A 224810-nucleotide genomic window follows, 5' to 3' on the forward strand; every position below is an offset into this window, starting at 1 on the left:
TTCCCGGCGTGGTGCCGTGTGTCCCGGTGAGGTGGCGACCAGAGAGGAGGGGCTCGATGCCCCACGTGCGCAGTACCGGACGACACCGCAAACCGGCGACGATCGGGCTGGTCGCGCTGCTGGGAGTCGCGGGAGCGACCGCGACGGCGATCGCGCTCAGCAGCCCGGCGAGCAACGCGGCCACGGAAAGCTGCGGTGGCCTGGACACGGCGTTGCAGAACAACCTGACGTTCATCGCGGGCCAGCAGGCGGCCCCGGACGCCCAATCGCCGGCGAGGATAGCCAACCGCCAGGCGGTGGTGGACCAGATCAAGCAACGCCGGGCAGCAGCGGGCTGCGACGGAGCGGTGGCGGCGAACGCGGTGGCGGCCGAGTGCGCGGCGGTGGCCCAGGCCGGCCGGCAGGACAAGGCCGCGGAGAAGAAGCAAGCCGGCCGGAACGCGGCCGAGGGTGACGGTAAGGCGAAGAACGGCAAGGCCGCCGAGCACGGCATGGCGGGCGAGAACGGGATGGCCGGCGGAAACGGGATGGCCGGCGAGCAGGGTATGGCCGGCCAGAACGGGATGGCCGGTGGGAACGGAATGGCCGGCGAGAACGGCACGGCGGATCAGAACGGGATGGCCGGCGAGCGGGATATGGCCGGCCAGAAGGGGATGGCGGGCCAGGAAGCCGACGCGCAGGACGGATCCGCCGCCGCCAACGGCAAAGCCAAGAAGAACAAGGCCGCGGAGAAGAACGCCAAGGCCGCCCAGGAAGTGGCCGCCCAGGCCGACGCGGCGGCCCTGGCTTGCGGTGTGGTCGAGAAGTGCGTGGCGCAGGCCGCGGGAGCCGCCGACGCCAACGGCATGGCCGACCAGAACGGCATGGCCCACGGCAACGGCATGGCCGGGCAGAACGGTGCCGCCGAGCAGAACGGCATGGCCGGCGAGAACGGCGCGGCCAAGCAGAACGGTGCCGCTGAGCAGAACGGCATGGCCGACAAGAAGGGTGCCGCCAAGCAGAACGGCATGGCCGGCGGCAACGGCATGGCCGACGAAAATGGCATGGCCGACCAGAACGGCATGGCGCAGCAGAAGGGCGCTGCCGAGCCGAACGGCGCAGCCAACGAAAACGGCGCGGCCAACGAAAACGGCATGGCCGACCAGCAGGACGCGGCCCAGAACGCCGCCGCGGCCGAGCAGGACTGCGCGGCCGTCCTCGAGTGCGTTGCCCAGGCCGGCGCTGCCGACCAGAACGGGGCCGCCGCCGAGCAGCAGAACACCGCCACGGCCGAAAACAAGGCCGAGAACAAGACCGAAAACAAGAACAAGAACAAGAACCAGGCCAACGCGGCGAAGCAAGCCGCCGCGGTCGCGGAGAAGTGCGTCGCCGAAGCAGCTCAAAAGGCGACCGCCACCGCCGGCAAGTGAGGCCAGGAGGGTGTGCACCGGAAGCGGGCCGGTGCACACCCTCCGTCACTTCGCCACCCGATCCGGTGACCCTCGGGAACTTCTGGCCGCCGTCGTTCGTTCACCCTGTGCACCCCAGTAACCTGGGTCCCGCACCCGACGACCGACGACAGCACGAGGCTTCAGTGACCACCGACCCGGCGGCCGAGGACCTGCGCGAGGCGGCCGACGAGCTCGCCGTCGCCGGGCAGCTTCCGCGATTCCTGCTGATGTACAAGTTCGCCATCGAAGAGCTGATGACGAAGCTGCGGATCCTCAGCGAGGAGTTCGACTTCGTCCACCAGCACGATCCGATCGAGCACATCACCAGCCGGGTGAAGCGGCCGGAGGCCATCAAGGAAAAGGTGCGCCGCCGGGGGCTCGGCGGCGACTGGGTGTCGGCCGCGCACGTCCTCGACGACATCGCCGGAATCCGGGTCGTCTGCCCGTTCGTCTCCGACGTCCACGAGGTCGCCCGGATGCTCACCGCGCAGGACGACGTCGAGCTGCTGCGCACCAAGGACTACATCGCCAAGCCGAAGGCGAACGGCTACCGCAGCCTGCACCTCATCGTCCGGATCCCGGTCTTCCTCTCCGACCGCGTCGAAAAGGTCAAGGTCGAGGTCCAGCTGCGCACCATCGCCATGGATTTCTGGGCCGCGGTCGAGCACAAGCTCTCCTACAAGTACCGCGACAGCGTCCCGGCCGACTTCGCCGGCGAACTCGCGGCCGCGGCCCGGACTGCGGCCGACCTCGACCGGCGGATGGCCGCGCTGCACGAACGGATCCGCTAGGGCTCGCCCAGCGCGTCGAGCATGATCCGCAACCCGAACTCGAACTCCGCTTCGTGGTCGCACACCGCCAGGTAGGGCGCCGCCACGGCGACCGCGGGCAGGCCGGACCGCTCGAGGTCCGCGAGCCGCTGGACGCTGCCGCCGAACGTCGGCGCCGCCTCGACCTCGCGCATCAGCGTGCCGATGAGGAACGCCAGCACCGCGCGGAGCCCGTGCACCGCGCGGTCCGGCGGAAAACCCGCCGCGAGCAGCGGGGCGAGCACCGCCTCGACCGGCGCGAGCGCCGTCATCGACGCGAGCCGGCGGGTCAGCACCAGCGGGGCCGCCCGCGGGTGGTCGAGCAGCGCGGCCCGGAACCCGTGCGCCAGCGCCGACATCGTCTCCCGCAGGTCCGCCCCGGCCGGCGGCTCGGGGATCGCGGCGAGCAGGACCTCGGCGATCCCGTCCAGCAGCGCGTCCTTGCCGTCGACGTGGTTGTACAGGCTCATCGGGTCGACGCCGAGGCGCCGCGCCAGCTTGCGCATGCTGACGGCCTCCAGGCCTTCCTCGTCGACCAGCGCAAGCCCGGCGAGCAGGATCCGTTCGCGCGACAAGACGCCCTGGGGCGGCCGGCCCCGCCGGGTCGTCACAGGGTGAGCACCGCGGGGAGGTTCTCGTAACCGCGCAGGATGCGCGTCGACCGGCGGCGGCCGCCGGGCAGCACGCGCAGGCCGGGGAACCGGTCGAAGATCGTGCGCAGCCCGATTTCCCCCTCCATGCGCGCCAGCGACGCCCCCAGGCAGTGGTGGCGGCCGGCGCCGAACGACACGTGGTCGCGCGCTCCGTCGCGGGTGACGTCGAAGACGGCCGGGTCGGCGAACACCCCGGGGTCGCGGTTCGCGCCCGCCAGCACGGTCGTGACCAGCGCGCCGCGGGGCAGCGGAACCCCGGTGACCTCGGTCGCGCGCGTGGCGACCCGGCCGGTCAGCAGCACCGGCGGGTCGTACCGCAGCACCTCCTCGACCGTGTTGGCCCACAGCTCCGGCCGTTCACGCAGCACCGCGAGCTGCCCGGGATCGGCCGCGAGCAGCGCGATGCCGCTGCCGAGCAGGTTGACGGTCGTCTCGAAGCCGGCCGCCAGCACCAGGCCCGCGGTGGACTTCAGCTCCGTCTCGGTGAGGCCGACACCGCCGTCGCGGGCGGCGACGAGCTTGCTGAACAGGTCGTCGCCGGGGTGGCGGCGCAGGTGGTCGAGGTGCTCGCCGAGCCAGGTGTCGAACTCGGCCAGCGCGGTCTCGACGTGGCGGAACGTGCGCCAGCCGAGCCCGAGGTCGAGGCTGGGTGCGGCGGCCGCGCCGAGCGAAAGCACCTTGCCGAGGTCGGACGGCGGCACGCCGAGGATCTCGCTGATGACCGTCACCGGCAGCAGCCCGCAGTAGGACTCGACCAGGTCTATCGGGGCGCTGGGGTCGAGCCCGTCGAGCAGGCCGTCGGCGATCTCCTGCACCCGGCCGCGCAGCTGCTCGACCGCGCGCACGGTGAACACGCCGGTGACCAGCTTGCGGTACCGGGTGTGCTCGGGCGGGTTGACGGCCAGCAGCGACGGCGGCCGCACCGGGTGCAGGTGCTCGCCGGCCGACCACTCCACGAGCCGGCCGAGCGCGGAGCCGTCCGAGCCGATGACGCCGACGCGGAAGTCTTCGCTGGCCAGGACCTCCCGGACGGCGGCGTGCGTGGTGGTCATCCAGCCGAACCGGGTGCGCGCGAGCGGGCCGGCACCGCGGATCTCCTCGAACAGGCCGGTCAGGTCCCGCCCCTCGGCCGCGGCGACGACCATGCGGCCCTGCAGGTCACCGCGCTTGGCCTCGCGCCGCAGCACGGTCCGGGGGAGTGCGTGGCCGAGGCCCCAGCGCACTACGGGTTTCGTCCAGGACAGGGCTCCGGTCATGACATCCCCTCCGGTCGGCGTACCTACACTGTAGGTTATCGCCGCGGCCCGGACCTCGCCCCGACCGGCGCCAGCAAGACGCCCAAGGCGACCAGCTCCGTCAGCGCCATCCCGCGTTCCACCAGGCCGAGCGGGATCAACGTCCACCAGCGGCCGTCTTCCGCGGCGGCGACCACCACCGCGCCCAGGATCACCGCGAACCAGCCCAGTGAGGCCACCGCCAGCACGATCGCCAGCCGGCGGCGCCCGGGCGACGAGGGGAACGCCGTGCGCGCCGCGACCAGGACCGCCAGCGGCAGCGCCACGAACGCCACCACGCTCGCGATCCGGTGCAGCGTGCCGCCGAAGTCCGCGCGGGAGACCGTGGCCCAGTCCGGTTTGGGGAACGCCACGATGACCAGCAGCCCGACCGTCCACAGTGTCCCCAGGACGGCCGCGGGCACCGGGAGCCGGCGCTGGCCGCGCAGGACCGCCAGCCCGGCCGCCGAGCCGAGGGCGACCAGGACCACCGCGAGGTCGAAGACCCACTTGTGGTCGGACAGGCCGTACTCGCTGATCGTGCGGCGGGTGACGCTGATTTCGTCCGTCGGCGGGATGACCTGCAGCAACAGCACCAGGCCGGCACCGATCACCAAGGCCGCAATGCCCGTCAGCGAGACCGCGACCGACACCCGTCGCGCAGGGACTGTGACCATGAACCGACAGTAGCCGACCGGTGGTTGAACTCCCCGTGAAAGGAGCGCGGGCGTTGAACGCTGTACGACTTACGGCGGTGTCCGCGGCCGGATTTCCTCCATTATGGTCGCTCGGTTCCGGTACGTCCGTGCGTGCCGGTCTCGGTCAAGGAGGTCGCTTCCTGTGGGGAATTCACCAAGACGGCTGGTGATGCTGGCTTCGGCCGTCGCACTGGCCGGAACGTTCGTCGCGCTGCCGTCCGGCACGGCGGGCGCGGCGCAGAACATCCTGCGCGCCGACAAGTCGGTGGCGCGCTCGTGCTTCGCGAAACTGCTGCCCAAGGGCACTTCGGGCACCGACCGCCGCGAGCTGACGTCCACCGTGGACGGTCTGGTCCAGGCGCGGCTCAAGGCGCAGGGCGCGGAGGGTGACTGGGACGTCGCCGTCTTCGACAAGGCCACCGGTGCGGTGGTCGCCGCTTCGGCGGCGTTGCGCAGCCACGAACTCGCCGAAAGCTTCGTGAAGAAGGGGCAGGAACTCGTCGTCCAGGGCTGCCGATACGGCGGCTCGGCCGGCCAGGTCCAGCTGGGGGTCGACTTCCTGGCGCTGACCCCGCAGGGCACGCCGACCGGCGCAGCCGCGGCGGCTCAGCGTGCGGAGCTCGTCCGCGTCGAGACGCCCACGCGCGCCGACAAGAACAAGCTGACCGCTCTCGGCCTCGACGTCACGGAGAAGGGTGACGCGACCGGGGTCGAGGTCGTCCTCGCCGGCGACGCCGACCGCCAGACGCTCAAGAACAGCGGTTTCAAGTCGAAGGTCATCGAGGCGGACCTGTCGGCCAAGTCCGTCCAGGACGCGAAGACCGACCGCCAGTACGTCGCGAAGACCGCCGCTTCGGCGCTGCCGTCCGGGCGCACCAGCTACCGGCACCTCTACGAGTACAACTACGAGATGAAGGAACTGGCCCGCAAGAACCCGGGCCTGGTCTCGGCGTTCACCATGCCGGAATCGACGTGGGAAGGCCGGGACGTCGTCGGCGTCGAAATCGCCACCGACGTCAAGAACGTGACCGACGGCAAGCCGGTCAACTTCACCATGGGCGTGCACCACGCCCGGGAGTGGCCGGCCGGCGAGCACGTCATGGAATGGGCGTACGAGCTGGTCAACGGCTACGCCAAGGACCCGGCCATCCGGTCGATGGTGAGCAAGACGCGCAACATCGTCGTGCCGATCATCAACCCGGACGGCTTCGAGATCTCCCGCGAGGCCGAGCCCAAGGGCGACTTCACCCGGTTCGACTACGAGATGAAGCGCAAGAACTGCAACGTCAACGACTCGCCGCCGCAGTTCGCGACCGGTGTCTGCAAGGCGAACCCGGGCGGCCGCATCCGCGGCACCGACCCCAACCGCAACTACGGCGGCTTCTGGGGCGGCAACGGCGCCGAGGTGGCCTGGAGCGGTGACACCTTCCGCGGGTCCGCGCCGTTCAGCGAGCCCGAGGTGCGCAACGTGCGTTCGATCGTGTCCTCGCGCCAGGTGACGAACCTGCTGACGATGCACACCGTCGCCGCGCTGGTGCTGCGCCCGCCGGGCGTGGCGGACGTCCGCCCGCCGCTGGAGGAGCCGCAGTACAAGGCCCTCGGCGACAAGCTGGCCTCGCGCAACGGCTACACGAGCGAGCCGAGCTGGGCGCTCTACGACACGACCGGCACCACCGAGGACTGGTCGTACTGGGCCACCGGCGGCTGGGGCTTCACCATCGAGGTCGGCGGCAACGGCTTCCACGGGCCCTACGCCGACAGCGTCGTCGCCGAGTACGAGGGCCTGGCGCCCGCGGCCGGTGCCGGCAAGGGCGGCAACCGCCAGGCGTTCTTGGACATGCTCGGCAACGCCTCCGACCCGCAGCAGCACTCCACGCTGATCGGCTCGGCGCCCAAGGGCTACCAGCTCAAGCTGCACAAGACGTTCCAGACGCCGACGTCGCCGGTGATCCAGCCCGACGGCTCCACCAAGCCGCCGATCTACATCACCGACGACCTGAACTCGAAGTTCACCGCCAGTGGCGGGCGCTTCGCCTGGTCGGTCAACCCGTCGACGCGGCCGTACGTGGCCGGCCGGTACGGGCGCGACCCGCAGGGCCCGGCGCAGCAGGGCTTCCCGGTCACCAACCCGGCGGGCGTGCCGCCGATCAACCAGAACTACCCGGCCGACCCGGCGGGTGACACGTTCACCTTCCACGTCGACGGCCTGCCGAAGGTCGACAACGGCAAGTTCAGCGTCAACATCAACTGGGCGAGCACGTCGACCGACTGGGACCTGTTCATCTACGACGCGGCGGGCAACCTGGTCAGCTCGTCGGCGAACGGCGGCACGACGTCCGAGCACGCCGTGCTGTTCGACCCGCCCGCGGGTGACTACAAGGCCGTGGTGGTCAACTACGACCAGGCGAACCCGGGTGCGACCGACGACTGGACCGGCGACGTCTCGTTCTCGTCGCCGATCCCGCCGACGTACGGGACGAAGGAGGCCTACCAGCTGACCTGCTCGACGCCGAACGGCAAGCTCGTCGGCGTGGCGGACGTCTTCGCCGACCGCGGCCAGACGGTCGACGTCGGCGAGGTCTGCACCCGCTCCGCGCACGCGCAGAAGCAGCGCGCTTCGGGTGGTGTCCGGTAGTTTCCGCTTGATCCGTGAAGGCCTCCTCGCTCGCGCGGGGAGGCCTTCACGGCATTACGGCGAGGGCGATGCCGAGGGCGATGAGAACCGTGCCCACGACGCGGTTGAGCGCCGGTTCGGCGCGGGCGTACCAGCGCTGGGTGGCGGGGGAGGAGAAGAGCAGGGCGACGCTCAGGTGCCAGCAAGCCGAGGCGGCGACGATCAGCGCGACGGCGGCGGCCTTGACGGCGGTGGGTTCGGTGGGCGGCAGGGTGGCGGTGAGGACGCTGCCGAAGAACGCGGCGGCCTTGGGGTTGGTCAGGTTGCTGAGCACGCCACGGCCGAACGCGTTGCCGTGGCCGAGCTTCTCCTCCGGCGGCTTCACGGGCGCGCGGGCCCGCCACCACAGCCGCACCCCCAGCCACGCGAGATAGCCGCCGCACGCGACGCGCAACGCCGTCGCCAGCCAGGGCGTGCGGGCGAGGACCGTGCCGAGCCCGAAGACCGCGACCGCGGCCAGCAGCCCGCCCGCGGCGACCACTCCGAGCGCGATGGCGACCGCGGCGCGCCGCGTCCCGGTGGCGGCGGTGTGGGCGATGAGGACGAAGTTGGGGCCGGGGGTGACCGCGGCCGGGAGGTAGGCCAGGAGGACGGTGCCGAGGGTGGCGGCGGGGCTCACGTCGTGGGGCCGCCGACGCCACGGCGATCGGGTGCCGCCACGGGATTGCCCGTCCCGCGCCCCGGGCGGTCACGCGGAGACCCCGGAACTGTCGGTGCCCCCTGGTAGCGTGGAAATCGGGGGCTGCTCATGCCGCCCGGCCGCCGCCGACCACCTGGTCGCGCAGGGTCCGCAGCGTCTCGTGGTCCACTGTGGACGGATCCGCCGCCAGCCATGCGCCGATCTCGTGCAGGAACTCTTCCGGGGTCATCGGCGCGACCGGCAGGTCACCCGGGTCCGCCGTCGTCAGGTCGCCGCTGCGGCTCGGGTACACGATCATCGCGCCCCGCAGCGCCACGCCCGGCAGCAGGCCGCGGTAGGCCGCCAGGCTTTCCGCCAGCCGGCTGCCGCCGCCGCGGAACGGGCGGCCGTTGCGCAGCAGCCTGCCGTCCTCCGCCGTCTCGTAGTGGCCCGGCAGCCACAGCTTCGACTCGATGAGCACCAGCCGCTTGCCGCACAGCACCGCGTGGTCGACGTCGGCGAACACCGAGCCCGGCCAGGCGAGGCCGTGGAAGATGCGGGCGCCCGGCAGGCGGGTCAGGTAGCCCTCGAGCAGGTCCGCGGTGAGCCGCTCGGGCAGCTCGTCGCGCTCGGTGCCCGGCGCGCCGAACACCGTGCGGCCGCCGAACTCCTCGGCGTACGCCTCGCGCGCCTTGGCGGCCCGCAGGTACCCGCGCGCCAGCCGCTGGACCAGCAGGGCCGTCCCGGCCGTCAGCAGCAGCCACACGATGAGCACCGGCGTGCTGAAGCCGACGCCGGTGACCAGCGGCAGCAGGACGAGCACCATCCCGGCGACCGCGACGACCACCGGCGTGTGCCCGGGCCCGCGGCGGCGGCCGTGCCGCATCCGGGTGTCCTCGCCCGCGAAGTGCCACCAGCCGAGGTCCTCGGCGTCCAGCTCGGGCAGGTCGGGGACGAAGCCGGGCTCGTCGCCGAAGCGCCGCCGGGGACGCGGCCGGACCGGCACCGGCACCACGGTCGCGCCGCCGGAGTCGTAGCGCGCGCGGGCGACCGGGTCGCTCAGGACGTCGTAGGCCTCGCGCAGCAGGCGGAACGTGCCGACCGTGCCGCCGCCGTCCGGGTGCATGGTCTTGGCCAGCCGGCGGTAGGCCGTCTTGACGTCGGCCGCCGTGGCGTCGCGACGGAGGCCGAGCACCTCGTAGTAGTCGACGTCGGGCACGCGGGTGGTCACCTCCGATGGCTGCGCGAAGACTTTATGGGGTCGGGTCTCCGGGGCTGTCACCGCCTCGGCGGCGCGCCAGGGTGACGGTCCGCGGTGCAGGTCAGGGCGGTGTGAGGGGTTTTCCCGGTGACGGCGGGGGAATCGGGTGCTCCGGCGGGGCGCTCGTGGCGGGCCGGGTGACGACGCCGGGCGCTTCGCCGATGCCTCGTTTGCGGTGGTCGGGGTGTGTCCACTTCGGACTGCGCGTCACTCGGAAGTGTTGCTGTGCCGGAGAAAGACCGGTTCGCGGTGACGTTTCGTAGTCGGAAACCACTCGGATGGCCCTGAACATGTGTTCGAATTCTCGGTTAGGCTGGGTCCATGTCCTCCTCCAGACGTGACGGGCCCACCGCCACCCCACCTCGGCAGCGGGCCCGTCACCCCCGTCAGCGCTCGCGCAGCAGGTACCGCTGCAGCTTGCCGCTGGCGTTGCGCGGCAGCGTGTCGAGGAAGCGCACCCGGCGCGGGTACTTGTACGGCGCGGCAACGGCTTTGGCGTGCTCCTGCAGGGCGTGCACGACGTCCGGGCCCGGGGCGGCGCCGGGCCGGAGCACGACGAAGGCGGTCACGACCGCACCCCGATCCGGATCGGGCGTGCCGACGACCGCGCACTCCTCGACGTCCGGGTGCGTCAGAAGTACCTCTTCGACCTCGGGAGCCGCGATGTTGTAGCCGGACGAGACGATCATGTCGTCGCTGCGCGCCACGAAGCGGAAGTAGCCGTCGGGCTCGCGGACGTAGGTGTCGCCGGTGATGTTCCAGCCGTCGCGGACGTAGTCGGTCTGGCGCGGGTCGCCGAGGTAGCGGCAGCCGGTGGGACCTCGGACGGCGAGCAGTCCGGGTGTGCCGTCCGGGGCCGGCCGGCCGTCGGGGTCCAGGACGGCCGCGCGGAAGCCGGGGACGACCTTGCCGGTCCGGCCGGGGCGGGCGTCGTCGCCGGCCGCGGAGATGAACACGTGCAGCATCTCCGTGCTGCCGATGCCGTCGATCAACGGTGCTCCGACGACGTCGCGGTACTGCTCGGCCACGGCGGCGGGGAGGGCTTCCCCGGCGGAGACGGCGCGGCGGACGCCGGCCAGCAGGGAGCCGTCGCCGGCGCCGAGGATCGCGCGGTAGGCGGTCGGGGCGGTGAACAGCACCGTCACGCCGTGCTCGGCGACGATCGAGGCCAGCTCCTTGGGCGTCGCGCGTTCGACCAGGAGCACCGACGCGCCGGCGTGCAGCGGGAACACCAGGAGGCCGCCCAGGCCAAAGGTGAAGGCGAGGGGCGGGGTTCCGCAGAACACGTCGTCCGGGATGGGCCGGAGGACGTGGCGGGAGAACGTGTCGGCGATCGCGAGCAGGTCGCGGTGGAAATGCATGGTCGCCTTCGGCGTCCCGGTCGTGCCGGAGGTGAAGGCGAGCAGGGCGACGTCGTCGGCGGCCGTCGGCACGTCGGCGAAGGTCGCCGGGTGGCGGGCGCAGCGCTCGGCCAGTTCGGCGCGTTCGGTGCCGAAGGGCACGGCCGGCAGCTCGGGTGGCAGCTCGTCGAGGAGGCGCTCGTCGCAGAGGGCGACCGTGGGCTGCGCGCGTTCGGTGATCTTGTCGAGCTCGCCGCGGCGGAGCATCGGCATCGTCGTGACGGCGACCGCTCCGGCCTTGAGGACGCCGAGCCAGCAGGCCGCGAGCCATGGCGTGTTGGTGCCGCGCAGGAGCACGCGGTGGCCCGGCACGACACCGAGGTCGGTGGTGAGGACGTGCGCGATGCGGTTGGCGCGGGCCAGGACGTCGCCGTAGGTCCACGTCTCGTGCGGTGAGCGCAGGCAGGGGCGGTCCGGGCCGAGGCGGGCGGCGGTGCCGTCGAGCAGGGCTGTCGCGGCGTTGAGGCGGTCGGGGTAGTGCAGCTCCGGCAGGTCGAACACCAGCCGCGGCCACTCGTCGGGCGGCGGGAGCCGGTCGCGGCAGAACGAGTCCGTGTGGGCGCTGGGAGAAAGCTGCATCGCCGCTCCTCGTTCTCGGCCTGTCCGCCACCTGGAAGGTAGCACTCGTTGCGACCGTCGAGAAGGCGCAATGTCGGATCGATGACGACAGAAATCGGAGGACGATGGCGTTCTATCTGTAACCCCGGAGGGTGATTCGCCGACCTAGTCCCCGCCGGTGCATCCGGGGCGGCACCTGGGGAGGGAAGGCGAATGGACGGTTTCTCGCTGCTGGAGGAGGCCATTCGGTCGATGCCGGTGCCGGGAGCGCCGCCCCGCCTGTCGCTCGACGGGGCCGCCGTGGGGCTTTCCTTCCTGGACACCGCGCTGCGGCTCAACCACGTGCGGCGGCTGACCGAGCGGATCTCGCTGGTCGACCACCGGGTCGCGCGGCGGATCACCGAGGTGGACGTCCGGCTCGGGATGCTCGACGAAGGGCAGCGGCAGGCCTCCGAACTGTTCCGCAGCATCGCCAGCCACCGCGCCGACGGCGCGGAACAGCCGGACGGCCCGGCGTTCGTCGCCTCCGAGATGTGGGTGCCCGTCGCCCGGATCTCGCGGACGGCCGCGCCCGTCGACGTGCGGGACGCCTCGGGCCGGAAGCTGCCGCGGCTCACCCAGTACGAGACCTCGCGGCTGCTCGCCTCGGGGCTGTACCGCCTGCTCCGCGGCATCCTCACCGGGTTCCCCGACGCCCGGCGCGACGAACCGCTGGCCCGGCTGCTCTACCAGGACCACGAACCGCGCTGGCTGATCCAGGCGGCCCTGCTCGCGCTGCTGACCGACCGCAGCAGGCCGACTGGTCCGCGCCCGCGGGACCTCACCCCGGGGATGACGGCCGGGCACGCGGCCGACTGCCGCCGCAAGGCGCTGAAGCTGCTCGCCGACTACCGCGAGCCGCTCGGGGACTACTTCGCGCTGCTCGACGTCGCCGTCAACAACTACCTGCTCGTGGTGGCCATGGACCGCGGGGCCGACGAGCACCTGCTCACCTACGAGGCCCCGCTCGCGGTGGAGAAGCCCCGGCCCCGCTGGTCGTGGAGCGGGACGCTGCGGGCCAGCAGCCGCGGGTACCTCGTCCAGTACGAGGGCGCCATCCCGGCGAGCCTGCGGTCGTACCACCTCGTCGTCGAGACCGAGCCCGGCGTGCACATCCAGAAGATCTACCTCCGGACCGACGCCGATCAGGGCCTCGCGGGCGAGCTCGTCACGGACCTGAAGACCCTCGCCACCCGGCTGGGGCCGGCGGCCGCGCCGCCGCGGAAGTCGCCCTACTCGAAGATCCTCGAGCTCCAGACGCAGACGACCCTCCGCCGGCTCGCCGATCTGCTCCGCCGCCGGCAGTGGGACGCCGAGCACGCGCGGATCGCCGTGCCCGAACAGCACCTGCCGGGTGTGGCCGAGCTGGGCTGGGCGGCGATCTCGGGCGAAGCCGTGGCCGACGGTGCCGCGCTCGACAACTCGCTGATCCGCCACCCGGTCGTCGAGCCGGCCAGGCTCGGGCAGGCCGCCCGGGAGCTCGAGGCGCAGGAACTCGAATACGACCTCGCCACCGAGGACAACCCGACCAGCAACCAGGCCAGCGTCTACTGGCGGCGGCGGGCCGTCCGCTCGCTCGACGGCGCGCAGATCCGGACCCGCGCCGGGATCCTGCTGCGCGACGCCACCCCGTCGAGCCCGACGACGGTGCTGCTCTACGCGTTGTCCGTCGCCCTCATCGCGTACTCCGCGGCCACCTTCGCGGGGCACCACTTCTGGCCGTACTGGGGCGCCGGTGCCGTCCGGCTGCGCGCGTCGAGCGCGTCGAACAGTCCCGGGGCGCTGATCGCCGTGCTGCTGCTCGTCCCGGGTTTCCTGTACTCCCGGCTGCCGCTGCCGGACCGGCATTCCGTGGCGGGGCACCTGCGGGCGCTGCCGCGGCTGGTGGCGCACGTCTGCATCGGGGCGATGGCCCTGCTGTGCGCGGCCATCGCCGCGGACTCCGCGCGGTCGGTCCTGCCCGTCGCGTTCGGGCTGGCCACCGTGGTGCCCCTGCTCGCGGCCATCGCCCTGGTGCCGCCGATCCGCTCGGCGTGGAGCCGTCGCCGCGACCCGCGCCAGGACGCCGAGGAACTGCACCTCATGGGCGCGCCGCACTGGGTCGACGGCCGGGGGACGAGCAAGCAGCGCCGCCGGACGCCGGACGCGATCTTCTCCTCCTCGGGGTCACTTTCATGAGCGAAGGGACGAACATGCCCGGCGATGCGCCGAAGGCCCGTTCGGCGCACGCGCTGGCCAACCTCGCGAGAGCGGGCTACTGGTCGCTGCGGCAGCCGCTGACCGAGGTCGACTTCGAGGTGCACCACCTCGTCGACCGGCCCGGCTACCTGGTCGGGCTCGTCACCGGGGAGGGCCGGAGCGAGCCGAAGTCGCGGTTCTTCCTGGAGACGCTCTCCTCGAGCGCCCACGGCGCCGGGCTGGTCGTCGGCATCCGGACCGGGGAGAAGCCCGACCGGCTCCGGATCCGCGACCACGGCAGCTCCGTCGAACCGGAACTCGATTTCGGCTCGGACGAGCTGAGCCACGTCTTCCGCGGCACAGCCCGGCCGAACCTGACGTTCCTGGCCGAGTCCGATCGCCGGATCGAAGGGATCATCGCGATCGCCGACGAGCCCGCGAAACTGCGGCTCAGCCACGGCACCCAGATCAAGAACCTGCTCGCCACGCTGAGCCAGATCGCCGTCGAGGTGGCCCGCGGGCCGCTGCTGTCCATCCAGTGCCCGGTCCAGCTGCCCGTGGAGGTCGAGGCCGAATACCGGGAGGAGCGGATCCCGCGGGCCGCGTCGCTGGCCGTCCGGTTCTCGATCGCGCTGCAGCACCCGAGCGCCGAGCTGACGTTCGAGATCGCCGAGCGGATCATCCGGTACTGCGAGGAACGCGGATTCCGCCTCTGGCTGGCCGACACCCGGCTCGGGCACCGCACCGGCAACTGGTTCCGGATCCGCGCCCACCCGGCGGAAGAGCCGCACCCCGGCGAAGCACCCGAAGGCGTGCTGTCCACGATCATCCCGGTCACCTTCGTGGGCCCGGCGCGGGTCGGCTCGACGCACGCGCTCGTGTCCCTGCTGCTGCAGTTCCCGGAGATCGGCGTGGTCGGGGCGTCGATCACCCTGCTCGACGATCTCGCGTTCATCCACCTCCAGCTCGGCGTGGTCACCCCGGCCGAGGAAGTAGCGCTGCCGGTCGCCCACAGCAGCGAAGACCCCCGCACGGCGATCACCACCATGTTCGCCGGGTTCGCCAAGGTGCCCAACGGCAAACACGGCCAGGAGCTGAGCGACCACCTGTGGGAGCGGGCCGGCGACTACCAGACGCTGGCCGGCCCGGTGGTCCCGGTGGTGCACCCGGCCGCGCAGCGCCGGCTGGCGATCTGGATCTCGTGGCAGATGGAATGGACTCCGCGCGGGATCTCCGTCGCCGTGCGGGCGCTGCGGCAGGCCTTCGACTACATGGGCTTCCCGTTGCCGGAAGGCGACGCGGCCGGTGCCGAAGCCCGCGACGCGCCCAACCTCGAATACCTGATCTGCCGGGACCTGGGCAATTCCCTGTTGCGGGGCAAGGGCAAGTTCTCGGTGCCGCTGAACCTCGTCCAGCAGCGGTTCACCAGCACGGCGGTGGAGATCGCACCCTCGAAACTGTGCGTCGGGCTGGAAGACGCGTGGAAGACCGCGCTGGACGAGGACCCGGGCGGGTTCGCGGTCCGGGAAGTCACGGTGGTGTGGCGGGAGTTCTGGCTGGGGCACTGGGCGGCCACGTCGGTCTGACCCACCGGTCACCCCGTCGTGCGGGCGCGGGAACCCGGTGTCGCGGGTTGCCGCCCAGTAGCTTTTCGATCATGGTCGAGACACCCGAACCCCCGCCCACCCTGGCCGATCCGCGTGCGCTGCTGCTGGGCTACCTCGACCACAACGCCGCCGCCATCCTCCGCAAGCTCGACGGCCTCTCCGAGCACGACCTGCGCCGGAGCGTGCTGCCGTCGGGCTGGACGCCGCTGGGCATGGTCAAGCACCTCGCCTGCACCGAACGCTTCTGGATCCGGTACCTGTTCGCCGGCGAGGACGTCGACTTCTCCTGGCCCGGCACCGCCGAGCAGGAGTGGTTCGTCGCGCCGGAAGAACCGTCGGCGGACATCACGGCGTTCTTCGTCGCGGAACGCGAGAACTGCGCCCGGCTCGCCGCCGTCACCCCGCTCGACGGCCGGGCCGTCCGCACCACTCGCCGCGGCGGCGCCGAAGAACACCCCACGTTCGCGTGGATCCTGTGCCACCTGGTGCAGAGCTTCGCCCGCCACGCCGGGCACGTGGACGTCGGCCGCGAGCTGATCGACGGCGTGACCGGCAGGTAACCGGTCAGGCGGGCGGGGCGACCGTGGCGTCCTGATCGGCTCGGCGCAGCGCGTCGGCGACGAACCCGGTTGCCTTGAGCTCCTCGACCAGCTCGTGCAGGAACGCGATCGTCTCCGGGCGGCGGTCCGGCGTGGTGCAGACCGCCTGCCGGATCTCCATGAACCGCCCCGGGAGCACGCGGGTCCCGGGGTGGGCGGCGACGTAGGCGGTCATCGGCCGGCGGATCCCGGCGGCAACCTCCAGGCTCTCCGCCTCGAACGCCGTGACACCGTCCTCGCCGCGCACGATGGTGGCGTGCCGGAGGGTGCGGGTCAGGTACAGGTCGTACGCGGACCCCTGCTTGACGCCGATCCGGACGTCCGGCCGGTCGACGTCGGCGGGCGACGCCAGCGGCGAGCCGTCGGCGACGACGTACACGCCTTCGATGAGGACGTACGGCGCCGTGAAGGTCACCTGCTCGGCGCGGGCGGGCTCGATCGCCAGGAAGCCGAGGTCGGCCGCGCCCGAGGTCAGCGCCTCGAACGACTTGCGGGCCGCGTCGGAGCACACGAACCCGACCGGGACGCCGAGCCGCGCGGCCACCTCGCGGGCGAGGTCGACCGTGATCCCGCCCGGTTCCGCCGGCGTGCCGTGCGCGAGCACGGGGTTGCCGAGGTTGATCGCGGCGCGCAGCGTGCCGGTGGGCGCGAGGTCCCGGGCGACGGCGGAAAGATCTCCCATGACCGGCGAGGCTAGCGGCGGGCCCGGGCGTGCGCCCCGCGATTGTCGCTCACGCCACCGGCGGCTCGTCCGCGGTGGTCAGGGCGAACACCGTCTCCTGGTGGTAGACCTCGCCGGGCCGCAGCACCGTGCTCGGGAAGTCCGGCCGGTTGGGGGAGTCCGGGAAGTGCTGCGCCTCCAGCGCGAACCCGGCGCCGCGGTGGTACGGGCGGCCGCTCGTGCCGGTCAGGTCCGCGGTGAGGTAGTTGCCCGAGTAGAACTGCAGGCCCGGCTCGGTCGTCCACATGGTGAGCAGGCGCCCGGACCCCGGGTCCCACGCCCGGGCGGCGAACGGCGCCCCGGTGTCGAGCACCCAATTGTGGTCGTAGCCCTGGCCGATCGCCAGCTGCGGGTCGGGCTCGCCGACGCGGGCGCCGATCGGCGCCCACCGGCGGAAGTCGAACGGCGTGCCCTCGACCGGCACCGGCTCGCCGGCCGGGATCAGGTCGTCGCCGGTCGGGCAGAACCGGCTCGCCGCGATCTCCAGGCGGTGCTCGTGGACGTCGCCCGTGCCTTCGCCGGCCAGGTTCCAGTAGGTGTGGTTGGTCAGGTTGACGACGGTCGGCGCGTCGGTGGTCGCGAGGTAGGTGATGCGCAGGCGATCGTGCGCGTCGAGGCGGTAGATGACCTCGGCGGTGAGCCGGCCGGGGTAGCCCTGGTCGCCGTCCGGGCTGATCAGGGTGAGCCGGACGGCGACGCCGTCGCCGTCGCGGATCTCGGTCGCCGACCAGACCCGCGTGTCGAACCCGGCGGGCCCGCCGTGCAGGCTGTTCTTGCCGTTGTTCAGCGGCACCCGGTACTGGACGCCGTCGAGGGTGAAGGTGCCGCCGCCGATCCGGTTGGCGAACCGGCCGATCACCGAGCCGAGGAACACCCGGTCCGCGTCGGGCCGGTTGTTGGCGACGTAGGAGTCGAGGTCGGCGAACCCGAGGACGACGTTGCCGAGGCGCCCGTCGCGATCGGGCGCTTCGAGCGACTGGATGACCCCGCCGTAGTCGAGCACGCGCACGACCGGTCCGCCGGGACGCCCCAGCGTGTACCGGTGGACGTCGGTGCCGCCGGCCTGGCCGAACAGCTCCCGGGTGAGTTCGGGTGAGGTCATCGGTGGGCCCTCCAACGTGCTGTTAGCGCTAACAGCGTGGGACGACTTTAGCCGACCGCGCGGCCGCTGTCAGCCCGGTCGGCCGCGGGTTCGCACGTCGCGAATGACTCATTGCGGACCTCAGGCGTCCCGAATGAGTCATTCGCGACACCGGTGGAAGCCGCACGCGGGCCGGCGCCTGTCAGCGGTCGCCGGCCGGTGGGCGGGTGCCCAGCAGCCGGTGGGCACGCAGGGCCATCTGGATCTCCAGGCGCTTCGCCGGGTCCGCCAGCCGGTCGCCGAACAGCTCGCTCAGCTGGCTCACGCGGTAGCGGACCGTCTGGGGGTGGATCCGCAGGGCTTGCGCGATCTCCGGCGTGTTCCCGTTGTGCTCCAGCCAGCTCAGCAGCGTTTCGGCCAGCCGGGTCTGCTGCTTGGCCGTCAGGCCGGCGAACGGGGACAGTGCCTTCGCCGACAGCTCGTCGAGCAGGAAGCGGTCGATCAGCAGCCAGTGCGTCGCCAGGTGGTCGGCGGTGTGCGTGACCGGGTCGTCGCCGGCCAGGCCGCGGCGGGCCAGGTCGAGCGTGCGGCGGGCCCACCGCAGGGACGTCGCCGCTTCGGCCGGGCGGACACGGGGGCCGACCGCCGCGCGCCAGCCAGGGAGGCGGCCTTCGAGGCCGCGCAGGTCGCGGTCCGGGTTCGGGGTCAGCAGGCACGGCTCGGGGCCGTCGAGATCGACGAGCACGTCGGCGGCCACCTGCGGGGTCGGCGGTGGGTGCCGGTCGGTCCGCGGGTCGAGCGCGACGACCGTGACCCACTCCGGGATCGCCCACTGCGCCGCCTCGGCCAGCGTCGCCAGGGTGGCCGGGGACGACGGCGGGGTGGCCAGCAGCAGTTCGAAAAGCCGGCGCCGGCGGCGCTCGAGCGTGCCGGTCGCCATCGCCTGCGCCAAGGTGTACCCCTCGACCGAGTACGCGGAAATCTCTTCCACGTAGGCGAAAATGGCCTCCGCGCCGACGCACAGCACGGCCGCCGGGAACCGGTGCGCCTGGCCCAGTTCGGCCACGTACCGCCACGCCGCCCGCCCACCCGCGCGGTAGGCGGCCTGCAGGGAATTGAGGCTGCCGCCGTCGTGGTGGACGCGCTTGCCGACCTCCACGAACAGCTTCGGCCAATCGTCCTGTGTGGACGCCAGGTCCTCGATGCTGTCGATGCAGCTGAGGACCGCCTGCTCGATCGCGAGCACGGTCATCTTGCCGAACTCGCCCTCGAGGGGCTTGGCGTATTCGGGAACGGCCTTCTGGACCTCGTCGAGGATCCGCCGGGCGAGCGGGTCGGCGTGCGCCCGGAAGCGCCCGGCCAGTTCGGTGGGCAGCGAGCACCACAGCTGCCGCGCGCGGCCGGTGCCCCGCGGGTGCGGAATCGCCGCCTGCGTGATCGTCCGGCTCATGGTTCAGACCCCTTGCCGCGCCGCCTGGAGACTTCGCGCCGTCGTCGGCGCGAACGTCATGTACTCACACGGGAACGGACTTGGCAACCGGCGTCCCTGCCCCGGGCGCGGGTTCTGTCACGCCGGGACCAACGGCCGCACCGGAGTTTGTCACCTGCCCGACAAAGCGGAACGCTAATCGCGGCAAAGGTTTCCGGGATTCGATTTGTGAACTCAGGCGGTATCTTCGCGCCCTGTCCGGTTGTTAGCGTGATCAACCGGCATGCGTGAGGAGAAAACCCGATGACGGCGCTTGTTTCCTGGTGTTTCCGCCGGGCCGGCGTCGTTGTCGTGCTGTGGCTGCTGGCGCTGGGCGGGCTGGTTTCCGCCGCGCTGCACACCGGCGCGGCCTTCCGCGACACCGTGGACCTGCCCGCCGCGGACAGCACGGCCGCGGCGAACCTGCTGCGCGCCACCGGGGCCGGTGGCGCCGGGGAACGCGTCGTCGTGCGCTCGCCGGACGGCCCGGTCGACAGCGGCACGGGCCGCGTCCGGCTCGACGCGCTCGCCGCCCGGCTGGCGGCGTTGCCGCACGTCGTGGCGGTCGAGCCGCCGCCCGGCCAGGTGTCCGCCGACCGGCGGACCGCGGTGCTCACCGTGCGCTTCGACGCCCCGGCCGCCGACCTGGGCCAGGGCACGGCCGACGCGCTCGCCGCCACCGTCCGCGACGCCGAGGGCCTGACCGCGGGCGCGTCCGGCGAGCTCGCCGCGATGACGGCCGCCGCGCCCGACCTCGGCAACGCCGGCATCGGCCTGCTCGCCGCGGCCGTGGTGCTGCTGGTGGCCTTCGGCTCGGTGACCTGCGTGCTGCTCCCGGTCCTCACCGCGGCGGTCTCGGTCGGCTGCGCGCTGGCCGCCGTGACGCTGTTGTCGCACGTCATGACGATGCCGAAGATCAGCACCGAGATCGCCGCGCTGCTCGGGCTCGGCGTCGGCGTCGACTACGCGCTGTTCGTGGTCACCCGCTACCGGCAGGGCCGCCGGGACGGCGCCGATCCGGCGGGCGCGCTGGCCGTCGCGGCCGCGACCTCCGGCCGGAGCGTGGTGTTCGCCGGGATCACCGTGTGTGTCTCGCTGGCCGGGATGGTCACCGTCGGCCTGCCGTTCCTGGACGGGATCGCGGTCGCCGCCGCGGTCTCGGTCCTGCTGACCGCGTTCGCCGCGCTGACCCTGCTGCCCGCGCTGCTGCGGCTCGTCGGCCGGCGGATGCGCCTGCGCCCGGACGCCGGGGCCGGCCGGTGGGCCCGGCTCGCCCGGTCGGTCACCGCGCGTCCCGGCCCGTACACCCTCGCCGCCCTGCTGGTCGTGGCCGTGCTCGCGCTCCCGATCACCGGGCTGCGGCTCGGCGTGCCGGACGCCGCGCTCGACCCGCCCGGCAGCGTCACCCGGACCGCCGCCGAACTGCTGAAGGAGGGCTTCGGGCCGGGCGCCGACGCGCCGCTGCTGGTGGTCGGCACCGGCGGCGAATCGGTGGGCACGCTGCGGGAAGCCCTCCTCGCCAGCGCCGACGTCGCCCCGCCGGCCGCGCTGCCCGGGGGCGGCTGGCTGCTGACGGTGCTCCCGCGGACGGGCGCCGGCGACCCGGCGACCGGCGACCTGCTCGCTTCGACGCGGGTGATGGCCAAGCTCATCGGCAGCCCGGACGCGCACGTCGGCGGGGTCGTCGCGGCCCGGGCGGACTTCTCCGCGGCGATCACCGAGCGGCTGCCGCTGTTCCTCGCCGCCGTCGTCGGGATTTCGGTCCTGCTGCTGGCCTGGGTGTTCCGCAGCGTGCTGATCCCGCTCACCGCGGCGGCGATGAACCTGCTGACCGCGGCCGCGACGACCGGGGCGGTGGTGTTCGCCTTCGGGGGCCCGATCGAGCCGTACCTGCCCGTCTTCCTGTTCGCCGGGCTGTTCGGGCTGTCCATGGACTACGAGGTCTTCCTCATCGCCCGCATCCAGGAGGCGTGGCGCCGCCACGGCGACACCCGTGCGGCCGTCGTCGACGGCGTCGCGGCGACCGGCCGGACCATCACCGCGGCCGCGCTGATCATGGCGCTCGTGTTCGTGTCGTTCGCCTTCGTCGACGCCCGGGTGGTGCGCGAGGCCGGCGTCGGGCTCACCGTCGCCGTGCTCCTGGACGCCGTCGTCGTCCGGTGCGTGCTCGTCCCCGCGGTGATGGCCCGGCTGGGTGCGGCGAACTGGTGGTTCCCGCGCCGCAAGGCCGTCGTTCCCGGCGAGCTCGTGGGGAGCACGCGATGACCCGGCGGACCCTGGTCGTACTCGCGCTGGGCGCCTTCGTCACGACCCTGGACAACACGATCGTCGCCGCGGGAGCGCCGTCCATCGCCCGCGAGCTCGCCCTCGACGTCGGGGCTCTGTCATGGATCGCGCTCGGGTACATGCTCCCGTTCGCCGGGCTCCTGCCGGTGGCGGGCGCGCTGGTCGACCGCTGGGGCCGGCGCCCGGCCCTGACCGGCGCCCTCCTCGCCTTCGGGGCCGGTGCGGCGGCGGGCGGGCTGGCGGGCACGGCGTGGCTCCTGGTCGCCGCACGGGTCCTCCAGGGCATGGCGGCCGCGTTCCTGGTGCCGGGGCTGCTCAGCCTGCTGCGCACCAACCTCGACGCGCGCGGGCGGACGCTCGGCGCGGCGGTGTGGACGGCCTGCCTGGCGGCCGCGCTGGCCCTCGGCCCGGCGCTCGGCGGCGTCCTGAGCGAATACTGGGGCTGGGCCTGGATCTTCTTCGTCAACCTGCCGTTCGTGGCCGCGATGCTCGTGCTGCTGCCCTCGACCGTGCCGCCCGGCCGCGGCGCAGGGACTCGCGCGCCACCGGCGTCGGCGATGATCCTGGTGACGGCGAGCCTGGTGCTGCTCACCACCGCGCTGGCCGAACCCGGGTTCCGGCTCCCGCTGCTGGCCGCCGGGACCGCGCTCGGCGTGGCGTTCCTCGTCCGCGAACGGCGCGCGGCCGAGAGGCTGGTCCCGCCGGCCCTGACCGGGAACCGGGTGTTCCTGGGGTCGCTCGGCCTGCAGCTGCTGTGGGGTCTGGGGATCTCCGGGATCTTCTTCTTCACGCCGTTGCTGCACCAGGAGTTCCTCCGGCTCGGCCCGGCCGGCGCCGGGCTGCCGCTGGTGCTGGTCGCGGTGGCGGTGGTGGCCGCGACCCCGCTGGTGCCGGCGGCCGTCGCCCGCCACGGTCCACTTCGGACGGTGGCGGCGGGGCTGGTCGTGGTCGGCGCGGGGCTGCTCGCCCTCGCCGCGGTGAACCACGTGCCCGCGCTGTGGCCGCGCGTGCCCGGCATGGTCCTGATCGGCGCGGGCTCGGCCTTCACCGTCCCGATGACCTCGCACGCGCTCGACGTCGTGGCCGAGCGGTATTCCGGGACGGCGTCGGGATGGCTCACCGCGGGCCGGGAACTGTCGAGCGCGCTGGGTGTCGCGCTGATCGGCGCGGTGCTGACGTCGGTGCGCGCGGCCCGGCTCGACGCCGGCGTCCCCGCCGGGGCGGCGCTCGCCGGCGGGTACACCGCGGGCCTGCTCGTCGCGGCCGGGCTGACGTTCGCCGGCGCGCTGCTGGCCGTGCGCGTGCCGCGGGCCCGGCCCGCCGAGACCTCGTCGCCGCGTGACAAACGTGCTGTCCCGTAACCCGTTTCCCCGTGAGTACCGGAGATCGAATCGTTGACAACCGCACCGGCGCGGTTATTCACTGCGCCGGTAAACGCTCTCTGCGAGGATGCCTTGGAAACCATTTCCCGGCCGGTTCCCGGCACCGGTGCCCCCGTCGCCGCCGGCGAGTCCTTCGCGACCCTCCTGGGTCAGTGGGCGCGCCGCCTCGGCGACCGGATCGCCGTGACCCACCTCGACCACCGCGACGGCGGAGACGGCCGGGCGGTCACGCTCACCTGGCGCGAGCTCGACGAGCGGGTCGATGCGGTCGCGGCCCGGCTGTCCGAAGTGGCCGGTCCGGGGGAGCGGGCGGCGGTGCTGGCCGGGCAGTCCGCCGGGTACGTCGTCGCGTTCCTCGGTGCGCTGCGGGCGGGACTGGTCGCGGTGCCGCTGTTCGCGCCCGGCCTGCCCGGGCACGCGGGCCGGCTGGCCGCGGCGCTCGCCGACTGCGGCCCGCGCGTCGTGCTGACCACGGCCGGAGAATCCGGGGCGGTCACCCGGTTCCTCGCCGGTTCGCCGGTCGATCCGGTGGTGGTCGACGTCGACTCGGTGCCGTCGGCCGGGCCGCGCGAGTGGCCCGAGCCCGATCCGGACGCCCCGGCGTACCTGCAGTACACGTCCGGGTCGACGCGCTCGCCGGCCGGGGTCGTGCTGACCCACCGCAACGTGCTTGCCAACGCCCGTCAGGCCTGCGCGGCCTACGGCGCGGAAAGCGGGACCACGTCGACGGTCAGCTGGTTGCCGCTGTTCCACGACATGGGGCTGATCCTCGGCATCGGCGCGCCGATGGCCGGCGGGCTGGAGTCGGTCCTGATGGACCCGCTGGCGTTCCTCGAACGGCCCGTGCGCTGGTTGCGGGCCCTCTCGGCCAGCCCGGGCGCGATCAGCGCGGCCCCCAACTTCGCCTACGCCTACTGCGCTTCCCGCGTCACCGAGGCGGACAAGGTCTACCTCGAGCTGAGCCGGGTCGTCTCGCTGATCAACGGCAGCGAGCCGGTGCTGCCGGCGACGATCGCGAAGTTCCACGACGCCTTCGCCGAGTGCGGGCTGCGGCCGGAGGTGCACCGGTCCTCCTACGGGCTGGCCGAGGCCACCGTGCTGGTTTCGGTGACCGACGCGGGGAAACCGCCGCGGCAGATCACCTTCGACCGGGCGCGGCTCGCCGCCGGGTACGCGGAGCCCGCCGTGCCGGGCGCGTCCACCACGACGCTCGTCTCGTGCGGCCGCCCGGCCGGCCAGCGGGTGCGGATCGCCGACCCGGTGACCGGGCGGCCCGCCGGACCGGGCGAGGTCGGCGAAATCCGGGTCAGCGGCCCCAACGTCGGCCGCGGGTACTGGGGCCGGGCGGAAGCGTCGGCGGCCACCTTCGGGCTGCCCCCGCTCGATCCGGAGACCGGCGAGGGCTGGCTGGCGACCGGCGACCTCGGCGTGGTCTTCGACGGCGAGCTGTTCGTCACGGGCCGGCTGAAGGACCTGGTCGTCGTCGACGGCCGCAACCACTACCCCCAGGACATCGAGCAGACCGTCGAGGACCACCCGGCCGTCCGGCCGCATTCGGCCGCGGCCTTCGCGATCGACGGCGCCGACGGGGAAGCCGCGGTGGTCGTCCTCGAACGCGCGAAAGGCAGCGAAACCGACGTCGCCGAGGCCGCCGCGGCCCTGCGGGCGGCGGTGTCGGCCGGCCACGGCCTGCGCCTGCACGACGTCGTCTTCCTGCCGCCGGGCGAGGTACCCCGCACGTCCAGCGGCAAGATCAGCCGCGCCCGGAGCCGGGTGTCCTACCTGGACGGTGCGCTCACCGCGCGGCGGCTCGGATGAGCGCGCCGGACGCCGCGGCGATCCGCGACTGGCTCGTCAGCCGGATCGGCGTCGCCGATGTGGACCGGCCGTTGCACGAAACCGGACTGTCCTCACGGGACGCGACCAGCCTGGCGGCCGACCTCGGCGCGTTCGTCGGCCGCCCGCTCGCCCCGACCCTGGTGTGGCAGTACCCGACGATCACCGCGCTCGCCTCGCACTTGTCCACTATGGATCCGTCGTCGGCGTACGTGCCGCTGGCGGAGGACGGCGAGCCGATCGCGGTCATCGGCCTCGGCTGCCGCCTGCCGGGCGGGATCGAATCCCCGGAAGCGTTCTGGCGGTTCCTCGACGCGGGCGGCGACGGCATCGGCGACGTCCCCGAGGGCCGCTGGGAGACGTTCGCGCCGGCGGAGGACCTCGCCGGCGTGCCGGCACGCGGCGGGTTCCTCGGCGACATCGCCGGGTTCGACGCCGAATTCTTCGGCATCACCCCGCGGGAAGCCGCGGCGATGGACCCGCAGCAGCGGATGCTCCTGGAGGTCGCCTGGGCGGCACTGGAACACGCGGGGATCCCGCCGGCCACGCTGCGCGGCAGCCGGACGGGGGTGTTCGTCGGGCTGTCGGCCACCGAGTACGGCTCGCTGACGATGACCGACGTCGCGGGGGTCGACGTCTGGGCAAGCACCGGCGCGGCGGCGAGCATCGCGGCGAACCGGCTGTCGTACCTGCTCGACCTGCGCGGGCCCAGCCTGACACTGGACACGGCGTGCTCGTCGTCGCTGGTGGCGGTGCACCAGGCGGTGCAGAGCCTGCGCCGCGGCGAAAGCGAGACGGCGCTGGTCGCCGGGGTGAACGTCCTCCTCTCGCCCGGCATCACGGCGGGCTTCCACCGGGCGGGCGTGCTGGCCGCGGACGGTCACTGCAAGCCGTTCGACGCCGCCGCCGACGGAATCGCCCGGGGCGAGGGCTGCGGCGTCGTCGTGCTGAAGCCGCTGCGGGCGGCCCGCGGTGATCGGGTGCTGGCGGTGATCCGCGGCAGCGCGGTGAACTCCGACGGCCGGTCCAACGGCCTGACGGCCCCGAACCCGGACGCCCAGGCGGCCCTGCTGCGCGACGCGTACGCCACGGCGGGCGTCGATCCGTCCTCAGTGGACTACGTCGAGGCGCACGGGACCGGGACACCGCTGGGGGACCCGCTGGAGGCGGGTGCGCTGGCGGCCGTGCTCGGGGCGGGACGGCCGGCGGACCGTCCGCTGCTGCTGGGGTCGGTGAAGAGCAACCTGGGCCACCTCGAAGGCGCGGCCGGGATCGCGGGGCTGCTGAAGGTGGTGCTGGCGATGACGCACCGGCGGGTGCCGCCGAGCCTGCACTTCCGTGCGCCGAACCCGCACATCGACTTCACCGGGCTGCGGGTCGTTTCGGCGGGCACGGACTGGCCGCGCTACTCGGGGACGGCGTGGGCCGGGGTGTCGGCGTTCGGTTTCGGCGGGACGAACGCGCACGTGGTGGTGGAGGAGTGGCCGGCCGTGTCGTTCCCGGTCCGGGCCGGTGACGGTGGTCCGCAGGTGTTCGCGCTGTCGGCCCGGTCGGCGGAAGTGTTGCGTGCGCGGGCGGGCGAGCTGGCGGATTGGCTGGCGGAGGATTCCGCGCCGCTCGACGCGGTCGCGTCGACGCTGGCGCACCGCCGGGAGCACCTGCCGGTGCGCGGGGCGGTGGTCGGGGAGAGCCGCGACGAGGTGGTCGAGGCTCTGCGAGACCTGGCCGCCGGTACCGAACGCCCCCATGTGGCGTCGGAGGCACCCGACGCCGCATCGGGGCGCTGGGGTGAGCGGGGTGTGGTCTTCGTCTTCTCCGGCTATGGCTCGCAGTGGTCCGGCATGGGACGTCAGCTGCTTCGCGCCGAACCCGCGTTCCGGGCCGAAATCGAGGCGCTCGATCCCGTCTTCCGCGCCGAAGCCGGGTTCTCGCTGCGCGACGCGCTCGAGCACGACCTGCCCGACCTCGCCGCGACCCAGCTCGCCCTGTTCGGCGTGCAGCTCGCCCTGGCCGCTCTCTGGCGGGCACACCAGGTCGTGCCCGCCGCCGTGCTCGGGCACTCGATGGGCGAGGTGGCCGCCGCCGTCGTGGCCGGGGCGCTCGACGTCGCCGATGGCCTGAAGGTCATGGCCGCCCGGGCGCGGCTGCTCGCCGAACTCGACGAACGCGGTGGCGGGGCGATGGCCGTCGTCGAGCTCACGGCCGCCGAGCTCGCCGCCTTCCCCGACGTCACCATCGCCGTCTATGCCTCGCCCACCCAGTGCACCATCAGCGGGGCCGCCGACGACGTCGACACCGTGGTCGCGCACGCCGAAAGCCTCGGCCGGCTCGCCCGGCGGCTGCCGGTCGGGGGCGCCGGGCACTCCGCGGCCGTCGAGCCGGTGCTCGGCCCGTTCCGCGACGCGGTGGCGGGGCTGACTCCCGCACCACCGAAAGTCCGGTGCTACAGCAGTGTTCACGACGAGCCGCCGGCCTTCGACGTCGAGTACTGGGCGGCGAACCTGCGCCGTCCGGTGCGGTTCAGCCAGGCCGTGGCCGCGGCGGCCGCCGACGGGCACACCGTCTTCGTCGAAGTCTCGCCGCACCCCGTGGCGCTGGCCGCGCTCGAGCAGTCCGGCGTCTTCGGCCTGCCTTCGGGGAGCCGCCGGATCGACGAGCGGACGGCGTTCCTGACCAGCCTGGCCCGGCTGCACGTCTTCGGTCACCCCGGCGTGCTGGCCGCCCGGCCGCAGACGCCGCCGGTCGAGCTGCCCGGCCCGGTCTGGCGGCACGCGCGCTTCTGGCCGCGCCGGACCGTCCGCACCGCCGGTGCCCACCCGCTGCTCGGCGTGCACATCGAGGACCCCGGCGGCGGGCACCTGTGGCGCGGCGACGTCGGCACGGCCGCGTTGCCGTGGCTGGCCGACCACACCGTCCGGGACGTCCCGGTGTTCCCAGCCACCGGTTTCCTCGAACTCGCGCTCGCCGCGGCCGGTCCGGGCGGCCGCGTCCAGGACCTCGAACTGCACGAAGTCCTCCCGCTCGGCGACCACACCGAGGTGACCACGACGCTCCGGGGCAGCGAGCTGAGTGTCCACACGAGAACCGGGCCGTGGATCCGGCACGCCACCGCGCGGATCGGCACCGGCGGCACGCCGTCGGCACCGTTCGGGGAAACCGCCGGGGAGCCGGTCGACGTCTACCGGGCGCTGGCCGAGCTGGGGCAGTCCTACGGCCCGGCGTTCCGCGGCCTGCGCCGGGTGACCGCCGCGCCCGGGCGCGCGTCGGCGTCGATCGCGCAGCCGGACACCGGTCATCCCGCGTACGTGCTGCATCCCGCGCTCGCCGACGCCTGCCTGCACGCGCTGGCGGCGGCCGTCGGCGAGGCGGACACGCTCTACCTGCCGCTCAGCGTGGGGGAGGTGGTGCTCGCCGGCGACCCCGGCCGCGGCGTGCGGGTGGACGCGGTGCTCAAGGAGTCCGGCGACGGCGTGCTCGGCAGCGTCCAGCTCGTCGACGCCGGCGACGTCGTCCTGGTCGAATTCCGCGACGTCTACTGCCGCCCCTACCGCGACGCGGCGGTGGCCCGGCTGTTGTTCGAGGCGGCCTGGCAGCCGACGCCGCTGCCCGCCGCCCCGGAATTGTCGGTGCCGGCCGGTAGCGTGGAAAACGGGGGGCGCCCCCGCGGGCAGCGCTGGATCGTGCTGTCGGACGACGATCGCGAGTTCGCGGGCGACGACGTCCGGACCGCTCGCCTCGGCGATCGGGCCGAGCTCGCGAAACTCCTGCGCGACGGCGAACCGGCCGCGGTCCTCGCCCTGCTCGGCGCCGCGGCCGAGCCCGATCCCGTGCGCGGGGCGCGGCTGGTCGAGACCCTGGCCGGGGTCGTCGCCGAGCTGGCCGAACTACCCGTGGCGCCGAGGTTGTGGCTGGTGAGCGCCGGCGCGCACGCCGTCGAGCCCGGCGAGCGGGGCGACCCGGCGTTGGCGGCGCTGCGCGGGCTCGTGCGCGTGCTGGCGTTCGAGCACCCCGAACTGAGGGTGAGCCACGTCGACGGGATGGACCGGCTGCGGGACGAGGTCCGCGCGGACGGGCCGGACGACGAAGTCGCCTGGCGCCACGGCGTCCGGTACACGCGGCGCCTGAGCCGTCCTGCCCTCGGCGACCCGGTGCGCGAGCCGGTCCGCGACGGCGCGTACATCATCACCGGCGGCCTCGGCGGCCTGGGCCTGGCCGCGGCGCGGTGGCTGGCCGAGCGGGGCGCGACGCGGCTGGTGCTGAACAGCAGGCACGCCGCCGATCCCGGGCTGGGCCTCGACGTCCGCGTGGTGCCCGGCGACATCGCCGCCCCCGGCACGGCCGAAACCCTGGTCGCGGCGGCCGTCGAAGGAGGCGTGCCGCTTCGCGGGGTGCTGCACGCCGCCGGTGTCCTGGCCGACGGCGCCGCGATCAGCCTCGACGGCGACGCGCTCGACGCGGTCTGGCGGCCGAAGGCGCTGGGCGCGTGGCGGCTGCACGAGGCGACGGCGGGGCACGACCTCGACTGGTGGCTGGTGTATTCCTCGGCGGCGGCGTTGTTCGGATCACCGGGCCAGGCCGCGTACGCGACGGCGAACGCGTGGGCCGACGCGCTCGTCACGTGGCGCCGCGCCCAGGGGCTCCCGGCGGCGACGATCGGCTGGGGCGCGTGGGGCGAGGTCGGTGCGGCGGCCGGCTCGGCCAACCCGGTGCTGGAGCCGCTCGGCACCGAGGAAGCGCTGTCGGCGTTGGAGTTCGTGCTCGCGCGGGACCGGGCGGCGACCGGGGTGGCCCGGGTGGACTCGGGGACGGTGCTGGAGCTGTTCCCGCGGCTGGGGGAGCGGCCGTTCTTCGCGCTCTTCTCACCAAAGCACTCAACGTCTGCCTGGGACGGCCTGGACGCGCTGCGCTCGGGCACCCCGGAGGCGGCCCGCGAGGCGATCGCTGCGCACTTGGCGGGGGTGATCGCGGACCTGCTGGGGTTGGCGGAAGTCGACCGGACGGTACCGCTCACGCGACTGGGGCTGGATTCGCTCTCGGCGATGCGGGCTCGCGGCGCGGTGGAACGGGACTTCGGGGTGCCGTTGCCGATTCAGCTGCTGCTGCGCGGGGCCAGCCTGGGGGAGCTTGCCGCGCACTCGGCCGAGCAGGCGGGCTTCGGGGTGGCTGCGCCGGCCGCCGCGCCGGTCGTCACCGGGCCGCGGGATCCCGCCGAACGGTGGGTCGCCCGGCACTGGCGAGCCGTCCTCGGCGGGCCCGAACCGGGCGTCCACGACCGCTTCGGCGGCGACCCCGCCCAGGCCCGGCAACTCAGGGCGGCCTTCGCCGAGCACCTCACCGACGTCCCCGGCGAAGACCGGCTCTTCGCCACGCCGACCATCGCCGCGATGGCCGATCTCCTGCGCGCCGAGCTCGAAGGCCACGGCGGCGGCCCGGTGCGGCTCCTGCGGGACGGCGTCGGCGGCGAGCCCGTCTTCCTCTTCCACCCCGCCGGCGGCACCGCGAGCGTCTACCGCGAACTCGCCCGGCTGCTCCCCGAAGGCCGGCCCGTCTACGCTTTCGAACGCCTCGACGAAGAGCAGACCGTCGAAGGCAAGGCCGCCCGGTACGCCGAACTCGTCCGGGACATCCAGCCCCACGGCCCCTACCGGCTGGGCGGCTGGTCGTTCGGCGGCTGCCTCGCCTACGAGACCGCGCGGCGGCTGAACGGCGCCGAACTCGTCTTCCTCATCGACACCATCCTGCCGCTGCCCGCCACCGGCGCCCCGGCCGACCAGCTCCTGGACCGCTTCGACCGGTTCGCCGACCACATCTCCCGGACCTACGGCGTCGCCTTCCGGGTGCCCCGCGAGGAACTGGCGGAGCTCGACGAAGACGCTCAGATCCACCGGGTCATGGCCAAGCTCACCGAGCAGGTGCCGGACATGGGCGCCGGCGTCCTCAAGCACCAGTACGAGTCCTATGTGGACGCGCGGGTGGCCGAGCGGTACACGCCGCAAACCTACGACGGGCGGGTGGTCCTGCTGCGCGCGCAGGAACCGCACCCGCTCACCACCACATTGGACCCGCGGTACCTGCGCACCGACGACGCCCTCGGCTGGGACGAGCACTGCCGTGACCTCGAAGTCGTCCGGGTTCCCGGTGATCACGTGTCGATGATCGATCCACCGCACGTGGCGGTGCTGGCCGAACGGCTCGGGGCGGTGGTGCGGTGATGGACGAGCTCACCCCGACCACCGCGTTCCGGATCGCCGATCTCGCCGCCCGGCAGGACGAAGCCGTCCGGATCGCCGAAAAGAAGGCCGTCGACCGGCAGCACGCCAAGGGGAAGCTGACCGCGCGCGAGCGGATCGCGCTGCTGCTGGACCCCGGGTCCTTCGTGGAGGCCGACCAGTTCGCGCGGCACCGGTGCGGCGAGTTCGGGATGGACACGAACCGGCCGTGGGGTGACGGCGTCGTCACCGGGCACGGCACCGTCGACGGGCGGCAGATCTGCGTGTTCTCCCAGGACTTCAGCGTCTTCGGCGGCAGCCTCGGCGAGGTCTCCGGCGAGAAGGTGCTCAAGCTGATGGACCTGGCCATGACCATCGGCTGCCCGGTCGTCGGGATCAACGACTCCGGCGGCGCGCGGATCCAGGAAGGCGTCGTCTCGCTGGCCTACTACGCCGAACTCGGGCGCCGCACCGCGCACGCCTCCGGGGTCATCCCGCAGATCTCGATGATCATGGGCCCGTGCGCCGGCGGTGCCGTCTACGCGCCGGCGATGACCGACTTCACCGTGATGGTCGACGACACCTCGCACATGTTCGTCACCGGCCCGGACGTCGTGCAGGCCGTCACCGGGGAGCACGTCACCGCGCAGGAACTCGGCGGGGCGGCCGTGCAGAGCGAGGTCGCCGGCAACGCCCACCACCGGGCCGTCGACGAGCCGGACGCCGTCGACTGGGTGCAGACGCTGCTCGGGTACCTGCCCGCGAACAACCTCGACCCCGCGCCCGCGTACGCCGACGACACCAGCGCCGGCCTCACCGCCGCCGACCTCGCGCTCGACCGGCTGGTGCCCGACTCGCCGCACCAGACCTACGACATGACCGAGCTGATCGCCGCGCTGGTCGACGACGGCGAGTTCACCGAGGTGCACAGCGGTTTCGCGGCCAACATGCTCTGCGGGTTCGGGCGGGTGCAGGGCCACACCGTCGGGGTCGTCGCCAACCAGCCGCGGCACCAGGCCGGCGTGCTCGACATCGACGCGTCGGAGAAGGCCGCCCGGTTCGTGCGCTTCTGCGACGCCTTTTCCATCCCGCTGCTCACCCTGGCCGACGTCCCCGGCTACCTGCCGGGCACCGACCAGGAACGCGGCGGGATCATCCGCCGCGGCGCCAAGCTGATCTACGCCTACTCCGAAGCGACCGTGCCGAAGGTGACCGTCGTGGTCCGCAAGGCCTACGGCGGCGGCTACGCGGTGATGGGCTCCAAGCACCTCGGCGCCGACGTCGTGCTGGCCTGGCCCACCGCGGAGATCGCGGTGATGGGCGCCGAAGGCGCGGTGCGGGTGCTCTACCGGCGCGAGCTGGCCGGGCTGCCGCCGGAGGAGCGGGAGCCGGCCCGCCGCCGCCTCACCGACGAGTACCGCAAGCGCCACGGCGGCCCCTACCTGGCGGCCGAACGCGGGTACGTCGACCAGGTCGTCACGCCGTCGCAGACCCGCCTCCAGGTGGCTCGGGCCCTGCGGATGCTGCGCACCAAACGCCAGAGCCTGCCGGCCCGGAAACACGGAAACATCCCCCTTTGAGGAGCCCCTATGAAGCGGATCGCCTTGCTGGCGCTGTCCGTCGTCCTCCTGCTCGCCGGTGCCGTGGCGCCCGCACAGGCGAGCCCGGCCGTGGCCGACGACGGCGCGAAGGTCGTCCAGGAGACCTGGGTGGATGCCCGGACGGTCGACCTGCAGATCAGCTCGCCCGCCCTGGGCACCACCGGGATGGTGCGGCTGATCGTGCCGTCCGGGTGGGCGGCGCAACCGGCGCGGACCTGGCCCGTGCTGTTCCTGCTGCACGGCTGCTGCGAGCCGGTCGACTACCGCTCGTGGGACCAGTTCACCGACGTCAAGGCGTTCACCGCGACCAAGGACGCGCTGGTCGTGATGCCGACCGACGGGGCCGCCGGGATGTACACCAAGTGGTGGAACTTCGGCCTCCGGAACACCCCTGACTGGGACACCTTCCACACCGCCGAAGTGCGCCAGATCGTCGAGCGCGGCTACCGCGGCGGCACGCGCCGGGCGGTGGCCGGGCTGTCGATCGGCGGCTACGGCGCGATGGCTTACGCCTTCAAGCACCCGGGGATGTTCGGCGCGGCCGCGTCCTACAGCGGGGTGCCGAACACGCTCTACCCGGGGCTGCCGGTCTGGATCATCGGCATCCTGGCGCGCGGCGGGTTCTTCAACTACCTCGACCTCTGGGGCGACGCGTTCGGCCTGAAGACGATCTGGACGGCCAACAACCCGTACGACCACATCGACCAGCTGCGCGGCACCGCGCTCTACGTCTCCTGCGGCAACGGGCAGACCGGGCCGCTCGACCCGCCGAACCAGGCGGACTTCCTGGAGTCGACGGCGGAGATGTCGTCCCGCAGCTTCACCGACCGCCTGCGGACCGCCGGCATCCCGGTGACCGTCGACTACTACGGGCCCGGCACCCACAGCTGGCCGTACTGGCAGCGGGCCCTGCACCAGTCCTGGCCGGTGCTGGCCGGCGCGCTGGGCCTCCCGGCCTGAGCGCATTCCCCTTTCCCCCGATGGAGGTTGTGGTGAAGCCTGCCCGATGTCGCGCTGTGCTTTCGGCGCTCCTGACCTGCTGCCTGGTGGCGCTGGGTGTCGCGGCGGCGAGTGCGCCCGCCGGAGCGGCGCCGCTGCTGCCCGGGCCGTTCGACGACTCCTTCTACACCCCGCCGTCCCCGCTGCCGGCCGGGAAACCCGGTGACGTCATCCGCTGGCGGCCCACCGTGCCGCTGCTGAACGCGCTGAACGCGGACGCCTGGCAGGTGATGTACCTGTCGACCAACGCGCTCGGGAACCGGAACGCGGTGACCGGGACGATCCTCGTGCCGAAGGGCGTGGACCCGGCCAAGGCGCCGATCGTCGGTTACGCGGTCGGCACGCAGGGGCCGGCGTTCAAGTGCACGGCGTCCAAGGCGATGGAACGCGGCACGCTGTACGACCAGCCCGCCATCAACGACTCGCTGTCCAGCGGCTACGCGGTCGCGGTGACCGACTACGAGGGCTACTCGCCGACGACCGTGCCCACCTACATCACCGGGCAGTCCATGGGTCCCGCCGTGATCGACTCGGTGCGCGCGGCGCAGGACCTCCCGTCCGCCCGGCTTTCGAAGAGCGCCAAGGTGATCTTCCAGGGCTATTCGCAGGGCGGCGGTGGATCGATGTGGGCCGGGGAAAGGCAGCCCGCGTACGCACCCGAACTGAACGTCGTCGGCGTCGTCGCGGGCGGGGTACCGGCCGACCTGACCGAAGTGGCGAAGGGCCTCGACGGGTACCTCGGCTTCGGATTCCTGGCCTTCGCCGCGGTCGGGCTCGACGCCGCGTACCCGGATCTGCGGCTGGATTCCTTCCTCAACGAGACCGGCCGACAGCAATTGGGTGACGCCAAGAAGAACGCGTGTGTTGCCGAACTGCTGCTGAACTATTCGTTCAAGAAGATCAGTGACTACACGACGTCGAACCCCCTGGACACCCCGGTGTGGCAGGCGCGGCTGGCGCAGAACAAGCTGGGTGCCCACCCGCCGCGGGTGCCGGTGTTCCAGTACCACGCGAGTGTCGACGAGATCGTCAACACCCCGCAGGCGGAAACGCTGCACCGGGCGTACTGCGCGGCCGGGGTGCGCGAGCAGTGGACCACCTACCTGGCCGACCACGCCACCGGGATCCTCGCCGGCAACGCCGACGCGCACCAGTGGATCGTGAAGCGGTTCAACGGGGATCCGGCTCCGGCGAACTGCTGAGGAAATCCGGGCGGCCACCTCGGAGAACCCGAGGTGGCCGCCCGCGCTCCGTCAGACCTTGCCCGCGGCGAAGGCGGCCGCGTCGTTGGCGTCGCCGCCGTAGCTCAGGTGCGCCAGGATGTTGAAGCCGCCCGCCTGGCAGATCGGGTCGCCCAAGGCGCAGTAGTCCTTGGTGCGGCTCTGGTAGGTGCCGGTGACCGAGCGGCCGATCGCGCGGATCGGGTTGCCGAACAACAGGATCGCCGCGATCCGGGGCGCCAGGTCCGCCGGGATGGTCGCGGCGATCGGGCCGCCGACGACCGCGCCGGCGCTGCTGATGCCGATCGAGTTGTCGACGACGTTGGCGCCCTGGGAGTAGCCGACGAGGACGAACCGCTGCGACGGGCAGGCCGCGGCCTGCGTCCGCACGTGGTTGACCAGGTCGGTGTTGCCCTTCTGCACCGAGGCCGGCTGGCCGAGGTCGGCCGGGTAGTCGACGCGGTAGCTGCTCACCGACCGCGGGCGCAGCCGGTTCTGCACGGCCGAGAACACCGGGTCGCCGACGATGAGGCCGAGCGTGCCGGGTTCGCCGGTGCCGCGGGCCACCGGGACGTCGATGTCGGTGCACGGCGCCGCCGAAGCGGCGGGCGCGGCGGCCACGGTGAGCCCGGCGACGGCGAACCCGACGGCGGCCGCAGCGGAAAACAAGCGCTTCTGGGGGACGCGAATCATGGCTGATCACACCTCGTTGTGGGAAAAGGGGTCGGCAAGCGCTTTCCGCGGGGGACGGAAATGCGTGCGACGCTTGCGGTGATTCGCAGCGTCGCAGTGGTAGCCGGACCCGGCAAGAGGTGTTTCCCGGGAACGCCGGGAATTGTTCAGCCGGTGACAAACGGTCCGATGTGGACGCTCAGGTGGCGCACTGCCCGGCCGGGCGCGGGGTGTCGAGGCGGTCCAGCAGCGCCGGATCCAGCCCGCGCAGCGCGGCCATGACGAACCCGGTGGCCAGTTCCCCGGCGGCGATCGGGTCGAGGCCGGGGGAGTGGGACACGTGCATCGCGGCCCGCCCGACCAGGCCGACCATCATCTCGCCGAGCAGGTCCGCGCCGGGGCCGGCCGGGCGCCCGTGCGTGCGCAGGTGGTCGCGCACCTGCCCGATCACGTGGGTGGCGATGGAGTCGGCCAGCGCGCGGCGTTCGTTCGACATCTCGTCGACGGCCGAGTCGAACAGCAGCCGGAAGCTTTCCGGGTGGGCTCCGGCGTAGCCGAACATGGCCATCACCGAGAGCCGGACGCGCTCTTCGAGGGGGCGCGCGTTCGCCGTTTCGTACGCGCTGATCACCCAGGCGCGCAACGCGGCGACCTCCCGGCGGACCGTGGTGCGGAAAAGGGCGGCCTTGTCGCCGAAATGCGCGTAGAGGGTGGGCTTGGTGGAATCGGCGCGGTCGGCGATCAGGCCCATCGTGGCCTGGGCGTAGCCCCGCTCGGCGAACACCGCGCGGGCGGCGTCGAGCAACTCGTCGTCGGTGGGCCGGGCGGCCGGGCTGCGGCGAGCGCTGGATCGATCAGGAGGACTCTGCCGGCTCATGGAGGTGTACTGTACGGACTCCTTGCTTTACTGTCCGGTAAAGCAAGGTCCGTCGCCTCCTTCCGGTGGAGGAACCCTGGTGCCCCGCGACAGTGCTCGGCAACCCGTCCCGGCTCCCCGCGATGCCGTCGAAGAAGTTGTCCGGCGGAGGGAGCTCGCCGCACTCATGCGGCCGGCGCTCCCGGCACTGGTGGACGGGATCGTCCGGGAGATCCTGCGGGCGGTCCCCGTCTACGCCCGGACAGGGGACGGGTCCTACGGCCGCCGGACCCGGCACGGTGTCGAGTGCGCTGTCGAGCTCTTCGTCGACCTGGTCGAGGACCCGCTGGCCTCCCGCGACCGGCTGTACGAGACGTGCCGCCGGCTCGGCGCGGGGGAGGCGCGCGAGGGCCGCACCCTCGACGACCTGCAGGCGGCCTACCGCGTCGGCACCCGGGTCGGCTGGCGCTGGATCATGCGGCTGGGCCGGCGGCACCGGCTGTCCTCCGCCGTGATGGCGCAGCTGGCCGAAATGCTCTTCGGCTACGCGGACGAGCTCGCCCGGATGTCGAGCCGGGGGCACCGCGAGGCGTGGGCGGAGATCGAGGGCACGCGGTCGGGCCTGCGCAAGCGGCTGCTGCGCCTGCTGACCGGACCGGGCACCATCCCGGACGCCGTCCTCGCCGAACTCGCGGACGCGGCGGGCTGGCCGGTGCCGCAGGCGGTGGCGGCGGTCGCCGCCGAAACGACCGTGAGCACCACGTGGGGGTCCGACGTCCTCGCCGACCTCGACCCACCGCAGCCCTACCTGCTGCTCCCCGCCCCGGTGGACGCCCGGGCCCTGACCCGGCTCGGCACGCGCGTCGCGGTCGGGCCGCCGACCGACCTCGGCGCGGCGGCGCATTCCCTGCGCTGGGCGCGGACGGCGTTGCGGCTGGTGGCGGACGGATCGCTCCCGGACGCGCCGGTGACGTGGTGCACCGACCACCTGACGGACCTGTGGCTGCTGTCGGACTCGCCGCTGGCCGAGCAGGTCGCCCGGCAGGAACTGGCCCCGCTCGGGCAGTTCCCGGAGCGGACGCGCCGCCGGCTGGGCGAGACTCTGCTGTCCTGGCTGCAGAACGGCGGCAACTCCGAGAAGATCGCGGTCGACCTGTCGGTGCACCCGCAGACGGTCCGCTACCGCGTGCGCCAGCTGAAGCAGGCCTTCGGTGCTCGCCTCGACGATCCCGACGCCCGGTTCGCCATGCAGGCCGCGCTACGCGCCTCGGGGCTGCGGACCGCCCGGAACGAGTTCTCCCCGCCCGAGGAGTAGGAGGCTTCCCCACACGGCTCCCGACCTTGTCCCCAGCGAGAACATGTTCTAGTTTTGGGGGCGAAAGGTGGTGTGCCGGTGAAGACGGAGCTGGGCCTGGCCGGGACGGTGGTCCTGGTCACCGGAGGCGTCCGCGGCGTCGGCCGGGGCATCGCCGACGTGTTCCTCGCGCACGGTGCCCGGGTCGTGGTGTGTGCGCGGCGGGAGGCGCCGACCCCGGCGGAGTTCGTCGCGTGCGATGTCCGCGACGAGACGCAGGTCGCCTCGCTGGTCGAGGGGATCGTCGAGCGGCACGGGCGCCTGGACGTGGTGGTCAACAACGCGGGTGGGGCGCCGTATGTGCCGGCCGCGGAGGCGTCGCCGCGCCTGCACGAGAAGGTCGTGCAGCTGAATCTCCTGGCTCCGCTGCTGGTCGCGCAGCACGCCAACGCGGTGATGCAGCGGCAGGAAACCGGCGGCTCGATCGTGATGATCTCCAGCGTCAGCGGCACACGTCCGTCGCCGGGAACCGCGGCCTACGGCGCCGCGAAGGCCGGGCTGGACAACCTGACGGCGAGCCTGGCGGTGGAGTGGGCGCCGAATGTCCGGGTCAACGCGCTCGACGTCGGGATGGTCCGGACCGAGCAGGCGCACCTGCACTACGGGAGTGAGGCGGCGGTCGAGGCGGTGGGGAAGACCGTGCCGCTGGGCCGGCTGGCCGAGCCCGAAGAGGTGGGGCACTGCGCCGCGTTCCTGGCTTCCGGGCTGGCTTCCTATGTTTCCGGCGCGACTCTGCGCGTGCACGGCGGAGGTGAGGTCCCGGCGTTCCTCGCCGCGGCCGACGTCAACCATCGGGAGGATTCGTGAGCGGGTTGTGCCAGGGCCGGGTGGTCGTGGTGACCGGTGCCGGGCGGGGCATCGGGCGGGCGCACGCCTTGGCGTTCGCGGCCGAAGGGGCGTCGGTGGTGGTGAACGACGTGGACGCCGACGCGGCCGCGGAAGTCGTCGAGGCCATCGGTGAGCGGGCGGTCGCGAACACCTCGGATGTGGCCGATTGGGCCGGGGCGCGTGAGCTGATCGGCACGGCCGTCGAGCACTTCGGGCGCCTGGACGTGCTGGTGAACAACGCGGGCTTTCTCCGGGACCGGATGCTGGTCAACCTCGGCGAGGACGAGTGGGACGCGGTGATCCGGGTGCACCTCAAGGGCCACTTCGCGCCGTTGCGGCATGCGGCGGAGCATTGGCGTGCCGAAGCCAAAGCCGGGCGGACGCCGAGCGCACGGGTGATCAACACGAGTTCGGGTGCCGGGTTGCTCGGCAGCGTCGGGCAGGGGAACTACTCGGCGGCGAAGGCGGGGATCGCCGGGCTGACGGTCGTGGCCGCCGCCGAACTGGCCCGCTACGGCATCACCGTGAACGCGATCGCGCCGGCCGCCCGCACCCGGATGACCGAAGGGGTGTTCGCGTCGATGGCCCGGCCGGACACCGGCTTCGACGCGATGGCGCCGGAGAACGTCTCGCCGCTGGTCGTGTGGCTGGGCAGCGAGGAGTCCGGGCCCGTCACCGGGCGGGTGTTCGAGGTCGAGGGCGGCAAGGTTTCCCTGGCCCAGGCGTGGCGGCACGGCCCGGTCGTGGACAAGGGCGAGCGGTGGGACCCGGCCGAGCTGGGCCCGGTGGTGAAGGACCTGCTCGAGCAGGCGCCCGAGCCCGAACCCGTCTACGGAGCGAGCTGATGGGCGTCCTGACCGAACGCGACGGGCACATCGAGGTCGTCACCGTCGATTTCCCGCCGGTGAACGCGCTGCCCGTGCAGGGCTGGTTCGACCTCGCCGACGCGATCACCCAGGCCGGGCGCGACCCGGACGTGCACGTCGTGATCCTGCGCGCGGAGGGCCGCGGGTTCAACGCCGGGGTGGACATCAAGGAGATCCAGCGCAGCGAGGGCTATGACGCTCTGGTCGGCGCCAACCGCGGCTGCTACGCGGCTTTCGGTGCCGTCTACGACTGCGAGGTTCCGGTCGTCGCCGCGGTGCACGGCTTCTGCCTCGGCGGCGGGATCGGGCTGGTGGGCAACGCGGACGTCATCATCGCCTCCGAAGACGCGACCTTCGGCGTGCCGGAAGTCGAGCGGGGCGCACTCGGCGCGGCCACGCACCTCGCCCGGCTGGTGCCGCAGCATCTGATGCGCACGCTGTACTTCACGGCTCGCAAGATCACCGCGGCCGAGCTGCACGCGCACGGGTCGGTCTACCAGGTCGTACCCCGGGCGGACCTCGACGAGGCGGCCCTGGAAGTCGCGCGGGACATCGCGAAGAAGGACCCGCGGGTGATCCGGGCGGCGAAAGAGGCGTTGAACGGGATCGACACCCAGCAGGTGCACCGCAGCTACCGCTTCGAGCAGGGCTTCACGTTCGAGTTGAACCTGCTGGGGGCGTCCGACGAGGCTCGCGAGGAGTTCTTGAATGGCCGATAAGCGCATGACCGTCGACGAGGTGGCGGGCGAGCTGAAGGACGGCATGACCATCGGGATCGGCGGCTGGGGTTCCCGGCGCAAGCCGATGGCCCTGGTCCGCGCCATCCTCCGCACGCCGGTGCAGGACCTGACCGTCGTCTCCTACGGCGGCCCGGACGTCGGCCTGCTGTGTGCGGCGGGCAAGGTCAAGCGGGTCGTGTTCGGGTTCGTCACCTTGGATTCGATCCCGTACGACCCGTGGTTCGGCCGGGCGCGGGAGACCGGCGCGATCGAGGTGACCGAGTACGACGAGGGCATGTTCGGCACGGCCCTGTCCGCGGCGATGCAACGGCTGCCGTTCCTGCCCACCCGGGCGGGGCTCGGGTCCGAAGTCATGCGCGCCAACCCGCGGCTGCGCACCGTGCGTTCGCCCTACGACGACGGTGAGGAGCTGGTCGCGGTCCCCGCGCAGCACCTCGACGTGGCGCTGGTCCACCTCAACCGGGCCGATGCCCGCGGCAACGCCCAGTACCTCGGCCCCGACCCGTACTTCGACCAGTTGTTCGCCTTGGCGGCCGAGCGGTGTTTCGTGTCGGTGGAAAAGGTGGTGGAGACGGCCGAGCTGACCTCCGGTGGGCCGGTGCAGTCGTTGCTCCTCAACCGCGGTGCGGTGGCCGGGGTGGTGGAGTCCCCGCGCGGGGCGCACTTCACCACGGCCGTGCCGGATTACGGCCGCGACGAGCGGTTCCAGCGGCACTACGCGGCCTGCGCCAAGGACCTCGACACCTGGCCGGGGTTCGTGGACCGGTTCCTCTCGGGGGACGAGACGCGGTATCTGTCCGAAGTGGACAAATTCGAGGCGGAGGCGGCATGAGCGCGACCCGGGCCGAGATCGTCGTGGTGGCCATGGCCGAGGTCTTCCGCGGCGACGGCGAACTCCTGGCCAGTCCCATGGGCCTGGTCCCGCAGCTGGGCGCGAAACTCGCCCGGCTGACCTTCGAGCCGGACCTGCTGCTGTCCGACGGCGAAGCCCACCTGGTCACCACCGACGGCGTCGTCGAGGGCTGGCAGCCGTTCCGCACGATGCTGGACACGATCGTCCCGCACGGCCGCCGGCACGTCGTGATGGGCGCGAACCAGATCGACCGGTACGGCAACCAGAACATCTCCGCCATCGGCGACCACGCCCGCCCGAAGAAGCAGCTGCTGGGCGTGCGGGGCGCGCCGGGCAACACGGTCAACCACCGCACCAGCTACTGGGTACCCCGGCACAGCACCCGGGTGTTCGTCGAGAGCGTGGACGTCGTGTCGGGGGTCGGGTACGACAACGCGGCCAAAGCCGGTGCGTCGGCGCAGAAGTACCACGACGTCCACCGGGTGGTGAGCAACCTCGGGGTGTTCGGCTTCGGTGGCCTGGACCACGCGATGCGGGCGGTGTCGCTGCACCCCGGCGTCACCCGGGAAGAGGTGTCGGCGGCGACCGCTTTCGCGATCGACTTCTCCGACGCCGGAACCAGCCGCGAGCCGACCGAAGAGGAACTGCGGCTGATCCGCGAAATCGACCCGAAGAACCTGCGGGACAAGGAAGTTCCGGCGTGAAGACCGCGCTCACCCGGCTGGCCGGGGTCGAGCACCCCGTCGTGCAGACCGGGATGGGCTGGGTCGCCGGTCCCCGGCTGGTGTCGGCGACGGCCGAAGCGGGCGCGCTGGGCATCCTCGCCTCCGCCACGATGACCTTCGGCGAGCTGGAAGCGGCGATCGCCGAGGTCAAGAAGCGCACGGAGAAGCCGTTCGGGGTGAACCTCCGCGCCGACGCGGCCGACGCAGGTGCGCGCGTCGACCTGCTGATCCGCGAAGGCGTGAAGGTCGCTTCGTTCGCACTCGCGCCGCGGAAGGAGATGATCGCGAAACTGCGGGACCACGGGATCGTCGTGATCCCGTCGGTCGGGGCCGCCCGGCACGCCGAGAAGGTCGCCGCCTGGGGCGCGGACGCCGTCATCGTCCAAGGCGGCGAAGGCGGCGGGCACACCGGGGGCGTCGCCACCACGCTGCTGCTCCCGAGCGTGCTGGACACCGTCGACATCCCGGTCGTCGCGGCCGGCGGGTTCTTCGACGGCCGCGGCCTCGCCGCCGCACTGGCCTACGGTGCGGCCGGGGTCGCGATGGGCACCCGGTTCCTGCTGAGCAAGGAAAGCACCGTCCCCGACGAGGTCAAGCGCCTCTACCTCGAGCAGGGGCTCACCGGGACGGTCGTCACCAAGCGGGTCGACGGCCTCCCGCACCGCGTCCTGCGCACCGAGCTGGTCGACAGGCTCGAACGCACCGGCCGGATCCGCGGCCTCGCCCAAGCCGCCCGCAACGCCCTGCGCTTCCGGAATATCACCGGACTGTCCCCGGTTGCGATGCTGCGAGAGGGCTTCGCGATGAAGCACGGCAACGATCTGACCTGGAGCCAGCTGGTCATGGCGGCCAACACCCCGATGCTGCTGCGGGCGGGACTGGTCGACGGCCGGACGGACGCCGGAGTGCTAGCGTCGGGACAGGTGGTGGGCATGATCCACGACCTGCCCACGGTGGCGCAGATCGTCGAGGGCGCAGTGGCCGAGGCGGGTGAGATCCTGCGGCGGCTCGGCCGGGAAACGGGAGGATGAGCGGTGGCTTTGAAGGTCGGGTACAAGGCGTCTGCGGAGCAGTTCGGGCCGCGGGACCTGGTCGAGTACGCGGTGCGCGCCGAAGAGGTGGGCCTGGACTCGGTGTGGGTGTCCGATCACTTCCTGCCGTGGCGGCACGAGGGCGGCCACGCGCCGTTCGCGCTGGCCTGGATGCCGGCGGTCGCCGAGCGGACCAAGCGGGTGCAGATCGGGACGAGCGTGCTGACCCCGACGTTCCGGTACAACCCGGCGGTGATCGCGCAGGCGTTCGCGACGATGTCGCTGCTGTCGAACGGCCGCATGATCCTCGGCGTCGGCACCGGTGAGGCGCTGAACGAGATCGCCGTCTCCGGGCGGGAGTGGCCGGAGTTCAAGGAGCGCTTCGCCCGGCTGCGGGAGTCGATCAAGCTGATCCGCGAGCTGTGGACCAGCGACAACGTGAACTTCGAGGGTGACTACTACCAGCTGGTGAACGCGAAGATCTACGACCGGCCGGAGCAGCCGGTGCCGATCTACGTCGCCGCGGGCGGCCCGGTGGTCGCGAAGTACGCGGGCCGGTCGGGTGACGGGTTCATCTGCACTTCGGGCAAGGGCATGGACCTCTACACCGAGAAGCTGATGCCCGCCGTCAAGGAAGGCGCGGAGGCGGCCGAGAAGACCGTCGAGGACGTCGACCGGACGATCGAGATCAAGATGTCCTACGACCGCGACCACGAGAAGGCCCTGGAGAACACCCGGTTCTGGGCGCCGCTGTCGCTGACGGCGGAGCAGAAGCACACGGTGTCCTCGGCCGAGGAGATGGAACGGCTGGCCGACGAGCTGCCGATCGAGCAGGTGGCCAAGCGCTGGATCGTGGCGTCGGACCCGGACGAGGCGGTGGCCCAGATCAAGCCGTACCTCGACGCCGGGCTCAACCACCTCGTCTTCCACGGCCCGGGTCACGACCAGGAACGCTTCCTGACCCAGTTCTCCGAGGACGTGCTCCCGAAGCTGCGCGCTCTCGGCTGATCAGAGCCGTTCGATGATGGTGACGTTGGCGGTGCCGCCGCCTTCGCACATCGTCTGCAGCCCGTAACGACCTCCGCGGCGCTCCAGCTCGTGCAGGAGCGTGGCGAGGAGCTTGGTGCCGGTGGCCCCGATCGGGTGGCCGAGGGCGATCCCGCCCCCGTTCACGTTGACCCGGCCGGGGTCCGCGCCGGTCTCGTCCAGCCACGCCAGGACGACGCTGGCGAACGCCTCGTTGACCTCGAACAGGTCGATGTCGTCGACCGTGAGCCCGGCGTTCCGGAGCGCGTGGGCCGTCGCCGGGATCGGCCCGGTCAGCATCCAGACCGGGTCGGCCGCGCGCACCGACAGGTGATGGATCCGGGCCCGCGGCCGCAGGCCGTGCTCGTCGACGAACGACGCGGACGCCAGCAGCGCCGCGCTCGCGCCGTCGGAGATCTGGCTGGCCACCGCCGCCGTCAGCCGCGAACCCTCGCTCAGCGGCTTCAGCCCGCGCATCCGGTCCAGGGACGTGTCCCGGCGCGGGCCTTCGTCGTGCCGGAAGTCCTCGACCGGCACGATCTCGGCATCGAACCGGCCCTCGTCGATGGCGGAGACGGCCCGCTGGTGACTGCGCAGCGCGTACTCCTCCATGTCCGCGCGGCTGATGTCCCAGTGCTCGGCGATCATTTCGGCGCTGCGGAACTGCGAGATCTCGGCGCTGCCGTAGCGCTCCTGCCAGCCCTTCGAGCCGGAGAACGGGTCGTCGAAGCCGTACTCGCGGCCGGCCAGCATCGCCGCGCTGATCGGGATGCGGCTCATGTTCTGCACGCCCCCGGCCAGCACCAGGTCCTGCGTGCCCGACATGACGGCTTGGGCGGCGAAGTGGACGGCCTGCTGGCTGGACCCGCACTGCCGGTCGACGGTCACCCCGGGCACGTGGTCACCGAACCCGGCCGCGAGCCAGGCGGTACGCGCGATGTTGCCGGACTGGGGGCCGAGGGTGTCGGTGCAGCCGAGGATGACGTCGTCGACCAGGTCCGGATCGACGCCGGCGCGCTCGACGACGGCCTTGATGACGTGCGCGCCGAGGTCGGCCGAGTGCCACCCGGACAGTGCGCCGCCGCGCCGGCCGACCGGGGTGCGGACGGCGTCGAGCAGGAAGGCTTCGGGCACGGGAGCTCCTAGGGGTGCTGGCTGCTGACGGAGACGACTTCGCCGGTGAGATAACTCGCGTAGTCGCTGGCGAGGAAGACCATGACGTTGGCGACCTCCCAGGGTTCGGCGGCGCGGCCGAACGCCTCCTTCTTGGTGAGGTCCTCGAGGAGCTCGTCGCTGGTGACCTTGGCGAGGAAGGGGTGCATGGCGAGGCTGGGGGCGACGGCGTTGATCCGGACACCGTGTTCCGCGGCGTCCAGCGCCGAGCAGCGGGTCAGTGCCATGACCCCGGCTTTGGCGGCGGCGTAGTGGGCCTGCCCGGCCTGGGCACGCCAGCCGATTACGGAGGCGTTGTTGACGATCGCCCCGCCACCGCCTTGCGCGACGAACTGCTTGAGGGCGGCGCGGGTGCAGCGGAAGGTGCCGGTGAGGGTGATGTCGAGGACCTTCGACCACTCCTCGTCGGTCATGTCCAGCACCGACTTGGTGCCGCCGAGCCCGGCGTTGTTGATCATCACGTCGAGACGGCCGAAGTGCTCCACGGCGCCGTCGATGAGGGCTTGGACCTGGTTCTCCTGGGTGACGTCGCAGGGGATGGCGTGGACGGCGCCGAGTTCGGCGGCTTTCTCCTTCAGCCGCCGTTCGTGCCAGTCGCTGATCACGACGTCGGCGCCTTCTTCGAGGCAGCGCTTGGCCACGGCGGACCCGATGCCGGTGCCCGCGGCGGCGGTGACCACGACGACTTTTCCCTCAAGGAGGTCATGGCCGGGTGGGTAGGCGGGGATCACGGGCGGGCCTCCCGAGGTAGGCCGAGCACGCGCTCGGCGATGATGTTGCGTTCGATCTCGTCCGACCCGCCGTAGATGGTGTCGGCGCGGGTGAACAGGAACAGCCGCTGCCACTCGTCGAGTTCGGGGCCGTCCGAGGTGAGGGATCGGGCGCCGCGGGCCCGCATGGCGAGTTCGCCCAGCCCGCGGTGCCATTGGGCCCAGAGGAGTTTGCCGACGGCGACCTCCGGCCCGGCCGCCTGTCCGAGCGTCCGCAGAGCATGGGCGCGCAGCACGCGCAGGCCGATGCGGGCGCGGGTGAGGTCGGCGCGCAGCAGCGGGTCGTCGTAGGTGCCGAGGCGTTTCGCTTCGGCGGTGATGTCGTCGAGTTCGCGGCGGAAGCCGATCTGCTGCCCCAACGTCGAGACGCCGCGTTCGAAGCCCAGGGTGGCCATCGCGATCTTCCAGCCCTCGCCGGGTTCGCCCACGACGAGGTCGGCGGGGGTGCGGGCGTCGTCGAAGAAGACCTCGTTGAACTCCGAGGTGCCGGTGAGCTGCTGAATGGGCCGGATGGTGACGCCCTCTTGGCGCAGTGGCACGAGGAGGTAGGAGAGGCCGTGGTGGCGCTGGGAGCCGGCTTCGGTGCGGGCGACGACGAAGCACCAGCCGGCCACGTGCGCCAGGGACGTCCAGATCTTCTGGCCGTTGATCACCCATTCGCCGTCGCGGAGGACCGCGGTGGTGGAGACGGCGGCGAGGTCGGAGCCGGCGCCGGGTTCGGAGTAACCCTGGCACCAGAGTTCTTCGACTCCGACGATCCCGGGCAGGAACCGTTGCTGCTGCTCCGGGGTGCCGAACGCGATCAGGGTCGGGCCGAGAAGCTGCTCCCCGATGTGGTTGACCCGCGCCGGCGCGCCGGAAGCGGCGTACTCCTCGTGGAACGCGACCTGATCCTCCAGCGACAGACCGCGGCCGCCGTGTTCGACCGGCCACCCGACGCACGTCCAGCCCGCCGCGGCGAGGTGGCGTTCCCAGGCCAGGCGCAGGTCGAACTCCTCGTGCTCGCGTCCCGGCCCGCCGAGGCCGCGCAGCCGGGCGAACTCGCCGGTCAGGTTGGCGGCGAGCCAGTCCGCGACCTCGCTGCGGAATCGCGACGGTTCCACGCACGCCTCCTTGCTGCCGGGCCGGTCCGGCACCTAGGGTAATGAGAACACGTTCTACTTTGTCGGTCCAGAGGAGGCTGTGGTGGGACAGACCACGATCCCGGCCGTCGTCCGCGATGCCGCCGCGAAGTTCGGGTCCGCGGAGGCACTGGTCGACGGCTCGGTGCGGCTCGGCTACGACCAGCTTCTGGAACGTGTTCGAACTGTCGCGCGGGCGTTCGCCGCCTGCGGCGTCCACGCCGGCGACCGGGTCGCGGTCGCCCTCCCGAACACCCACCACTGGGTCACCGCGGCCCTCGGTGCCCTCTACGCGGGCGCGGTGCTGATCCCGGTCAACACCCGCTTCACCGCCACCGAGACCGTGGACCTGCTCGTCCGCGGCCGGGCCAAGGCACTCGTCGTGGCCGCCGACTTCCTCGGCACCGACCGCCACGCCGCGATCCGGGACACCGGCGCCGCACTGCCGGACCTGGCCACGGTCGTCCGGGTGCCGCTGCAGGAGCCGCACCGGCCGGTGGAGGGGACGTTGGGCTGGGACGAGTTCCTGGCCCTGGCCGGGCAGGTCCCGGCCGCCGAGGCGGAGGCGCGAGCGGACGCCGTCGGCCCGGACGACGTCAGCGACATCCTCTTCACCTCCGGCACCAGCGGCCGCTCCAAGGGCGTGCTCTCGGCGCACCGCCAGACGGTCGAGGTCGCCGCGGCGTGGGCGGACTGCGGGCAGGTCACCGCGGACGACCGGTACCTGGTGATCAACCCGTTCTTCCACAGCTTCGGCTACAAGGCCGGGATCGTGGTGGGCCTGCTGACCGGCGCGACGATCGTCCCGCAGGCGGTGTTCGACGTCCGCGAGGCGCTCAAGGTGATCGAACGGGAGCGGATCTCCGTGCTGCCGGGTGCGCCGACGGTCTTCCAGTCCCTGCTGCACGAGCCGCGCAAGGGCGACCTGTCGTCGTTGCGGCTCGCGGTCACCGGGGCGGCCAGCGTGCCGGCGTCGCTCGTCCGCCGGATGTGGTCCGAACTTGGGTTCGAGACCGTACTCACCGCCTACGGCCTCACCGAAGCCGTGATGGTGACGATGTGCCGCCCGGGCGACTCCGCGGAACTCATCGCGAGCACGTCGGGCCGGGCGACGGCGGGCTTCGAAGTGGCGATCCACGGTTCGCCGGGCGAGATCGTCCTGCGCGGGCCCAACGTGATGCTCGGCTACCTCGACGACCCCGAGGCGACGGCCGAGGCGATCGACGAAGACGGCTGGCTGCACACCGGCGACGTCGGCGAACTCGACGCCGACGGCAACCTCACCATCACCGGCCGGCTCAAGGACATGTACATCTGCGGCGGCTTCAACGTCTACCCGGCCGAGGTCGAGAGCGCGCTGACCGAGCTGGCCGGCGTCCGCGACGTGGCCGTGGTCGGCGTCCCGGACGAGCGGATGGGCGAGGTCGGCAAGGCGTTCGTCGTCGGATCCGGGCTGACCGAAGAGGCGGTCCTCGCCTTCTGCCGCGAACGGCTCGCCAACTACAAGAACCCGAAGTTCGTCGAATTCCTCGGCGAACTGCCCCGCAACGCTTCCGGCAAGGTGCTGAAGCGGCTGCTGACCGAGGAGACGGCATGAGTGAAACGGTGGTCCGGTCCGAGCGGCGGGGGCCGGTCGCGGTGGTGACGATGAACCGGCCGGAGTACCGCAACGCCCAGAACTCGGCGATGACGTACGCGCTCGACGACGCGTTCCGGGACGCGGTCAACGATCCCGAGGTGAAGGTGATCGTCCTGGCGGGGGCGGGGAAGCACTTTTCGGCGGGGCACGACATCGGCAGTCCCGGGCGGGACGCGGACCAGCCGTTCGATCGGCGGGCGGTGCTGTGGTGGGACCACACCGATCGCGTCGGGGGTGACCAGCGGTTCGCGCGTGAGTCGGAGGTGTACCTGGGGATGTGCCGCCGGTGGCGGGAGATCCCGAAGCCGATGATCGCCAGTGTGCAGGGCGCGTGCATCGCCGGTGGGTTGATGCTGGCGTGGGTGTGCGATCTGATCGTGGCCTCGGATGACGCGTTCTTCGCCGACCCCGTGGTACGCATGGGGATACCGGGCGTCGAGTACTTCGCGCACCCGTGGGTTCTCGGGCCCCGCGCGGCGAAGGAAGTCCTCTTCACCGGGGAGCGATTCACCGTGCAGCAGGCGAAGGAATGGGGGATGGTCACCCGGATCGTGCCGCGTGCGGAGCTGGAGGAGCGCACTCAGGAGCTGGCCGAGAAGATCGCGGGGATGCCGTCGTTCGGGTTGGCGTTGGCGAAGAAGGCGGTCAACCAGGCCGAGGATCTGATGGGGTTGCGGTCCGGGATGGACTCGGTGTTCGGGTTGCACCACTTCGCACACGCTCACAACGCGGAGACTTCCGAGGATTCGCTGGGTGGGCAGTCGGCGCGGTCGATGCGTGATGCGAACAAGGGGGCCTGATGGACCTCGACATCGACGAGGCTTCGGAAGCCTTCCGCAGCGAGGCCCGGGAGTGGCTGGCTTCCCACGTTCGCTCGTTGCCGTCGATGGACACCGCGGAAGGTTTCGCGGCCCATCGGGAGTGGGAGGCCGAATTGGCCGAGGCGCGCTGGTCGGTGGTGTCGTGGCCGCGGGAGTACCACGGCCGGGACGCCTCGATGCTGCAGTGGCTGTTGTTCGAGGAGGAGTACTACGCCTCGGGCGCGCCGGGGCGGGTGTCGCAGAACGGCATCTTCATGCTCGGGCCGACGCTGTTCGCCCACGGCACGCAGGAGCAGCGCGACCGCATTCTGCCCGCGATGGCCACCGGCGAGCAGGTGTGGGCTCAGGCCTGGTCCGAGCCGGAGGCGGGCAGCGACATCGCCGCGTTGCGGAGCACGGCGGTGCGGACCGATGGCGGCTGGTTGTTGTCGGGGCAGAAGACGTGGAGTTCCCGCGCGACGTTCGCCGATCGGGCGTTCGGGCTGTTCCGCAGTGATCCGGAGGCGCAGCGGCATCACGGGTTGACGTATTTCATGGTCGATCTGCGGGCCGAGGGGGTCACCGTGCGGCCGATCCCGCAGCTGGACGGTGAACCGGGCTTCGCGGAGATCTTCCTCGACGGCGTGCTCGTGCCCGACGAGGACGTGATCGGGGAGGTGGGGCAGGGCTGGCGGGTGGCGATGACCACCGCGAACAACGAGCGCGGGTTGTCGTTGCGCAGCCCGGGACGGTTCCTCGCCGCCGCCGATCGGCTGGTGGACCTCTGGCGTTCGAGCGGCGAGCCTCTGTCCACACGGGACAGAGTGGCCGACGCGTGGATCGGTGCGCGGGCTTACCAGCTCTACACGTTCGGGACGGTGAGCCGCCTGCAGGACGGGGGAGAGCTGGGGCCGGAGTCGAGTGTGAACAAGCTGTTCTGGTCCCACTTGGACGTCGAACTGCACGAAACCGCGCTCGACGTCTTGGGTCCGGAAGCCGAGACCGACGAGACGTGGGTGAACGGCTACCTGTTCTCCCTGGCCGGTCCGATCTACGGCGGCACCGACCAGATCCAGCGCAACACCATCGCCGAACGGCTGCTGAAACTCCCGAGGGAGGCCCGCCGATGAGGTTCCAGCTCTCGCCGGAGCAGCGCCAGTTCGCCGCGACGCTGCACGAGCTGCTCGGCGGGGCGGACACCGCGGCCGCCGCCCGGGCCTGGGCCGCGGGGGACCACGACCGCGGCCTCAAGCTCTGGCGTGCCCTCGCCGACGTCGGCGTCTTCGCGCTGCTGGTCGACGAGGACCACGGCGGCCTCGGCGCCGGCCCGGTCGACCTGGTGGTCGCCTGCGAAGCGCTCGGCTACCACGCCGTCCCGGGCCCGGTCGTCGAGTCGGCCGCGGTCGCCCCGGCGCTGCTGACCGGGCACCGGCGCACCTCCCTCGCCGAAGGCGACCTCATCGCCACCGTCGTCGCGCCGCCGGAGGTCCCCCTGGCCCTCGACGCCGACATCGCGGGCGTCGTCCTCGACCTCACCGGTGCCGAGCTCACCCGAACCGGCGACCTCGTGCGCTCGATCGACCCGGCCCGGCGGCTGTTCCGGGTCCCGGCCGAGCCGGTCACGGGGGGTGCCGCGTTCGACCGCGGCGTCCTGGCCGTGGCCGCCCAGCTCCTGGGGGCCGGGCAGTGGCTGCTCGACACGTCGGTGGCGTACGCGAAGCAACGCCAGCAGTACGGCCGGGCGATCGGCGAGTACCAGGCGATCAAGCACCTGCTCGCCGACGTCGCCACCCGGCTCGAACTGGCCCGGCCGCTGCTGCACGGCGCCGCCGTCGCGAAGGAGACGTCCGCCCGGGACGTCTCGGCGGCGAAGGTCATGGCCGGGGACGCCGCCCACCTCGCCGCCCGGACCGCCCTGCAGGTCCACGGCGCCATCGGCTACACGGCCGAGCACGACCTCGGCCTCCGGCTGACCAAGGTCCGGGCTCTGGTGGGGGCGTGGGGGACCGGGTCGTTTCACCGCGCGCGGGTCCTGCGATGACCGATCCACTGGAGACCGAGGAAGCCCGGGCGCTGCGGGACGCCGTCCGGGCGCTGCTGACGCGCCGGTCGGGGCCGGAGGCGGTGCGGGCCGCGATGGCGTCGCCGCTGGGGTACGACGACAAGCTGTGGTCGACGCTCTGCGAGCAGATCGGTGTCGCCGCCCTGACGATCCCGGAGCGGTACGGCGGCGCGGGTGCCGGGCTGGCCGAGGCGTGTGTCGTGCTCGCGGAACTCGGCCGGACGCTCACCCCGGCCCCGATGCTGGGCTCAGCGGTGCTGGCGGCTCAGGCCCTGCTGCTGACCGGCAACGACGAGGCCTGCGAGCGGCTGCTGCCGGGTATCGCCGAGGGCACCACCCTGGCCGCGGTGGCGTGGTCCGATGTGGACGGAGGGTGGACGCCGGCCTTGCGCGCGTCGGACGCGGGGCTCGACGGTCGCACCCACTACGTCCTGGACGGCGACCTCGCCGACGTCCTGCTCGCCATCGCCCGCACGGACGACGGCGCCGGCCTGTTCGAGGTGCCGCTCGAAGGGGTCCGCCGCACCCGCGTGACGAGCCTGGACCCGACCCGGCGGCTCGCGGTGGTCGAGTGCGCTTCGACGCCGGCTCGCCGTCTCGACGCCGGCGGGTTCGCCGGACAGCTGCGGCAGCTGCGTGACACGGCGACGGTGGCCGTCGCCGCGGAGCAGGTCGGGGCGGCCGCGCGGGCGTTGGAGCTGACGGTCGAGTACACGAAGCAACGGCGTCAGTTCGGTCGCCCGATCGGGTCGTTCCAGGCGCTGAAGCACCGGATGGCGGACGTCCACGTCCACGTCGAAGCGGCCCGCTCGGCGCTGTACGCGGCCCTGGTGGACGGCGACGCCGAAGCGGTCGAGACCGCGAAGGTCGTGTGCGGCGAGGCGTTCGCCCACGCGGCGGCGGAGATGATCCAGCTCCACGGCGGTATCGCGATCACCTGGGAGCACGACGCCCACCTGTACTTCAAGCGAGCCCACGGGACGGCTCTGCTCTTCGGCGCCCCGGGGTCCGAACGTCGCGAATGACTCATTCGGGACCTCGGACGCCGCGAATGAGTCATTCGCGGCACCGGCGGCCAGGCCCCCGGCTCAGCCGGTGAGGCGGGCGGCCGAGCCCGGCAGCTCGCGGTTCGCCTCGTCCAGGCCACCCGCGATCCGCCGGCACGCCGGGCAGGCGGCGATGTGCCCGGCGATCGCGTCCGCCCGGCGGGCCGGCAGGGCGCCGCGGACCCAGGCGCCCATCCGGCGGCGGGGTTCGCGGCAGGCCGGCTCGTCCGGCTCGGGCACCTGGACCTGCAGGTACGCCTGCCGCAGGCCTTCCCGGGCCCGCATCGCCAGCGCCGCGACGCTGTTCGGCGACAGCCCGAGCGAGGGCGCCACTTCCGTCGGGGTGCCGCCCTCGGCCTCGGTCCGCCACAGCACCGTCCGCCACCGGCCGGGCAGCGTGCAGTAGGCCGACCACACGAGCCGGGCGTTCGACCGGAGCAGGGCGAGCTCGTCGGCACCCCGGCCGGGCGGCTCCGGAACGGTGGCCCGCAGCTCCACCCGGGTGCGCTGCTTGCTCCACCGCGCCGCCAGGTTGCGCAGGGTCACGACGAGGTACGGCCGCAGGTCGCTGTGCGGTCCGCCGCCGGCGCGCACGATCGTCAGCACCCGGGCGAACGTCTCGGCCACGAGGTCGTCGCGCTCGGCGGGCTGCCGCGCCCACGCCCCGGCGGTCCGCCGCAGCGGCTCGGCGTGCCGGCGGTAGAGCCGTCCGGCGGCGTCGAGATCCCCGGCTCTCAAGGCGGCGAGCAGCACGGCGTCCGGCACGTCGTCGGCTGGTTCCATGGCCACCGGGTACCCAGGGAACGGGCCGTGACCACCGGTCGGCCCGATCGGGTGGAACTGCCGTCCCGGCGATTATCCGGGCAGCGGGCCGGTCAGACCGCGAACAGCTGGGCGTCGTCGGCGAAGGCCTTGAATTCCAGGGCGTTGCCGGCCGGGTCGAGCAGGAACATCGTCCACTGCTCGCCGGGCTGACCCTCGAAGCGGACGTACGGCTCGATCACGAACTCCGCGCCCGCCGCCCGCAGCCGGTCGGCGAGCGCGTGGAACCGCGGGACGGTGAGGACCAGGCCGAAGTGCGGCACCGGCACGTCGTGGCCGTCGACCGGGTTGTGCACGCGCTGCGGACCGGCCGGGGCCAGGTGCGTGACGAACTGGTGGCCGTGCAGGTTCCAGTCGATCCACGTGTCCGCGCTGCGGCCCTGCTCGAGGCCGAGGACTTCACCGTAGAACCGCCGGGCGGCGGCCAGGTCGTCCACCGGCATCGCCAGGTGGAAACGGGGGATGGGCAGGGTCATGGGGACTCCCTTCGCCGAGGATCTTGTCTTGATGTTAACATTAAGACATGAGTGGTTCGGTGGTTCCCGCCCGGCGCCGCGGGCTGGCCGACGAGGTCGCGGACCGGATCCGCGACGCGGTCTTCGACGGCGTCTACGCTCCCGGCAGCCAGCTGCGCGAAGTCGAGCTGGCGGAAGCGCTGGGCGTCAGCCGCGGCCCGGTGCGGGAAGCGCTGCTCAAGCTGGAGCGCGAAGGGCTCGTCCGCAGCGAATGGCACCGCGGGGCCACGGTGACCGCCCTGACCGACGAGGACGTCACCGAGCTGGACAGCCTGCGGGCCGCCCTCGAGCAACTGGCCGTCGAGCTGGTCCTCGAGCGCGCGGTCGACGAGGACCTCGCCGCGATCGACGCCGTCGTGCGGCGCATGGAACGCGCGCTCGACGAGCACGAGATGGTCCGGTGCGACCTCGAATTCCACGACGCGGTCTACGCGGCCGCCGGGCACCGCCGGCTGCGCGAGGCCTGGCAGGCGATCCGCTCGCAGGTGCACCTGTTCCTGCTCACCCGGATCGGCGTCGCCACCGACGGCTACCTGACCGGCATCCCCGCGGAACACCGCGACCTCGTGACCGCCCTGCGCGCCGGCGACCGCGAGGCGGCCCTCACGCTGTTCGCCGAGCACCGCCGCCATGCCTTAAACGTCCTCAGTGGACGGACGGCCTAGCCGGATACGTCGTCAGAGCACCAGGTCCGCCGCGCTCCGGACCTCCTGGGCCTGGCTCGTGGATTCCAGGCCGGTGAGCGGGTCGGCGGCTTCGAGGTCGCCGAACGTCAGGCCGGTCAGCTCGGCGATCCGGCGGACCGGCACCTGGTACGTGCGGTAGGCGCCGTAGTCGAACTCGGTCGCCGTCTCCAGGCCGTGGATGAGCTCCTCCTGGCTCAGCAGGTACGCCGTCGCCGACAGGGTGCCGTCCTTCTTCACCATCGCGACGACCTTCCAGAACTGGCGGGGCAGCTGGACACCGCGGTACCGGTCGTCGTCCGCGGCCAGCACCGGGCCGGTCACCACGCTGACCTTCAGGTCGAAGTTGTCCGCGTTGTTCAGCACGTAGTCCTCGAGCCCGGCCCACGTCGTCTTGTTCTGGTTGAAGTCCTGGTGCTGCGGCGAGCAGTTCGTGAAGTGGAACGTGTCGTCGTTGCCGAGCTGGGCGATCGGCTCGGTCGCGCCCCACGCCGGGTCGAGCCGGCGGACCAGGTGCCCGCGGTCGAGGGGGTTGGCCCGGTAGAGCTCCTCGCCGATCTGCTCGGTCACCGCCACCCGAGGGTCGAGCGACCAGTGGTCGGCTTCGCGCCGCAGGGCCCGGCTCAGCCGCCCGTCGATGTTGACCGCGGTGAACATCGCCAGCCGCCGCTCCCGGTGCATGACGACGCTGAAGTGGTGGTACGGCAGCACGTACCGCGGCTCGCCGGTGGCCTGCCGGTTGACCGCCGCCAGCGGGACCAGGGCGTCGGACAGGCCGGGCAGCGGCACGGTGTGCCCGGGCAGGAAAGCCGGGTCGTAGCCTTCCCGGTTCGCGTAGTCGGGGTCGATCCGCCCGGTCAGCGGTTCGGCGCGCAGCCGGATGTCGAACGGCATCGCGAGCGTCAGCACCGGCGAGCTGCCGCCCGAAGAGCCGTCGGGCGGCAGGGCACGCTCCGGGCGGGTGGCCAGCCCGTCGAGCAGCGCCCGCTGCGCCGGGGTGAACGGCTGCTCCCGCAGGAACTTCAGCAGCTTGCTGACCCGGATGCCTTCGTTGAGGTACCCGCCGTATTCCGCGTGGCCCGTCGCCGGGACGCTCGCGTGGTGCAGCGCCACGATCTCCCACTGGTCGTTGAAGACCGGCGAACCGGACGACCCCGGTTCGGTGTCGGTTTCGTAGTGCAGGAACTCGTCGAGGACGTCGACGACCCGGTTTTCCCGCAGCGCGACCTGCTTCTTGCCGCCGCCGGGGTGCTGGACGATGGTGACGAAGTCGCCGACGATCGCCTTGCCTTCGCTGGCGATCAACCGGTTGAAGCCGAACGGGCGCAGTTCTTCCGTGGTCGCCTTCACCGCGACGAGCGCGAAATCGAGCGACCGGTCGGCGGCGAAGAACCGGCCGGGGTCGAGCGGGAAGGCCCGCACCGGCTTGGGCAGGCCGTCGAGACCGTCCTGGTAGTCGAACTCGATGACACTGAACCCGGCGGCCTCGGCGTCCGGCAGCACGTGGTGGTTGGTGAGCAGCAGTTCCGGCGACACGAGCGAGCCCGTGCCGTAGCCGATCAGCCGGCCTTGGGCGTTCCGGATGTTCACCCGGCCGACCGCGGCCGCAGCCGTGACGCCGCCTTCGAGGTAGCCGACGCCGAGCAGGTCGTTCGTGAGCACGATGCGTTCGAGGATGGCGCCCGCGGCCGTCATCGCCGCCGGGTCGCCCGCCGCGATCGCCGCCGGGCTCACCGGCCGGACGTCGGGGTAGTAGCGGCCGAGCCGGTCGATCCGGGTCGCCACCCGGCTCGGCTCGTCGGCCTCGGCGATCCCGCCGGGCTTGCGCAGCAACGCGATCTTGGCCTGCCGCGGCCCGGTGCGCTCGGCGGCGCGCGCGGCCGCGGCCCGCTCCTGCTCGGACTGCCGGTCCGTCTTGACGTCCACGATGCCTCCCGAGAGCGAGCCGGAAACACCGCGTTAGTCGTCCGGCCGCAAGGCGCGTTACACGGTTTCCGGCGCGTCGCCGGGAGTTCTTTTTCAGTTCAGCACGGGAAGTACGATCGCCGACGGGTGTGCCGGGTCGTGGTGGACCTCCTGGTCCGCGGCGCGCAGGGTGACGGCGGTGGCGTGCGGCTCGCCGGTGCCGGGATTCCGGGCGTAGCGCGGGAAAGCGCCGCTGGAGACCTGGACCCGGATCCGGTGCCCGCGCCGGAACCGGTGCGCCGTCGGCCACATCCGGACGGTGACGGCGGCCGGCACATCGGCCTCGCGCAGGCTGGTGAGGCCGTCGCAGACGTTGACCGACCGGCCGTCCGGGCCGACGTCGCAGAGCCGGACGAAGACGTCGGCGAACGGCAGGCTCGACCGGAACCAGATCTCCGCCTGCACGTCCCCGATGACTTCGACGTCCTCGTCGAGCACCGGCGTGGTGTAGGTGAGGACGTCGGCGCGGGCTTCGAGCGCCGCGTTGTCCACCCGGCCGGCGTCCGGGGCCATCCGCACGCCGCCGGCCGCGGGGGTCGGGTCGGCCGGGTCGTAGCGGTAGCGGTCCGGTTCGGACTCACCGGGAACGTCCGTGGCCAGCAGGCCGCCCGCCTGGAGGTGGAACCGTTGCGGCGCATAGCCTTCCGGCGGCCACGAAGCGAAGTCGCGCCAGGCCTCCTCACCCATGACGAACAGCCGGACCGGCGCCCGTTCCGGCGGTTCCTCGCCGCGGGCGTGCGCAAGCCCGAATGCCAGGGTTTCCCGGAGCGTCTCGCCGGTGCTGCCGAGCAGGTCGGAGCGGCCGGCGTGGGTCCACGGCCCGACCGTCAGGCGCGGCCGCCGTCCCGCGTCCTGCAGCGTGCGGAAGTCGCGCAGCTGGCCGGGCAGGAAGATGTCGTACCAGCCGGCGATCGAGCTGACCGGGACCGTGACGTCCGCGACGCGGTGCCGGTGGTCGACCTCCGCCCAGCGGGGGTGGTGTTCGGTGCGGGTGAGAATGTCCTGGATGTAGTCGGAGCGGTGGCCGATGGCGACGACGTCGGCCTGGGCGAGCGGCAGCGTGTTCAGCGCCTGCACGAGCTTCTTCGCCTGGGCGCGTCGCCGGACCAGCGCGAACCGGCGTTCCTGGACCGCGACCTGGACGCCCCACCCGAACGGCGTCTCCAGCGAAAGGCCGTCCTCGCGCAGGAATTCCAGCGTCAGCCCGGATTCGGTGACCTGGGGGACCATCGCCTTCACCTGCGGCGGCAGGCGATCGGCGGCCGCCCACTGCACGTAACCCAGGTAGCTGGCGCCGACCAGCACGATCGCGTCGCCGGACCACGGCTGCCGCACCGCCCAGTCCAGCGTGGCGAGGCCGTCTTCGCGTTCCTGCCGCAGCGGGTCGAAAACACCGCCGGAGCCGAAGCCGCCGCGCGTGCTCTGGACCAGCACCTGGAACCCGCGCTCGGCCAGCGGCCGCGCGAGGATCGCGCCGAACACGCCCCGGCGGCCGTAGGGCGTGCGCACCAGCGCGAGCGGTAGCCCGTCCCCGCCGGCGCGGGGTGCCCACCGGTCGGCGAGCAGCTCGACGCCGTCGGGCATCGGGACGCGCAGGTCCCGCTGGACGGCGAGGCGCCGGGTGACCGGCGCGGGCAGCTTCAGCAGGCGTTCGACGAGACGGCTGATCATCGGCCGGCCTCCTTCGTGATCATCGCGGTGACGACCGAGTGCATCCGCAGCAGCCGGCCGGCGAACTCCTCCGGGTCGAGCGGGTCCGGCCCGTCGACGACCCACGCGTTGACGACCGCTCCCGCCCCGCCGGTCAGGAAGGTGGCCAGGTCCTCGAGGCCGCCGGCGTCGAGCCGGCCGCCGAGGGCGCGGGCGAGGTTTTCCCGGTTGACCGGGAGGAACAGGCCGGTCAGCGCCTTGTTGAGGGCGAACGCGGACGCCCCGGTCAGCAGCGCCCGGTAGAAGCGCCGGTACCGGGCGAAGTGCCGGCCCAGCGCCAGCAGGGACGCGTGCTCGCCGGCGGCCGAGGCGAGGCCGCCGAGCTCGCCGAGCAGTTCGCGCCGGACGAGGTCGAGCGCGGCCTCCAGCAGCAGCGAGTCGCGGTCGCCGAATTGCTGGTACAGCACCTGGCGGCTGACGTCCGCCGCCTCGGCGATCTCGGACACCGGGACGGCGGTGGAGTCGCGTTCGGACACGAGCTCGACCGCGGCCCGCAGCAGGGCCGCGCGCGACCGGCGGACCCGCCGGTCCTTGGCGGGCGCTTCGGTCGTCCAGTCGCCGGTCACGGCGTCGATAATGGACAGGTGTCAAGAAAATAGCAAGTGTTCGGAATTCGGGCCCGTGCGAGGATGCGGCCATGTCTTCGACGATGCGGGCCTTCGTGCTCACCGGTCCGCGGGAGTGCTCGGTGCAGGAGGTGCCCGTCCCGCAGGCCGCCGCGGGCGAGGTCGTCGTGGACGTCGAGCGGGCCGGGGTGTGCGGCACCGACGTCGAGTTCTTCACCGGTGACATGACCTACCTGCACCAGGGGCACGCGGCTTACCCGATGCGGCTGGGACACGAGTGGGCCGGCACGGTTTCGGCGATCGGTGACGGCGTCGACCCCGCCTGGCTGGGGCGCCGGGTCACGGGCGACACCATGCTCGGCGACCGGACGTGCCGCCGCTGCCGGAAGGGGCACCAGCACACCTGCGAAAACCGGCAGGAGGTCGGCATCCGCGGCGGCCGGGCCGGCGCGCTGGCGGAGCGGCTCGCCGTGCCCGCGTGGTCGCTGCACGCGCTACCCGATTCGGTCGACGCCGTGCTCGGGGCCCTGGTCGAACCCGGCGGCAACGCCCTGCGCGCGGCCCGCGCGGCCGGCACCGGCACCGGCGACCGGGCGCTGGTCCTCGGGCCGGGGACGATCGGGCTGCTCACGGCCCTGTTCCTGCGGGCGGCGGGCACCGAGGTGCACCTGCTCGGGGTCGGCTCCCCGGACTTCGCCCGCAGTCTCGGCTTCGCGCACGTGTGGACCCGGGAGACTTCGCCGGACCTGCCGTTCGACGCGGTGGTCGACGCGACCGGCGCCTCCGGCTCGCCCGCGCTCGCCGCGGACCTGGTGGAACCCGCCGGCCGGGTCGTCTACATCGGACTGTCCGGCCGCCCGAGCGAGCTCGACACCCGCGTGCTGGTGCTGAAGGACGTCACGGCGGTCGGGGTGCTGTCCGCGTCACCCGGCCTGGCCGACACAATCGCCGCGTACGCGAGCGGAGCGGTCGACCCGCGCCCTCTGGTGGCGGCGACGGTCGGCCTCGAGCAGGCCGGCGCGGTGCTCACGGGGGAGCGGGTCGGCGGCGCGGGACCGAAGGTGCACATCGACCCGCGGCGCTGACCGGTCAGCCGAGCCGTGGTGAGGCGAGCGTCGTCGGGCGGCTGCGGCCGCGCAGGGTGACGTCTTCGGTTGCCGTCCACCGGGCGGCTTCCTCCCCGGCCGCGGCCTCGACCGCCGTCCAGGAGGCGAGGAGGCGGCCGGGTGCGTTCTTCGCCAGCTCCGTCAGCCGCGCGGCTTCGTTGACCGGGTCGCCGATCACCGTGTACTCGAACCGGCGGGGATCGCCGACGTTGCCGGCGACCGCGTCCCCCGTCGCCACGCCGATCCCGGCCGGGCCGTCCGGCACCTCCGCGGCCAGCCGGCGGGCGATCGCGCGGGCAGCGGCCAGCGCGCAGGTGGCGTGGTCGCCGAGCGGCGCCGGCGCCCCGAACACCGCCAGCGCGGCGTCGCCGACGAACTTGTTGACCAGCCCGTGGTGGCGATCCACCTCGTCGACCACCACCGCGAAGAACCGGTTGAGCAGGCCGACGACCTCCTCCGGCGGGCGGCTCGCGGCCAGCGCCGTCGACCCGACGAGGTCGACGAACAGCACCGACACCGTCCGGACCGTGCCGCCGAGCTCGGTCGACGTGCGCATCGCCTCGACCGCGACCTCGCGGCCGACGTGCCGGCCGAACAGGTCGCGCAGCCGTTCGCGCTCGGCCAGCCCGGCCGTCATGTCGTTGAACCCGGCCTGCAGCAGGCCCAGTTCCGTGCCGTCGTAGACCGGGATTTCGACGCTGAAGTCGCCGGCCCGCACGCGCCCGAGCGCGTCGCGCACCGAAGAGATCGGGTTGACCACCGAGCGGGCGGTGAACACCGTGACCAGCAGTCCGAAGCACAGCACCACCAGCCCGAGCGCGATCACCGACACGGCGAGTTTCGTGGTGGAGACGTCGCCGCGCACCCAGGCCAGCACCGCGGTGACCACCAGCCCGGCCACCGGCACCCCGGTCCCGAGGCACCAGAACAGCAGCATCCGCCGGTTGACGCCGCCGTTGACCGGGCGCGGCGGCGTGCTGCCCGCCAGCGCCAGTGCCGCGTACGGCCGGAGGGCGAACTCGCCGAAGAGGTAGGCGATCGCGCAGACGACGACCGCGGCGAACGCGACCACCAGGAACTCGGTGAGCACGACCTCCGGCTGCACGAGCGCCGCCAGCCCGGCGAAGACCAGCGTCGCGAGGCCCCAGAGCACCGCCTGCACGACCGTCAGCCGCAGCGGGACGCGCAGGCTCGCGGCGCGCTCGGCGTCCGTCGGCCGGCGTCCGTCGGCCGCCCAGCGCAGGGTCCGGAGGGCGCCGCGGGTACCCCACAGCGTGCCGATGACGACCGCCGAAACGACGTACACGGGTACTGCGACCGCGGTGACGCGCACGAGCTCACCGGACATCCCGGGCGCCGGCATGAGCAGCGCCGCGAGTCCGACCACGACCAGCGCACCGATCACGTTGGTGGCGATCAAAGCGGCCGTGAGCAGGCCTTGGACGCGCCGGCGCAACGCGGTGGCGTGCTGGTCCAGCGGTCCGAGCAGGCCGGAGCCGAACGGCTCCGCGGGGGAGCGTCCTGGGGTCACCATCTGAGTGTACGGTCGTTCACTGAATTGCCCGGAGACGGGTGCCGCAAGTATGTGTTACGGTTGGTAACAGTGAACTTCGGTAACACCTGACGAGGAGGTCGGTCGTGACGAGCATCAGCGAATCGGGCGTGTCGGACCGGGAGACCGTGGCGCGGCGGCTGCTCGACTCGTCGGAGCAGCTGTCGTACGACCCGGTCAAGGAGGTCGACTGGGAGACGCCGCTGGACACGGGCTACCACGGCGCGAGTCCGGAGTGGAGCACGCTCTACGGCACCTCCTACTGGGCGGACATGACCCCGGAGCAGCAGCGCGAGCTGACCCGCCAGGAGGCGGCGTCGGTGGCGAGCACCGGGATCTGGTTCGAAATGATCCTGCAGCAGATGGTGCTGCGCGACTTCTACGCCAAGGACCCCACCGACCCGGCGTTCCAGTGGGCGCTGACCGAGATCGCCGACGAGTGCCGGCACTCGATCATGTTCGCCCGCGGCGCGGCGAAGCTGCGGGCGCCCGCCTACCGGCCGCGCCGGTTCGTCGTCGAGCTGGGCCGCGTCTTCAAGGCCACGGCGACCGGTGAAGCCGCCTACGCGGCGATCCTCGTGGCCGAAGAGGTCCTCGACGTGATGCAGCGGGACTGGATGCGCGACGAGCGAGTGGTCCCGTTCGTGCGCACCATCAACAACATCCACGTCGTCGAGGAGTCCCGGCACATGAAGTTCGCCCGCGAAGAGACCCGCGAGCGGCTGAGGAGCGCCGGGTGGCTGCGGCGCCAGATCAACGGCCTGGTCGTCGCGATCGCGTCGTACTTCATCGTGACGAGCATGGTGAACGGCAAGGTCTACGAGAACGCCGGGCTCGACGGCAAGCGGGCGCGGCGCGAGGCGAAGGCCAACGAGCACCACAAGTCGATGCTGCGCTCCAGCTGCTCCGGGCTGATGGAGTTCCTGCACTCGGCCGGGCTGCTTACCAAGCCGTCGCTGTGGTTCTACAAACGAGCGAACCTGATCTGACATGGCCTTCGCGATCACCCAGACCTGCTGCGCCGACGCCACCTGCGTGTCGGTCTGCCCGGTCAACTGCATCCACCCGACGCCGGACGAGCCGGACTTCGGGACGACGGACCTGCTCTACATCGACCCGGCCACCTGCATCGACTGCGGCGCCTGCGCCGACGCCTGCCCGGTGGACGCGATCTTCCCGGCCGGCGACCTGACCGGGCCGCTGCGGGCGTACGAGCAGATCAACGCGGAGTACTACGCCGGCCGGGACGTGCTGGCCGACGTCTCGGTGGCGCCGAACTTCCACCGCTGGGCCCCGCCGTCGTTCACGCGGGTGCTGCCGAGCGACTTCGCGCCCCTGGACGTCGCCGTCGTCGGCACCGGACCGGCCGGGATGTACGCGGTGGAGGACCTGCTGCTGCACACGAACGCCCGCGTGACGCTGATCGACCGCCTGCCGACGGCCGGCGGCCTGATCCGCTACGGCGTCGCGCCCGACCACCCGTCGACGAAGAAGATCGGCGAGACGTTCGCGCGGTTCCACGACCACCCGAGGCTGCGCCTGCGGCTCGGCGTCTCGGCCGGTCCCGAGCTGGCGGAGCGCCACGACGCGGTGATCTACGCGGTCGGGGCGACCGAGGCGCGGCGGCTCGGCGTCCCGGGCGAGGACCTGCCCGGCAGCCTGCCGGCCGCGACGGTGGTCGGCTGGTACAACGGCCACCCGGACGTCGAGCCGGACGCCGTCGACCTGTCGGCCGAACGCGTGGTCGTCGTGGGAACGGGCAACGTCGCCCTGGACATCGCCCGCATCCTGACGGCGGACCCGGAGGTGCTGGCGGAGACGCCGATCGCGCCGGAAGCGCTGGCCCGGTTGCGGTCGGCCAAGGTCCGCGAGGTGGTCCTGCTGGCCCGCCGCGGCCCGGAGACGGCGGCGTACACCCGGCCGGAGCTGCTGGCCCTGGCGGCCCGCGGCGGCTTGGTGGTGGACGAGGACCCGCGGGTGGCGGCGGCGATCGACGGCGCGCAGCCGGGGGACAAAGCGGCGTGGCTGCAGGGAGTGCCACGGGAGCGCGTGGACTGGTCTTCGCCACCGCCGGAGGGCCGCCGGATCGTGCTGCGGTTCCACTCGGCGCCGCTGGCGTTCGACGGCGACACCGAGGTCCGCGCGGTGGTGACGGCGGACGGCGCCGAGATCCCGGCGGGCCGCGTGATCCGGGCGGCGGGATTCCGCGGGGTGCCGGTGCCGGGGCTGCCGTTCGACGACGACGCGGGGATCGTGCCGAACGCGGCGGGCCGGCTGTCCGGGCGGCCGGGGGTGTACGTGGCGGGGTGGATCAAGCGCGGGCCGTCGGGCGGGATCGGCGCGAACAAGGCGTGTGCGCGGGAGACGGTGGGGTCGCTGCTGGAGGACGCGGTGGCCGGGCGGCTGCCGGTGCGGCGCAGGGGAGCGCGGCTGTTCGGCCGCGCCTGAGCGGCGGCCGGAAACCGTGGTGGGAACCGGTTTCCGGCCGCTTCAGGCCGTGCGGGCGCGGCACCAGTGCGGGCCGGTCGTCCAGCCGAGCAGCCGCCGTCCCGAGCTGTCCGGCAGCGTGCCGTCCGGGGTGAACGTCGCGCCCTCGACCACCGCGGCCAGCCCCGTCACCGCCGGGCCGAAACGCTCCGCCAGCCCCGCCTGCGTCACCAGCTCACGCAGCCGAGCCACCGCCACACGCTGATCTTCCTCCGCGCAGAAGCTCAAGAAGAAGACCGCCTGCCGCCACGCGTAGGCGACGTTCTTGATCAGCTGCCGGCTCCAGTACCGCTCTCCGGCCAGGCGGCGCACCACCCAGGTGAACACCTGGCCGGCCAGGTCGGGGCCCAGGCGCGACCGCAGCCCCAGGGTCTCCACGAGCACCGCCAGGTTGTGCGTGGTGAGGATCTGGCTGTGCTCGATCACCATCCCGTTGCCCGCCACCGACCGCCGCCGGCGGCCCGCCCGGGCCTCGCAGACCGCCGCGAAGTCGTCCGCCGTGCGTCGCAGCAGCTTGCGCGGTGGCGCCGGCCACTCGTCCGGCAGGTCGTAGTACCGCGCATACAGCGTGCCCGCCATGATCCGGCTGGTCGCCGCCGCCGCGGTGCGCCACTTGTCCGTGAACGTGCCCACGAAGATGTCCGCCGCCAGCTCCTCGAGCAGCGGCATCGGCAGGCCCGCCTGCTTGGCCAGCGCGCCGAGCTCACGCAGCAGCGTGTTCGGCAGGATCGCGTGCGGGAACGAGCCGAGCGCCAGCAGCACCGTCTGCGTCAGCGTCTGCCGCGCCGCCCGGGCGACGTCGGGACGCCGGGCCCGGAACGGCTCCAGCGCCCGGATCCACGGCAGCTCCTCGAACCGGACCTGCTGCTCGAGGTCGAGCAGCAACAGCCCCCGGCGACGGCGGAAGGCCGCGTACGTCTGCGCGTACAGCGCCGCCAGCCGCTCGTCTTCGACGTTCGCCGCCATCAGCTGCGCCGTGATCTGCGGCAGCACCACCGCCAGGACGTCGCCCGAGGTGATCACCCCGCGCGCGACCAGCTCCTCGACCGGTGCCTCCAGCGCGCGGGCCACCTTCGCGACCAGGTGCGGCGGGACGGCGTCGGCGACGACCGGGTCGAGCGCGGGGAGACCGCCGTCGCCGGGGTAGGCGTCCAGCCGGCCGGCCAGGACGGCCGCGAGCTCGGCGTGCGTCGGGCGCGCGGCCACCGCCGCCTGCACCGACCGCAGCGCGACCCGTCGTTCCGAACCCGGCTCGCCGTGCTTGGTGATCGTGTTGGCCAGCGCCCGCCGGATCCAGCCGACGTCGCGGCCGGTGAGCTCCGCGCTCGCGAACTGGCAGCGCCGCAGCGCCCGGGCCAGCCGCGCGAAGTTGCTCTTCGGGTGCGTGTGGGAGGTGGAGGCCGTGTGCCGCGCGCACGCCGCCGCGTAGTCGACGAGCCACTGCGCCCGCCGGGAGCCCCAGCCCTCGGGCCACGTCCGGCACGGCCAGCCACCGGTGACGCCGTCCTCGCCCAGCCGCGGCAGCTCGCCCTCGACCGTCTCCACCCACAGGGCGACCAGCCGGTCGTACAGCGGGTGCCACACCCGCAGCGTTTCCAGCATCGCCGTGATCGCGGGCTTGGTCTTCGCCGAGCGCAGCGTCGCGCGAACCTCGCCGACCGTGGCCAGCCGCACCAGCGCGCCGGACGGCCGCGGGGCCGCGCCGGGCAGCGGGGCCAGGCGCAGCCGGTGCAGCAGCGGCCGCAGCTCGGCGACCAGGTCGAGGGCGGCCTCGGCGTGGCCGTGGTCGAGCAGCCAGGCGAGCACCGGCAGCGCGGCGTCCTCCGGGAGTTCGACGCGGTAGGCCTCGGTGGCCAGCGCCGCGCGGAGGGCGGCGAGCCCGGCGTCGGTGAGGTGGCCGAGGTTGACGCGCTCGCGGTCGGTGCGGCCCGGTGCGCCGGCCGGGACGGCGGCGAGTTCCTCCGGGCGCACCGGGAGTTCGGCGAGGTACCGGCCGGTGGCGAACCCGCCGTGTGCGACCTCCAAGGTGACCCACGCCGGGGTGTCCGCGACCGGGGTCCGCGAGCCGACCGTCAGCGACCCGTCGGCCATGCCGGCCAGCACCGCCTGCCACCGGCCGGCCTTGGCGAGGGCGCGGCGGCGGACCCGTCCGTCCGTTGTGGACGAAGCGGTGCGCAACGCTCGTTCGAGCTGCCCGTAGGCGTAGCCGGGTGACGCCTCCTGTGCCATGTGGACTCCCCCTGGTGGAACCGGACTTGGAGGCAGGAGTCGAACCTGCGCCTTCCCGGATTCGAGCCGGGTGTTCTGCCTGCTGAACTACTCCAAGCTGCGGGGACCGCCGAGCACGCCGGGCGATTTCCCGCAGCGGCAACGGTAATCCGCCGCGGGGCCCGGCGCGACCGACTTTTCGCTCCGGGCTGCGGCGGGCCTCCGGCCGGGCTAGAATAAATACGAATCAAAGTCACGTTCAGGTTGGAGGCCGCATGACCGGCCCGGAGCCGATCGAAGCGGGCGTCCGCCTGCGCCGGGTGCCCCGCCAGGCGCGGTCCCGGCAGAAGCTGGCCCAGGTCCTGGCCGCCGCCGACCGCCTGCTCGCCGCGGAGGGCGTCGAGGCGCTGACCACCACCCGCGTGGCCGCGGAGGCCGGCGTGTCGGTGGGCGCGCTGTACCAGTACCTGCCGGACCGCGACGCCATCACCGAGGCGCTGGGCGAGGTCTACCTCGCCCGCCTGGAAGACCTCATGACGTCGTTCGCCGAGCGAGCGGCCGAAGAGACCTGGGAGGATCCCGTCGGCCTGCTCGTCGACGCCTTCGCCGGGCTCTACCGCGCCGAACCCGGGTTCCGCGCGCTGTGGTTCGGCCGCGGCCTCACCGACGGAACCCGGGAGGCCGACATCGCGCACAAGCGCGTGATGGCCACCGGCGTGCACCGCATCCTCGTCGCGCAGGACCTCCTGCGCGACGACTACGAGGCCGCGGTGGCCTGCCGCACGGCGTTCCTCGCCGCCGACGCCGTGATCCAGGAGGCCTTCCGCGGCGACGGTGCCACCGAACTGCTCGAGCCGGTCAAGACGATGCTGCGGGCGTATCTGGGGCAGCAGCCCCGGCCGTAGCGACGAGGAATTCCTCGCCCCGCACGACCCGCAGCCCGTCCGCGCGGTCCGCGAAGTACCGCTCGTCCAGCTCGGCGCCCGAGACGTGGACGACGTCGCGGAACCCGGCGTCGCGAGCCATCGCCAGCATTTCCCCGGGGGAGAAGGAGCTGACGAACGGCGTCCCCGCCGCCTCCGCCCGGCGAGCGGTGGCCTCGTGGCGGGCGCGTTCGCCGCCGTCGAGCAGGCCGGCCGGCAGCAGGAACGTCATCGCGAGCGTGGAGCCCGGGGCGAACCCGGCGATCCGGCGCAGCGTGGCCGCGTTCGCCTCCTTCGTCAGGTACATGCTGACACCGGTGGACGCGACGATCGCCGGTTCGTCCGGGGCGAAACCCGCGGCGATGAGCCGATCCCACCACGAGGCCGTCTCGAAGTCGACCGGCACGAAGCGCAGCCAGTCCGGCACGCCCAGGCCGAGTGCGGCCAGCCGGTCGCGTTTCCAGGCCTGCGGCCCCGGCTGGTCCACTTCGAACACCCGCAGCCGGGCCGCGAGTTCCGGGCGCCGCTGGGCGAAGGTGTCCAGCCCGGCCCCGAGGATCACGTACTGGCCGACACCCCGGGTGGCCTGCTCGGCGACCAGGTCCTCGACGAACCGCGCGCGGGCCACCATGCCCGCGCGGTAGCGGCCGGCGGTCGCCGGGTCCATGTCGTCGCGCCGCCGCCAGCCGTCGCCCGGATCGGCCAGCCGCAGGCCCAGGTCGTCGGCGAACACGTGGGGCGGCGGATCGACGGCGAGGTGCAGGGCCCGCCACAGCGCGGTCCGCACCGCCGTGCTGTCCGGCGCGGCCACGTCAGGCCGCGCCCGGCGCCGACAGCGTCCACGTGCGCCCGTCGGGGTCGCGGACGGTCATTTCCCTGGTCCCGTAATGGGTTTCCTCGAACGGGGTGACCACTTCGACGATCTCGTCGGCCTCGAACTTGTCCGCGTCCGGGACCTTGAACACGACCCGCGTCCGCGGCTCCTGGCTTTCGGGAACCTCGGCGATGAACAGCCAGGGACCGGCGCCGTTGCGCAGCTGCCCGGAGTTGTGGTCGGTCGCGAAGTCGATCTCGTAGCCCAGGGCCTGGAAGAACTTGGCCGCCTTGCCCCAGTTGTGCGTCTCCAGGTACATCGCCTCGATGCCCTCGGTCGTCATGTCAGTGCTCCTCTTCGGGATCGGTCGCCAGGTAGGCACGCAGGGCTTCGGCGACGAGCGCCGACAGTGACTGCCCGGTCTCGATGGCCCGGTGCTTGACCTGCCGGATCAGCCCGATCGGCAGGTACACGTTGAACTGCTTGACGTCGTCATCGCCCACGCCCCGAGGCTAGCATGCTAGCAAGCTAACAGCGCAAGTCCTGCTCTCCGGCTCCTCGACGCCGTGCCGCGGCAAGGTCGACACCGGAGTGACCCCGGGAACCGGTGCCGCTCACCGGCGTTCGAGGTAGCAGGCGAAGAATTCGCTCAACGTCGCCCGTTGGGTGGCGATGCTCCGGTCCGGGTCCACGGTGCCGACGAAGGGGGCGATCGCCGCCGGGTCGAGGCCGAGGCGGGGGAGGAGCACCTGGTAGTCGGTGTAGCTGAAGTGCTCGCCGTCCGGGAGGTGCTGCGCGCGGACCGGACCGCGCTGGTGGGCCAGGAACTCCTGCCACGAAGGGTCGGAGGTCGTGCTGTGGTCGCCGGCGCTCAGCAGTAGGAACGGCTGGTCGAGGCCTTCGTCGGCGACGCGGCCGTACTCGCGGTTCGACTGGGAGTACGACATGCTGCCATCGAGGTCCGCCCCCGCGTCGAGGCGTGGGTCCGACACCATCGTTTCTCCGGTGGTGAAGCCGCCCGCGGAGTGGCCGAACATGCCGGTGCGGGAGACGTCCGGGGCGAGCCCGGCGGGCAGCGGGCGGTGTTCGGCGTCCGGATTCCCGCCGCGGGCCAGGGTTTCCAGCGCGTCGAGCACGAACCGCGTGTCCGCGACGCGGGTCGCGATCAGCTGCCGGCCGGCGTCGGGACCGGAGGGAAGCACCCGCCGTTCGACGCGGCCGCCGGGGAATTCCACCGCGGCGGGCTCGTGCGTGTGGTCGATCGCCACCGTCACGTAGCCTTCGCTCGCGAGCTGCTCCAGCAGCGTGGTGCCGACCGAGCGCGGGTACTTGGCGCTGGGCGAGAAGAGCACGACCGGCCGCCGCCCGCCGGCCGCGGGAACCCCGGCGCGGGCGTGCGTGGGGAAGGTGTAGCCGAGCCGGTCGGCGGCGATGCCGAGCGCCCGCGCGTCTTCCTCGGCGATGACCTCGGCGGCTTCCGGCGCCTGGTAGGGAGCTTTCGCGCCGCCGCCGCCGGAGCGGGCGGGGTACCGGACGGTCACCATGAGTTCGCGGGTCGTCCCGGCGACCCAGGGGTCCGGCCGCGCGTGGTCGACGAGGTGCAGATCGACGCTGCCGACGGCGTAGGGACCGGTGGGGGCGGGCAGCGACAGCCGGGTGGCCGCGTGCGCCGGGAGCGCGGTCAGCAGCAGGACACCGGCGAGCCCGGCGGTGAGAAGGGTTTTTCGCATCCTTTGACCGTATTGACGGCTCGGACGCGGGACATCGGGATGATCACCCAGATCGACCCGGACAGGGCTGTGGCCCGGGCACCGGCCCGGGCCACAGCTGTCAGCGGTTTCAGAAGCCGTAGATCGTTTCGACGGCCCGCTCGGCGCTGGTCGCGACGAGCCCGTTGGCCCACAGCTGGTTGACCCGGCTGCGCTCGGCGGAGTTGGGCACCGCGTTGGTGCAGGACGGGCCGGGGCCGCCACCCGACATCAGCTCGGAGCACGGACCCGAGTAGTGGTCGGGCAGCCCGAGGGCGTGCCCGGTCTCGTGCGCCGCGATCCGCGTCGGGTTGTACTGGCGGGCCTGGGTGTAGTCGATGAAGATGGTGCCGCTGCCGTGCCCGTTGGTCGAGGCGTAGGAGCCGCGGGGGTCGTTGCCCTCGGTGTAGCGCAGGCTCGCGCCGGAGTTGCGCTCGACGAGCCGGACATTGGTGACGCTGCGGTTCCAGTTGGCGGCACCGGCGTTGATCACCGACCGGAACGTCGGTGCGCTGGCGGTGCTGTAGTAGACCGTGGTGACGGCGGCTTCCTGCTCGGTGGCGGCCGACGCGGTGCCCGCGGCGAGCGGGGTCACGGTCAAGGCGAGCGCAACGGCGCCGGCCAGGGCGAACTTCCTCGACATCGGAAGACTCCTCGTGGGGGGACGGGGATTTGCCGGAATTGCGCGCGCCGTCGAAAATTTACCCGGAAGACACCTTCGCCGGAGCCGACTAACGTAGGGCCCGCGAAGTGGTGATTTCCCAGTACCGAAGTCTGTTGACAGCGGCCTCGGTCACGCCGTCCGGGCGGTGTGCACCCGCGGCTGCGACCTGACCGAGCTCGACCGGGCGACGTTCGCGCGGCTCAGGGGAAGGCGGTCGGCGTGCGGCCGGCCGCCGTGATCACCGGAAAGTGAGGGCGAGGAGCTGCTGTTCCAGTTTCCGCGCGGCCGCCACGTCGATGCCGACGCCCCACAGCGGTGCCGTGCTCGCGCCGTCGGCGGCCGCGACCACCAGGGTGACCACGTCGGGCGGGAGACCGTCGTCGTGGAGGTCGCGCTCCCACCTCTGCGCGTCCGCGCGGGCCAGTTCGGCGATCTCCGGGATCGAGATCAGCAGCGCGATCAGGGCGATGGTCTCGCGGACCGCGACCTCGTCGTAGGAGGTGTCCAGCGACGCGCGGACGTACGCCCGCGTCAGCCGGCCCGGGGCGGTGTCGGCCGGGTCGAGCGCCGCGTGGACCTCGGTGCGGAACTCGTCGAGGAGGTCCTGGGCCAGCGTGCGCACCAGCGCGTCCTTGGCCGGGAAGTGGTACAGCAGCCCGCCTTTCGACACGCCGGCCGCCCGGGCGATGTCGTCCAGGGAGGCCGACACACCGCGGGTGCGGATGACCGTCGCGGCGGCGTCGAGCAGGGCGCGGCGCGTCTCTTCCGGGCTGCGCCCGGCCTTGCGAGGCATCTTCAGTCCTTTCCGGACGGAATGGTACGCCAGGCGATCACCGCGGCGACGGCGGTGACGGCGGCCGCCGCGAGCGACGTCACCTGCATGGCGCCGGTGAACGCTTCCCGTGCGGCGTGGGCGAGTTCCGAGTCCGGGGCCAGCACGCTCGCGGCCCCGGCGAGGGAGTCGCGGACCTCGGGCGGGACCGGGCCCGCCGGCAGGAACGCGCGGTAGACCAGGTTCACCACCGAGCCCAGGAGCGCGATGCCCAGGGCCGCCCCGAGTTCGTAGGCGGTCTCGGAGATCGCCGACGCCGAGCCGGCCTTGTCCTTCGGGACGGCGGAGAGCACCGAATCGATGGTCAGCGTCAGCGCCAGCCCGACGCCGAGCCCGACCGGGACCAGCGCCAGGCCCAGCCACCAGTACTGCGGCGCCCGTTCGGCGACCGAGATCAGCGCGAGGCCCAGCGCGGCGACGGCGAGCCCGGCCGCAATGGCCCGGCCCCGCCCGAGCCGCCCGGCGACCACGCCGACGGCGGCCACGACGACGATCGAGGCGAGCGTCGCGGGCATCTCCGCGAGCCCCGCCTGCAGCGGCGAGAAGCCGCGGACGAGCTGCAGGTACTGCGAGAAGAAGAACAGCAGGCCCATCAGCGCGAAGACCGCGATGAAGTCGGCCAGGACCGCGCCGCTGAAGGCGGGGTTGCGGAACAGCGCGACGTCGATCAGGGGAGCCTCGGCCCGTCGCTGACGGCGGACGAACAGGAAGCCGGACACCAGCCCCAGCACGGCCGCGACCGCCACCTGGACGTCGGGGCCCGAGCTGACGGCGTGCTTCACCGCGTAGACCAGCGGGACGATCGCGGTCAGCGACAGCCCGGCCGACAGCAGGTCGAACCGCCCGGGGTTCGGGTCACGCGATTCCGGCAGCAGCCAGGCGCCCAGGACCAGGAAGACGACGACGATCGGCACGTTGATCAGGAACACCGAGCCCCACCAGTAGTGCTCCAGCAGCGTCCCGCCGACCAGCGGGCCGAGCGCGATGCCCCCGCCGGAGCCGGCCGACCAGATGGCGATGGCGCGGGTGCGCTCGCGCGGGTCGGCGAACAGCGTCCGGATGAGCGACAGCGTCGACGGCATGATCGTCGCCCCGGCGACCCCGAGCAGCAGCCGCGCGACGACGAGCACGCCGGCGGTGGGGGAGAAGGCGGCCAGCGCGGAGGCGAGCCCGAAGGCGGTGGTGCCGATGAGCAGCACCTTCTTGCGCCCGAAGCGGTCGGCGAGGTTCCCGGCCGTGACCAGCAGCCCGGCCAGGGCGAGGGAGTAGACGTCGCCGATCCAGAGGATCTCGGTGGCGGTCGGCGCGAGCTCGCGGGTGAGCGACGGCACGGCCAGGTACAGCACGGTGCCGTCGACCGCGAGCAGCAGCACGGCGCCGACGAGGACGCCCAGCGCGGCCCAGCGGCGCCGGGGGCTCAACGGCCGGACGGAGGAGGGCAGAGTGCTGGTCATGCGGCTTACTATACCGTCTGGACGGTATAGTAAGCCTGGTGAGGCCGCTCACCCGCCGGAGTCAGGCCTTCGTCAGGAAGAAGTAGGCGTAGTGCTTGTCGAGCTCGTTGCGCGGCACGAGCTGGACCGCGGCGGGCGTCAGGCCGCAGCGCGACGCGAGCTCCCAGAACGCCGCGATCGGGTAGGTCGTCATCTCGGCGAGCCCGGACCGGTAGCCGCGGCGCCGTGGCCGGGTCCACCAGCTGCCCGTGTCGTACTTGATCTGGATCAGGGCCAGCCCGCCCGGGGCGAGCAGCTGCGAGGCGATGCGGAGCAGGCGCTCGCCGTACTCCGGGGTCGGAACAGCTCGAAGACGTAGAAGCTGAGGAAGACGTCGCAGGGTTCGCCGATCCGCGCCACCGCCGCTTCGGGCGCCTCGACGTCGATCGAGACGGGTGTGAACGGCGTGCCGCACGCGGCGGAGACCTCCCGCTCGCATTCGCGCAACGTGGCCGCGGAGATGTCGACGCCGATGTACTCCCGTGCGTGCGGAGCGAACTCCACGGCGTTCGCGCCACCGCCGCAGCCCCAGTCGACGATCCGGTCCCACGGCCGGGTGAAGCCGGTCATCTTCGCGCCGCGTTCGAACAGTTCCAGGTGCTCCCGGCCGATGCGCGACCACAGGTCGTTGTCCCGGAACACCGACGCGTCCCGCCAGTGCGAGTTCGCGAGCCACCGGTCGCCGGCGGGTTCGCGCCAGTACGCCTGGGCGTCGGTCGAGATCCGGCTTTCCGATTGCCGGGCACCCACGCCGGTCAACGTCCGCTGGACGAGCTCTTCGGCTCGCCGGGCCAGTCGTTTCGCCTGCCGGGTCGCGGTCGACGTACTCGGCGCCAAGCTGAACATTCCAGTCACCGTCCGGGGGAGTGGGGAGGGGAGGGCCGACAGGGGAATTGTCGTCGGCGTCACGGTTGTTGTGTCGGGGCGAAGGTCCTCCGCCCGTCCCGGGGAAGACAGGACCCGAACCGGGCCGTCCGGCCCTGTTCACCGGTACGCTGGAAGAAGCGGAGGAGGCGACGTGACGGCCGAGGAACTGATGATCGAGTTCGCCCTGACGCGCCTGGACCACCCGGACCTCGACTTCGAGGAGATCGCCGCGCTCGTCGTCCGGCGGGGCGGCCCGGACCGGGAACTGGAGTTCGCCTCCCGCAACCTCGCCGACCGCGGCGAGCTGCGCGGCGCGGCGTTCCCGACGGCGGTGGAGTACGTCCTGCGGGTGGTGCTCACCCTGCGGGGGCCGTCGGACTAGTCCACTGTGGACTCGGAGGTCTTCAGGCGTCGCCCGCGGCGCGGCTCAGGCCCCGGCGGTCGAACACCAGCTCGCGGGCCGTCCCCAGCGCGGTCGCGATGGCTCCCGCCAGGACCGCGTCCTCGCCCAGCTGGCCCGCCACGATCTCCGGGACCACCGGGGTCGTCGCGGCCAGCGCCCGCCGCATCGGTCCGGCGAGCAGGTCCGTGTTGCCGCCGATACCGCCGCCCAGCACGATCAGGCGCGGATCCAGGACCGCGGTGACCGACGCGACGACGTACGCCAGCTTCTCCGCTTCCTCCTCGACCACGCCGAGCGCCACCTCGTCGCCCGCGCGGGCCAGCCGGAAGACGTCCTTCGCCGACCGCGCCTTCGCCAGCCCGCGGGCGCGCGCCGCGGCCAGCACCGCCTGGCCCGCCGCCGCCGTTTCGACCGGTCCCGGGCGCCTTGCTCCCGCACCCGACGGCCGCGGGTCCAACGGCAGGTCCGCGATCTCGCCCGCCGCGCCGTGCGCGCCGCGGAACAGCTTGCCGTCGACCAGCAGGCCCATCCCGATCCCGGTGCCGACCGTCAAGCACACCAGCACGTCCACGTCCAGCGCCGCGCCGAGGGCGTGCTCCCCGACCGCGCACAGGTTCGCGTCGTTCTCCACCACCACGTCCGAACCCGCGGCGGCCAGCGCCGAGACGAGCTCGTGCAGCAGCCCGCGCCGTTCCCAGCCCGGCAGGTTGGGCGCGCGGTGCACCGTGCCCGTCGCCGGATCCGGGACGCCCGGCGTGCCGACCACCGTCGAGACGACCTCGTGCGGGCTCAGCCCAGCCGAGGACACCGCCCGCTCGACGGATTCGCCGACCGTGCGCACCAGCGCGCTCGCAGAACGGCACCGGTTGGGCTCGTCGAGCCGGGCGACGATGCTGCCTTCGAGGTCCGCGACGGCGATCCGGAGGACCCGCCGCCCGATGTCGACGCCCACGACGTGACCCGCGTCCGGTGCGGCCTGGTAGACGACCGCCGCGCGGCCCGGGCCGGCCAGGCTGCGCCCGGTGGTCCGGACCAGACCGTGCTGCTCGAGGTCGAGCAGAGCCTGGCCCACCGTGGGTTTCGACAGCCCGGTGTCGGCCGCGATCCGGGGTCGCGTGGCTTCGCCGTGCGCGCGCAGCCGGTCCAGGACCAGCCGCTGGTTCAACGCCCGCATGTGCGCCGGCGTCCCGACCTGCGGCCCGTTTCGTCCCACGCGTCCTCCTGAGTTGCCGCAAGTTTATCCGCGAACCCTTCCGGCTCGGGGCGTTCTATGTTAAGAAACTTTACTAACTACTAGTCGGAGGCACGTCGTGAGTTCACCCACTCGTTCCGGGGAGCCGCCCGCCCTGGAGCGCAAGATCGGCCCGCTGCAGGCCACCGCGATCAACATGACCCAGATGTGCGGGATCGGCCCGTTCGTCACGATCCCCGCCATGGTCGCCACCATGGGCGGCCCGCAGGCGATGTTCGGCTGGATCATCGGGGCGATCGTCGCGCTGGCCGACGGGCTGATCTGGGCCGAACTCGGCGCCGCGATGCCGGGTGCCGGCGGCACGTACCTCTACCTGCGCGAAGCGTTCCAGTACCGCACCGGCCGGCTGATGCCGTTCCTGTTCGTGTGGAGCGCGGTGCTGTTCATCCCGCTGATCATGTCGACCGGCATCATCGGCCTCGTCCAGTACCTCGGCTACCTGATCCCGGGCGTCACCGACGACGCGGGCACGACCCCGCTGGGCAAGGTCATCGGCGTCGGCATCACCCTGGTGATCATCCTGGCGCTGTTCCGGAAGATCGGCCAGATCTCCAAGCTCACGACGGTCCTGTTCGTGATCATGCTCGCCGCGGTGCTGACGACGATCGTCGCGGCGTTCTCCCACTTCAGCGGCGCGCAGGCGTTCGCCTTCACCCCCGGCGCGTTCAGCTCGGCCGGCGAGGGCACCTTCTGGGGCGGCCTCGGCGCCGGCCTGATCATCGCGATCTACGACTACCTCGGCTACAACACCTCCGCCTACCTCGGCGGCGAGGTGCGCGACCCGGGGCGCACGCTGCCCCGCTCGATCATCTTCTCCATCGTCGGCATCATGGGCCTGTACTTCCTGCTGCAGGTCGGCGTGCTCGGCTCGATCCCGCTCGACCAGCTGAAGGACGCGAAGTCCGTCGCGTCGTCGGTGCTGGAGCAGGTCTGGGGCACCGGGACGGCCAAGGCCATCACCGTGCTGATCGTGATCGCCGCCATCGGGTCTGTTTTCGCCGGGCTGCTGGGCGGCTCGCGCGTGCCCTTCGAAGCCGCGCGCGACAAGGTCTTCCTGCCGGTGTTCGGCAAGCTGCACCCGAGGCTGCACCTGCCCACCGCCGGCGTGCTCACCATGGGCGCCATCACGATCGTCGGCTCGCTGTTCACCCTGACCGAGGTGATCAACGCGGCGGTCGCGACCCTGGTCATCATCCAGTCGCTGGCGCAGGTCGCCGCGATCGTCGTGCTCCGCCGCCGGCAACCGAACCTGAGGCGGCCGTACCGGCAGTGGCTCTACCCGGTGCCGACGATCATCGCGCTCGTCGGCTGGGTCTACATCTACAAGTCGGCCGAATGGCTGTCGATCTGGCTGTCGCTGGGCTGGATCGCCGTCGGCGCGATCGCGTACCTCGTCTACGCCAAGGCCGAGCACACGTGGCCGTTCGGGCCCAAGGAAATCAAGGAAGCATTCGCCACCGAACCGGAAGGGGCTCAGGCATGACCCGGAAGCTCGCGGTCCTCGCCGCGCTGCTCCTCGTGCCCGGCGTGCTGAGCGTGGCCGCGCCGGCGTCCGCGCAACAGGACCTCGCCCAGCAGGATTTCGCACGGCCGCACGGGCTCACGACGATCGGCCTGCAGGGCTGGCAGGTGCTGACCACGGCGAGCGTCAAGGACGGCGGCGACAAGGTCTCCACGCCGGGGTACGCCACCCGCGGCTGGTTGCCGGTCGAGCCGGACGACGCCGGCGCGCCCGGCACCGAAATCAACGCCCTGGTGCAGAACGGCAAGTGCCCGGACGTGTTCTACTCCGACAACCTGCGCAAGTGCTTCGGGTACGTCGACAAGCTCGGCCCGGTCGTGACGAAGCCGTTTTCCGATCCGTGGTGGTACCGCACCGACTTCACGCCGGACATCCGGCCGGGGCAGCACGCGAAGCTGACCATCCCGGGCATCGTCGGCGAGGGCGACGTCTGGGTGAACGGGACGCTCGTCGCCACGAAGGACGTCGTGAGCGGCGCGTTCGCCGGGCACACCTTCGACGTCACGAAGCAGGTGAAGCCGGGGCGTAACACCCTGGCGATCAAGGTCTACCCGAACGACCCGACGAAGATGTACACCCTCGACCAGGTCGACTGGGGCCAGATCCCGCCGGACAACGACACCGGCATCCAGTTCCCGCCAACCCTGCAGGTCTCCGACGCGCTGACCGGCGACAACGCCCACGTCGTGCAGGACAACGCGGCCGACCTGTCCAGCTCGAAGCTGACGGTGAAGCTGGACGTCACCAACAACGCGGCCACGGCGCAGACCGGGGACGTCGCCGCGACGGTAACCCCGCCGTCGGGCGCGCCGATCGTCGTCAAGCAGCGCGTCACGATCCCGGCGAACACGAAGCGGACGGTCGCGTTCGCGCCGGTGAAGATCGCTCACCCGAAGGTGTGGTGGCCGTACTCGATGGGCGACCAGCCGCTGTACACGCTGACCACCGCGGTCTCGCAGGACGGCGTGCTCTCGACGTCGTCGAAGAGCGCGTTCGGCATCCGCACGGTGACCTCGCGCCTGGTCGGGAAGTCCGCGCCATTGCCCGAAGGCGCGCGGCAGTTCACCATCAACGGCAAGGACTTCGTGTTCCGCGGCGGCGGCTTCGCGCCGGACCTGTTCCTGCGGTACGACAAGGCCGACACCGCGCACCAGCTCGCGCTGATCAAGAACCTGGGCCTGTCCGGCGTCCGGCTCGAGGGCCACGACATGCCGCAGGACTTCTACGACCGGGCCGACCGCGCCGGCCTCCTGGTGATCGGCGGGTTCCTGTGCTGTGACGCCTGGCAGCCGGAGGACGCCTCGACGCTGACCGAGCGCGACTACCGGATCATGCACGACTCGGCGTACACGATCGCGCAGATGGAGCGGAACCACCCGAGCGTCTTCAACTACGGCTGGAGCGACAACGAGCCGGTGCCGCGCCAGGAGTCCGAGACGCTCAAGGCGTTCCAGGAAGCCGACTTCCAGGTGCCGGTAATCGCTTCGGCGGAGTACAAGAGCACGCCGACGCTCGGGCAGTCCGGGGAGAAGGAAGGCCCGTACGACTGGGTCCCGCCGACCTACTGGTACGACAGCTCGCACTTCGACCCCGAGGACTCCTCCCGCACGAACGCCGGCGGCGCCTGGGGCTTCGCGAGCGAGCAGAGCGCCGGGCACACCGTGCCGACGCTCGATTCGATCAAGCGGTTCCTCTCGCCCGCTGAACAGGCGAAGCTCTGGCAGGACCCGGAGTACAACCAGTACCACGCCAACTTCGAGCCGGGCCACGGCGGTTACGCGTTCGGCACGCTGTACACGCTGGACCAGTCCATCCTGCAGCGGTACGGGAAGTGGAACTCGCTCAAGTCCTATGTGGACCTCGCGAACATCGCGAACTACGAGAACACCCGCTCGCAGTTCGAGGCCTTCCTGCACCACTCGACGGACCGGGCGAACCCGGCCACCGGCGTCGTCTACTGGCAGCTCAACAAGGGCTGGCCGACGCTGCTGTGGTCGCTCTACAACGACGACGGCGACCAGCCGGGCGCGTACTTCGGCGCCCAGAAGGCCAACAAGCCGCTGCACGCGATCTACGGCTACGACAACGGGTCGGTCACCCTGGACAACCTCGGGGCGACCACGCAGTCCGGGCTTTCGGTACGGGCCCGGGTGCTCGACACCGCGGGCAAGGTCCTCGACGACCAGACGGTTTCGGGTCTTTCGCTGGGTTCGCAGGGCGTGCGCACGGGCGTCCTGAAGCCGAAGGTCCCGGCCGAGACGAAGGCGCCGGCGCCCGCGCAGGTCTACTTCGTCGAGCTGCAGGTGACCCAGGGCGGGAAGGTCGTCGACCGGAACGTCTACTGGCTCTCGACGCAGAAGGACGTCGTCGACTGGGCCAAGACGCTGGGCAACCCGCAGGCGACGCTTTCGCAGTACAGCAACCTGCAGGCGCTGCAGAACCTGCCGAAGTCGCAGGTCAGCGCGGTGGCCTCGACCCGCCCGAGCGGTGCGGGCCTGGTCACCACGGTGACGGTGACCAACACCTCGAAGACGCCGGGGGCGGCGTTCTTCCTGCGGGCCGACGTCCGCCGCGGCACGCCGGACGGGCGGGAAGCGCCGGGGGACAACCAGCTCGCGAACGCGACCTGGGACGACAACGACATCACGCTGTGGCCGGGCCAGTCGCAGACGCTGACCGTCACCTACCGGGCCGCGGACCTGCGCGGCGCGGCCCCGGTGATCAGCGTCGACGGCTTCAACACCGGCCGGATCGTGGTGCGGGGGACGGGAGGGGCGCACGCGTGAGCGAGGACCGGATTCTCGGGATCGACTTCGGCGGCACGAAGGTGGCGCTGGGGCTCGCCGACCGCGACGGCACCCTGCTGGCGACGCGCCGGCTGGACACCGACGCGCACGCGGGAGCCGAGCAGGTGGTGGTGCGCGCGCTCGCCGCGGCCAGGGCCCTCCTGGCCGACGAGGGTGCGACGGCCGCCTGCATCGGCGTCGTCAGCCCGGGGATCGTGCTGCCGGACCGGATCCTGCTCGCGCCGAACGTGCCGGGGTGGGAACAGCTGCGGCTGGCGGAACTGGTGGCCGCCGAGTTCCCGGCCTCGCCGATCTCGGTGGGCACGGACGCGAAGGCGGCGGCGCTGGCGGAGTGGCGCTGGGGCACGCTGGCCGGCGCCGACCCGGCGGTGTTCCTGTCACTCGGTACCGGCATCGCGGCGGCGGTGCTGGTCGGCGGCCGGGTGCTGACCGGCGCCAACGGAGCTGCCGGCGAGATCGGGTACAACCTGCTCTCGCCGCAGGACACCGAGGGTTTCGCGAGCGGAGCGGCGCCGCTCGAGGAAGCCGTCGGTGGGCGTGGGCTGGGCGGCCGGGCGAGCTCTCTGCTCGGCCGCCCGGTCACCGCGGGGGAGTTGTTCGCGCTGGCCAAGGAGAACGTCGAGGCCAAGGAGCTGGTCACGGCCGCGCTCGACGAGCTGTCGATGCACGTGGCCAACCTGGCGATCGCCCTGGACCCGCAACGCATCGCGGTCGGCGGCGGGCTCGTGCGCTCGGCGGACGTGCTGCTGCCGGCGTTGGCGGACCGTCTCGCGCACGCGGTGCCGTTCCCGCCCGAGCTGGTGGCGGCCCGCTTCGACCAGGACGCTGCGCTGCTGGGTGCGGTGGCGCTGGCGCTGGGCGGGTAGGCGTCCGGGTGGTGTGCCGGTGCCCCGACCCGGCACACCACCCGGCTTCAGGCTTGGGCGGCGGCCAGTTCTTCGGTCCTGCGGAACGCCGCGGGGGAGAGCTGGAACCACACGAGGACCGCGCTGACGGCCTGGACGCCGGCGCCCATCACCCAGACCGCGCGCAGGCCGAAGTGCGCCGCGACCAGGCCGCCGGCCAGGGCACCGAGCGGGGTCAGGCCCCAGGCCAGCGCCCGGTGGCTGGTGAGCACCCGGCCCAGCAGCGGCGCCGGCGTGAAGCGCTGGCGGCTCGACTGCGAGCAGACGTTCCAGATCAGCACGGTCGCCGTCAGCGAGATCAGCACGGCACCCACCAGCGGCGGCCACGGCGGGACGATCGCGATCAGCAGCGTCACCACGGCCCCGAAGCTCTGCGAAAACCGCATCGACCACGAGTAGCCGAGCCGGTCCACCACCTTCTGCACCACGAACGACGACGCGACCCAGCCGACGGCGAGGCAGGCGAGCAGCAGGCCGTAGCCGACCGGGCCGACGTGCAGGACCTGCGTCGCGTAGAGGACGAACATCGAGTTGCCGGCGCTCGCGGCGAACGAGCCGAGGGCGACGTTGATCGTGATCGACCGCAGCAGCGGCGTGCGCACCAGGTGCCGCAGCCCGCCGGAGAGGTCCCGCAGCGGGTGCGTCGTCGCGGCCACCACGGACTCGGACGGGATCCGGCGGGCCAGCAGCACGGCGAGGAGCGCACAGCCGGCGGCCAGCCACGAGGGCGCCCCGGCGGCGACGGCGATCAGGAACCCGGTCAGCGGCGGCACGACGAACCGCACCACGCCCTGGTCGATCACCGTGAGCCGCGCGTTGGCGTGGGCGAGCCGCTCAGGGCCGACGACGTCGGGGACGAGCGCACCGCTGGCGCCATCCCCGAGCACCCGCGCCGAGGTGATGACGAAGGCGACGACCAGCAGCACGGGCAGGGTGAGCACCCCGGCGGAGGCGACGGCGGCGAGCACCACGGCAGCCCCGGTGAGCACGGCGTAGGCCCAGGCCAGCACGGTGGTCCGCCGCACCCGGTCGATGAGCACCCCGGCGAACAGGGACAGCAGCAGCCACGGCGCTTCCCCGACGACGTTGATCAGCGAGACCTCGCGCGGATCGGTGGTGACGGAAACCGCCAGCAGCGGGATGGCGGCCAGCAGAAGGCCTTCGGCGGACGAACCGGACACCGCGACGGCCTGCAGCCGCACCCACCTGGACGCCATGAGCCCGAGCTTGCCGAAGCGATCGGTGAATTCCAACCGATTTACCGGTCAGGGGTGGGAAAAGGTCAGCGGCGCACCCGGGTCGATTCGCGGACGACCAGCTCCGGGGTGAAGACGACGGCCTGCCGTTCGGGTTTCGTGTCCGACGTCTCCGCCAGCAGTAGTTCCGCGGCCGTGCGGCCGAGGCGGCGAGCGGGCTGGCGGACCGACGTCAGGGGGACCGCCGCCGCGGCCGCGAACTCGATGTCGTCGTAGCCGACGATCGCCATCTCGTCCGGGACGCGCACGCCCGCGCCGACCATCGCCTGCAGCACGCCTAGGGCGAGGAGGTCGTTCGCGCAGAAGACCGCCGTCGGCCGCGGGCTCGTGCCGAGCAGGCGTGCACCGGCGTCGCGGCCGGAAGGGACGTCGAGGCCGATCGCCTCCAGCACGGTCAGTTCCGCTCCGGAGCCGGCCAGTGCGGTGCGCAGGCCCTGCTCGCGGTCGCGGCACTGGGCGAGGATGGCGGGCCCGTTGACGAACGCGATCCGCCGGTGCCCGGTCTCCAGCAGGTGCCGTCCGCCGAGCGCGCCGCCGGCGACGTCGTCGACCGACACCGAGCTCGCCTCCGAGGCCGGAGCCTTGCGGTCCACGAAGACGTACGGCGTGCCGGTGCGCCGGAAGGTCCGCAGCGCCTCGCCGGACGTCGCGACCGGGCTCAGGAGCACCCCGCGCACCCGCTGCTCGGCGAACATCGCCAGGTAGGACGCTTCCAGCTCGGACCGCTGCCCGCTGTTGCAGGTGATGATGTTGAGGCCCTCGGCGTGCGCGGCCTGCTCGGCCCCGCGGGCGACGTCGACGAAGAAGGGGTTCCCGAGATCGAGCACGAGCAGCCCCATGACGCGGCTGCGCCCGGCCCGCAGCTGCCGCGCGGACTCGTCCCGCACGTACCCGAGCTCCTCGATCACCGAAAGCACGCGGCTGCGTGTGGCGGCCGCGACGACGTGCGGCCGGTTGACCACATTGGACACCGTGCCGATGGAGACGCCCGCGCGCTTGGCGACGTCCTTGATGCCGACCACCGGACCCCCTCGTTGAGACGTGCGAGCCTACCACGATCTGAAACGTTTCAGGAGCCGATTACCGACGTTGGTCGGATGATCGCGCCGCTAGGCTCGGGCCGGGTGTGCCTGCCACGGGGAGGAGTCCGGGTGCGGATCTTCACGATCGTCCTGTCACTGGTGCTGACGTGGGTGTTCGCCGGGGCGGTCGCCTCGGCTGCGCCCATTGTGGAAGGCGACACCGACAATCCCGTCACCGCCGCGCCGGGCGTCACCCGGCCCGGTACGCCGCACTGCACCGTCACGCTCGCCGACGGCTTCCGCTCGAACGCCGCCGATGGCAGCCCGCGGTACTACGAAGGCACCCTCACCCCGCCCAAGGCCTGCCCCGGGCCGTGGGCGAAGGTCGTCATGGATCAGACCGTCACCGTCAGCGGGCGGCAGTACGACCGGATCGGCGACCTGCGGATCGGCGGCACCGAAGTCTGGTGGGGGACGACCGAGGAGCCCAGCGGCGAGGGCCGCCGCGCGATCACCTACCACTTCGACAAGGACCTGACGCCGTACTCCGCCCTGCTGCGGACCCCGCAGCCCTTCCACGGCGGTGTCGAGAACTACACCTCGCCGATCTACACCGGTGTCTACGCCCAGACCGTGACGCTCACCTACTACCAGGCCGATCCCCGGCACCCCGCGCCCGAGACGCCTGCCCACGTCGCCGGGTTCGGGCACGCCGACGCGACGCCCGCCGCGCCCACCGTGCACTTCACCGCCCAGGGCCTGCCGCGCAACATCACCCGCGCCTACCTCGAGGTCACGCTCGAAGGCCACGCCTGCGACGAGCAGTGGTTCGACGACGTCCCCGACGCCGTGGCCGCGAAGTACCCGGCGGCCGGCCTCTGCGGGAAGGGGCCGTACCGCGAGGCGAACTTCGCGATCGACGGGATCGCCGCCGGGAGCGCGTTCACCTTCCCGCACATCTACTCCGGCGGGATCGTGCCGCAGCTGTGGCGGCCGGTCGTCGCGATCGACACCTTCAGCCTGCACGCCGAGACCTACGACGTCACGCCGTTCGCGGGCCGTCTCGTCGACGGCGGTACCCATGACCTCTCGTTCTCCTTCCCGGACATCGGCGGCGAATTCACCGTCGTCCCGACGCTACTGCTCTACACCGACAAAAACGCGGCGCAGACGTCCGGCGCCCTCGTCCAGCACGACGTCGCGGCCGCGACGGCCCGGCAGACGACGGTCAAGGACATCTCCGGCGGCGTGAACGTCACGGTCACGGCCAAGCGACACGACGTCACGGCCGGCTACGTCGACACCTCCGCCGGCCGGGTGTACACCCGCGTCGAGCGCACCCGCGACTACCGCAACAGCGACGACGTCACCGGCGGCGGCTTCACCCAGCACGTCGTGCAGGCGGACTCCGGGCAGCAGACGTCGACGTCCACAGTGGACGGCCGGGTCCGCGCGACGAGGCACACCTGGTCCTACCCGCTGACCACGGACGCGACGGCGAACATCACCGACGACCAGAACCTGCGGATCTCCGGCTCGGTGGACATGACGAAGATCCTCGGTGACGCCACCGGCGACGGCCGGAACTGGCGGCCGGTGAACGCGTCGCGGGAGTGGCTGGCTTCATCCGGGGTGCTGGCCCGCACGAACGGCGTGAACACCGAAGCCGACGGCCGCTCGAAGACGCTCTTCACCGGCTCGGACGACCTCGGGCGGCCATACTTCCACTACGTCGCGAGCGAGCACGGGCTGATCACCGAGAACCGGGAACTGCCACCGCACTGACTAGGCTGCCGCCATGGCTTCCGGTCAGGTCTCGGTCTGGGTACCCATCGTCGTGGGCGTCATCGGCCTGGTCGGGGTCGTCACGGGCCAATTGATCAACAGCCGCCGGGAAGACCGGCGGTGGGAGCGGGAAGCCGCGCGGGAGGAACTGCGGCACCGGCGAGAGGTCGAACGCCTGGCCGCCGAGCGCGCCCACGCGATCACGCTGCACTGGTCGCAGGAGCGCAAGGACGCCTACGCCGGTCTGCTCAAGGAGACCGGCGAGTACCTGAGCGAGCTGCTCAAGTGTATGGAGGCAGTGGCGCGTGGCGAAACGCCCGGTGAGTCCATGAAACTCATGGGCGAGCATGCGCACGCCGCCGCGTCCTTCCACGCGGCGGTCGACATCCTCGCCTCGCCCCGCATTCGCGCGCTGGCCGACGATCTCGTGCAGGCTGCGGTCGGCGCGCGGATCACCGTCAGCTCCTCCACGGGCATGGACGTCCACTCCCGGGAGGTGGCTCTGCGCGAAGCCGAGCGCGCCAGGGACGCGTTCCTGGCGGAAGTCCGCGCGGAACTCGGCGTCGACACCCTGGCCGGATAGGGTCCGGCCCATGACCGAACCCGCCTTCGTGACCGAGACCCGGATCGCCTACGACACCGTCGCCGGCTCCTACGCCGAGCAGTTGCGGGACCTGCTCGACGAGAGCCCCTGGGACCGGGCGATGCTGACCACCTTCGCCGAACTGGTCGGGACGAGCGGCCCGGTCGGTGATCTCGGCTGCGGCCCGGGCCGGCTGACCGGGTACCTGGCCTCGCTCGGGCTGGACGTGTTCGGCGTCGACCTCTCGCCCGGCATGGTCGAGGTGGCCCGGCGGACGCACCCCGGGCTGCGCTTCGAGGTCGGTTCGATGGCCGCCCTCGACCTCGGCGACGGCCACCTGGCCGGGGCGGTGGCGTGGTACTCGCTGATCCACACCCCGCCGGCCGAACTGCCGCCGGTGGTGGCGGAGTTGGCGCGGGTGCTGGCGCCCGGCGGCCGGCTGCTGACCGGGTTCCAGGTCGGCGACGAGCGCCGGCACATCACGCACGGCTACGGCCACGACGTCTCCTTCGACGCCTACCGGTTGCCGCCGGACTACGTGGCCGACCTGTGCGTCGCCGCCGGGCTGGTGGTGGAAGCGCGGCTGGTCCGGGAACCGCACGGTCCGTACGAGAAGACGCCGCAGGCGTACCTGCTGGCCCGCAAGCCGGCGTGAACCCCGTCTCGCCTTCCCTCACCCGATCGGGCTAGTACGGTACTGTCGGTCCCATGGGGAGTCTCCGCTCACGGGTCCTGGGCTGGGTCGGCCGGCGCTACCTCGCCCGGCAGTCGAAAAAGGGCTTCGACCTCGAAAAGATGTCGTCGATCCTGCCCGATTCGGCGCTGCTGCCGCTGAAGCGGGACGGCCTCGACCCGGTCCCCGCGATGGCCGCGCAGCGCAGCGAGGCGCCGATCGGCAAGCTCGACCTGCCGTTCGGGATGAACGCCTGGCTCGTCACCGGCTACGACGAGGCGAAGGCCGTCCTCGGGAAGGCCACCGGGTTCTCCAGCGACTTCGGCAACCTCGTCGGCAACGCCGGCGTGACCGCCGACCAGAACCCGGGCGGCCTCGGCTTCGCGGACCCGCCGGTGCACACGCGGCTGCGGAAGCTGCTGACGCCGGAGTTCACCATGCGCCGGCTCGGCCGGCTGGCCCCGCGCATCGACGAGATCGTCGCCGAGCAGCTCGACGCGATGGCCGCGGCCGACGGCCCGGTCGACCTGTGGCAGGCGTTCGCGCTGCCGATCCCGTCGCTGACCATCTGTGAGCTGCTCGGCGTGTCCTATGAGGACCGCGAGGACTTCCAACGGCTGAGCACCGCCCGCTTCGACCTCTTCGGCGGCGCGGGCGCCTCGCTCGGCGCGATGTCGGAGTCGCTGACGTACCTGCTCGACATCGTCAAGAAGCAGCGCGAACAGCCCGGGGACGGCCTGCTCGGCATGCTGATCAAGGAACACGGCGACGAGATCGACGACCGCGAGCTGGCCGGCCTGGCCGACGGCGTGCTCACCGGCGGCCTGGAGACCACGGCGAGCATGCTGGCGCTCGGCGCGCTGGTGCTGCTGCGCGACGAGAAGGCGATGGACGCCGTCCGCGGCGACGACGAATCCGTGCACCGCTTCGTCGAGGAGCTCCTGCGCTACCTGACCGTGGTGCAGATGGCGTTCCCCCGGTTCGCCAAGGAGGACATGGAGATCGGCGGCGTGCGCATCGCCGAGGGCGACATCGTGCTGGTGTCGCTGTCGGCGGCCGACCGTGACCCGAAGCTGGGCGCGGACATGGAGACGTTCGACGCGACCCGCGAGCCGACGTCGCACCTGGCGTTCAGCTACGGCATCCACCGCTGCATCGGCGCGGAGCTGGCCCGGATGGAACTGCGCACGGCGTACCCGGCGCTCGTCCGCCGCTTCCCGAACCTGCGGCTCGCGGTGCCGGAGGAGCGGCTGTCGTTCCGCAAGGTGTCCATTGTGTACGGTCTGGACGAGCTGCCGGTGCTGGTGGACTGACGTTCAGCGGACCCCGCGCGGCCGGAACTGGATGCTGATCCGCGGCCCGGCCGCCCGGGTCGTCTTCGGGACCGCGTGTTCCCACGTGCGCTGGCACGAGCCGCCCATGACGATCAGGTCGCCGTGGCCGAGGGCGTACCGGCGGAGGTCGCCGCCGCCGCGCGGGCGCAGGGCGAGCTGGCGGGCGGTGCCCACCGAGAGGATCGCGACCATGGTGTCCTCGGTGCTGCCGCGGCCGATCGTGTCGCCGTGCCACGCGACGCTGTCCCGGCCGTCGCGGTAGTAGCAGAGCCCGGCCGAGCGGAACGGCTCGCCGAGTTCGCCGGCGTAGTGCTCGCTCAGCGCGGCGCGAGCTTCGGCCAGCACGGGGTGGGGGAGCGGCTCCGACTCGCCGTAGAAGCACAGCAGCCGGGGGACGTCGACGACCCGGTCGTACATCTTCCGCCGCTCCGCCTGCCACGGGACGCCGGTGACGAGGCCGGCGAACACCTCGTCGGCGCCGGCGAGCCAGCCCGGCTGCACGTCGACCCACGCGCCGGAGCCGAGTTCGGTCCGGCGGGGCGCCAGGGCGTGCAGCGTGACAGGGCCGGACTCGCCGAACAGCGATGCCTGCAGAGCCGGAGTGGTCATGGGTCCGACCGTACACGATGTTCGAACAGATGTTCTATGTGAAACATCGCGAGGGCCGGCCGCGGTCAGTGCGTGACGTCGTAGACCAGCTTCTGGATCCCGTTGCCGTAGGCCTCGCTCTCGACGAGCTTCAGGCTCTGCTTGTCCTTGTCGGTCTCGCTGAACAGCCGCTTGCCGGCACCGAGGAGGACCGGGAACACCAGCAGGTGGTAGCGGTCGATCAGGCCCGCGTCGGCCAGGCCGCGGTTCAGGGTGGCGCTGCCGTTGACGATGATCGGGCCGCCCTCGGTCTCCTTCAGGGCCGCGACCTCGTCCAGGGAACGCAGGATCGTCGTCTCGCCCCAGTTGTCCACCAGGTCCGCCTCGGTGAGGGTGGTCGACACGACGTACTTCGGCATCGCGTTGTAGCCGGCGAACTCCGCGGTCATGCCCGGCCAGACCGGCGCGAACGCCTCGTAGCTGACCCGGCCCATCATCAGCGCGGTGGCCTCTTCCTGCTCGCTGCCCTTGATGGCGTAGGCGGCCGGGTCGAACTCGATGTCCTTGAACGTCCAGCCCGCGTTGCGGTAGCCCGGCTCCCCGCCGGGGGCCTCGACGACGCCGTCGAGCGAAACGAACGAGGTGGAGATCAGGGTGCGCATGCGGTGCTCCTCGGAGGTGGTCGATCCTGCTTCTGCAAGTCTGTCGAACGGGGCGAGCCGGATTCGACACCGCGTCCGGAGAAAACTTCCGACACACCGCGCGGCCGGAAAGTGGGTCTTGCCCGCCGTCCCGCGGGCTCGTACAGTCACTGGCACGCCGGATAAAGGTCTGGACCTTTCGCCGAGCCACCGCCGCCTCGAGTGACACAGGAGGTTGACGGTGCGCAGACTTCACGGTGCGGGCGTGCTCGCGGCGGCGGCGCTGGGGCTCACCCTGCTCACGCCGGTGGCGGACGGCCAGGTCGGGACCGGTCCGTGGACCGCGGACTCGCCGGGCTACTCCGAACAGGAACGCGGGTGCGGGCAGATCTCCGGGCTGACCTTCCAGCTCACCTGCTCGACCGGCAGCGGCGACCAGCGCGCGGAACGCCGCTACACCACCTACACCGGCGGCACCCACCAGTTCGAGGGCTCCTTCAAGATCACCAGCATGTCCGGCTCCCGGATCAGCCTCAAGCAGACCTTCCGGGACGGCTCGAACGCCGGGCCGTACTTCATGCTGGCCGTCGAGAAGGGCGGCCGGATGTACGCGGTGGAGGGCGGGGCGACGCTGGGCAGCGGCGCGACCGTCGGCACGTCGGTGCGGGTCAACACGATCAACCAGGTCGGCAGCTCGCACAAGGTGTACCTCAACGGCTCGCTGAAGCAGACGATCTCGAGCCCGGGCGGCAGCTACTACGACAAGTTCGGCAGCTACCGAACGGCGAGCGGCGCCGGGCCGATCACGGTGCAGTGGAGCGGCGTCAAGTTCTGGCGCAAGTGACGGCCGCGGCGGCGTCTCCGGTCACGCCGGGGGCGCCGCCCAGGCTTCGGGGTCGTCCCAGGCGGACAGCCGCCGCCGGCTGGTGAACCGGCGGTGCGCGCCGGTCAGCGGGTCGTCGAAGTCGAGGACCCTGGCCAGCAGCTGCAGCGGTTTCGTGAAGTCGCCCAGGGGTTTCTCGCGCAGCACCGGGTAGAAGTCGTCGCCGAGGATCGGGACGCCGAGGCCGCTCAGGTGCACGCGCAGCTGGTGCGTCCGGCCGGTCGACGGGACCAGCCGGTACCGGCCCCGGCCGGAGCGGTGTTCGAGCAGCTCGACGTAGGTCTCGGCGTTCGGCTCGCCCGGCACCTCCCGGGCGGCCAGCACCCCGCGGTCCTTGACGATCCGGCTGCGGACGGTCCGGGGGAGGGCCAGGGCCGGGTCGTAGGGCGCGATCGCCTCGTACTCCTTGTGCACCCGGCGGTCGCGGAACAGCGTCTGGTACTTGCCGCGCAGCTCCGGCGTGATCACGAACATCACCAGCCCCGCGGTGACGCGGTCCAGCCGGTGCGCGGGGGACAGGTGCGGCAGGTCGAGGTCGCGGCGCAGCCGCACCAGCGCCGTCTCCAGGATGTGCCGGCCGCGCGGGATCGTCGCCAGGAAGTGCGGCTTGTCGACCACCAGCAGGTGCTCGTCGCGGTGCACGACGTCGATCGCGAAGGGCACCGGCACCTCGTCGGGGAGGTCCCGGTGGAACCAGATGAACGAGCCCGGCGCGTACGGCGTGTCGATGCCGAGCGGCCCGTCGGTGCCGTGGATGCGCTCTTCGCGCAGCATCTGCTCGATGCGGTCGGGCGCGACGCGCGGCAGCCGGTCGACGAGGTGCGCCAGCAGGGTCGGCCACTCGCCGTCGGGCAGTTTCAGCCGGGCGGGGTCCAGCCCGTGGCGGGGCGGGATCGGCGGGCGGAGCTTGCGTCTCATCGCCCCCGACTGTAACTAACCCTCGGACGGCGTCCGGTAGCGCGCGAGGTAGCGAGCGGTCGCCTCGGCGTTCTTCGCCTCGGCGGCCTCGGCGCGGATGCGGCGCCCGGTGTTGTGCGGGAAGCCCTGCCGGCCGAGCCGGTGCTCGACGCTCTCCTCCATGTACGCGCACGAATAGAAGTACGCGACCAGGGCGGCCATCAGGACCAGCGAGAGCCGCAGCCAGATCGACCCGGGCAGCAGCAGCCACACGGCGCACAGCGGCGCGATGCCGATCGACCGCTGGAGCACGAACCGGGCCCGCCAGTGCTTCGACGTCGCGTCGTGCAACGCCCAGTCGTTGTAGCGCTCGGGGAGCCGCACGCCCACGGCGTAGCCGAACCAGCGGAGCACACTCGGTCGTTCCATGAGTCTGATAGTACACTAATGCTTAGTGCGCTAATCAATAGCGCGATCGACGACACAGGAGGATCGGGGCCATGATCGACCTGGGTGAGGACCCCCTGAAGCTGGACCGGCAGGTGTGCTTCGCGCTGTCGGTGGCTTCGCGCAGCGTGATCGCGATCTACCGGCCGCTGCTCGAGCCGTACGGCCTGACCCATCCGCAGTACCTGGTGATGCTCGCGCTGTGGGAACGCTCGCCGCGCTCGGTGAAGGACCTCGGTGCGGCGCTGCGCCACGAACCCGCGACGCTGTCACCGCTGCTCAAGCGGCTGGAGGCGCTCGGGTACGTCACGCGCACCCGGAATCGTTCGGACGAGCGGCAGCTGACGGTCGAGCTGACCGGGACGGGCCGGGCGCTGCGGGCGGAGGCGGAGAAGATCCCGTACAAGGTGGTCGAGACGCTCGGGATGGACGTCGCCGAGCTGGAAGCCCTGCACGCCGCGCTGACCCGCGTCATCGACGCGACCGCCTGAGGAATTCCCGGCCGCCCGGCGCGTTGCTCCCGGAGAGCCTTCCGGGAGGAATCTTGCTGAAGATCAGGCTGGGTGTCGCCCCCGCGGCCGGGACCGGGCCGGCGGAGTTCGCCGGACTGGCGGCCCGGCTGGAGGACGCGGGCGTCGATTCGCTGTGGCTGTCGGAGCTGGTCTACTCGCCCGAGGTCGACCCGATGATCGGCATGGCGCACGCGCTGGCGCGGACGTCGAAGCTGAAGGTCGGTACCGGGGTTGCCATCCTGCCGGGCCGGCACCCGGTGCTGGTCGCCAAACAGCTGCTCACGCTGGCCGGGCTCGCGCCCAAGCGGGTGCTGCCGGTGTTCGGCCTCCGCCCGGCCCGCGCGGCCGAAGCCGGTCTGTTCCCGGTGCCGCCGGGCCGCCGTGCCGCGGTGTTCGACGAATCGCTCGTCCTCCTGCGCCGGCTGCTGGAGGAGGACGAGGTTTCCTTCGACGGCGAGTTCTTCCAGGTCGACGGCGTCCGCCTCGGCCCGAAACCGGCGAAGCGCCTCGACGTCTGGCTGGGCGGATCGGCCCCGGCCGCGCTGCGCCGCACGGGCCGCCTCGCGGACGGCTGGCTCGGCAGTTTCCACCCGCCCGCCCAGGCCCGCGACGCCCGGCTCGCGATCCAGCGGGCGGCGGCGGAGGCCGGACGCGAGATCGAAGAGGACCACTTCGGGCTCAGCCTGGCCGTCGCGGACCGGGGGATCCCGGACGAACTCGCGGCGGTGGCGGCCCGCCGCAGCCCCGGCGTCCCGCTGACGGACCTGGTGGCGACGAGCTGGCCGGAGGCCCGCCGGCTGGTGGAGCAGCACATCGAGGCCGGGCTGTCGAAGTTCGTGATCCGGCCCGCGCACGCCGATTTCGACGGGTTCCTGGAGAAGTTCCAGGCGGAGCTGGTGCCGCTGCAGAACTAGGTGTGATGTCCAGGACGTTGTTCCGATTTGAGGTGACCCGGTGTCGGCCTGTCGTGCTGACAGGTGAAGGCCTCCGGTTGTGAAGTGGAGCTGTCTAGGAACCACATCACGCCTCCGGAGGCCTTCGTGTCCCACCCTAACGCCACCCTGACCCCACGCACCCGGCTACGACTGGCCCGCCTGATCGTCGAGCAAGGCTGGACCTGCGCCGAAGCAGCGAAGATATTCATGGTCGCGGCAAAGACCGCGGCGAAGTGGGCCAAGCGCTACCGCGATGAGGGCGCGGCCGGGATGGCTGATCGCAGCAGCCGGCCCCACCACAGCCCGGGCCGGTGGTCCGGGCGATCGTGAAGCTGCGGTGGCGGCAGCGGCTGGGCCCGGTCCAGATCGCCGGCCGGCTCGGCCTGCCCGCCTCCACCGTGCACGCGGTCCTGGTGCGCTGCCGGATCAACCGCCTGTCCCGCATCGACCGGGTCACCGGCGAACCACTGCGCCGCTACGAACACGACCACCCCGGCTCGCTGATCCACGTCGATGTCACCAAGTTCGGCAACATCCCCGACGGCGGCGGACACCGCTACGTCGGCCGGCAACAGGGCGAGGTCAACAAACGCGCCACGCCGGGTCTGCCTCGCGGTGCGGACTACAAGCCCCGCACCGGGACCGCGTTCGTGCACACCGTCATCGACGACCACTCCCGCGTCGCCTACGCCGAAATCCACACCGACGAAACCGCCGCCACCGCCACCGCAGTCCTGCGCCGCGCGGTCGCCTGGTTCGCCGACCTCGGCGTCACCGTCGAACGAGTCCTGTCCGACAACGGCTCGGCCTACCGCTCGCACGCCTGGCGAGACACATGCGCCGAGCTGGGGATCATCCCGAAACGGACCCGGCCTTACCGGCCGCAGACCAATGGCAAGATCGAACGTTTCCACCGGACGCTGGCCGACGGGTGGGCCTACGCCTGCTTCTACCCGACGGAGACACTGCGGCGGGCGGCGCTGCCGGGGTGGCTGCACTTCTACAATCACCATCGACCCCACAGCTCAACCGGCGGCAAGCCGCCGGTCACCCGGCTGACCAACCTCCCTGGACACCACAACTAGGGGCGGCCGGCCCGGTCCTCGGTGACCAGTGCTCAGAACTCCAGCTGCTCGGTCTTCCGCGGCATCAGCACCAGCGCCCCCACCGACAGCACGGCCACGGCCAGCAGGCCCAGGAACACGTAGTGCGTCGCATCGGCGAGGGCCCCGCGCACGAAGACGGCCGCCGGCGAATCGTCCGCGTGCCCGCCCAGCACCAGGCTCGTCGCGTCCACCGAAGGCGGCAGCGGTCCCACTCCCGGCGGCGGCGAAGCGAACCGCGAAGCCAGCGTCGCGTTCGCGATCGCCCCGAACACCGCCGCCCCGACCGCGCTGCCCAGGGAGCGGCTGAACAGGTTCGTCGCCGTCACCACGCCGCGGCGGTCCCAGCCCACCACCGACTGGATCGCCACCAACGTCGGGCTCGCCGCCAGCCCCAGCCCGATCCCGAGGACGAACGCCGCGAAAGCCGCCGCCCACAGCGAAGAACCCGCGCCCAGCAGAGCCACCAGGACACCGCCGGCGATGATGAACACGCTGCCGATCAACGCCGTGTCGCGGAAGCCGATGCGTAGGTAGATCTTGCCCGCCAGGGACGCCGAAATCGGCCAGCCCACCGTCAGCGCCGCCACCGCGAAGCCCGCCACCAGCGCCCCCGCGCCGAGCACTCCTTGGGCGTACGTCGGCAGGTACGACGTCAGTCCCATCAGGACCGCGCCCACCACCACCGCCACCAGGTTGCCGCCGACCAGGACCCGCCGCGTGAACACCCACAGCGGCAGCACCGGCTCCGCCGCGCGCTTCTCCACCAGTACGAACGCCACCAGCAGGACCACGCCCGCGATGAAGATCGCCACACTCGGCACCGAACCCCACGCCCACGCGACGCCGCCCTCGAGCAGGCCGAGGATGATCAAGGAACAGCCGATGGTGAGCAGGCCCGCGCCCAGGTAGTCCACCTTGTGCGGCTTGCGCTCGACGCGCTCGGCGAAGCCGCGGAACAGCATCAGCGCCGCGATCGCGCCCAGGGGCAGGTTGATGAAGAAGATCCAGCGCCAGTCCAGGTACTCGGCGAACAGGCCGCCGAGCGTCGGGCCGACCACCGAAGCCGCGCCCCAGACGCTGGCCACGTAGCCCTGCACCCGGGCGCGTTCCTCCACCGTGTACAGGTCGCCGATGATCGTCATCGACATCGGCTGGATCGCGCCGGCGCCGATGCCCTGGACCGCGCGGGCGGCGATCAGCACCGGCATGCTCCAGGCGGCACCGCACAGCACCGAGCCGACCAGGAACGCCGCAATGCCGAAGAACATCACCGGACGGCGGCCGAGGACGTCGGCGAACTTGCCGTAGAGCGGCACCGTCACCGCCTGGGTGAGCAGGTAGATCGAGAACAGCCACGGGAACTGCGCGAACCCGCCGAGGTCGCGGACCACCGACGGGACGGCGGTCGCGATGATCGTGCTGTCCAGCGCGACCAGCGCCGTGCTGAGCATGACCGCGATCAGGACCGGGCCGCGTTCGGACCGGAAGCCGACTCCCGTGGTGGCGGCGGACGTCGTCATCGGCGGGGTGCTCCTCGGAACGGTCATGACCGGAGTCAACTGCTTTGCAGTCCTAAGCATTCCATCCCGGCGGTACCGGCCCCAGCGGATTTCCGGACGCCCGTGGCGGAAGATGGTCGGGATGAGCGACTGGATCCGGCCGATCGGGCGGGGCTGGGTGGTCCGCGACGCGGTCCCCGGCCCCGACGTCGACGAGTTCGCCGAGCCCGAGCGGGTGATCGCCGCGCTGGCCGCGCCCGGCGCCGCGGACAGCCTGCTGGCCGTGCAGCACCCGGCCCGCACGCCCGCCGCCCTGGCGCGCGGTCTCGACCTGACGGCCGCCGTCCCGGTCGCCCGCGCCGTGCTCGAACGGCTGAAGAAGCGGTTCTACCGGCCGGTGCGGGACATCGTCGCGCCCTACCGGGTCGAAGGACCGGACGGCGTGGCGCTCGGCCTGCTCTGCCTGGTCGACCCGGCGGCGGTGACCGACGACGGCGCCGCGCGCGTCCGCCACACCGAGGACGTCTACCCCGACGTCGTCGCCGAACGGGCCGCGGTGCTCGCCGGCCTGGGCTGCGCGACGAGCGCGGCGCTGCTCGTCCCGGCCGCCGGTGGCCCGGAGCTGACCGAGCAGGTCGAACAGGCCTGCGCCGGCCTCGGCCTGCCCGATCTGTCCACTTCGGACGCGGCCGGGCGGCGGCACGACCTCTGGGTGGTGCCGGAAGGACCGCTGCAGAGCCGCCTGCTGGCCGCGGTGGCCGGCACGGACCTGCTGGTCGCGGACGGCAACCACCGCGTGGCCGCCGCGGCGGCGGCCGGCCACGGCGCGCTGCTCGCCCTGGTCACCGCGGGACCGGCGTTGCGGATCGGCGCGATCCACCGCGTCCTCACCGGCACCGGCCTCGGCCCGGAGGACCTGGTCTCGCGCTGGTGCGCGGCCGGCCTGGACGTCCGCTACGACGAACACGCCGTGCCGGTCCCCGGCGAGGTGGTCGTGCGCGCCGGCGGGGCCGTGCTGCGGGTGCCGCTCCCGGCCCCGGACGGCCCCTGGCCGGTGATCGACCACGAGCTCGTCGAACGGGTCCTGTTCGCCCGCGCGCTCGGCATCGACCCGGACGGGCCGTGCGTCCGCCCGCTCCCGGCGGGCCGCCCGCTGCCCCCGGACGCGGACGCGGTGGTGCTGCTGGCCCCGGTGGCCTACGCCGACGTTCTCGCCGTGCACGCCGCCGGCCGCCGGATGCCGCGGAAGGCCACCTATTTCACACCGAAGCCGCGCAGCGGGCTCGTGCTGGCGGAGCTTTAGCGGGCGTCCCACCAGTTCAGGACCCGGGTGGCGAACAGCGTCAGCCACTTCGACGGCTGCCCGGCCGGGACGTCCACGTCGAACCAGACCCGGCCGGCGTCGGTCCGCTCCTGCCGCCACGTCCCGTCCGGCTGCCGGGCTGCGTGGATCAGGGCGATCGCCTCGGCCAGCCGGTCATCCCTGCGGCCGGCGTCGCGGAAGTAGGAAGCTGCGTTGAGCACGTCGTAGCGCCAGCGGAACGGGTAGCCGAACTCCGTCACCCACGGGCCGATCGGCTCACCCGTGGAAAGCCGCCGGAACAGCCCGCGTTCCAGCAGGTATTCCTCGCCCGCGAGGCGCGCCGCCCGGGAATCCGCGGTGCCGCCGGTCGCCACCTCGTAGGCGAGCAGGCCCTTGAGCGCGTTGAGCGTCGAGTGGACCGACGAGCGCGTCGAGCCCTCGACCCACGCGCAGTTCCAGCCGCCGTCGGGGAGCCGGTGCTCGACGAACCACCTCGCGATGCCTTCGACGTCCGCACCGAGCCACACCCCGTTGGCCAGCGTCCAGGCGTTGATGCAGCAGTCGACTTCGCCGTCCCAGTACGGCAGGTCGTCGTACTCCCAGCGGCAGTTCCGGGCGAGCCGCTCGGCCGTACCGCGCAGGACGGCGCCGTCGAGGCCCCATTCGCGCAGGGCGTTCAACGACCAGGTCGTCGCCGTCCACGGCTGCGGTTCACCGTCGGGGAAGCCAGCCGGGAAGTACGCGCCGCCCGCCCACCGGCCGTCGGCGTCCTGCAGGTCCAGGAGCCGCGCGCCGAACCCTTCGACCGCGACCCGCGCCCGGGTCGCCTCCCAGACCGCCGGGGGTTCGCCCGCCAGGTCGCGCTCCACCTGCCAGCGCTGGGCCGGGTCGGTGTCGCGCAACCAGGCGAGCAGGTTCATCAGGCTCCCGTGACGCCGTCGATGGCCTCGCGCAGGAAGTCCGCGTGGCCGTTGTGCCGGGCGTACTCGTGGATCATGTGCAGCATCACCAGCCGCAGCGAGACGTCCTCGCCCCAGCGCGGCTGGTGGCCGGTGACGTCCAGGGACTCCGCCGCTTCTTCGATCTTGCGCGATTTCTCCACCTCGGCCTGCCACGCCTCGAAGGCTTCGGCGCGCGTCGAGGAACTCGCGTCGTAGGCGGCCTGGAAGTCCCCTTCGGACGACCAGCGCAGCGGGACGTCCTCGGCGTTGATCACCCGCCGGAACCAGGTGCGCTCGACCTCGGCCATGTGCCGGACCAGGCCGAGCAGCGACAGCGTCGACGGCGGGCTCGACGCGCGCCGCAGTTCCTCGTCGGACAGTCCGTCGCACTTCATCGCGAGGGTGGCGCGGTGGAAGTCGAGGAAGGTGCGGAGCATTTCGCGCTCGCCCCCGGTCAGGGGCGGTGCGGGGCGTTCGAAGGTCACGCGGGAGTGTCTATCACGCCTTGAAATGTCATACCCGTGTTTTAAGCTCGCGCGGTGGACTTGCCCGTTATGCCGCCGGTGCGGCCGATGCTCGCGAAAGCGGTGCACGAGGTGCCCCGTGCCCCGGGGCTGCTCTACGAGCCCAAGTGGGACGGTTTCCGGTGCGTCGTGTTCCGGGACGGCGACGAGATCGAGCTCGGCTCCCGCAACGACCGCCCGCTGACCCGCTACTTCCCGGAGCTGGTGGAGCTGCTGGCCGCCGCGCTGCCGCCCCGCTGCGTCGTCGACGGCGAGATCGTGGTGGTCACGCCGGCCGGGCTCGACTTCGAGACGTTGATGCTGCGGCTGCACCCGGCGGCTTCGCGCGTGCGCAAGCTCGCCGAGGAGACGCCGGCCAGCTTCATCGCCTTCGACCTGCTGGCCCTCGGCGACACCGACTTCACCGGGCAGCCCTTCCGCGAGCGGCGCAAACAGCTCGAAAGCATCTTGGGCAACGCCGCCGAAGGGCTGCAACGCGTCCACCTGACCCCGCTGAGCGAGGACCCGGCGCAGGCCGAAGACTGGTTCACCCGGTTCGAGGGCGCGGGCTTCGACGGCGTCGTGGCCAAGCCCGGCGACCTGCCGTACGAGCAGGACAAGCGCGTCATGCTGAAGGTCAAGCACGAGCGCACGGCCGACTGCGTCGTCACCGGGTTCCGCTGGCACAAGGACGGCGTCGGCGTCGGCTCGCTGCTGCTCGGGCTGTTCGACGACGAGGGCGTCCTGCACCACATCGGGGTGGCCACCAGTTTCACCAAGGCCCGGCGCGCCGAGCTGGTCGAGGAACTGGCGCCGCTGCGGGAAAACGCGCTCGAAAACCACCCGTGGCGCACCTGGGCCGAGTACGAACCGCAGCCCGGCCGCCAGCCGGGCGCGAACAGCCGGTGGGCGCCGCAGAAGGACCTCTCGTGGGAGCCGCTGCGGCCGGAATGGGTGGCCGAAGTCCGGTACGAGCACCTGCAGGGCGGCCGGTTCCGGCACGGCGGGCGGCTGGTCCGGTTCCGGCCCGACCGCACGCCGGAGTCCTGCACGTACGCCCAGCTCGACGAGGCGCCGCCCGCCGAGCTCGCGAAGCTGTTCGGGGAGGCGCGATGAGCGGGGCGGTCCTGGTGGACGCCGACGGCGTCGAGGTGAAGATCAGCAGCCCGGACAGGGTCTACTTCCCGGAGCGCGGCGAGACGAAGCTCGACCTCGTCGAGTACTACCGGGCGGTGTCCGGGCCGCTGCTGGCCCGGCTCGGCGGGCGCCCGCTGCTGCTGGAGCGCTACCCGGACGGCGCCGGCGGCAAGAACTGGTTCCAGAAACGCGTCCCGAAGGGCGCGCCGCCGTGGCTGACCACCACCGTCGTCTCGACCCCGAACGGCACGACCAGCGACGCGCTGGTGGCGAAGGACCTGGCCCACATCCTCTGGGCGGTGAACCTCGGCTGCCTCGGCTTCCACGTCTGGCCCTACCTCGCCGACACACCCGAGGTCACCGACGAGCTGCGCGTCGACCTCGACCCGTCGCCCGGCATCGGCTTCGACCAGCTGCGCGAAGCCGCGGCGCTGACCAGGGAGTTCCTGGCCGAAAACGGCATCGAGGGGCACCTGAAGACGTCGGGCTCGCGCGGGTTGCACCTGTACGTGCTGCTCGAGCCGCGCTGGGACAGCTTCCAGGTGCGGGCGGCCGCGGTCGCCCTGGCCCGGGCCCTCGAACGCCGGCACCCGGAGAAGATCACCGCGCAGTGGTGGAAGGAAGAACGCGGCACGCGCGTGTTCGTCGACTTCAACCAGAACGCCCCGCACAAGACGGTGTTCGGCACGTGGTGCGTGCGCCCGCGGGTCGGCGGCCAGGTGTCGACGCCGATCGGCTGGGACGAGCTGGACACCGTCGAGCCGGACACGCTGACGCTGAGCACCGTGCCCGCCCGGCTGGCCGAGCGCGGCGATCCGTGGGCGGGCGCGGGGGAGCGGCCGCAGTCGATCGAGCCGCTGCTGGAGATGTCCGAGCGGGACATGGCGGCCGGGCTGATGGACGCGCCGTGGCCGCCGGTGTACCCGAAGATGCCCAACGAGCCGCCGCGGGTGGCGCCGAGCCGGGCGAAGAAGACGTGATCACGGCGGCCCGAGGCGCGGGTGGAGCTGGCTCCACGCGGTGAGCGCGATCAGCGCGGTCAGCCCGAACACCGCCCCGGACCCGAGGCCCGCGGCCGCCGCGCCGGCCAGCGGTGAGGCCACGGTCTGGCCGACGCCGAGCCCGGCGAACGACCACGTGATGCCCCGGGCCGGCCGGTCGGGGAACAGACGGGCCGCCCAGAGGATGCAGAGCCCGGTCAGCGCCATGTAGGTGCTGCCGAACAGGGCGCCGGAGAGCAGGGCGACGGGCACCCCCGGGTTCGGCAGGGCGAGGAGGGCGAGGCCCGCGGCGGTGAAGGTCCACGTCGCGAGGTTGACCGTCCGCAGGCCCGCGCGCCCGGCCGCCCGTCCCGCCAGGCCGCCGAGCAGCCCGGCCGCGCCGATCGTGGCCCAGCACCAGGTCGCGGCCACCGGGCTCAGCCCGGTTTCGGCGAGCCGGGAGGTGGAGAACGTCCAGTACGGCGCGCTGGTCACGCCGATGAGCGCGGAGTTGGCCACGAGCGGGACGATCCCGCGGACCGGTCCGGAGACGGTGGGCACGCCGGGGGACCGGGGCAACGTCCGCCAGGCGAGCAGCGTCACGGCCACGCCGAGGGCGGCGAACGCCGACCAGATCACCGGCCAGCCGAAGGCCAGCAGGGGAGTGAACGCCGACGCGGCCAGCCCCAGGCCGGTCCCGGTGTTGGCCCAGGTCTGCGCCCGGTCGCGGGTCCGCGTCCCGACCGTCTCGCCGATCAGCTGCGCGACACCCGGCGACACGAGTCCCGCGCCGGCCCCCGCAACGGTGATCCCGGCGCCGAACACCACGACGTGCGGCGCCAGCGCCATGACCGCGAGCCCGGCCGTCGCCGACGTCGCGGCCAGCAGAACGGTCCCGCGTGCCGACCGCGCGGACGTTCTCGGCGCCAGCAGCAACCCGAGGCCGTATCCCGCGGTGGAGAGACCACCGAGGACGCCGACGCCGACCGTGGTCAGCCCGAACGTCTCGCTGAACCGCGGCACGAAAGGCCCGTAGGCGTAGCGCGCGAACCCGTAGCAGAGGGCGATCACGACCGCGCCGACCGCGGCCGTGGAGGCCCAGCTGTCCGTCTTCGTCCGCGTCGTCACCTCGTCCACCAAACAGACAGGTCTGTCTGATGTCAAGTAATGATAGGATCACCGCAGTTACAGAACCAGACCGATCTGTTCGGAGGGATGCCGTGGGCCGGACCCGTCCCGGCGACGCGGGCGCGAAGGTGCTCCAGGCCGCGTCGGCGCTGTTCTACCGCGACGGCATCCACGCCGTGGGCGTCGACACGGTGGCCGCCGAAGCCGGGGTGACGAAGGCGGCCCTCTACGGCAACTTCGGGTCCAAGAGCCGGCTCGTCGTCGCGTACCTGCGCGAGCGCGATCGGCAGTGGCAGGAGGAGATCGACCGGATCACCGCCGCGCACACCGATCCGCGCGAGCGGGTGCTGGCGGTGTTCGACGCCTACGAAGCCTGGCTTTCCCGCGACGGCTACCGCGGCTGTGCCTTCTTGAACGCGACCTCGGAATTCCCCGACCCCGCCGACCCGGTCCGCGAAGTGGTCCGCCACCACAAGACCGGGTTGCACAGTTACCTGCGGGCGCAGCTCCGGAGCGACGAAGGCGAGCTGGCCGACGAGCTGATGCTCCTGCTGGACGGAGCCACGGTCACGGCAGTGGTCGCCCAGAACTCGCGGCCGTTCGACACCGCGAAGCGGCTCGCGCGGACGTTGATCGCCTAGACCGGCAAGTCGAGGGCGAGCTGTCCGGCGCCGACGCCGGACAGCGTCGCGACGCACGCCGGGCACGGCGCGAGCTCGGACGTGGTCAGGTCGACGGGTTTCCAGCTGCGGGACTCACGCGCCCCGCACGCCGAGCGCCGGTAGCGGAGGTCGCCGGAGCGGGTCATCAGGTGGGCCAGGGGGACGTCCTCGGGCAGCACGCCGACCAGGTACCAGCGTGGTGCGCTCACCGCGGTGGTCGTCATGGCGGTCAGTGTCCGTCGCGGTGGCCGCGGCGGCGGCGCATTTGCCGATCTTCGGCGTGGCGGGGCGCTCAGGCCTGGTCGGGCAGGTACCGCAGGATGTGCAGCAGGCCGCGTTCGTCCACGGTGTCCGGGTCGTCGGCCACGCAGCGGCCCAGGTCGGCGAGCACGGCGTCGGTGTCGATGCCGGCGCCGATCAGCACCAGCTCGGTCCGCCGCGGCTCGCCCGCCGGCCAGGCCGACCGCTCCAGCTGCACGAACCCGCCGACGGTGTGCAGGTGGAAGCGCGCTTGCGCGCCGGTCGGGCCGAAGTCGGCCTGGCCCTTCATCCGGTAGAGCCCGGCCGGGCGCCGCTCGAGGAACCCGACGAAGGCGCGCGGCGCGAGTGGCGTCCCGGCGGTGAAGGTGACCGTCTGGTACTCGGCGTGCAGGTGCCGCGAATGGTCGTGGTGGTCCTCGCGCAGGTCGTCGAACGACAGCTGGCCGGCGCGCTCGCCGCGGGGTTCGGGGTCGAAGAACAGCCGCGGGTCGACCCGGCCGTGCTCGGTGACCAGCAGCGGGCGGCCCGGGGCCAGCTCTTCGACGGTCGCGGCGAGCTTCGCGAGTGCCTCGGCGGGCACCCGGTCGGCCTTGTTCAGGACCACGAGGTCGGCGAGCCGCAAGTGGTCGGCGAGCTCGGGGTGGCGTTCGCGGGCGGCCTCGAACTCGGCGGCGTCGACGACCTCGGCCAGCCCGCCGTAGCGGATGTCCGGGTTCTCGCTGGCGATCATCAGCCGGATGAGGTCGCGGGGCTCGGCGATGCCGCTGGCTTCGACGACGATGACGTCGATGCCGGCTTCGGCGCCGGACAGCTTCGCGAGCATCGCGTCCAGCCCGCTCGCGTCGACCGCGCAGCACAGGCAGCCGTTGCCGAGGGAGACCATCGTGTCGACCTGACCGGCGACCGCGAGCGCGTCGACGTTCACCTGGCCGAAGTCGTTGACCACGACGCCGACCCGGGCGCCCTCGCGGTTGGCGAGCAGGTGGTTGAGCAACGTCGTCTTGCCCGCGCCGAGGAACCCGGCGACCAGGACTACGGGGATGCGCCTGGCGGTCACGAAAACTCTCCCTCCGCTGCCGATCACCGCGACTCTAACGCGGGCGCGCGTACCCGGGTGGCCGCCCCTGGTGAAGGCCGTTCGCCGATTGCCCACGAAAAGACGAAGGCCGGCCGCCGATAAAGGATCACGCGGGTTTTGCCGCCCGGGGTGATCGATTGACCGGAAATGCGCTGCGCCATGTCCGAATAACGCTTGGTAGCAGTTATTTTTTCAGCCGGACCTCGTGTGCGCTGGAATTCCGGGATCGCCGGGACGGCGTTCCCGAGTGGCGGAGCCCGTCCCGCGAAACGTGGGGTATCCTCCCCCGCCTGGCCGGAGTCCCCAGGGCAGTGGGGACTTCCGGCCGGCAGTGTCGTCGGCGACCCTCGGAGGAACGGTGAACCTTTTCGTCGGGCTGCAGATCGCGATTTCGGAGAGTGGGGAACCGCGGTGACCGTTACACCCGAGCGGGTGACGGCCTCGTTGCCGCTCTACCCGCAGCGCGTCTCGGAAGAGCAGAGTGTCAATTCCGCGGAAGCGGAGGAATTCCTGGACCGGATGTTCGCCGAAGGCGCCGCGGAACAGGGCGAGCGGTTCGAGGACCGGCTGGCGCAGGTGCGCGCGGAAATCATGGAAACCGGCACGTACCGGCACACGCCCGCCGAGCTGGCGTACGGCGCGCGGGTCGCGTGGCGCAACTCGGCGCGCTGCATCGGCCGGCTGTACTGGCGCAGCCTGCGGATCCGGGACCGCCGCCGGGTCACCGACCCCGCCGCGATCGCCGGCGAGTGCGTCGCCCACCTGCGCCAAGCGACCCGGGGCGGGCGGATCCGGCCGACGGTCACCGTCTTCGCACCGGACACGCCCGGTGCACCGGGCCCGCGAATCCACAACGAGCAGCTGATCCGCTACGCCGGGTACCGCTTCGAAGACGGCTCGGTCCTCGGCGACCCGCGGTACGCCGAGTTCACCGAGCAGGTGCGAAGACTCGGGTGGCGGCCGCCGGAGCGAAGAGGTTCCTTCGACGTCCTGCCGCTGCTGATCGAGGCCGTGCCCGGCGAACCGCGGCTGTTCACGCTGCCGCCGGACGCCGTCCTGGAGGTCCCGCTGACCCACCCCGATCACCGCTGGTTCGCCGGACTCGGGCTGCGCTGGCACGCCGTGCCGGCCATCAGCAACATGCCCCTGGAGATCGGCGGCGTCACCTACCCGGCGGCGCCGTTCAACGGCTGGTACCTCGGCACCGAGGTCGGGGCCCGGAACCTCGCCGACGAGCAGCGCTACGACCTGCTGCCGGTCATCGCGGACCTGATGGGCCTCGACACCGCGTCCGAGCGCACGCTGTGGCGCGACCGCGCGCTGGTGGAGCTGACGCTGGCGGTGCAGCACTCCTTCGACGCGGCCGGCGTCACGATGGCCGACCACCACACCGAATCGCACCGGTTCCTCTCCCACCTGGAACGGGAGGAGCGGGCCGGGCGCCGGTGCCCCGCGGAGTGGAGCTGGATCGTGCCGCCGATTTCCGGCGGGCAGACCGCGGTCTTCCACCGCTACTACGACGAACCGGACCCGTCGGAGCGACCCGCGTTCCTGCCGCCGCCGTGAGAACCGCGGAGAGTAGCGTGGAAGCGCCCGTTCGGCGGATCGTGGGCGACCCACGGGGCAGTCCGGTCCGCGAAGGCCGACAATGGACCGCATGACCGCAGTCCTCGTCGCCTACGCCGGGCGTCACGGCGGAACCCGGCAGATCGCCGAGGTCATCGCCGCCGAGCTCGGTGCAGCGGGCCTGACCGTCGACGTGCGCGACGCCGCCGACGTCGCGGGCGTCGAGCACTACGCCGCGGTCGTCGTCGGCAGCGCGCTGTACTACCACCGGTGGCGGCCGGAAGCCGTCCGGCTGCTGGAACGCAACGCCCGGGCGCTCGCCGAGCGTCCGGTGTGGTTGTTCCACAGCGGACCGTGCGGCCCGGGCGCGGCCACGCACCAGGTCAGCCTGCCGGCGAACGTGGCCCTGCTGGCCGCGCGCATCGACGCGGAGCGCACGGCCACCTTCGGCGGCCGGCTGGACCCGGCGACCGTGCACGGGCTGATCCCGAAGCTGCTGGCCTCGGGCCGGCGCGCCGGCGACTTCCGCGACTGGGACCGGATCAAGGCCTGGGCCCGGGACGTCGGCCGCCGGGTCCGCACCCGCGTCTCGCTCTGATCCTCTTGCCCGCCCGGGGTGGTGGGTGCTAGACCGAACCCGAGGTCTTCCGGTGGGAAACCGACGGAACGGGGCGAACGTGACGGATCGGAAAGCGCTTACCGCGGACCAGCGCAACAGTTTCCTCGCCGCACTGCTCGGCTGGAGCATGGACTCGTTCGACTACTTCCTGGTCGTGTTCGTCCTGGCGGACATCGCGAAGGACAAGTCGTTCGGCGCGACGGCCACGCAGCTGGCGTTCATCACGACGGCGACGCTGGTGATGCGCCCGGTCGGCGCGCTCCTGTTCGGCCTGTGGGCCGACCGGGTGGGCCGCCGCATCCCGCTGATGGCCGACGTCGTGCTGTATTCGGTGGCCGGCCTGCTGTGCGCGTTCGCCCCGAACTACGCGGTGCTGCTGGTGCTGCGGTTCGTCTACGGCATCGGCATGGGCGGCGAGTGGGGTCTGGGCGCGGCGCTGGCGATGGAGAAGATCCCGGCCGAGCGCCGCGGCTTCTTCTCGGGCCTGCTGCAGGTCGGCTATTCGATCGGCTACCTGCTGGCGGCGCTGGCGTACCTGCTGTTCCATTCCGCGCTGGGGCTGCAGTGGCGCTGGATCTTCGTGCTGAGCATCTTCCCGGCGCTGATCAGCCTGCTGATCCGCGCGCGCGTCCGCGAGTCGGAGGTGTGGGAGACCGCGCGCGAGAAGCTGAAGGTGACGCGGACGTCGGTGAAGGACATCCTGCTGAACCCCAAGGTGATCCGCCGTTTCGGCTACCTGATCCTGCTGATGACGGCGTTCAACTGGATGAGTCACGGAACCCAGGACGTCTACCCGAGCTTCCTGAAGGCCCACGACGACGGCGGCGCGGGCCTGAGTGCGTCGACGAGCACGTGGATAGCGGTGCTGTACAACATCGGAGCCATCATCGGCGGCCTGACATTCGGGACGCTGTCGGAGAAACTGGGCCGCCGCCGCACCATCGTGGCGGCGGCGGTGCTGGGCCTCCCGGTGGTCCCGATCTTCGCGGTCGACCACGGCGCGGGGATGCTGGCGCTGGGCTCGTTCCTGATGCAGATCATGGTCCAGGGAGCGTGGGGAGTGATCCCGGCGCACCTGACGGAGATGTCCCCGGACGCCATCCGCGGCTTCTACCCGGGGGTGACGTACCAGCTGGGAAACCTCTTGGCGGCGTTGAACCTGCCGATCCAGCAGGCGATCGCGGAGTCCCACGGGTACCCGTCGGCTCTGGTGTGGACGGTGGTCCCGGGGCTGATCGCGGTGGCCGTGCTGACGGCGATCGGAAAGGAGGCGAAGGGGATCCGGTTCGGCGAGTCCGCGGTGGCCACCGCGCCGGCGGGTTCGAAGTGAGCGGAGCTGTCTGAAGGATCGACTCGTCAGCGCAAGAGCAGGCGCACGTACTTGTCCAGGATCACGATCGCGTCACGCCAGGCATCCCTGACGTCCTGCGGGACGTGATTGCCCGGCTTGTTGATCGTCATCAAATGCTTGTTCAACAGGCCCGGCGCGGTCACCCGGTGCATGAAGTTCTCGGCGCAGAACTCCATGAAGTCGCCCGCCTGGTACTTCCTCCTCTCATCGGGCTGCCTGCCCCGACCCAGGTCGAGCCCGAGCAGGTATTGCCCGTTATTCCGCCGCAGCACCGTCCAGGCGTCGCGGAACGCCTGCTCGTCCTGGTTCAGGGCGTCCGGCTTGGTGGTCATCAGCATCCGCTGGAACGAGGCATGCCCCAGCTCGTGCAGCAACAACCGGAGGAAGATGCCCGGACGCTCCCCTTCGACCCCGGGTTCGAGATGCACGATCCTGTCCGCGTGCGTGTAGAGGCCGCCGATGTTGTTGGCGCTCTTAGACCTGAAAAATATTCTGATGCCGGCCTTGGTCAGATAATCCACGAATGCCGGATTCGTGTCCAGGAATCTGTTGAATTCGCGAAGGTTGGGCACGGAGACCGTCTCGGCATATGATGTTTTGACTTTCGAGTTCAGCTTTTTGGCTTCCTGTTGTTTCTCCAGTAGCTGCAGGGCGATTCTGCTTCTCGGGTTATCCGGCGAAGGCTTGGGTGGGTTTTTCTCGTACTCGAAAAGGAGGTCGATGATCTTGGGGATCTCCTTGACGGCCAATCCGACGGTTACCCTGTGGATCCGGCGGTCGTCGATCATGGCCTCGATGACCGGCTGCACGAACATGCCGTATACGGCGTCGATCGATTTCTTGATCCGGTCCCGGTCTTCCTGCGGGAGATCCTCGTAGGTCGCCACCGGCTTGCCGTGCCATGCCAGTGTGCGCTGCACCGGGAGGTGTCCGGCCAGGAGCCCTGATACGGCCTGGTTGCCGGCGGTCCGTTGTAGCTGTAGCGCGCGGACGGCCGCGGGAGGAAGCGCCGGACCCGGCCGTTCGCCGCGTGCCGGCGTTTCCCGCGGGTCCCGTGCCGAATGGTCAATCCTGTTTCTCGAATGGCGCACGGTTCCCCCTGGGGCCACGACGTCCGACCCGGCTTATGGTCCTGGCGGCCCGGGTTTCGTGTCAATACACGAACGGGTGACTTTCGAGATTGGGGAATTCACGGCGTCACAAGCGCCGCTTCATAAGCGAAGATCGTCAGCTGCACCCGGTTCGACACATCCAGCTTCGCGAACGCTCGCGTGATGTGCGTCTTCACCGTCGCCTCGCTGAGAAACAGCTCCGCCGCGATCTGGGCGTTCGGTTTGCCCTGCGCCACCGCCGTCACGATCTCGCGCTCCCGCTCGCTCAGCAGCTCCAGCTTGGCCTGGGCCCGCGATCGCCTCGGGTTCGCCCGTGTTGCCACGAACTCGCCGATCAGCTGCTTCGTCATCCTGGGTGACAACATCGCGTCGCCGTTCGCCACCACTCGGACGCCGTCGATGATCTCCTGCGGTGAGCCCTCCTTCAACAAGAACCCGCTCGCTCCCGCCGCCAGCGCCTCGAACACGTACTCGTCCAGGTCGAACGTCGTCAGGATCAGGACCTTCGGCGGGCGCGGCTGGGCCAGCACCGCCGCCGTCGCCACCAGGCCGTTCATCCGGCGCATGCGGATGTCCATGATCACCACGTCCGGCGCGTGCCGGGCGACCTGCTGGACCGCCTCATCGCCGTCGCCGGCCTCCGCGACCACCCGCAGATCGGGGGTGCTGCCCAAGATCATGGACAGTCCGGTGCGGACCAGCGGGTCGTCGTCGACGAGCAGTACGCGCACGCTCACCCGCCCATGCTAGGGCGCCGGTGCCACCCACGGCAGCCAGGCCCGCAGAGCGAACGTCCGCTCGTCGACCGGCCCTGCCGACAACGCGCCGCCCAGCAGGGAAATGCGCTCGTTGACGCCGGTCAGCCCGGTGCCCGAGCCCGGCGACGGCACCGGGTGCGGTGGCAGCGGGTTGAAGATCTCCACCGACAACCCCGCGCCCGGACCGCCGCGGACCAGCACTTCCGCCGTCGCTCCCGGAGCGTGGCGCAGCACGTTGGTCAGGGCCTCCTGGAGGATCCGGTACGCCGCCGTGGCGAGCGGGGCCGGGGCCGTCGACGCCTGGTCGAGCAGGATCGTCACGTTGACCGCCAAACCCGCTTGCCGGGCGCCGGTGATCAGGTCGGGGATGTCGGCCAGAGTCGGCTGGGGTGGCTCCGCGGGACCGCCGGACGCCCGGTCGGCGAAGCCCGTGGTGCGCAGCACGCCGATCACCTGGCGCAGGTCGTCGAGTGACTGCCGGGCGGTGGTCCGGACCGTCTTGGCCGCCTCCACCGCGTCCGGCGTCGTGGCCGCGGTGACCTCCAGTGCGCCCGCCTGCAGCGAAAGCAGGGACAGCCGGTGCCCGAGGACGTCGTGCATCTCGCGGGCGATCCGCGCCTGCTCCTCCCGGCGGGCCACCTGGTCACGCAAGGCCGCCTCTTCGGCGGCGAGGCGCCGCCTCTCGGTGAAGCTGTACCGGACGATCCCCAGCGTGAGCGGGACCGCCGTGTAGACCGCCGCGGTGACGACGACGCCGATCAGCTTGGCGCCGATCGTCTCGGTCGAGATCCAGGCCTCGGCCAGCGACGACTCCACGGGCCGGCTCGCGTCGCGCCACACCGCGAGCCCGGTCGCGGCGAACACGAGCGCCGCCGCGCTCCAGCGCCACCAGCCGGTGAAGCGGGTCGCGAGCGCGGCGAGCGCGATCAACGCGGCCAGCGAATCGGCCACCAGCAGCAACGGTGGCGCCACCGCGATGCCGGTCACCACCAGGGGCCAGCGCCACCGCCACACCAGCATGATCGACGCACCGACCCCGAAGAACCAGCCGAGCGCCGCCGCGGCCGTCACGTGCAGAGCGTCGGTGCCGGGCAGGCTGATCTCCAGCGACACGTTCACGATGCCCGTCACCAGGCTCGCGGCGACTGCCAGCACGGTGCACACCACGCCCAGCACGGACCGTCCCATGGGGATCAGCCTACGAGGTGACCACCCCGTCCCCATCAGCCGTTCCGCTCGTCCGCCTCGCGGCCGGTGACGACTTTCGTCGTACGCGGCCGAGGCCTGCGGACGACGCGGGCGGGGCCGCGCCAGTGGTTTTCTTCTCGCCGTCAAGCGCCAGGTGAAAGGAAAACCCCGATGACCGACTACACCCCGCTCCAGCAGCACCCGGCCCCGCAGGCGGCGGCGCCGCGCAACGGCCTGGGCACGGCCGGGTTCGTCCTCGGCCTGATCGGGTTGGTGTTCTCGCCGATCCCGCTCATCGGCGTGGTCGCGTGGCCGCTGGCCGTGCTCGGCCTGATCCTGGCGGCGGTCGGCGTGGCCAGAGTGCGGTCCGGGAAGGCGACCAACAAGGGTCTCTCGATCGCCGGTGTCGTCGTGTCGCTGCTCGCCCTGGTCGTCAGCATCCTGTGGGCGGTGGTGATCAGCAAGGCGATCAGCGACGTCAACGACCAGGCCACCGCCCACCACACCATCGTCTACGAGGTGAGCGGGGACGCGAAGGCCGCCGACGTCGTCTACAGCACCTTCGACCGGGACACCATCCTGATCAACACCGAGGCCGGTGCCGCGGTGCCGTGGACCAAGACGGTGGAAGCCACCGGGTTCCTCGCCGGGTCCCAGTTCACCGTCACCGCCGGGCCGGACGGTGGCTCGGTCAGCTGCAAGGTGACCGTCGACGGCAAGGAAGCCAAGACGGCGACCGCGGCCGGCGCCGGAGCCATCGCGAGCTGCACCGGCTTCTGAACCGCCCGTGGCGCCCGGACGAGGGGGCCGGGCGGCACGGGGGAGAGGTGGGACCCGGCCAGGGGGCGGGTCCCACCCTCCGCGGTTCAGCTGCAGTGCTCGAACTCGCTGTCGTAGGCCTGGCCGCCGGCCGAGCCGCCCCACTTCACGCACTTGTCCGCCGCCGCGGCCTTGACCGGGCCGGCGAACCAGGAGAACGAACCCGAGTCGGTCTGCCGCGCCGAGCCCTTGACCTCCAGGTAGGCCGAGGTCGCGGTGGCCGTGCCGGCGGAGCCGTTCTTCATCGTGCTGACGCAGTTCTGGCCGTTGGCCGCGTTGTACGACAGGTACACCGTGCCGGCCGCGCCGCCGGTGCCCAGCGGCGCCGAGTCGATGACGCTGTAGCCGCCACCGCACGCCGGGGCGCCGAGCGCGTCATCGGTGACCGTGGCGAAGCGGATCGCGTCGTACGGGTGCTCTGTGGGACCCACTTCGAACAACACCCCGGCCGACGACTGCGAAAGCGGCACCATGTCCGAGTACGCCGCGCCGCCGCCCCACACGAGCAGGCTGCCGGCGTTGCCGGTCCAGTTGGCGCCCTCGTCGAACGACGAGTGCACCCGCAGCTGCTCGCGCTCGCCGCACACGGACGGTGCGGCGAACAGGATCCGGTTGTACTTGCCGCCGGTGTCGGTGGCGCTCATCCGGGCCGTCGAGCCCTCGACCGTCGGCGCGACGAGGTCGGTGGCGAAGCCGAACTTCGAGCTGAACGTCGCGCCGCCGTCCGAGCTGATCGCGAACGCGCGGTTGCGGGTGCCGTCCGCGAGGCACTTGTTGCCGTCGTTCGCCTGGTTGCGCGCGGCGGCGTAGATCCGGCCGTCCCGGAGCTCGGTGACGCTGATCTCCTGCGGGTTGATCGCACTCGTCGCCGGCTTGTCGGTGGCGCCGAGGTGCCACGTGCTGCCCTGGTCGTCGCTGTAGACCAGCGCGCCGATGTTCGAGTAGCTCATCCCGGCGACGAGCCGGCCCTTGTGCGCGCCGCGCGTCAGCACGATCCCGTGGGACGGCCCGGTGGCCAGCCAGCCCGGCGCGGCCGAGAAGCCGAGTTCGGTGGTCAGCGTCTTCGGCGCGCCCCACGTCTTCCCGTTGTCCTCGCTGATGGACACGCGCGGGATCCGGCCGCAGTCCGGGTTGGTGTAGCACTGCATGGTCGACAGCAGCACGATCCGGTTGCTGCCGGGGATGACGATCGGCGCGGGGTTGCCCTTCGTGTCGCCGAACGCGGTGATGACGGTGTTCAGCGCGCCCCACGTCTTGCCGCCGTCGGTGGAACGCTTCATCACGAGATCGATCTTGCCCAGGTCGGCGCAGGCGTGGGCGCCGCTGTTGCGGCCTTCGGCGAAGGCGAGCAGGTCGCCGTTGTTCGCCTTGACGATGGTGGGGATGCGGTAACAGTCGTGGCCCTCGGTGTTCTTGTTGAACACCAGCGTGCTGGCCACATCGGCCTGGGCGGTGGCGGCACCGACGGCCGCCGGGACGGCCAGGGCGGCACACCCCAGCAGCCCGGCGAGCAGCCCTTGGGCGAGTCGGGTGATCTTCACGGTTCGAGCTCCCTACGGATTCGTTCTTCGTCTCGCCAGCAGCGTCGACACGATCCGTACAAGAGCCGTACAACCTCGCGTATAACGAACTATACGTGACGCGCAGGGAAAATTCAGGTGAACGCGGCCAGGGTCCCGAACCCGGTCGCCAACACCAGAAGCGTGGACAGGAGACCCAGGAGCAGCGCCCGGCCGCCGCCGCGCCGCAGGGTGCCGAGCCGGACGGCGCAGCCGAGCCCGAAGAGCGCGCCCGCGAGCAGGAGCGTCGACGCGGTCTTTGCGATGTCGAGCGCGAACGGGGGGACCAGGCCGGTGCTCCGGACGGCGACCATCGCGAGGAAGCCGAGGAGGAACAGCGGCACGAGCGGGGCGTGCGTGTCGCGGCGGCCGCGTTCGGCGGCGCCGACGAGTGCGACCACCGGGGCGAGCAGGACCACGCGGCTGAGCTTCACCACGACGGCGATCCCGACCGCGGCGGCGCCCGCGGGCCCGGCCGCCGCGACGACCTGGGCGACCTCGTGCACCGAGATCCCGGCCCAGCTGCCGGTCCGGGCGGCGTCGAGACCGAGCGCGTGGGCGAGCAGGGGGAGCGCGGCCAGGGTGAAGCTGCCGTAGCAGGTGACGAGCGCGACGGCGGTGGCGACGTCTTCGTCGTCGCGCTCGACCACGCCCTCCATCGCGGCGATCGCCGAGGCGCCGCAGATCGAGAAGCCGGTGGCCACCAGCAGGGCGAGTCCGCGGGGGACCCGGACCAGCCGGCCGAGGCCGAGGGTGCCGAGGAAGGTGACCGCGACCGTCAGCACGACCGCGGCGAGCGTGCCGGGGCCGAGCGCGAGCACGGTGGGGACGGCGAGCTGCAGCCCGAGCACGACGACGCCGGCGCGCAACAGGCGTTTCGTCAGCTGGGCGACGGCCCGGCGGTGCTCGTCGGTCAGGACGGGCGTGCTGCCGACGGCGACGCCGAGCACCACGGCGACGGTGAGCGCGCCGGCCACCGGCCACACCGAGCTGAGCGCGTACGCCGCGGCGACGCCGAGCCCGGTGATCGCCAGGCCGGAGGTTTTCGCCGCTGTCAGTTCCATGCCTCCAGCGTCGCCGGTGCCGGGCGCGCGCGGTAGCCGGCGGTCGGTGCTGAGGTCATAGACTGAAGCTATGACCGGACCGGATCTGGACTCGCTGCGCCTGCTGGTGCTCGTCGACGACCTCGGCAGCATCGGCCAGGCGGCGGGCGCACTCGGCATCGCCCAGCCGTCGGCGAGCAAACGGCTGTCCACTTTGGAACGCCAATTGGGACTGTCCCTGGTGGACCGGACCCGCCGCGGCTCGGCCCTGACCCCGGACGGCCGGGTGATCGCGGGCTGGGCCCACCGCGTGCTGACCGAAGTGGACGGTCTGCGCACCGGCGCGGAGGCCCTGCGCACCCAGCGCGGCGCGCAGCTGCGGGTCGCGGCGAGCATGACGCTCGCCGAGCACTTCGTGCCGGCTTGGATCGGCGAGGTCAAGCGGACCGGGCCGGACACCTACGTCGGGCTCGAGGTGGTCAACTCCGAGCAGGTCGCCGACCTGGTCGCCCGCGGCCGCGTGGATCTCGGGTTCGTCGAGTCGCCGGGACCGTGGCCGGGCTTGGCGACCCGCCGCGTCGCCACGGACCGGCTGGTGGTGGTGGTCCCGGCCGGGCACGCGTGGGCCCGGCGGCGCCGTCCGCTGACGGCGGGCGAGCTGGCCGCGACGCCGTTGGTGGTCCGCGAGCCGGGCTCGGGAACGCGCGAGACGGTCGAGGCGGCGTTGCGCCGGGTGGGGGCGGGGCCGGTGACACCGTTGCTGGAGCTGGGATCGGCGTCGGCGGTGCGCAACGCGGTGATCGCGGGCGCGGGGCCGGCGGTGATCAGCGACCTCGACGTGGTGCGCGAGGTGGCCGGCCGGCGGCTGGTGCCGGTGCCGGTGGAGGGGGTGGAGCTGGGCCGGGTGCTGCGAGCGGTGTGGCCGGCGGGCCGGCGCCTGACAGGCCCGGCGGCGGACCTGCTGACGCTGGCGGTGAAGTCGGGTTCCTGAGGGGTGCCGCCTTTCGTGGGCCGAGGGTGCCCGCTTCCTGGTCGGGGGTCGGCTTGCCGTCGGTCGGTCGGTCGGCTGTGGGCGGGGCTGAGGTGGCCGCATTCCACTTGGGGTGATCGGGGTCGGCTTGCCGTCGGTCGCGCGGCTGTGGCCGGTGGCCGTCTGGGCCGGGCTGAGGTGGCCGCATTCCGTTCGGGGTGATCGAGGTCGGCTTGCCGTCGGTCGGGCGGCTGCGGCTGGTGTCCTTCGCGGCCGGAGCTGTCTGCTTCCTCGTCGGGCGCGGGAAGTCGCCTTGCCGTCGATCGAGCGGCGATATATCGTGTGAATGTCGCCGATACGATATGGAGGTCATCATGGAGATGAGCGCAGGCGCGGACCGGATCTTCGCCGGGTTCGGGAAGCACGGGGGACACCACGGACCGGGGCACGTCGGGTTCGGGCACCCGGGGCATGGGATGCCCGGTCATCCCGGGGCGGGGCACCTCGGTCCGGAACACGGCGTGCCGGGGCACGAGGACTGGGACGGCGGCCCGGAGCTGGCGCGCGGCTTCCCGCCGCCACCACCGCACCCGCCCCAGCCTCCGGGTTTCCCCGGTTTCCCGGGCGGTCCGGGCTCGTTCGGCGGCCCGGGCGGCTGGTTCGGCGGTGCCGGCCCGTTCCAGCGGGTCCGCGAGTTCCGCGGCGGCGGCCGCCCGCCGGCCCGCCCGGTGCGGCCGGCGGTGCTGGCGTTGCTGGCCGAGGAGCCGATGCACGGCTACCAGCTGATGCAGGAGATCCGCCGCCGCACGCACGACCGCTGGCGGCCGAGCCCGGGCTCGGTGTACCCGATCCTGCAGCAGCTGGAGGACGAAGGCCTGGTCCACACGGTCGAGACGGCTGGTCGCCGCGTGGCGGAGCTGACCGACGCGGGCCGCGAGCACGTGGCGGGCCGCGAGGCGGAGTTCGCGGCGCTGTGGGAGGAACCGGAGGAGGAGCCGGGCGCGGATCGCTTCGCGGCCCTGTGGCACGCACTGGGCGAGCTCTCGGGAGCGGCCGCGCAGGTGGGGTACAGCGGCAACGAGGCCCAGGTCGCCGAGGTGAAGAAGATCCTCGCCGACGCCCGCCGCCGGGTGTACGCGGTCCTGGCCGACGCGGGCCTGGAGGACGAGGACGCCTGACGCCCGCGCCTGGCGTGGCTCGTGCCGCGGCTCCGGCCGCCGCCCCGAGCCACGCCCACCCGGGCCGATGGCTCACGGCCAGATCGCGCCGGGTTCCGCTAGTGCCGGCCGGGCCCGCTGATGCTGGCCGCGCCTCGCCGGTGCGCGGCCCGGGTTCCGCTGGTGCCGGCCCCACTCTGCCGATGTCGGCCACACCTCGCCGCGCGCGGCTCAATCCGCCGGCGCGGGCTGCACTCAGCCGGCGCGGGCCGCGCCCCGTCAGCGCCGGCCTCGCCGGCCGGGGTGGATCGTCCACATCGGACGGTCCGTCGGCGGGGTAGGCTCCACCCATGGAGGAGAAGGACTTCGCCGCCCACCTCACCGCGACCATGACCGGCAGCGCCCTCACCATGCTCATCGGGGTCGGCCACCGCACCGGGTTGCTCGCCGCCGCCGCGCGGGGGCCCGCCACCAGTGGCGAGCTCGCCGCGCGCGCCGATCTGCACGAACGCTACGTCCGCGAATGGCTCGGCGCCATGGTCACCGGCGGCATCTTCACCTACGACGGCCGCGAGTACACCTTCCCGCCCGAGCACGCCAAGTTCCTGCTCGGCGAAACCGCGTCGAACCTCATGCCGTCCCTGCTGACCCTGTCCGCCTTCACCGCCATCCTGCCCGACCTCGAGCGCGCGTTCGCCGAAGGCGGCGGTGTCCCCAGGTCCGCCTACGGGCCCTACCTCGAAACCCTCGGCGCGAAAACCGGCGACAGTTGGAAGCACATCTACCGCGAACACCTCGTCGACGGCTTCTTCGGCGTGGTCCCCGGCCTCAACGAGCGGCTCACGGCCGGCGCGCGCGTGCTCGACCTCGGCTGCGGGACCGGGAACGCCATCGCCGTCGCCGCCCGGGCCTTTCCCGCCTCGCACTTCACCGGCCTGGACATCAACCCGGACGTCGTCGCGCAGGCCGGCGAACACAAGCCCGTCAACGCCGAATTCGTCGTCGGGGATGCCGCCGAGCTGCGTGCCGATCCGCCCTACGACGTCATCACCGCGTTCGATGCCGTCCACGACCAGGACCGGCCCGACGTCGTGCTCCGCCGGATCCACGACGCCCTCGCGCCGGACGGGCTGTTCTTCATGGTGGACACCAACTTCTCCAGCCACCTGGAGCGGAACGTCGGCAACCCGCTGGCCGCCCTCACCTACGCGATCAGCCTGATGTACTGCACGACGACGTCACTCGCCGAGGGCGGCGCCGCGCTCGGGGCCGTGTGGGGCACCGAAAAGGCGTCGGAAATGCTTGCGGACGCGGGGTTCCGGCACGTCGACGTGCTCGAATCCCCGCGCCCGCAGAACTGCATCTACGCCTGCCGGCCGTGACTCACTGCTGGTACGGCGCCGCCGCGGCCTTGGCCGCGGTGATCAGCGCGCCCTTGTTCTTCGGCCAGAACGTGCTGTCGACGCACGTGTAGCGCGGCAGGAAACCGCCGCACGTGCCGCTCGAGCCGCCGACCTCGAACGTCACGCTGGCGACGCCGAGCTCGCCGTAGGTGAAGTCGTCGGTGGTGCCGGTCGTGTCGTAGCCGACCGTCTCCTCGTTGGTACCGACGAGGTACCCGTTGGACGCGGCGTACTTCGCGCCGAGCCTGCGGTACTGCGCGTCGTTCGGCGATGTCGCCTGGGTGAAGCCCCACGGGATGATGATGTCGTTGCCGTAGCTGTGCAGCGTGATCATCGTGCCCTTGGCCGTCGCGGGCGCCGGGTCGTTGTTGCCGGTGCCGCGCTGGTCCGGGAAGATCGCGCGGGCCAGCTTCTCCAGCGCCTGCACCTCGGGCTCGGAACCCGCGCTCACGCCCTGGTAGGTCTCGGAGCAGGCGGAGTTGGAGTCGCCGCCCCACTTGAACGTCGAGTTGCGGTTGAGGTCGACGCCGATGTTCGTGCCGCTGCAGCCGCGGGAGTTGTTGGCGTTCTTGCGCTGCAGCTTCGGCGAGTTCCCGCCGGAGGCGACGATGTCGACGCCGTCGGGGTTGGCGATCGGCACCACCCAGACCTCGGTGGTGTCCAGAATGGACTTCGCGGTCGCGTCGGTGGCGTAGCCGTCCGCGAGGTAGTCGATCCAGCGCCAGGCGAGCTCGCCGGTCGACAGCTCACGCGCGTGGATCTGGGCCATCAGGAAGAACTTCGGCTTCGTCGACGTCGTCGACAGCGTGCAGTCGCCGGCCTGCTTCTTGGTCAGGCAGATCGCCTGGACGTCGTGCCCGCCCTGGCCCTTCAGCTTCTTCCAGGACTGGCCGATCGTGTACTTCGTGGCCAGGTCGGGGTGCGCCGAGGCGACCTGGGCGAGGTGGTTCTCGTGCGCGGTGACGGTCCGGTACCCGCCGTAGTAGGTGTCCGCCGCCAGCTTGTTCGTCTCGGCGGGCAGTTCTTTGTAGACGGTGTCGAAGAACGACGGCCGGTACCCGAGCGCCCGCAGCTTCGCGGCGACGGCCCGCCCGCCGACGACGTTGACGCTGCCGGCATCGTCCCCTTCTTCGACGTCGAACCCGGCATCGGTCAGCGCCTGTGCCTGGGCGGCGGTGGCCGGGACGCGCCAGAACACCGGCGTGTCCGCCGTCTGCGCGACGGCGGTACCGCCGAGCACGGAGGTGAGCAGGACCCCGGACGCCGCGAGGGCGAGCCGGGACAGGGACCTTGACGCCATCGGGGGATCTCCTCACGCCGCACGGATGGAGGTCCGGTCGGAACCCGTGGTCACCGTACCGGCACGCACAGTGTGTCGGCCCGGTGCAAAGGGGTCATACCCCCGAAAGTCGCGAAACGCCGGAATGCCGAAGGGGCACTTCCCCGGGAAAGTGCCCCTTCGGATCGGACGACGCCGACCGCTACTTCTTCAGGCCGTGTTCGATCGCCTCGATGATCCGCGGCCGCAGCTCGGCGGCCGAGATGATCGCGTCCACCGAGCCGACCTCGACCGCTCGCTGGATGCTGTGGACGCGGTCGAACTCCGCCGCCACTTCGCTGACCTTCTCCGCGCGGACCGACGACTGGAGCTCCGCCAGCCGGGCGTTCAGCGCCGCCCGGGAGGCGCCCGTGGCCGACGTCACCTGGGCCTGCAGCTCCGTCACGCGCGGGTCGTTCGCCGTGCGGTTGTTGACCTCGCCCGCGAACACCACCGCCGCCGCCGGGGCGCCGCCCAGCACCGAGGCGAACGAGCCCTCCAGGGCCAGCACCGTCATGTTCGGGTTCAGCGCCTTGGAGAACACCACGAACGCGCCGCCGTGGTAGCGCGAGATCACGGTGAACACGATCGGGCCCTGGAAGTTGACGATCGCCCGGCCGATTTCCGCGCCGTACTCCAGCTGCAGTTTGCGCAGGGACTCCGGCGAGCCGTCGAAGCCCGACAGGTTCGCCAGCACCACCAGCGGCCGGTTGCCCGACGCCGCGTTGATCGCGCGGGCCGTCTTCTTCGACGACCGCGGGAACAGCGTGCCCGCGGTGTAGGTGTCCGGGCCATCGGTGGGCGGGAAGCCGCGCCGCGGCACCGAACGCGACTCGATGCCGACCAGGCAGACCGGGCGGCCGCCGATGTGCACGTCCTGCACCGCGGACGTCTCCGCGTCCGCCATGCCCGCCCAGCGCTCCAGCACCGGGTGGTCCTGGTCGGACAGCGCGCGCATCACCGTGCGGATGTCGAACGGCTTCTTGCGGTCCGGGTTGTGCTCGGCCGAGAAGATCTGGCCCACCGTCGTGAAGTCGCTGCCGGCGATCGCGTGCGGGAACGGCGAGACGTCGCGGTCGACCGGGTCGCTCGTGCCCACCTTGCGCGGCCCGGCCTCGCCCGGCACCACGTACGTGTGGTCGTAGTGCGCCATCAGCACTTCGCGCGCGGCCGGCAGGTTCGGCGCCCAGTACTGCGCCTGGCCGTTCGGGCCCATCACGCGGTCGTAGCCGCCGATGCCGAAGTTGTCCTCGGCCGACACGCCACCCGAGAAGTCGAGCGCCTGCTTGCCGGTGAGCACCATCGCCGAGTCCGGCGTCATCACCAGGATGCCCTTGGTGTGCATGAGCATCGTGGCTTCGGCGTTCCAGTACGGCTGGGCGCCGACGTTGATCCCGTTGACCACGATGTTGATCTCGCCGCCGTCCTGGGTGAACGTGACGATCCGCTTGAGCGCCGCGGCGACCCAGTCCATGTTCTCGGTGCCCGAAGACATCGAGATCCGCGCGCCCGACGACAGCGCGAACCACTCCAGCGGCACCTGCATCCGCTCGGCCAGGTCGAGCGCCGCGATCACCCGCGAGCACTCCGGCTCCGACAACGCACCCAGCGACTTGGTCGGGTCGCCGAGCAGCACGACGCGGGTGACGCCCTCGGGGTGCCGCTCGGTCGGGGTCGTGACGACACCGGCGATGATCGCCGCGGTGTTCTTGCCCTTCGGCCGGTCCACCGGCACCAGGACACCCGAGGCGTCCAGGTCGTGCTCGGTGAAGGTGCCCTCCGGACCGGAGAGCAGGCCGGTGATCTCGTACGGGTAGACGGTCCCGCGCCGCGCCGCGCGCAGCACCTTCAGGCGGTAGTCGTCGAGCGGCTTCACCGGCTCGGTCGACGGCGCCTCGACGTGCAGCCGCGCGCCGTGGCCGGGGTCGAGGGTGATCCGGACGGCGAGCTCGGTCAGCTTGCCCGCGTCCGTGCGCCGCCGCGCCAGGAACTGGACCTCCTCCAGCCCGGCCCCGACCGACGTCGGCAGGATGCGCTGGACGAGCTGGTTCAGCTCCTCGGTGGTCAGGTCGGTCGGCGGCCAGATGTACATCATGATCCGGTTCGTGTCGAACCGCTTGTTCTGCGGCCGCTGCGCCTGGATGTTGCGGATCGCGTCGAGGCAGGCGGTGACCGCGTCCTCGAGCGCGGGCAGCGCGACCAGCCGCCCGTCGGCTTCGCGCAACGGCGTCAGGTCGCGGACCTGGCCCATCGCGATCAGCCGCTCGTCGGCCGGGTTGGTCTTCGCCGCGGCCTTGAACAGGTAGATCTCCTCGTCCGCCGACGGCAGGCGGGTGAGGTCGAACTCGCGCAGCCGCTCCAGCTGCAGGCGCTGCGCGATCTGCGGGTGCAGGCCGCGGATCAGACGGTCCTCGGTGAAGCTGTCGCCGTCGCGCTCGAAGGTGAAGTGGTGGTGCATCACCGCGCCACCGGTACCGGCCACGGTGATCACGACCCGGCGGACGCCCGCGGGCAGCGGGTTGTCCGCCAGCAGCGTGCCGAGCCGCTCCGCGGTCGCGTCGACGTCCGGCTGGTCCTCCCAGCGCAGGTACAGGTCGGCGACCACGCCGTCGGTGGCCACCTCGCCGAGCGCGCGCAGGGCGTCCGGCAGCTCGGCGATGTCGACGGCGGTGGTGACCAGCGGCAGCACGCCGCCGGGGGCGTTCAGCTCGGCCGTCAGCCAGCGGTGCCCGCCGGCTTCGCGCACGGCGACCCCGGACAGCCGCCGGTTGCCGTAGTAGCGGCGGGTCAGCACTTCCAGCAGCGGCGCGCGATCCCGGCCCGGACGCGCGATGCGCTGCCCGATCAGCCGCACCAGGGGCTCCGAGCCGGTGATCATGGCCTGGATCCGCTCGGCGCGGTCCGGCGCGTCCGGGTGCTGGTCGAGGTAGGTCAGCTCGGTGCGGACGGCGGCGTAGACGCGGGCGCGGTTGCGGCGCAGCAGCGGCTGGGCGAACCAGCGGAAGACCACGCCGCGGGCCAGGTCGGACACCGCGGGGAAGCGCACCTGCGTGGCTTCGACCAGGTGCTCCAGCGTGAGCCCGGCGCGCTCGCTCAGCGCCTCGGCCGGCGGGGCCCCGGTCAGCCACTGCCGCAGCAGTTCCGAGACGACCGCGATGTCGGCCGCCATCCGCTGCTGGGCCAGGAAGATCCGGAAGACCGCGGCCTCCAGCTCCGGCGTGCGCTCCAGGTCCTCGACGCCGTAGTGCGCGAGGACGCGCTTGAGCTTCACCTGGAAGCCTTCGGTGACGCCGGCGCGTTCGACGTCGAGGCTCTGCAGGTAGGTGTGGAAGAACTCGCGCGGGCTGTGCACCGCGCCGTTCGGCACGGTGTCTTCGCCGCCCGGGGTGTTGCGGCTCAGCTCGGACAGGTCCGCGAAGACGGTGAGCAGCTCCAGCTCGCCCTCGACCGGCCGGTTGCCCAGCTCGGTGCGGGCCTCCAGGTACGCGGCGACCAGCCGCTTGCGCTCGGCCGGGTCGACGTCGAAGCCGAGCAGCAGGCTGCGGAGGTCCTGCAGGCCGCGTTCGACGCGCTCGGCCGCGGAGACGCCGTCCGGCACCGAGGGCAGTTCGATCTCGACGGTTTCGGTGTCGTCGGCCGCTTCGTCCGCGGCGTCGTCGGCCAGCGGTTCCAGGCGCATCAGCGGCGCACCGGTCTCGACCTGGCTGCCGACGGACACCGGGCATTCGCGGACGCGGGCGCGGAACGGCGCGCGCAGCACCGTCTCCATCTTCATGCTCTCCAGCACGAGGATCGGCGCGTTCGCCTCGACCTCGTCGCCGACGGCCAGCGGCGTGGCGACGACCAGTGCGGGCGCGGGGGAGCGGACTACGCCGCCTTCGTCGCGGCTGATGCGGTGGGTGACGCCGTCGACCTCGACGAGGTGGATCGGGCCGTGGGTGGCCGAAACGAGCCGGAAGCGCCGGCCGTTGACCAGGATCTGGCCGCTGTGGGCGTCGAACCGGTCGATCTCGATGTCGGCGTGGTGGACGTCGGACGCGCCGGCCGAGATGCCGACGCGGAAGCGGCTGCGCCCGGCCCTGGCGACCGAGACGCGGTAGCCGACGCCGCGGAGCTTGAGGTCGAGCGGGCGGCCGCTCTCGTGCTGCACCTGCGGGCGCCCGCCGTGCGCGGTGGACAGCAGCCGCTGGACGGAAACCTCTTCTTCGTCCTGGTAGGCCTCGATGGCGGCCGCGGCGAGCGCGATCGCGGAGTGCCGGTGGGTGACCAGGCGGCCTTCGGCGCGGACGCGGTCGATCCAGCCGGTGTCGGCGCTGGCGTCGATCACCTCGGGCTGGTCGAGCAGGTCGAGCACGAAGCTCTTGTTGGTTGCGCCGCCTTCGATGATGACGGTGGTCTCGGCCATCGCCCGGCGCAGGCGGCCGAGCGCCTCGTCGCGGTCGCGGCCGTAGGCGATGATCTTGGCGATCATCGAGTCGAAGTCGGCCGGGATGGTGTCGCCCTCGCTGACGCCGGTGTCGACGCGGATGCCGGGGCCGGCGGGCAGGGCCAGCCGCGCGATGCGGCCGGGGGAGGGCGCGAAGTCGCGGTCGGGGTCCTCGGCGTTGAGCCGCGCTTCGACCGCGTGGCCGCTCTCGGCGGGCTGGGTGCCTTCGAGCTTCCCGCCGCCCGCCACGTGCAGCTGCAGCTTGACCAGGTCGGTGCCGGTGGTGATCTCGGTGATCGGGTGCTCTACCTGCAGGCGGGTGTTGACCTCGAGGAAGGCGAACAGCTTCTCGCCCGGGTGGTACAGGAACTCGACGGTGCACGCGCCGCGGTAGCCCACGGCCACCGCGAGCCGTTCCGCCGACGCCTTGAGCTCGGCGGTCTGCGCGGGCGCGAGGACCGGCGACGCCGACTCCTCGATGATCTTCTGGTTGCGCCGCTGCACCGAGCAGTCGCGGACGCCGAGCGCCCACGCCGTCGCGCCGTCGGAGATCACCTGGACTTCGACGTGCCGGGCGCCGGTGACCAGGCGCTCGAGGAAGACGACGCCGGACCCGAAGGCGCGCAGGGCTTCCTGGCTGGTGCGCTCGTAGGCGTCGGCGAGGTCCTCGCCGGAGGCGACCATGCGGATGCCGCGCCCGCCGCCGCCCGCGGTGGCCTTGAGCATCAGCGGGTAGCCGATCTGCTCGCCGGCCTTCAGCGCGTCTTCGAGGGTCGCGACCTCGCCGCGGCTCCACGGCGCGACCGGCACGCCGACCTCTTCGGCGATCAGCTTCGCGCCGATCTTGTCGCCGAGCTTGCGCATCGCGTCCGCGCTCGGCCCGACGAAGGTGACGCCGACCTTCTCGCACAGCTCGGCGAACGCCGGGTCCTCGGCCACGAAGCCCCAGCCGACCCAGGCGGCGTCGGCCTTCGTCTCGACCAGCGCCTTCTCCAGCTTGGCCAGGTCGAGGTACGGGCGGGCCGAGGCCGGGCCGAGGTCGTAGGCCAGGTCGGCCTCGCGGACGAACGTCGCGGTGCGGTCGGCGTCGGTGTAGAGGGCGACCGTCTCGATCCGCGTCCCGGTTTCCGCCGACAGATCCCGGACGGCGTGGATGAGCCGCATCGCGGCCTCTCCGCGGTTGACGATGGCGACACGACTGAACACCGGCTGAGCCTCCCAAGTACCCACGCGCAGAAGGCGACGTACCCGTCGTGGAACGTCGCCTGCACTTGTCTACACCCTGGTGGATGAGGATGGGTCGGACCAATGTCCGCCATGGCGCATGCCGGAGCGGCTGAGTTGTGGGAACCCGACAAAAAGCGACCCGCGCCACACCGTGTGGACCCGCTTTCACGCGAGGTTCGCGACAAAGCACTCAACGCGAGTGCGAACGGCGGGTGACGCGGAAGCGATCAGGAGGCGAGCAGGACCCCGCCGTCCAGCACCTGGCCCAGCTCGCGGCGTTCGGCCTCCGACAGCGAGACGGCGGCGACGTCGCTGCGGCCGTCGGACCCGGGCGCGGTGGTGACCACCAGCGTGGGCCGCCCGTCCACCTCCCGCAGCGTGACGCGGCCACCACAGGCCAGGTCCACGGTGATGCCCGGGCGCTCGCGATGCCTGCCCAGCCAGCGGCCGACGAAATCGAAGGTCATCGCGGTCTCCCCTCGGTACGGTGCACTCCCCCGGAAGCACAGGTGCCCAGTGGTGATGCCCCGGATACCTCGGGTTTACACCCGTTCGAGCGAAACGGTGGGCCGGCACCCCCCGACGTGGTGCCGGCCCGTCCGCTCTTCCCGGTGGTCAGCGCAGGGGTGCCTCCAGGACGTACCGCTTCGCGAGCCCCGCGCCGCAGTCGACCTCGACGGTCCGCCGGACGACCGGGGCACCGTCGTCGCCGCGCAGGGCGTAGCCGACCGCCGTCGAGTCCGGGATCGTGCGGACTTCGGCGGGCACGCGGCCACCGGCGGCCAGCCGGCGCAGCAGCCGCTGCATCGGCGCGTCGAGGGCCTCGTCCACGGTGGCCGGCTCGCGCGTGGCTTCCCCGGCCGACGGCGGTGCGGTGGGCGCGCCGTCGCTCAGCCGCTCGACCTCGCGGGTGGCGTCGACGATCGTCGTCACCGTGCCGCCGCCGTCGATGGCGACCCGGACCTCGCCGAGCCCGGGGGTGACGACCGGGTGGCCGTCGACCAGCTGCGTGAACACCACGTGCGTCTCGCGCACCCGCGGGTCGGCGACGTCGTCGGCGGTGCCGCCCGCGTGGTACTGGTGACGCACCTTGTCGGCGACCAGGTCCACCCGGTCGGCCAGGCCGAACGTCTCGACCGCGTCCTGGGCGATCCGGACGGCTTCGTCCGCGCTCGGCGCGTCCCGGCCGGTGCCGTCGGCGTCGGCGAAGGTGATCTCGCGGACGCCGCGGTGGTCGACGCTCAGGCGCGGCCCGTCCTGGCCGGCGCCCAGCACGACGCCGTGCGGGCCCATCGCGTCCTCCGGTACCCCGCCGCCGAGCCGGACGCCGTAGTGACCGGCCAGCTCGGCCAGCCGCGACGGCGAAAGCCGCTGCGGCGCGAACCGGGCGGTCTGCACCGAGCCGGGCAGCTCCAGCCGCGGCGCCCGGATGCTCTTGGCGGCGTCGTACCAGGTCCACCACCACCAGTTCTTCGACGCGGCGGCGGTCTGGAAGGTCCCCTCGTTCCACAGCCGGTCCTGCGCCTCGGCCTGCGTCGCCCCGCACGCGACGGCCGACGGCGCCTGGTGGTGGTCGATGTCCCAGGAAGCGTCCAGCCACGCCTTGCTGAACTTGTGGCCGTTGCCGTTCCACTTGCTGAAGAAGTAGGCGCCGTAGTTCGGGCTGTCGACGCTGGTCGTCTCGAAGCCGAAGATCATCCGCAGGCCGAGGTTGGCCGCGTCCCAGGTGCGGATCGGGCTGTTGCCGTCGCCGATGCGCAGCGAGAGGCAGGTGGAGAAGAAGAGGTAGCGCGCGACCTCGTTGCCCAGCCGCATGTCGGCCGAGCTCGCCCAGGCCGACCCGCCCCAGGTGCCGCCCATCGGCATCCAGAAGACCCCATTGCCGTCCATCGTCCCGTGCCCGGAGTGGTACTCGGCGACACAGGCGTCGAAGCCGTAGGTGCCCTGCCAGTCGTCGTACTGTTCGCCGTAGATCCACGACAGCACACCACCGTCGGTGTACCAGAAGTTCGGCGCGGTGAACTGCTTGACGTAATTGTAGAAACCACCGGCGTCGTCGTGGGTGTAGGAAAGGTCGTTCATCCCGGGCGGGAAGTCCTCGATGGAGCAGACGCCGTACCGGTTCGCCCCCCGGTCGGCCGCGAGGCCGGTCCCGGAGCCGAACGGATCGGCCGAGGTCAGCGCCCGCGCGCTGGCGGGTGCCCCCGGTGGCGCGGTGACCACGCCGTTCTTGAGCAGTGCCATGATTCCTCCCCGTGGGTGGCAGAATGCAGCGATCGGACGGTAGCCGCCAACGCGGTGAAAACTTTCGGATACATCTTTTTGCCACACCTTCAGCGCAATTTTTTCAGCGCTGCACCGATTCCGTGGGACGTTTTTGCGAGAAGCCGGGAAGCGGTCAGCGGGCACCGGCCACAGTGGACGGCCACGAGGTCCCGCCGACGGCCGCGGCGAAATCTCGCCGAGCGGGGGGCTCGGCCGAAAGTTCACCGCCGGTTCGCGTCCGAGTTCGCCTGGCGGGCCTACCGTCCGATGCGGAGGTGCGCATGAACGACTTCAGCCGCCGGACGCTGTTGCGGGCCGGTGGGGTGGCGGCGGCCGCGGGGATGCTGCCGGGGGTGGCGTTCGCCGATCAGCCGGGCGGGACGAGCCGGACGCAGACCGTCACCGGGACGCTGAAACCGGACGTGCCGGACTGGTACTACCTGCCCGTCGACGTCCCGCGCGGCGTCCGGCAGATCGACGTCGTCTACTCCTACGACAAGCCGCCGGTGCCGGCCGGTACCCGCGGGAACGCCTGTGACATCGGCATCTTCGGCCCCGAAGGCCACGACGTCGGCAACGCGCGCGGCTTCCGCGGCTGGTCCGGCGGCTTCCGCGACCGCTTCTCGATCAGCGCGTCCGAGGCCACGCCCGGCTACCTCGCCGGCCCGATCAAGCCCGGCCGGTGGCACGTCATCCTCGGCCCGTACACCGTCGCGCCGCAGGGGCTGAACTACCGGGTGGACATCACGCTCACCTTCGGTCCCGACGGCGCGCCGTTCAAACCGAACCCGGCCCCGGAAACCGCTCCGGCGCGAGACAGGGGCCGCACCTGGTACCGCGGCGACAGCCACCTGCACACCGTCCACTCCGACGGGCGGCGGACGCCGGAGCAGCTCGTCGCCGACGCGCGCGCCGCCGGGCTCGACTTCATCGTCTCCACCGACCACAACACCTCCAGCTCGCAGCTGGTCTGGGGCAACCACGCCACCGACGACCTGCTGATCCTCAACGGCGAAGAGGTGACGACCCGGTCCGGGCACTGGCCCGCGCTCGGCCTGCCCGCCGGCACCTGGATCGACTGGCGCTACCGCGCGGCCGACCCGCGGGACTTCCGGCGCTTCACCGAGCAGGTGCACCGCGCCGGCGGCCTGGTCACCGCGGCGCACCCGTTCGCCAACTGCTTCGGCTGCACCTACGAATTCGCCTACGAGCTCGCCGACCTGGTCGAAGTCTGGAACGGCCCCTGGACGCAGGACGACGAGGCGAGCGTCATCCACTGGGACGGGCTGCTGCGCGGCGGCCGCTTCATCCCGGCGATCGGCGACTCCGACGCGCACCACCCGGACCAGCGCGTGGCCCTGCCGCACACCGTCGTGCTCGCCGACCGGCTGCGCCGCCGGGAACTCCTGGCGGGGCTGAAAGCGGGCCGTTCGTGGCTGGCGGAATCGGCGTCGGTCCAGCTGGAGTTCACCGTCTCCGGCGGCGGCAGGAGCGCGGGCATCGGCGAGCGGCTCGCCGCGGGCACCGGAACCCCGGTGACCGTCAAGGCGGTCGTGGCCGGCGTCCCGGGGACCACGGTGACGTTCCTCGACCAGCTCGGCCCGGAACACAGCGAGCCGGTCGGCGACTCGGGTGCGGCCACGGTCACCTGGACGACCTACCCCCGCTACAGCCGGTGGGTGCGCGTCGAGGTCCGTCGCCCGTCCGGCGGCCCGAACACCACCGTGCCGAACGCCATGGTGGCGATGTCCAACCCGATCTTCCTCGGCCCCGCCGACTGAACCCGCACCCGGGGTACCGCGTCCTCCGTTTGGCAGACTGGTGCGAACGGGTGATGGGGAGGCAGGGTGCGCGGTTGTGGCCTGAAGGTGGCCATGGTCCTGGGTGCGGTCGTGGTGCTGGTCGCGGCGATCGTCGTGGTGGTGGCGTACACGCGTGGCTCGGTGAAGACGCCGGGGTGCACGGTGGCGCTGCCGGGGGACAACGCGACCGCGTACACGTTCACCCCGGAGCAGATGAACAACGCGGCGACGATCTCGGCCGTGGGCACCAAGATGGGGCTGCCGGCCCACGCGGCGACGGTCGCGCTGGCGACGGCGTTGCAGGAGTCGAAGCTGCGCAACCTCGAGGGCGGTGACCGCGACTCGGTCGGGCTGTTCCAGCAGCGGCCGAGCCAGGGCTGGGGCACGATCGCCCAGCTGCGCGACCCGGTCTACGCGGCGACGGAGTTCTACGAGAAGCTCGAGAAGCTGCCGAACTGGGAGACGCTGCCGATCACCGAGGCCGCGCAGGCGGTCCAGCGGTCGGGCGTCCCGGACGCGTACGCGCAGTGGGAGCCGCAGTCCCGCGCGATGGCCGCGGCGTTCAACGGCCAGTTCCCGGCCGCCCTGACCTGCCGCAACCTGACCTTGGCGGCCCCCGCGGACCTCGCCGCGGCGGCGACGGAGGAGCTGGGCACGGCGGGGTTGAGCGGTCCCCACCCGACGGGTCAGGGCTGGACGTACGCGACCTGGCTGGTCGCCCGCGCGGAAGCGCTGGGCGTGGACAAGGTGAGCTTCGCCGGCCGGACGTGGACGGCGGAATCGGGCGCCTGGGCCGACGATGCCGCCGCGGGCCAGGACCTCGCGCTGCACCAGACCGCGGCGGCCCAGGTCAGCGAGTAGCGCGTGGGTCAGTGAGGTGCCGGGCGGGTCGCGGCGGCCCAGCGGACCGCCGGGCCCATCGCCCAGCCCGCGCCCAGGAACACCGCGCCCAGCAGGAGCCAGCCCGGGACGCCCCAGCCGATCACCACCGTGCTCAGCAGGACCGGGCCGATCGCGCGCGCCACCGAGATGCCGCTGCCGAAGAAGCCCTGGTACTCGCCCTGCCTGTCCGCCGGCGCCAGCGCGAAGCCGATCTCCCACGAGCCCGCCGACTGCAGCATCTCGCCGAGCACCTGCACCAGCGCCCCGGCCACGAGCACGCCGAACGCCACCGCCGGTGACGTCCCCAGCGCCGACAGCGCGAACGCGACGCACGACGCCAGCAGCACCACCCCCGACCGGCGCACCATCCGCGCCGCCGAATCGAGCGAGGTCAGCCGGCCCGCGACGCGGACCTGCAGGACCACCACCACGACCGTGTTCAGCACGAACAACGCCGACACCGTCCAGCCCGGCGCCGCGGTGCGTTCGACGATCCACAGCGGGATCGCGACGCTCAGCAGCGGCATGCGCAACAGCAGGACCGCGTTGAGCAGGGTCACCAGCGCGTACGGCCGGTCGCGCAGCACGGCCGACTTCGGCGCTCCCGGGCGCGCGGACGTCCGGGGCACCGCCGGGAGCGCGTGCAGCAGCACCGCCGTCACGACGAAGGCCGCCGCGTCGAGGACGAAGACCGTCAGGTACGCCGAAGCCGTGTCGGCCGACAGCGCGAGGCCACCCAGCCCGGCGCCGACGGCGAGGCCCGCGTTGCCCGCGGACTGAAGGTGGGCCCGGACGCGCGTCCGCCGCTCCGGGTCGGCGAGGGTGGCCAGCAACGCCTGGCGGACCGCGGCCAGCCCCGTCTGGCAGCTGCCGTAGAGGCACGCGGCGAGGACGAACGCCAGCGGCGAGCGGACGACGAGGAACGCGAGGATCGACGTGGCCGTCGCCAGGGCCAGCAGCACCGCCGAGCCGCGGGCGCCGTGGCGGTCGGCCAGGTGCCCGAGCGGCACGCCCGCGACCGAGCCCACCGCCCACCCCAGCGTGAGCCCGAGTCCCACCTGCGCCGGCGTGAGCCCGGCGATCCGCGTGAAGAACAGGACCGAGCAGGTCAGGAACGCGCCGTCGCCGAGCGAGGCGACCAGCTGCGCGGCGGCGAGCATGCGCCCGGCCGGCCGGGTCTTCGGACGTTCGAGAAGCGCTGTCATGGGAAGAACGGTAGAGCGGAACTTGGCCCGATCCCAGATCCAATTCTCGACCGGTCGATTGGGCCAATATAGGCTCGCCTGATGGACTTCCACGTCAGCCTGGCCGGCCGCGGCGACCTCAGCGTCCGCATCTATCGCCAGCTGCGTGACGCCGTCCTCGACGGCAGGCTGCGCGCGGGGGAGCGGCTGCCGCCGACGCGGGAACTGGCCCGGCGCCTGGCCGTCTCGCGCAACACCGTCGCGGTCGCCTACGACCGCCTCACCGCCGACGGCTTCCTCACCGGTCGCGCCGGCGCGGGCACGTACGTCTGCGCGGAACTCCCGGCCCCGAAGCCGCGCCGGGCCCCCTCGGCGCGCGGGCCGCAGCCGAAGGCGGTGTGGCGATCGCTCCCGCCCCCGGCGGCCGCGGCGCCCGACCCGGTGTTCGACTTCCGCGTCGGCATCCCCGACGCCACGCTGTTCCCTCTGGACACCTGGCGGCGCCTGCTCGCGCGGGAACTCCGGGACACCGCCGGGTTCGCCCACTACGCCGAGCCCGGCGGCCACCCCGGGCTGCGCGCGGCGATCGCCCGGCACGTCGGCGTCTCCCGTTCGGTGCGCGCCGACGCCGGCGACGTGCTCGTCACCCAGGGCGCCCAGCAGGCCCTCGACCTGCTGGCCCGGGTGCTGCTCGAACCGGGTGACCGCGTTGCCGTCGAAGAGCCGGGCTACCGGATGGCCAGGCTGCTGTTCGCCTCGCACGGCGCCGAAGTCGTCGGAGTGCCGGTGGACGGCGAAGGCCTCGACGTCGCCGCGCTGCCGCCGCGCACGAAGCTCGTGTACGTCACGCCGTCGCACCAGTTCCCGCTCGGCACGCCGATGTCCCTCGCCCGGCGCACGGCGCTCCTGGCGTGGGCCGAGCGCGCCGGCGCGGTCGTCGTCGAAGACGACTACGACAGCGAATTCCGGTTCTCCGACCGGCCGCTGGAACCCCTGCAGAGCCTGGACCGCGACGGCCGGGTGGCCTACGTCGGGTCGTTCTCGAAGACGCTGCTTCCCATGCTGCGCCTGGGTTTCCTGATCGCCCCGGCGTCCCTGCGCGACGCGCTGCACCACGCCCGGCAGCTGTCGGGCTGGCACGGCGACCTGCCCGCCCAGGCCGCGCTGGCGGGGTTCATCGACGAAGGCCTGTTCGCCCGCCACCTCCGCCGGGCGACGAAGGTCTACGCGGACCGCCACGAGCGCATCACGACGACCCTGGAACGGGTTTTCGCGGGCCGGCTCAGCCCGGTGCCGTCGGCGGCGGGCCTCCATCTGTGCGCACTGGCCGGTACTGAGGCGGACCTGGACCCGATCGCGGCCCGCGCGGCCGCGGCCGGGGCGGCGATCCAGACGCTGTCCGACCTCTGCGGCGGTTTCCCGCGCCAGGGCGTGGTCCTCGGCTACGGCTCGATCCCCCTGGAGAGCATCGACGCCGGGCTCGCGGTGCTGGACGAGGCCTGGGGTTCGGCGTAGTGGTCGGTCCGCCGGCGCAGGGCGAGCAGGATCCCGCCCGCGCCGGTGAGCGCCGCGGTCGTCAGGATCATCAGCCAGCCGCGGCGGAAATCCGCCAGATCCGGCGTTCCCGCGAAGACCGCGACGAGCACCGCGGTGCCCAGGACCGTGCCGATCTGCCGGGCCGTGTTCACCATCGACGAGCCCGCGCCCCAGCGGGACGGCGGCAGGACCGTGCCCACCACTCCCGACAGGCTCGGCAGGATCAGCCCGACGCCGAGGCCGGTCAGCAGCTGGCCGGGCAGCATCGACGCGGCGTAGTCCGGCGTCGATCCCATGCGCAGCAACCAGATCAGCGCGCCGGCGCCGAACGCGACACCGCCGAGGGCGACGACCGGGCCGGGCCCGGAGCGGTGCACGAACCGGCCGCCGAGGACCGACACTCCGACCACCACCAGCGGGCCCGGGGCGAGGGACAGCCCGGCCACCAGGATCGAGTCGTGCCAGATCGAGGTCAGGAACAGCACGTTGCCGAACAGCATCGCCGCGAACCCGGCCGCGAACACCCCGGTGGTGAGGCAGGCCAGCCACAGCGTCGGCACGCGCAACGCCGGGAGGTCCAGCACCGGCACCGGGTGCCGCGCCGAGCGCAGCGGGACCCAGGCCAGCGCGACGGCGGCCACCGCGAACGCCAGCAGCACCGGCTGCGCGCCCCAGCCGCGGTCGGACGCCTCGACCAGCGCGTACGCCAGCGCGCCGACGCCCACCAGCAGTCCCGCCGCACCCAGGACGTCGGGGACGCCGGTCGACGTGTCCCGCGACTCGCGCAGCAGCCGCGGCCCGGCCAGCAGGGTCACCGCGCAGATCGGCAGGTTCACCAGGAACACCCAGCGCCAGGACGCCTCGACGAGCAGGCCGCCGACCGGCGGGCCGAGCGCCGCGGCCGCCGCGCCCACCGACGCCCAGACGCCGACGGCGAGGGGCCGCCGGTGCGGCGGGAACGCCGTCAGCAACAGGGCCAGCGACGTCGGCATGACGAGCGCGGCACCGATCGCCTGCACCGCGCGGAAGGCGATCAGCACGGGGATCGAAGGCGCGGCGGCGCAGGCGGCCGAAGCGAGGGTGAACACCGCGACGCCGGCGAGGAACAGCCGGCGGCGGCCGTAGCGGTCGGCCAGGCGCCCGGCCGGGGCGAGGCAGGCGGCGAACAGCACCGTGTAGCCGTTGAGCACCCACGACAGGGTCGCCAGGTCGTCGCCGGGGAACGCGGCCCGGATGCCGGGGAAGGCGATCGTGACGATGAACGTGTCCAGGCTCGCCAGGAACGCGGCCGTCGAGACGACGAGCAGCACGAGGCCGGGCTTCGGCGGGGCGGGAGTCATGGTCCTCCTAGGTTCAATAAAGCAACCTAGCTGGACCGGGTGGGTTTCAACAAGAGACTCAGGCGGCGGCGCGCTCCTCGGCGCGGGCCTGCAGCGCCGCGAGGGTGTGCTCGATCGACCGGACGTTGTACCCGGGGCGGTCGGCGCGGCCGGTGACCCGCGGCCCCATGAACTTCCGCACCACCCAGCTGCCGATCCGGTACCAGTTCTCGGTGACGACGCAGCCGTTCGCGGCCGGCGCCAGCACGTACTCCCACCGCGAGACCCGCGAGCCGAACGGCGTGCGCACGTCGAAGGCGAACCGGCGGCCCGGCTCGAACGCCACCACCCGCACCCGGGTCCACCACTGCAGCTCGCCGTTGCGGTTGCGGCCGCGGAACCGCGCGCCGAGGGCCGGCCCGGTGCCGTCCAGCCACCGGCCGCCGACGTTCTCCGGGCTCAGCTCGCCCATCCGCGGCAGGTCGGTGACCCACGACCACACCGTGCCCGGATCGGCGGAAACGGTCACACTGCGCGAAATCGTCGGCTCCACGCTCCGACGGTGACAGCGGCCGCGGTGGCCGGGCAAGGCGCCGGAGCGGAGTCCGCAGCCGAGAAGAGCCCGCCCGGGAAAACGCACCGCCCGGATCGGGTTGTGAACCCCCTGTTCTGGGTATTACGCGCGCGGAGCAGTCCCACGACACGGAGGGTGCGGTGGTCAGCGTGATCCCGATCGAAGTGGTGGGGATGGCCGTTCCGGTGCCCGGTGAGGCGCCCCTGATGCTGCTGCGCGAACCGGAGGGCGCACGCCGGTGGCTGGCGATCATGATCGGGTACGGCGAGGCCGAGGCCCTCGTGCGCGCGCGGGAACAGATCGCGCAGCCGCGCCCCGGCACCATCGAGCTGCTCGGCGACGTCCTCGCCGCGTTCGGCCAGGGCCTCGCCGCCGTCGAGCTGACCGAGGTGCGGGACGGCATCTTCTACGCCGACCTCGTGCTCGCTTCCGGTACCCGCGTGTCGGCCCGCCCCAGCGACGCGGTCGCGCTCGGCCTGCGCCAGGGCGCGCCCATCCGCGTCGCCGAAGAGGTGCTGGACGTCGCGTCCGTGCAGCTCGAGGTGGAGCAGGAGACCGAGGGCCCGGCCGCCGACGTGCTGGACACCGAAGCCGAGGTCGAGCGGTTCCGCGCCGAGCTCGACGGCCTGCGGCCGGAGGACTTCGACGACCGGTAAGAGAATCTTCTCCCGCCGGACCGATGAGTTCCGGTGGCGGCGCCGGTACACCCACCGGAAGCCGCGGGCGACGGGAGAACGATGCAGGACTTCGCGACGCGCACCGAACCGCACCGGCGTGAGCTGCTGGCGCACTGCTACCGCATGCTCGGCTCGGTCCACGAAGCCGAAGACCTGGTGCAGGACACGCTGGTCCGCGCCTGGAAGGCGTGGGACGGCTACGACCCGGCCCGCGCCTCGGTGCGCACCTGGCTCTACCGGATCGCCACCAACGCCTGCCTCACCGCGCTGGAAGGGCGCGCCCGGCGGCCGCTGCCGTCCGGGCTCGGCGGCCCGAGCGACGATCCGGGCGCGCCGCTGACGCCGTCGTTCGAAATCCCCTGGCTGCACCCGTTCCCGGACGCCCTTCTCGACGACCCGGGCCACCGCCTCGCCCGCCGCGGCACGCTCCGGCTGGCGCTGCTGGCGGCGATGCAGACGCTGCCGCCGAAACAGCGCGCGGTGCTGATCCTGCGGGACGTCCTGGAGTTCACCGCGGCGGAGGTGGCCGGCTTCCTCGACACGACGCCGGCCGCGGTCAACAGCGCCCTGCAGCGCGCCCGCGCCGGCCTCGGCGACCTGTCGGCGGACGAGGTGCCCGAACCGGACGACACCGCGGTCGAAGCGGCGCTCGACCGCTATGTGCGCGCGTTCGAACGCGCCGATGTCGCCGGTCTCGTCGAGCTGCTCACCGACGACGTCGTGCTGGAGATGCCGCCGGTGCCGCTGTGGTTCCGCGGCCGCGACGACTACGGCCGGTTCATGGACCGCCTGTTCGGGATGCGCGGCCCGGAGTGGCGCCTGACGCGCACGGCCGCCAACGGACGGCCCGCGCTCGTGGCGTACTGCCGCGACGACACCGGCGTGTTCCGGCTGCACACCCTGCAGGTGCTCACCGTGCGGGACGGGCGGATCGCGCACAACGTCGTGTTCGCCGACCCGGGCGTCCTCGCGCTGTTCGACCTCCCGGCGACTCAGCCGGCGGCGCGGGCTTCCGAGGGACGGCCGTAGGCGCCGCCGTCGTTGCTGCGCTGCAGGAGACCTTCGTCGACCAGGTAGCGGCGCAGCGTCGCGTGGTCGTCGTGGACCATCGACAGCTTCTCGCGGACGTCCTGCTCGGTGTAGAGCCGGCCCGGCTCGAAGCGCTCGGCCAGGTAGTCGAGCAGCAGCTGCCGCCGCTTGCCCGAGTGCGGGATGGAGACGAGCCGCCCGTGGCGGAAGAGGGCGTCGAGCGGGTCGACCGGAGCCTTGGCGAGCGCGTCGCGGAACACCGTCGGCACGGCCCGGTAGCGGCCGCCGGCTTCGGCGACGAGCCCCGCGCCGACGAGCCGCTTGACGAGCTTGGCCGGGGCGTGGGCCGCCTCGAGGCCGTCGGGGGCGGTGCAGATGCGGGCGAAGAGCTGCAGCCGGTCCTCGTCCGCGAGTGCGGAGACCAGCGCTTCCGGTACGGCCATGGTCTGCGACCGTACCCGCGCTCGCCCCGGGGGTGAACCCGGTTTCGGAGGGCCGGTAGGTTGCGCAGCGTGCCTCGTCCGACCGCACCGGCGACCGTGCCCGAGGCCGTGCTGCGCACCTCGATCGTGGAGCTGCTGTTCGCCCGTGCCGGTGACGACCGGCCGCTGTTCACCCACCAGGACCACGCCCACGGCGTGGAACACACGCTGACGTGGGCGGAGTTCGCCGCCCGGGTCCGCGTGGTGGCCGGCGAGCTGCGCCGGGTGGCCACGCCGGGGGAGCGCGTGGCGATCCTCGCCGGCCAGGAACTCGCCTACCCCCTCGCTTTCTTCGGCGCGCTGGCCGCCGGGCTGATCGCCGTCCCGCTGATGGTGCCCGCGAACCCCGCGCAGGCCGACCGGCTCGCCGGCGTCCTGGCCGATTCCGGCGCCCGGGTCTGGCTGACGTCGTCGGCCGAGGTGGCGCGCCTGCCCGCGCACGAGCACGTCGTGGTGGTCGACGCCCTCACCGGGCCGGGCGCCGACCCGGTGCCGGTGACCCCGGACAGCCCGGCCTACCTGCAGTACACGTCCGGCTCGACGCGTGAGCCCGCCGGTGCGGTGATCCCGCACCGGGCGATCGTCGCCGCCTGCTGGCAGGGCAGCCTCGCCTACCAGGTCGACGAGGGCACCACCTGCGCCGGCTGGATCCCGTTCTTCCACGACATGGGCTTGATCCAGCTGCTGTGCCTGCCGGTCTACTCCGGTGGCCGGGCGGTGTTCATGGCCCCGGCCGAGTTCGTGCACCGGCCGGCGCGGTGGCTGCGGCAGCTGGCGGACCACCCCGCGGTCTTCACCGCCGCGCCGAACTTCGCCTACGACCTCGCGGCCGACGCCGACACCGGCGAAGACCTCGACCTCTCGGACGTCCGGGTCGCGCTGAACGGCAGCGAACCCGTCCGGCCGGGCACGATCGAGCGGTTCCACGAGGTGTTCGGGCCGCGCGGCTTCCCGCGTGCGGCGCACCGGCCGTCCTACGGGCTCGCCGAAGCCACCGTGTACGTCGCCAGCGCGGGCGAGGAGGGGCCGCGCGGCGCGGTGTTCGACCGCGAAGCCCTCGCGCAGGGCCGGGCCGTCGAAACCGACGGCGGCCAGGAACTCGTCTCGGTCGGCCGTCCCGTCGGGCAGCTGGTCCGGATCGTCCAGGACGGCCGGGAACAGCCCGAAGGCCTGGTCGGCGAGATCTGGGTGCACGGCCCGAACGTCGCGGACGGCTACTGGGGCCGCGGCGACGCCGCCGCGTTCGGGGCCGAGCTCGACGGCCTCGGCGGCTGGCTGCGCACCGGCGACCTCGGCGTCGTCCACCGCGGCGACCTCTACATCACCGGGCGGCTCAAGGACCTGATCGTCATCGACGGCCGCAACTTCCACCCGCAGGACATCGAGGCGGCGGCGGGGGAGGCCCACCCGGCGGTCCGCCGCGACCGCGTCGCCGCGTTCGGCGTCTCGGACGCCGGCGGCGAGGGCGCGGTGGTGGTGGCCGAGCGGGTGCGCGGAGCCGACGCCGACGACCGGGAGGTGACCCGGGCGGTGCTGCGCGCGGTCTCCCGCGAACACGGTCTGACGCTGCGCGCGGTACGTCTGGTCCCTTCCGGTGGACTTCCGCGCACATCGAGCGGCAAAGTCGCCCGGTCCGCCGCGAAGGCACGTTATGGTGACGACTGTGGGTGATCACCGCGCCGAGGTCACGAAGGTCGTCTGCGACACCTTCCGGCTCGACCCGGCTCTCGTCGAGCCCGATGCACCCCTGGAGGAGCTGGGCATCGACTCGAAGGGCCGGATCAAGCTGCTGGCGGCGCTGGAGGTCTATTACGGGGTGACGATCGACCTGGACCGGCTCGACCGGTTCACCGACGTGGGGTCCGTGGCGGCCGTGCTGGCGGAAGCACTGGGAACTCGAGGATCTTCAGGAGAGGCGCGGAAATGAGCGGCGGGGGGTACACCGCGACGACCGAGGCGTTGTCGACGGCGTCCAAGACCATCGGGGACCTGGCGGAACACCTGCTGGACGACAACCCGGACCTGCAGACGGCACAGGTGACGGCGGAGAAGTTCGGCCGGGCGCACGGTGCCCACGCGACCAAGTACACCGCCGGCGCGCAGGCGCTGTGGGCCGCGGTCTCCGGCTACAGCAGCACCCTCGGCTCGTTCGGCACGAACCTCGGCACCGCCGGGTCGAGCTACGGCGCCAACGAGGAGAACCAGGCGGGCGCGATCACGAACGCCGGGGGCTCGCTCTGATGGCCGACAAGAAGAACTGGTCCGACGTCAAGGCGGTCCTGGACGACCCGAGCGTGCCGCCGGCGCAGAAGAGCGCGCTGATCAGCAGCTGGCTGCGGGAAAACCCGCCACCGCCGCCGTTCCTGGCCGACCAGGAGCCGGACGAGATCAAGCAGAAGCGGCAGGAAGCCGAGAAGTACGCGCACGCGTTCAACGCGAACCCGCTGTTCGCCGGCCAGTCGGTCGACGAGGCCTACGACAAGGCGAAGAAGAGCGGCGACCAGAACAGCTACAACGAGGACCAGGAGAAGAAGGCCGTCGACGACGGCAAGAAGAAGCTCGACGAGACGAAGCCGCCCGCGGCCGCCGAGGACGGGGGCGCCGGCTCCGGGACGAAGACGTCCGACGAGATCTTCGACGCGGCCGCGCCCGCGCTCAAGCTGTTCGAGACGTTCGGGTCGCTGCTGGCGAAGATCCCGGCCGACTGCCGCGGCAACACCCGCGCGCTCGACCTCGACAAGGACATCCGCACGCCGTTCGACGAGCAGCGCGGGATCAGCTTCGCGGACTTCGTCGCCGACGCCGGGCACTTCAAGCGCGGGTCGGAGACGGTCGACCGGACGCTCGAGGACACCGGCTCCCAGCTGGGCACCCTGTTCGGCAGCTGGAGCGGCGCGGGTGCCGACGCCGCGTCGGACACCTACAACGACAAGATCCAGCCCAAGGCGGCGAAGCTGTCCCAGACGCTCGGCAACGCGAGCGAGGCGACGCTGAACACGGCCACCACGGTGTTCCAGCTGTGCAAGGGCAAGGCCGACGCGGTGATCGGGATGTACACCGATCTGGTCGGCAAGGCCGACTACACGATGGCGCAGAAGGTCGTCGCCGTCGCCAACGGCGAGCACGGCAACGAGCAGGACCTCGCCCAGATCGCCGGCTGGATGGACCTCAACTTCGGGACCAACCTGGTCAAGACGCTCAACGACCAGGGCTGCTGCGACGGCGACGAGATCAAGAAGCACGGCCAGGACCTCGCCAAGCAGTGGGTGCAGAACCAGTTCAACCCGGACATGTGGGACCGGCTGTACCAGGGCTTCGCGAAGACCTGCAAGGACACGAAGGACCTGGTCGACCAGGCGTACGACGCGCTCGACAAGGTGATGGGCGGGATCCGGAACGAGTTCGAGGGCGTTTCGCTGCCCGGCGGGCCGGGCTCGACGGGTGGTCCCGGCGGTTCCGGCACGGCCGGTGGCGCCGGTGGCGGCCCTGGTGGTTCCGGTGCGGGCACGGGCGGCTCCGGGTTCGGGGGCGGCTCGGGTGGTGGCGCCGGCTCGGGCTCGGGTGGCGCCGGGAGCGGTAGCTCGGGCGCGGGTGTGCCCGGCGGTGGCTCCGGCTCGGGCGGATCGGGTTCCGGCGGCGCGGTGCCGCCGATCCCCGAGACGGGCTCGGGGTCCGGGGCGCCGGGCGGCGGTTCCGGGTCCGGTGGCGGCTCGGGGGTCGACCTGCCGAGCGGGGCGGGCGGCGGCAGTGGCTCGGGTTCGGGCGGTGGCTCCGGGTCCGGCGGCGGTTCGGTGCCGCCGATCCCCGACACGTCCACGCCGTCCGGCGGCCCGGGCGGCGGTGGTTCGGGCTCGGCGGGCGGCCAGGACGACGGCGCGGCCGCGGCGGCGGAGGCGGCCAAGCAGCAGGCGGCCCAGGAGGCCGAGGCGGCGAAGCAGAAGGCCGCGGACGCGTTGAAGCAGTTCAGCGGCCCGGGCATCGAGACCGAATCCGGAGCCGGTGCCGGACTCGGTTCGGGCGGCGGTTCGGGTTCGGGCGGCGGTTCGGGCTCGGGTGGCGGTCCGGGATCCGACGGCACGACACCGTCTTCGGTGCCGCCGCCGTCCGACAGCGGCCAGGACGCCGCGGCCGCGGCTGCCGAAGCGGCCAAGAAGAAGGCCGCGGACGCGCTGAAGGAGTTCAGCGGTCCGGGCATCGAAACGGAGTCCGGCGACGGTGCGGGCGGCGGCTCGGGTTCGGGATCGGGTTCGGGTGACGACGGCAAAGCAGCGGCCGAGCAGGCCGCGGAGGACGCGAAGAAGAAGGCCGCGGACGCGCTGAAGGAGTTCGGCGGCCCGGGCATCGAGACGGATCCGGACGGCAAGCCGGACGGCCTCCTCGGCGACGACAAGGGCGACGGCAAGGGCGACGACGAGCGGGACGTCCTGAAGGTCAAGCAGGGCGACAAGACCTTCGAGATGACCGAGCCGGACCACGACGGCAAGATGGACATCAAGGTCGGCGACGGACCGGGCGACCCGAAGGACTTCAAGCTCGACTGGTCCGACGGCAAGCCGGCCGACGGTCCACAAGGGACGGACGCCGACACGTACCGCCCCGGTCCGGACGGCAAGATCCACATCCGCGACGGCGAACTCGAGATCACGGCCGAGCGCCCCGACGGCCCGGACGGCCCCACGGTGGTCACGGTCGACGACGGCAAGGGCACCCCGACCACGTACACCCTGGGCGAGGACGACAAGCCGGCCGGCGCCCTCGGCGACACGCCGGAGAAGCGCCTCGACGACCTGCCCACCCACCGCGGAACCCTCGAGGACCTCGCACCCGACGACGGCGGTGACGGTGCGCACGGCAGCACCTTCGGCGATTCGAGCTCGCCCGGCGGCGACCACGGCGACCCGACCTCGCCCACCCGAGGCGAGCACCACGCCGCCGGCGACGGCTCGCACCACGCCGGCGGCGACTCGGGCACTCCGGGCGGCGACAGTTCCCCGGGCGGCGGCTCGCACGGGGGCGGCGGTGGCGGCGCCCACCCGGCCGGCATCGGCGGCGGCTCCCACGGCGGCGCCGGCTTGTCGGGCGCCGGCTTCGAACCCGCCGGCCTCGGCGACTCGCCCGTCTCCGGCGGCGCCCACACCGGTGCGGTCCCCGCCTCGCCGCAGCCCGCCTTCGCGTCGGCGGCCGGCGCCACCGGGCCGTCCGGCGCGTCCGGCTCCTCGATGGCCGGCATGCCCGGCATGGGGGCGATGGGCGGCGCCCAGGGCGGCGGGGGCGACACCGAACGCCGCGCCCCGGCCTACCGCATCGAAGGCGCTGTCTTCGACAACCTCGGCGAGCCCGGGCGGCGGATCATCGGCTCCCTCGACGACGAAGACCCGCCGTCCGCCCGGACCTGGTAGGAGGACGCATGACCGACATCGCCGGCATGAAAGCCGAGCTCGACGGCCTCGTGCGCGAACAGGCCGATCGCCGTGCCCTGCGCGAACAGCAGGGCGAGGAGATCAAGGCGCGTTCCCACGAGTACATGACCAAGCAGGTCCAGGCGGCCGAGCGGTACGTCCAGCACGTCCGGGAAATGGCCCAGCGCAAGACGAAGTCCGGTTGGAGCACCGACCGGTCGCACGCCGAACCGGCGTCCGCCTTCGACGCCGAGGCCTACTCCGCCGGCTTCGAACCGGCACCGCAATCGGCGCCGCCGCCGGTGCGCGGCGAACCGCGGGCCGCCCGCCGGCCCCGGGCCGCCGTCGAAGAGGACGAGGACTTCAACAACCCCTGGTGAACCACAGGTCGACGGCGATCTCGCGCAACCGCACGGTGAACGTCTCCGCCGGGGCCAGCCGCCGCCGCAGGTTCGCCTCGAACTCGGCCCGCCGGTCGCCGAACAGGTGCGGGGCCGAGCTCGACAGCGAAAACACCCCGGCGACGACCTCGTCGGCCGTCCGGGTCACGACCCGGCCCGGCACCTCGAACCGCCGCGGCCCGTGGAAGCCCGCCGCGCGGTAGACGTCCGCCTCGTTCCCGGGCGTCCCGGCCGGCAGCGTCCCACGTCCCGCGCGCCGCACCGGGCCGAGGTACTCGCGCACCAGTTCCTCGATCGCCGGGTGCACGGACTCGTGCGTCGACGCGTGCACGTGGGCGCAAACCCCGTCCGGCGCCAGCATTCCGCGCACCGCGGCGGCGACGCGGGGCCGGTCGAACCAGTGGAACGACTGCGCGAAGGTGACCAGCCGGAACCGCCCCAGCCCGGCGGGCAGCTCCTCCGCGCGCCGGCGCACCCACCGGCAGTTCCCGGCGCCCGCCGCGAGCCGGCTCGCCTCGGCGAGCATGTCTCCGTCGGCGTCGAGCCCGACGGCTTCCTCGAACAGCCCGGCCAGCAGCAGCGTCAGCGACCCCGGCCCGCAGCCGACGTCGAGCAGCCGTCCCGTTCCGTCCAAGCCGAGTTCTCCGGCGAAAGCGGTGGCGAGCTCCGCGGGATAAGCCGCTCGTCCTCGCGCGTAGTACGCCGCACTGCCCGAATAGAGGGACGGATCCCATTCCCACGCGTCGGTCACGTCCCCAGCGTAGATACCCGGAACCACGGACGACCGGTTCCGCGCCGGCGCGGGAGCGGCCCGGCCGCACCCGCGCCGACGCATGCTCGGCCGGTACCGCGCGGCGCTCGCGATGCGCCGGGAGCACCCGGCCCTGGGCGACGGGACGATGACGTGGTCGCCCGGGGTTCGGCTGCGCGGTGCCGCCGGCGAGAGAATGGCCGGTTGCCGCCGGGTGAGCGTGGGGAGTCAGCCCGGCCGCTCGCGTCGCCGCAAGAGGGGAGTTGAACGCCCATCACTCCACCGGGTTCGGTAGGGGTGTGAAACCCGGCGCGGCGGGGTATCCGGTCGCGTTCGTTGCGCCGCCGACCGAGCCGGAGGTCTTCCGATGCCCCTGCGCACCGCCACCCCGCCCGCCACCGACGTCGTCGGCCTGGCACTGGAAGTCCTTGCCGCGCAAGGGCTCAGCCGTCCGGCCGCGCACGCCGCCCTGGTCTCCATGGCGAAAGAAAGAGGCCTGACCGTGGCGCGGTGCGCCGCGCTCGTCGTGGCCGCCGTCGACGGGCGGGCGAGCTGATGGCCTTCACCGCCCGCGCCGGGCACGAAGACACCGCCTCGATCGGCGGGGGCGTGCTGCTCGCCGTCGGGCTCGTCGTCGCCTTCTTCGGCGGGTGGTCCTGGTGGACCCTCGCCGGCTTCGTCGCGACCGTCGCCGGCGCGCTGTGGCTCACAGTCGCCCGGCGCGACGAGTAACCCGGCCGGGACGGGGAACGCCGCTTCCGACCGAGCAACGAGCACGGAGGAGGCCGTTCATGGCGGAGCACGACGAGGACGTCATCGAGTTGCTGCAGCGGCAGCACCGGGAGATCCGCGAGCTGTTCGCCGCGCTGGAAACCGCGGAAGGCGAGCGCCGGCGGGACCTGTTCCACGACCTCGTGCGGCTGCTGGCCGTGCACGAGACGGCGGAGGAACTGGTCGTGCACCCCGAGATCCGCGACCTCGAGCCCGCGGCGGAACCCGTCGTCGACGCGCGGCTGGGCGAGGAGCACCGGGCCAAGGAACTGCTGACCACCCTGCAGAAGATGGGCCCGGAAGCCGACGGCTTCGACACCCTGCTCGTCCAGCTGCGCGAAGACGTCCTCGCGCACGCCGAGCACGAGGAGCGCGAGGAGTTCCCGCTGCTGCGGGCCCACCGCCCGCCGGAGCGGCTGCGCGCGATGGCCGCGACCGCCAAGGTGGCCGAAGCGGTCGGGCCGACCCGGCCGCACCCCGGCGTCGAGAGCGCGAAAGCGAACCTGCTGCTGGGCCCGCCCGCGGCGATCATGGACCGCGCCCGCGACCTCATCCGCGGCGCGCTGGGAGGCTGACGTGACCGAGCCCGACGACGACACCGACCCGGAGGAATTCGCCGAAGAAGCCGGCCTCGACCCGACGCCGCAGGAGGTCGCCGAGTACGAGGAACTGGCGAAGAAGAACCCGCCCTGGTCGGCACCGGACTGAGTGGGTACTCCCGGGGCATGGCAGCAGACCCGGCCCGCAAACTGCGGCGCTACCAGGAGATGCGCGACTTCGACCGGACCGCGGAACCGGCCGGCGGGGCCGCGGCCGGCCCGGACGGCCACCGGTTCGTGGTGCAGCGGCACCGGGCGCGCCGGCTGCACTACGACTTCCGCCTGGAGCTCGACGGTGTGCTGGTCAGCTGGGCGGTGCCGAAGGGTCCGACGCTGGACCCCAAGGCCCGCCGGCTGGCCGTGCACGTCGAAGATCACCCGATCGAATACGCCGGGTTCGAGGGCGTCATCCCGCGCGGCGAATACGGCGGCGGGGACGTCATCGTGTGGGACCGTGGCGTCTGGCGGCCGGTCGAAGCCGATCCGGCGGGCGCGATCGAGGCCGGGACGCTGCACTTCGACCTCGAAGGCGAGAAGCTGGCCGGGCGGTTCGTGCTGGTCCGCACCAGCCGCGGGGAGAAGGACCAGTGGTTCCTCCTGCACAAGCAGGACGAGCACGCGCAGCCCGGCTGGGACGCCGAAGACCACCCGCGCTCGGTGAAGAGCGGCCGCACCAACGACGAAGTCGCGGCCGCCCCCGACGCCCTGTGGCACGGCGACCGCCCGGCCGCGGAGGCCGAGGAGGCCGTCGGCGGCTGGCAGGCCCCGACCGAGGACGAGCTGGCCGCCCTGGACGCCCTGGGCGTCAAGGGCCGGTGGTCGGTGGCGGGCCGCGAGCTCGCCCTGACCAACCTGGACAAGGTGCTCTTCCCCGGGCCGCGGGGCGGGGTCACCAAGCGGGACCTGATCCGGTACTACGCCACGGTCGGGCCGGCGATGCTGCCGTACCTGGCCGGCCGCCCGCTCAACACCCACCGGTTCCCGCAGGGCGTCACCGAACCGGGGTTCTGGCAGAAGGAAGTCCCGCAGCACGCGCCCGACTGGCTGACGACCTGGCGCAACGAACGCGCGGATCCGGGGGAGAGCCAGCGGTACGTCGTCGCGGACAGCGTCGCCACCTTGGCGTGGCTGGCGAACTACGGCGCCCTGGAGCTGCACGCCTGGACGTCCCGCGCCGCCGACGTCGACCACCCGACGTGGGTGCTGTTCGACATCGACCCGGGCCCGGAGACGACCTTCGAGGAGGTCCTGGAGCTGGCGCGGCTGCACCGCACGGCGCTCGAGCACCTCGGCCTCACCGGCCGGCCCAAGGTGACCGGGCAGCGCGGCATCCAGGTCTGGGTGCCGATCGCCCCGCACTGCACGTTCGAGCAGACCCGCAGCTGGGCCGAGACGGTGTCCCGCACGATCGGCCGCGTGCTGCCGGACCTGGTCAGCTGGGCCTGGACGAAGGACAAGCGCCGCGGCCGCGCCCGGCTCGATTACACGCAGAACGTGCTGAACAAGACGCTGGTCGCGCCCTACAGCGTCCGCCCGCGGCCGGGTGCGCCGGTCTCGGTCCCGCTGGAGTGGGACGAGCTGGACGACCCGGACCTCGCGCCGGACCGCTGGACGATCCGGGACGTCCCGGCCCGCTTGGCCGAGCGTGGCGACCCGTTTTCGGTGCTCTTGGGGCTCCAGCAGAGGCTGCCGGGCCTTTAGGGCGTCAAGCCCGGACGGTCTCCAGTTCCCGCGGCTGCAGCCGGTCGAGCTCGGCCCGCGACAGGTGCGGCCGCCCGCCCGCGTGCCCGGTCGTCGCCGCGGCGGCGGCCACCGCCAGGGTCGCCGCCGTCTCCAGGGGGCGGCGGCGGGTGAGCGCCGCGGTCAGCGTGGCGACCAGCGCGTCCCCGGCGCCCGTCGGGTCGACGACGTCGGTCTCGACGTCCGGGACGAACCACGTGCCCTCCGGGCCGGCGAACAGGTTGCCCTGCCCGGACACCTCCAGCACGACCAGTGACGGCCCCCGCCGCCGGAGTTCCGCCGCCGCGCGGGCGGCCGCGGTGACGTCGTCCACCACCTGCCCGGTGAGGAGCTCGGCTTCGTGGCCGTCGGCGCGCACGACGTCGGCGAGGGCGAGCAGGTCCGCCGTCAGCGCGTCGGACTCCGGCGCCCCGTCGAGCACGACCCGGGTGCCCGCGGTGTGCGCCAGCCGCGCCGCCAGCAGGGCCACCGGCGCGGGCTGCTGCAGCTGCACGATGAGCGAGGCGGCGGCCGAGATCGGGGCGGACGCGGCGAAGACGTCGTTCTCGGTCAGCAGCGTCCCCTCCGGCACGTGCTCGAGGTAGCGGCGGCGGCCGTGGTCGTCGACGACGTCGATCAGCAACGCCGTCTCGGTGCCCGGACGGCGGATCACGTGCGAGGTGCCGATCCGGTCGGCCCGGGCCTGGGCCAGCAGCGCGTCCCCGGTGCGGTCGCGGCCGACGACGCCGACCAGCGACACCGACATCCCGAGCTGGCCCAGCGCCACGGCCTGGTTCGCGCCTTTGCCGCCGAGCAGCTCCTGCCGGTGCTTCACGGGCGCCGACGCGTCCGCATCGGGCGCGTCGGGCACCTCGATCACCAGGTCACGGGCGATCTGCCCGGCGACGACGACTTCGCTGAACATCATCGGGACCACCGGTGGGTCATGGCGCCTCCTCGGATCACCGTTCGGCTACCCCGGGCGCACCGCCGGGTAAACCGCTCGTTCGGGTCGGGGGTTGCCCGGCGCCGTCCGGGGTAGCCCTGCCGCCATGAGCAACGGGAAGGTGGGCGAGCTCGCGGGTGGAGATGCTGCGCGCGCACGCGGAAACGACCGGCTGCCGCCGCCGGTGCCTGCTCGGGTACTTCGGCGAGGAACCGGCGACGCCGTGCGGCAACTGTGACACCTGTGAAGCCGGTGCCACGGCCGAGGATCCGCCGCAGGCAGGCGAGTTCCGCGCGGAACACGTCGTCCGTGGTGCGGGAGGAGGAACTCTTCGATCGTTGCTGAGCGCAGCCGGGTGATCGGGTTACCCCGGACGGCCGTGCCGATTCCCCTTTCCGCGTGGCCGGTCCCACAAATCCCGGCCGCGTCGGAGGCGGACTTCCGCGGCTTGCGGTAAATCAAGGGGAGCACCACCGGTGGGAGGGATCGGGTGACCGAGACACTGATGAACGCGGCGGATCGCTGGAGACCGCTGGCCGAATTGCTGCAGGCGCTGCTCGAGCGCATCGCCGGCGAGCTGCCCGGCTGGCTCGGTGCCGGCCTGACCGTGACCCGCGGCGACCGGCCGCTGCGGGTGCTGGCCACCGCGGGCGTCGCCGAGCAGTTGATCCCCGCCCAGCTGGCGCACGGCGGGCCGGTCCCGCTCGCGCACGCCACCGGCGAGCCGGTCACCACCGACCGCCTCTTCGGCGACGAGCGCTGGCCCGAGCTGACCCGCGAGACCGTGTTCGACGGCGGCCGGGCGACCGGTGCGATCCGCGGTGCCGCCGCGCTGCCGGGGTTCTGGGACGAGGACGGGGCGTTCGTGCTGTCGGTGACGCTCGACCGGGCGCCGGGCGACGAGACTCTGGCCGTCCTGCGGCGGTACGCGAAGCTCACCGAGATGACGCTGGTGGTCGCCGAGACCGCCACCGCGGGCGACCCCGACCAGATGCTGGACCTCCTGGCCTCCCGCGCCGCCATCGAGCAGGCGAAGGGCGCGATCATGGCGGTCCGGCGGTGCCCGCCGGAGGAGGCCTGGCAGACGCTGCGGCGGGCCAGCCAGGAGTTCAACGTCAAGGTCCGCGAACTGGCCGTCGCCCTCGTCGAGCACCTCGGCGGCCAGGTGACGGCCCCCGCGGAAGGCCTCCGCGAGATCCGGCCGGGCGCCCCGGCCCACCACGCCGCGGAACGGCTCTGGTCGGCCTTCACGAGCGTCTCGCCGTGAAAGAGAGCGTTTCCGGAACGGGCGTTTGGGTATCAAGATCCCGTCCTTGATCACGTCACTGCGTCGCCGGCCCCGGCCGGCGCGGAAGGCCAACCGAACCCGTGTCCCCCGCCATTCCGGTCCCCACCCGGTCCGCGCCCCTGGTCGCGCGCCGGACGGAGTACCGCCCCGGTTTCCTGGTGCTCACCCTCACCGGCGAAATCGACGCGCTGACCCTGCCGATCCTCGAGCGCGAGCTGCGAGCGGCCCCACCGGGGACAACCGTGGTGGACCTCACGCAGGTGGCCTTCGTCGGCTTGGCCGGAGCACGAGCCTTGGCGGCCGCGGCCGAGCGGGCCGGCGCAGCGGGACGACGGTTCGGCGTGGTGGCGAACAGCCGGACACTGGCCCGGTTGTTCCGGATCACCGGTCTGGCCGCGGTGGTGCCGATGTTCGCATCCTTGTCGGACGCCCTGCGCGAGCTGCTGGCGGCCGAGGTCCACGACACCGCCTGCTGAGCCCGCGGGCCGAGGTCGCTGTGCGCTGCGCTGGCGGTGGCCTCTGTGAGGCCTGGTGGCGCCGGCTGCTGTGCGCTGGGCCGGGTGTCTGCTGCGCGCTGCGCCGACGGCGGTCTCCCGGGAGGCCTGCTGGCTGTGGCTTCCGGGCGGCTGGCGGCTGTGCGGGGGACTGGCCGCGGCCGCGGGTGGTCCACCGGCGGCGGCCGTCGGGCGGTCGGCCGCGGTGCGCTGCGCTGGCGGCGGCTCCGAAGCCTGCTCGCGGCGGCTTCCGGGCGGCCCGCGGCCGTGCGCTGCGTTGGCCGCGGCCCACCGGCGGCCTCCGGCCTACTGGCGGCCTCCGGCCTACTGGCGGCCTCCGGCCTACTAGCGGCGGCCGTGCGCGGGTCGGGTGCGGCTTCCGGGCCGCCCACCGGCAGCCGCAGACGGCCGGCTGCCGTGCGTTCCGCGGCGACGGCCTCCGGCCCACCCGGTCTCAGCGCGAAATCCACCGAGCGACCAGCACCCCGGCGTCCTGCCGGAACTCGCCACCCCCATGAGCGAAGACCGCGCGGGTCAGCCGGCGGGCGATCTCCGGCGGTAGCTCCCCGGCGTCCCGGCCGAGCCGTCCCGCGATCCGGTCGCGGCCGAACGGCTCCCCGGTGCCGTCCGCCGTCTCGGCGACGCCGCGGGAGCACAGCGCGAGCAGGTCGCCCGGTTCGAGCCGCAGTTCCGTGACCTCCCCGCACTCGGCGAACCGCGGCGCGACAGGCCCGGTGACCGGGCGTACCGAACCGTCGCGGACGATCACGGTTGCCGGCGGCCCGGCGTGCAGCAGGCGCAGAACGCCCGTCTTCAGCTCCAGTTCGGCGAGCACCCCGCCGACAGGCGGCAGGCCGTCGAGCTCCGCGCCGACCGCGGCGAACTGCTCGGCGAGGGAAGCTCCGCCGTGGCGGGCGGCGTGGTAGGCGGCGAGGGCGGTCACGACGGCCGTGTTCGCGTCGCGGGTGCGCGCGCCCGCGTCGAACATCGCCAGCTGCGCCCGCTCCTCCGAAAGCGCGTAGTCGAACACCGTTCCGCAGAGGTCGTACGCCGGCTGGACGCTCACCCCGACGACCACGTTGCCGGTCGCTGCGGTCAGCGGTGGCAGGCTCTGCCACAGCAGTTCGGCGGGGGAGGTGCGGCGCGCGCGCCGGCGACGGCGGTCCAGGCCGTCGCCGTACTGGGTCGTGATGGTGACGAGGTGCCCGAGCAGCGCGGCCAGCCAGCGGCACTGCTCCCGCAGCGCCGGGTCGTCCGGGTCGCCGGCCGGGACGATCTCGAGGACCCCGAGCCGCTCGACGCCGTCGAGCAGCACCGTCCACAGTGTCCCGTCGCGGGTCACCGTGGTCCCGGCGCGGCGGAACACGTCGCCGGCGAGCGTGCTCTCGATGTCGAGCTCCGCGGCGCCCGGCTGCAGCGGCACGAGCGTGCGTTGGTCGTAGTCGGCCAGGTAGACCCCGATCGTCAGGTCGAGCGAGCGACCCGCCTCGGCGACGATCGCCGGGAGCCGCTCCGGCGGTGCGCGGTGTGCGCCCTCGAGGAGGTCGACGAGGGCCTTCAGCGGACCGTGCAACGGTTTCGCGTCCTGGACCGAGTGGCTGTAGGGCGCGCGGGCCGGGCCGGTCACCTCGTCGAGCCGCTCGTTGACGGCGTGGGCGACCATGTCGCGGTCGACGCGGGGGAGCGTGACCAGCCCGTTGAGGTAGGCGTCCAGCTCCAGCAGGCTCAGGCTGCCGCCGAGCGCGAAGTACCGCATCCACAGCTGTTCCAGCGTCAGGTCGCTCCGGGCGAAGCAGGAGGCGATCAGCCGCTGCTGTTCCTCCTCGGGCAGGAAACGCATGCGCTCAGCCTTCCCGCGGCACCGGGCCGACGAGGCGGGCAGCAGCCTCGGCGGGGCTGCCGCCGTGGGTGCGGGCCAACGAGAGCAGCCGGTCGAAGGCGGCTTCCTCGCCGAGGCCGTCGCGGCCCATCAGGAAGCCCTTCGCCATGGCGATCCGGTCGCGGTCGCGCAGCGTGTCCTTGAACCGCTCGCTCAACCGGCCGGCCCGCTCGTAGGCCCGGGCGTTGGCGACGAGCACGGCGGCCCGGTCGGCGAAGGACACCAGCGCCCGCTCGTCGACGGGCCCGAAGGCGGCCGGCGCCGTCGCGTAGATCTTGATGGCGCCGTGACAGCCGTCGTCGGTGACCATCGGGGCGGTGACGACCGACCGCAGCCCCGAGCCGGCGACCGCGGCGCACCACCGGCGCCACCGCCGTTCGGTGGCGACGTCGTCGATCCGCTGCGGCGAACACCCGGCCAGCGCGGCCATGCAGGGGCCTTCGCCGAGTTCGTACTGCAGGGCGTCGGCCTCCCGCACCAGCGGACCCGACGCGCTCGTCGTGACGAAGCCACCCTCGGCGTCGACGAGGGTGACCCCCACGCCGGCGGCCGCGGTGATCGTCGTGTCTGCCAGTGAAACGATCAGCTCCAGCACCGAATCCACGGTTTCGCGCGACAGCAGCAGCCCGGACACCCGGGCGGCGACCGCGGCCAGCTCACCGTCCAGCGGCAGCCCGCCCGGCGAGGCCTGTTCCGACGACATGGCCGGTGATTACCAATCCGGGGTCACCGGTAAACCCTCCGGAAAGTCCGTGGTGCCGGTAGGTTGGCACGGTCCGGAGCTGCCGCTCGCCGAGCGGTACTTCGACGAGGTCGCCGAGGCCGGCTTCGACACGATCCGCCTGCCGGTGCGGTGGTCGGCATACGCCGGGGCCGAGCCGCCGTACGCGATTCGATCCGGCGTTCTCGGCCCGGGTGGACGCGCGTGTCGGCGCGGCGCTCGACCGCGGCCTGGAGGTGGTGGTGAACGTCCACCACTACCACGAGCTCTGTGAAGCACCGGACGAGCACGTGCCGCGCTTCCTCGCGCTCTGGCGGCAGATCGCCACCGTGCTGGCGGAGGCGCTCGCCGTGCCCGACGACGGCAGCCTGATCGCCACGATCCACTAAGCTCGGGATGAGCTGGTCCTCCTGGGAGTTCGGCACGGACTCCGGTGCCTTCGACCTCGAGCGGGACGCCTGGCGCGAGCCGCCGCGGCGGGCGCTGCTCGGCGGGGAAGAGGACGACGGCCACGCGCGCTGACCCGGCGGACATGGATCGGCGGCGAAGTGGGTACCCCGGGGCACTTCGCGTGCCGAGCGGGAGGAGCACCCATGGAACGGCCGGAGACCGCACCGGCGGCGCCGTTGTTCGACGAGGTCACCGGGGCGCTGGAAGCCCTCAGCGCGGTGCTGCGGGAGGAAGACGACTTCCGGATCCTGCTGCAGCACGTGTGCCTGCAGGTGCGCCACGCCCTCCCCGGCGTCGACGAGGCGTCGGTCACCCTGGTCACCGGAGAGGTACCGCACACCGCGACCGCCACCAGCGCCGTGCTCGACGAGCTCGACGGCGAGCAGTACCGGTTCGGCGACGGCCCCTGCCTGGAGGCGATGCGGAGCGGCAAGATCGTCCGCACCACGGTGTCCGACGCGCTCGAAACCTGGCCGGACTTCGCCCGCGGTGCCCGGGAGGCGGGCTTCGGGAGCTTCCTCGCCGCGCCGCTGGTGGCCGACGAGCAGTTCTCCGGTGCGGTCAACTGCTACGGACGGCAGGACGACGGCTTCGAGGAGGTCGAAGCGCAGCTGCTCGAGCTCTACACGGCCGCGGTGGAGGCGATCCTCCGCGTCTACCACCGGTACCTGCACGCCCGGGAAACGGCCGAGCACCTGCGGACCGCGCTGACCTCCCGCGCGGTCATCGACCAGGCCAAGGGCATGCTGATGGCGATCCGCCAGGTCGGCGCCGAGGACGCCTTCGGGATGCTGGTGGAGCAATCGCAGCGGGAGAACATCAAACTGCGCGAGGTCGCCGAGCGGTTCGTCGAGCGGGTCGTCTCCGGGCACGTTCCGCCGCGGTAGGGTGGGCCCGTGGCGGGGAGCCGGATCACGGTGCGGGTCGGCGAGCGGCAGCTGACGCTTTCGAACCTCGAGAAGGTGCTCTACCCGCGCACCGGCTTCACCAAGGGCGAGGTGCTCGACTACTACACGCGGATCGCGCCGGTGCTGCTGCCGCACATCCGCGACCGGGCGATGACGTTCGTGCGGTTCCCCGACGGTGTCACCGGTGACTCCTTCTTCGAGAAGAACGTCCCCCGGCACGCCCCGGACTGGGTCCGCACCGCGCGCCTGACCGTCGGCGGCCGGAGCAAGGACCCCGAGATCGTCACCTACCCGCTGATCGACGACCTGCCCGAGCTCGTGTGGGCGGCCAACCTCGCCGCGCTGGAACTGCACGTCCACCAGTGGACCGTCGGGCCCCGCCACGACGAGCGCGGCACCCCGGACCGGCTGGTGTTCGACCTCGACCCGGGTCCCGGCGCGACGGTCGTCGACTGCTGCCGGGTCGCCGAGCGCCTCTACGACGTCCTCGTCGGCGACGGCCTGACCCCGGTGGCGAAGACGAGCGGCTCCAAGGGCATGCAGCTGTACGCGGGCATCGTGACGGCCGACGCCGGTGAGCCGTCGCGGTACGCGAAAGCGCTGGCCGAGCGGCTCGCGGCCGAGACGCCGGACCTCGTCGTGGCGCGGATGGCGAAGAACCTGCGCCCGGGCAAGGTCTTCATCGACTGGAGCCAGAACAACCCGTTCAAGACCACGGTGGCGCCGTACTCGCTGCGCGGGCGCGACGAGCCGACCGCGTCGACGCCGGTCACCTGGGACGAGGTGCGCTCCTGCCGGCACGTCACGCACCTGAGGTTCACCGCGGGCGAAGTCCTGGCGCGCGTCGAGGACCTCGGAGATCTGTTCGCGGATCTGGAGCGCACCCGGGTCCCGATTCCTGCGTTCGGCTGAACTTTCGGCGGCCACCATTCCTCCTGGGGTACCCGGGAGGTTTTCCGAGAATTGCGGAAAACGTCTTCACCTGCGGATTTGATCGTCCACAGTGGAGTCTTGCACGTGCAGACGGGCGTGTCGCTGCACGAACCGCCAGGACGGATGTCCGGTGGTGGGCCGAACTCCGCGAAGTCGGTACGGTCTACGCACGAAGCGCGGCAGCCGTCGCGGTGGCGAAAGACAATGACGTGGCGGCCGTTGCCGGTCTTGTCGAACGTGGCGAAAGGAAACGGGTGTCCGGCCTGATCGACACCGATCTCGAATTCTGGTTCCAGCGCGGGCTGCGCGCGTATCTGGGGGAGGTGGCCCGCGCGCTCGGCTTCGGCCTGGAATCCTGCACCGTGGACGTCGACGTCCCGGTGTCGGCGTACCTGGCGGTGGACTGGCGGCTGCGCCGGTTCCCCGAGCGCGACGTGGCGCTGCTGTGGGACGAGGTGCACGGCTGGGCGGTCGCGGTCGAGGCGGCGTGCGGCGAGGAGATGATCGTCCTGTCCTACCTCGGCGGCGAAGACATCCTGCCGCAGCCGCACGAAGTCGTGCGCTTCCTGATCTCCATGCGGGCCGGCGCCCGGGACCCGGCCGGCCCCGGCTCGCCCGTGCTGCGCCGGGCGGGCCGCCACCAGGAGCTCCTGCCGCTGCTGCCGGCCCGCTGACACTCCACAATGGACGTTGTCGGTCGTGAGCGGTGACGCCGGTCCCGGGTCACCGCTCACGACCGGCCGCGTCCTCACCCGGGCTCGGCGAAGCTCACCAGGCTGATCGACGGGCGCAGATCGCGCAAGCCGGGCAGGTTCGCGAGCTTCCGCAGGGTGCCCGGCCGCCAAGCCCGGCGCCCGGGCGGCGGCTGCAAGTCTTCGACGGAGGCCACGCCGGGGATCCGGCCGGGCAGCCGGGCCGCTTCGGACACGGTCAGCCCGAACGGCATCGGCGGGACGGTGTAGCGGTCCGACAGCCGCAGACCGGAATTGTCGGTGCCGGCCGGTAGAGTGGAAAACGGGGGGCGCCCCCGCGGGCCCCGCCGCGAAATCCGCCCGCCCCGCCGCGAATCCCGCCCGCCGCGCACCGTCCGCCGGCTGAGCCACGGCGGGATCGAGTCGAAGAACAGCTGCCCGCCGGGGAACCGCGCGGCGCATTCGGTGATGAGCGCGAACACCTCCGCGCGCTCGAGGTACATGAACAGACCCTCGGCCGAGATGAACACGCCGCGCGCCGGGTCGGGGACGTCCAGCCAGGAGCGGTCCAGGGCCGAGGTGCCGAGCACGGTCATCCGCGGTTCGGGCGGGAGCAGGCGCCGGCGCAGGTCGGCCACCGGCGGCAGGTCCACCGAAAGCCAGTCGACCTCGGGCCGCCCCAGGCGCCAGTAGGTGGTCTGCAGGCCCTCGCCGAGCGCGACCACCGTGGCGCCGGGATGCCGGTCCAGGTAGGAGCGGATCGCGAAGTCCAGGGCGACCGCGCGCAGCGGGTGGATCTGGTCCGGCTTGCCGAACCGCGCGTAGTCGTAGGAGATCCGGCGCTGGAGGCGTTCGGCCAGCGGGTCGGCGAACGCCGAGCCCGGGTGCCGCGACTCCTCGGCGCGGTTGCGCAGCGTCCACAGGCAGGTGGCCGCCACCCCGTCCAGGGTCGCGCCGTCGATCGGTGCCGCGGTCATGCCGGGTCCGCGAAGGACGTCCGGAGGAAGCCGAGGATCTCCTCCGCCGCGGCCTCCGCCTGCGGCACCAGGCCCGGCATGCTGAGGAAGGCGTGCCCGGCGCCGGCGTACTCGGACAGCCGGACCGTCGTGCCCGCCTTCTCGAGACGCTCGGCGTACCGGCGGCCGTGATCGGCCAGCGGGTCGTGCGTCGGGACCACCACGAGCGCCGGAGCCAGGTCACCCAGCTCGGCCTGCATCGGGGACACCGCGTCGGTACCCGGCGGGACGGCGAGCCGCTGGAACAGCCGCAGCACCGGCACCGAGAGGGTGGGCGTCTCGGCGTACTCGGCGACCGACGGATACTCGAACATCGCCTCGGTCGCGTCGAGCGCCGGGTTGACGAGCACCTGGGCTCGCAGGGGCAGCCCGGCCTCCCGGGCCCGGATCGCGGCCACCGCGCTGATCAGCCCGCCGCAGCTTTCACCGAAGACGGCGACCCGTGCCGGGTCGATGCCCCAGGCCCCGGCCTCCCGCATGAGGTGCCGGAGCGCGTCCCAGCCGTCGTCGACGGCGTCCGGGAGCGGGTGGTCCGGGGCGACGAGCCGGTGTTCGACCGAGACGACGACCGCGGGCAGCCGGGCAGCCAGCACGCTGTTGACCCAGTCGCTCTGCACCGCCGTGCCGACGAACCCGCCGCCGTGGACGTGGACGACCAGGGGTAGCGCGACACCGTCGTCCGCGGCCGGCCGGTACACCCGGACCGGCAGGTCACGGCCGGGCAGCGGCAGGTCGCGCCACTCGATCACGGTGTCCGGGTGCGGTTCCCCGGTGATCGCCCGCGCGGCGGCGGACGCCCGGAAGCGGTTCTCCGCCTCGCGGTAGGCGAGCAGTTCCTCGGTGGTCATCGCGAGCCAGTCCGGCTCGGGTGGACGCTGCACGGTCATGATCGCTCCTTGGTTTCGACACCCCAGGTATCGAAACCTACGGTAGCGAAAACCGGTAGGCTCCCGCCATGACGTCTTCCGCCCGGCCGCCGGGCCGGCCCCGCGCCGGCCTCCACGACGTGGTGTTCGCCGCGACGCTGACCACGGTCGCCGAGCTCGGCTACGCCCGCGCGACCGTCGAACGCATCGCGGCGGCAGCCGGCGTCGCCAAGACGACGATCTACCGGCGCTGGCCGTCCAAGGGCGAGCTGATCGTGGACTGTCTCCTGGACGCGTTCGGTCCGGCGCCGCTGGCCGGGGGGAGCCGGGCGGAGCTGCTGACCGCGGTCATCCGCTGGGCGGCGGCGAAGATCGGCGAACCCGGGGTGGGCGACGCGTTCGCCGGCGTGTTCAGCGACGCCGTCAGCGATCCGGCGCTGCGCGTGGTGCTGTCGTCACGGCTGCAGGACCCCTACCGGCTCGCGCTCGAGGACGCACTCGGCGAACCGGAGCACCGGGTGCTGTTCTTCGTCGACGTCGTGGTCGGCGCCTTGCTGCACCGGATGGGCATGACCGGCGAGCCGATGGTCGACGCCGACGTCGACGCGCTGGTCGAGATGGTCGTGGCGCACTTCCGGCGGCAGTGACGGCCGTCACGCGCCGGGCTGTCACATCGGATCGGGCCGCGGAGTCGTGGGGGTGACGGACCCCGACGGCGGGGCCGCGAACCCCGAGGAGTCCCGATGCACACCGCTCACCTGATCGTCACCATCGCCGCCGCGGCCTGGGTCGGCTTCTCGGCCGTCTCGATGTTCGCCCGCGCGAAGTGGGTCGTCGAGCCGATCACCGAGTACGGCGTGCCCCGGTCGTGGTGGAACCTGCTGGGCACGGCCAAGGCGGCCGGCGCGGCGGGCCTGCTCGCCGGGCTCTTCTGGACGCCGATCGGCATCGCGGCGGCGATCGGCCTGGTCCTGTACTTCACCGGCGCGCTGATCACCGTCGCCCGGGCGCGGTCGTACGCGCACCTGGCGTTCCCGCTGCTCTACCTGGTGCCGGTGGTCGTTTCGGTGGCCCTGCTGCCGTGATCGGCGAGCCAGGTAAGGGCGTCGGCGGCGTGGCGCAGCACGGACAGGTGGCCCGCGCCGGGCACGGGCCGGTACTCGGCGTGCGGGCACCGCCCGGCGAGCCACGCGCCGTGCGTGGCGGGGATCATCCGGTCCTGCTCGCCGTGCAGGAGCAGGACGGGCGCGGTGATCCGCGCGGGATCGGCGCCCCACGGCCGGACGTAGGCGAGGTCGTCGTCGATCAGCCCGCCGGGCCCGTGGGCGAGCGCCGCGCGGACCACCTCGTCCAGCCACGACCAGGACCCGTGGAGCACGGCGAAGTCTTCGGCGGTGAAGACGTCGGGATCGAATTCCGCGGCGGCTTCGTGCTTTTCCTTGGCGGCCCGGCCTTCGCCGGCGGCCCGCAGCGACGCGGCACTGGCCGCGGCCATGCCCCCGAACCAGTCGAGCCCGTCGGCGTCGAAGGGCGCGACGGCGGCCATGCTCGCGACGGCGAGCACCCGGTCCGGCAGCAGGGCGGCGCAGGCGAGGGCGTGCGAGCTGCCACCGGAGTGCCCCATGAGGGCGAACTCGCCGATCCCGAGCGCCTCGGCCACGGCTTCGACGCACTCGGCGGCGTTCCCGACGGTCCTCTCCGGGACGGGCGTGGAGGTGCGGTAGCCGGGCCGGTCGTAGGAAACGAACCGGACGCCGAGCTGCCGGGCGAGCGGCAGCAACGGCCCGGGCGGAGCGCCGGTGTTGGGGGTGCCGTGGTGCCAGAAGACGGTGAGCCGCGCTGGGCCGCCGGTGTCGTGGACGTGCAGGGTGCGCCCGCCGGCCAGGACGAGTTCGGTCTCGGTGACCATCACCGGGCCAGCCGTTCCGCCAGCCAGGCCAGCGAAAGCGGGTACCGGTAGTCGATCCCGCCGTGGCCGGCGTCGAACAGCTCGAAGTGCACCCGGTCGTCCGGCAGGCCGGCCGCGGCCACCTCCGCCCGGAACGCCTCCGCGCCGATGTCGAGGAAGTACTCGTCGCTCGTGCCCGCGTCGATCCACACCGCGCGCAGGGAGCGGACCGCCTCCGCGCGGCCGGCCACCATCCGGACCGGGTCCCAGTCCAGCCAGCGCCGCCACTGCTCCGGCCGCAGTGCTCCGGTCAGCGGGTCGAAGGGCAGCTCCGGCGTCCCGTCCTCGCGCGCCGAGAAGCACGCCGAAACGCCGAGCACGGTCAGCAGGACCGCGTCTTCCGGCCGGGTGAACGCCGGCTGGCCGCGGAAATCCGCCCACCACGCCTGGATGTCCTGGCCGTACCCGCGCAGCGCGCGGACCGCCTTGCCGAAGTCGGGGACGTAACACAGTTCGTAGAGCGAGTCGCCCGCGTGCGTCGCCAGCGCGCCGAACAGGTCCGGCCGCAGCATCGGCGTGATCATCGCGCCGAACCCGCCCGACGACTTGCCCGCGATGGCGCGGGATTCGCGGCCGGGCAGCGTCCGGTAGTGCTCGTCGACCCACGGCACGACCTCGTCGCACAGGTACGAGTGGTAGCGACCGGTGCCCGGCGAATCGACGAACTGCGAGCCGCCGTAGGCGGTCCACGCGTCGACGTACACCACGATGCAGCCCGGCGCGCCGCCGGCGAAGACGGCGTCGGCCGTCTCCACGAACGGCTGGCGGAACGGGGTCCGGTTGGCCCACATGGTCAGGTGCCCGGTGTAGCCCTGGATGACGTACACCGCCGGGTACCGCTCGTCGCCGTCGTCGTAGCCGGGCGGGACGTACACCCACAGCGGCCGCTCGTGCGGGTCGCCGAGGGGATTGCCGCGCAGCAACGCGGACGTCACGGTGTGCCGGTCGAGCCGTCCGGCGAGTTCGCCGTCCCAGGGGAGCATGCGGCCAGTCAACCACGTGCACGGGCTAAGCATTACCTCTTTTCGACGCGTAGCGTTGAGCCGTTTCGGCCCGAGGTCCGTGTTGCGGACACGGTGGTGGACCGGGAGAAGCGGGGAAGACCATGAGACATCCGGGGCCGTTGTTCACACTGCTCGGCGGGGTGCTGCTCGCCGGCGGGATCGGCATCGCCAACCTGGCGGCCGGGACCGGCGCGCCGACGGTCGCCGGGTCCGCGAACGCCGTGGGTGGCGCGAGCACCACGACGACCGCGCCGCCGCACGTGACGACGGCGCCGCCATCCGAATCGCCGAAGGCCGACGTGCCCGCGCGAGCGGACTACGCCGGGAAGGTGACCGGCGGCGGCGCGTCGATCGCGGTCTCGGCGCGCGACGGCCACGCCATCGCCTACCTCTGCGACGGCAAGAAGCTCGAAGCCTGGCTCCAGGGCGTGACCGTCGACGGCAAGCTCGACCTCAAGGGTGCCCCGGACGCGACCCTCACGGGCACCTTCGACGTCACTTCGGCCACCGGAACCGTGACGGCGGCGGGCCAGACCTACCGGTTCTCGGTGCCGACGGCGAAGAAACCCGCGGGCCTCTACCGGGCGACGCCGAAGGTGAAGGGCAAGGCGGCGAAGGTCGGCTGGATCGTGCAGCCCGACGGCACCCAGGTCGGCATCCTCACGACGGACGAAGGCCCCTCGGCCGCCCCGCCGCTCGACCCGGCCGCGGCCACCGCCGACGTCGACGGGGCACCGGTGACCGCCGAGGCGATCAGCGGCCTGGCCGGGACCGGTGACTTCTGATGGCCGCCCCGGTGGCCGGTCACCGCGCCGCGGCCGCGTTCGTGGTGCCGCTGGCGGCCGGCGCGATCGTCTCGGTGGCGCTCGGTGTCTACGGCGGCCTGCACACGCCGACCGGGGTCGCGGTGAACGTCGCGGGCTTCTCCGGGCCGCAGGCGGTGAAGGCGTGGCTCGCCACGGTCGTCGTCGTGCTCGCCCTCGTCCAGCTCGTCTCGGCACTGGCGATGTACGGGAAGCTCCGCGGCGGCGCGCCCGCGTGGGTCGCGCCGGTGCACCGGTGGTCGGGACGGCTGGCCTTCCTCGTGTCGATCCCGGTCGCGATGCACTGCCTGTACGCGCTCGGGTTCCAGGCGTTCGACCTGCGCGTCCTGCTGCATTCCCTGCTCGGGTGCTTCTTCTACGGCGTGTTCGTCGCGAAGATGCTCCTGCTGCGCAAGGACGGCGCACCGGCGTGGTCGCTCCCGCTGCTGGGCGGCCTGGCCTTCACCGGGCTGGTCGGGCTCTGGCTGAGCGCGTCGCTGTGGTTCTTCACCCAGTCCGGCCTGACCTTCTGAGCCCGCGGAGGACGGAACGTTGCGCAACGACGACGTGGACCCGGTGCTGGCGCGCCGGACGGCCCTGGCGGTCTTCGGCGCCGGGCTGGCGGCCGGCTGCAGCACCTACGGCGGCAGCACGAACGGGACATCGGCCGCCCCGGCACCGGCCGGCACCGAACTCGGCGCGGCCGCGGACGTCCCGGTCGGCGGCGGCAAGGTCTTCGCCGACAAGCAGGTGGTGGTGACCCAGCCGGCGGCGGGGACGTTCGCGGCCTTCTCGGCCATCTGCACCCACCAGGGCTGCACGGTCGACGCGGTCGCCGACGGCACCATCAACTGCCCCTGCCACGGCAGCAAGTTCAAGATCGCCGACGGTTCGGTGGTGACCGGCCCGGCGTCGAAGCCCCTGGAGAAGAAGGCGGTCACGGTCACCGGCGGCAGGATCACCCTGGCTCAGGCGTAGGCCTTCGCGATGGTCCGGGCCTCGATCGTCCACATCGGACTCGACGTGTCCGGCTCGCCGTGCAGCACGGTCCGCCCGTCCGAGCAGGTGTACCGGACGTCCGGCGCGGCGACGGCGGTGCACTGCAGGCCGTTCTCCAGCACGAGCAGGAAGGGGCCGGTCGTCCCGCCGGCCTGGGGTGGCGACGGCAGCGTGCCCGAATAGGTCAGCAGGACGGCCTCGGTCGCCGAGGTCGGGCACCAGACCTGCGGCCGCGTTCCGGCCCCGGCGAAACACGGGTCGTGCGTGGTGCCGCCCGCCGTGCAGCGGTAGGCGTCGTGACGGCCGGACACCGCCGACACCGCCGGGCAGGTGCCGGCCGCCCGGGCCGTCGCGGCCCGCGGGCGGTAATCGACGGTCTGGGTGAACCGCTGCGCGCGGCTGGTGGTCACCGGGACCTCGAACGTGGGGCTCGCCCCGGAGAAACTGCTGGTCACCGGCCCGATCCCGGCGGCGATGAGCCGGCGCACGACGTCTCCGCCGTCGGGGTGACACGGCTCGAGCGCCGTCCACACTTCGGCCGCGACCTCGGCGAAGGGACGGTCCGCGGTGTACCGGGCGGCGCCGGCATCCGCGGCGCAGGTCAGCACCCCGGCCGCCGGCCCGGTGCCACCGGCCAGGCCGAACAGCACGGCCGCGCGGTGGGCCGCCGTGGCGAGCGCCGTCCCGACGGCGGGCCCGGGATCGGCCTGGCCGCGGAGGGTCGCCGGCAACTCGCCGAAGGCGACGTCGTAGGTCACGCCCGCGCCGGGCCAGAGCAGCTCGCGCTGCCGCGGGCGGCCGAGCCGGACCGCGGCGGCCGTGCCCGCCGCCGCGGTGCGCGTGCCCGGTTCGGGCCAGCCCGGCGGCCCGACGATCCGGTACGGCACCCGCGAATTCGACGTCAGGGTGATGTTCGCGCGGCCGTTCCCGGCGGTCACGCAGACCCACACCGGCGCCCGCGGGTCCGGCGTGCCGACGTCGACGGTCATCCCGCCGGAACTCGCGGCGCGCCCGGCGCAGTCCGGCTTCGGGGCCGCCTCGGTGTCGCGGCCCAGCGCGGCGAGGTCGAGCAGCCCGCCCCAGAAACCGCCGGGGCGAGCGACCTCCGCGACGAGGCTCCGGGTGGCGCCGTCGTAGGTGGCGGGGATGAGCCGCGTCCCGTTGCCGGTGACGACGACGGGCGCGAACCCCGGCGGCGGCGCGGCGGGCACCGGGATCCGGACCTGCGGCGGCCGGCCGTCGAAGCTCAGGTCCGCGCCGCCGCCGATCCGGCGGGTCAGCGGGGCCGCGACGTCGGGCTCCGGCGCCGGACGCATCGAGAACCGGGTGCCGGCCGGCGCCACCACCTCGATCCCGGCGACGCCCGCGCCCGCGTCCGCCTTCGCCGTCCCGGAGAACTGTTGCCGCGCCAGGACCCCGGCGGCACCCAGCAGGAGGACGACCACGGCCGCCGTCAACGCGAGCCGGGCCGGTCGTTCGTTCGTGGCCATCGGCACCTCCCGGAACCCCTGCTCTTCGCGAGTCAGCGGATCCGCCGCGGCCGTTAGCCGCCGTGGCCCAACCGTGACGGGCGGCCCCGGTAATCCGATCGCCCGCGCCCGGTGCGCTCTGGCACGATCGGGCGGGTGCGCGAGATCGCCTGCGACGAGTCGGGTTCGGAGGGCGAGAACCTGCTCGGGGGCGAGACCGACGTCTTCGCCCATGCGGGCGTCCGGATGTCCGGAACCGAGGCGACCGCGTGCGTGCGGGAGATCCGTGACCGCATCGGCTCACCGGCCGAGGAGTACAAGGCCAACCACCTGTTGCGCGCCAAGCACCGCGCGGTGCTCGAATGGCTGCTCGCCCCGGACGGCCCACTCGCCGGCCGCGGGCACGTGCACCTGACGGACAAGACGTTCTTCGCCGTCCGGGCGGCGGTCTCCCTGCTGGCCGAGAACGGCACGGAGGCGATGGCACGTACCCTCCACCGCACCGGCCCGGCCGCGTTCGGCGCCGCCCGCTGGCAGTACTTCCTGACAGCGTTCACCAGCGTGCTGCGGCTGAACCCCCGTCGCGGCGTGACGACGTCGCCGGAGGAGTTCTTCGCGCTGGTCGGCGCGCTGGCGGACGTCCCGGGCGAGGCCGGCGAGATCGTCGCCCGGTTCCGCGACGGCGGCGAGCGCGTGGCCGCCTACCGCGCGCGGCTGGCCGGCGACCCGGGCGTGGTGCCGGTGCTCGACCCGCTGGTGCCCGCCGTGGTCCACACGGTCCGTCATTGGAGTGCCGACGGCACCCCGGTCGCCCTGGTGCACGACGAGCAGCTGGCTCTCACGGCCGAGCGCGTCCTCCAGCTCAAGGCCACGCTCGGCCCGCGCCTGGCGGACGTGCGGTTCGTCGACTCCCGCGCCGACACCCGCGTCCAGATCGCCGATTTCCTGGCGGGCGTGGCCCGCCGGATCGCCTCCGACGCCCTGCACGGCCGCGGCGAGCCGGTGCTGACCACGCTGCTGAGCTCGTTCGTCGACGCCGAGTCGGTCTGGGACGGGCCCGTCGGGTGATCGCCCGGACGCGTCAGAAGCTGATGTCGCCGCCGATGTCGCGCGCCTGCACGACGTTGCCGCCGACACTGCCGGAGATCCGGTTGGCCACACCGCCGGACTCGGCCTGCTGGCCCGCGGCCCGTTCCCACTCGGCACGCAGCTGCTCGCCGAACGCCGGATCCGCCGCCTGCTTCGCTTCGAGCGTTTCGGCCAGCTCACGCACCTGAGGGGAGTCCTGCGCCGCCCCTTCCGCGGCGGTCAGGACGGCCGACGCATCGGGGTCGTCGGCGAACTTGGCCTTGATCAGGTTGTACAACCCCACCACGGCTCTTCCCGCAGCGGCTGCGGCCACGGACACCAGCACAGGCTCAGGCACAGCAACCCCTCCACGACCCACCGGCAAAGCCTCGGTCCCCTTCGAGGATACGGTGACCCGCACGCTGCGCAAGGCCCCCAGCACGCTCGGCACCCGGCGCAGTCCACGAGCCAGGACGGGGGTCCGGCGGTGGGACGGGGCTGCGTGGCCGCCGTCCCACCGCCGGGTCGGTAACGCCGGATTACGCGATAGCGCTTACTCCGACGCGGTGGTCGGGGTTCCAGTACCCCTGGCCGGCGAAGAGCAGCACAAACGCCAGAGTGATACCGGCGAATAACCGTTTGTACATTGGTGCACTTTCTTTTCGTTCGATAGACAGGCTCGAATCGGGCTCTCGCTCGATCGTGGCCGGTGATCAACACCGGTTGACGCGAGCCACCTTAGAGCAATCCTGCGGCGGTCTCTTCGCCGGGTCTACGCTCAGTTTCCCGGCGCTTCCGCGGACCACTTCTATCAGGTTCACTGACACGAAAGAGTGACGATTACTTCACTCTGGAACGTCGACTTATTGCCACCTTCGGGTAGAACCCGAAGGTAGTTTCACATTACTGGCGAGTATTTATCCGTCGCCGCCGGGCCTTCCCGGAGGATCGCGAGATCCGTCCGGAGGTGCAGTTCGCGTTCGCGGTTCCCCAGATCGAGGTAAATCGCCGTCGCCGCCAGCCAGCCTTCTTCGGCGGCGGCCAGTCGTCCGGTCTCGTGCAACGCGTGGCCGAGGACGTGCAGCGCCTCGGCCTCGACGACCGCGTTGTGGTTGCGCATGGCCAGCCGCACCGCTTGGCGCGCGTAGCCGATCGCCGCGGCGTGGCGTGCCTGCCGGTGGTTGACCTCGGCCATGACCAGGCAGGCGCGGGGGCCGGCTTCGACGTCGTTGATCTGCTCGATGATCGTCAGCGCGGGCAAGCCGTGTCGCCGAGCTTCCTCGTAATTCCCCATCCGGCACAACGTGGCGGCCAGCTCGGCCAGGATCTCGGCTTCGCCGTGGCGGTTGCCGATGCCCTGCTTGAGCGCCAGGGCTCGGCGGTACAAGGTCAGTGCCTCGTCGAGCCGGTCGCGCTCACGCAGGGTTTCCGCGAGCCGGTGCAGGATGGCCGATTCGATGCCGGGGTTGCTGGTGGCGCGGAGTTCGCCCAAGGCGCGCCGGTACATGGCTTCGGCGTCGTCCGCGTTGCCGATGTGGGCTTCGAAGGTGCCCAGGTGCAAGAGGGACGTGGCGATCCAGACCGCGCCGCCCGTCTGCTGCGCGATGGCGGCGGCGAGGTGGAGTTCCCGCAGCGCCGCGTCCCGGTCGCCCAGTGCGAGGCAAATCAGGCCGAGGTCACTCCGGGTAGCGCCCTCGGCCTCGAGGTTGTCCACCGTTTGGGTCGAATTCACCGAAACGCTGTACGCATCACGCAATTCACTATAGAAACCATATCTGCGGTAAATGCCGTACAGGGGGTGGGCGAGCCGCCAGGCGTATTCATGGTGATTCCGCTGCGCGGCCCACGGAATGAGGCGGTCGAAATTGTTCTTCTCCGTCAGCAGCCAAGCGGCCGCCGCGCTTTCGGAAGCGAATTCGGCCGTGGGAACGCCGTCGAGCGCGGGCAGCATCGGGACCGGCGGGCGGAACGGGAACAGCAGGCGGTCGGCGTCGAAGCCGGCGTGCAAGTAGTAACTGAGCAGCCGGCGTTCGGCGTGTTCCCGGGCTTCGGCTTTGTCCTCCGCCTCGGCGAGTTCGCGGGCGAACGTCCGGAGCAGGTCGTGCACCCGGTAGCGGCCGGGGGCGCCCGTGTGGGTGAGGAAGTGGGTGCTGACGAGGACGTCCAGCGCGTGCCGGACCTCTTTCGCCGGCCGCCCGGCCAGCGCGGCGGCGGCGGGCAGCGTCAGTTCCGGTGCCGGGGACAGGCCGATCGACCGGAGCAGGTCGCGGGCCTCGCGGGGAAGAGCGTTGTAGGTGACCGAAAGCGCAGCGCGCATGTTCGACGGCGGGTCGTCTCCGTCGTCCCCGATGTCCAGCAGCCTGCTCTGGTCACGGAGTTCGTCGGCGAGCTCCGTCAGCGCGGCCCCGCGGCGGCTCTCGATGTGGTGGGCGACCAGTTGCAGCGTCAGGGGAACGCCGCCGCACAACGCGGAAATCCGGGTGAGCGGTTCCTGTTGGGCAGCGCCGCCCGGGCCGACGCGGTTGGTCAGGACCTCGACCGCGTGCAGCTCGTTGAGCGGGGTCACCGAACAGCGCCGCGCCCCGTGGCGGCTCGCCAGCGCCGTGAGACCCTGGCGGCTCGTGACGAGCAGCAGGCTCGGAGACAGGGTGACCAGCAACGGCAGCACGTGCGCCGAGCTCGCCGCGTTGTCGAGCACCACCAGAGTGCGTTGCCGCGCAAGGATTTCCCGCAGCTTGGCCGCCCGCCGGGCGGGCGTGGGCAGGCGGGCGATGGGAACGTCGAAGGCGTCGAGGAGCTCGTCGACCACGTCCTCGGCTTTGACGGGGCGTCCGCCGTCGAAGCCGTGCAGGTCCAGGTACAGCGCGTTGTCGGTCAGCCTGCCGTACTGCCGGTGCGCCCAGTGCACCGCCAGCGCGGTTTTCCCGATGCCCGCCAAGCCGTCCAGGACGATCACGCCGGGCCGGAACCGGCCGTCGGCGTCGCGGGCCAGGCCGTCGAGCGTCTTCTGCAGATCGTGGTGGCCGACGAAACCGGCCGCGGGCGGCGGCAGGGTCGACCGGCCGCGGGGTGCCAAGGCCGGCAACAAGGTGAAGGCCGAGTCCGACGGGGGCCGGGGGCGGGGCAGCGAGGCCAGCCGTTCGGCCGCACTCCGCGCGCCGCGTTGCGCCGTCGCGGAAATCCTGTTCGGCAGCAGCGAATTGTAGTAGGCGAGGAGGTCGGCGGCCGCGGCGCGATCGTCCTCGGCGACGAGCAGCTTGCGGACGGACATGTGGTAGGCGCCCATGTCGTCGATCCGGCCGAGTTCGCGCAGCACGTGCAGGCGCCGCCGGGCCAGCCCGAGATCGGTCCGGTGTTCTCGCTGGAGCTCGTCGAGTTTCCGCAGTGCGGCTTCGCAGTGCCCGAGCGCGATCAGCTCGCCCAGCAGCAACTGGTTCGCCGGGAGCCAGGCGTGGTGCACCGCCGCGTACCGCCAGGTCTGCGCGGGCTGGGACGTCAAGTCCGCGAGCGGCTGTCCCCGCCAGAGGGCCAGGGCGCTCGTGGCCACTTCGCAGGCGGCGTCGTGATTTTCTTCTTTGCTGTGCCGCCGGGCCGTTTCGATGAGCTTTTCGAAGGTGAAATAGTCGATCGCGGACCGTTCCACTTCGAGGTGCAGTGCGCCGTCGATCGTGCGGAGTGCCCCGGGGACACCGGCTTCGCGCATCGCTTTGCCGATGCGCGCGGAGTACGTGCGGAAAGTGGACACCGGATCATTCGGTTCCGGCTCGTCGAGCGACCAGACCCACTCGGCCAGCGTGGCCATTCCCATCCGTGCCCCGGGATCGGTGAGCAGCGCGGCCAGCACCCTGCGGAGCTTGAGCGATCCCCACTCGGTGGTCAACTGCCCGTGCATTCGCAGGGTCGTCTGCCCGAGAATTCCGAATGCGATCTCCATCCCGCCAGCTTTCCCCCCTCCCGGGATCGCTGATCCTCCTCGCCGAATCCGAGTCTGGCATTCGCCCGCGCGCCCGCGCCACCGCTCTGACCAGTGCTGACATTGATTTGTCACGTTCGACACGAGCGTGTTGCCGGTTTGCCGCCGCCGCCGACATGTCGTTGACAGCAGCGGGTTCCATGCTTCCGGTGTCCCGTCGAGCACCGACCGAGCGGAGCGCACATGTCGGCATCCACCGGCCAGCCGAAACCGTTGCGCGGCTGTATTCCGGCGAAGCTCGCGGTTCTCCGTGCGCAGATCGGAAAGGAGGTGCGACGTCATGATCGAATTCATTGAAGCGGACCGTGAACCGACTTTCAGCCACCCGACCCAACAGAGCTAGTGACGAGGAGGAGCGGCCATGCGGCGACCCAGGATCAAACCCGAGCACCTCCCGGTCCGCCACGGGAACGATCGGATCCGGATCGGCGGTGTGGTGCGCGGGATCGCCGCCGACATCGGCGATCCCGGCGGATGGGTGTGGGCGCTGCTCGAGCTGCTCGACGGTTCGAGGACCACGGACGAGGTCGTCGCCGGCCTCGTCCGCCTCCACCCGCAGCGGACCGGCGCCGACGTCCGGGCGGCGATCGGCGACCTGGTCCGGGCCGGGTACGTCGAAGACGCCGGCGAGCCGGAACCCGGCGGGCTCAGCGCCGCCGAGCGGGAGCGCTACTGCCGGAGCCGGGCGCTCTTCCGCTGGATGGACCGCACGCCGCGCCGCACGAGCTGGGACACCCAGCTGCTGCTGCGCGGGGCGCGGGTCGTCGTGATCGGGATCGGCGGCGTCGGCTGCACCGCCGCGCAGACCCTGGTCGTGTCCGGGGTCGGGCACGTCCACTGCGTCGAACCCGACGTGGTCGAGCTGTCCAACCTCAACCGGCAGATCCTGTTCACCGAACGCGACCTCGGCCGTCCCAAGGTCGCGGCCGCCGTCGAGCGGCTGCGGGCGCAGAACTCCGAGGTCCGGGTCACCGGTGCGCGGTTGCTCGTCGACGGCCCGGCGGTGCTGCGGACGCTGGCGATCGGCTACGACGTGGTGCTGCTGGCCGCGGACGAGCCGCCGGAGATCCGCGCGTGGACCAACCGGGCGTGCCGGGATACCGGGACGGCGTGGGTGCACGGCGGCTACCACGGTCCCCAGGTCAACTGCGGGTTGTACGCGCCGGGCACGGGCCCGTGCTACGACTGCGCCCGCGTCGCGGAGCGGGAACGCCGTGCGGCGCTGCCCCCGCGGACCTTCCCGGCCGCGGCGGAGCACTTCCGGCCCCAAGCGGCCAACGCCGTGTCGGCCGGTGTCGCGGGCCAGCTGGCCGCGCACGCCACGCTGAGCCTCATCACCGGGGCGCCGAAGCTGCGGACCAACTGCGAGTACGGGTTCAACCTCGTCACCCTGCAGGACAGCTTCGCGCTCGGCCCCGAGGAACCCAGGCCGGATTGCCCGACCTGCGGGTGACGTCACGGTGTCAGGTCGCGCACCCGGGCACGCAGGGTCTCGGCGCGTTCCGCATCGAGGGGATCGAGGAGCGCGGCGGCCTCCTCGAGGCAGTCCGCCGCGCTCACGGCTTCTCCGGTGTGCTCGAGCGAGGTCGCCGCCGTCTCGAGGGCCTCGGCGAGCAGCGCCTCGGAGCCGGCGAGTGCCCGGTACTGCGCGATGGCTTGCGCCGTGTACTCGAGCGCCGCGTCGTGGGCCTGGAGACCTTGCAGCGCAATGGCCACATCGCACCGGGCATAGGCCTCGCCGACCGGGTCGTCGGCGTCGCGGCGCAGCACGAGCTCGCGTTCGGCGTGCGCGCGAGCCTGCTCGAACTCACCCAGCCGGACGTTGATCCGGCTGAGATTGCACTCCACGACGGCTTCCGGACGCGGGCCCGCCCGCCGGGCCAGCGGCAACGCCGCGAGGTAGTGGTCCCGCGCCTCGGCATAGCGCTGCTGGAGGAGGCGGATCTGCCCCAGACCGGTCAGGGCCACCTGGTGCCGGACGGCGTCGCCGAGTTCCCGCGCCAGCACGAGCTGGCGGCCGAAGTCGGCTTCGGCGTCGTCCCAGCGGCCCAAGTCCGCGAACGTGTCACCGCGGAAACCGAGCAGGAAGGCCTCCGCGGCGCGGTCCCCGGCCGCTTCGGCAGCACGGAGGCCGAGGGTTTCGGCTTCGAGGCGCACCGGCCACAGGGCGCGCTCGCGGAGGCTCAGGAACCGCGCGGCCGCGGCCAGGACCACCGCGGTCCGGTGCGTGCCGGCCGAACGCAGGACCGCCAGCAGGTTGGCCTGCTCGGTGTTCAGCCACGCGATGGCCTCGCCGCGGTCGGCGAACGGCACGTCCGGGCCCACCGGGGGCAGCTCGATGTCCGGGGCTTCGAGGCCGGGGAAGACCAGCCGGTCGGCGGCCTGCGCGGTGCGGGCGTACCAGGTGCCGAGCCGGGACACGGCCTCGCGCCGGCTGCCCGGGTCGTCGTCCCGCTCGGCGCGGTGCGCCGCGTAGGCGTGCAGCAGGTCGTGGCATCGGTAGCGCCGGCCCCCGACGGACTCGACCAGGTGCGCGTCGGCCAGTGCTTCGAGCACCCGGTACGCCGTGGCGGCGTCGACCCCGGCCACCGCCGCGGCGGCCGGCACCCCGAACTCGGCACCGGGATGCAGGCCCAGCCGCCGGAACACCCCGGCGTGCTCGGCCGGGAGCCGCGCGTACGACCAGTCGAACACATTCCGCACGGCACTGCGTTCGTCTCCGCTGCTGCTCAACACGTCCAGCCTGTCCGCGCCGCCGGCGATGTCCGCCACGACCTCGGCGACGCTGGTGTGGCGGCGGGTGGCGATGCGGGTGGCGGCGATCCGCAGCGCGAGGGGCAGCCGCGCGCACACCTCGACGAGGTCGGCGACGGCGTCGGGCTCGGCGGCGACCCGCGCGGCCCCGAGGACCCGGCGGAGCAGCACGTGGGCTTCGTCCGGGGTGAACAGGTCGAGGGTGACCTGGCTGGCGGCTTCGGCGACGAGCAGCCCGGTCAGGCTGGCCCGGCTGGTCACCAGCACGACACAGCCGGGGGAGCCGGGCAGCAGCGGGCGGACCTGCTCGGCGGTGCCGGCGTTGTCCAGCACGATCAGCACCCGGCGGCCGGCGAGCACCGAGCGGTACAACCTGGCCTGGGCGTCCGGTTCGGCGGGGATCCGGTCCTCTTCGACGCCCAGGATGTGGAGGAACGACGCGAGCACGAGGTCCGGGCGCACCGGCGCGCTCGGGCCGTAGCCGCGCAGATCGGCGAACAGCGTGCCGTCGGGGAAGCGGTGTTCCACCCGGTGCGCCCACTGCACGGCCAGAGCCGTCTTCCCGACCCCGGCGGTGCCGTCCAGCGCCGAAATCACCATGGCGGCCGGGTGGTCCTCGTCGGCGAGCAGGAGGTCGTCCAGCCGGGCGAGCTGCTCGTCCCGCCCGGCGAAGTCGCGCACCGCCGGAGGCAGCTGGCGGGGCACCGGCAGTTCCTGCCGCGGCACGGCGGGGGACAGCACGACCTGCCCGATCGAGCCCGCCTGCACCACGGAACCGGCGACGGTGCCGGGCACCTCGTTCGTCACCTTCGTGCCGTGCTCGTGCCCCGGTTCGTCGACCATCGCCGTACCCCAGCCCGCAGCCCACCAGTCGAACTTCCGGTGTACCGCACAACGCCGGGTCCATGAGCACGATGTGACCCGGTCGACGCTCAGCGTCACCCGTCCGCGCGGCGCTCGGGAAGCTCCTCACCGGCCCACGTACCCTGGCTTGGTGCGCACCCGGCCCACCCTTTCCTGGACGTCGGCGGACGCGCCGCTGCCGCGGACGTCCAGCCTCGACGAGCTGACGAGCATCGTGGCGCGCGGGCGGGTCGCCGTGCTCAGCGGGGCCGGGTTGTCCACCGAATCCGGGATTCCCGACTACCGCGGCGAAAGCGGCAGCCTGCGCCGGCACACGCCGATGACCTACGAGGAGTTCGTCACCAGCGCCGAAGGGCGGCAGCGGTACTGGGCGCGCAGCCACCTCGGCTGGCGCACGATCGCCCGCGCCGACCCCAACGACGGCCACCGCGCCGTGACGGCCCTGCGCGAGCGGGGTTACGTCTCCGGCGTCATCACGCAGAACGTCGACGGCCTGCACCAGGCGGCCGGCACCGCGGACGCCGTCGAGCTGCACGGCAGCCTGGACCGCGTCATCTGCCTGGACTGCCGCCGCACCAGCCCGCGGATGGAGCTCGACCGGCGGCTGCGCGCGGCCAACCCCGGCTTCACCGGCGCGGCCACCCGGATCAACCCGGACGGCGACGTCGAGCTGCCCACGGACGTCGTCCGCGGCTTCCGGCCGGTCCCGTGCGAGGCCTGCGAAGGCGTGCTGAAACCGGACGTCGTGTTCTTCGGCGAGAACGTGCCGCGGCCGCGGGTCGAGCAGTGCTTCCGGCTGGTCGACGACGCCGAGGCGCTGCTGGTGCTCGGTTCGTCCCTGACCGTGATGTCGGGACTGCGCTTCGTCCGCCACGCGGCCAAGGCGGGCAAGCCGGTGGTGATCGTCAACCGCGGGGAGACCCGCGGCGACCGCTACGCCGCGGTGCGCGTCGACCGGCCGTTGGGGCCCGCGTTGACCGAGCTGGTCAGCCGGCTCGCCGAGGAGCGCGGCCGAACCGCGTGAGCAGCCACTCCTGCCGGGACGCACCGGGCGGGATCGGCGGCGGCTCGGCGAAGACGGCCGGGCCCAAGCCCGCGAAGATCATGGCGTAGTGCTCGTCGATCCACGCGACCAGGCCCGGGTCGAGGGTCTCGTCGGTGCCGAGCGCGCGGGCGAGGTCCCAGGTGTGCACGGTGCTGTCGGTCGTGCGCACGGCCAGGGCCTGCCGTCCGGTGAGCTTGCCGAGCGGGTAGTCGACGACGCGGTCCAGCGCGCCTTCCTCGGCGAAAGCGGCGGCGCAGGCCCGGACCGAGCCGGTGTACGCGGCAACGGGGTCGTCGCCGAGGGCGTCCTCGTCCCGCCGGGCCAGGAATTCCTCGCGGGTCGCACCGCGGAGGAGACCGATGTAGTTGAGGTTGCCGCGGGTCATGTGGTTGACCAGCGCCCGCACGTCCCACTCGGAACACGGCGTGGGCGCGTGCCAGCCGTCGGGTGGCACGGCGCGGAGATGGTGTTCGAAACCCCGGGAGGCGAGCAGGAAGCGGTCGAGGAGCATGCCGACCAGCCTGGCGCGGCTCGCGAGGCCGTGCTCGCGGTTATCGGACCGAGTGGACGAGCCGGTCCGGGCAGGTGGGGGGAACCTGGCCCGGACCGGCTCTGGCGACGGACCTCCACAGCCGGTCGTCGCCTGCAAGACGCGGCGGCGGCCCCATGCGTTACAACGGCTGCAACCCGGTCCACGACCAGCGGGGCACCGGCAGCCCGGCGGGGACGTCGGCGGGCGGGCCGGGGTAGGTGAGCACCTCGGCCACCGCCCACTCCATGTACGCCCGCAGCGCGGCGCGGAACTCCGGGTCGGCGGGCAGGCCGGCGTCGTCCGCGGCCCGGACGAAGCACGCGACGAACCGGCGGCCGAGGTCGGTCATGTCGCCGTTGCCGGCGTGCATCCGGAGCATCGCCGAGTGGTCGCTGCACTCGCGGGAGAACCGCGGCGGGCCGCCCATGACCTCGGCCCAGTACCAGGCGAGCCGCTCGACGTGCTGCGGGTGCTGGTCCTGCTTCGAGAACGGGTGGTTCAGCTCCGGGTCGGCCAGGCAGCGCTCGTGGTGGGCGGCCGCCAGCGCGCGGAACGCGGGGTCGCCGCCGGCGAATTCGTAGAGCGTCGGACGCATCCGCCGAGCCTGGCACGCCAGGCCGCCGGGGGCTAGCGTGCCCCGGCGGCCGCGCGTTCCGCCGCGGGGGAGAAGCCGCCCAGTGCGCCGACCGCCCGCTCGACGTCCTCGGTGACGAGATCGTGGTTCAGCGCCCCGGCGGCGGCCGCGCCCTGGGCGGCGGCGATGATCACGGTCGCCCGCGCGTCGACGACGTTCCCCGCGGCCCACACCCCGGGCACGCCGGTCTTCCCGGACGGGTCGACGTCGCCTTCGGCGTAGCCGAGGTCGCGCAGCAGCTGGTCGTTCGGGACGGTCCGGGTGCGGAGGAACAGCGCGGCCCGCGGCACGAACCGGGCGCCGACCTCGATGCCGGTGAGGCGGCCGCCTTCGCGCCGGACGGCGGTGACGACGCCGTCGACCACGCGGATCCCGCGCGCGTCGAGCCGGTCCCGGTCCGCATCGGACGGTGGCTCGGTGTGCGCGAAGTACACGACGTCCGGTGACCACTGGCGGACCAGCAGCGCGTGCTCGACGCTCGCCGGCTCGGTGCCCAGCACGCCGAGCGGCTGGTCGCGCAGCTCGTAGCCATGGCAGTAGGGGCAGGTCATCGCGTCGGTGCCCCAGCTCTCCCGCAGACCCGGGAGCTCCGGCAGGTCGTCGTGGACGCCGGTGGCGACCAGGACGCGCCGGGCGGTCAGCTCGCGGCCACTGGCCAGCCGGGCCGTGAAGCCGTGGTCCAGCCGGGTCACCCGGTCTTCGAGGAGTTCCACGCCGTAACCGCGGAGCTCGCCGCGGCCGATTTCCAGGAGTTCGGACGGCGGCAGGCCGTCGCGGGACAGGAAGCCGTGCATGTGCGACGCCGGCGCGTTGCGCGGTTCTCCGCCGTCGACGACCGCGACGCGCCGCCGCGCCCGGCCCAGCATCAGGGCGGCGCTGAGACCCGCGGCGCCGCCACCCACCACCAGGACGTCGAAGCTGTTGTTTTCGCTCATGCCGCCACCATGAACCCGGCTTGGCGAATTCGACAACTAATGTTGCCGATTCCGGGACAAGCGGGTTTCCTGGGGGCATGACGGACGCGATCACCCAGGCCCTCGCCGAGGTCGGCCCCCGCCTCAAGCGGGTCCGCACGCAGCGGCGGGTCACCCTCGCCGACCTGTCGGAGGCGACGGGCATCTCGAAGAGCACGCTCTCCCGGCTGGAGTCCGGGCAGCGCAAGCCGAGCCTGGAGCTGCTGCTGCCGATCGCCCAGGCCCACCAGGTGCCCCTCGACGAACTGGTCGGCGCGCCGGAGGTCGGCGATCCCCGCGTCCGGCTGACCGCGCGGCGGATCCCGCGCCACAACGGCGCGACCATGACGGTGCTGCCGCTGACCCGCCAGCCGGGCGCGCCACAGGCGTTCAAGATGATCCTGGAACCGGAGACGGGCGAGCCCGATCCCCAGGTCCACGAGGGCTACGAGTGGCTGTACGTCCTGTCGGGCCGGCTGCGGCTGATCCTGGCCGACCGGGACATGACGCTGGGGCCGGGCGAAGCGGCGGAGTTCGACACCCGCCTCCCGCACTGGTTCGGCGCGGTCGGCGGCCGGCCGGCGGAGATCCTCAGCCTGTTCGGCAAGCAGGGGGAGCGGCTGCACCTGCGGGCGAAGTCGCGCTAGCCCAGCTCGCGCTGCATCAGGAGGGTGTCGAGCCAGCGGTCGTGCTTGAAACCGACGCGCCGCAGCACGCCCGCGTCGGTGAAACCGGCCGCCCGGTGCAGGTTTCGCGACGCCGGGTTCCCGGAGTCGACGATGACCGCGATCGCCTGCCGGGCTCCGGCTTCCCCGCACCGCTTGAGCAGTTCGTCGAGCAGCCGCCGCCCGTGGCCCCGGCCGGCCGCCCGGGGTGCGAGGTAGATCGTCGTCTCCACCGAGTACCGGTACGCCGGCTTGGGTCGCCACGGCGCGGCCAGCGCGTAGCCGAGGATCTCGCCCTCGTCGGCGAGGACGAGGAAGGGCCACGTGCGCTCGCGGATCTTCGCCCGCCACTGCTGCGCGGTCGGCGGCGTGGTTTCGAAAGTGAAGACCGAATCGGTGACGTACGGCGAGAAGACGGCGGCAATGCCTTCGGCGTCGGCCTCCGTCACTTCCGCTATAGTGGACATAATCGGTATTATAGAGGAATGATCGATCCGGGATCGCTCGGCCGCCACCTGCACGACCTGCGGGCGGGCCGCGGGCTGGCGCTGAGCGCACTGGCCGGGGCGGCGGGTGTGAGCGTCAGCATGCTGTCGGCCATCGAGCGCGGCGAGAAGACGCCGACGGTCGTGGTGCTGTCCCGGATCGCCGATGGCCTCGGGCTGTCGCTGTCCCGGCTGCTCGCCGACCTGGAGAGCGACCGCGTGATCCTCCGCCGCGCGGCGGAGCAGGACCACATCGCCGAACCCGGTGGCTGGCACCGCACCGTGCTGACCCCGGTCGTCCCCGGCGTCAACTTCGAGTGGATCCGCACGACCCTGCCGCCCGGGTGCGACGCGGGCGCTTTTCCGGCGTACGCCCCGGGATCGCACGAGTTCGTCGCCGTCGAGTCGGGCGAGCTGTGCCTCGGTGTCGGCGAGGCGGAGTACGTCCTCGCGGCGGGCGATTCGGTGTACTTTCCCGCCGACGTCACGCATTCCTACGCGAACCGCGGCAAGAAACCGTGCGTGTACTTCATTGCGGCCCTGATCATGCGGTCCCGCTCGGCGGGGTGAGGAAAACGGGGTGACACGGCCGCGAAGGCCGTGTCACCCTTCCCGTCATGTTCCCCGTGTCCGATAGCGCGACGCTCGCAGGCCTGTCCCTGCCGAGCGCGGTGTCGGCACGGCTGACCGGCGCTCGAAGCTGACCCTTCCCCGATTTCCCCCGCCCTGGGCGCGAAACCGCCGGGGGAGGGTCGACGCGCTCCGCCCGGTTTCGCGCAGTTCCGTTCCAGCGCAGGGAAAACCCATGACCAAGCAGCAGTACGTGCGGACCAAGCCGCACCTGAACATCGGCACGATGGGGCACGTCGACCACGGCAAGACCACCCTCACCGCGGCCATCACCAAGGTCCTCGCCGAGCGGGGTGGCGCCGACTTCGTCGCCTTCGACCGCATCGACCGCGCGCCGGAGGAGATCGAGCGCGGCATCACCATCAACATCGCCCACGTCGAGTACGAGACGCCGACCCGGCACTACGCGCACGTCGACATGCCCGGGCACGCCGACTACGTCAAGAACATGATCACCGGCGCCGCCCAGCTGGACGGCGCGGTGCTCGTGGTCTCGGCCCAGGACGGCGCGATGCCGCAGACCCGCGAGCACGTCGTCCTGGCGCGCCGGATCGGCGTCGAGCACCTCGTCGTCGCGCTCAACAAGGCCGACGTCGCCGAGGACGAGGAGCTGCTCGACCTGGTCGAGCTCGAGGTGCGCGAGCTGCTGACCCGCTACGGGTTCGACGGCGACGCCGTACCCGTGGTCCGGGTTTCCGGGCTGCGCGCGCTCGAGGGCGACCCGCGGTGGACGCAGCGCATCCTCGACCTCCTGGAGGCCGTCGACGAGCACGTGCCGATCCCGTCGCGGCGGCTCGACCTGCCGTTCCTGATGCCGATCGAGAACGTCCTCACCATCACCGGCCGCGGCACCGTCGTGACCGGCGCGGTGGAGCAGGGCACCCTCGCCGTCGGCGACGCGGTCGAGGTGGTCGGCCTCGGCCCGGCGGTGACCACCGTGGCCACCGGGCTCGAGACGTTCGGCAAGCCGATGGACCGCGCCGAGGCGGGCGACAACGCCGCGGTGCTCCTGCGCGGGGTCAGGCGCGGCGAGGTCCGGCGCGGCCAGGTCGTCTGCCTGCCGGGCAGCGTCCGGCCGCACACGCGGTTCCGCGCGGACGTCCACGTGCTTTCGGCCGCCGAGGGTGGCAGGCGGACGCCGTTCGCGGCGAACTACCGGCCGCAGTTCCACTTCCGCACCAGCGACGTCGTCGGCGTGGTCGCCCTGGCCGAAGGCGTCACCGTCGTCCGGCCGGGCGACGCGGCGGAGCTGACGGTCGAGCTCGGCCAGCCCGTCGCGATGAGCCCGGGCCTCGGGTTCGCCATGCGCGAAGGCCGGCTGACCGTCGCCGCCGGCACCGTCCGCGAGGTGCTGGACTGAAGATCGGGCTCGCCCCCGCCCGCGGGCGGGGGCGAGCTTGACGCATCCGATCATTTGCTCTTAGCTGAACACGCATCCCGATCCGCCGTCGGAAGCGCGGGCTTCCGCCATGGCGAGATTAGGGAGACTCCGTGGGAAGAGCGTTGAGCCGCCGCCGTGCCGTCGTCTGGGGAGCCGCGGGCGCGGCCCTGCCACTGGTCGGATCTCCGGCGGCCGGAGCCGAGGAATTCGGGAACCAGCCGGGCCGCTTCTTCGACGTCACGAAATTCGGCGCGAAGGGCGACGGGCGCACGATCGACACCGCCGCGATCAACCGCGCGATCGACGCGGCCGCGACCCGCGGCGGCACCGTGTACTTCCCGGCCGGGACGTACGCGAGCTATTCGATCCACCTCAAGAGCAACATCGCGCTGTACCTCGGCGCCAACGCGACGATCCTGGCCGCCGCCCCGGCCGGCGGCCGGGGCTACGACCCCGCCGAACCGGGCGCGGGCAACCCGTACCAGGACTTCGGGCACAGCCACTGGCACAACAGCCTGATCTGGGGCGAAAACCTGGAGAACGTCACCATCGAGGGGCCCGGCAAGATCGACGGGAAGGGCCTGGTCGCCGGGGGCAGCGCGGAATCGGCGCCGCTCAACGGGAACAAGGCGATCGCGCTCAAGCTGTGCCGCAACGTCGCGATCCGCGACATCACCATCGTCAACGGCGGGCACTTCGGCATCCTGCCCACCGGCGTCGACAACTTCCGCATCGAAGGCCTGGTGATCGACACCAACCGCGACGGCATCAACATCGACTGCTGCAAGAACGTGCGGATCGCCGATACGACGGTCAACTCGCCGAACGACGACGCCATCGTGCTCAAGAGCTCGTACGCGCTGAACCAGGTGCGCGACACCGAAAACGTCACCATCGACAACTGCTTCGTCAGCGGCTACGACCTCGGCACCCTCGTCGGCGGCACGTTCAAGACGTCGTCCTACGGCCGCACCGGCCGGGTCAAGTTCGGGACCGAATCCAACGGCGGTTTCCGCAATATCGCGATCTCCAACGTGGTCTTCGAGCACTGCCGCGGTCTGGCGCTGGAAACGGTCGACGGCGGCCGGCTGGAAGACGTCACGATCAGCAACCTGACCATGCGCAACGTCCAGATGCCGTTGTTCCTGCGGCTGGGCGCGCGGATGCGCGGGCCGGCCGGGATCCCGGTCGGGTTCCTGCGCCGGGTGAGCATCAGCGACGTCACGACGATCGACGCGGACCCGCGCTATCCCTCCTGCCTCGCCGGGATTCCGGGCCACCCGATCGAGGACGTCAAACTGAGCAACATCCGCCACCACCTGGCGGGCGGCCTGACGCCGGGGGACGCCGTGCAGAACCCGCCGGAGCTGGAGACCGCGTACCCCGAGCCGTCGATGTTCGGCACGCTCCCGGCGTACGGCTTCTTCGTCCGCCACGCCCGGGGAATCAGCTGGGACAACGTCGATGTGCGCTTCGGCAGGCAGGACACGCGCCCGGCGTACGTCCTGCGGGACGTGGCCGACGCCGACGTGCACCACTGCCGCGCGGAGAAGGTGGCGGGCACGCCGACGTTCGTGCTCGACGGCGTCGACGACTTCCGGGTGAGCGACGGCCGCCCGGTGCCGGAGGCCCGGGTCGACCACGCGGATCACCAGGAGCTGTAGGAACTCCGGCCGGGTCCCGGCGCCGCCGCGGGACCCGGCCGGTCAGCCGCCGGTCAGCGGCCGCGCAGCTTCGGGCGGGCCAAGCCGATCACCGACATGACGATCAGAGCCACCGCGGCCACCGCCGCGATCACCGTCAATACGGGCGCCCGGCTGTCCGTGCCGGTCAGGCTGAGAATGCTCGACAGGAGCAGAACCGCCCCCACGGCCAGGAAGATCCAGCACAGCGCAGCCGTTTCCGGGATGAAGCGCCAACGCCGTTCGGCCATCGCAACCTCCTCGATCGGGTGTGTCCGGGGAATTGCCCCGGCCGGGAGTCGATCAAACCGGCGGAAATCCGCCATGACCCGCAGCCGGCGATCAAGCCGTCGCAAACCTGCCAGCCCGCGCGATCCGCCGCCGGTTCACTGGGCCGCATGAACGCACCAGCGCCGCGGTGGCCGGCCGTCTTCGCCGTCACCGTCGGGATCTTCGCCATCGTCACCACGGAAATCCTGCCGATCGGGCTGCTGACGCCGATCGCGGCCGGGTTCGGCGTCTCGGCCGGGACCGCCGGCTGGACCATGACCGTGCCCGGGTTCGTCGCCGCGGTCGCCGCGCCGGTGGTCACCGTCGCGGCCGGCCGGCTCGACCGGCGCGTTCTGCTGGGCGGCCTCCTGGTCCTGCTCGCGGCCGCCGGCTTCCTCACCGCCGCCGCACCCGCGTTCTGGGTGCTGCTGGCCGGCCGGTTCCTGGTCGGCGTCGTCATCGGCGGCTTCTGGTCGATCGGCGCTGGCCTGGCACCCCGGCTCGTCGGGACGGCGGCCGCCGCGCGGGCCACGTCGGTCATCTTCGCCGCGGTGCCCCTCGGATCGGTGCTGGGCGTGCCGCTCGGCACCCTCGTCGGTCAGCTCGCGGGCTGGCGGACGGCGTTCCTCCTGCTCGGCATCCTGAGTCTCGGAACCGCTGCGGCCCTCGTGCTCCTCGCGCCGCCCCTGCCGCCCGAAGAAGCCACGCGGCTGACCGTCCTGAGTGGACTCCTGCGGCGGCGCGGCGTCCGAAGTGGACTGCTGGTGACGTTCCTCGTGGTCCTCGCCCACTTCGGCACCTACACCTACGTCACGCCGCTGCTGCGGGACGTCGTCCGGCCGGAGGTGCTCAGCGCCTACCTGCTGGCGTACGGCGTCGCCGGGATCGCGGGCACGTTCCTGGCCGGTCGGTACCGGGCGGGCTTCGCGCTCGCGGCCGCGCTGATCGCGGTGGCGGTCTTCGCCCTGCCGCACACCGGACCGGCCGCCGCGCTCGTGACCCTCCTGGTGTGGGGCGTGGCCTACGGCGCGGTGCCGGTCTACTCCCAGCTGTGGTTCGCGCGCGAAGCGCCGGACGCCCGCGAGGCGGCCACGGTCCTGTTCACCGCGTCCTTCCAGGCGACGATCTCCGCCGGCGCGCTGGCCGGCGGCTTCGTGGTCGACGCGGTGTCGGTTCCGGCCGTGATGACCTGCGGGGGAGTGGCCGCCCTGCTCGCGGCGGCGGTGATTCAGGGTGCGCGCCGCACCGGCGGCCCGGCCCGCAGCGCCCGGGGGATCTCGGCGACGTCGTCGACGACGGCGAGCAGCCGGTCGAGGTCCTCGGCGGGCGCCGCCGAGTCGATCTCGACCGAGTAGGTGATGCCGGTCGACGCCCACGTCGTCGTGTCGAAGCCGCCGGTGGCCGTCACCCGTACCCCGGCCAGCTCGATGCCGAGCCGCTCCGCCTCGCGGTAGAGGTCGTTGAGGACGCACCCGGCCGCGGCGAGGTTCAGCAGGTGACCGCCGGTGAACTCGGTCTCGACGCTGACCCCGGCGGGGGTCCAGCGATGGGGGAACCGGACGCCCGTGCCGCTCAGCAGCGACCCGGCCCCGGCCACGACGTCGAATGCCATGGACCCAGTCTCGACGTTCCGCTGGTCGGAACACAAGCCTGTCCCGACCGGCCGGCCCGGTGCGACGGTCGGGACATGGCTCCCGTGATGGCGGCGATCGTCGGCCCCGGCAACATCGGCACCGATTTGCTGGCGAAGCTGCGACGCAGTGAAGTGATCGAAGTCGGGTACGTGGTCGGCGTGGTCGAGTCGGACGGTCTCGAGCGCGCCCGCGCGCAGGGGATCGCGGCGTCGGCCGAGGGCGTCGACTGGCTGCTGCGCCAGGATCCCCTGCCGGAACTCGTCTTCGAAGCGACGTCGGCGAAGGCGCACGCCGCGAACGCGCCGCGGTACGAGGAAGCCGGCATCCAGGCGATCGACCTGACCCCGGCGCACCTCGGCCCGATGGTCTGCCCGCCGGTGAACCTCGGCGCGCACCTCGACGCGCCGAACGTCTCGATGATCACCTGCGGCGGCCAGGCCACGATCCCCATGGTGCACGCCGTTTCCCGGGTGACGGCGGTGCCGTACGCGGAGATCGTCGCGTCGGTCGCTTCGCGGGGCGCGGGGCCGGGAACGCGGGCGAACATCGACGAGTTCACGCGCACGACGTCGCAGGCGGTGGCCGAGATCGGCGGCGCCGGGCGCGGCAAGGCGATCATCATCCTCAACCCGGTCGAACCGCCGATGATCATGCGGGACACGGTGTTCTGCGCGATCCCGCTCGACGCCGACCGCGAAGCCGTCACGGCGTCGATCCACGAAATGGTCGCCGAAGTGCAGAAGTACGTGCCCGGCTACACGCTCCGCGCCGACCCGCAGTTCGACGACGCGCGCGAAGACTGGGACGGCAACGCGCGGGTCGGCATCTTCCTCGAGGTCCGCGGGAACGGCGACTACCTGCCGGAGTACGCCGGGAACCTGGACATCATGACCGCCGCGGCCGCCCGGGTCGGCGAGCTGATGGCCCGCGCGAAGCAGGAGGTTTCCGCATGAGTGAGCCTGCGAACGAATCGAACGTCACCGGCCGCCCGGCTCTGCGCCACGACGTCCGGATCGTCGACACGACGCTGCGCGACGGCAGTCACGCGATGGCCCACCGGTTCACCGAGCAGCAGGTGCGCGGCACCGTGCGCGCGCTGGATCGCGCGGGGGTCGAGGTGATCGAGGTGACCCACGGCGACGGCCTCGGCGGCTCGTCGTTCACCTACGGCTTCTCCGCCGTCGACGAGCTCAAGCTGATCTCCGCGGCTCGCGAAGAGGCGAAGCAGGCGAAGATCGCGGTGCTGCTCGTGCCGGGCATCGGCACGGCGGAGGACCTCCAGCGCGCTTTCGACGCGGGCGCGGAGATGGTCCGGGTGGCGACGCACTGCACCGAAGCCGACGTCTCGCCGCAGCACTTCGGCCTGGCGCGCGAGCTCGGGATGGAGACGGCCGGGTTCCTGATGATGGCGCACCGGACGCCGCCGGAAGACCTCGCGAAGCAGGCCCGGATCATGGTGGACGCGGGCTGCCAGGCGGCGTACGTGACGGACTCGGCCGGCGCGTTGCTGATGCACGAGGCCCGCGCCCGCTTCGAAGCGCTGGTCGCCGAGGTCGGCGACACGGCGTGGGTCGGCTACCACGGGCACCAGAACCTCTCGCTCGGCGTCGCGAATTCGGTGCTGGCGTACGAGGCGGGCGTCCGGTACATCGACGGCTCGCTCTGCGCCCTCGGCGCCGGCGCGGGCAATTCGCCGACGGAGGTCCTCGCGGCGGTGTTCGACCGCCTGGAGATCGACACGGGCCTCGACGTCGGCGGCCTGCTCGACGCGGCGGAGGAGGTCGTGCGCCCGTACCTGCACCGCTGGCCGAAGATGGACCGCAACGCGATCGTCCAGGGCTGGGCCGGGGTCTACTCGAGCTTCCTGCTGCACGCCGAACGCGCGGCGGAGCGCTACGGCGTCCCCGCCCAGGCGATCCTGCGCCGGTGCGGCGAGCTCGCGCTGGTGGGCGGCCAGGAGGACATGATCATCGACGTCGCGGTGCAACTGGCGGCGGAAGGGTAGGCAACCGGACACCGGCTTCGCGCGTGGGAAGGGCATGGAGACCGACCCCACCCTGGACGACGCGCCGGACATCCCCTGGCCCGTCCGCCGCCGGCTGCTGCGGACGGGCCCGATCCGGCGGGCCTCGTGGTCGCGGCGCCTGCCCGCGGTGTCCGCGGACCTCGCGCTGCACCTCCTGGTGGCGGCCGTGGCGGCGGCGGGGGTCGACCCGGAGGGAGGCGTCGCCTTCCTGGTCACGGCGGTGGTCACCTACCTCGCCGTCTCCTTCGTCCACCGCGTGCTCCTGCAGCGGTGGTGGGGCGCCACGATCGGCAGGCTGCTCGCCGGCCTGCGCTGCGCGGACCCGCGGACGGGCCGTCCGCCGACCCTGCGCCGGCTCGCCCTGGGCTGGCTCTACGGGCTGTTCGCGACCGTCGTCGCCGTCCTCCCCTGACCGGCGAACCGGTCCAGGGCGGCGAGCTTCCAGGCGCGTTTGACGTCACTGGCACCGTGCCCGGACCGGTCGTCGACGAGCAGTTCGGCGCCCGGCCACGCTGCGGCCAGTTCCCACGCCGTCGTCACCGGGCAGCCGGCGTGCGCGTAGTAGTGTGTGGTGAGCCGGACGAACGCCAGCAGCGCGTCGTCCGGCGGTCCACTGTGGACGCCTCCGGTGGCGCCCGGTTCGAGGGACAGGACCGTTATTCCCAGGCGTTCCACGCGAGGGCGGCGCTGTCCCGCCGGTCCGGGTCCGCCATCAGCCGGGCGTAGGCGGCCACGACGTCGTCGTCCCCGGCGACGTCGCGGAAGCGTTGCCACGCCTCGGGGAAGAAGCGGCCGGCACCGTGGTACAGCGGGAAGCGTTCGGCGTACACCAGGGCGAGCGTTGTGCCCCACGAGCCACCCGTCACCAGCCAGCATTCGATGCCGAGGTGCTCCCGCAGCCGTTCCAGGTCGGCGACGAGGTGGTCGGTGGTGTTGTGCCGCAGCGACGTCGCGGGATCGGCCGCGTGCGGACGGCTCCGGCCGCAGCCGCGCTGGTCCAGCAGCACGACGCGGTACCGGGCCGGGTCGAACATCCGCCGCATGCCGGGTGAGCAGCCCTGGCCGGGGCCGCCGTGCAGCACGACCGCCGGTTTGCCGTCCGGGTTCCCGCAGGTCTCCCAGTACACCCGGTGCCCGTCGCCTACGTCGAGCAGCCCGTGGGCGTAGGGCTCGATGGGCGGGTGGAGGTCGATCACCCGCCCATCCTGTCAGGCGGGTTCGCCGAACCACGTCCGCAAGGCCGCCTCGAGGTCGGCCGTCGAGCCGTCCTCGCTCGCCCAGGCGATGTGCCCGTCCGGCCGGACCAGCACGCCGGTCAGGGCCGGCTCGCTGTCGCACTTCGCGGACAGCACGTTCACGCGCCCGGCCCACCCGGCCGCCGTTTCGCGCAGGCCGGCGGCGTCGGCGAGGTCGAGCAGGAGCGCCTTGCCGTCGTGGAGGCGTTCGCCGAGCCGGCTGCCGTCGGCGAAGGCGAAGTCGGGCGCGGCGCGGCCGGTGAGGTCGTGCTCGCCGTCGATCGCGTACCGGTGCAGGACGCCGGAGAGCTTCTTGGCCAGGTAGGTCGCGCCGTCGCCGGTGGCCAGCAGATCGGTCATGACCTGGCGCAACGCCCTGGTCCGCACGTCGCTGCGCATCAGCGCGACCTGCGCCCGGGTCCACTCGAGAACCCACTCGCCGATCGGGTGCCGCTCGGCCGTGTAGGTGTCGAGCAGGCCTTCGGGCGCCCAGCCCTGGATGGTCGCGGCGAGCTTCCAGCCGAGGTTCACCGCGTCGCCGATGCCGAGGTTGAGGCCCTGCCCGCCGAAGGGGGAGTGGACGTGCGCGGCGTCCCCGGCCAGCAGCACGCGGCCCTGGCGGTAGGTGGTCGCCTGGCGCGCGTTGTCGGTGAAGCGCGTTGCGCTGTGGACCTTCGTCACCCGCACGTCCGCGCCGGAGACCCGCCGGAAGCTGTCTTCGATTTCCTGCGCGGTGATCGGCGCGTCCCGGTCCTCGGGCGGCCCGTCGAACTCGACGGTGAGGATCCGCCCGGGCGTCGGCCCGTGGACGTAGAGCCCGCCGGGGCCGTGCTGCCACCCGGCGGGCAGCGCGTCGGCGCCGGTGAGTTCGGTGAGCGCCTGCCGCCCGGTGATGGCGGGGTCGGTGCCGGGGAAGTCGAAGCCCGCCAGCTTGCGGACCCGGCTCCGCCCGCCGTCGGCCCCGACGAGCCAGCCCGCGCGCACGGATGCGCCGTCACCGAGGTGCACGGTCACGCCGCTGTCGTCGGCGTCGAACCCGGTGAGCTCGGCCCCGCGCCGGATCTCGACGCCCAGTTCGGCGGCGCGCTCGGCCAGGATCGCCTCGACGGCCTGCTGCTGGATGACGACGACCCGGGCGGCGGGCCCGACGTCCCGGAAGGCGGGATCGGCGAAATCGACCCCGCCCGAGGTCACCATGATCCCGGCGAAGTGCCCCACCGGAACGGCTTTGGGGCCACCCCCGCCCCGGGATTCGAGGAACTTCTGGATCTGCGCGAAGTTCTGCTGCACGACGGCGTCCGTCGCGGGCAGCAGACCCCGCCGGTAGAAGGCTTCGGCCGTGGTCAGGTTGACCGACCCGGCCTTGATCGTCTGGTCCGGTTCGGGCAGCCGTTCGACGACGAGCACGTCCACGCCCGCCAGTCGCAGTTCGCAGGCCAGCATCGAGCCGACCGGTCCGCCCCCGGAGATCACCACATCCCTGTTCATGGCTCCGATGATGCCGCGAAACTTTTACCGAGTCAAACTTTGAGCTCGGTCTATACTCTCTGCTCATGGCTGACCCCGGACTGCGCGAGCGGAAGAAGCAGGCCACCCGCCTGCTGATCTCGAACGTGGCCACAGGCCTGTTCATCCAGCGCGGCTTCGAGGAGGTGACGGTGGCGGAGATAGCCGAGGCGGCGGGCGTCTCGAAGATGACGGTGTTCAACTACTTCCCGCGCAAGGAGGACCTGTTCCTCGACCGTCACGCGGACCGCTTGGCGGAGCTGACCTCAGTGGTCCGGGACCGGCCGGCGGGGGTGTCGCCGTGTGAGGCGCTGCGCCGTCACCAGCATGCGCTGTTGTCCTCGGGTCACCCGTTGTCGGGCGCGATCGCGGGCGGGCCGGGCTTCTGGTGGGTGCTGACGTCGAGCCCGGCACTGATGGCGCGCTGGTACGAGCAGGAGCGCGAGATAGCGGAGGCGTTCACCTCGGTACTGGCCGAGGAGACGGGCGACGCCTTCCGCTCCCGCATGGTGGCCGGCCTCCTCACGACGGCGATCACCACGGTGTTCGCCCACGCCATGGGCCGCATCGTGGCGGGCGACGACGCGGAGGTGGTCCGGCAGGAGCAGGTCGCGGTCATCGACCAGGCCTTCGACCTGGTGGAACACGGGGTGGGCGAGTTCCCGCAAGGGCGTTACGGTCGCTAATGTTCCGTAAGAAACTTTAGCTGGAGTAAGGCGGTGGCTCCTCATACCGTGACGGAGTGCTCCCTCTCCTCCTGGCCGGGTTCGGGACCGGCCTCTCGCTGATCGTGGCGATCGGCTCCCAGAACGCCTTCCTGCTCCAACAGGGCCTGCGTGGCGGCGCCGTGGCGCCGCTGGTCGTCATCTGTGCCGTCTCGGATCTTGTTCTCATCGGACTCGGGGTCAGCGGGGTCGGGGCCGTGCTGGAGCGGTGGCCGACGGCGATCGGCGTGATTGCCGTCGGGGGTGGGCTGTTCCTGCTGGGGTACGGGGTGCTCGCCGCGCGGCGGGCGCTGCGGCCGTCCGTGATGATCGTCGGGGAGGAGCGGACGCCGCTGCGGAAGGCCGTGGTCGCCTGTATTGCCTTCACCTGGCTCAATCCGCACGTCTACCTCGACACCGTGCTGCTGCTCGGCTCGGTGGCCGCGGCGCAGGGGGACGGGCGGTGGCTGTTCGGGGTCGGGGCCGGGGTCGCCAGCGCTGTCTGGTTCAGTGCGCTCGGGTTCGGCGCGCGACGGCTGGCCGGGGTGTTCGCCAAGCCCATGGCGTGGCGCGTGCTGGACGTCGTGATCGCTGTGACCATGACCGGGCTGGGCGTCGGCATGCTGCTCACCCACGTGTGATCACCAGAGCGCCGACTCGGGTGGACGCTCCAGCTCCAGCAGGAACTGTTTACGCTTGAGGCCGCCCGCGTAACCCGTCAGCTTCCCGCCCTTGCCGACGACGCGGTGACACGCCACCAGGATGCTCAACGGGTTGCGGCCCACCGCCGCGCCGACGTCGTGGGGCAACGCCTGCAAGGAGCGCGCGAGGTCGCCGTACGTTGCCGTGCTGCCGTAGGGGATCGACGCGATCTCCGCCCACACCGCGCGGTCGAAGTCGGGGCCGGTGGCCTGCGTCGGGACGTCGAATTCCGTGCGCTGGCCGGCGAAGTACTCCTTCAGCTGCCGGGCGGCCTCGGGGAACGCCGTGTCGTCGCGGTGGCCGAAGGTCGCGCGGTCCGGGCGCGGCCAGTGGTTCGGGAAGTACAGGCCGGTCACGGTGTCGCCGTCGCCGGTCACGGTCAGCTGGCCGATCGGGGAATCCAGTACTGCGTGCTTCATGAGGTCTCCCAGGTTGTGCCGTCCGGGTGGGCGCCGCGCAGGCCCGGGATGGGGTAGCCGGCCAGCGCCGAGGTGGCAAAGGTTCGATGTGGACTCCAGGACGTCGAGAGCTGCAACCGCCGCGCCATGCCCGCCCAGCCGGCCGGGGTGGCGCTGACGACCCACGCGTCCGGCTCCGGCGCGGCGAAGCGGCGGGCCTGGCGCAGCCACGAGGCCGCCGTCTCGGGCCAGGTCACCGTGGCCAGCACCAAGCCACCCCAGGCCGTGGCGATCTGCTCGCCGTCGGGGCGGGACGGCGTGTCCGTGCCGATGACGATGTGCCGGGCTCGGCCGATCAAGCCCAGCAGCGCCTCGAGTTCGGGGGAAGTCATGCTGCGTCGTGGAAGACGAGGCCGAGGGTGTGCCTGCGGCCCGAGCGGACTGCGGAAACGCCGTGGCGGACCGGGGCCGCCGACCAGCCGCGGGCCGAGCGGACCGGCCGGTCGCGGGTGGTGAAGACCAGGCCGTGGCCCTGCGGGATGAGGGTCGCCGTGCCGCGGGACTGGGCGCGCGGCCGCTGCTCGACGAGGAGGAACTCGCCGCCGGTGTGATCGGTGCCCGGGTCGTTGAGGTTGATCACCACCTGCAGCGGGAACACCTTGTCGCCGTAGAGGTCGCGGTGCAACGCGTTCCAGCCGCCGGTCTCGTACCGCAGCAGGATCGGCGTCGGCCGCTGTTGCCCCGCGGCGTGGCACACCGCCAGCCACTCGTCCAAAGTGGACGGCCACTCCGCCGGCCGGCCGAGCTTTGCGAACCAGTCTTGGGCGATCGGCAGCAGGCGTGGGTAGAGCGCCTGGCGCAGGCGTTGCACGGGTTCCGGGAACGGCGAGGCGAAGTAGTGGTAGTCGCCGTTGTCGCCGAAGCGGTGACGGCGGAGGTTCACGGTCGCCCGGAAGTGTGATGGCTGGTCCCAGAGTGCGATGAGACGCGCGCACTCGGCCGGGGTGAGCAGCTGCGGTAAGAGCGCGCAGCCGTAGTCATCGACCTCGTCGGCCACCGCGGCCCAGTCCGCCGCGGCGACGCGTTCTTCGAACGTTTTCATGGTGCCTTCTTGGTCGGTGGGGCTTGTTGGTGGACTGCCGGAGGAGGGAGTGGCGCCGGCAGCGGGCCGGGTGTGCGGTTGCGGTTGCGGTGGTTGGCGCGGCTTAGTTGGCTACGGCGGCGCGTTCTTCGAGGCCGTCGGTCGGGCGACGCGGGAGCAGGCGAGCCCCGCCGCCGCGTTGAGTGTGCGGTCGTGGTTGTTGATCTCGGCGGCCGCGACGCGATCGGTGGAGGCGTGTTTTCGAGCGTGGTCACGTTGGTTCCGTGGCTGGTTGGGCGCGCGGCCGTCGGGGCGGGGGATGGGGGAGCGCGGCCGGTGGCGGGTTGAGTGCGCGGGTTGGTGGTCTCGGCGGCCGGCGCGGCCAAGGTGGTGGCCGCCGCCTGCTGTCGCGCTGCGTCGGGATGGGTACGGCGAGAGACGAGGACCGCTTGGTGGCGGCGGCGTGCTGTCGCGCGCATCGGGGAGAGCCGGACACGTGGGCGACGCGGCGAGACGCGAGCACCACCGCCGGCGGGCCGGGTTGTCGGCGCCGGTGGTCAGCGCGGCCCGGGCGGCGGCGACGTGGGCGTCACGCTGCCTCCAGGGTCAGCAGGGCTCGCTTGGCTTCCGGGCCGCCCGCGTACTGGCCGTACGAGCCGTCCGAGCGGACTACCCGGTGGCAGGGCAGGACCACCGGTACCGGGTTCAATGCGCAGGCCGTGCCCACCGCGCGGACCGCCTTCGGGCTGCCCGCCGCCGCTGCTACCTGGGCGTAGCTTTCCGTTCGGCCGTACGCGATCTCTGCCAGGTGGTCCAGCACCGCGCGGCGGAAGCCGCGGGCCAGGCGGAGGTCCAGGGGGACGTCGAAGGCTTGCCGCCGGCCGGTGAAGTACTCCTCCAGCTGGCGGGCCACCGGGTCCAGGCGGGCCGGGGCCCGGAGGATGCGGGGGCTGATGGCCGCCGCCAGCTCGGCCAGCACCGCGTCGTGGTCCTGGCGGTCGAAAGCCACCTTCACCAGGCCCTGCTCGGTGGCCGCCAGCAGCAGGGGGCCGAGCGGGGTATCGACCGTGTGGTAGGCGACGTCCAGCAGGCCCTGGCGCGCCGCGTCGGCGACCAGCCGCTCGTGCATCACGCTCGAATCGAGCAGGATCTCGTTGCCGAAGAACTGGAACATGTCCGTCATGAGTGCGCTCCTTCCAGGGGGTAGACGGCCCGCAGTGACTTGACGCCGTCGGCGGCGGCGCGCCGGGCGGCCTCGACCGTGCCTCCGGTGATCTCCGCGATTTCGCGGTACGGCAGCCCGGCCAGGTAGTGGTAGGCGACGGCGATGCGCTGCTTGTCCGGCAACCTCGCCAGCGCGTCCCACAGGTCGCCGTTCCACGCGGCCGCGCCGCCGGGCCGGTCCGGCACCTCCTCGACCGGGATCGGGCCGCGGGCCTGCGCGCGGGTGACGTCGACGGCCTTGCGGTGCGCGATCGTGACGAGCCACGCCTGGACGTTCGCGTCGGCGGGCAGCTCGGGGTACGCCTTCAGCGCCGCCAGGAACGTTTCCGACCAGGCGTCTTCGGCATCGGCCGGCCCGAGCACGGCCCGGCAGACCCGGAGGACCATCGGCCCGTGCTCGGTGACGACTTGCTCGAACGGTTTCACGATCACATGAGGTAGACGTCCGGGGGCGGCGAAACGTGAGGTCACAATTTCGCGGTGCCGGTCACGACGGTCGCACCCAGGTCGTCGCAGGAGTGCACAAGCGGCGACAACCCCACTGCAGCAAGGGTTTCCGCCAGCACCGGCGCCTGCCGCTCGCTCGATTCGATCAGCAGCGTCCCACCCGGAGCGAGCCACTCCGGCGCACCTGCGGCGACGCGCCGGGCGAGATCCAGGCCGTCCGCACCGCCGTCGAGCGCCACCAGCGGCTCGTGCAGGCGAGCTTCCGGCGGCATCGTCGCGACGGCGTCCGAAGGCACGTACGGCACGTTCGCCAGCAGTACCGAGACCCGGCCGCGCAGGGACGACGGCAGCGCGTCGTACAGATCGCCCTGGTACACCGCGGCATCCGGGAGGTTGAGCCGCGCGCACGAAACCGCGTCGGGCGAGACGTCGGCGGCGTGCAGCTCACGCGGCGGGGACACCGCGGCGAACGCGGCACCCAGCGCCCCGGAACCGCAGCACAGGTCGAGCACCACCGGGTCCGGCGGCGCGAGCGAGACGGCGACGTCGACCAGGAACCCGGTGCGGTGCCGCGGCACGAAGACCCCGGGCCGCACGACGACGCGCAGGCCGTGGAACTCCGCCCAGCCCAGCAGGTGTTCCAGCGGCAGCCCGGCGACCCGCCGCTCGACGAGCACGCCGAGTTCCGCGGGGGTGGTGGCCGCGGCGACCAGGAGATCGGCCTCATCCTCGGCGAACACGCAACCCGCGGCGCGCAGCCGGGAGACGACGGTGGAAGTGTCCAACAGGGAAGGAGCCTACAAGACCTGCACCGCGTCGCCGACGTTCAGCCCGTCGAAGAACGCCGCCGAATCGGCGTCGGTCAGGTGGACGCAGCCGTGCGAGGGCGCGTCGAGCGGCCCGGCGTGGAAGGCGATGCCGCCGGCGGCGAAGAACACCGAGTTGGGCATGTCGGTGCCGTACTGGCTGCTGCGGTGCTCGCGGTCCTTCCACACGACGTGGAACGACCCGGCCGGGGTCGCCTGGTCGGGTGGCCCGAACCCGGCCGGGACCGGGCCGCGGACCACCCGGCCGTCCCGCAGCAGCCAGGCCAGCCGCTGCGCCAGGCTCACGCACGCGCCGGTCGTGACGGCGCACGGCGGCGCGGGCGGGGGAGTGGTGCTCGTGGTCGTGGCCGGCGTCGTGGTCACCGGCACCGGCTCGGCGATCGGGCTCGGCGTCGTGGTGCGCGGTGCCGAACACGCCGCCGTGACCAGCACCGCGCCGAGGAGGAGCCCAACAGCGGGTCTGCGCATCCGTCGTCCCCTCGCCGAAATCCCTGCCGGGGGTCAATACGGGTGAACGGCCCCGAAGGTTGAGCGCGGGAGGGTTACCCCGATAGGGCGACGGCTATTCCTCGGGGACCGTCACGACCCACCGTCCGGGACGCCGGCGCAGGTACCCCCACCAGTACAGCGCCGACACCACCAGAACGCCCGCGGTGATGCCCAGGTCGAGCGCGCTCTGCTCGACCAGGACGTAGGCCAGCGCCGCGACGGCCAGCCCGGGCACGAGCGGCCACGCCGGCATCCGCCACACGTGCGGCTTCCGGTGCGCCGCCCGGCGCGCGCCGAGTGCGGCCGCCGCGACGCTCAGGTACAGCGCGACGACGGCGACCCCGGTGACGCCGCTCAGCGTGTCCACCGGCACGAAACACAGGACGGCTTCGGACAGCCCGGTCACCAGCGTCGCGACCCAGGGCGCGCCGAACCGCTCGCTCACCACGCTCATCGCGCGGTTGACCGGCGTCGGCCAGGCCTGGTCGCGCGCGGAGGAGAAGAGCACCCGCGAGTTCTGGATGACCATGACGATCACCGCGTTGACGATCGCCGCCGCGATGCACAGGCTGATCGCCACGCCGACCGCCGCCGAACTCCAGCCGGTGACCAGCGCGGTCAGGTCGACGCCGGCGAGCGCGGCGGTGTCCGGCACGGCCAGGGTGATCGCCACGACCGGCACCAGGATGACGACCGCGCTGATCCCGAGCGTCCAGAACACCGTCCTGGCGACGGTCCGGCGCGGCTCGCGCATCTCCTCGGCCAGGTAGACGGCGGTGCTGAAGCCCTGCACGACGAACAACGCGACGGCGAGCCCGGTGACCACGGCGATCAGCCCGATCCCGCTCGTGCCGAGGCTCGGCTCGACCAGCACGGCCGGGCTCTGCGTGGTGTGCGTGAAGCCGAGCAGCGACACGACGAAGATCGCGACGATCTCGATGACCAGGAAGATCCCGGTGATCCAGGCGTTCGAACGCAGGTTGAGCAGCCCCATCGCGGTGCCTGCGAGCATGACCAGCGCCCCGGCGACCGACGGGTCGACGTCGACGACGGCGGCGAGGTAGCCGGCGACGCCGATCGCGATGATCGGCGGCACGACGAGGATGACGACGAACGACAGCATGAACGTCAGCCAGCCGGCGAACCGGTTCGCCACCGTCGTCACCATGGCGTACTCGCCGCCGGCGCTCGGCACCAGCGTGCCCAGCTCGGAGTAGCAGAAGGCGATCCCGACGCAGAGCAGCACCGCGAGGGCGATCGCGAGCGCGGTGCCCGTGCCCAGGTCGGCGAACAGCGGGGGCACGAGGACGAACAGCGACGACGCCGGTGTCACGCAGCTGAGCGTGAGCAGGGTGCCACCGCCGACGCCGATGGACCGGGTGAGGGTCTTCTTCGGGGTCGCGGTGGCGGTGACGTCGGGCGGGGCGGGAGTGCGGGGCATCGGCGTTCCCTCCGGCCGAGGTGCAGGGTGCGACGGATGGAACAGCACCGATTCGGTGTTGTCAACGCGCCTTTGACGACCGAAATCGTTGTCTGAAGGCCTTGGGTCATTCGGATTCAGTCACGCACCGTCACGGCGTGGCGGGTTTGCCTGGCGTCCCCCGTCTCGGGGATGATCCGGGGCGTGAGCAGCCAGGACACCGCCGGCCGGCCCGCCCCGCCGGTGCTCGACGACATCTCGCGGCAGATCATCGCGCAGCTGCAGGAAGACGGGCGGCGCGCGTACGCGACCATCGGCAAGGCGGTCGGCCTGTCCGAGGCCGCGGTCCGGCAGCGGGTGCAGCGGCTGTCGGACTCCGGCGTCATCCAGATCGTCGCCGTGTCGGATCCCTTGCAGGTCGGGCTGTTCCGGCAGGCGATGATCGCGATCACGGTCGACGGCCCGCTGGAACCGGTCGGCGACGCACTGGCCGAAATGGACGAAATCGCGTACGTGATCCTCTGCGCCGGGCGCTACGACCTGCTCTGCGAGGCCGTCTGCGCCGACGACGAGGCGCTGCTCCAGCTGATCTCGACGCGGATCCGCGCGCTGCCCGGTGTTCGCCACGCGGAGGCGATGGTCTACCTCAAGCTGCGGAAGCAGACTTACCAGTGGGGCACTCGCTGACCGTGACGACTAAATCCGAAGGTAGTCGCGGCAAAGAGATCATGAATTAGTCGTCCAAGTTCGTCTGGACGACTGAATCGCTTGCGCCCGGCGGCCGGGACGTGCGATAACCAGGGCATGACCGCTACCGCCGATCTCGCCCAGGCCGCTCGCAGCAACCTCTGGATGCACTTCACTCGCCACTCCGCCTACGACGAGACCGACGTCCCGGTGATCGTGCGCGGCGAAGGCCCCTACATCTGGGATTCCCGGGGCAGGCGCTACCTGGACGGGCTCGCCGGGCTGTTCGCGGTCCAGGTCGGCCACGGCCGCGAGGAACTCGCGGAGGCGGCGGCACGGCAGACGAAGCAGCTCGCGTACTTCCCGCTGTGGGGCCACGCGCACCCGACGGCGATCGAACTGGCTTCACGGCTGGCCGACGCCGCCCCCGGCGACCTGAACCGCGTGTTCTTCACCGTGAGCGGCGGCGAGTCCGTCGAAACGGCGTGGAAGCTGGCCAAGCAGTACTTCAGGCTCGTCGGGAAACCGGGCAAGCACAAGGTGGTCAGCCGCGCGCTGGCCTACCACGGGACGTCGCAGGGCGCGCTGTCGATCACCGGCATCCCGGGCGCGAAGGCGGACTTCGAGCCGCTGGTGCCGAGCACCCTGCGCGTGCCGAACACGAACTTCTACCGCGCACCCGAGCACGCCGGCGATTACGAGGCGTACGGCCGCTGGGCCGCCGACCAGATCGAGCAGGCGATCGAGTTCGAGGGGGCGGACACCGTCGCGGCGGTCTTCCTGGAGCCGGTGCAGAACACCGGTGGGTGTTTCGTGCCGCCGCCCGGCTACTTCGCGCGGGTGCGCGAGATCTGCGACAAGCACGACGTGCTGCTGGTGTCCGACGAGGTGATCTGCGCGTTCGGCCGGGTGGGGTACGACTTCGCGGCCAAGCGGTACGGCTACCAGCCGGACATCATCACCACGGCAAAGGGGCTCACGTCGGGGTACGCGCCGCTGGGGGCGGTGCTGGCGTCGGAGCGGTTGATGGAACCGTTCACGCGCGGCGCCACGACGTTCATGCACGGATCCACCTACGGCGGGCACCCGGTGTCGTGCGCGGTGGCCTTGGCGAACCTCGATCTGATGGAGCGGGAGGACCTCTACGGCCACGTGCTGCGGCGGGAGGACGCGTTCCGGTCCACTTTGGACCGCCTGCTGGACCTGCCGATCGTCGGGGACGTCCGCGGGGCGGGGTTCTTCTACGGCATCGAGCTGGTGAAGGACAAGACGACGAAGGAGTCGTTCTCGGCCGACGAATCGGAGCGGGTGCTACGGGGATTCCTGTCGGAGGCGTTGTTCGAGGGTGGGCTGTACTGCCGGGCCGATGACCGGGCCGAGCCGGTGGTGCAACTGTCGCCGCCGCTGGTGTGCGATCAGGCGGAGTTCGACGAGATGGAGGGAATCCTGCGGGAGGCGCTGACGCAGGCTTGGAAGCTGTTGTAGGGGCGGCGGCGGCGCCGGTTCGCGCGAGCGGGACGTTGACGCCGGACTTGCACCCCGCCCAGGCCTGCCCCGCCGCCCCGATCCGAAGCCAGCACGCGGACGGTGGTGCCGGGTCAAGGCACGCTTTCCCGCCTTGACGCGGTACCACCGGCCGTAGTGACAATCGCGGCTTCGGGGTGGTGGGCACCGATCCGCTTACCGACCGACGCGACCTCGCACCGCGCAGACCGGCTTTGCCAGAGCCCAGGCCCGGGGCGTCGGCGCGATCGTGGCGGGGTCTGGCCTCCGGCCCCCGGTTTCCACGATACCGGTGGCCACCGACAGTTCCGGTCCTCCCGGGCGGACGCGCTGGCCCGATCGGGCGGGGAACTCGCGTTCCCGGCCTGATCACGCCGTTCCTGAGTACCGTGGATCGCGGGGGGACCGGGGGAGCGGCCGGAGACCGGCCCGCCCGGGTTCGCGCCTGCCGGCCGCGCACCGGGAGGAGAAAGCCATGACCGCCACCACGGATTCGCCGCGGCTGCCGTTCCCGCGGCCGAACGTCCTGGAGATCGCGCCGCTGTTCCAGGTGCTGCGCCGGCAGGGGCCGGTGGTCGCCGTGACCACGCCGGCCGGGGATCCGGCCTGGCTGGTCACCGGGTTCGAGCAGGTGCGGGCCGCCTTCACCGATCCGCGGTTCGGGCGCTCGCACCCGGCTCCGGAGGAGGCGTCGGCGCTGTCCGACGCCGCCATCCTCAGCCGCCCGCAAGGCGACCACGAGACCGAGCACGCCGAGCACGCGCGGATGCGGCGGATGCTCGTGCCCGCCTTCTCCGCCAACCGGATCCGCCGGCTCGCCGGGCACGTGCAGGAACTCGCCGACGGCTGCTTCGACGCGATGGAACGAGCACGCGCCGGCGACGACCCGGTCGACCTGCACGAGCACCTCTCGTTCCCGCTGCCGGTGCTGGTGATCTGCGAACTGCTCGGCGTCCCGTACGAGGACCGCGACACCTTCCGGGTGCTGTCGGACCGGATGGGCCGGATGGACATCGGTGACGGTGCCGACGCCGCGCTCGACGAGTTCACCGCCTACATGAGCCGGCTCGCCGCCACCAAGCGGCGGAATCCGGGCCAGGACGTCGTCTCGGACATGGTCCGCGCGCAGGCCGGCGACCCGTCCTTCGGCGACGACGACCTCGCCCGCCTGGCCGCCGGGCTGCTGTTCGCCGGTCACGAGACGACGTCCAACCGGATCGACCTCGGCGTGCTCTACCTGCTCAGCGACCTCGCCCGCCGGGACGCGCTGGCCGCCGACCCCGAAGGCCGCGTGCACGGCGTCGTCGAGGAAATCCTGCGGATGTCCGCCCCGAGCGGGCTCGGCGTGCTGCGGTACGCGCACGACGACGTCGAGCTCGGCGGCGTCACGATCGCCCGCGGGGACGCCGTCGTGCTGGCGATCGCCGCCGCCAACCGGGACGAAACCGTGTTCCCGTCGGCGGAGACGTTCGACCCCGAACGCAAGCCCAACTCGCACGTCGCCTTCGCCTACGGTGGCTGGTTCTGCATCGGTGCCAGCCTCGCCCGCACCGAACTGCGCGTCGTCTTCGGGTCGCTGTTCCGGCGGTTCCCGGGGTTGCGCCTGGCCGCCGGGGTCGATGAACTCCGGATCCGGACCAACCGTGTCACCGGGGGAGTGGACCGCGTGCCGGTCCTCTGGTAGACCAACGGCGGTCGGGAGCGGAGGAAAAGACGTGACGTTGTGGGACAAGCTCGGGATGGACGACAAGCTCATCAAGGTGCTCAAGGAGATCCCGCCGGGTCCCGACGCCGAGGACTTCGGCCCGGCCTACGTCACGATCCACCAGCTGGCCGTGGAGCTGGACCAGCGGTTCCCCGAGGTCCGCAAGCAGCTGGACGTCCCGCTGGGCGGCGGCGCGACCCGGCACGCGGGCCTGGTCGAGCTGCTCGGCAAGGAGCTGGTGGACAAGATCAAGCGCTACGGCGACGTCTACCCGATCGAAGCCGCGCAGCTGTCGTCGGTGCGGTTCCGGGAGGTGCGGCTGCGCGGCCCGGGCGGCCGGGACCTGGTCGGTGCTTCGAAGACCGACCTGCCGTTGATCCGCCTGCGGCCGAAGGACTGACGCGGTGCTCGTGCCGCCGCCGGTCCGGGTCCTGGTGGCCGAACGCGACCCGGCGGTGCGAGCACGCCTGAGCACGGTCCTCGCCGAGGCGGACGGCATCGAGCTGGTGGGCGCGGTCCCCGACGCGACGGCCGCCCGCGGCTCCCTCCGCCGGCGGTTGCCGGACGTGCTGCTGCTGGACCTGCGCCTGAGCCGGCCGGAGGAGTTCCCCCACCGGCCGGCGGTGGTGGCGCTGGCGACGTTCGACTCGGACGCGGGCATCCTGCGCGCCCTCCGCGACGGCGCGGCGGGGTTCCTGCTGCGTTCGGCCCCGCGGCGGGACGTGCTCAAGGTGGTCCGCTTGGCGGCGGACGGCCACCTGGTGCTGTCCTCGGACGTCTCTCGCCGTCAGGTGTCGGCGGCGACCCGGTTGTCCGGCCCGCGCGACGAGCGGATGGCGGCGGTCGACCGGCTTTCGGCCCGGGAGACCGAGGTGCTGACGGCGGTGGGCGCGGCCCTGACGAACGCCGAAATCGCCGAACGGCTGGAGCTGCCGGAGCCGGTGGTGCGGGAGTACGTGGCCAGGGTGGTGCGGAAACTGGGGTGCGCGCACCGGACCGGGGCCGGGCTGCTGGCCTACGAGCGCGGGCTGTGCCGCGCGGGGCTCGAAACCCCCTGACCGGGAACCCGGTGGCGCGGGCGAGCGAGCCCGCGCCACCGGTTCCGTCAGAAGCCCGCCAGCCCGTTCGGCACGCCGACCCCCGTCGGCGCGTCATAGCCCGGGCCCGCGACGCACAGGTAGTCGCCGCCGCACTTCTTGCCGCCGCCCGCCGGGTCGTTGTGGCCCGTCGTCACGTCGGTGAACGACCCCGCGTTCGCGTACAGGGCCGCCGGTTGGGTGACGCCCGCGTGCCCCGAACGGCCGATCAGGCCGGCGACGAACGGCGCCGAAGCGCTCGTGCCGCTGGCCGGGAGCCAGCCGCCCGCGTCCGCGTAGTGGATCGCGATGTCCTCGGCCGCCGCCGACACGTCCGCGACCGTCCGCTTGCCGCAGTGGGCGTCCTGCTGCCACTTCGGCTTCGCGATGTACGCCGAACAGCCGCTGCCGCCGTAGGTCCACGCCCAGTCCGCCCAGCCGCGCGGGGAGTCCGGGTCGCGGGCCAGCGACGTGCCGCCGACCGAGATCGTCGAGGCCAGCACCGCCGGGTAGCTCGCCGCCGTGAAGCCGCTGTCGCCGGAGGACGCCACCACCGTCACGCCGGGGTGCTGGTAGTGGCTCGCGTACGCCAGCGCCGCACCGTTCTCCCGCGCGCCGTAGCTGTTCGACACCACCTTCGCGCCCAGCCGCACCGCGGTGTCCGCCGTCTCCGCCAGGTCGGCGAACCCGGGGGTGTTGCCCTCCACGACCAGGATCCGGCAGGACGGGCACGCCGCCGACACCATCGAGACGTCCAAAGTGGACTCCAGGGCCCAGCTGAAGCTCACCTCCGGCAGCGGCGCCGCGGCACCCTGCTGGTTGACCTTGCGGAAGCAGCCGTTCGCCGTCGTGCACGGCGGCAGGCCGTACTGCGCCCGGTACGCGGCCAGGTCGGCCTCCAGGTTCGGTGCGTCGAAGGCGATCGAGATGCCGACGACGGTGTCCGGCCCCGCCGAGGCGGGCAGCCCGTAGGCCGACGCCAGGTCGTCGGCACCCCAGCCGGCCGGGCCGAAGCCGCGGGCCGCGCCCGGCGTGTAGGTGGTGAGGCAGCGCAGCACGCCGGGCTGCTCCGGACACGCCGCGCGCGGCCCCGGTGCGGCACTCGCCGCCGGGGTGACCACGCCGACGGCCGCCACCGCGGCGGCCAGCACTCCGAGCCATCTCCTGCTCACTGTGGACAGTCCCCTCATGACACGTAGACGTGGTAGGCGGCGGTGATCGTCTCGGCGATGGTCGCCCCGGCCGCGTCGGCGGCCGTGACGCGCAGGGAGACGTCGGTGCCGCGGAACGCCTCCGTCGTCGCGGAGAAGCCCGCGTGGAAGACGCCGTCGCCGCGGGCGGTGACGGCCGCGTCCTGCCAGGTCGTGCCGTCGGTCGAGTACTGCACGGTCGCGGCCGTCACCGGCGAACCGGTGCTCTGCTGCAGGTGCCCGACCGTGAGGTCCAGGCTCTGCGGACCGGAGACCGTGGACCCGTCCGGCCGCAGCCCGCCGACGGCGTACCCCAGCGTCAGCAGCGGTTCGACGGCGCAGTTCCGGTCCGGCCCGCCGTCCCCGCGGGCGCAGTACAGCGTCGGCGGCAGGGTGACGCCTTCGACGTGCTGCGACTGCCACGTCCATTCCGTGTGGCTCGCGGTGCTCTGGTGGTACATCGGCCCGGTGCGCCCGGCGTCGATGGTGAGCCCCAACGTCGACGGCCCGGGCGCGACCTCCGTGTCGAACGCGGCCGCGCCGGCGCCCAGCGGAGTGCCTTCGGCCAGGGTGGTGCCGTCCTGGGTGAAGCGGTAGGACCCGGTGATGGTGTCCCGGGACTCGCCGGAGAAACCGTAGCCGGTGTGACCGGGCTGGTTGTCGCTGAACGGTGTGATCGAGAATCGCAGCAGATCGCCCGCCCGGGTCGCGCCGGGCAACGTGTAGGCCCGGCCGTCGTTCAGCGGCAGCAGGGCCACCTCGCCGGCGGGGTGCAGGGGGAAACGGTTCCAGTCCTCGGTGACCGACGAGCCGCCCTGGTAGGTGTGGAACGGCTCGCGCTGGCCCCCCGCCCAGCCGGACCCCGGCAGGGTGTACTTCGCGAACCCGCCGAACCACCCCAGGTCCGGTGCCGCCGACACGTACTCGGTCTGCTTGCGCGGCAGCTGGATCGGGTGCCCCGCCCGTCCGTTGACGTCCTCGAACGTGAACATCCCGCTGCGCTGACGCATGCCGAGCGAGGAGTACTCGCTGAAGTAGGTGGCGTCGACCGCGGCGACGTCCTTCGCCGTGATCACGTACCGCTGCTGCGGGATCACGCCGATGCTCGCCTTCTGCAGCACGTATTCGTACGGCGTGCCCGGTCCGGGCGGGGAGACGAGCCTGCTGTACGGATAGGTCTGCAACGCGCCGGTGCGCACCGGCGTGCTCGTCGGCGACACCGAAATCGGCACGCCGGGCCCGGCGTCGAAGTCGACGAGCAGCGCCGGCCCGGTCTTGGCGGCCCGGCGGAACAGGAAGCCGGTGTCGTCCAGCAGCGCCGGGCGCGGGGTCACCCAGGTCAGCTTGCTCGACGCCCGTTTCGCGTCGACGCGGACTCCTCTGTCCGCCTTCACCGTGAACTCCGGCTGCGCGCTGAACCGCAGCTCGGTCGGGTTGCCGTCGGCGTCGGTCGTCCAGAACACGCCGAGGGCGCTGTAGTTGCCGTCCGGCACGCTGAACTTGGCCGTGCCGCCGAAGAAGTAGTTGAAGTTCTCGTCCGGGGCGAGGGTGTTGCCGTCGTCGGTGTTGTAGAGGAACGCGATGCCGGTGTCGGCGGGCTTGCCCGCGATGTCGGTGGCGTCGAGCGACACGGTCCGCATCACCGACCGCGGCTGGGCCGCCGGCCGCTTCGGCGCTCCCGGCAGGGCGTAGCGGACGCCGTTCGCGAACAGGCCCTGGCCGCCGAACCGGCCGCGGGCGCTGTCTTCTTTGAACTGCCGGGCCAGCGCGGCGCCGAAGGTCGCGGTGTCCACCGGAGCCTTCGCGCCGGCCAGCAGCGCCTTGATGTCGAACAGGCTCAGGTCGAGCCCGCGCCCCAGGTAGGGCAACGCGGTGCCGGGCACCTCGTAGTCGCGGCCGCCGAGCCGCAGGTGCACGAGCGCCCGCGCCATGCCCTTGTCCGCGGCCGGCCGCACCTCGAACGTGTCCCGCCCGTCCGGGGTGGTCCCGACGGTGACCCGGTCCCCGGTGGGAAGCGTGACGGTCGGCGACGGGACCCCGGCGGTCGCGGCGGTCGCGGCCGGCGGGGCGAGCCCGGCCACGCCCGCCGCACCGGCGAGCAGGACCGCGAACACCGAAAATGTTCTTCGCACTGGCACCTCCGTGTGGTGATCGATCACCACTACCGACGAGCCGGCTGCCCCGGCCGTTGAGCCGGGTTGTCGATCTCTTCCGAATTACCCCGACCGGCCCAACGACGGACCGTGGTCCCGATCAGGACGACGCCGGCGACGCTGAGCGCCCCACCCGCGAGATCCACCCAGCTCGGCCGCTCGCCGAGCCAGCCGAACGCCACCGCCGGCGCCACCGCGGGCACGAGGTAGAGGGCCGCCGTCGCGACCGTGAGCGAATGCCGGGCCACCGCGTACCCCCAGGCGACGAACCCGGCCGCCGACGGGAACGCGCCGAGGAACACCACGGACAGCGTGGCTTCCGGGGGCGCGCTCGCGAAGGCGTGCACGGCCTGCGGTGCGAGCGGCGCGAGGAACAGCGTCCCGGCCCACATCGCGTAGCAGGCGACCTCGAGCCCGGTGTAGCGCCGCAGCAACGGCTTGCTCGCGAGGTGGTACACCGCCTGGACGGCCGCGGCGGTCAGCACGGCCCACGCCGCGCCCGAGTAACCCAGGCCGCCACCCGTGGCGATGAGCGCGCTGCCGCCGAGGGTCACCGCGCTGCCCAGCAGCTTCGCCGCGGTCAGCCGCTCTCCCAGGAACGCCGCCGCGAGCAGCGCGCTGAACACCGGCGCCACCGACACGAGCAGGCTCGCGGTGCCCGCGGGGACGTGCACCTCACCCCAGTTGAGCAGCAGCTGGTAGGCGCTCATCCCGGCCAGCCCGCACCCCGCGATCGCCGGCAGGTCCGCGCGGCGCGGCCGGCGGACGCCCAGCACGGGCGCGGCGAGCAGCAGCACGGCCGACGCCACCGCGAGCCGGGCGAACGACAGCCCGGCGACGCCGTAGCCCTCGAGGCCCACCTTGATCGCGGGGAACGCCGACGCCCACAGGACGACGGTGACGGCCAGTGCCGCGGTCGCTTTCGGCTTCACCAGCCCATCGTCGGCGGTAGGATACTGAAGTACTAGTTACTCTTTCTTGCTCGATCAGGAAGCCGGACTTCATGTTGGAGCTGCGTCGCCTGCGCGTCCTGCACGGACTGGCCCAGCACCGGACCGTGGCCGCGACGGCGGCGGCCCTGCACCTGACCGGGCCCGCCGTCTCGCAGCACCTGGCTGCGCTCGAACGCGAAGCCGGTGTCCCGCTGCTGGAGAAACGGGGCCGTACGCTCGCCTTCACCCCGGCCGGACGGCTGCTGCTCTCGCACGCCGAAGTCATCCTCGACGACCTCGCCGCCGCGGAATCGGCCTTGGCCGCGGCGGCCGGGAACGGCGGCACCGGCACGGTCCGCGTGGCGGCCTTCGCCTCCGCGGCCCGGCAGCTCCTGCCGCGGGCGTGGGGCGGGCCGGTCTCCCTGCGCCTGGTGGAGCAGGAGCCCGACGCCGCCCTCGAGTCGCTGCTCCGGCAGGACGTCGACGTTGCGGTGGTGCACGGGTATTCGCTCCTACCGCGGGAGATCCCGCCCCGGTGCGCGGAGCGGATCCTGCTCGAAGACCCGGTCCTGCTGGCGCGGGACCCGGCGTCGCCGGGGCCGGCCGACGGCGAACCGGTGGACCTGGCCGCCTTCACCGGCCGGCCGTGGCTGGTGCCGACGGCCGACCTGTCGTGTTACGCGATGATCCAGCGCGCCTGCGGTGCGGCCGGGTTCGTGCCGGAGATCGCCGCGGAATCCGCCGACTTCGCCGTGCTCGTCGCCCTCGCGGCAGCGGGCGCGGGAGTGGCACTGGTCCCGGCCATGGCGTTGCCCGGCGGGCCACTCGGCGTCAGCCTGCACCCGCTGCGGGAACCGTTGACGCGCAAGGTGTTCGCGGTGACGCGGGCGGGCCTGGCGCGGCGGCCGGACGTCTCGGCGGTGCTGGACCGGCTCGAGCGGGCGGCCCGTGAAGTTACTTCTTCCTGGCTTTCTCCACGGCTTCCAGGAACTCCTTGACCTTGGCGAGCTTCGGGTACGCGTACTCGAAGACGTTGCCGGGCAGCTTGTCGGCGAAGAGCGGCACGTTCGTGACCACGTCCGTGGGCGCTCCCGGTTTCTCGAAAACGATCTGACCGCGTTTCCATGTTGTCGCCGCGCGGTGCCGGATATTCGTCTCGGCGACCGGGAACTTGTGGTGGGCCCAGTCGGGGACGATGCCCATGGTCTTCGTGTCGATCCGGAGCGTGATTGTCCGCCCGTCGAACTGGATCGATCTGCGCCTGGCGTCCACGCGTGTCGTACTCACGGTGCCTCCCGTGGTCAGAGCGTCCGGCAGGTGAGCGCCGGGCGGGCGTCGTCACTTCCGTTCTGCGTCAGGGCGATCAGGCCGAACGTCGTGGTCTTGTCCGCGTCGAGCTTCGCGTTCCAGGCGGCGTTTTCGACCGTCACCGTGGAACCATCGACCGAGAAGGTGCCGTTCCACAAGCCGCTGATGCGGTGACCGGCGGGCAGCTGCCAGCGGACGCTCCAGCCGGACAGGCCCGCGGACCGGTCGTTGCGCACCGTCACCTCGACCTGGTAGCCGCCGGGCCAGGAGTTCGTCACCTCGTAGCGGGCGGCGCAGCCCAGGTCGGCCGGGGTCGTCGGGGTGGGGGTCGAGCTCGCCGGTGCCGCGGGGGTGGACGGGACCGGCGCGGCCACCGGTGTGCCGTCCGGGACGATCGCCGTCCCGATCACCACGCCGAGGGCCAGCAGCACCGCGCCCGCGGCGCCCGCCAGGACGAGCCGTCGGCGCGGACGGCGGACACGCAGGAGCCGGGTTCCGGCGCGGGGCCGCGGCCGCGGCGGCGGCAGGGGACGGCCGCCGGTGACCGCTTCGAACAGCTCCTGGACCTCCGCCATGGCCGGGCGCGCTTCGGGGTCCCGCTGCAGCATCCGGGTGAGCACTTCGGCGAGCGGCCCGCGGTGCCGCGGCGGGATGGTCTCCTCCTTGGCGATGCGCAGCAGCAACGCGATCGCGTTGTCGTCGTGGCCGAACGGGGGAGTGCCCTCCAGTGCGCGGTAGAGCGTCGCCCCGAGGGAGAAGACGTCGGCCGGGTACCCGGCTTCCCGGCCCCCGGCGACTTCGGGCGCCAGGTACGCCGGCGTGCCCGCGATGAAGCCGCCGCCGGTCACGGTGCCTTCGCCGGTGGCGCGGGAGATGCCGAAGTCGGCGATCTTGACGACGCCGGACTCGCCGAGCAGGACGTTGCCGGGGGTGACGTCGCGGTGCACGACCCCTTCGGCGTGCGCGGCGGCCAGCGCCGACGCGATCGGCGCGCCGATGCGCGCCACCTCCTCGGCGGGCAGGGTCTCGCGGTCGAGGAGGAGCTCCGCCAGGCTGCGCGACGGCAGGTACTCCATCACCAGGTAGGGCCCGCCGGGCGCCTCGACGACGTCGTGCACCGTGATCGCGTGCGGGTGCCGCAGGCGGGCCGTCAGCCGCGCTTCGCGCAGGGCCCGCTGGTGGGCCTGGTCGCCGGCGGCCGGCCCGATGGCCGCGTCGTAGTCCAGCTGCTTGATCGCCACGACCCGGTCCAGGCGCTCGTCGCGGGCGCGCCAGACGACGCCCATCGAGCCCTGGCCGATCCGCTCGGCCAGCCGGTAGCGCCCGGCGATCAGCTCTCCTGCGTCGGTCACGGCGACCTCCCCGGCCTTCCCCAGCGCACACGGAACACACGGATGCGGGTGGCGATCGGTTCGAGCCTAACGGCCTGCCCGCCGGTGTGCCGACGGACAGGCCGTGCTCAGGTGCCGGGCCGGTGCAGCTGGTCCCACGCCGGGACGTACGGGGTGAAGCGCAGCTTCATCCCGGCTTCGGCCGGCAGCTTGTCCGCCTTGCGGGCGTTGCAGCTGCGGGCCGTGCCACCGCACGCGGCGACCGTGTTGAGCCAGTCGGTCCGGGCGCCGCCGCGGCTCAGCGGCGTCACGTGGTCGATCGTGGTGGCGCGCTGCCCGCAGTAGGCGCAGCGGTGGCCGTCACGGACCAGCACGCCGCGCCGGGACCAGCGCGGCGGCTGCGTATATCGCCACTTCATGACGACGTAACGCAGTAACCGCACGATCTTCGGGCGCGGGAACAACCCGTACGCGAGACCCTCCTCGGCCTCGTGGATCTCGGCGACGTGGCGCACGAGCATGCGGATCGCGTGCGGGACCGAAACGGTCTGCAGCGGCTCGTAGCCGGCGTTCAGGACAAGCACTTTCACAGCGCACTCCGTTTGCGACGATGGGGACGCGGGACTTTCCCGCCTGGTGAAATCAATCGTCGCCGAGGGGCCTGACCTGCGTCAATCGCGTTTCACCACAGGGGATGCGCGCGGAAGAACCGCCAGATGACCGGCGTCGCGTCGATCACCGTCGGCGTCGCGGAGTCGTTGTTGGGCCGGGTGCTGGGCCAGACGTGCCCGGCGCCTTCCACGCGGTAGTGCTCCAGGGCGCCGCGCCGGTCGCAGCCGAGCCACTTCTCGGCGACGACCCCGGTGACCGGCGTCCACGACACCGGGTCCGGCCGGCAACCGTCCCTTGTGGACCAAGCCGCGAGCCAGTCCGGGAGCGCGGGCAGGCCCTTCGCCGGGTTGCCGGCGTAGGGGATGGTCGTGTCCGCCGTGCCGTGGAAGTCGAGGACCGGCACCGGACGGCGGGGCGTGCAGGCGCCGCCCTGGGGGTAGAAGGCCCCGGACACCGGCGCGAAGGCCGCGATCCGGCCGCCCATGCGGCAGGCCAGCACGCCGACGAACCCGCCGCCGTTGGACTTCCCGGCGGCGTAGATCCGGCTCGGGTCGACGCACAGGGAACGCTGCAGCGCGTTGAGCAGGTCGCTGGTGAACAGGACGTCGTCGGCGGCGGCCGAATACGGCGCGCCGGTCCAGGCCGATTCGCCGTCGGTGCCGATCAGGCCCTGCGGGTAGACCGCGATCGCGTCCAGCGCCGAGAACCCGGACAGCTCCTCCTGGTACTGGGACGTCCGCTTGTGCCCGTGGAAGGACAGGACCAGCGGGTACGGCCGGTGCGGGTTGTAGTGCGCCGGCAGGTGGACGGTGTACTCGCGGTCCAGGCCGCCGGAGGTGACGTGCCGGGTGGTCGTCACCCCGGCCGGGATCCCGGGCGCGCGCCCGCAGCCGGTGGTCGGGACGGGGCGGTCGGCGACGCCCGCCGCGGCGGCGGGCGCGGCGAACGCGGTGGTCAGGGCACAGGCGGCGGCGAACACGGCCGCCCAGCGGGGCAAGCGTCCGGGCACTCGATCCTCCTTGATCGACAGCGGGGCGTGGCCAGCATCACACCGGGAGCCGCGGGTCCCTAGATTGCGTTCATAAAGTGCGCGGTCCCGGACTGTCGGACCCGCTCGGTAGGATCGACCCAACAACGGCCGCCGGACATGCGGAAGGAATGGAAGTGACTGCCCCGATCGAGACGCTGGAGTTCCAGTCGGAAGCGCGTCAGCTGCTCCAGCTGATGATCCATTCGATCTATTCGAACAAGGACACGTTCCTGCGGGAGCTCGTGTCCAACGCCTCCGACGCCCTCGACAAGCTGCGGCTGGAGTCCTACCGCGACAAGGACCTCGAGGCGGACACCGGCGACCTGCACATCGCGATCGAGACCGATCCGGAAGCGCGCACCCTCACGGTCCGCGACAACGGCATCGGCATGACGCGCGACGAGGTCGTCGCCCTGATCGGGACGATCGCCAAGTCCGGCACCGCCGACTTCCTGACCAAGCTGAAGGAGGCGAAGGACGCGGCGGCGTCGCAGGACCTGATCGGGCAGTTCGGCGTCGGGTTCTACGCGAGCTTCATGGTCGCGGACAAGGTGACTCTCGTGACGCGCCGCGCGGGCACCGCCGAGGGCGTCCGCTGGGAGTCGACCGGCGAAGGCACCTACACGATCCAGCCGGTCGAGGACGCGCCGCAGGGCACCGCGGTCACGCTGCACCTCAAGCCCGAGGACACCGAGGACCACCTCTACGACTACACGTCCGCGGCGAAGATCCGCGAGATCGTGAAGAAGTACTCCGACTTCATCACCTGGCCTATCCGGATGAAGGGCGAGGGCGACGAGGCCGAGACCGTCAACTCGATGAAGGCGCTGTGGGCGCGGTCGTCGAGCGAGGTCACCGAGGACGAGTACCACGAGTTCTACAAGCACGTCAGCCACGACTGGCAGGACCCCCTGGAGACGATCCGGCTGCAGGCCGAGGGGACGTTCGAGTACCAGGCGCTGCTGTTCCTGCCCTCGCACGCGCCGATGGACCTGTTCCTGCGGGAGCGCAAGCGCGGCGTGCAGCTCTACGTCAAGCGCGTCTTCATCATGGACGACTGCGAGTCGCTGGTCCCCGAGTACCTGCGGTTCGTCAAGGGCGTGGTCGACGCGCAGGACCTCTCGCTGAACGTGTCGCGGGAGATCCTGCAGCAGGACAGGCAGATCCAGCTGATCCGCCGTCGCCTGGTCAAGAAGGTCCTCTCGACGGTCAAGACGATGATGACCGCCGACGCCGAGAAGTACGCGACGTTCTGGCGCGAGTTCGGCCGCGCGGTCAAGGAGGGCCTGCTCGACGACTTCGAGAACCGCGAGGCCATCCTCGAGATCTCGTCGTTCGCCTCGACGCACGACGCGGAGAAGCCGACTTCGCTGCGCGACTACGTCTCGCGGATGAAGGACGGCCAGGAGCACATCTACTTCATGACCGGCGAGTCGCGGTCCGCGATCGAGAACTCGCCGCACATGGAGGCGTTCCGCGCCAAGGGCTTCGAGGTGCTGGTGCTGACCGACCCGATCGACGAGATGTGGGTCGACTCGGTGCCGGGCTTCGACGGCAAGCAGTTCCAGTCGATCGCCAAGGGCCAGGTCGACCTCGAGTCGGAAGAGGACAAGAAGGCCACCGAGGTGGCCCGCGAACAGCAGAATAAGGACTTCGAGAGCCTGCTGTCGTGGATGGGGACCGCGCTGGGCGACACGGTCAAGGAGGTCCGGTTGTCGTCGCGGCTGACGACGTCGCCGGCCTGCATCGTCGGCGACACCCACGACCTGACGCCGACGCTGGAGAAGATGTACCGCGCGATGGGGCAGGAGCTGCCGCCGATCAAGCGCATCCTCGAGCTCAACCCGGAGCACGGGCTGGTTTCGGGGCTGCGCGAGGCCCACGCCGCCCGCCCGGAGGACGAGGGCCTGGCCGAGACGGCCGAGCTCCTCTACGGCATGGCCCTGCTGGCCGAGGGCGGCGAGCTGGCCGACCCGTCCCGGTTCATCAAGCTCCTGGCCGGCCGCCTGGAGAAGACCCTCTGAACCGCGGTCGTGAGTGGTAAGGCGGGTTCTAACCCGCCTTACCACTCACGACCCGGTCAGGGTGCCGCGTTCATCAGGTCCAGGGCGCTCTGCTGGCGGGCCGCGTCGGGCTGGTCGAACGGGCCTGCCCACAGCAACCCGTAGGCGTCCGCGCTGTTTCGGTCGTTCGCGTACGCCGCGTTCGCCTGTCGCTGCAGGTACGGCGTGTACGGGTGGTCGGCCAGGGCCGCGTTGAGCGCCGCCAGGTCCCGGACGTACACGCCCTTGAAACTCGGGCCGTCGACGCCGCCACCGCCGGCCGTCTCGCCCGGGTCGCGGAGGATGCCGCCCGGGTTCAAGGACGCGTTCGTCGTCGAGGCGTTCGCCATCGCGCGGGCCTTCGTCAGCAGGCTCGCGTCACCGGTGGCGCGGGACAACTCGGTGAGCGCCGTCAGGGGCACACCCTGGTTGTATGTCCAGGTCGGCTGGCCGTTGTTCGCGCAGGCCGACGTCAGGCCGTCGTTGACCAGGTTCGAGCCGTTGATCATCCCGCTCCCGGCGAACCAGGTCCAGCCCGCCCGGGCCCGTGCCAGGTAGACCGTGTCACCCGGGATGCGGTTGTGCAGGGCCGCGTTGAGCTGGATGTACAGCGAGTTCGGGATGGCGTTCTTGTACGTGCGGCTCGTGCTCCACCAGACCCCGCCGCCGCAGACGCCGTCCCAGTACGCGTACATGTGGTCGGCATCGGCTCGGGCCGTGTTGAGGTACTTGCCGTCGCCGGTCAGGTCGTAGGCGTCGACCCACGCCAGTCCCCACCATCCGGTGTCGTCGAGGTAGTCGTTGCGGAAGCTGCCGCCCTGCGCCGAGAGGTTCTTCGCATAGGTCGTGTCGATCGCGTAGCGGTAGCTGCCCATGCCGCTGATCCGGATGTTGTCGATGACCGCGGTGAGCGCGTTGGCCGAATTCCACCACCCGGTCGTGTCGAACAGGCCGGTGCCCAGGTTGTACCGCTCCATCAACGCCGTCGCGGCCGCGGTGCGCCGGTCCCAGGCGTTCCACGTCGGGCGGGCCCAGCCGGTGCAGGCGATGCTGCCCGACCCCGCGGGCTGCCCGCACGCGCGCAGCAGGCCGACGCCCTTGTTCGCCCAATCGTCGGCGTTGTACATCAGCGTCCGCCAGCCCGTCGCGCCGGACGGCGTCGCGGTGTCGCCGAGCTTGCTGCCCGACGCCCAGGTGCGCCCGGCGTCGAACGAGCGGTCCAGCCAGACGTGGTCGCCGGCGGCGCCACCGGTGATCGCCGCCCAGCCCATGGCGTCGCCGTCGTCGAGGTGCAAGGTGATCCGCCGGGCGCCGACGCCGGCCGAAGCGCCTTCGCGGTCGCCCGGTGACGACGCGGGATCTCGCGCGTCGCAATACTTGTTGCAGATCGTCGCCACTGGCGCGGCGGACGGCGTCGGCGTCGGAGTGGCCGCGAGGACCACAGTCAGCAGCGGGGCGAGGAAGTGCATCGGCCACCTTCCGCGTCGAAGGGCGATGCTCCCCATTTTCCGGTGCCGATATTATTGGTCCAGTCCTTTCTGGGACAGATTCCGGACAGGAATTCACGCCCGCCGCAAGCTCAGCAGGAGCAGGCACAGCACCGCGATCCCGGTGACCAGTAACATTAGTCCTGGTACGTGCCCGGCTGCCGGAACGTGTAGCTCCAGCTCTGCCCGGCCGACAGCCGCGGGTTGCGGAACGCCACCGGCGCGCTCGTCGTGACGACGTCGTGCGGGGCTTCGTCGTGCTGCATCCAGGTGACCGTGTCGCCCACCCGGACGGTCACCGCGGCGGCGCGGTGGCCCGGCGCCTGAGCCGCGCCGACGCTTGAGGGCGTCGCCCGGCGGGTATCCCGGGCCCATGACGAATCTCGACGACACCACGACCGCGAAGCTCGACGAATTCGTGCTCGCCCGGCTCGCGGAGGACGAAGAGCGCGTCCGGGCGGGTGAACTGCCGCTGATCGACGAGGCCGAACGGCGCGGGCGGCTGCGGATCATGTACGCCGACGACGGCGACGGCTTGCTGCTCGCCGGCGGGCCGGTCGAAGCGATGGAGGACCGGCACCCGGTGCCGTTCGCCGAGAAGGCCGAGTTCCTGCGCCGCGAGATCCGCGACGCCCACGACGACGTGTCCGTCAAGCTCGTCGCGTCGGTGTACGAAGCCCACCCCGACTGGCGCGACGAGTGGCGCCCGTGACCTGATGCCCGCGCGGCCGCGGATCTTCGCCGACCGGGAGGACGGCGGGCGACGGCTCGCGGGCGAACTGCGGCGGCGCGATTGGGCCGATCCGGTCGTGCTGGGGCTCGCCCGCGGCGGGGTGCCGGTGGCCGCCGTCGTCGCGCGGCGGCTCGGCGCCGAGCTGGACGTCGCGGTCGCCCGCAAGATCGGCGCGCCCGGCCACCGCGAGTTCGGCGTCGGCGCGGTCACCCCGGACGGCCCGGCGATCTACGACGAAGCCGGCCTGCGCGCGATGAGACTGACCGCCGCACGGCTGGCCCGGGCCGAGACCCGGGAGCGGGCGGAGGCGCGCCGCCGGCTCGAGCGGTACCGCGCCGGCCGCGAGCCCGCCGGCCTCACCGGCCGCGACGTCGTCCTCGTCGACGACGGGCTCGCGACCGGCGTCACCGCGACGGCTGCGCTGCGTGACGTCCGCGCGGCCCGGCCTCGGACGCTCGTCTTCGCGGCACCCGTCGCCGCGCCCGGCGCCGCCGCGCGGATCCTGCGCGAAGCGGACGACGTCGTCTGCGTCGCCGAGCCGCCGGAGTTTCGCGCGGTCGGGCAGTGGTACGCCGATTTCCGCCAGCTGGGTGACGACGACGTTCTCGCCCTGCTCACCCCGTGACGTCACCCGCGGCACCCCGGATTGACCGGGTGGGTGACGGGGTATCACCCGATGGGGCACCGACCGAAGAGGCGGGAGCGGGATGAGCGAACGGGACGGGCTCGGCCCGGCGGCGCGCGGGCTGCGGCAGTACCTCCTGGCCGTGGCGGCCAAACTGGACGCGCCCGCCTGGTTCTGCGAGGTGGACGTCCCGGCCGGCGCGTATGTCGCGCTGGAGCGGCGGCTCGCCCGGTTCCCGGACCACGAGACGGCCCTGCTGTGGGACGAACGCGACGGCTGGGCCGCGGCGGTCGAGTCCTCGAGCGGCGACGAAGTCATCGTGCTGGCGTACCTGGGTGAGGACGTCCTGCCGGCTCCGGAAGCGGTGGTGGCCTTCGTGACCGGCCTGTACGGCGAGAAGTACCCGGGCCGGCCCGACCCCCCGGACTTCCGCAGACCCGGCACCACCGACGGCTTCGACGACCGCCTGGCCGCCTACGCGGGCGACCCGGTCGGCCAAGCCTGAACCAGCCTGGATCAGCGGGCCGGCAGCACGCAGAACTCGTTGCCCTCCGGGTCGGCGAGCACGATCCACGGGTCGTCGGGCGGGTCGTCGAGGACCTTCGCCCCCAGCATCACCAAGCGTTCGACCTCGGCGCGCTGATCTCCCTCGACCGGGGCGAGGTCCAGGTGCAGCCGGTTCTTGCCGGCCTTCTCCTCGGGCACCGGCTGGAACAGCAGCGCCGGGCCGTCGTCGAACTCGACCTGGCGGTAGGTCAGGCCGTGGGAATCCGTCCACGTGCGGGTTTTCGCGTTGCCGAGCGCCGCGGCCCAGAACTCGGCCAGCAGGTCCGGCTGGCGGCAGTCCACCGTCACGGCCAGGATCCGGGCCGCCGTCATGCGGCCCCCACGATCCGGTTGATGGCTTCGGCGACCAGTGCCGGTTCGGACACCGTCACCGTCAGGCCCGGGTGGCGGAGCAGCCCCCACGGATCGATGCCCCGGACCGGTTCCCGGAACCGGAGGCACACGCCACCTCGTGTTGTCGTGCCGAAAGTCAGGCCGCGGTCGGCCAGCGACAGGCGGACGCCGAAGACGCGAACCGCGCGGTACGGGCCGGTGGCCTCGGCGCCGGCCAGGTTGCTCAGCGGCGTCTCGACCAGCCACGGCCCGAAGCGGACGCGCAAGCCGTCGGCATCGAGTTCCAGGCCGGCGCGCGGACCCAGGATCCGGCGCACCAGCGGGGATCCGACCGCGAAGTCCGCGTGGAGGCGGTAGTGCACAACGACGGCGGGGGCGTCGACCGCGGTCATGCGCCGCCGCCCAAGGGCGGGACTTCCGGCTCGTCGTCCGCCGGGAGTTCGGGGTCGCGCCACTGCTCGGCGCGGGTCGGGCCGTTGCCCTGCAGGGTTCCCTGCAGCTCGGCCTTCATCGCGTCGTCCTCGCGGGGCGAATGCCGGTCGCTTTCACGGTGCACGGGAACCCTCCTTCACGTCGTGTTCTTCTGCGGCTACCCGGCGATCGCCCGGCGAAACGGCCGGGGTCACCGCGAGCGCGCCCCAGTCCGGTTGACCGCGCGTGCCGCCACGATGCCGAGCACCAGCGCGCCCGCCGCGGTCAGCCCGTGCAGCCAGTTGTCGGCCCAGTTCAGGTTGATCGGGTCCTCGGGGTTGACGAGCGCGGTGGCGAGGATGCCGTACGCGGTCATCCCGGTGAAGCCGACGAACAGCACCCAGCAGTAGATGATCGCCCCGGTGCGGCGGGTCGCGGCGAGCAGCCCGAGTACCCCGACCACCGTGTGGACGAGGTTGAGCAACGGCGTCACGCTGAAGATCCAGACGGCGCGGCCGGTCTCGTGGCCGACCGCGGCGGTTTCCGGGGTCAGGAACCCGGCGATCCCCAGCACGAGGTAGAGCAGCCCGAGCACGGCGACGACCGGCCGGAGCCACGACGCCGGGGTGCGGGTTTCGGCGGAAGACGCGGAAGACATGGGATTCTCCTTCCCTCCGCGGCCGGATACCCCGTCAGGCGTGCGGAAAACGGACAAGTGGAAGGGGCCGGACGGCGGGCTGGGGGAGCCGCCGTCCGGCCCGCGGCCGGAGCCCACGCCGGTCCCTGCAGCCAGGACGCGGGCCCCTGGTCTCAGGGGGAACGCCAGTCGTGACCGCGGTGGGCGGTCCCGTGCTGGGCGCCCATCAGCAGCAGGCCGCCGTCGACGACGAGCGACGTGCCGGTGATGTAGCCGGCCGCCGGGGTGGCCAGGAACGCGACCGCGGCCGCCACCTCGGCCGCGTGGCCGGGGCGGCCGAGCGGGATGCCGGGCCGGTCCTGCTCGCGCGGGTCGGCGTCGGTCTGGCCGGTCATCGGGGTCGAGATCTCGCCGGGAGCCACCGAGTTCACCGTGATGCCGTGCTCCGCGAGCTCCAGGGCGAGAACTTGGGTCAACGCGCCCGCGCCCGCCTTCGCGGCGCAATAAGGCGCGGCGCCGACGCGCGGGACGTGCTCGTGAACGCTGGTGATGGTGATGATCCGGCCGCCGCGCCCGGCGTCAATCATGTGCCGGGCGGCGCGCTGGGACAGCAGGAAGACGCCGTCGAGGTCGACGTCGAGGACCTGCCGCCACTTCTCGTAGTCGAGGTCCATCGCGAGCTGGCTGCTGCCGGTGCCGGAGCAGTTGACCAGGACGTCGATACCGCCGAGGTCTTCGGCGAACGCGTCGACGACGTCGGCGGCGGCCGGCAGGTCGGTCAGGTCGAGCTGCCGGACGTGCGCGGTCACCCCGTGCGAGCGGGCTTCGGCCGCCGTTTCCTCCGCGCCGCCGGCGTCGGAGTGGTAGGTGATGCCGACGTCGAGACCGCCGCCGGAGAGCGCGGCGACGACCGCGCGGCCGATGCCGGAGTCGGCACCGGTGACGACGGCGCGCCGCGGCGAGGCGGCTTCGGCGGGTAGCGGCGCCGGGAGCGACACGGGCATCTCCTTTCGTTCCCGGTCGGCTACCACCCCCGCCAGGGACTAAACGCGAGGCCCGCGGGGTATTCCGGCCCGATGAGACTGGCCGTGCTGGACATCGGGTCGAATTCCGCTCAGCTGCAGGTGGTGGACGTCTCCGCCGGCGCCCCGCCGCTCCCGGCGCACGCGGTGAAGGAACCGACGCTGCTCGCCGAGGAACTGCGGCCCGACGGGACGCTGAGCGACGAGGGCATCGAGCGGGTGACGGGCGCGGTGGGCCGGGCGGTCGACGCGGCGGTGCGGCTCGGCGTCGACCACCTGTACCCGTTCGTCACCGCGGCGGTGCGCGACGCGGTGAACCGCGACGAGGTCATCGACCGCATCCAGGCGGGCTCCGGCATCCGGCCGCAGTTCCTCTCCGGCGAGCAGGAGGCGCGGCTGACGTACTTCGCCGCGCGCCGCTGGTACGGCTGGTCGGCCGGGCGGCTGCTGCTGATCGACATCGGGGGCGGGTCGATGGAGCTGGTGCTCGGCCGGAACGTCGAGCCCGAGCTGGCCGTCTCGCTCCCGCTGGGCGCCGGCCGGCTGACCCGCGAGTTCCTCACCGCCGACCCGCCGACGCGCAAGCAGGTGAAGGCCCTGCGCCGGCACGTCCGCGACACGCTGTCGGAGGTCTTGGACCGCCTGCGCTGGGAAGGGCCGCCGCGCCGGGTCGTCGCGACGTCGAAGACGTTCAAGCAGCTGGCTCGCCTCACCGGCGCCGCGCCGCAGCGCAAGGGCCCGTTCGTCACCCGCGAACTGGTGGTCGCGGACGTGCGCGGCTGGATCCCGCGGCTGGCCCGCGTCCCGGCGGCCGAACGGGCCGGATTCCGCGGTATTTCGAAGCCGCGGGCCCGGCAGGTGGTGGCCGGCGCGCTGGCGGCGGAGGGAACGTTGTCGGCGCTGGACGTCCCGAGCGTCGAAGTCTGCCCGTGGGCGTTGCGGGAGGGAATCCTGTTGCGGCACCTGGAACAGCTCGCCGAATCGACGCCGTTGCCGCTGGTGCCGCTGACGCGCCACCCGGACGCGGAGGTCCGCCACCTTCACCCGGCGGGGGAGCAGCCGGTGCCGTCCTGAGCGTGTGTGGACCGTCCGGTGGGGTAACCGCGCGGTTCCCCGAACGGAAGGAGAGCTCCCGTGAGCAAGCCGAACCCGATCGAACTGCAGAAGTACCTGTCCGGTGTCGACTACCCGGCGAAGCGCGACGACCTGGTCCGGGCCGCCGAGCGGAACGGCGCCGACTCGGACACCCTGGACGTCGTGCGCGGCCTGCCGGACCGGACCTACGAAGGTCCCAGCGGTGTGAGCAAGGAGATCGGCGGCTGACGTGCTTCGCGGCCCGGGCTCCGCGCCCGGGCCGCGGTCACCGCGCCGTCAGCTCGGCGCTCTCCGGGACGACGGCGCCGGGCTGGGCGAGAGCCGTCACCGCGCGGCAGACGTCGGCGGGATCGATCGTGTCGAGACACGGGTGGCCCGGGACCGGGCACACCCGCGCCCGAGTGGCGCGGCAGGGGGCGTGCTGGTCGCCCAGGACCACCGTGGGAACGCCGTACGGCGCCCACCTTTCCGGCGGCACCACCGGTGCGAACAGCGAGACCACCGGAGTGCCGGCGGCCGCGGCCAGGTGTGCGGGGCCGGTGTTCGGTGCCACCACGACCTGAGCGCCGGACAGCACCGCCGCCAGCTGGGGCAGGGACGTCCGGCCGCCGAGGTTCACCGCCGCCGTCCCGGCCACCTCCTGGGTCAGCGCGCGCTCCGACGGCGCGCCCGTCACGAGCACGCGGTGCCCGTCGGCGGCGAGAGCCCGCACCGTCTCACGGCTCCACGCCGCCGACGGCTGGCGGGCGGGCACCGACGCCGCGGGGTGCACCACGACGTACGCCCCGCCGCCGGTCAGCCGGGCCATGTCCGGCAGCGGGCGGCGCAGCGCCAGGGCGCCGTGATCGTCCGGGGGCAGGGAGAATCCGGCCGCCTCGGCGAGGGACAGCATGCGTTCCGGCTCCGGCGGATCGCCGTCGACGCGGTGACGCAGGTCGAGCAGGCTGCCCGGGTAGTCCTCGGAGATCGCGCCGACCCACGGCACCCCGGCCTGGCGCAGCAGCAGCGCCAGTGGCAGCGGGGACTGGTGGAACGACGTCAGGATCAGCGCACGGTCGAACGACTTCGAGCGGATCAGCGCGACGAACGCGCCGGTGTCCTCGGCGGTCACCGGCGGCGGCTCGGGGTCGATCCACGGCGCGGTCCAGGTGAGCAGGTCGGCCACCCCTGGCAGCAACTCGCCCGCGGCCCGGCCGTGCGGCCCGGTCAGCAGCGTCACGTGCGCTCCGGACGCGGCGACCGCGCGGACGCAGGGACCGGCGAGCAGGACGTCCCCGAGGTTGTCCTGGCGGGCGACGAGCACCCGGGTCATCCGGTGACCCCGGCGACGCGCAGCGCCTCGGACAGGTCCCGGGCGACGGCGGCGTGCCGGCGGGCCCGGGCGATCTCCGGTTCGAGCGTGCGGTGCGTCGGCACCAGCACCGCGCGGGCGCCGGCGGCGAGCGCGGCATCGACATCGGCGCCCGTGTCGCCGATGACCACACAGGACGCGGGGTCGACGCCGAGCTCGCCGGCGGCCCGCAACACCATGCCGGGGGCGGGTTTGCGGCACGCGCAGCCGTCGCCGTCGTCGTGGACGCAGACCTGCCAGGTGCCGAACGGGCCGAACAGTTCCTGGACGCGGGCGTTCACCGCGTCGAGCTGGCCGGGGGTGATCAGTCCTTTCGCGACCCCGGACTGGTTGCTCACCACGCCGACCGGGATGCCGCGCTCCCGCAGCCCGCGGACGAGCTCGACGGCGCCGGGCACCGGGCGGACGCCGTCCGGGTCGTTCAGGTAGGGGACGTCGACGATGAGCGTGTCGTCCCGGTCGAACAGCACCGCGACCGGGGGCCGCGGCCGCCGGGCCGTGACCTCCCCGCGCAGCCGGTGGTAGCACGCGGCGGGCGGGATCAGGGCGCTGGTGACGACCATGCGTGCCACTTCGCCGGGCGTCCGCGGGCCGGGCAGGATGCGGCGGGTCGCGAATTCCGCCGTCAGCCCGGCCCAGACCCCGGCCGCGAGCAAGGCCTTCCCGCGTTGTTTGACCAGCGGCAGGGCGAGCGCGGCCAGACCGGCCACTGTGGACAGTGCGTGCAGGCCCAGCCGTCCGGGCCCGGCGCCGGTGCGCTGCCGCCAGAGCACGCCGTGCTTGGCCCGCATCAGCGCGTTGTCGGCGTTGCCGCGCTGGGCTTTGAGGCTGTAGAAGAACCCGGCCCGCCGGGCGGGGTGCGTGGTCAGCCGTTCGCCCTGGTCGATCCGGTGCCCGGCCTCGGCGACGCGCAGGGCGAGGTCGGAGTCTTCGCGGAACGCGCGCGGGAACCGCTCGTCGAACCCGCCCGTTTCGGCCAGGGCGCGGCGGCGGTAGGCCATGTCGGCGGTGATCCACCGCGCGTGCTCGAGCCCGGCGGTGCCGCGCTCGTCGTCCGTGGGCCGCCGGTCCGCGGGCAGCGGCACGGTGATCCGGCCCTGGGAGGCGGCCACGTCCGGCGGCAGCGAGCCGAGGTCGGCTTCGAGCTGCCGCGCCCAGTCGGGGGCGAGCACGACGTCGTCGTCGACGAAGGCGATCCACTCGCTCTTGGCGGTGCGCCAGCCGAGGTTCCGCGCCGCCGCGGGCCCGCGCCCGCCGGAGCGCAGCACGCGGACGCCGCCGGGGATGTCCAGCGCGGACCCGTTCGGGCGGTCGTCGACGACCAGGATTTCCGCCGGCCGCGGGTCCGGGCCGGTCAGCAGGGTTTCCAGCAGTGGCCGAAGTGTCTCCCGGCCCGTCGTGGGGATCACCACGGTGTAGTCGAGCGTCACCGGCCCCGGTTACCCCGGGCGGGGGTGATCAAACGGCGTGTCGAAGCCGTCGCGCCCGGGTAACCGGCGGGCGACGAGAAGGAGGTGCGGATGATCGAGATCCGGAACCCGGCCGACGGCACCGTGGTGGGCACCGTGCCGACCGCGGGCGAAGACGAGATCGACGCGGCGCTCGCGCGGGCCCGCCGGACGCCGTGGGCCCGGACGCCGGCCGCCGAGCGCGGGGCGTTGCTGCACACCGCGGCCGAGCGGCTGCGGGCGCACGCCGACGAGCTGGCGAAGACGAACGAAGCGGAGACCGGGAGGCCCCGCGACGAAGCTCGCGAAGGCGTGCTCGCCGGGGCGGGAACGCTGGACCAATACGCCGAGCTCGGCCCGGTCCACCGCGGCCGCAGCCTGCTCGGCGACGTCGGCGCGACGGACCTGATGGTGCCCGAACCGCGTGGGGTGGTCGTGGCGCTCACGCCGTGGAACGACCCGGTCGCGGTCGCCTGCGGGCTGCTGGGGGCGGCGCTGGCGACCGGGAACACGGTGGTGCACAAGCCGAGCGAGCGGGCGCCGCACACCGGTCAGCTGCTGGGCGACGTGCTCGGGGACGTGTTCCCGGAAGGCGTGCTGCAGACTCTGCACGGCGACGGCGGAGTCGGGGCGATCCTGGCGATGCACGCCGGCGTCGACGTCATCGCGCACGTGGGCAGTACGGCGACCGGCCGGTCGATCGCCGCGAGCGCGGCGGCGACCGGGGCCAAGACGTTGCTGGAGAACGGCGGCAACGACCCGCTGGTGATCGACGAGGACGTCGACCCGGCGTGGGCGGCCGGCCAGGCGGCGCTGGGGGCGTTCGCCAACTCGGGCCAGATCTGCGTGGCGGTCGAGCGGATCTACGTGTGCGCGGCGATCGCCGAGCCGTTCCTGGCGGCGCTGGTCAAGGAGGCCGAGACGCGGACCCTGGCGCCGCTGGTGGACCGGCGGCACCGCGACCACGTGCACGCCCACGTCGAGGACGCGCTGTCCCGTGGCGCGCGGTTGGCGGCGGGTGGCCTGGTCCCGGACGGCCCCGGCGCGCACTACCCGGCCACGGTGCTGACCGACTGCACACCGGATCTGCGGGTGATGACGGAGGAGACGTTCGGCCCGGTGGCGCCGGTCCGGGTGGTTCCGAGCTTCGACGAGGGACTCGCCGAGGCGGCCCAGGGCGAGTACGGCCTGGCGGCGACGGTGCTGACGGCTTCGATGGCCCACGCCCAGCGCGCGTGGCGCGAGCTGCCGGCGGGGACGGTCAAGGTGAACAACGTGTTCGGCGGCGCACCGGGCGGGGCGGCACATCCGCGCCGCCGGAGCGGCAACGGGTACGGCTACGGGCCGGAGCTGCTCGACGAGCTGACCCAGACGAAGCTCGTGCACATCGCCCCGCCGGCATGACCGGACAGCGGGAGAGACGCGGAGAGCGGGACTCACCGCATCCCGGCGACGACACCTCATCGGCGGGGGAGCGGCACGGCCGGGCCCCCGCCGGCCGGGTGGCCCGCGCCGCGCGGGGCGATTCGGGTGGGGAGCAGGGCGACCGGGCTCCGGTGGGCAGGTTCGCGCTCGGGCGAGGCGGCTCAGCGTCGATTAGTGAGCAGGGCGGTCCGGCTTTGGTCGGCAGGTTCGCTCAGGCGCTCGGGCGGGGCGGCTCAGCGTCGGACGGGGAGCGGGGCGAGCGGGCTCGGGTGGGCCGGTTCGGGCGGGACGGCTCCCCGCCGAGCGGTGACCGCGCCTGGGCGAGCCGCTTCGCGCGGATGCTGCGGCAGCGGAGCGAGGAAAGCTCCTCATCGGACGGGGAGCGGGCCGAGCGGGCTCGGGTGGGCCGGTCCAGGCGGGGCGGCTCCCCGCCGAGCGACTCCCCGCCGAGCGGTGACCGCGCCTGGGCGAGCCGCTTCGCGCGAATGCTCCGGCAGCGGAGCGGCGAAAACTCCTCGACGGACGACGACCGGCACGACCGCACACCCGCCGGCTGGATCGCCCGGGCCCTCCGCGTTCCCGGCCGGGAGCGGCGGATCCTCGTCCAGAGCGCCAAAGCCACCCTCGCCGCGACCGCGGCCTGGCTGCTCGCCACGCTCGTCCTCCACCTGCCCCAGCCCTTCCTCGCTCCCTACGCCGCCGTCTTCCTCGTCGAAGCCACCGTCTACCGCTCCTTCCGCGGATGGCTCCAGCAGGTCGGGTCGGTCGCCTCCGGGGTCCTGCTCGCCGCCGTCGCCGGGCACTTCATCCCCTGGCAAGCCGTTGCGCTCGCCGCCGTCGTCTTCCTCGGGCTCCTCGCCGGGAGCTGGCGGCGGTTCGGGGACGCCGGGGTCTGGGTCGGCGTCACCGGGATGCTCGTCATCTCCTACGGCACCGCCCGCGAGCCCGTTCTCCTCGGCGACCGTCTCCTGGAAACCGCGCTGGGCGCCGCCATCGGCGTCGCCGTCAACACCCTCATCCTCCCGCCGCTCTACGGGGAACGGCTCGCCGCGGCCGCCGGGCGGCTCGGGAAAGCCCTGGCCGACCTGCTCGAATCGCTGTCCGATCTGATCCGCCGGGACGAGCCGCCGGAGGACCTCGATCACCTGCTGTCCCAGGAGCAGGACACGCGCAGCCTGGTGCTGGCCGCCGAGGAAGCCGTCGGCCTGACGCGGGAAGGGCGGATGCTGAACCTCCGGCGGGGGCGGCCGTCGGCCGGTGCCCGACATGAACGTCCACTTCGGACGCTCATCGGGCTCTGGCCCGCGATGGCGCAGCTGATCGCCGGTGTGCGGACCACGGCCGGGCGGCGGGAGCACCCGTTCGAGTACCCCTGGCCGGATGCGCGGGAAGCGCTGGCCGACCTGATGCACCACCTCGCCGGAGCCGTGCAGGCCGTCGCGGTCGCCGGTGAACCCGTCGAACTGGACGAATGCCGCGCCCTGCTCGGGAAGCTCGAGGAGCGGCTGGTGACGGCCGAGGAGGACGGCGTGCCCGCCCGGCTCGGCCTCGGCACCATGACACTGCCCGCGCGGCTGCTGCTGGAACAGCTGGAGAAGCGCTGAGCGTTAGTGCACGGCGATCGCGTCGGCGTCGGACCGGTGCCGGCGGCAGGCGGTGCACACCATCGTCTGGCCCAGCAGCGTGCCGTCGCCGGACACCAGCCGCGCGACGTGCAACGTCGGCAGGCCGCACTCCTCGCAGGGGATCGGCTTGCTGTCGCGGCTGATCATGACTCGGTTCGGCATGGGTGGAGCCCCCTGACAGGTTGGAAGGTCCCGGCGGGTTACCCCCGTGTCCTGCGCCACACTCGTCCGGCGCAGTGTTGTCACTCGAACGGCGTAGTCACTTGGCCGGGTACTGCTGCGCGCGCAACACCTCGGCAAGGTGGACGGCGTTGCGGACCAGGGTCGCGTTCGTCGAGGCCACGGCCTCGGGCGTCTCGTCGAGGTCCTGGTAGTCACCGCCCTGCATGGCCTCGCCGTTCCAGTAGGTCGCGCCCTGGGCCGGCACCGTGAAGCCGACGTCGTTCAGCGCCTGGAAGAGGTCCGCGATGATCTTGTGGGCACCGTCCTCGTTGCCGACGACCGCGGCCACCCCGACCTTGCCGAACATCGCCGGCCGCCCTTCGTCGTCCGTTTCGGACAACTCGGCGTCGAGGCGTTCGAGGACCCGCTGCGCGACGCTCGACATGTGGCCGACCCACGTCGGGGTGGCGATCAGGAGGACGTCGGCGGCGGCGATCTTCCGCCGGATGTCCGGCCACGCGTCGCCGTTGCCCATGTCGGCCTCGACCCCCGGCCGGACGTCGTGGTCGACCACCCGGACCAGCTCGCCGGTGGCGCCGCGTTCGGCGAAGAGGTCGAGCAGCTGCCGGGCGATGAGGTCGCTGCTCGACTTCGCCGGCGACGGCTTGAGCGTGCAGGTCAGCGCGAGGACGCGCAGGGTCATGACTGCCTCCTGGGATGGGTGCCGACGCCGAGGTGGGCGAACCCCGCTCCGGCGAGGACGTCGGGATCGAGCAGGTTGCGGGTGTCGACGACGACCGCCCGGTCGGCGGACGCGGCCAGCCGGGCCCAGTCGAGGTCCCGGAATTCGGGCCATTCGGTGAGCACGACCAGCGCCGCGGCGTCCTTGGCCACCAGGTACGGGTCGTCGACGACCTGGACCGAGCTCGGGCCGGGCACGCACGCGACGGCCGGGTCGTGCGCGGTCAGCTCGGCGCCCGCGCGGGCCAGGTCGTCGGCCACCGCCAGGGCGGGGGAGTCGCGCAGGTCGCCGGTGCCGGCCTTGAAGGCCAGCCCCAGCAGGCCGATGCGGGCTCCGGCGAGGGAGCCGGCGGGCGAACCGGTGACGGCCTGCCGCACGGTCCGCACCACCCGGGCGCGTTGCCGGGCGTTGACGCGGACCGCGTCCCGCAGGATGCCGAAGTCGACCCCCGCCGACTCGGCCGCGTGCAGCAGCGCCGAAGTGTCCTTCGGCAGGCACGACCCGCCCCAGCCGGGGCCCGGCGCGAGGAACTCCGGGCCGATCCGCGCGTCGAGGCCCATGGTGCGCGAAACCTCGCGGACGTCCGCACCGAACCGCTCGCACAGTTCGGCGAGGACGTTCACATAGGACAGTTTCACGGCGAGGAACGCGTTGCTCGCGTACTTCGCGAGTTCGGCGCTGGCGGAGTCGGTCGCCACCACCGGGGCGCCGGTCGGCTCGTACAGCCGCGCGACCCGGTGCGCCGCCGGCGAATCCGCCGGATCGGTGCCGACGACCACCCGGTCCGGGTGGAGGAAATCGTCGACGGCGTGGCCTTCGCGGAGGAACTCCGGGTTGGCCACCACCGGCAGGTCGTCGCGGCCCAGCAGGTGCGGGAGCCGGGCCGCGGTGCCGACCGGCACCGTCGACTTGGTCACCAGCACGCACCCGGGCCGCAGCAGCCGGCCGAGCTGCGGCACGACCTGCTCGAGCACGCCGAGGTCGGGCCGGCCGTCTTCGGCGGGCGGTGTCGGCAGGCACAGGAAGACGAGGTCCGCGCCGTAGAGCTCGGCCTGGGCGGTGGTGAAGCTCAGCGTCCGGTCGGCGAGTCCCTGGCCGACCAGCTCGGCGAGGCCGGGTTCGGCGATCGAGACGAGACCCCGGCCCAGGTCGTCCACTTTGGACTTGTCGGCGTCCACGCAGGTGACCCGGTGCCCGAGCCGCGCGAAACACGCGGCGCTCGTCAGCCCGACGTAGCCCGCACCGACGATCCCGATGTGCTCAGCCATGCGCCACCCGCATTTCCAGCGCCGACCGCGTCGCGGCCAGCACGCGCTCTTCGCCGAGCAGCAGCAGCCCGCCGTCCGGCTCTTCGCCGTGCGGGTCGCCGACGTTCCCGGCCCAGAGCACGACGTGTTGCCGCGCCGACGGCGGCGGGCCCCACAGCCGCGGTGGGGTCGGGCCGAACAGCAGCACCGACGGCGTGCCGAACGCCGTGGCGAGGTGCCCGACGCCGGTGTCGCCGCAGACCACCAGGGCCGCCCCGGCCACCAGCGCGGCCAGTTCCGCCAGGCCGGTGCGCCCGGCCAGCACGGCCTCCTCGCCGAGCCCGGCCGCCTCGGCGATCGACACCGCCAGGTCGCGTTCGGTCACGTTGCCGGTGAGCACCACGCGGTGTCCGGTCGCGGCGAGGTCCCGGACGACGGTCGCGAACCGCTCGGGCGGCCAGCGCCTTGCCGGGAACGCCGCGCCGGGGTGCACCACGACGGCGTCCGGCGCCGGGCTCGGGCCCGGCGGCGCGGGCAGGTGCAGGGCCGACCGGTCGGCCTCCAGGTGGTGGTACTCGACGAGCCGGCACCAGCGGTCCACCTCGTGCACGTCGTCGCGCCACTCGAGCCCCGGAACGTCCGGGAAGTCGGGGTGGCGGTGGGTCAGCAGCTCGGCCGGGTCGGTGTCGAGCAGGTCGTGGATGCTCTCCGGGCCACTGCCGTGCAGGTTCACCGCCAGCCGCGGCGGCGGGCCCGGCCAGGCGAGTTCGCCGAGCCCGGACGTCGGCAGCAGTTCGTCGACCGCGTCGATCAGCTCCACCAGGTCCCGCAGGCCTTCCGGCGCGGCCAGTACCAGCCGGTCGCCGGGGTACGCCGTACGCAGGGCGCGCAACGCGGGCACCGCCGTCAGCAAGTCGCCGACGCCGAGCGCGCGCAGCACGAGGACCGCGGAGCTCACGGCCACGACCCCTCCTCCGATGCGCACACGACCATTTCGCGGACTTCGGCGCCGGGTGGCTGCTGCAGCGCGAAGACGACGGTGTTCGCGACGTGCTCGGGCTGGTTGAGCTTCGCGTCCGGCGGCGGCTTGTACTGGTCGGTGCGGTCGTCGAAGAAGTGCGTCCACATCCCGCCCGGGACGAGCAGCGTCACGCCGACGCGCCCGGCGAGCTCGGCGGCCAGCGCGCGGGTGAAGCCGACGACGCCGAACTTCGAGGCGCAGTAGGCGGTCGCGTCGCTCACCGCCTTGATGCCCAACGTGGACGCCACGGTGACGACCGTGCCGTGCGAGCGTTCGAGGTAGGGGAGCGCGGCGCGGATCACCGCGGCCGTGCCGAACAGGTTCACCTTGACCACCCGCTCCCAGTCCTCGGTGGACACTTCGCCGAGCGGTCCGCAGGCGTCGGTGCCGGCGGCGGTGAAGACGCCGTCCAGGCCGCCGGCGCGCTCGGCGAGCTCCCGGACCGCGGCCTCGGTCGCGGCGGTGTCGGTCAGGTCGGCTTCGACGTACTCCGCCGGGTCTTCGGGCCGGACGCGGTCGAGGACGTACGGGGTGCCGCCGGCCTTGCGGACGGCGTCGACGGTGGCGGCGCCGAGACCGGACGCGCCACCGGTGATCAGGACGTTGCCGAGGGGTCGCATCGCTCTCCTTCGCGGGCAGAGGATCAGGCACTGGGGTCAGGCACTGGCCGCCGCGGCGACCAGCCGGGAGGTCGAGTAGCCGGGCACGGTCGGGACGAGCACGACCTCGCCGCCGTGCCGTTCGACCACTTCGCGTTCGGGCAGGTCCGCGTCGGCGTAGTCGCCGCCCTTCACCCACACGTCCGGGCGCAGCTTCTCCAGGACGGTGGTGGGGGAGGCCTCGTCGAAGACGGCGACGGCGTCCACGAAGGACAACGCGGTGAGCAGCCGGGCCCGGTCGCGGTCGCGCACCAGCGGGCGGCCCGGGCCCTTGAGGCCCCGCACCGAAGCGTCGGAATTGAGGCAGACGACGAGCGCGTCGCCGAGGGCGCGGGCCTGCCGCAGCAGGCTGACGTGCCCGGGGTGCAGCAGGTCGAAGCAACCGCCGGTGGCGATCAGCCGGCCGCCGGTCTCCCGGATCCGCTCGGCCAGGCCGAAGGCGTCGGTGGCCGGCTGCGGGTCGGGCACCGGGCCGTCGTTCGTGGACAACGCGGTCGCGCCGCCGGCGGCGACGAACCGGGCGGCCGCCTCGACCGCCGTCACCACGGCTTCGGTCGTGTCCGCACCGCCGAGCAGCGCCGCGGTGGCCGCGGCGGCGAACCGGTCGCCCGCCCCGCACGTGTCAGGCGCGGTGTGACCCGGCGTCCGCGCCGCGACGGGGATCGGGACGGTCGTCTCGCCGAGGCCGTCGGCGAGCACCGCACCCCGGGACCCGACGGTCACCGCGACCGCGTCGGCGTGCCAGTGGCCGCGCAGCAGCTTGGCGAGCTCGGCCGGTTCCTCGTGCCCGGCGAGCACCGCGCGCGCCTCGGCGAGGTTCGGCGTGACCAGCCGCGTGCCGGGCACCGGCTGCGCCCCGCGCGGGTGCGGGTCCCAGACCACCGGGATCCGCTCGGCCACCTCCCGCAGCAGCCGGCGGACGTCGGGATTGCGCGTGAGGCCGCGGCCGTAGTCGGCCACGAGGATCGCGCCGGCGTCCTCCAGGACTTCGTGCACCCGGGCGGGCAGCGGGTCGGTGGTCGCCGTCCCGTCGCCGGAATCCAGGCGCAGCAGCGACTGCCCGCCTGCACGGACCCGGGTCTTGCACACCGTGGTGCCGCGCAGCGGCAGCGGCAGCACGGTGACGTCCGGTTCCAGCAGCCCGGTGAGCGCGTGGCCGCCTTCGTCGTCGCCGAGCGGCGTGACCAGGACGACCTCCGCCGCGGATCGCGCGGCCAGCAGGGCGGCCAGGCCGGCCCCGCCGGGGCGGCGGCGCCGGGCCGTCAGGTCGACCACCGGGACCGGCGCCTCGGGGCACAGCCGCTCGGCGGTGCCTTCGGCGTCGACGTCCAGCAGGGTGTCGCCCAGGACGACCAGCGGCTTCACGCGGTCACTCCGAGCGCGTCGTCGAGCGCCGCGCACAGGCCGTGGACCAGCGCCAGGTGCATCTCCTGCACGGTCGCGACGGTCGGCGCTTCGACCGTCACGGCGTCGTCGCACAGGGCGGCGAGCGGGTTCGGGGCGGGTCCGGTGAGCGCCCAGGTCGTCACGCCGAGCTC

The 224810-nt window shown here is 72.7% G+C and carries 213 protein-coding genes, 1 tRNA gene and 3 pseudogenes (1 of these 217 only partly in view); 109 read left to right on the plus strand and 108 right to left on the minus strand.

Annotation, left to right across the window (positions count from 1 at the left end):
* The first annotated feature begins 212 nt into the window (after positions 1 to 212).
* Both H5965_RS35930 and H5965_RS35935 read left to right on the plus strand, forming a co-directional pair.
* On the plus strand, positions 213 to 1409 hold the full coding sequence (locus H5965_RS35930; RefSeq protein WP_310975424.1) for a hypothetical protein: 1197 nt from the start codon (positions 213 to 215) through the stop codon (positions 1407 to 1409).
* Positions 1410 to 1573: 164 nt separating this feature from the next.
* Positions 1574 to 2221 carry a GTP pyrophosphokinase family protein gene (locus H5965_RS35935; protein ID WP_310975426.1) on the plus strand — a complete coding sequence of 216 codons (648 nt, stop codon included), beginning with the start codon at positions 1574 to 1576 and terminating at the stop codon, positions 2219 to 2221.
* Here the strand turns inward: H5965_RS35935 and H5965_RS35940 are convergent.
* From H5965_RS35940 to H5965_RS35950, 3 genes are read right to left on the minus strand one after another with little or no spacing between them, the layout of a single operon-like run.
* Positions 2218 to 2850 carry a TetR/AcrR family transcriptional regulator C-terminal domain-containing protein gene (locus tag H5965_RS35940; protein WP_310975428.1) on the minus strand — a complete coding sequence of 211 codons (633 nt, stop codon included), beginning with the start codon at positions 2848 to 2850 and terminating at the stop codon, positions 2218 to 2220. The genes H5965_RS35935 and H5965_RS35940 overlap by 4 nt on opposite strands.
* Positions 2847 to 4148, minus strand: coding sequence for a cytochrome P450 (locus H5965_RS35945; RefSeq protein ID WP_310975430.1), 1302 nt, complete (start codon positions 4146 to 4148; stop codon positions 2847 to 2849). Before H5965_RS35945 ends, H5965_RS35940 begins: the two co-directional genes overlap by 4 nt.
* 35 nt (positions 4149 to 4183) lie before the next feature.
* The gene (locus tag H5965_RS35950) at positions 4184 to 4843 is read right to left on the minus strand and encodes a DUF998 domain-containing protein (RefSeq protein WP_310975431.1); all 660 of its coding nucleotides are present in this window, start codon (positions 4841 to 4843) and stop codon (positions 4184 to 4186) included.
* Between the two features lie 190 nt (positions 4844 to 5033).
* On the opposite strand from H5965_RS35950, the gene H5965_RS35955 reads away from it, so the two are divergent.
* Positions 5034 to 7499 (plus strand): M14 family zinc carboxypeptidase, encoded by a 2466-nt coding sequence (locus H5965_RS35955; RefSeq protein ID WP_310975754.1) that lies wholly within the window; start codon positions 5034 to 5036, stop codon positions 7497 to 7499.
* A gap of 46 nt (positions 7500 to 7545) precedes the next feature.
* Here H5965_RS35955 and H5965_RS35960 read toward each other — a convergent pair whose 3' ends face one another.
* From H5965_RS35960 to H5965_RS35970, 3 genes are all read right to left on the minus strand, one after another.
* Positions 7546 to 8157, minus strand: a complete 612-nt coding sequence (locus H5965_RS35960; RefSeq protein WP_310975433.1) for a LysE family transporter — start codon at positions 8155 to 8157, stop codon at positions 7546 to 7548.
* 127 nt (positions 8158 to 8284) lie between these two features.
* Positions 8285 to 9376: a DnaJ domain-containing protein gene (locus H5965_RS35965; protein WP_310975755.1), complete on the minus strand. Its 1092-nt coding sequence runs from the start codon at positions 9374 to 9376 to the stop codon at positions 8285 to 8287.
* 428 nt (positions 9377 to 9804) lie between these two features.
* The gene (locus tag H5965_RS35970; RefSeq protein WP_310975435.1) at positions 9805 to 11397 is read right to left on the minus strand and encodes an AMP-binding protein; all 1593 of its coding nucleotides are present in this window, start codon (positions 11395 to 11397) and stop codon (positions 9805 to 9807) included.
* A gap of 192 nt (positions 11398 to 11589) precedes the next feature.
* On the opposite strand from H5965_RS35970, the gene H5965_RS35975 reads away from it, so the two are divergent.
* The 3 genes from H5965_RS35975 (at position 11590) to H5965_RS35985 (ending at position 15760) form a co-directional block, all read left to right on the plus strand.
* Positions 11590 to 13593: a hypothetical protein gene (locus H5965_RS35975; protein WP_310975436.1), complete on the plus strand. Its 2004-nt coding sequence runs from the start codon at positions 11590 to 11592 to the stop codon at positions 13591 to 13593.
* Complete coding sequence (locus H5965_RS35980; RefSeq protein WP_310975437.1) at positions 13590 to 15179, plus strand: hypothetical protein; 1590 nt, start codon at positions 13590 to 13592, stop codon at positions 15177 to 15179. The genes H5965_RS35975 and H5965_RS35980 overlap by 4 nt, the downstream gene beginning before the upstream one ends.
* A 71-nt stretch (positions 15180 to 15250) precedes the next feature.
* Complete coding sequence (locus H5965_RS35985) at positions 15251 to 15760, plus strand: DinB family protein (protein ID WP_310975440.1); 510 nt, start codon at positions 15251 to 15253, stop codon at positions 15758 to 15760.
* Between the two features lie 4 nt (positions 15761 to 15764).
* On the opposite strand, the gene H5965_RS35990 is transcribed toward H5965_RS35985, so the two are convergent.
* The 3 genes from H5965_RS35990 to H5965_RS36000 all read right to left on the minus strand — a co-directional run bounded on the left by H5965_RS35990 (position 15765) and on the right by H5965_RS36000 (position 19051).
* On the minus strand, positions 15765 to 16481 hold the full coding sequence (locus H5965_RS35990; protein ID WP_310975441.1) for a transporter substrate-binding domain-containing protein: 717 nt from the start codon (positions 16479 to 16481) through the stop codon (positions 15765 to 15767).
* Positions 16482 to 16530: 49 nt separating this feature from the next.
* Positions 16531 to 17622, minus strand: a complete 1092-nt coding sequence (locus tag H5965_RS35995) for an aldose epimerase family protein (RefSeq protein ID WP_310975442.1) — start codon at positions 17620 to 17622, stop codon at positions 16531 to 16533.
* A 181-nt stretch (positions 17623 to 17803) separates the two neighbouring features.
* Positions 17804 to 19051: a helix-turn-helix domain-containing protein gene (locus H5965_RS36000; protein ID WP_310975443.1), complete on the minus strand. Its 1248-nt coding sequence runs from the start codon at positions 19049 to 19051 to the stop codon at positions 17804 to 17806.
* 282 nt (positions 19052 to 19333) lie between these two features.
* Between H5965_RS36000 and H5965_RS36005 the strand changes: the two genes are divergently transcribed.
* The 7 genes from H5965_RS36005 (at position 19334) to H5965_RS36035 (ending at position 34584) form a co-directional block, all read left to right on the plus strand.
* Complete coding sequence (locus H5965_RS36005) at positions 19334 to 21334, plus strand: MMPL family transporter (RefSeq protein ID WP_310975444.1); 2001 nt, start codon at positions 19334 to 19336, stop codon at positions 21332 to 21334.
* On the plus strand, positions 21331 to 22716 hold the full coding sequence (locus H5965_RS36010) for an MFS transporter (protein WP_310975445.1): 1386 nt from the start codon (positions 21331 to 21333) through the stop codon (positions 22714 to 22716). Before H5965_RS36005 ends, H5965_RS36010 begins: the two co-directional genes overlap by 4 nt.
* 93 nt (positions 22717 to 22809) lie before the next feature.
* Positions 22810 to 24555 carry a fatty acyl-AMP ligase gene (locus tag H5965_RS36015; protein WP_310975446.1) on the plus strand — a complete coding sequence of 582 codons (1746 nt, stop codon included), beginning with the start codon at positions 22810 to 22812 and terminating at the stop codon, positions 24553 to 24555.
* Positions 24552 to 30785 (plus strand): polyketide synthase, encoded by a 6234-nt coding sequence (locus tag H5965_RS36020; RefSeq protein WP_310975448.1) that lies wholly within the window; start codon positions 24552 to 24554, stop codon positions 30783 to 30785. The genes H5965_RS36015 and H5965_RS36020 overlap by 4 nt, the downstream gene beginning before the upstream one ends.
* Positions 30785 to 32362, plus strand: a complete 1578-nt coding sequence (locus H5965_RS36025) for an acyl-CoA carboxylase subunit beta (RefSeq protein ID WP_310975449.1) — start codon at positions 30785 to 30787, stop codon at positions 32360 to 32362. Before H5965_RS36020 ends, H5965_RS36025 begins: the two co-directional genes overlap by 1 nt.
* 9 nt (positions 32363 to 32371) lie before the next feature.
* Positions 32372 to 33343 (plus strand): alpha/beta hydrolase family protein, encoded by a 972-nt coding sequence (locus H5965_RS36030; RefSeq protein WP_310975450.1) that lies wholly within the window; start codon positions 32372 to 32374, stop codon positions 33341 to 33343.
* 56 nt (positions 33344 to 33399) lie between these two features.
* Positions 33400 to 34584 (plus strand): lipase family protein, encoded by a 1185-nt coding sequence (locus tag H5965_RS36035; RefSeq protein WP_310975451.1) that lies wholly within the window; start codon positions 33400 to 33402, stop codon positions 34582 to 34584.
* Between the two features lie 51 nt (positions 34585 to 34635).
* Here H5965_RS36035 and H5965_RS36040 read toward each other — a convergent pair whose 3' ends face one another.
* Complete coding sequence (locus tag H5965_RS36040) at positions 34636 to 35295, minus strand: cutinase family protein (protein ID WP_310975453.1); 660 nt, start codon at positions 35293 to 35295, stop codon at positions 34636 to 34638.
* Between the two features lie 178 nt (positions 35296 to 35473).
* The gene (locus H5965_RS36045; RefSeq protein ID WP_310975455.1) at positions 35474 to 36151 is read right to left on the minus strand and encodes a TetR/AcrR family transcriptional regulator; all 678 of its coding nucleotides are present in this window, start codon (positions 36149 to 36151) and stop codon (positions 35474 to 35476) included.
* Positions 36152 to 36317: 166 nt separating this feature from the next.
* Here H5965_RS36045 and H5965_RS36050 point away from each other — a divergent pair, with 166 nt between their 5' ends.
* The 8 genes from H5965_RS36050 (at position 36318) to fgd (ending at position 43535) form a co-directional block, all read left to right on the plus strand.
* A complete protein-coding gene (locus H5965_RS36050) occupies positions 36318 to 37445 on the plus strand; it encodes a helix-turn-helix domain-containing protein (RefSeq protein ID WP_310975457.1) in 1128 nt (375 codons plus the stop codon).
* Between the two features lie 78 nt (positions 37446 to 37523).
* A complete protein-coding gene (locus tag H5965_RS36055) occupies positions 37524 to 38291 on the plus strand; it encodes an SDR family oxidoreductase (RefSeq protein WP_310975459.1) in 768 nt (255 codons plus the stop codon).
* The gene (locus H5965_RS36060) at positions 38288 to 39157 is read left to right on the plus strand and encodes an SDR family oxidoreductase (RefSeq protein ID WP_310975460.1); all 870 of its coding nucleotides are present in this window, start codon (positions 38288 to 38290) and stop codon (positions 39155 to 39157) included. Before H5965_RS36055 ends, H5965_RS36060 begins: the two co-directional genes overlap by 4 nt.
* Positions 39157 to 39897 carry an enoyl-CoA hydratase family protein gene (locus H5965_RS36065; RefSeq protein ID WP_310975462.1) on the plus strand — a complete coding sequence of 247 codons (741 nt, stop codon included), beginning with the start codon at positions 39157 to 39159 and terminating at the stop codon, positions 39895 to 39897. Before H5965_RS36060 ends, H5965_RS36065 begins: the two co-directional genes overlap by 1 nt.
* On the plus strand, positions 39887 to 40750 hold the full coding sequence (locus H5965_RS36070; RefSeq protein ID WP_310975464.1) for a CoA-transferase: 864 nt from the start codon (positions 39887 to 39889) through the stop codon (positions 40748 to 40750). The genes H5965_RS36065 and H5965_RS36070 overlap by 11 nt, the downstream gene beginning before the upstream one ends.
* Positions 40747 to 41475, plus strand: a complete 729-nt coding sequence (locus tag H5965_RS36075) for a CoA-transferase (RefSeq protein WP_310975465.1) — start codon at positions 40747 to 40749, stop codon at positions 41473 to 41475. The genes H5965_RS36070 and H5965_RS36075 overlap by 4 nt, the downstream gene beginning before the upstream one ends.
* Positions 41472 to 42527: a nitronate monooxygenase gene (locus H5965_RS36080; protein ID WP_310975466.1), complete on the plus strand. Its 1056-nt coding sequence runs from the start codon at positions 41472 to 41474 to the stop codon at positions 42525 to 42527. The genes H5965_RS36075 and H5965_RS36080 overlap by 4 nt, the downstream gene beginning before the upstream one ends.
* A gap of 3 nt (positions 42528 to 42530) precedes the next feature.
* Complete coding sequence (gene fgd, locus H5965_RS36085; protein WP_310975468.1) at positions 42531 to 43535, plus strand: glucose-6-phosphate dehydrogenase (coenzyme-F420); 1005 nt, start codon at positions 42531 to 42533, stop codon at positions 43533 to 43535.
* Here fgd and H5965_RS36090 read toward each other — a convergent pair whose 3' ends face one another.
* From H5965_RS36090 to H5965_RS36100, 3 genes are read right to left on the minus strand one after another with little or no spacing between them, the layout of a single operon-like run.
* A complete protein-coding gene (locus tag H5965_RS36090) occupies positions 43536 to 44687 on the minus strand; it encodes an acetyl-CoA C-acetyltransferase (RefSeq protein WP_310975470.1) in 1152 nt (383 codons plus the stop codon).
* 8 nt (positions 44688 to 44695) lie between these two features.
* Positions 44696 to 45457, minus strand: coding sequence for an SDR family oxidoreductase (locus tag H5965_RS36095; protein ID WP_310975472.1), 762 nt, complete (start codon positions 45455 to 45457; stop codon positions 44696 to 44698).
* Complete coding sequence (locus H5965_RS36100) at positions 45454 to 46599, minus strand: acyl-CoA dehydrogenase family protein (RefSeq protein ID WP_310975473.1); 1146 nt, start codon at positions 46597 to 46599, stop codon at positions 45454 to 45456. The genes H5965_RS36095 and H5965_RS36100 overlap by 4 nt, the downstream gene beginning before the upstream one ends.
* 82 nt (positions 46600 to 46681) lie before the next feature.
* Between H5965_RS36100 and H5965_RS36105 the strand changes: the two genes are divergently transcribed.
* Genes H5965_RS36105 through H5965_RS36125 form a run of 5 tightly spaced genes read left to right on the plus strand, consistent with a single transcriptional unit; the run spans position 46682 to position 52143 of the window.
* A complete protein-coding gene (locus H5965_RS36105) occupies positions 46682 to 48214 on the plus strand; it encodes a FadD3 family acyl-CoA ligase (protein WP_310975475.1) in 1533 nt (510 codons plus the stop codon).
* A complete protein-coding gene (locus H5965_RS36110) occupies positions 48211 to 49056 on the plus strand; it encodes an enoyl-CoA hydratase (RefSeq protein WP_310975477.1) in 846 nt (281 codons plus the stop codon). The genes H5965_RS36105 and H5965_RS36110 overlap by 4 nt, the downstream gene beginning before the upstream one ends.
* The gene (locus H5965_RS36115; RefSeq protein ID WP_310975478.1) at positions 49056 to 50186 is read left to right on the plus strand and encodes an acyl-CoA dehydrogenase family protein; all 1131 of its coding nucleotides are present in this window, start codon (positions 49056 to 49058) and stop codon (positions 50184 to 50186) included. Before H5965_RS36110 ends, H5965_RS36115 begins: the two co-directional genes overlap by 1 nt.
* Positions 50183 to 51097 (plus strand): acyl-CoA dehydrogenase family protein, encoded by a 915-nt coding sequence (locus tag H5965_RS36120; RefSeq protein WP_310975479.1) that lies wholly within the window; start codon positions 50183 to 50185, stop codon positions 51095 to 51097. The genes H5965_RS36115 and H5965_RS36120 overlap by 4 nt, the downstream gene beginning before the upstream one ends.
* Positions 51094 to 52143, plus strand: coding sequence for an acyl-CoA dehydrogenase family protein (locus H5965_RS36125; protein WP_310975481.1), 1050 nt, complete (start codon positions 51094 to 51096; stop codon positions 52141 to 52143). Before H5965_RS36120 ends, H5965_RS36125 begins: the two co-directional genes overlap by 4 nt.
* A gap of 63 nt (positions 52144 to 52206) precedes the next feature.
* Here H5965_RS36125 and H5965_RS36130 read toward each other — a convergent pair whose 3' ends face one another.
* Positions 52207 to 52947, minus strand: a complete 741-nt coding sequence (locus H5965_RS36130; RefSeq protein ID WP_310975482.1) for a sigma-70 family RNA polymerase sigma factor — start codon at positions 52945 to 52947, stop codon at positions 52207 to 52209.
* A 92-nt stretch (positions 52948 to 53039) separates the two neighbouring features.
* The gene (locus H5965_RS36135) at positions 53040 to 53462 is read right to left on the minus strand and encodes a VOC family protein (RefSeq protein ID WP_310975483.1); all 423 of its coding nucleotides are present in this window, start codon (positions 53460 to 53462) and stop codon (positions 53040 to 53042) included.
* 47 nt (positions 53463 to 53509) lie between these two features.
* Here H5965_RS36135 and H5965_RS36140 point away from each other — a divergent pair, with 47 nt between their 5' ends.
* Positions 53510 to 54166: a GntR family transcriptional regulator gene (locus tag H5965_RS36140; RefSeq protein ID WP_310975485.1), complete on the plus strand. Its 657-nt coding sequence runs from the start codon at positions 53510 to 53512 to the stop codon at positions 54164 to 54166.
* 12 nt (positions 54167 to 54178) lie between these two features.
* Here H5965_RS36140 and H5965_RS36145 read toward each other — a convergent pair whose 3' ends face one another.
* The 3 genes from H5965_RS36145 to H5965_RS36155 form a co-directional block, all read right to left on the minus strand.
* On the minus strand, positions 54179 to 56110 hold the full coding sequence (locus H5965_RS36145) for a DNA/RNA non-specific endonuclease (protein ID WP_310975487.1): 1932 nt from the start codon (positions 56108 to 56110) through the stop codon (positions 54179 to 54181).
* Positions 56111 to 56203: 93 nt separating this feature from the next.
* Complete coding sequence (locus tag H5965_RS36150; protein WP_310975488.1) at positions 56204 to 57820, minus strand: CocE/NonD family hydrolase; 1617 nt, start codon at positions 57818 to 57820, stop codon at positions 56204 to 56206.
* Positions 57817 to 58425 carry a TetR/AcrR family transcriptional regulator gene (locus H5965_RS36155; protein WP_310975489.1) on the minus strand — a complete coding sequence of 203 codons (609 nt, stop codon included), beginning with the start codon at positions 58423 to 58425 and terminating at the stop codon, positions 57817 to 57819. The genes H5965_RS36150 and H5965_RS36155 overlap by 4 nt, the downstream gene beginning before the upstream one ends.
* A 71-nt stretch (positions 58426 to 58496) precedes the next feature.
* On the opposite strand from H5965_RS36155, the gene H5965_RS36160 reads away from it, so the two are divergent.
* Entirely contained in the window at positions 58497 to 59510 is a 1014-nt protein-coding gene (locus H5965_RS36160) for an alcohol dehydrogenase catalytic domain-containing protein (RefSeq protein ID WP_310975491.1), read from the plus strand.
* A gap of 4 nt (positions 59511 to 59514) precedes the next feature.
* Here the strand turns inward: H5965_RS36160 and H5965_RS36165 are convergent, their stop codons facing one another.
* A complete protein-coding gene (locus tag H5965_RS36165; RefSeq protein ID WP_310975493.1) occupies positions 59515 to 61062 on the minus strand; it encodes an adenylate/guanylate cyclase domain-containing protein in 1548 nt (515 codons plus the stop codon).
* A gap of 107 nt (positions 61063 to 61169) precedes the next feature.
* Between H5965_RS36165 and H5965_RS36170 the strand changes: the two genes are divergently transcribed.
* Both H5965_RS36170 and H5965_RS36175 read left to right on the plus strand, forming a co-directional pair.
* Positions 61170 to 62072: a diiron oxygenase gene (locus tag H5965_RS36170; RefSeq protein WP_310975494.1), complete on the plus strand. Its 903-nt coding sequence runs from the start codon at positions 61170 to 61172 to the stop codon at positions 62070 to 62072.
* Position 62073: 1 nt separating this feature from the next.
* The gene (locus tag H5965_RS36175; protein WP_310975495.1) at positions 62074 to 63531 is read left to right on the plus strand and encodes an FAD-dependent oxidoreductase; all 1458 of its coding nucleotides are present in this window, start codon (positions 62074 to 62076) and stop codon (positions 63529 to 63531) included.
* A gap of 42 nt (positions 63532 to 63573) precedes the next feature.
* On the opposite strand, the gene H5965_RS36180 is transcribed toward H5965_RS36175, so the two are convergent.
* Entirely contained in the window at positions 63574 to 65799 is a 2226-nt protein-coding gene (locus H5965_RS36180; protein WP_310975496.1) for a hypothetical protein, read from the minus strand.
* A gap of 24 nt (positions 65800 to 65823) precedes the next feature.
* A tRNA-Ser gene (locus H5965_RS36185) sits at positions 65824 to 65896 on the minus strand.
* A gap of 157 nt (positions 65897 to 66053) precedes the next feature.
* Here H5965_RS36185 and H5965_RS36190 point away from each other — a divergent pair.
* Positions 66054 to 66683 carry a TetR family transcriptional regulator gene (locus H5965_RS36190; protein ID WP_310975497.1) on the plus strand — a complete coding sequence of 210 codons (630 nt, stop codon included), beginning with the start codon at positions 66054 to 66056 and terminating at the stop codon, positions 66681 to 66683.
* Here H5965_RS36190 and H5965_RS36195 read toward each other — a convergent pair.
* The 9 genes from H5965_RS36195 to H5965_RS36235 form a co-directional block, all read right to left on the minus strand.
* The gene (locus tag H5965_RS36195) at positions 66637 to 67512 is read right to left on the minus strand and encodes a class I SAM-dependent methyltransferase (RefSeq protein WP_310975499.1); all 876 of its coding nucleotides are present in this window, start codon (positions 67510 to 67512) and stop codon (positions 66637 to 66639) included. The genes H5965_RS36190 and H5965_RS36195 overlap by 47 nt on opposite strands.
* A 1-nt stretch (position 67513) precedes the next feature.
* Positions 67514 to 67858, minus strand: a complete 345-nt coding sequence (locus H5965_RS36200; protein WP_310975501.1) for a VOC family protein — start codon at positions 67856 to 67858, stop codon at positions 67514 to 67516.
* Position 67859: 1 nt separating this feature from the next.
* Complete coding sequence (locus H5965_RS36205) at positions 67860 to 68018, minus strand: ribbon-helix-helix protein, CopG family (RefSeq protein ID WP_310975503.1); 159 nt, start codon at positions 68016 to 68018, stop codon at positions 67860 to 67862.
* A gap of 111 nt (positions 68019 to 68129) precedes the next feature.
* Complete coding sequence (locus H5965_RS36210; RefSeq protein ID WP_310975505.1) at positions 68130 to 69245, minus strand: alpha/beta hydrolase; 1116 nt, start codon at positions 69243 to 69245, stop codon at positions 68130 to 68132.
* A 109-nt stretch (positions 69246 to 69354) separates the two neighbouring features.
* Complete coding sequence (locus H5965_RS36215; RefSeq protein ID WP_310975506.1) at positions 69355 to 69906, minus strand: snapalysin family zinc-dependent metalloprotease; 552 nt, start codon at positions 69904 to 69906, stop codon at positions 69355 to 69357.
* A 259-nt stretch (positions 69907 to 70165) separates the two neighbouring features.
* The gene (locus H5965_RS36220) at positions 70166 to 70720 is read right to left on the minus strand and encodes a TetR family transcriptional regulator (RefSeq protein WP_310975507.1); all 555 of its coding nucleotides are present in this window, start codon (positions 70718 to 70720) and stop codon (positions 70166 to 70168) included.
* 2 nt (positions 70721 to 70722) lie between these two features.
* Positions 70723 to 72213, minus strand: a complete 1491-nt coding sequence (locus tag H5965_RS36225; protein WP_310975509.1) for an MFS transporter — start codon at positions 72211 to 72213, stop codon at positions 70723 to 70725.
* A gap of 61 nt (positions 72214 to 72274) precedes the next feature.
* Positions 72275 to 72406 (minus strand): hypothetical protein, encoded by a 132-nt coding sequence (locus H5965_RS36230; RefSeq protein WP_310975511.1) that lies wholly within the window; start codon positions 72404 to 72406, stop codon positions 72275 to 72277.
* A gap of 74 nt (positions 72407 to 72480) precedes the next feature.
* On the minus strand, positions 72481 to 73098 hold the full coding sequence (locus tag H5965_RS36235; protein WP_310975512.1) for a class I SAM-dependent methyltransferase: 618 nt from the start codon (positions 73096 to 73098) through the stop codon (positions 72481 to 72483).
* 172 nt (positions 73099 to 73270) lie between these two features.
* Between H5965_RS36235 and H5965_RS36240 the strand changes: the two genes are divergently transcribed.
* A complete protein-coding gene (locus H5965_RS36240; RefSeq protein WP_310975513.1) occupies positions 73271 to 73501 on the plus strand; it encodes a hypothetical protein in 231 nt (76 codons plus the stop codon).
* Between the two features lie 22 nt (positions 73502 to 73523).
* Here the strand turns inward: H5965_RS36240 and H5965_RS36245 are convergent, their stop codons facing one another.
* Complete coding sequence (locus H5965_RS36245) at positions 73524 to 74696, minus strand: ROK family protein (protein ID WP_310975756.1); 1173 nt, start codon at positions 74694 to 74696, stop codon at positions 73524 to 73526.
* A 136-nt stretch (positions 74697 to 74832) separates the two neighbouring features.
* Here H5965_RS36245 and H5965_RS36250 point away from each other — a divergent pair, with 136 nt between their 5' ends.
* The 3 genes from H5965_RS36250 to H5965_RS36260 are packed head-to-tail and all read left to right on the plus strand — an operon-like array spanning position 74833 to position 79969.
* Entirely contained in the window at positions 74833 to 76257 is a 1425-nt protein-coding gene (locus H5965_RS36250) for an APC family permease (RefSeq protein ID WP_310975514.1), read from the plus strand.
* Positions 76254 to 79082: a glycosyl hydrolase 2 galactose-binding domain-containing protein gene (locus H5965_RS36255; RefSeq protein ID WP_310975515.1), complete on the plus strand. Its 2829-nt coding sequence runs from the start codon at positions 76254 to 76256 to the stop codon at positions 79080 to 79082. Before H5965_RS36250 ends, H5965_RS36255 begins: the two co-directional genes overlap by 4 nt.
* A complete protein-coding gene (locus H5965_RS36260; RefSeq protein ID WP_310975516.1) occupies positions 79079 to 79969 on the plus strand; it encodes an ROK family protein in 891 nt (296 codons plus the stop codon). Before H5965_RS36255 ends, H5965_RS36260 begins: the two co-directional genes overlap by 4 nt.
* A gap of 47 nt (positions 79970 to 80016) precedes the next feature.
* On the opposite strand, the gene H5965_RS36265 is transcribed toward H5965_RS36260, so the two are convergent.
* Both H5965_RS36265 and H5965_RS36270 read right to left on the minus strand, forming a co-directional pair.
* Positions 80017 to 81225 carry an MFS transporter gene (locus tag H5965_RS36265; RefSeq protein WP_310975519.1) on the minus strand — a complete coding sequence of 403 codons (1209 nt, stop codon included), beginning with the start codon at positions 81223 to 81225 and terminating at the stop codon, positions 80017 to 80019.
* A 65-nt stretch (positions 81226 to 81290) separates the two neighbouring features.
* Positions 81291 to 82286, minus strand: a complete 996-nt coding sequence (locus tag H5965_RS36270; RefSeq protein ID WP_310975520.1) for a LacI family DNA-binding transcriptional regulator — start codon at positions 82284 to 82286, stop codon at positions 81291 to 81293.
* Between the two features lie 129 nt (positions 82287 to 82415).
* Here H5965_RS36270 and H5965_RS36275 point away from each other — a divergent pair, with 129 nt between their 5' ends.
* Genes H5965_RS36275 through H5965_RS36290 form a run of 4 tightly spaced genes read left to right on the plus strand, consistent with a single transcriptional unit; the run spans position 82416 to position 86640 of the window.
* Positions 82416 to 84071 carry a peptide-N4-asparagine amidase gene (locus H5965_RS36275; RefSeq protein ID WP_310975522.1) on the plus strand — a complete coding sequence of 552 codons (1656 nt, stop codon included), beginning with the start codon at positions 82416 to 82418 and terminating at the stop codon, positions 84069 to 84071.
* A gap of 13 nt (positions 84072 to 84084) precedes the next feature.
* Positions 84085 to 84654, plus strand: a complete 570-nt coding sequence (locus H5965_RS36280) for a hypothetical protein (RefSeq protein WP_310975523.1) — start codon at positions 84085 to 84087, stop codon at positions 84652 to 84654.
* Between the two features lie 10 nt (positions 84655 to 84664).
* Complete coding sequence (locus H5965_RS36285) at positions 84665 to 85309, plus strand: methyltransferase domain-containing protein (RefSeq protein ID WP_310975525.1); 645 nt, start codon at positions 84665 to 84667, stop codon at positions 85307 to 85309.
* 53 nt (positions 85310 to 85362) lie between these two features.
* A complete protein-coding gene (locus tag H5965_RS36290) occupies positions 85363 to 86640 on the plus strand; it encodes a cytochrome P450 (protein WP_310975526.1) in 1278 nt (425 codons plus the stop codon).
* A 3-nt stretch (positions 86641 to 86643) separates the two neighbouring features.
* On the opposite strand, the gene H5965_RS36295 is transcribed toward H5965_RS36290, so the two are convergent.
* Together H5965_RS36295 and H5965_RS36300 are read right to left on the minus strand one after the other, a co-directional pair.
* Positions 86644 to 87270 (minus strand): alpha-ketoglutarate-dependent dioxygenase AlkB, encoded by a 627-nt coding sequence (locus tag H5965_RS36295; protein WP_310975527.1) that lies wholly within the window; start codon positions 87268 to 87270, stop codon positions 86644 to 86646.
* 65 nt (positions 87271 to 87335) lie between these two features.
* Positions 87336 to 87911 carry a dihydrofolate reductase family protein gene (locus H5965_RS36300; protein ID WP_310975528.1) on the minus strand — a complete coding sequence of 192 codons (576 nt, stop codon included), beginning with the start codon at positions 87909 to 87911 and terminating at the stop codon, positions 87336 to 87338.
* Between the two features lie 244 nt (positions 87912 to 88155).
* On the opposite strand from H5965_RS36300, the gene H5965_RS36305 reads away from it, so the two are divergent.
* Positions 88156 to 88734 carry a hypothetical protein gene (locus tag H5965_RS36305; protein WP_310975757.1) on the plus strand — a complete coding sequence of 193 codons (579 nt, stop codon included), beginning with the start codon at positions 88156 to 88158 and terminating at the stop codon, positions 88732 to 88734.
* A 21-nt stretch (positions 88735 to 88755) separates the two neighbouring features.
* Here H5965_RS36305 and H5965_RS36310 read toward each other — a convergent pair whose 3' ends face one another.
* Positions 88756 to 89691, minus strand: coding sequence for an RluA family pseudouridine synthase (locus tag H5965_RS36310; protein ID WP_310975529.1), 936 nt, complete (start codon positions 89689 to 89691; stop codon positions 88756 to 88758).
* A gap of 15 nt (positions 89692 to 89706) precedes the next feature.
* On the minus strand, positions 89707 to 90084 hold the full coding sequence (locus tag H5965_RS36315) for a DUF5313 domain-containing protein (protein ID WP_310975758.1): 378 nt from the start codon (positions 90082 to 90084) through the stop codon (positions 89707 to 89709).
* Positions 90085 to 90170: 86 nt separating this feature from the next.
* Between H5965_RS36315 and H5965_RS36320 the strand changes: the two genes are divergently transcribed.
* The 3 genes and pseudogenes from H5965_RS36320 to H5965_RS36330 all read left to right on the plus strand — a co-directional run bounded on the left by H5965_RS36320 (position 90171) and on the right by H5965_RS36330 (position 92649).
* Entirely contained in the window at positions 90171 to 90608 is a 438-nt protein-coding gene (locus H5965_RS36320) for a MarR family transcriptional regulator (protein ID WP_310975530.1), read from the plus strand.
* Between the two features lie 53 nt (positions 90609 to 90661).
* Positions 90662 to 91543: a TIGR03854 family LLM class F420-dependent oxidoreductase gene (locus H5965_RS36325; RefSeq protein ID WP_310975532.1), complete on the plus strand. Its 882-nt coding sequence runs from the start codon at positions 90662 to 90664 to the stop codon at positions 91541 to 91543.
* Positions 91544 to 91669: 126 nt separating this feature from the next.
* Positions 91670 to 92649: pseudogene (locus H5965_RS36330) on the plus strand (IS481 family transposase).
* Between the two features lie 32 nt (positions 92650 to 92681).
* Here H5965_RS36330 and H5965_RS36335 read toward each other — a convergent pair.
* Positions 92682 to 94190 (minus strand): MDR family MFS transporter, encoded by a 1509-nt coding sequence (locus tag H5965_RS36335; protein WP_310975759.1) that lies wholly within the window; start codon positions 94188 to 94190, stop codon positions 92682 to 92684.
* Between the two features lie 121 nt (positions 94191 to 94311).
* Between H5965_RS36335 and H5965_RS36340 the strand changes: the two genes are divergently transcribed.
* Positions 94312 to 95472 (plus strand): DUF1015 family protein, encoded by a 1161-nt coding sequence (locus tag H5965_RS36340; protein ID WP_310975534.1) that lies wholly within the window; start codon positions 94312 to 94314, stop codon positions 95470 to 95472.
* On the opposite strand, the gene H5965_RS36345 is transcribed toward H5965_RS36340, so the two are convergent.
* Together H5965_RS36345 and H5965_RS36350 are read right to left on the minus strand one after the other, a co-directional pair.
* Complete coding sequence (locus tag H5965_RS36345) at positions 95469 to 96392, minus strand: squalene cyclase (protein WP_310975536.1); 924 nt, start codon at positions 96390 to 96392, stop codon at positions 95469 to 95471. The genes H5965_RS36340 and H5965_RS36345 overlap by 4 nt on opposite strands.
* Positions 96392 to 96898 carry a DinB family protein gene (locus H5965_RS36350; RefSeq protein WP_310975537.1) on the minus strand — a complete coding sequence of 169 codons (507 nt, stop codon included), beginning with the start codon at positions 96896 to 96898 and terminating at the stop codon, positions 96392 to 96394. Before H5965_RS36350 ends, H5965_RS36345 begins: the two co-directional genes overlap by 1 nt.
* Positions 96899 to 96952: 54 nt before the next feature.
* On the opposite strand from H5965_RS36350, the gene H5965_RS36355 reads away from it, so the two are divergent.
* Entirely contained in the window at positions 96953 to 98032 is a 1080-nt protein-coding gene (locus tag H5965_RS36355) for an ATP-dependent DNA ligase (RefSeq protein ID WP_310975538.1), read from the plus strand.
* On the plus strand, positions 98029 to 99033 hold the full coding sequence (gene ligD, locus H5965_RS36360; protein WP_310975539.1) for a non-homologous end-joining DNA ligase: 1005 nt from the start codon (positions 98029 to 98031) through the stop codon (positions 99031 to 99033). The genes H5965_RS36355 and ligD (H5965_RS36360) overlap by 4 nt, the downstream gene beginning before the upstream one ends.
* On the opposite strand, the gene H5965_RS36365 is transcribed toward ligD (H5965_RS36360), so the two are convergent.
* Entirely contained in the window at positions 99034 to 100161 is a 1128-nt protein-coding gene (locus tag H5965_RS36365; RefSeq protein ID WP_310975540.1) for an MFS transporter, read from the minus strand.
* A 92-nt stretch (positions 100162 to 100253) separates the two neighbouring features.
* On the opposite strand from H5965_RS36365, the gene H5965_RS36370 reads away from it, so the two are divergent.
* On the plus strand, positions 100254 to 100802 hold the full coding sequence (locus tag H5965_RS36370) for a TetR/AcrR family transcriptional regulator (protein WP_310975541.1): 549 nt from the start codon (positions 100254 to 100256) through the stop codon (positions 100800 to 100802).
* Here the strand turns inward: H5965_RS36370 and H5965_RS36375 are convergent.
* Both H5965_RS36375 and H5965_RS36380 read right to left on the minus strand, forming a co-directional pair.
* Entirely contained in the window at positions 100799 to 101047 is a 249-nt protein-coding gene (locus H5965_RS36375) for a hypothetical protein (RefSeq protein ID WP_310975542.1), read from the minus strand. The genes H5965_RS36370 and H5965_RS36375 overlap by 4 nt on opposite strands.
* A gap of 68 nt (positions 101048 to 101115) precedes the next feature.
* A complete protein-coding gene (locus H5965_RS36380; RefSeq protein ID WP_310975543.1) occupies positions 101116 to 102141 on the minus strand; it encodes a GTP-binding protein in 1026 nt (341 codons plus the stop codon).
* A 453-nt stretch (positions 102142 to 102594) separates the two neighbouring features.
* Here H5965_RS36380 and H5965_RS36385 point away from each other — a divergent pair, with 453 nt between their 5' ends.
* From H5965_RS36385 to H5965_RS36395, 3 genes are all read left to right on the plus strand, one after another.
* Positions 102595 to 103728 (plus strand): nitric oxide synthase oxygenase, encoded by a 1134-nt coding sequence (locus tag H5965_RS36385; RefSeq protein WP_310975760.1) that lies wholly within the window; start codon positions 102595 to 102597, stop codon positions 103726 to 103728.
* 91 nt (positions 103729 to 103819) lie between these two features.
* A complete protein-coding gene (locus tag H5965_RS36390) occupies positions 103820 to 104326 on the plus strand; it encodes a flavodoxin domain-containing protein (protein WP_310975544.1) in 507 nt (168 codons plus the stop codon).
* A gap of 79 nt (positions 104327 to 104405) precedes the next feature.
* Complete coding sequence (locus H5965_RS36395; protein WP_310975546.1) at positions 104406 to 105677, plus strand: MFS transporter; 1272 nt, start codon at positions 104406 to 104408, stop codon at positions 105675 to 105677.
* 26 nt (positions 105678 to 105703) lie between these two features.
* Here the strand turns inward: H5965_RS36395 and H5965_RS36400 are convergent, their stop codons facing one another.
* The 3 genes from H5965_RS36400 to H5965_RS36410 form a co-directional block, all read right to left on the minus strand.
* Positions 105704 to 106618 (minus strand): hypothetical protein, encoded by a 915-nt coding sequence (locus H5965_RS36400; protein ID WP_310975547.1) that lies wholly within the window; start codon positions 106616 to 106618, stop codon positions 105704 to 105706.
* Between the two features lie 269 nt (positions 106619 to 106887).
* Entirely contained in the window at positions 106888 to 107547 is a 660-nt protein-coding gene (locus H5965_RS36405; RefSeq protein ID WP_310975549.1) for a response regulator transcription factor, read from the minus strand.
* Between the two features lie 9 nt (positions 107548 to 107556).
* Entirely contained in the window at positions 107557 to 108756 is a 1200-nt protein-coding gene (locus H5965_RS36410; protein WP_310975551.1) for a histidine kinase, read from the minus strand.
* A gap of 171 nt (positions 108757 to 108927) precedes the next feature.
* Between H5965_RS36410 and H5965_RS36415 the strand changes: the two genes are divergently transcribed.
* Positions 108928 to 109536 (plus strand): MmpS family transport accessory protein, encoded by a 609-nt coding sequence (locus H5965_RS36415; RefSeq protein ID WP_310975553.1) that lies wholly within the window; start codon positions 108928 to 108930, stop codon positions 109534 to 109536.
* Positions 109537 to 109622: 86 nt separating this feature from the next.
* Here the strand turns inward: H5965_RS36415 and H5965_RS36420 are convergent, their stop codons facing one another.
* Both H5965_RS36420 and H5965_RS36425 read right to left on the minus strand, forming a co-directional pair.
* Positions 109623 to 111116, minus strand: a complete 1494-nt coding sequence (locus tag H5965_RS36420; RefSeq protein ID WP_310975555.1) for a sialidase family protein — start codon at positions 111114 to 111116, stop codon at positions 109623 to 109625.
* Between the two features lie 113 nt (positions 111117 to 111229).
* Positions 111230 to 112198, minus strand: coding sequence for a putative sulfate exporter family transporter (locus H5965_RS36425; protein WP_310975557.1), 969 nt, complete (start codon positions 112196 to 112198; stop codon positions 111230 to 111232).
* A gap of 70 nt (positions 112199 to 112268) precedes the next feature.
* Between H5965_RS36425 and H5965_RS36430 the strand changes: the two genes are divergently transcribed.
* The 3 genes from H5965_RS36430 (at position 112269) to H5965_RS36440 (ending at position 115686) form a co-directional block, all read left to right on the plus strand.
* Positions 112269 to 113168 carry a LysR family transcriptional regulator gene (locus H5965_RS36430; RefSeq protein ID WP_310975558.1) on the plus strand — a complete coding sequence of 300 codons (900 nt, stop codon included), beginning with the start codon at positions 112269 to 112271 and terminating at the stop codon, positions 113166 to 113168.
* Positions 113169 to 113521: 353 nt separating this feature from the next.
* Positions 113522 to 114325: a PadR family transcriptional regulator gene (locus H5965_RS36435; RefSeq protein WP_310975560.1), complete on the plus strand. Its 804-nt coding sequence runs from the start codon at positions 113522 to 113524 to the stop codon at positions 114323 to 114325.
* A gap of 329 nt (positions 114326 to 114654) precedes the next feature.
* Positions 114655 to 115686, plus strand: a complete 1032-nt coding sequence (locus H5965_RS36440; RefSeq protein WP_310975561.1) for a methyltransferase domain-containing protein — start codon at positions 114655 to 114657, stop codon at positions 115684 to 115686.
* 1 nt (position 115687) lies between these two features.
* On the opposite strand, the gene H5965_RS36445 is transcribed toward H5965_RS36440, so the two are convergent.
* The 4 genes from H5965_RS36445 to H5965_RS36460 all read right to left on the minus strand — a co-directional run bounded on the left by H5965_RS36445 (position 115688) and on the right by H5965_RS36460 (position 124922).
* Positions 115688 to 117007, minus strand: coding sequence for a M14 family zinc carboxypeptidase (locus H5965_RS36445; protein WP_310975562.1), 1320 nt, complete (start codon positions 117005 to 117007; stop codon positions 115688 to 115690).
* 181 nt (positions 117008 to 117188) lie between these two features.
* Positions 117189 to 122657: a biotin carboxylase N-terminal domain-containing protein gene (locus H5965_RS36450; protein WP_310975565.1), complete on the minus strand. Its 5469-nt coding sequence runs from the start codon at positions 122655 to 122657 to the stop codon at positions 117189 to 117191.
* A 248-nt stretch (positions 122658 to 122905) separates the two neighbouring features.
* The gene (locus H5965_RS36455; RefSeq protein WP_310975569.1) at positions 122906 to 123145 is read right to left on the minus strand and encodes a hypothetical protein; all 240 of its coding nucleotides are present in this window, start codon (positions 123143 to 123145) and stop codon (positions 122906 to 122908) included.
* A 148-nt stretch (positions 123146 to 123293) separates the two neighbouring features.
* Positions 123294 to 124922, minus strand: a complete 1629-nt coding sequence (locus H5965_RS36460) for a DUF6345 domain-containing protein (protein WP_310975571.1) — start codon at positions 124920 to 124922, stop codon at positions 123294 to 123296.
* A 296-nt stretch (positions 124923 to 125218) separates the two neighbouring features.
* Here H5965_RS36460 and H5965_RS36465 point away from each other — a divergent pair, with 296 nt between their 5' ends.
* Together H5965_RS36465 and H5965_RS36470 are read left to right on the plus strand one after the other, a co-directional pair.
* Entirely contained in the window at positions 125219 to 126724 is a 1506-nt protein-coding gene (locus tag H5965_RS36465; protein WP_310975573.1) for a CehA/McbA family metallohydrolase, read from the plus strand.
* Between the two features lie 93 nt (positions 126725 to 126817).
* Positions 126818 to 127606, plus strand: coding sequence for a hypothetical protein (locus H5965_RS36470; protein WP_396136977.1), 789 nt, complete (start codon positions 126818 to 126820; stop codon positions 127604 to 127606).
* Between the two features lie 8 nt (positions 127607 to 127614).
* Here H5965_RS36470 and H5965_RS36475 read toward each other — a convergent pair whose 3' ends face one another.
* The gene (locus tag H5965_RS36475) at positions 127615 to 128832 is read right to left on the minus strand and encodes an MFS transporter (RefSeq protein ID WP_310975576.1); all 1218 of its coding nucleotides are present in this window, start codon (positions 128830 to 128832) and stop codon (positions 127615 to 127617) included.
* An 81-nt stretch (positions 128833 to 128913) separates the two neighbouring features.
* Between H5965_RS36475 and H5965_RS36480 the strand changes: the two genes are divergently transcribed.
* On the plus strand, positions 128914 to 130326 hold the full coding sequence (locus H5965_RS36480) for a PLP-dependent aminotransferase family protein (RefSeq protein WP_310975578.1): 1413 nt from the start codon (positions 128914 to 128916) through the stop codon (positions 130324 to 130326).
* Here H5965_RS36480 and H5965_RS36485 read toward each other — a convergent pair.
* Together H5965_RS36485 and H5965_RS36490 are read right to left on the minus strand one after the other, a co-directional pair.
* A complete protein-coding gene (locus H5965_RS36485; protein ID WP_310975579.1) occupies positions 130254 to 131687 on the minus strand; it encodes an MFS transporter in 1434 nt (477 codons plus the stop codon). The two genes, H5965_RS36480 and H5965_RS36485, sit on opposite strands and share 73 nt — an antisense overlap.
* A 58-nt stretch (positions 131688 to 131745) precedes the next feature.
* Positions 131746 to 132219 (minus strand): SRPBCC family protein, encoded by a 474-nt coding sequence (locus H5965_RS36490; protein WP_310975580.1) that lies wholly within the window; start codon positions 132217 to 132219, stop codon positions 131746 to 131748.
* A 161-nt stretch (positions 132220 to 132380) separates the two neighbouring features.
* Between H5965_RS36490 and H5965_RS36495 the strand changes: the two genes are divergently transcribed.
* Positions 132381 to 132896 (plus strand): bifunctional nuclease family protein, encoded by a 516-nt coding sequence (locus H5965_RS36495; protein ID WP_310975581.1) that lies wholly within the window; start codon positions 132381 to 132383, stop codon positions 132894 to 132896.
* Positions 132897 to 132977: 81 nt separating this feature from the next.
* Complete coding sequence (locus H5965_RS36500; RefSeq protein ID WP_310975583.1) at positions 132978 to 133946, plus strand: sigma-70 family RNA polymerase sigma factor; 969 nt, start codon at positions 132978 to 132980, stop codon at positions 133944 to 133946.
* Here the strand turns inward: H5965_RS36500 and H5965_RS36505 are convergent.
* Positions 133910 to 134389, minus strand: coding sequence for a DUF2087 domain-containing protein (locus H5965_RS36505; protein ID WP_310975585.1), 480 nt, complete (start codon positions 134387 to 134389; stop codon positions 133910 to 133912). The genes H5965_RS36500 and H5965_RS36505 overlap by 37 nt on opposite strands.
* 69 nt (positions 134390 to 134458) lie before the next feature.
* Between H5965_RS36505 and H5965_RS36510 the strand changes: the two genes are divergently transcribed.
* Genes H5965_RS36510 through H5965_RS36530 form a run of 5 tightly spaced genes read left to right on the plus strand, consistent with a single transcriptional unit; the run spans position 134459 to position 140207 of the window.
* Complete coding sequence (locus tag H5965_RS36510) at positions 134459 to 136099, plus strand: fatty acyl-AMP ligase (protein ID WP_310975586.1); 1641 nt, start codon at positions 134459 to 134461, stop codon at positions 136097 to 136099.
* Positions 136080 to 136355 (plus strand): acyl carrier protein, encoded by a 276-nt coding sequence (locus tag H5965_RS36515; protein ID WP_396136975.1) that lies wholly within the window; start codon positions 136080 to 136082, stop codon positions 136353 to 136355. Before H5965_RS36510 ends, H5965_RS36515 begins: the two co-directional genes overlap by 20 nt.
* Positions 136352 to 136669: a hypothetical protein gene (locus tag H5965_RS36520; protein WP_310975589.1), complete on the plus strand. Its 318-nt coding sequence runs from the start codon at positions 136352 to 136354 to the stop codon at positions 136667 to 136669. Before H5965_RS36515 ends, H5965_RS36520 begins: the two co-directional genes overlap by 4 nt.
* Positions 136669 to 139827, plus strand: a complete 3159-nt coding sequence (locus H5965_RS36525) for a WXG100 family type VII secretion target (protein ID WP_310975591.1) — start codon at positions 136669 to 136671, stop codon at positions 139825 to 139827. Before H5965_RS36520 ends, H5965_RS36525 begins: the two co-directional genes overlap by 1 nt.
* Positions 139828 to 139835: 8 nt before the next feature.
* Positions 139836 to 140207 carry a hypothetical protein gene (locus H5965_RS36530; RefSeq protein ID WP_310975592.1) on the plus strand — a complete coding sequence of 124 codons (372 nt, stop codon included), beginning with the start codon at positions 139836 to 139838 and terminating at the stop codon, positions 140205 to 140207.
* Here H5965_RS36530 and H5965_RS36535 read toward each other — a convergent pair.
* Positions 140191 to 140979 (minus strand): class I SAM-dependent methyltransferase, encoded by a 789-nt coding sequence (locus H5965_RS36535; protein WP_310975593.1) that lies wholly within the window; start codon positions 140977 to 140979, stop codon positions 140191 to 140193. The two genes, H5965_RS36530 and H5965_RS36535, sit on opposite strands and share 17 nt — an antisense overlap.
* 367 nt (positions 140980 to 141346) lie before the next feature.
* On the opposite strand from H5965_RS36535, the gene H5965_RS36540 reads away from it, so the two are divergent.
* From H5965_RS36540 to ligD (H5965_RS36560), 5 genes are read left to right on the plus strand one after another with little or no spacing between them, the layout of a single operon-like run.
* Positions 141347 to 141535, plus strand: a complete 189-nt coding sequence (locus H5965_RS36540; RefSeq protein ID WP_310975595.1) for a hypothetical protein — start codon at positions 141347 to 141349, stop codon at positions 141533 to 141535.
* Entirely contained in the window at positions 141535 to 141711 is a 177-nt protein-coding gene (locus H5965_RS36545) for a hypothetical protein (protein WP_310975597.1), read from the plus strand. Before H5965_RS36540 ends, H5965_RS36545 begins: the two co-directional genes overlap by 1 nt.
* A 59-nt stretch (positions 141712 to 141770) precedes the next feature.
* Positions 141771 to 142325 (plus strand): hemerythrin domain-containing protein, encoded by a 555-nt coding sequence (locus H5965_RS36550; RefSeq protein ID WP_310975599.1) that lies wholly within the window; start codon positions 141771 to 141773, stop codon positions 142323 to 142325.
* A gap of 1 nt (position 142326) precedes the next feature.
* Positions 142327 to 142458 carry a hypothetical protein gene (locus H5965_RS36555; protein WP_310975600.1) on the plus strand — a complete coding sequence of 44 codons (132 nt, stop codon included), beginning with the start codon at positions 142327 to 142329 and terminating at the stop codon, positions 142456 to 142458.
* A gap of 17 nt (positions 142459 to 142475) precedes the next feature.
* Positions 142476 to 144050, plus strand: a complete 1575-nt coding sequence (gene ligD, locus H5965_RS36560; protein ID WP_310975601.1) for a non-homologous end-joining DNA ligase — start codon at positions 142476 to 142478, stop codon at positions 144048 to 144050.
* Positions 144051 to 144054: 4 nt separating this feature from the next.
* On the opposite strand, the gene H5965_RS36565 is transcribed toward ligD (H5965_RS36560), so the two are convergent.
* On the minus strand, positions 144055 to 144996 hold the full coding sequence (locus H5965_RS36565; RefSeq protein WP_310975602.1) for a PfkB family carbohydrate kinase: 942 nt from the start codon (positions 144994 to 144996) through the stop codon (positions 144055 to 144057).
* A gap of 161 nt (positions 144997 to 145157) precedes the next feature.
* On the opposite strand from H5965_RS36565, the gene H5965_RS36570 reads away from it, so the two are divergent.
* The 3 genes from H5965_RS36570 to H5965_RS36580 all read left to right on the plus strand — a co-directional run bounded on the left by H5965_RS36570 (position 145158) and on the right by H5965_RS36580 (position 146778).
* Positions 145158 to 145373: a RecQ family zinc-binding domain-containing protein gene (locus tag H5965_RS36570; RefSeq protein WP_396136978.1), complete on the plus strand. Its 216-nt coding sequence runs from the start codon at positions 145158 to 145160 to the stop codon at positions 145371 to 145373.
* A 131-nt stretch (positions 145374 to 145504) separates the two neighbouring features.
* Positions 145505 to 146281, plus strand: a complete 777-nt coding sequence (locus tag H5965_RS36575) for an ANTAR domain-containing protein (protein WP_310975603.1) — start codon at positions 145505 to 145507, stop codon at positions 146279 to 146281.
* A gap of 101 nt (positions 146282 to 146382) precedes the next feature.
* On the plus strand, positions 146383 to 146778 hold the full coding sequence (locus H5965_RS36580; protein WP_310975604.1) for an STAS domain-containing protein: 396 nt from the start codon (positions 146383 to 146385) through the stop codon (positions 146776 to 146778).
* Positions 146779 to 147250: 472 nt separating this feature from the next.
* On the opposite strand, the gene H5965_RS36585 is transcribed toward H5965_RS36580, so the two are convergent.
* Both H5965_RS36585 and H5965_RS36590 read right to left on the minus strand, forming a co-directional pair.
* Positions 147251 to 148636, minus strand: coding sequence for a SpoIIE family protein phosphatase (locus tag H5965_RS36585; RefSeq protein ID WP_310975606.1), 1386 nt, complete (start codon positions 148634 to 148636; stop codon positions 147251 to 147253).
* A 4-nt stretch (positions 148637 to 148640) separates the two neighbouring features.
* Positions 148641 to 149378 carry a GAF and ANTAR domain-containing protein gene (locus H5965_RS36590; RefSeq protein WP_310975607.1) on the minus strand — a complete coding sequence of 246 codons (738 nt, stop codon included), beginning with the start codon at positions 149376 to 149378 and terminating at the stop codon, positions 148641 to 148643.
* Positions 149379 to 149590: 212 nt separating this feature from the next.
* Between H5965_RS36590 and H5965_RS36595 the strand changes: the two genes are divergently transcribed.
* The 5 genes from H5965_RS36595 to H5965_RS36615 all read left to right on the plus strand — a co-directional run bounded on the left by H5965_RS36595 (position 149591) and on the right by H5965_RS36615 (position 152361).
* A complete protein-coding gene (locus H5965_RS36595) occupies positions 149591 to 149785 on the plus strand; it encodes a hypothetical protein (protein ID WP_396136976.1) in 195 nt (64 codons plus the stop codon).
* Positions 149786 to 149792: 7 nt separating this feature from the next.
* Positions 149793 to 149918 carry a hypothetical protein gene (locus tag H5965_RS36600; RefSeq protein WP_310975608.1) on the plus strand — a complete coding sequence of 42 codons (126 nt, stop codon included), beginning with the start codon at positions 149793 to 149795 and terminating at the stop codon, positions 149916 to 149918.
* Between the two features lie 71 nt (positions 149919 to 149989).
* Positions 149990 to 150733 carry a GAF and ANTAR domain-containing protein gene (locus H5965_RS36605; RefSeq protein ID WP_310975609.1) on the plus strand — a complete coding sequence of 248 codons (744 nt, stop codon included), beginning with the start codon at positions 149990 to 149992 and terminating at the stop codon, positions 150731 to 150733.
* A 9-nt stretch (positions 150734 to 150742) separates the two neighbouring features.
* The gene (gene ligD / locus H5965_RS36610; RefSeq protein WP_310975610.1) at positions 150743 to 151666 is read left to right on the plus strand and encodes a non-homologous end-joining DNA ligase; all 924 of its coding nucleotides are present in this window, start codon (positions 150743 to 150745) and stop codon (positions 151664 to 151666) included.
* Between the two features lie 275 nt (positions 151667 to 151941).
* A complete protein-coding gene (locus H5965_RS36615; protein ID WP_310975611.1) occupies positions 151942 to 152361 on the plus strand; it encodes a DUF6292 family protein in 420 nt (139 codons plus the stop codon).
* A gap of 74 nt (positions 152362 to 152435) precedes the next feature.
* Here the strand turns inward: H5965_RS36615 and H5965_RS36620 are convergent, their stop codons facing one another.
* Entirely contained in the window at positions 152436 to 153356 is a 921-nt protein-coding gene (locus H5965_RS36620; RefSeq protein WP_310975612.1) for a class I SAM-dependent methyltransferase, read from the minus strand.
* On the minus strand, positions 153353 to 154282 hold the full coding sequence (locus tag H5965_RS36625; protein WP_310975613.1) for an alpha/beta hydrolase: 930 nt from the start codon (positions 154280 to 154282) through the stop codon (positions 153353 to 153355). The genes H5965_RS36620 and H5965_RS36625 overlap by 4 nt, the downstream gene beginning before the upstream one ends.
* A 68-nt stretch (positions 154283 to 154350) precedes the next feature.
* On the opposite strand from H5965_RS36625, the gene H5965_RS36630 reads away from it, so the two are divergent.
* Both H5965_RS36630 and H5965_RS36635 read left to right on the plus strand, forming a co-directional pair.
* A complete protein-coding gene (locus H5965_RS36630) occupies positions 154351 to 154908 on the plus strand; it encodes a TetR/AcrR family transcriptional regulator (protein ID WP_310975614.1) in 558 nt (185 codons plus the stop codon).
* A 96-nt stretch (positions 154909 to 155004) separates the two neighbouring features.
* Positions 155005 to 155346, plus strand: coding sequence for a DoxX family protein (locus H5965_RS36635; protein ID WP_310975615.1), 342 nt, complete (start codon positions 155005 to 155007; stop codon positions 155344 to 155346).
* On the opposite strand, the gene H5965_RS36640 is transcribed toward H5965_RS36635, so the two are convergent.
* Entirely contained in the window at positions 155304 to 156170 is an 867-nt protein-coding gene (locus H5965_RS36640) for an alpha/beta fold hydrolase (protein WP_310975616.1), read from the minus strand. The genes H5965_RS36635 and H5965_RS36640 overlap by 43 nt on opposite strands.
* Positions 156170 to 157192 (minus strand): alpha/beta hydrolase-fold protein, encoded by a 1023-nt coding sequence (locus tag H5965_RS36645; RefSeq protein ID WP_310975617.1) that lies wholly within the window; start codon positions 157190 to 157192, stop codon positions 156170 to 156172. The genes H5965_RS36640 and H5965_RS36645 overlap by 1 nt, the downstream gene beginning before the upstream one ends.
* A 122-nt stretch (positions 157193 to 157314) precedes the next feature.
* Between H5965_RS36645 and H5965_RS36650 the strand changes: the two genes are divergently transcribed.
* The 3 genes from H5965_RS36650 to H5965_RS36660 are packed head-to-tail and all read left to right on the plus strand — an operon-like array spanning position 157315 to position 158994.
* On the plus strand, positions 157315 to 157998 hold the full coding sequence (locus H5965_RS36650; protein ID WP_310975618.1) for a hypothetical protein: 684 nt from the start codon (positions 157315 to 157317) through the stop codon (positions 157996 to 157998).
* Positions 157998 to 158549, plus strand: coding sequence for a DUF6529 family protein (locus H5965_RS36655; RefSeq protein WP_310975619.1), 552 nt, complete (start codon positions 157998 to 158000; stop codon positions 158547 to 158549). Before H5965_RS36650 ends, H5965_RS36655 begins: the two co-directional genes overlap by 1 nt.
* A 19-nt stretch (positions 158550 to 158568) precedes the next feature.
* On the plus strand, positions 158569 to 158994 hold the full coding sequence (locus H5965_RS36660) for a Rieske (2Fe-2S) protein (protein WP_310975621.1): 426 nt from the start codon (positions 158569 to 158571) through the stop codon (positions 158992 to 158994).
* On the opposite strand, the gene H5965_RS36665 is transcribed toward H5965_RS36660, so the two are convergent.
* The gene (locus H5965_RS36665; RefSeq protein ID WP_310975622.1) at positions 158985 to 160505 is read right to left on the minus strand and encodes a hypothetical protein; all 1521 of its coding nucleotides are present in this window, start codon (positions 160503 to 160505) and stop codon (positions 158985 to 158987) included. The two genes, H5965_RS36660 and H5965_RS36665, sit on opposite strands and share 10 nt — an antisense overlap.
* A 135-nt stretch (positions 160506 to 160640) precedes the next feature.
* Here H5965_RS36665 and H5965_RS36670 point away from each other — a divergent pair, with 135 nt between their 5' ends.
* Positions 160641 to 161552 (plus strand): DUF3800 domain-containing protein, encoded by a 912-nt coding sequence (locus H5965_RS36670; protein ID WP_310975623.1) that lies wholly within the window; start codon positions 160641 to 160643, stop codon positions 161550 to 161552.
* A 13-nt stretch (positions 161553 to 161565) separates the two neighbouring features.
* Here H5965_RS36670 and H5965_RS36675 read toward each other — a convergent pair whose 3' ends face one another.
* A complete protein-coding gene (locus H5965_RS36675) occupies positions 161566 to 161856 on the minus strand; it encodes a hypothetical protein (protein ID WP_310975624.1) in 291 nt (96 codons plus the stop codon).
* 594 nt (positions 161857 to 162450) lie between these two features.
* Entirely contained in the window at positions 162451 to 165486 is a 3036-nt protein-coding gene (locus tag H5965_RS36680; protein ID WP_310975625.1) for a tetratricopeptide repeat protein, read from the minus strand.
* Positions 165487 to 165886: 400 nt separating this feature from the next.
* Here H5965_RS36680 and H5965_RS36685 point away from each other — a divergent pair, with 400 nt between their 5' ends.
* Positions 165887 to 166978 carry a ThiF family adenylyltransferase gene (locus tag H5965_RS36685; protein WP_310975626.1) on the plus strand — a complete coding sequence of 364 codons (1092 nt, stop codon included), beginning with the start codon at positions 165887 to 165889 and terminating at the stop codon, positions 166976 to 166978.
* A 2-nt stretch (positions 166979 to 166980) separates the two neighbouring features.
* Here H5965_RS36685 and H5965_RS36690 read toward each other — a convergent pair whose 3' ends face one another.
* Entirely contained in the window at positions 166981 to 169122 is a 2142-nt protein-coding gene (locus tag H5965_RS36690) for a tetratricopeptide repeat protein (RefSeq protein WP_310975627.1), read from the minus strand.
* A gap of 151 nt (positions 169123 to 169273) precedes the next feature.
* Here H5965_RS36690 and H5965_RS36695 point away from each other — a divergent pair, with 151 nt between their 5' ends.
* A complete protein-coding gene (locus tag H5965_RS36695; protein WP_310975628.1) occupies positions 169274 to 170167 on the plus strand; it encodes an NAD-dependent protein deacetylase in 894 nt (297 codons plus the stop codon).
* On the opposite strand, the gene H5965_RS36700 is transcribed toward H5965_RS36695, so the two are convergent.
* The 3 genes from H5965_RS36700 to H5965_RS36710 form a co-directional block, all read right to left on the minus strand.
* Positions 170130 to 170699: a TIGR03086 family metal-binding protein gene (locus H5965_RS36700; protein ID WP_310975629.1), complete on the minus strand. Its 570-nt coding sequence runs from the start codon at positions 170697 to 170699 to the stop codon at positions 170130 to 170132. The two genes, H5965_RS36695 and H5965_RS36700, sit on opposite strands and share 38 nt — an antisense overlap.
* A gap of 160 nt (positions 170700 to 170859) precedes the next feature.
* Positions 170860 to 171315, minus strand: coding sequence for a group II truncated hemoglobin (locus tag H5965_RS36705; protein ID WP_310975630.1), 456 nt, complete (start codon positions 171313 to 171315; stop codon positions 170860 to 170862).
* Between the two features lie 32 nt (positions 171316 to 171347).
* A complete protein-coding gene (locus H5965_RS36710) occupies positions 171348 to 172289 on the minus strand; it encodes an NAD(P)/FAD-dependent oxidoreductase (RefSeq protein ID WP_310975631.1) in 942 nt (313 codons plus the stop codon).
* 77 nt (positions 172290 to 172366) lie between these two features.
* Here H5965_RS36710 and H5965_RS36715 point away from each other — a divergent pair, with 77 nt between their 5' ends.
* Complete coding sequence (locus H5965_RS36715; RefSeq protein WP_310975632.1) at positions 172367 to 172954, plus strand: XRE family transcriptional regulator; 588 nt, start codon at positions 172367 to 172369, stop codon at positions 172952 to 172954.
* Here H5965_RS36715 and H5965_RS36720 read toward each other — a convergent pair.
* Positions 172951 to 173439 carry a GNAT family N-acetyltransferase gene (locus tag H5965_RS36720; RefSeq protein ID WP_310975633.1) on the minus strand — a complete coding sequence of 163 codons (489 nt, stop codon included), beginning with the start codon at positions 173437 to 173439 and terminating at the stop codon, positions 172951 to 172953. The genes H5965_RS36715 and H5965_RS36720 overlap by 4 nt on opposite strands.
* Positions 173440 to 173457: 18 nt before the next feature.
* Between H5965_RS36720 and H5965_RS36725 the strand changes: the two genes are divergently transcribed.
* The 3 genes from H5965_RS36725 (at position 173458) to H5965_RS36735 (ending at position 177132) form a co-directional block, all read left to right on the plus strand.
* Positions 173458 to 174027: an XRE family transcriptional regulator gene (locus tag H5965_RS36725; protein ID WP_310975634.1), complete on the plus strand. Its 570-nt coding sequence runs from the start codon at positions 173458 to 173460 to the stop codon at positions 174025 to 174027.
* A 235-nt stretch (positions 174028 to 174262) separates the two neighbouring features.
* Positions 174263 to 175447: an elongation factor Tu gene (tuf, locus tag H5965_RS36730; RefSeq protein WP_310975635.1), complete on the plus strand. Its 1185-nt coding sequence runs from the start codon at positions 174263 to 174265 to the stop codon at positions 175445 to 175447.
* A 194-nt stretch (positions 175448 to 175641) separates the two neighbouring features.
* A complete protein-coding gene (locus tag H5965_RS36735) occupies positions 175642 to 177132 on the plus strand; it encodes a glycoside hydrolase family 28 protein (protein WP_310975761.1) in 1491 nt (496 codons plus the stop codon).
* Between the two features lie 53 nt (positions 177133 to 177185).
* Here the strand turns inward: H5965_RS36735 and H5965_RS36740 are convergent, their stop codons facing one another.
* Positions 177186 to 177401: a hypothetical protein gene (locus tag H5965_RS36740; protein WP_310975636.1), complete on the minus strand. Its 216-nt coding sequence runs from the start codon at positions 177399 to 177401 to the stop codon at positions 177186 to 177188.
* A gap of 147 nt (positions 177402 to 177548) precedes the next feature.
* Between H5965_RS36740 and H5965_RS36745 the strand changes: the two genes are divergently transcribed.
* Complete coding sequence (locus H5965_RS36745) at positions 177549 to 178775, plus strand: MFS transporter (RefSeq protein WP_310975637.1); 1227 nt, start codon at positions 177549 to 177551, stop codon at positions 178773 to 178775.
* On the opposite strand, the pseudogene H5965_RS36750 reads toward H5965_RS36745, so the two are convergent.
* Positions 178724 to 179032 (minus strand): annotated as a pseudogene (locus H5965_RS36750) (OsmC family protein); the annotation flags it as partial. The gene H5965_RS36745 and the pseudogene H5965_RS36750 sit on opposite strands and share 52 nt — an antisense overlap.
* 75 nt (positions 179033 to 179107) lie before the next feature.
* Here H5965_RS36750 and H5965_RS36755 point away from each other — a divergent pair.
* The 3 genes from H5965_RS36755 to H5965_RS36765 are packed head-to-tail and all read left to right on the plus strand — an operon-like array spanning position 179108 to position 181492.
* Positions 179108 to 180007, plus strand: a complete 900-nt coding sequence (locus H5965_RS36755) for an acetaldehyde dehydrogenase (acetylating) (protein WP_310975638.1) — start codon at positions 179108 to 179110, stop codon at positions 180005 to 180007.
* On the plus strand, positions 180004 to 181059 hold the full coding sequence (gene dmpG, locus H5965_RS36760) for a 4-hydroxy-2-oxovalerate aldolase (protein WP_310975639.1): 1056 nt from the start codon (positions 180004 to 180006) through the stop codon (positions 181057 to 181059). Before H5965_RS36755 ends, dmpG begins: the two co-directional genes overlap by 4 nt.
* A 34-nt stretch (positions 181060 to 181093) precedes the next feature.
* The gene (locus tag H5965_RS36765; protein WP_310975640.1) at positions 181094 to 181492 is read left to right on the plus strand and encodes an RDD family protein; all 399 of its coding nucleotides are present in this window, start codon (positions 181094 to 181096) and stop codon (positions 181490 to 181492) included.
* Here H5965_RS36765 and H5965_RS36770 read toward each other — a convergent pair.
* Positions 181453 to 182276 (minus strand): annotated as a pseudogene (locus H5965_RS36770) (alpha/beta fold hydrolase). The gene H5965_RS36765 and the pseudogene H5965_RS36770 sit on opposite strands and share 40 nt — an antisense overlap.
* Before the next feature lie 12 nt (positions 182277 to 182288).
* Complete coding sequence (locus H5965_RS36775; protein WP_310975641.1) at positions 182289 to 183803, minus strand: FAD-dependent monooxygenase; 1515 nt, start codon at positions 183801 to 183803, stop codon at positions 182289 to 182291.
* A gap of 65 nt (positions 183804 to 183868) precedes the next feature.
* On the opposite strand from H5965_RS36775, the gene H5965_RS36780 reads away from it, so the two are divergent.
* Both H5965_RS36780 and H5965_RS36785 read left to right on the plus strand, forming a co-directional pair.
* Positions 183869 to 184507, plus strand: coding sequence for a TetR/AcrR family transcriptional regulator (locus H5965_RS36780; RefSeq protein ID WP_310975642.1), 639 nt, complete (start codon positions 183869 to 183871; stop codon positions 184505 to 184507).
* A gap of 56 nt (positions 184508 to 184563) precedes the next feature.
* Complete coding sequence (locus tag H5965_RS36785) at positions 184564 to 185166, plus strand: LysE family transporter (protein ID WP_310975643.1); 603 nt, start codon at positions 184564 to 184566, stop codon at positions 185164 to 185166.
* Here H5965_RS36785 and H5965_RS36790 read toward each other — a convergent pair whose 3' ends face one another.
* From H5965_RS36790 to H5965_RS36825, 8 genes are all read right to left on the minus strand, one after another.
* The gene (locus H5965_RS36790) at positions 185167 to 185646 is read right to left on the minus strand and encodes a methylated-DNA--[protein]-cysteine S-methyltransferase (RefSeq protein ID WP_310975644.1); all 480 of its coding nucleotides are present in this window, start codon (positions 185644 to 185646) and stop codon (positions 185167 to 185169) included. It lies immediately after the preceding gene.
* Entirely contained in the window at positions 185643 to 186017 is a 375-nt protein-coding gene (locus H5965_RS36795; RefSeq protein WP_310975645.1) for a hypothetical protein, read from the minus strand. The genes H5965_RS36790 and H5965_RS36795 overlap by 4 nt, the downstream gene beginning before the upstream one ends.
* Positions 186014 to 186727: a 2OG-Fe(II) oxygenase gene (locus tag H5965_RS36800; RefSeq protein WP_310975646.1), complete on the minus strand. Its 714-nt coding sequence runs from the start codon at positions 186725 to 186727 to the stop codon at positions 186014 to 186016. Before H5965_RS36800 ends, H5965_RS36795 begins: the two co-directional genes overlap by 4 nt.
* 568 nt (positions 186728 to 187295) lie before the next feature.
* A complete protein-coding gene (locus H5965_RS36805) occupies positions 187296 to 187889 on the minus strand; it encodes a methylated-DNA--[protein]-cysteine S-methyltransferase (RefSeq protein WP_310975647.1) in 594 nt (197 codons plus the stop codon).
* On the minus strand, positions 187886 to 188362 hold the full coding sequence (locus tag H5965_RS36810; RefSeq protein WP_310975648.1) for a sigma-70 family RNA polymerase sigma factor: 477 nt from the start codon (positions 188360 to 188362) through the stop codon (positions 187886 to 187888). The genes H5965_RS36805 and H5965_RS36810 overlap by 4 nt, the downstream gene beginning before the upstream one ends.
* Positions 188363 to 188397: 35 nt before the next feature.
* On the minus strand, positions 188398 to 189162 hold the full coding sequence (locus tag H5965_RS36815) for a putative protein N(5)-glutamine methyltransferase (RefSeq protein WP_310975649.1): 765 nt from the start codon (positions 189160 to 189162) through the stop codon (positions 188398 to 188400).
* A 12-nt stretch (positions 189163 to 189174) separates the two neighbouring features.
* The gene (locus H5965_RS36820; RefSeq protein ID WP_310975650.1) at positions 189175 to 189672 is read right to left on the minus strand and encodes a L,D-transpeptidase; all 498 of its coding nucleotides are present in this window, start codon (positions 189670 to 189672) and stop codon (positions 189175 to 189177) included.
* Positions 189673 to 189766: 94 nt separating this feature from the next.
* Entirely contained in the window at positions 189767 to 191134 is a 1368-nt protein-coding gene (locus tag H5965_RS36825) for an APC family permease (RefSeq protein WP_310975651.1), read from the minus strand.
* Positions 191135 to 191305: 171 nt separating this feature from the next.
* On the opposite strand from H5965_RS36825, the gene H5965_RS36830 reads away from it, so the two are divergent.
* The 5 genes from H5965_RS36830 (at position 191306) to H5965_RS36850 (ending at position 196066) form a co-directional block, all read left to right on the plus strand.
* Positions 191306 to 191800: an Lrp/AsnC family transcriptional regulator gene (locus H5965_RS36830; protein ID WP_176170011.1), complete on the plus strand. Its 495-nt coding sequence runs from the start codon at positions 191306 to 191308 to the stop codon at positions 191798 to 191800.
* Positions 191801 to 191917: 117 nt separating this feature from the next.
* Positions 191918 to 193285, plus strand: a complete 1368-nt coding sequence (locus H5965_RS36835) for an aspartate aminotransferase family protein (RefSeq protein ID WP_310975653.1) — start codon at positions 191918 to 191920, stop codon at positions 193283 to 193285.
* 493 nt (positions 193286 to 193778) lie between these two features.
* Positions 193779 to 194987, plus strand: coding sequence for a cytochrome P450 (locus H5965_RS36840; RefSeq protein ID WP_310975654.1), 1209 nt, complete (start codon positions 193779 to 193781; stop codon positions 194985 to 194987).
* A gap of 31 nt (positions 194988 to 195018) precedes the next feature.
* The gene (locus tag H5965_RS36845) at positions 195019 to 195408 is read left to right on the plus strand and encodes a hypothetical protein (protein WP_310975655.1); all 390 of its coding nucleotides are present in this window, start codon (positions 195019 to 195021) and stop codon (positions 195406 to 195408) included.
* Positions 195409 to 195412: 4 nt separating this feature from the next.
* The gene (locus tag H5965_RS36850) at positions 195413 to 196066 is read left to right on the plus strand and encodes a response regulator transcription factor (protein WP_310975656.1); all 654 of its coding nucleotides are present in this window, start codon (positions 195413 to 195415) and stop codon (positions 196064 to 196066) included.
* Positions 196067 to 196113: 47 nt separating this feature from the next.
* On the opposite strand, the gene H5965_RS36855 is transcribed toward H5965_RS36850, so the two are convergent.
* Genes H5965_RS36855 through H5965_RS36865 form a run of 3 tightly spaced genes read right to left on the minus strand, consistent with a single transcriptional unit; the run spans position 196114 to position 200359 of the window.
* Entirely contained in the window at positions 196114 to 197256 is a 1143-nt protein-coding gene (locus H5965_RS36855; RefSeq protein ID WP_310975657.1) for a S8 family serine peptidase, read from the minus strand.
* Between the two features lie 14 nt (positions 197257 to 197270).
* Entirely contained in the window at positions 197271 to 199406 is a 2136-nt protein-coding gene (locus H5965_RS36860; protein ID WP_310975658.1) for a hypothetical protein, read from the minus strand.
* A 29-nt stretch (positions 199407 to 199435) separates the two neighbouring features.
* On the minus strand, positions 199436 to 200359 hold the full coding sequence (locus tag H5965_RS36865; protein WP_310975659.1) for a DMT family transporter: 924 nt from the start codon (positions 200357 to 200359) through the stop codon (positions 199436 to 199438).
* Between the two features lie 71 nt (positions 200360 to 200430).
* Here H5965_RS36865 and H5965_RS36870 point away from each other — a divergent pair, with 71 nt between their 5' ends.
* Positions 200431 to 201357 (plus strand): LysR family transcriptional regulator, encoded by a 927-nt coding sequence (locus tag H5965_RS36870; protein ID WP_310975660.1) that lies wholly within the window; start codon positions 200431 to 200433, stop codon positions 201355 to 201357.
* Here H5965_RS36870 and H5965_RS36875 read toward each other — a convergent pair.
* The 4 genes from H5965_RS36875 to H5965_RS36890 form a co-directional block, all read right to left on the minus strand.
* Positions 201314 to 201646 carry a hypothetical protein gene (locus H5965_RS36875; protein ID WP_310975661.1) on the minus strand — a complete coding sequence of 111 codons (333 nt, stop codon included), beginning with the start codon at positions 201644 to 201646 and terminating at the stop codon, positions 201314 to 201316. The genes H5965_RS36870 and H5965_RS36875 overlap by 44 nt on opposite strands.
* Before the next feature lie 14 nt (positions 201647 to 201660).
* Positions 201661 to 203019 carry a protein kinase domain-containing protein gene (locus H5965_RS36880; RefSeq protein WP_310975662.1) on the minus strand — a complete coding sequence of 453 codons (1359 nt, stop codon included), beginning with the start codon at positions 203017 to 203019 and terminating at the stop codon, positions 201661 to 201663.
* Positions 203020 to 203126: 107 nt separating this feature from the next.
* Entirely contained in the window at positions 203127 to 203588 is a 462-nt protein-coding gene (locus H5965_RS36885; protein WP_310975663.1) for an HNH endonuclease, read from the minus strand.
* Positions 203589 to 203680: 92 nt separating this feature from the next.
* A complete protein-coding gene (locus H5965_RS36890; RefSeq protein ID WP_310975664.1) occupies positions 203681 to 204619 on the minus strand; it encodes a ferulic acid esterase in 939 nt (312 codons plus the stop codon).
* Between the two features lie 155 nt (positions 204620 to 204774).
* Between H5965_RS36890 and htpG the strand changes: the two genes are divergently transcribed.
* On the plus strand, positions 204775 to 206664 hold the full coding sequence (gene htpG / locus H5965_RS36895; RefSeq protein ID WP_310975665.1) for a molecular chaperone HtpG: 1890 nt from the start codon (positions 204775 to 204777) through the stop codon (positions 206662 to 206664).
* A gap of 56 nt (positions 206665 to 206720) precedes the next feature.
* On the opposite strand, the gene H5965_RS36900 is transcribed toward htpG, so the two are convergent.
* Positions 206721 to 208151, minus strand: a complete 1431-nt coding sequence (locus tag H5965_RS36900) for a glycoside hydrolase family 76 protein (RefSeq protein WP_310975666.1) — start codon at positions 208149 to 208151, stop codon at positions 206721 to 206723.
* Positions 208152 to 208306: 155 nt separating this feature from the next.
* Positions 208307 to 208435 (minus strand): hypothetical protein, encoded by a 129-nt coding sequence (locus H5965_RS36905; RefSeq protein WP_310975667.1) that lies wholly within the window; start codon positions 208433 to 208435, stop codon positions 208307 to 208309.
* Between the two features lie 107 nt (positions 208436 to 208542).
* On the opposite strand from H5965_RS36905, the gene H5965_RS36910 reads away from it, so the two are divergent.
* The 3 genes from H5965_RS36910 (at position 208543) to H5965_RS36920 (ending at position 210032) form a co-directional block, all read left to right on the plus strand.
* Complete coding sequence (locus H5965_RS36910; protein ID WP_310975668.1) at positions 208543 to 208881, plus strand: hypothetical protein; 339 nt, start codon at positions 208543 to 208545, stop codon at positions 208879 to 208881.
* A gap of 4 nt (positions 208882 to 208885) precedes the next feature.
* Complete coding sequence (locus H5965_RS36915) at positions 208886 to 209527, plus strand: phosphoribosyltransferase family protein (RefSeq protein WP_310975669.1); 642 nt, start codon at positions 208886 to 208888, stop codon at positions 209525 to 209527.
* An 82-nt stretch (positions 209528 to 209609) separates the two neighbouring features.
* Positions 209610 to 210032 (plus strand): DUF6292 family protein, encoded by a 423-nt coding sequence (locus tag H5965_RS36920; protein ID WP_310975670.1) that lies wholly within the window; start codon positions 209610 to 209612, stop codon positions 210030 to 210032.
* An 11-nt stretch (positions 210033 to 210043) separates the two neighbouring features.
* On the opposite strand, the gene H5965_RS36925 is transcribed toward H5965_RS36920, so the two are convergent.
* The 5 genes from H5965_RS36925 to H5965_RS36945 form a co-directional block, all read right to left on the minus strand.
* The gene (locus H5965_RS36925; protein ID WP_310975671.1) at positions 210044 to 210406 is read right to left on the minus strand and encodes a VOC family protein; all 363 of its coding nucleotides are present in this window, start codon (positions 210404 to 210406) and stop codon (positions 210044 to 210046) included.
* A complete protein-coding gene (locus H5965_RS36930; protein ID WP_310975672.1) occupies positions 210403 to 210819 on the minus strand; it encodes a hypothetical protein in 417 nt (138 codons plus the stop codon). Before H5965_RS36930 ends, H5965_RS36925 begins: the two co-directional genes overlap by 4 nt.
* Positions 210816 to 210983, minus strand: a complete 168-nt coding sequence (locus H5965_RS36935) for a hypothetical protein (RefSeq protein WP_310975673.1) — start codon at positions 210981 to 210983, stop codon at positions 210816 to 210818. Before H5965_RS36935 ends, H5965_RS36930 begins: the two co-directional genes overlap by 4 nt.
* A 66-nt stretch (positions 210984 to 211049) precedes the next feature.
* Positions 211050 to 211496, minus strand: coding sequence for a DUF4383 domain-containing protein (locus tag H5965_RS36940; protein WP_310975674.1), 447 nt, complete (start codon positions 211494 to 211496; stop codon positions 211050 to 211052).
* A gap of 152 nt (positions 211497 to 211648) precedes the next feature.
* On the minus strand, positions 211649 to 212473 hold the full coding sequence (locus tag H5965_RS36945; RefSeq protein WP_310975675.1) for an SDR family oxidoreductase: 825 nt from the start codon (positions 212471 to 212473) through the stop codon (positions 211649 to 211651).
* Between the two features lie 78 nt (positions 212474 to 212551).
* Between H5965_RS36945 and H5965_RS36950 the strand changes: the two genes are divergently transcribed.
* Positions 212552 to 213571 carry a Ppx/GppA phosphatase family protein gene (locus H5965_RS36950; RefSeq protein WP_310975676.1) on the plus strand — a complete coding sequence of 340 codons (1020 nt, stop codon included), beginning with the start codon at positions 212552 to 212554 and terminating at the stop codon, positions 213569 to 213571.
* Between the two features lie 60 nt (positions 213572 to 213631).
* The gene (locus H5965_RS36955; RefSeq protein ID WP_310975677.1) at positions 213632 to 213820 is read left to right on the plus strand and encodes a DUF2795 domain-containing protein; all 189 of its coding nucleotides are present in this window, start codon (positions 213632 to 213634) and stop codon (positions 213818 to 213820) included.
* Between the two features lie 37 nt (positions 213821 to 213857).
* On the opposite strand, the gene H5965_RS36960 is transcribed toward H5965_RS36955, so the two are convergent.
* Positions 213858 to 214904 (minus strand): glycosyltransferase family 9 protein, encoded by a 1047-nt coding sequence (locus H5965_RS36960; RefSeq protein ID WP_310975678.1) that lies wholly within the window; start codon positions 214902 to 214904, stop codon positions 213858 to 213860.
* A complete protein-coding gene (locus tag H5965_RS36965; protein ID WP_310975679.1) occupies positions 214901 to 216373 on the minus strand; it encodes an HAD-IIIA family hydrolase in 1473 nt (490 codons plus the stop codon). Before H5965_RS36965 ends, H5965_RS36960 begins: the two co-directional genes overlap by 4 nt.
* 90 nt (positions 216374 to 216463) lie before the next feature.
* Here H5965_RS36965 and H5965_RS36970 point away from each other — a divergent pair, with 90 nt between their 5' ends.
* Together H5965_RS36970 and H5965_RS36975 are read left to right on the plus strand one after the other, a co-directional pair.
* A complete protein-coding gene (locus H5965_RS36970; protein WP_310975680.1) occupies positions 216464 to 217795 on the plus strand; it encodes an aldehyde dehydrogenase family protein in 1332 nt (443 codons plus the stop codon).
* A gap of 506 nt (positions 217796 to 218301) precedes the next feature.
* Positions 218302 to 219420: an FUSC family protein gene (locus tag H5965_RS36975; protein WP_310975681.1), complete on the plus strand. Its 1119-nt coding sequence runs from the start codon at positions 218302 to 218304 to the stop codon at positions 219418 to 219420.
* 3 nt (positions 219421 to 219423) lie between these two features.
* Here H5965_RS36975 and H5965_RS36980 read toward each other — a convergent pair whose 3' ends face one another.
* The 7 genes from H5965_RS36980 to H5965_RS37010 form a co-directional block, all read right to left on the minus strand.
* On the minus strand, positions 219424 to 219603 hold the full coding sequence (locus H5965_RS36980; RefSeq protein ID WP_310975682.1) for a hypothetical protein: 180 nt from the start codon (positions 219601 to 219603) through the stop codon (positions 219424 to 219426).
* Between the two features lie 97 nt (positions 219604 to 219700).
* Complete coding sequence (locus tag H5965_RS36985) at positions 219701 to 220306, minus strand: NAD(P)H-dependent oxidoreductase (protein ID WP_310975683.1); 606 nt, start codon at positions 220304 to 220306, stop codon at positions 219701 to 219703.
* Positions 220303 to 221613 (minus strand): UDP-glucose/GDP-mannose dehydrogenase family protein, encoded by a 1311-nt coding sequence (locus tag H5965_RS36990; protein WP_310975684.1) that lies wholly within the window; start codon positions 221611 to 221613, stop codon positions 220303 to 220305. Before H5965_RS36990 ends, H5965_RS36985 begins: the two co-directional genes overlap by 4 nt.
* Positions 221606 to 222556: a glycosyltransferase family 9 protein gene (locus H5965_RS36995; protein WP_310975685.1), complete on the minus strand. Its 951-nt coding sequence runs from the start codon at positions 222554 to 222556 to the stop codon at positions 221606 to 221608. Before H5965_RS36995 ends, H5965_RS36990 begins: the two co-directional genes overlap by 8 nt.
* Complete coding sequence (locus tag H5965_RS37000; RefSeq protein ID WP_310975686.1) at positions 222547 to 223233, minus strand: SDR family oxidoreductase; 687 nt, start codon at positions 223231 to 223233, stop codon at positions 222547 to 222549. Before H5965_RS37000 ends, H5965_RS36995 begins: the two co-directional genes overlap by 10 nt.
* Positions 223234 to 223269: 36 nt before the next feature.
* Positions 223270 to 224637, minus strand: coding sequence for a PfkB family carbohydrate kinase (locus H5965_RS37005; RefSeq protein WP_310975687.1), 1368 nt, complete (start codon positions 224635 to 224637; stop codon positions 223270 to 223272).
* Positions 224634 to 224810, minus strand: partial view of an SIS domain-containing protein gene (locus H5965_RS37010; protein WP_310975762.1) — the end only. The gene runs 384 nt beyond the window's last position; only the last 177 of its 561 coding nucleotides appear in the window; the start codon falls outside the window, past its right edge; the stop codon is at positions 224634 to 224636. The genes H5965_RS37005 and H5965_RS37010 overlap by 4 nt, the downstream gene beginning before the upstream one ends.

It is taken from the genome of Amycolatopsis sp. 505, assembly GCF_031625235.1.
Taxonomy (GTDB): Bacteria; Actinomycetota; Actinomycetes; order Mycobacteriales; family Pseudonocardiaceae; genus Amycolatopsis.

Excerpts from the sequence above, each read along its gene's own strand:
- H5965_RS36295 (WP_310975527.1), bottom strand. The coding sequence starts at position 87,270 with ATGACCACTCCGGCTCTGCAGGCATCGCTGTTCGGCGAGTCCGGCCCT.
- H5965_RS36630 (WP_310975614.1), top strand. The coding sequence starts at position 154,351 with ATGACGTCTTCCGCCCGGCCGCCGGGCCGGCCCCGCGCCGGCCTCCAC.
- H5965_RS36245 (WP_310975756.1), bottom strand. The coding sequence starts at position 74,696 with ATGCGGGCGTTGAACCAGCGGCTGGTCCTGGACCGGCTGCGCGCGCAC.
- H5965_RS36175 (WP_310975495.1), top strand. The coding sequence starts at position 62,074 with ATGGCCTTCGCGATCACCCAGACCTGCTGCGCCGACGCCACCTGCGTG.
- H5965_RS36340 (WP_310975534.1), top strand. The coding sequence starts at position 94,312 with ATGAGCGACTGGATCCGGCCGATCGGGCGGGGCTGGGTGGTCCGCGAC.
- H5965_RS36200 (WP_310975501.1), bottom strand. The coding sequence starts at position 67,858 with ATGACGACCGAGGGCATCGAGGCGATGTACCTGGAGACGCACAACTGG.
- H5965_RS36070 (WP_310975464.1), top strand. The coding sequence starts at position 39,887 with ATGGCCGATAAGCGCATGACCGTCGACGAGGTGGCGGGCGAGCTGAAG.
- H5965_RS36320 (WP_310975530.1), top strand. The coding sequence starts at position 90,171 with ATGATCGACCTGGGTGAGGACCCCCTGAAGCTGGACCGGCAGGTGTGC.
- H5965_RS35990 (WP_310975441.1), bottom strand. The coding sequence starts at position 16,481 with ATGGGAGATCTTTCCGCCGTCGCCCGGGACCTCGCGCCCACCGGCACG.
- H5965_RS36130 (WP_310975482.1), bottom strand. The coding sequence starts at position 52,947 with ATGGAACCAGCCGACGACGTGCCGGACGCCGTGCTGCTCGCCGCCTTG.
- H5965_RS36985 (WP_310975683.1), bottom strand. The coding sequence starts at position 220,306 with ATGACCCTGCGCGTCCTCGCGCTGACCTGCACGCTCAAGCCGTCGCCG.
- H5965_RS36930 (WP_310975672.1), bottom strand. The coding sequence starts at position 210,819 with ATGACCGCGGTCGACGCCCCCGCCGTCGTTGTGCACTACCGCCTCCAC.
- H5965_RS36755 (WP_310975638.1), top strand. The coding sequence starts at position 179,108 with ATGGCTCCCGTGATGGCGGCGATCGTCGGCCCCGGCAACATCGGCACC.
- H5965_RS36485 (WP_310975579.1), bottom strand. The coding sequence starts at position 131,687 with ATGACTCCCGCCCCGCCGAAGCCCGGCCTCGTGCTGCTCGTCGTCTCG.
- H5965_RS36970 (WP_310975680.1), top strand. The coding sequence starts at position 216,464 with ATGATCGAGATCCGGAACCCGGCCGACGGCACCGTGGTGGGCACCGTG.
- H5965_RS36635 (WP_310975615.1), top strand. The coding sequence starts at position 155,005 with ATGCACACCGCTCACCTGATCGTCACCATCGCCGCCGCGGCCTGGGTC.
- H5965_RS35945 (WP_310975430.1), bottom strand. The coding sequence starts at position 4,148 with ATGACCGGAGCCCTGTCCTGGACGAAACCCGTAGTGCGCTGGGGCCTC.
- H5965_RS36475 (WP_310975576.1), bottom strand. The coding sequence starts at position 128,832 with ATGACAGCGCTTCTCGAACGTCCGAAGACCCGGCCGGCCGGGCGCATG.
- H5965_RS36980 (WP_310975682.1), bottom strand. The coding sequence starts at position 219,603 with ATGCCGAACCGAGTCATGATCAGCCGCGACAGCAAGCCGATCCCCTGC.
- H5965_RS36415 (WP_310975553.1), top strand. The coding sequence starts at position 108,928 with ATGACCGACTACACCCCGCTCCAGCAGCACCCGGCCCCGCAGGCGGCG.
- H5965_RS36740 (WP_310975636.1), bottom strand. The coding sequence starts at position 177,401 with ATGGCCGAACGGCGTTGGCGCTTCATCCCGGAAACGGCTGCGCTGTGC.
- H5965_RS36960 (WP_310975678.1), bottom strand. The coding sequence starts at position 214,904 with ATGACCCGGGTGCTCGTCGCCCGCCAGGACAACCTCGGGGACGTCCTG.
- H5965_RS36650 (WP_310975618.1), top strand. The coding sequence starts at position 157,315 with ATGAGACATCCGGGGCCGTTGTTCACACTGCTCGGCGGGGTGCTGCTC.
- H5965_RS36010 (WP_310975445.1), top strand. The coding sequence starts at position 21,331 with ATGACCCGGCGGACCCTGGTCGTACTCGCGCTGGGCGCCTTCGTCACG.
- H5965_RS36705 (WP_310975630.1), bottom strand. The coding sequence starts at position 171,315 with ATGCGTCCGACGCTCTACGAATTCGCCGGCGGCGACCCCGCGTTCCGC.
- H5965_RS36435 (WP_310975560.1), top strand. The coding sequence starts at position 113,522 with ATGGAGATGAGCGCAGGCGCGGACCGGATCTTCGCCGGGTTCGGGAAG.
- H5965_RS36125 (WP_310975481.1), top strand. The coding sequence starts at position 51,094 with ATGACCGATCCACTGGAGACCGAGGAAGCCCGGGCGCTGCGGGACGCC.
- H5965_RS36700 (WP_310975629.1), bottom strand. The coding sequence starts at position 170,699 with ATGCTCCTCGACCGCTTCCTGCTCGCCTCCCGGGGTTTCGAACACCAT.
- H5965_RS36825 (WP_310975651.1), bottom strand. The coding sequence starts at position 191,134 with ATGCCCCGCACTCCCGCCCCGCCCGACGTCACCGCCACCGCGACCCCG.
- H5965_RS36255 (WP_310975515.1), top strand. The coding sequence starts at position 76,254 with ATGACCCGGAAGCTCGCGGTCCTCGCCGCGCTGCTCCTCGTGCCCGGC.
- H5965_RS35985 (WP_310975440.1), top strand. The coding sequence starts at position 15,251 with ATGGTCGAGACACCCGAACCCCCGCCCACCCTGGCCGATCCGCGTGCG.
- H5965_RS36280 (WP_310975523.1), top strand. The coding sequence starts at position 84,085 with ATGGCTTCCGGTCAGGTCTCGGTCTGGGTACCCATCGTCGTGGGCGTC.
- H5965_RS36565 (WP_310975602.1), bottom strand. The coding sequence starts at position 144,996 with ATGATGTTCAGCGAAGTCGTCGTCGCCGGGCAGATCGCCCGTGACCTG.
- H5965_RS36545 (WP_310975597.1), top strand. The coding sequence starts at position 141,535 with ATGGCCTTCACCGCCCGCGCCGGGCACGAAGACACCGCCTCGATCGGC.
- H5965_RS36800 (WP_310975646.1), bottom strand. The coding sequence starts at position 186,727 with ATGAAAACGTTCGAAGAACGCGTCGCCGCGGCGGACTGGGCCGCGGTG.
- H5965_RS36600 (WP_310975608.1), top strand. The coding sequence starts at position 149,793 with ATGAGCTGGTCCTCCTGGGAGTTCGGCACGGACTCCGGTGCCTTCGAC.
- H5965_RS37000 (WP_310975686.1), bottom strand. The coding sequence starts at position 223,233 with ATGCGACCCCTCGGCAACGTCCTGATCACCGGTGGCGCGTCCGGTCTC.
- H5965_RS36680 (WP_310975625.1), bottom strand. The coding sequence starts at position 165,486 with ATGGAGATCGCATTCGGAATTCTCGGGCAGACGACCCTGCGAATGCAC.
- H5965_RS36215 (WP_310975506.1), bottom strand. The coding sequence starts at position 69,906 with ATGTCGAGGAAGTTCGCCCTGGCCGGCGCCGTTGCGCTCGCCTTGACC.
- H5965_RS36460 (WP_310975571.1), bottom strand. The coding sequence starts at position 124,922 with ATGGCACTGCTCAAGAACGGCGTGGTCACCGCGCCACCGGGGGCACCC.
- H5965_RS36150 (WP_310975488.1), bottom strand. The coding sequence starts at position 57,820 with ATGATCAGCCGTCTCGTCGAACGCCTGCTGAAGCTGCCCGCGCCGGTC.
- H5965_RS36900 (WP_310975666.1), bottom strand. The coding sequence starts at position 208,151 with ATGCACTTCCTCGCCCCGCTGCTGACTGTGGTCCTCGCGGCCACTCCG.
- H5965_RS36550 (WP_310975599.1), top strand. The coding sequence starts at position 141,771 with ATGGCGGAGCACGACGAGGACGTCATCGAGTTGCTGCAGCGGCAGCAC.
- H5965_RS36820 (WP_310975650.1), bottom strand. The coding sequence starts at position 189,672 with ATGCGCAGACCCGCTGTTGGGCTCCTCCTCGGCGCGGTGCTGGTCACG.
- ligD (WP_310975601.1), top strand. The coding sequence starts at position 142,476 with ATGGCAGCAGACCCGGCCCGCAAACTGCGGCGCTACCAGGAGATGCGC.
- H5965_RS36515 (WP_396136975.1), top strand. The coding sequence starts at position 136,080 with ATGGTGACGACTGTGGGTGATCACCGCGCCGAGGTCACGAAGGTCGTC.
- H5965_RS36940 (WP_310975674.1), bottom strand. The coding sequence starts at position 211,496 with ATGTCTTCCGCGTCTTCCGCCGAAACCCGCACCCCGGCGTCGTGGCTC.
- H5965_RS36445 (WP_310975562.1), bottom strand. The coding sequence starts at position 117,007 with ATGGCGTCAAGGTCCCTGTCCCGGCTCGCCCTCGCGGCGTCCGGGGTC.
- H5965_RS36235 (WP_310975512.1), bottom strand. The coding sequence starts at position 73,098 with ATGTTCAGCTTGGCGCCGAGTACGTCGACCGCGACCCGGCAGGCGAAA.
- H5965_RS36375 (WP_310975542.1), bottom strand. The coding sequence starts at position 101,047 with ATGACGACCACCGCGGTGAGCGCACCACGCTGGTACCTGGTCGGCGTG.
- H5965_RS36500 (WP_310975583.1), top strand. The coding sequence starts at position 132,978 with ATGCAGGACTTCGCGACGCGCACCGAACCGCACCGGCGTGAGCTGCTG.
- H5965_RS36180 (WP_310975496.1), bottom strand. The coding sequence starts at position 65,799 with ATGGCACAGGAGGCGTCACCCGGCTACGCCTACGGGCAGCTCGAACGA.
- H5965_RS36140 (WP_310975485.1), top strand. The coding sequence starts at position 53,510 with ATGAGTGGTTCGGTGGTTCCCGCCCGGCGCCGCGGGCTGGCCGACGAG.
- H5965_RS36870 (WP_310975660.1), top strand. The coding sequence starts at position 200,431 with ATGTTGGAGCTGCGTCGCCTGCGCGTCCTGCACGGACTGGCCCAGCAC.
- H5965_RS36470 (WP_396136977.1), top strand. The coding sequence starts at position 126,818 with ATGGTCCTGGGTGCGGTCGTGGTGCTGGTCGCGGCGATCGTCGTGGTG.
- H5965_RS36910 (WP_310975668.1), top strand. The coding sequence starts at position 208,543 with ATGACGAATCTCGACGACACCACGACCGCGAAGCTCGACGAATTCGTG.
- H5965_RS36795 (WP_310975645.1), bottom strand. The coding sequence starts at position 186,017 with ATGACTTCCCCCGAACTCGAGGCGCTGCTGGGCTTGATCGGCCGAGCC.
- H5965_RS36115 (WP_310975478.1), top strand. The coding sequence starts at position 49,056 with ATGGACCTCGACATCGACGAGGCTTCGGAAGCCTTCCGCAGCGAGGCC.
- H5965_RS36775 (WP_310975641.1), bottom strand. The coding sequence starts at position 183,803 with ATGAACAGGGATGTGGTGATCTCCGGGGGCGGACCGGTCGGCTCGATG.
- H5965_RS36840 (WP_310975654.1), top strand. The coding sequence starts at position 193,779 with ATGACCGCCACCACGGATTCGCCGCGGCTGCCGTTCCCGCGGCCGAAC.
- H5965_RS36210 (WP_310975505.1), bottom strand. The coding sequence starts at position 69,245 with ATGCGAAAAACCCTTCTCACCGCCGGGCTCGCCGGTGTCCTGCTGCTG.
- H5965_RS36570 (WP_396136978.1), top strand. The coding sequence starts at position 145,158 with ATGCTGCGCGCGCACGCGGAAACGACCGGCTGCCGCCGCCGGTGCCTG.
- H5965_RS36220 (WP_310975507.1), bottom strand. The coding sequence starts at position 70,720 with ATGCCTCGCAAGGCCGGGCGCAGCCCGGAAGAGACGCGCCGCGCCCTG.
- H5965_RS36345 (WP_310975536.1), bottom strand. The coding sequence starts at position 96,392 with ATGAACCTGCTCGCCTGGTTGCGCGACACCGACCCGGCCCAGCGCTGG.
- H5965_RS36925 (WP_310975671.1), bottom strand. The coding sequence starts at position 210,406 with ATGACGGCGGCCCGGATCCTGGCCGTGACGGTGGACTGCCGCCAGCCG.
- H5965_RS36645 (WP_310975617.1), bottom strand. The coding sequence starts at position 157,192 with ATGCTCCCCTGGGACGGCGAACTCGCCGGACGGCTCGACCGGCACACC.
- H5965_RS36640 (WP_310975616.1), bottom strand. The coding sequence starts at position 156,170 with ATGGTCACCGAGACCGAACTCGTCCTGGCCGGCGGGCGCACCCTGCAC.
- H5965_RS36135 (WP_310975483.1), bottom strand. The coding sequence starts at position 53,462 with ATGACCCTGCCCATCCCCCGTTTCCACCTGGCGATGCCGGTGGACGAC.
- H5965_RS36425 (WP_310975557.1), bottom strand. The coding sequence starts at position 112,198 with ATGGAACTGACAGCGGCGAAAACCTCCGGCCTGGCGATCACCGGGCTC.
- H5965_RS35955 (WP_310975754.1), top strand. The coding sequence starts at position 5,034 with ATGCTGGCTTCGGCCGTCGCACTGGCCGGAACGTTCGTCGCGCTGCCG.
- H5965_RS36160 (WP_310975491.1), top strand. The coding sequence starts at position 58,497 with ATGTCTTCGACGATGCGGGCCTTCGTGCTCACCGGTCCGCGGGAGTGC.
- H5965_RS36030 (WP_310975450.1), top strand. The coding sequence starts at position 32,372 with ATGAAGCGGATCGCCTTGCTGGCGCTGTCCGTCGTCCTCCTGCTCGCC.
- H5965_RS36225 (WP_310975509.1), bottom strand. The coding sequence starts at position 72,213 with ATGACCAGCACTCTGCCCTCCTCCGTCCGGCCGTTGAGCCCCCGGCGC.
- H5965_RS36455 (WP_310975569.1), bottom strand. The coding sequence starts at position 123,145 with ATGACCTTCGATTTCGTCGGCCGCTGGCTGGGCAGGCATCGCGAGCGC.
- H5965_RS35980 (WP_310975437.1), top strand. The coding sequence starts at position 13,590 with ATGAGCGAAGGGACGAACATGCCCGGCGATGCGCCGAAGGCCCGTTCG.
- H5965_RS36655 (WP_310975619.1), top strand. The coding sequence starts at position 157,998 with ATGGCCGCCCCGGTGGCCGGTCACCGCGCCGCGGCCGCGTTCGTGGTG.
- H5965_RS36050 (WP_310975457.1), top strand. The coding sequence starts at position 36,318 with ATGCGGCCGGCGCTCCCGGCACTGGTGGACGGGATCGTCCGGGAGATC.
- H5965_RS36190 (WP_310975497.1), top strand. The coding sequence starts at position 66,054 with ATGACCGGCCCGGAGCCGATCGAAGCGGGCGTCCGCCTGCGCCGGGTG.
- H5965_RS36805 (WP_310975647.1), bottom strand. The coding sequence starts at position 187,889 with ATGACGGACATGTTCCAGTTCTTCGGCAACGAGATCCTGCTCGATTCG.
- H5965_RS36410 (WP_310975551.1), bottom strand. The coding sequence starts at position 108,756 with ATGGGACGGTCCGTGCTGGGCGTGGTGTGCACCGTGCTGGCAGTCGCC.
- ligD (WP_310975539.1), top strand. The coding sequence starts at position 98,029 with ATGAGCGGGGCGGTCCTGGTGGACGCCGACGGCGTCGAGGTGAAGATC.
- dmpG (WP_310975639.1), top strand. The coding sequence starts at position 180,004 with ATGAGTGAGCCTGCGAACGAATCGAACGTCACCGGCCGCCCGGCTCTG.
- H5965_RS36665 (WP_310975622.1), bottom strand. The coding sequence starts at position 160,505 with ATGGCCACGAACGAACGACCGGCCCGGCTCGCGTTGACGGCGGCCGTG.
- H5965_RS36585 (WP_310975606.1), bottom strand. The coding sequence starts at position 148,636 with ATGCGTTTCCTGCCCGAGGAGGAACAGCAGCGGCTGATCGCCTCCTGC.
- H5965_RS36765 (WP_310975640.1), top strand. The coding sequence starts at position 181,094 with ATGGAGACCGACCCCACCCTGGACGACGCGCCGGACATCCCCTGGCCC.
- H5965_RS36025 (WP_310975449.1), top strand. The coding sequence starts at position 30,785 with ATGGACGAGCTCACCCCGACCACCGCGTTCCGGATCGCCGATCTCGCC.
- H5965_RS36480 (WP_310975578.1), top strand. The coding sequence starts at position 128,914 with ATGGACTTCCACGTCAGCCTGGCCGGCCGCGGCGACCTCAGCGTCCGC.
- H5965_RS36915 (WP_310975669.1), top strand. The coding sequence starts at position 208,886 with ATGCCCGCGCGGCCGCGGATCTTCGCCGACCGGGAGGACGGCGGGCGA.
- H5965_RS36505 (WP_310975585.1), bottom strand. The coding sequence starts at position 134,389 with ATGGCCGTACCGGAAGCGCTGGTCTCCGCACTCGCGGACGAGGACCGG.
- H5965_RS36720 (WP_310975633.1), bottom strand. The coding sequence starts at position 173,439 with ATGTCCACTATAGCGGAAGTGACGGAGGCCGACGCCGAAGGCATTGCC.
- H5965_RS36905 (WP_310975667.1), bottom strand. The coding sequence starts at position 208,435 with ATGCAGCACGACGAAGCCCCGCACGACGTCGTCACGACGAGCGCGCCG.
- H5965_RS36045 (WP_310975455.1), bottom strand. The coding sequence starts at position 36,151 with ATGAGCCGGCAGAGTCCTCCTGATCGATCCAGCGCTCGCCGCAGCCCG.
- H5965_RS36990 (WP_310975684.1), bottom strand. The coding sequence starts at position 221,613 with ATGGCTGAGCACATCGGGATCGTCGGTGCGGGCTACGTCGGGCTGACG.
- H5965_RS36000 (WP_310975443.1), bottom strand. The coding sequence starts at position 19,051 with ATGAGCCGGACGATCACGCAGGCGGCGATTCCGCACCCGCGGGGCACC.
- H5965_RS36430 (WP_310975558.1), top strand. The coding sequence starts at position 112,269 with ATGACCGGACCGGATCTGGACTCGCTGCGCCTGCTGGTGCTCGTCGAC.
- H5965_RS36835 (WP_310975653.1), top strand. The coding sequence starts at position 191,918 with ATGACCGCTACCGCCGATCTCGCCCAGGCCGCTCGCAGCAACCTCTGG.
- H5965_RS36520 (WP_310975589.1), top strand. The coding sequence starts at position 136,352 with ATGAGCGGCGGGGGGTACACCGCGACGACCGAGGCGTTGTCGACGGCG.
- H5965_RS36440 (WP_310975561.1), top strand. The coding sequence starts at position 114,655 with ATGGAGGAGAAGGACTTCGCCGCCCACCTCACCGCGACCATGACCGGC.
- H5965_RS36715 (WP_310975632.1), top strand. The coding sequence starts at position 172,367 with ATGACGGACGCGATCACCCAGGCCCTCGCCGAGGTCGGCCCCCGCCTC.
- H5965_RS36625 (WP_310975613.1), bottom strand. The coding sequence starts at position 154,282 with ATGACCGTGCAGCGTCCACCCGAGCCGGACTGGCTCGCGATGACCACC.
- H5965_RS36075 (WP_310975465.1), top strand. The coding sequence starts at position 40,747 with ATGAGCGCGACCCGGGCCGAGATCGTCGTGGTGGCCATGGCCGAGGTC.
- H5965_RS36725 (WP_310975634.1), top strand. The coding sequence starts at position 173,458 with ATGATCGATCCGGGATCGCTCGGCCGCCACCTGCACGACCTGCGGGCG.
- H5965_RS36020 (WP_310975448.1), top strand. The coding sequence starts at position 24,552 with ATGAGCGCGCCGGACGCCGCGGCGATCCGCGACTGGCTCGTCAGCCGG.
- H5965_RS36620 (WP_310975612.1), bottom strand. The coding sequence starts at position 153,356 with ATGACCGCGGCACCGATCGACGGCGCGACCCTGGACGGGGTGGCGGCC.
- H5965_RS36710 (WP_310975631.1), bottom strand. The coding sequence starts at position 172,289 with ATGAGCGAAAACAACAGCTTCGACGTCCTGGTGGTGGGTGGCGGCGCC.
- H5965_RS36005 (WP_310975444.1), top strand. The coding sequence starts at position 19,334 with ATGACGGCGCTTGTTTCCTGGTGTTTCCGCCGGGCCGGCGTCGTTGTC.
- H5965_RS35950 (WP_310975431.1), bottom strand. The coding sequence starts at position 4,843 with ATGGTCACAGTCCCTGCGCGACGGGTGTCGGTCGCGGTCTCGCTGACG.
- H5965_RS36690 (WP_310975627.1), bottom strand. The coding sequence starts at position 169,122 with ATGGTCGACGAACCGGGGCACGAGCACGGCACGAAGGTGACGAACGAG.
- H5965_RS36745 (WP_310975637.1), top strand. The coding sequence starts at position 177,549 with ATGAACGCACCAGCGCCGCGGTGGCCGGCCGTCTTCGCCGTCACCGTC.
- H5965_RS36685 (WP_310975626.1), top strand. The coding sequence starts at position 165,887 with ATGCGGCGACCCAGGATCAAACCCGAGCACCTCCCGGTCCGCCACGGG.
- H5965_RS36790 (WP_310975644.1), bottom strand. The coding sequence starts at position 185,646 with ATGAAGCACGCAGTACTGGATTCCCCGATCGGCCAGCTGACCGTGACC.
- H5965_RS36335 (WP_310975759.1), bottom strand. The coding sequence starts at position 94,190 with ATGACGACGTCCGCCGCCACCACGGGAGTCGGCTTCCGGTCCGAACGC.
- H5965_RS36390 (WP_310975544.1), top strand. The coding sequence starts at position 103,820 with ATGACCGCAGTCCTCGTCGCCTACGCCGGGCGTCACGGCGGAACCCGG.
- H5965_RS36920 (WP_310975670.1), top strand. The coding sequence starts at position 209,610 with ATGAGCGAACGGGACGGGCTCGGCCCGGCGGCGCGCGGGCTGCGGCAG.
- H5965_RS36230 (WP_310975511.1), bottom strand. The coding sequence starts at position 72,406 with ATGACGACCTACCCGATCGCGGCGTTCTGGGAGCTCGCGTCGCGCTGC.
- H5965_RS35970 (WP_310975435.1), bottom strand. The coding sequence starts at position 11,397 with ATGCAGCTTTCTCCCAGCGCCCACACGGACTCGTTCTGCCGCGACCGG.
- H5965_RS36830 (WP_176170011.1), top strand. The coding sequence starts at position 191,306 with ATGATCCGGGGCGTGAGCAGCCAGGACACCGCCGGCCGGCCCGCCCCG.
- H5965_RS36265 (WP_310975519.1), bottom strand. The coding sequence starts at position 81,225 with ATGGCGTCCAGGTGGGTGCGGCTGCAGGCCGTCGCGGTGTCCGGTTCG.
- H5965_RS36780 (WP_310975642.1), top strand. The coding sequence starts at position 183,869 with ATGGCTGACCCCGGACTGCGCGAGCGGAAGAAGCAGGCCACCCGCCTG.
- H5965_RS36605 (WP_310975609.1), top strand. The coding sequence starts at position 149,990 with ATGGAACGGCCGGAGACCGCACCGGCGGCGCCGTTGTTCGACGAGGTC.
- H5965_RS36590 (WP_310975607.1), bottom strand. The coding sequence starts at position 149,378 with ATGTCGTCGGAACAGGCCTCGCCGGGCGGGCTGCCGCTGGACGGTGAG.
- H5965_RS35995 (WP_310975442.1), bottom strand. The coding sequence starts at position 17,622 with ATGACCTCACCCGAACTCACCCGGGAGCTGTTCGGCCAGGCCGGCGGC.
- H5965_RS36065 (WP_310975462.1), top strand. The coding sequence starts at position 39,157 with ATGGGCGTCCTGACCGAACGCGACGGGCACATCGAGGTCGTCACCGTC.
- H5965_RS36310 (WP_310975529.1), bottom strand. The coding sequence starts at position 89,691 with ATGAGACGCAAGCTCCGCCCGCCGATCCCGCCCCGCCACGGGCTGGAC.
- H5965_RS36950 (WP_310975676.1), top strand. The coding sequence starts at position 212,552 with ATGAGACTGGCCGTGCTGGACATCGGGTCGAATTCCGCTCAGCTGCAG.
- H5965_RS36540 (WP_310975595.1), top strand. The coding sequence starts at position 141,347 with ATGCCCCTGCGCACCGCCACCCCGCCCGCCACCGACGTCGTCGGCCTG.
- H5965_RS36285 (WP_310975525.1), top strand. The coding sequence starts at position 84,665 with ATGACCGAACCCGCCTTCGTGACCGAGACCCGGATCGCCTACGACACC.
- H5965_RS36975 (WP_310975681.1), top strand. The coding sequence starts at position 218,302 with ATGCTCCGGCAGCGGAGCGGCGAAAACTCCTCGACGGACGACGACCGG.
- H5965_RS36525 (WP_310975591.1), top strand. The coding sequence starts at position 136,669 with ATGGCCGACAAGAAGAACTGGTCCGACGTCAAGGCGGTCCTGGACGAC.
- H5965_RS36110 (WP_310975477.1), top strand. The coding sequence starts at position 48,211 with ATGAGTGAAACGGTGGTCCGGTCCGAGCGGCGGGGGCCGGTCGCGGTG.
- H5965_RS36120 (WP_310975479.1), top strand. The coding sequence starts at position 50,183 with ATGAGGTTCCAGCTCTCGCCGGAGCAGCGCCAGTTCGCCGCGACGCTG.
- H5965_RS36040 (WP_310975453.1), bottom strand. The coding sequence starts at position 35,295 with ATGATTCGCGTCCCCCAGAAGCGCTTGTTTTCCGCTGCGGCCGCCGTC.
- H5965_RS35975 (WP_310975436.1), top strand. The coding sequence starts at position 11,590 with ATGGACGGTTTCTCGCTGCTGGAGGAGGCCATTCGGTCGATGCCGGTG.
- H5965_RS36300 (WP_310975528.1), bottom strand. The coding sequence starts at position 87,911 with ATGCGCACCCTGATCTCCACCTCGTTCGTTTCGCTCGACGGCGTCGTC.
- H5965_RS36290 (WP_310975526.1), top strand. The coding sequence starts at position 85,363 with ATGGGGAGTCTCCGCTCACGGGTCCTGGGCTGGGTCGGCCGGCGCTAC.
- H5965_RS36530 (WP_310975592.1), top strand. The coding sequence starts at position 139,836 with ATGACCGACATCGCCGGCATGAAAGCCGAGCTCGACGGCCTCGTGCGC.
- tuf (WP_310975635.1), top strand. The coding sequence starts at position 174,263 with ATGACCAAGCAGCAGTACGTGCGGACCAAGCCGCACCTGAACATCGGC.